This is a genomic window from Salmonella sp. A1325 (assembly GCF_056991255.1).
Genome location: NZ_JAMLWO010000002.1, coordinates 336,454 through 565,854 on the forward strand (window position 1 = coordinate 336,454; position 229,401 = coordinate 565,854).

Genomic DNA, 229,401 nt, shown 5'->3' on the forward strand with positions numbered 1-229,401 from the left:
ACCGTAGCCGTCTTCAAAGCGATTAGGCACCAGATAACTGATGTTGTCACATCCCAACGCACGCATTCCCAATACGCTTAGCGCAGTACTGGTCGCGCCGTCGGCGTCAAAATCGCCAACAACAATAATGCGGATACCTTCGCGAAAGGCGTTGTAGAGGATCTCCACCGCGTTATCTATGCCGCTAAGCTGTTGCCAGGGCAGCATTCCTTTCACGCTGCGCTCCAGTTCGCGGGCGCTACGAACGCCCCGGCTGGCATATAAACGTCGTAGTAATGGAGGAAGATCGGCGGGGAGTTCCGCCGTCTCATCAGCCTCGCGCCGACGAAGTTGTCTCTGTTGTTTCACGCGTATTATTTACCACTGGTCTGTTTTTGATGCTCATCAAGAAACGCTTTCATCTCTTTCGGTCCCTGATAGCCAGGCACCACATAGCCGTTACTCAATACAATGGCTGGCGTACCGCTAACGCCCAACTGCACGCCCAACGCATAATGATCAGCAATGTTCACGTCACAGCTTGCCGGTTTCACGCCCTTACCTGCCATGGCGTCATCAAACGCTTTGTTTTTGTCTTTGGCGCACCAGATAGATTTCATATCCTGCTCCGCCTGGCTTTCCAGCCCCTGGCGCGGGAAGGCCAGATAACGTACCGTGATCCCCAGCGCGTTATAATCTTTCATCTCTTCATGTAGCTTATGACAATAGCCGCAGGTGATATCGGTAAAAACAGTAATGACATGTTTCTCATCCGGCGCTTTATAGACGATCATCTCTTTTTCCAGCGCATTTAGCTGGCTCATCAGCAGTTTGTTCGTCACGTTTACCGGATGCGCGCCGCTCACGTCATACATCGGCCCTTGAATAATATGTTTGCCGTCGTCAGTAACGTACAGTACGCCGCTGTGAGTGAGGACGGTTTTCATCCCAGCCACTGGCGAGGCCTGAATTTCCGTACTCTGAACGCCCAGCTTAGCCAGCGACTGACGGATAGCCGCATCATCCGCATGGGCCACGCCTGAAAACGCCGCCGCCAGTAAAGTGAACATCATAAAACGCTTTTTCATAAACTATCCTTTCCTGTCAGCACTCATGCCCGCGGATGGTGCTGTTGATGAAGTTGACGCAAACGCTCCGTTGCGACATGCGTATAAATTTGTGTCGTCGAAAGATCGCTATGCCCAAGTAGCATTTGTACAACGCGCAAGTCGGCACCGTGATTCAGCAAATGCGTGGCGAAAGCGTGACGTAAAACATGCGGCGATAGTTTTTCGCTATCGATTCCAGCCAGTACCGCATAATGTTTAATACGGTGCCAGAAGGTCTGCCGCGTCATCTGCTGCGCACGCTGGCTGGGGAACAATACGTCAATCGATACGCCATTAAGTAACCAGGGACGCCCATGCTCCAGATACGTTTCCAGCCAATATACCGCCTCTTCGCCTAACGGCACCAACCGCTCTTTATTGCCTTTACCGATAACCCGCACCACGCCCTGCCGCAGACTGATATCGCTCATTGTCAGCCCCACCAGTTCCGACACGCGCAAACCGGTGGCATACAGCACTTCCAACATAGCTTTATCGCGCAACTCCAAAGGTTGATCAATAAGCGGCGCCTGCAAGAGCCGCTCAACCTGCGCCTCGCTAAGATCTTTCGGTAAACGCTGCGGAAGCTTAGGCGAGGCCAACTGCGCGCTCGGATCATCCTCACGATACTTTTCACGGTACAGATGCTGGAAGAAGCGCCGCATAGCGCTTAACAGGCGTGCGGAACTGGTCGCTTTGTATCCGCCCTCCACCCGTTCAGCCAGCAGCGTTTGTAAATCATCAGCCTGCGCCGTCGCAAGCGTTTTTCCGCGATGATGCAACCACGCAACGACCATCGATAAATCGCGACGATACGCGCTTAATGTATTTTCCGCCAGATTTCGTTCCAGCCACAGGGCATCCAGAAACTGCTCAATACGCGCTAAATCCTGTTCCATTCGCGCTCCCTACTTCACGCTGACTTTGGGTGCATTATGCCTCATTGTGCCGTGAATGCAGTGATTCTGTTACACTACCCGCAACGCTATAGCAGAATCGAGATGTAACGTAATGAACATGGGTCTTTTTTACGGTTCCAGCACGTGCTACACCGAGATGGCCGCAGAGAAAATTCGCGATATCCTCGGCCCGGAGCTGGTGACATTACATAACCTCAAGGATGACGCCCCCGCCTTAATGGAGCAGTACGACGTGCTCATTTTAGGCATCCCCACCTGGGATTTTGGCGAAATTCAGGAGGACTGGGAAGCCGTCTGGGAGCAACTGGACGATCTCAATCTGGAAGGCAAAATCGTTGCGCTTTACGGTATGGGCGACCAACTCGGCTACGGTGAGTGGTTCCTGGATGCGCTGGGTATGTTGCATGACAAACTTGCCCTCAAAGGCGTTAAATTTGTCGGCTACTGGCCCACAGAAGGCTACGAATTTACCAGCAATAAACCGGTCATTGCGGATGGGCAACTGTTTGTCGGCCTGGCGCTGGATGAAACGAACCAGTACGATCTCAGCGATGAGCGTATACAGACCTGGTGTGAACAAATTCTCGGCGAAATGGCCGAACACTACGCCTGAAGCCTTACTCGCTGTATTTCCCTCTCGACGGAACCGCGTTTACGCCGTTCCGTCAGTGTTGGCCTGATATCGGCTGCTGTAACAGTATCCGACGCAACTCACGCCATTCCGCTTCTTCCATGCTATCCGCCGCCAGCCATAAATGCTGATGACGTCCAGACTCTGCGCGTAAACGCAACACCATCCCGCTCTTCAGTAACCAGGGCGGACGCAAGAGCGTCCAGTCCTGCCCCTGCCAGCGTAAGCGCCCGTCCATGAGTAGCTTGATCTCTCCCTGGCAGGTATTAATCCTGCGCTGGCTACGTACACAGTCAAACACGACCAGCGACAGTAGTATCATCCATAACGGGGTATAACTCAGCGGCCAGGGCATCAATAAAATCACCGCGGCAACCAGCCCATGAATGAGCAATGAGATCCACTGAGCGCGCCATGAGACGCGTAAATCAGATTGCCACAGGACCACGTTCCCGATTCCGTGTCTGAATGAGTCGGACCATCTGTTCCAGTTCAGCGTCAGCCGGTTTACCGTGATTCATTAACCAGTTAAATAAATCCGGGTCGTCACTCTGCAACAAACGGACAAAAATACGCTTTTCTTCATCACTTAAACTATCGTACTCATGTTCAAAAAACGGCATGATGGAAATATCAAGTTCGCGCATACCGCGACGACATGCCCAGTGAATACGTGCTTTATTGTGAATATCCATGTTCTTCCTGCCTCGCGAAAATGAAGTACCGGGCTATTGTAACGTGTTTTTGGCGTTGTTTTACGGGAATCTCAGTAATCTGGAACGCGATCGCGAAATAAAAGGCTGGGAATCAATATGTTCATCCGTTTTGGATACCGCCTCGCAAAACGATCAATCCGCTCTCAATGGGCTATTTAAAGCACTTGCAATGACCGATGGCTCTTTTACCATTAACCATTATTGTTGCAGCTAACCAGGACATTATTTATGGCTTTTATCTCCTTTCCACCACGTCATCCTTCATCGTCAGCCCGCCTGCCGCTGACGCTGATCGCGCTTGACGACTGGGCGCTGTCGTCCATTACCGGCGTAGACAGTGAAAAGTATATTCAGGGGCAGGTCACCGCTGACGTAAGCCAGATGACTGAACAGCAACACCTTCTCGCCGCCCACTGCGATGCTAAAGGTAAGATGTGGAGCACTCTGCGCCTGTTCCGTGAGCGCGACGGTTTCGCCTGGATTGAACGCCGTAGCGTGCGTGAAGCGCAATTAACGGAGCTGAAAAAGTACGCCGTATTTTCCAAAGTGGTCATCGCACCGGATGACGAACGCGTATTGCTTGGCGTGGCAGGTTTTCAGGCCCGCGCGGCGCTGGCTAATGTCTTTAGCGAACTGCCCAATAGCGAAAATCAGGTGGTCAGAGACGGCGCCTCCACGCTGCTATGGTTTGAACATCCTGCGGAACGATTCCTGCTTGTCACCGATGTCGCGACGGCCAACATGTTAACGGAGAAGTTGCATGGCGAAGCCGAACTGAATAACAGTCAACAGTGGCTGGCATTGGATATTGAAGCAGGCATTCCGGTGATTGACGCGGCGAACAGCGGTCAGTTTATCCCCCAGGCGACTAACCTACAGGCGCTGGGCGGCATCAGCTTCAAGAAAGGCTGCTACACCGGACAGGAGATGGTCGCACGGGCAAAATTCCGCGGCGCCAATAAACGCGCGCTTTGGTTGCTGGCGGGCAAAGCCAGCCGGGTACCGGAAGCAGGAGAAGATCTGGAGCTACAGATGGGCGAGAACTGGCGTCGTACCGGCGCTATTCTGGCGGCGACGCAGTTGGACGATGGTCAGTTACTGGTTCAGGCCGTCATGAATAACGATTTAGAAGCCGAAAGCGTCTTCCGCGTTCGCGACGATGCCAACACCCTGCATATCGTCCCGCTGCCCTACTCGCTGGAAGAGTGATATCACGTTAAAAGCCGGATAGCCTGATAGCGCAACGCCATCAGGCTCGCACGCGCTGTTCTCGTAGACCGGATAAGGTGCGACAGCGCCGCCATCCGGCACGGGCATCCGGGAATTACGCCTGTCCCACATACAAATAGATGGCCAGGAAATGGCACACGCTGCCGCCCAGCACAAAGCCATGCCAGATGGCGTGGTTATAAGGTATGCGTTTGCAAACATAGAAAATTACGCCCAGCGAGTAAACGACGCCACCTACCGCCAGAAGCGTCACGCCGCCTATCGCCAGCTTAATCGCTAACTGATAAACCACTATCAGCGACAGCCAGCCCATTGCCAGATACGTAACCAGCGAAAGCACTTTAAATCGGTACGCAATCGTCAACTTGAAGAGGATACCGAATAGCGCCAGGCTCCAGATCACAATCATTAGTCCGCGCGCCAGCGGCGAATCCAGACCTACCAGCAGAAATGGCGTATAGGTTCCGGCAATGAGCAGATAGATAGCGCAGTGATCAAATTTCTTTAACCAGATTTTTGCCCGCTGATGAGGAATGGCATGATAAAGCGTTGAGGCAAGAAAAAGCAGGATCATGCTCCCGCCATATAAACTGTAGCTGGCGATAGCCGTCATACCAGCATTCGCCTCTACCGCCTGAACCAACAACAGCACCAGGCCGACAATACCAAATACCAATCCAATGCCGTGGCTAATACTGTTGGCGATTTCCTCAGCCAGCGAATATCCCTGCGTCATTAATGGTTTTTGCACCATAACTTACTCCGGAGAAACGTTCATAACGATGAACTGCGCCTCTAGCGTAACTGAGAATGGTTCCAGTGAACACATGTTAGCTAAAATAAATTCGCAAAATTAAATTTTGCATATTATTCAATAAGTTAATTACAAAAACTCAACTAACACGCGTTCATATTTATCAAAGACATTTAAAATCAATCACATAAAATTGCGTCTGGTTGGGATAGATTTCAGCAATGACTCGTTTCAGCTCATCAAGTGACATATTTTCCTGTTGCGCATGTTTTTCGTTCAGCGTATCCAGCGTCACAGTTGACGTTCCTGTCACTTCGATTGTGCAAAAATAGCCATCATCTTCGAACCGCCCCACGCGTAGCACATCGCCTGCTTTAAAGTGGGACTCGGAGGCATCACGAATAGTGATGGTTTTACGCCCTGCCAGAATGTCATTCTGGAAACGTTGAAAGAAAGTAATGTCGTTTGGCTGCATGTGGTTATCCCCTGAATATGGCCCCTTGAAGTGGATGTTACGATCTGAATGTGTTCCTGCCCCGACACGCGGGCCCCCTGGAATTTTGCGTACGCTTTACATGTCATTTGGTGCAGAATGAATGATAACAGACTAAATAAATTGAGATTATGCAACAATGAGAAAACTCACCCTGCCAAAAGATTTTTATGGGGCGGCGCGGTTGCCGCACACCAGGTTGAAGGCGGCTGGAATAAAGGCGGTAAAGGCCCCAGCATCTGCGACGTGCTAACCGGCGGCGCACACGGCGTGCCACGCGAAATTACCCAGAATGTCGTTGCTGGCAAATACTATCCGAACCATGAGGCGGTGGATTTTTACGGACATTACAAAGAAGACATCCGTCTTTTCGCCGAAATGGGGTTCAAATGCTTCCGTACTTCTATTGCCTGGACGCGTATCTTCCCGAATGGCGACGAATCCCAGCCAAACGAGGCCGGTCTGAAATTCTACGACGACATGTTTGATGAGTTACTCAAATACAACATCGAACCGGTCATCACCCTTTCCCACTTTGAAATGCCATTACATCTGGTACAGCACTACGGCGGCTGGACCAATCGTAAGGTCGTTGATTTCTTTGTCCGTTTTGCTGAAGTCGTGTTTGAACGCTACAAACATAAGGTCAAATACTGGATGACCTTCAACGAAATTAACAACCAGCGAAACTGGCGCGCGCCGCTGTTTGGCTACTGCTGTTCCGGCGTGGTGTATACCGAGCATGAGAATCCAGAAGAAACCATGTATCAGGTCTTACATCATCAGTTTGTCGCCAGCGCGCTGGCGGTAAAAGCGGCACGTCGCATTAATCCACAGATGAAAGTGGGCTGTATGCTGGCGATGGTCGCGCTGTATCCTTTCTCCTGTAAACCAAAAGATGTGATGTTTGCTCAGGAGTCGATGCGTGAACGCTACGTCTTTACCGATGTGCAGCTGCGTGGCTATTACCCGTCCTATGTGTTGAACGAGTGGGAGCGCCGCGGATTTAACATCAAAATGGAAGATGGCGATCTTGAAGTGCTGCGCGAAGGCACCTGCGATTATCTTGGTTTCAGTTATTACATGACCAACGCGGTCAAAGCCGAAGGCGGTAGCGGCGATGCGATTTCCGGTTTTGAAGGCAGCGTACCGAACCCCTATGTTAAAGCCTCTGACTGGGGCTGGCAGATTGACCCGGTGGGCCTGCGTTATTCATTGTGTGAACTGTACGAACGCTATCAAAAGCCGCTGTTTATTGTCGAAAACGGTTTTGGTGCTTACGACAAAGTAGAAGAAGATGGCAGCATCAACGACGACTATCGCATTGACTACCTGCGCGCCCATATTGAAGAGATGAAAAAAGCGGTGACTTACGATGGTGTCGACCTGATGGGCTACACGCCGTGGGGCTGCATCGACTGCGTCTCGTTCACCACAGGTCAGTACAGCAAGCGCTACGGCTTCATCTACGTGAACAAGCACGATGACGGTACGGGCGATATGTCGCGTTCGCGTAAGAAGAGCTTCAACTGGTACAAAGAGGTGATTGCCAGCAACGGCGAGAAGCTTTAACTCCTGCACGTTACCCGCCAGTCGGCGGGTAACACTTTGAACGAGTCTTACCAGGTCTTACCTATTTTAAATTCCCAGCGTACATCTTCCATTTTGGTTGGCGACTTCGCTTCCTGCATTACCGGGAAGAAGGCTCCGGCACCAAACCATAATTTCAGTGAATCGACGGCAATATTAAATGACGGACCAACAACCCATTCGGTAGTTCCAGAATGGTTATTAATTACGCTGCCATTAGACAGTTTTTTCGTTCCAGAGGCATTATTGCTGTAGGCACTTTCCAGACCAAGATCCAGCGGTAAATCGCTAAACATATACCGCACCTGGGTATTCCACTGGAATTCGTTACCTCGTTTCACGTCCTGGTTACCGCGCTCAAATGGTCCCTGATAGACAAAACCCATATCCCCTTTAATGTTAGGAGTAAATAATTTTGTTAAAGTGAGTGTTACTCTTCCTCCCCAGGCGCTATTCCCAGGCAAATGATTATCTCCATCTTGCCCGGTGGGTAGTAATAATGCCCCACCTACCGTAACCCAAAACGGATCACCTCTTCGCTGGCTCATTAAAGCATAATTGACCCCCACCGATTGGTCGCCCATTCCCTCTATGTGCTCAGGAGACAGATTGTCTCGTTTGTTATTGATATAGGAACCCACAGTTGATAATTCCAGTCTGTCGGTCAAACCGTAACGAATCTTCAATAACCATATCTGGGAGTAAACATCCGGACTTCCGTGCCCCTCGATTTGATGATCTTTATCGCGAAATGAGCTATTCACGGCGGTTAATAACTTTCCTTCCGGCAATACTGAACCACCAGAAATAGCGGTATTAACTGGTGCACCTAATAGATTACTGGGATTATTTTCTCCGTTAGCTGCCATTGCATTCATTAATATAAAATATGTCATTAATGGCAGAAATATAAATCGTTTCATTATTCCCTCCAGGTATAAAAAACAAAGCGCTAAGTTAATAAATATTTACGTTATTTATGCTTGTTTTTAATTTATAATTTAAACTAATAACTTGATGAATTTAATATACGGAAATTTTTTCAACTATATTGAGAGGTAAATAACGATTCCGGAGAGAAACCATTTGTAACCACATGTATATATACCGTGTTATTTTGATTAAATAACAGCAAGGTAAAAATGATGCACAATGAATCATTAGACTCTAAAAAACCGGTAATTTAATTCTGGCTAATACACTGATACAAACGCCAGGTTGCCTGACAGGAGCCAACGATTTACTGTAATATATTGAATTAGTAACACTTTGTAGCCTGAATAAGGCACTCACACTGCATCCGACATAAACAAAACGCACTTTATTAACAAGCTGAAAAGGCGCCGAAGCGCCTTTAGAAAACAGTCGAATCAGTAAATTACTGGTAGTCGCTAATCGGTACGCAGGAGCAGAACAGGTTACGGTCGCCATAAACATCATCCAGACGTTTCACCGTCGGCCAGTATTTGTCTGCCACGCCTGCCGGGAATACGGCAACTTCACGGCTGTACGGATGCGCCCACTCGGCGACCAGTTCGCTCTGAATGTGCGGCGCGTTCACCAGCGGGTTATCTTCCAGCGGCCAGACACCCGCTTTCACCTGGTCAATCTCTGCGCGAATAGCCAGCATCGCATCGATAAAGCGATCCAGCTCAGCCTTACCTTCAGATTCCGTCGGTTCAACCATCAGCGTGCCCGCCACCGGGAACGACATGGTTGGCGCATGGAAACCGTAGTCGATCAGACGCTTGGCAATATCCAGCTCGCTGATGCCGGTTTCTTCTTTCAATGGGCGAATATCAAGAATACATTCGTGCGCCACTCGGCCATCGCGACCGGTATACAGTACCGGGTACGCGTCTTTCAGACGGCTGGCAATGTAGTTAGCGTTAAGAATCGCGACCTGACTTGCCTGCTTCAGGCCTTCTGCGCCCATCATGCGGATGTACATCCAGCTGATTGGCAGGATAGAGGCACTGCCGAACGGCGCCGCAGACACCGCGCCCTGACGGGTTAACATGCCTTCGATTTGCACCACGCTATGACCCGGTACGAACGGTGCCAGATGCGCTTTCACGCCAATCGGTCCCATGCCTGGGCCACCGCCGCCGTGCGGAATGCAGAAAGTTTTATGCAGGTTAAGATGCGAAACGTCCGCGCCAATAAAACCCGGTGAGGTGATGCCGACCTGAGCGTTCATGTTCGCGCCGTCAAGGTAAACCTGGCCGCCGAACTGGTGCACAACTTCACACACTTCACGGATCGTTTCTTCATAGACGCCGTGGGTGGACGGATAGGTCACCATGATGCAAGAAAGGTTCGCAGCATGTTGTTCTGCTTTGGCCCGCAGATCGTCCAGGTCGATGTTGCCGTTCTTATCACAGGCGACCACCACCACCTGCATTCCTGCCATATGTGCAGAAGCAGGGTTAGTGCCGTGAGCAGAAGCCGGGATCAGGCAGATATCGCGATGCCCTTCGTTGCGGCTTTCGTGATAGTGACGAATCGCCAGCAGCCCCGCGTATTCCCCCTGTGCGCCGGAGTTAGGCTGCATACAGACGGCGTCGTACCCGGTGAGTTTCACCAGCCAGTCAGAAAGCTGGCTAATCATCTGATGATATCCTTCGGCCTGTTCCGGCGGGCAGAACGGGTGCAGTTCAGCGAATTCCGGCCAGGTGATAGGGATCATCTCGGCGGCAGCGTTCAGCTTCATGGTGCAGGAACCCAGCGGGATCATCGCCTGATTCAGCGCCAGATCTTTACGCTCCAGCGAGTGCATGTAGCGCATCATCTCGGTTTCGCTGTGGAAACGGTTAAATACCGGATGCGTCAGAATCGCATCGTCGCGCAGCATACTTTGCTGAATGGAACGGCTATCAAGCGCCACGTCTTTATCCAGTGTTTCAATGTTCAGACCGTGACTGTCGCCCAACAAAACATTGAACAACTGCGCCACATTCTCACGGGTGGTGGTTTCATCAAGGGTGATACCTACCGCGTTATGAATATCGCTGCGCAGATTGATCTCCGCCGCTTCCGCACGCGCCAGTACCGCAGCTTTATCAGCCACTTCCACACACAGCGTGTCAAAGTAATGCGCATGACGCAGCTTTAAGCCTTTCTGCTGCAGACCTGCCGCCAGAATATCGGTCAGGCGGTGGATACGATTAGCGATGCGCTTCAGACCGACCGGACCATGATAAACGGCATACAGACTGGCGATGTTAGCCAGCAGTACCTGCGAGGTACAAATGTTGGAGTTCGCTTTCTCACGACGGATATGCTGCTCGCGAGTCTGCATCGCCATGCGCAGTGCGGTATTGCCCGCCGCATCTTTTGAGACGCCAATAATACGGCCTGGCATGGAGCGTTTAAATTCGTCTTTGGCGGCAAAGAACGCCGCGTGCGGGCCACCATACCCCATCGGTACGCCGAAGCGTTGCGCAGAGCCGAAAACAATGTCCGCGCCCTGTTTGCCCGGCGCGGTAAGCAGCACCAGCGCCATAAAGTCGGCGGCGACGCTGACAATCACTTTACGGGCTTTGAGTTCGCTAATCAGCGCGCTGTAATCGTGAATTTCGCCCGTGGAGCCAACCTGCTGCAACAGCACGCCAAACACATCCTGGTGATCCAATGCTTTCGCCGCGTCATCCACAATGACGTCAAAGCCAAAGGTTTCGGCACGCGTACGCACGACGTCCAGAGTTTGCGGATGGACATCAGAGGCGACAAAGAAACGGTTGGCATTTTTCAGTTTGCTGACGCGCTTTGCCATCGCCATCGCTTCAGCGGCGGCGGTCGCTTCATCCAGCAGCGAGGCGGAAGCCATGTCCAGTCCCGTCAGGTCCAGCGTCACCTGTTGGAAGTTGAGCAGCGCTTCCAGACGCCCCTGAGAGACTTCCGGCTGATAAGGAGTGTAGGCGGTATACCAACCCGGATTTTCCAGCATGTTGCGCAGGATAACCGGCGGTAGCTGCACGGCGGTGTAGCCCATGCCAATGTACGACGTGAAGCGCTTGTTACGCCCGGCGATGGCTTTTAATTCCGCCAGTGCGGCATATTCGGTTGCCGCCTCGCCAACCTGCGGCGGAGTCGCGAGCTGAATGTCTTTCGGCACAATCTGACCTGTCAGCGCGTTTAACGACTCGGCGCCAACCGCATTCAGCATCTCTTGTTGCTGCGCGGCGTCCGGTCCGATGTGGCGTTCAATGAAAGCGCCGCGGTTTTCAAGCTGGCTTAACGTCTGTGTCATGGGCGATGGTTCCTGAAACGTGCAGTGAATCGTGATTGTCTCTAACTCAGTTGCCCGGTGGCGCTGACGCTTACCGGGCCTACGCGTGCGAAAACGAATACGCAAAATCATTCGCGTTGCAGTGAGTAGGCCGGATAAGCATTAGCGCCATCCGGCACAACATTATTCGTCTTCTAACAATGCCTCATACGCGGTGGCATCCAGCAGCGATTCAAGTTCGCTTTCATCGCTGGCTTTGATTTTAAAGATCCAGCCACCGGCATACGGTTCGCTGTTCACCAGCTCCGGGGAGTCGCTCAGCGCATCGTTTACCGCCACGATCTCGCCGCTTACCGGCGCATAAATGTCGGACGCCGCTTTTACGGACTCCGCCACGGCGCAGTCGTCGCCCGCGCTTACGGTCGCGCCGACTTCCGGCAGATCAACAAAAACCATATCGCCCAACAGCTCCTGAGCGTGTTCAGTAATGCCAACGGTGTAAGTGCCATCCGCTTCTTTACGCAGCCATTCGTGTTCTTTGCTGTATTTCAGTTCTGCGGGTACGTTGCTCATCAATTAATCTCCAAAAAAGGATGAATCACGCGACGGCTTTGCCGTTACGCACAAAAACAGGTTTAGTCACTTTTACCGGCATTTCACGGTTACGAATTTGTACAATCGCCGTCTCGCCGATGCCCGCCGGAACGCGCGCCAGCGCAATGCTGTAGCCCAACGTTGGGGAAAACGTCCCGCTGGTGATAATGCCTTCTTGCTGATTGCCCTGCGCATCGGTAAAACGCACCGGCAGTTCATTACGCAATACGCCTTTCTCGGTCATCACCAGACCGACCAACTGTTCGTGGCCTTTTTCACGCTGCATCTCCAGCGCCTCACGGCCAATAAAGTCGCGGTCAGCAGGTTCCCAGGCGATAGTCCATCCCATATTAGCCGCCAGCGGAGAGATACCTTCATCCATCTCCTGACCGTACAGGTTCATGCCTGCTTCCAGACGCAGCGTGTCGCGCGCGCCAAGACCGCACGGCTTCACGCCCGCTTCCACCAGCGCACGCCAGAAATCCGCCGCTTTTTCATTCGGCATGGCGATTTCATAGCCCGCTTCGCCGGTATAACCGGTGGTGGCGATAAACAGATCGCCCGCCTGAACGCCGAAGAACGGCTTCATACCTTCTACTGCATGGCGCTGTTGGTCAGTAAACAGAGTCGCCGCTTTTTCCTGCGCATTCGGCCCCTGTACCGCAATCAGCGACAGGTCGTCACGAACGGTGATGTCGATGGCATAAGGTTCAGCGTGTTGGGTAATCCAGGAGAGGTCTTTTTCGCGGGTGGCGGAGTTAACAACGAGACGGAAGAAATCTTCAGTGAAGTAGTAGACGATAAGGTCATCAATCACGCCGCCCGATGCGTTAAGCATACCGGAGTAGAGGGCTTTACCCGTCTTCGTTAGCTTCGCGACGTCGTTGGCCAGCAGATAACGTAGAAACTCTCGTGTACGGCTGCCATGAAGATCGACAATGGTCATATGCGATACATCAAACATCCCGGCATCGGTGCGCACAGCGTGGTGTTCATCAAGCTGAGAGCCGTAATGCAGGGGCATCATCCAGCCATGAAAATCGACCATGCGGGCGCCGCATAGCGTGTGTTGTTCGTACAAAGGCGTCTGTTGGGCCATCTTTTCCTCGTTGAATTAGCGGGGGCTAACAACCATTTTCATGGGAAATCTTCGCCACGAAACCTGGCATCGACGCCCTTTTTCCTGCGCCGACGCAAACGTTCTCTTGCTCCTGAACTTACCACCGAACCAGGCGCTAAACCATAAGGCTGAATTTACCATCACATTAGCTTATGACTAAAAAACGCTAAAATCTCATCAGCACAAAAAACCAATATCACACTAAATAACCGTCATAAAAAGGAAGCTGATACGATTTACCACAACATAAATTAATATTAAATGCGGAAAAAATGTCGAAAATCGCGTTCGCCAAAAATAGTGGCATTAGAAAATATAATGCGAAATAAGCGGTGAAATTAGATTATTTCAAACGAGGAAAGCCCCCCGGCGCGATAGCCGGGAAAGCAAAGTGTGACGGGTTTCAAACTCTTGCTGGCGTGCAGTCAGACGCTTAACGAAGCCATTGCGGAAGGTCGTTTAGCCCCATTGCCTGGCGAAGCAGTTGGGGTTTGACGCCGGGGAGCGTATCCGCCAGTTTCAGCCCGATGTCGCGCAGCAATTTTTTTGCCGGATTTTCGCCGGCAAACAGGTCACGAAAACCTTGCATCCCGGCAAGCATCATCGCCGCGCTATGTTTACGGCTACGCTCATAACGACGAAGATAAAGATGTTGACCAATGTCTTTGCCCTGGCGCTGAAGCCGGCGCAGATCGTCCACCAGTTCGGCCGCGTCCATAAAGCCGAGGTTGACGCCTTGTCCTGCCAGCGGGTGGATGGTGTGCGCGGCATCGCCGACCAATGCCAGACGATGCGCGGCAAACTGGCGAGCATAGCGGCCCGTCAGCGGAAAAATCTGCCGTTCGCTTTCCAGGCGGCATAAGCCCAGCCGATTATCGAAGGCGATAGTCAACGCCTGGTTAAACGCCTCGTCGCCGCTCTGTTGCATACGCTCCGCATCCTGCGGAGAAAGCGACCAGACAATGGAACACAGATGCGGATCGCTTAACGGCAAAAACGCCAGAATACCTTCACCATGAAACACCTGGCGAGCAACCGCGCCGTGCGGCTCTTCGGTGCGGATAGTCGCTACCAGCGCATGGTGACGGTAGTCCCAGAAAGTTAAGGGAATATCCGCTTTGTTACGCAGCCAGGAGTTGGCGCCATCCGCGGCAATCACCAGACGCGCGGTTAACATCGCGCCGTCTTTTAAAGTCAGGAAGGCGTCGTTTTCCCCCCAGGCGACCTGCTGTAGCTCCGCTGGCGCCATTAAGGTGATATCCGCCGCTTGCTGCGCTTTTTGCCACAGTGCATAGTGAATGACGCTGTTTTCAACAATATGCCCCAGATGGCTATATCCCATGCTTGCGTCATCAAACGTAATACGGCCAAAGCTGTCTTTATCCCAGACTTCCATACCGTGGTAGCAACTTGCCCGTCGCGCCACAATGTTTGACCATACGCCAAGACGGGTAAGCAGTTTTTCGCTGGCGGCATTAATCGCCGACACCCGAAGCTGAGGCGGCGCATCGTTCGCCAACGGCTGGGGGACAACGTGATCCAGTACCGCAACGCGCAAACCACTTCCCTGCAAGCCGCAGGCGACAGCCAGTCCCACCATGCCTCCGCCAACTATTGCTACATCAACACTTTGCACTATTTACTCCTGGAAACCGGAACAATCAAACCGTAGGCCGGATAAGGCGAAGCCGCCATCCGGCATTTTTACGAACACGATGCCGGATGGCGGCGTAAATGCCTTATCCGGCCTACAGATCTGCTTAACGCGCAACCCAACCTAAGGTCCGCTGTGCCAGCGCATCGCGCGCAGGTGGTAATAATTCCATCGCCATTAAACCGATATTGCGCCCGATAACCAACGGTGCCCAACGATTTGCAAACAGATGGACCAGACCGTTCGTTACGCCAATCGTCGTATCCCGGTCAACCTGACGACGCTGCTGATAGCGCGATAACACGTGCCAGGCGCCAATATCCTCGCCCGCGTCCTGTGCCGTGACCAGCGTTTCCGCCAGGCTCATGACATCGCGCAGACCGAGATTAAACCCTTGTCCGGCGATAGGATGCAACGTCTGCGCCGCATTGCCGACCACGACAGTCCGGTGAGTAAACACTTTCGCCGCCGTAGTCAGGGCAAGCGGATACGCGCTGCGCTTACCCGCCTGAGTAATTCGCCCCAGCCGCCAGCCGAACGCGGCCTGCAACGCATGACAAAACTGCGCGTCGGACCAGCTCAGCACCTCATCGCGCTGGTCGAGCGGGTGACACCAAACCAGCGAACATCGGCCATGCGACATCGGCAACATCGCCAGCGGGCCATTGGGAGTAAAACGTTCAAAGGCGCGTCCCTGATGCGGGATCGCGGTCGCGACATTCGCTATCACCGCTAACTGTTCGTAAGGCTCCTGATGCCAGTCAACGCCGCAGGCTGACGCCAGCGCGGAGTGGGTACCGTTAGCCGCCACCAGCACGCTGCCAGCTATCACATTGCCGTTTTCCAGAGTGACGTTAACCTGCTGTTGGGTACGCGACACGCTGGCTACGCGCTCCGGGCAGTGCAGCGTAACGCCTGGCGCTTTACGCAAGAGCGCAAACAGACGCAGCCCGATATCATGCAGCTCCGCAACGTGACCCAACGCTGCCAGGCTGTAGTCCTGCGCGTCGAGAGTCACAAATCCGGCATGACCGCGATCGCTGACGTGTACGGTGTTGATTGCCGTTGCGCAATCGGAAATCGCCTGCCAGACGCCAATTCGCGCCAGTTGCTGGCAAGTGCCCGCCGCCAGCGCAATCGCTCTGGCGTCAAAGCCGGGATGACCGTCGGCTTCAGGCGCTTTCGCTTCAATCAGGTGTACCGGCAACATCCCATGACTGAACTGAGAGATAGCCAGCGCCAGCGTCGCGCCAGCCATGCCGCCGCCAACGATAATGACGCTCATTGCTGCCGCGCCGCCGCCATTAATGCTTCAATGTCATCCGCCTTCTTCACAACGCCAGCGGTCAGGTTTTCATTACCGGTTTCGGTAATGACGATGTCATCTTCAATTCGAACGCCAATGCCGCGATACGCTTCCGGCACGTCGGCATCCGGCGCGATATAGAGGCCTGGCTCTACGGTCAGCACCATGCCCGGCTCCAGGATGCGGGAGCGATCCGGCCCATAAACGCCGACATCATGAACATCCAGCCCCAGCCAGTGGCTCAAGCCATGCATAAAGAAAGGACGATGCGCATTTTCGGCAATCAGTTGATCAACCTCTCCTTGCAAAATCCCCAGCTTCACCAGCCCGGTTATCATGATGCGCACGACCTCGCCGGTCACCTCCTGAATAGAGGTGCCAGGACGGAACAGTCGCAGGCTGGTCTCCAGCGATTCCAGAACGATGTCATAAATTTCACGCTGGGCTGGCGTGAATTTCCCGTTCACCGGGAAAGTACGCGTGATGTCGCCCGCGTAACCTTTATATTCACAGCCCGCGTCGATAAGCACTAAATCGCCGTCGCGCATTTCACTTTCGTTTTCAGTGTAATGCAGGATACAGCCATTTTCGCCGCTGCCGACAATGGTGTTATAGGAGGGATAGCGCGCGCCGTGGCGATTAAATTCGTGGTGAATTTCCCCCTCCAGCTGATACTCAAACATCCCCGGACGGCATTTTTCCATCGCGCGAATATGCGCCAGCGCGCTAATTTCCCCGGCGCGGCGCAGGACAGCAATCTCGTCCGGCGATTTGAACAGGCGCATCTCATGGACGATCGGTCGCCAGTCAGTCATGGTGGCCGGCGCGGTCAGATTCTGGCGGGAGCCTTTACGCAGCTTCTCCAGCGCAGCCAGAACAATCTCGTCGGCATACGCATATTCGCCCTGCGCGTGGTACACCACATCCAGACCATTAAGCAACTGAAAGAGTTGCTGGTTGATTTCGCTAAACGCCAGCGCCCGGTCAACGCCCAGTTTTTCCGGCGCGGCATCCTGTCCTAAACGGCGACCAAACCAGATTTCCGCCGTCAGGTCGCGAACGCGGTTGAACAAAACGCTGTGGTTGTGGGTGTCATCACTCTTAATCAGTACCAGCACGGCTTCCGGTTCGTTAAAACCGGTGAAATACCAGAAGTCGCTACTCTGGCGATACGGATATTCACTGTCTGCGCTGCGCGTCGCCTCCGGCGCGGCAAAGATCAGCGCGGCGCTGCCGGGCTGCATTTGCGCCAGTAATGCCTGGCGACGGCGTTGGTATTCCTGCTGAGTCATGACATGGCCTCCATTTCGTTTTTTCTTAGTGTAGCGTCGGTTTACGCACTTCCGGCGCGGTCGGCTGTTGGCGCGTGAAAGTGTCATGACATAACAACGCCGCAACACGGACATATTCGATGATCTCTTCGAGCGACATCTCCAGCTCTTCCTGATCTTCGCTCTCATCATAACCAAGCTGCGCAATATTACGCAGGTCGTCAATCGCTTCACCCGTTTCGCCGGTGACTTTATCAAGTTTAGGCTGCGTTACGCCGAGGCCAAGCAAAAAGTGGTTAACCCACCCGGCTAATGCATCTGCGCGATCGAATACGCTGACATCGTCGCCTTCAGGCAGATAAAGCTGAAAAAGAAAGCCGTCGTCTTCCAGCGCGTCGCTGGTCGCCGCGTGCATTTTGCGCAGCGCCTGAGCAAGCTCATGCCCGAAGGCCAGACCTTCGTTCGTCAGGTCGTGCAACAGCGGCTGCCATGAGCTGTCGTTGTTGCCGCCGCAAATCATCCCGCTGATTAAACCATGCATTTCAGCCGGGGTCAGACCGGCCCCTTGTTGATTCAAAAACCGGTTCATTTCGTTGTAACCAGGCATTTCGTTCTGTATAGACATAAGCATTCGTCATCAAAGGGAGGATATTCATGATATGCTACCACTTTGGACCCTGGTGAACCAGAAAAGGGCTTGTATCTTCACACCAGGGTAGCTATAGTGTCGCCCCTTCGCGGACCCTGGGTCTGGAGACGAAGGCAGCGCAGTCAATCAGCAGGAAGGTGGCATGTCTGCACAACCCGTCGATATCCAAATATTTGGCCGTTCACTGCGAGTGAATTGCCCGCCTGACCAAAGGGATGCGTTGAATCAGGCTGCGGACGATCTGAATCAGCGGTTGCAAGATCTGAAAGTTCGCACTAGAGTCACAAATACTGAGCAGTTGGTTTTCATTGCCGCATTGAATATCAGCTATGAGTTAACTCAGGAAAAAGCGAAGACCCGCGATTACGCGGCGAGCATGGAACAACGTATTCGGATGCTACAACAGACCATCGAACAGGCGTTGCTTGATCAAGGTCGCATAACCGAAAAAACGGGCCAAAACTTTGAATAACACTTTTCGCTTTACTATGGTAAAGTGATTGTGAAAACAGAATTTCTCTGAGATGTTTGCAAGCGGGCCAGTCCCCTGAGCCGATATTTCATACCACAAGAATGTGGCGCTCCGCGGTTGGTGAGCATGCTCGGTTCGTCCGAGAAGCCTTAAAACTGTGACGACACATTCACCTTGAACCAAGGGTTCAAGGGTTACAGCCTGCGGCGGCATCTCGGAGATTCCCCTTCTGACTGGCGACAGCCATGACGCAACTTCCCGAACTCTCTTTATCACGACAAGAAATCCGCCGAATGATTCGGCAACGTCGCCGTGCGCTGACGCCAGAGCAGCAACGCCGCTTTGGTCAACAGGCCGCCGCCCGAATGCTCAGCTTTCCTCCCGTCGTGATGGCACACACTGTCGCCGTGTTTCTCTCCTTTGATGGCGAACTCGACACCCAGCCGCTGATAGAACAGCTATGGCAAGCGGGCAAGCGCGTCTACCTTCCGGTTCTTCATCCCTTTAGCCCTGGCAACCTCCTGTTCCTGCACTATCATCCGCAGAGTGCGCTGGTGACCAACCGCTTAAAGATCCAGGAGCCACGGCTTGATGTCCGCGACGTATTGCCGCTGGCAAAGCTGGATGTGCTGGTAACACCATTAGTGGCGTTTGACGAAGACGGGCAGCGCCTGGGGATGGGCGGCGGATTTTATGACCGTACGTTGCAAAACTGGCAGCAGCATAAGATCCAGCCCGTGGGCTACGCGCATGATTGCCAGTTAGTAGAAAAGCTGCCGGTTGAAGAGTGGGATATCCCGCTGCCTGCGGTGGTGACGCCGTCCAAAATTTGGGAGTGGTAGCCGTGTTTTGCCAATTGACAGCGTCGCTTTTTTGACCTAAATTTCTCGGTGAAGGGTGAGGGAGGCGAACCTCCCTCCTGCGTACTCTCTGTTAATATGCTGGCGTAGCGATGATTAACAGGATCAGCAGCATGATGACGTATCTCATCATCGTCCCTTTCCTTTTTAGAGCCCCTGCTTCGGTAGGGGCTTTCCCGTTTCAGCGCTATGCTGAGCCCTTATCGTAAATTCCTTTTATTGCTGTACAACACGCAACGCTGCCTTTAATTACCAATTGCGGCAAGGCTCGAAAACAGAATGTATGCGTTACACGAAGAGATGTTGAGGCAGGGAAACCAGAAGAAAGGATGGGCAGGTCATCTCCTGCCCATTTAGAGGAAATTAGTACAGCAGACGGGCGCGAATGGTGCCCGGAATCGCCTTCATCGCCAGCAGCGCTTTCTCCGCCACATCGCCATCGGCTTCTATATCAATTACCACATACCCCATTCGGGCGGAGGTTTGCAGATACTGTGCGGCAATGTTAACGCCCTGCTCGGCAAAGATCTGGTTAAGCGCGGTCAATACGCCCGGGCGGTTTTCGTGGATGTGCATCAGGCGACGACCGCCGTGCAGCGGCAGCGACACTTCCGGGAAGTTCACAGCGGACAGCGTCGAGCCGTTATCCGAGTACTTAATCAGTTTTCCTGCGACTTCCAGACCGATGTTTTCTTGCGCCTCCTGCGTCGAGCCGCCGATATGCGGCGTCAGGATCACGTTATCGAATTCGCACAGCGGAGAGGTAAACGGATCGCTATTAGTGGCCGGTTCCGTCGGGAAGACGTCGATAGCCGCCCCCGCCAGATGTTTCGTCGCCAGCGCGTCGCACAAAGCCGGGATATCTACCACCGTACCGCGCGCGGCGTTAATCAGCAGCGAACCCGGCTTCATCAGGGCTATCTCTTTTGCGCCCATCATGTTTTTGGTGGAGGCGTTTTCAGGTACGTGCAGACTGACCACATCGCTCATATTCAGCAATTCAGACAGGTGCTGCACCTGAGTTGCGTTACCAAGCGGCAGTTTATTTTCAATATCATAGAAATAGACATGCATCCCCAGCGATTCCGCCAGAATGCCCAACTGCGTTCCGATATGGCCGTAACCGATAATGCCAAGCTTTTTACCGCGCGCTTCGAACGATCCCGCCGCCAGTTTATTCCATACGCCGCGGTGCGCTTTGGCGTTCGCTTCCGGCACGCCGCGCAGCAGCAGCAATAGCTCGCCAATCACCAGCTCCGCCACGGAACGGGTATTCGAGAATGGCGCGTTAAAAACCGGAATACCGCGTTTTGCCGCCGCATTTAAATCCACCTGGTTGGTGCCGATGCAAAAACAGCCAATCGCCACCAGCTTCTCTGCGGCGTTAATCACTTCTTCTGTCAGATGAGTACGGGATCGCAGACCGATGAAGTGGGCATCGCGGATGGACGCTTTCAACTGTTCAGCGTCCAGCGCGCCCTTGTGATATTCAATGTTGGTGTAACCTGCCGCACGAAGGCTTTCCAGCGCCTTTTGATGCACCCCTTCAACCAGCAGAAATTTAATTTTATCTTTCTCCAGCGATACCTTTGCCATTTCCCCGATCCTGTCTTTTTTTGCCATCTGATGTTGTGTGTGGATTTGCATCCGTCCTTCAACATATCAAAAAAAATTATCACGGCAATATGAACGTTTGCGCCAGCGTCGTGAAGGAATCGTATACAACGGGAAATAGCAGATGAAAATACCGGGAATAACTTTTTCTTTGGAGGGATCGGCAGGGCAAACGATTAAACGTGATACATGTCACCAAATTTGCCCTGACCGAATTTTTTACGCGGCAGGAAATACGCCTGGCGGGATCATTTTACGATGGTTTTCACCCCGTCCGGCGTGCCGATCAGTGCGACATCGGCGCCACGGTTGGCGAACAACCCTACGGTCACGACGCCCGGAATCGCGTTAATGGCGTTTTCCAGCGCGATGGGATCAAGGATTTCCATACCATAAACATCCAGAATCACGTTGCCGTTATCCGTGACCACGTTCTGACGGTACTCCGGACGCCCGCCCAGCTTCACCAGTTGACGAGCGACCGCACTGCGCGCCATCGGAATCACTTCGACCGGCAACGGGAATTTGCCAAGAATATCTACCTGCTTAGAGGCATCCGCAATGCAGATAAATTTCTCCGCCACGGAAGCAATAATTTTCTCACGGGTTAATGCCGCGCCGCCGCCTTTGATCATCTGCATATGACCGTTGATTTCGTCCGCGCCATCGACATAGATACCCAGGCTATCCACTTCGTTGAGATCAAACACATGAATACCGAGGCCTTTGAGTTTTTCAGTCGAGGCGTCCGAGCTGGAGACCGCGCCTTCAATCTGGCCTTTCATTGTGCCCAGCGCATCAATAAAGTGTGCGGCCGTTGAGCCTGTACCAACGCCCACAATGGTGCCGGGCTGTACATACTGAAGTGCCGCCCATCCTACCGCTTTTTTCAGTTCATCCTGCGTCATAGATCGTTTCGCCTGTGGTGTGAAAATACAGCCGCATTATAGAACATTGTCGGGAAAAATCTCCGTGTCCGTACACAGGCTACGGATTTCATCTGTACCGACGGCAAATTTATGTCATAGTGCGGAAAAAATAACAGGAGCATGACACAACAATGAAACGTCCGGACTACAGAACACTACAGGCGCTGGATGCCGTTATACGTGAACGAGGATTCGAGCGCGCCGCCCAGAAGCTGTGCATCACGCAATCCGCCGTCTCACAGCGCATAAAACAGCTTGAGAATATGTTCGGACAACCTTTGTTGGTGCGTACCGTTCCTCCTCGCCCCACGGAGCAAGGGCAAAAATTACTGGCTCTGCTGCGTCAGGTTGAACTGCTGGAAGAAGAGTGGCTGGGCGATGAACAAACCGGCTCTACGCCGCTGCTGCTATCGCTGGCGGTTAACGCCGACAGTCTGGCGACCTGGCTGCTTCCGGCGCTGGCGCCGGTGCTGGCGGACTCCCCTATCCGTCTCAATTTACAAGTGGAAGATGAAACGCGCACGCAAGAACGTCTGCGTCGCGGCGAGGTGGTGGGCGCGGTGAGTATTCAGCATCAGGCGCTGCCCAGTTGCCTGGTGGACAAACTGGGCGCGCTCGACTATCTGTTTGTCGCGTCAAAGCCGTTTGCCGAGCGCTATTTCCCCAATGGCGTTACCCGGTCGTCGCTGCTGAAAGCGCCCGCCGTCGCGTTCGACCATCTGGATGATATGCATCAGGCCTTTTTGCAACAGAATTTCGATCTACCGCCCGGCAGCGTGCCGTGCCATATCGTTAATTCATCCGAAGCGTTTGTACAGCTTGCGCGTCAGGGCACGACCTGCTGCATGATCCCTCACCTGCAGATTGAGAAAGAGCTGGAAAGCGGCGAGTTGATCAACTTAACGCCTGGTTTGCTACAACGCCGGATGCTTTACTGGCACCGCTTTGCCCCGGAAAGCCGGATGATGCGCAAAGTGACCGACGCGCTGCTGGAGTACGGGCACAAGGTGCTGCGTCAGGATTAGCCTCTCTATGAATGCCGGATGGCGGTGTGAACGTCTTATCCGGCCTGCATGACCCATTATTCCCTCGTCACCTCTTTGAAATTCATCACAAAATCATTGCGTTCAGGCGGCAAAAACCGAGAACACCGGGAGAAAACGCGGCCTGGAAGCGCCCAGGCCGGGCGAGATTACTGCGTGCTGGCGGCCGTTGTCGACGTCTGCCCTGTTCCAGGTTCAAGCTGGAATACCACATCGACCTGATCGTCGAACTGAATGGTCGGCTGCTCGTAAGTTTCCTGCGCGGATACCGGCGCAGCATCTGCGGCTTTCATCATTCGCACCACCGGACTCGGCTGATAATTAGAGACATGGTAACGAACGCTGTAAACCGGCCCCAATTTGCTGTTAAAACCGGCTGCCAGCGCTTGCGCCTGATGAATCGCGTCATCAATGGCGGCTTTACGGGCCTTGTCTTTATAGGCGTCCGGTTGCGCCACGCCCAGCGATACCGAACGAATCTCGTTCAGACCCGCCTTCAGCGCGCCGTCCAGCAGCGAATTGAGTTTATCTAACTGACGCAGCGTCACCTCAACGGTTCGCACCGCGCGATATCCTTTCAGAATGCTTTTACCGTTTTGGTAATCATAATCCGGCTGCGTGCGCAGATTCGCCGCGCTAATGTCTTTTTTCGCAATCTGATTTTGCTCAAGGAAGGAAAGATATTGCGCCACGCGCTCATCGGCCTGCTTCTTCGCCGTCGCCGCATCCTTCGCCGCGACGTTCACTTCAATCGCTAAGGTGGCGATATCAGGCACAGCATCGACGCTTGCCGTACCGGAAGTCACGATGTGCGGGCCTTCCGGCAGTTCGCTTGCCTGCGCCGACATTGCACTTAAACCCACTAATGCCGCCAGGGCCATCACTTTGAACTTCACAGTCTCTCCTCCATATTGCAGTCATTGCCCTGATATACAGGGCGCATGCAGGCAAGCTTAGCGTATATCGGCCTGTTGTCCATCAGACAACGCTTAGTTGAAAAGCGCGTGCATATGCGCGACGCCTTCCCGCGCCAGTTGGAAGGCGATAAGCCACATCACCACCCCAACCAGAATGTTGATAATGCGTTGAGCTTTCGCCGTACGCAGTCGAGGCGCAAGCCAGGCCGCCAGTAGCGCTAACCCAAAAAACCATAAGAACGACGCGCTAATCGTGCCGAGAGCAAACCAGCGCTTTGGCTCCATAGCCAGTTGCCCGCCGAGACTGCCCAACACGACAAACGTATCCAGATAAACGTGCGGATTCAGCCACGTTACCGCCAGCATCGTAGCAATAATTTTCCAGCGCCCCTGCTTCATAACCTCGGCGCTGGCCAGCTCCAGATTACTGCTCATTGCCGTTTTCAGCGCGCCAAAACCGTACCATAACAAGAACGCGACCCCGCCCCATGTGACCAGCGCCAGCAGCCATGGCGACTGCATCAGTAACGCGCTACCGCCAAAAATACCGGCGCTAATCAGGACTAAATCACTTAACGCGCAAAGCAGCGCTATCATGAGGTGGTACTGGCGACGGATTCCCTGATTCATCACAAACGCATTTTGCGGGCCAAGCGGAAGGATCATGGCGGCGCCAAGGGCAAACCCTTGAAAATAATAAGATATCACGTTAACTACCCTGAGCTGTTTTTCTTAAAGGCAGACTATAGCGCGGGAATATTATTAGCGGAAATTGATAATTTTAATCACTAATAAGAAAAGCTAATGAAGAGACTGAATAACGGATGGCGGCTACGCTTATCCGCTCAATAACCAGAGAATACTGGAGGCGGATAAGCGCAGCGCCGGCAGGCAGCGCGAGAGAAAAATTACTCCGCGGCGTTATCTTTCACACGTTTAAAATTGACGTCCATCTGCGGGTACGGGAAGCTAATACCAGCGGCGTCGAATTCACGTTTAATACGTTCCAGCACGTCCCAGTAGACATTTTGCAGGTCGCTGCTTTTACTCCAGACACGCACCACAAAATTAATTGATGAGGCGCCCAGCTCATTCAAACGTACCGTCATTTCGCGATCTTTTAAAATACGATCGTCGGACTCGATAATCGTCGTTAGCAGCTGTTTCACCTGATCGATATCCGAATCGTAGGCCACCCCAATAATGAATTCGTTACGGCGAACCGGCTCACGAGAATAGTTGATGATATTTCCCGCGATAATTTTGCCATTCGGAATCACAATAATTTTGCCGTCTACCGCGCGCATTGTCGTGGAAAAGATTTGCACGTTCAGTACCGTACCGGCAACGCCGCCCAAATCGACATACTCACCGGCGCGGAACGGACGGAACATAACCAGCAATACCCCAGCCGCAAGGTTAGAAAGCGATCCCTGTAATGCCAGGCCAACGGCTAAACCGGCGGCGCCCAGTACGGCAATAACCGAGGCGGTTTGAACCCCCACGCGACCCAGAGCCGCAATCAGCGTAAAAGCGATAACCCCATAGCGCACCAGCGCAGAAAGAAAGTCGGCCACTGTCGCATCAATATGACGCGCACGCATCAGACGATTTACCGTATTGGAGATCACGCGCGCTACAATCAAGCCGATGATGATAATAGCGATAGCCGCAACAATATTCACAGCATAGCTGAGCAATAACGCCTGGTTGCGTACCAGCCAGGTGCCCGCACCATTTATGCTGTCGACAACATTCAAATCTTCCATTCAATATTCCTTGGTCATAGCAAAACAAGCAAATGAGATCATTCTCACGAAAAGAACTTTTTAAAGGTAAACAAAAACAGAGGAATATGCCATTTTTCGGCATCATCCCCAAAAAGGCAGGCACACTGTGAGTTGGCCGGATGAAAGCGTTAACGCCGCTCTCCGGAAATAACGATAAAAAAATGGCTTCCCGAGGGAAGCCATTTTAATCAACAGACTACATTACAGAACGTCAATCGCGTTCAGTTCTTTAAATGCTTTTTCCAGACGAGCGATCATCGAAGTCTGGCCAGCACGCAGCCATACGCGCGGGTCATAGTATTTCTTGTTCGGCTGATCTTCGCCTTTCGGGTTGCCCAGCTGACCTTGCAGATACGCTTCGTTTTCTTTGTAGTAGTTCAGAACACCTTCCCAGGTTGCCCATTGGGTATCGGTATCGATGTTCATTTTCACTACGCCGTAGCTTACGGAGTCTTTGATTTCCTGAGCAGTAGAACCGGAACCGCCGTGGAAAACGAAGTTCAGGCTGTTGTGCGGCAGGTTGTGTTTCTTAGAAACATAGTCCTGAGAATCACGCAGAATGGTCGGGGTCAGAACCACGTTACCCGGCTTGTAAACGCCGTGTACGTTACCGAAGGAAGCGGCAATGGTGAAACGCGGGCTGATTTTGCTCAGCTCAGTGTACGCGTAATCAACGTCTTCCGGCTGGGTGTACAGGGCAGAAGCGTCCATGTGGCTGTTGTCCACGCCGTCTTCTTCACCACCGGTGCAACCCAGTTCGATTTCCAGAGTCATGCCAATTTTGGACATGCGCGCCAGGTATTTGGAGCAGATTTCGATGTTTTCGTGCAGAGACTCTTCAGACAGGTCGATCATGTGAGAAGAGAACAGCGGTTTACCGGTAGCCGCGAAGTGTTTTTCACCCGCGTCCAGCAGACCGTCGATCCACGGCAGCAGTTTCTTCGCGCAGTGGTCAGTGTGCAGGATAACCGGAACACCGTAGTGCTCAGCCATCTGGTGAACGTGATGCGCGCCAGAGATAGCGCCCAGGATTGCCGCGCCCTGAGGTACGTCAGTTTTCACGCCTTTACCCGCGATGAAGGAAGCGCCGCCGTTGGAGAACTGAACGATGACCGGTGCTTTAACTTTTGCAGCGGTTTCCAGAACAGCGTTGATGGAATCAGTGCCCACGCAGTTAACTGCCGGCAGAGCAAAATTGTTTTCTTTTGCTACCTGGAACACTTTCTGTACGTCATCACCAGTGATCACGCCTGGTTTTACGAAATCAAAAATTTTAGACATGTTTCGTTGTCCTGTATCGTCGGGCTTTGGGAAAAAACACGGGCCGCCCTGAATGTCAGATCGGCAATAAATCAACGGGCAGGAATCCCTGCCCGTAACGATTACTTCTTAGCGCGCTCTTCGAGCATCGCTACGGCTGGCAGAACTTTACCTTCCACGAATTCGAGGAATGCGCCGCCGCCAGTAGAAATGTAGGAAATTTTGTCAGCAATGCCGAACAGGTCGATTGCCGCCAAGGTGTCGCCGCCGCCAGCGATGGAAAACGCTTCGCTATCAGCGATGGCATTTGCCACGATTTCAGTCCCTTTACGGAAGTTCGGGAACTCAAACACGCCAACCGGGCCGTTCCACAGAATGGTTTTGGCATTCTTGAGGATTTCAGCCAGCTGCTGAGCGGAAGCATCGCCGATATCCAGGATCTGCTCGTCTTCTTTCACGTCGTTAACGGATTTCAGAGTCGCCGGTGCGGTTTCGGAGAACTCAGTGGCAACGCGAACATCGGTCGGAACCGGGATATCGCAAGTGGTCAGCAGACGTTTTGCTTCGTCAACCAGGTCAGCTTCGTACAGGGATTTACCGACGCTGTGGCCCTGAGCGGCAACGAAGGTATTGGCGATACCGCCGCCGACAATCAGCTGGTCAGCGATTTTAGACAGGGAATCCAGAACGGTCAGTTTGGTAGATACTTTAGAACCACCAACGATAGCCACCATCGGACGAGCCGGCTCTTTCAGCGCTTTACCCAGCGCATCCAGTTCAGCGGCCAGTAGCGGGCCTGCGCACGCGACGTCAGCAAATTTGCCGATACCGTGGGTAGAAGCCTGCGCGCGGTGCGCAGTACCAAAGGCGTCCATCACGAATACGTCACACAGGGCGGCATATTTTTTAGACAGCGCTTCGTCGTCTTTCTTTTCGCCTTTGTTAAAGCGAACGTTTTCCAGAACCACCAGCTCACCTTCGGCCACGTCAACGCCGTCCAGGTAATCTTTGACCAGGCGAACCGGGTTAGACAGTTTGTCTTTCAGGTAGTTAACAACCGGCAGCAGAGAGAATTCTTCGTTGTACTCGCCTTCGGTAGGACGACCCAGGTGGGAGGTTACCATCACTTTCGCGCCCTGTTTCAGAGCCAGTTCGATGGTCGGCAGAGAGGCGCGGATACGCGCGTCGCTGGTCACTTTCCCTTCTTTAACAGGTACGTTCAGATCCGCACGGATAAAAACGCGTTTCCCGGCCAGATCCAGATCGGTCATCTTAATTACAGACATGGTGAATCCTCTCAATGATGCTTAAAGTTTTGTCGACGCTGACGCGTCGAGCCTGAAACCAACTGCGGCCATCGCTAACGTGGTGTCGAGCATCCGGTTAGCAAAGCCCCATTCATTATCGCACCAGACCAGCGTCTTGATCAGGTGGGCGCCACTGACCCGGGTTTGCGTGCCATCAACAATGGCGCTGTGCGGGTCGTGGTTAAAATCTATCGAGACCAACGGTGATTCCGTATAGTCAACTATACCATGAAATGCACCTTGTGCTGCTTTTTGCAGCAACTGGTTGACTTCACTGGCTTTTACTGGTTTTTTCACCGTCACGCTTAAATCGATCGCCGTCACATTAATGGTTGGAACGCGCACGGCAATCGCCTCAAAACGGTCGTTAAACTGCGGGAATATACGCGTAATGCCTGCCGCCAGTTTTGTATCTACCGGGATAATCGACTGGCTGGCCGCGCGCGTGCGCCGTAGATCGGAGTGATACGCGTCGATCACCTGCTGATCGTTCATCGCGGAGTGGATCGTCGTGACGGTACCAGACTCGATGCCGTAAGCATCATCCAACAATTTAATGACGGGGATTATGCAATTCGTGGTACAGGACGCGTTTGAGACAATACGATGTTCCGCACGCAGTTGGTTCTGGTTCACGCCAAAAACGACGGTGGCGTCAAGATCGTTGCTGCCCGGATGAGAAAAGAGCACTTTCTTCGCGCCAGCGGCAATATGCGCCTCGCCATGCTCCCGGTTGCCATATACGCCCGTACAATCCAACACGACATCCACGCCCAGTTCGCGCCACGGCAGATCCGCCAGCGTTCGTTCATGCAGAATACGAATGACATCGTCGCCAACAAAAAGCTGCTCGCGCTCGTGGCGAACCTCCCATGCAAAACGCCCGTGGCTGGTATCGTATTTCAACAAATGCGCCATGCCTGCGGCATCCGCCAGCTCGTTGATGGCCACCACGGTAATTTCCGCCCGACGTCCGGATTCATACAAAGCACGAACCACGTTACGCCCGATGCGACCAAAGCCATTAATCGCTATGCGTACGGTCATAGGTCTCCTGCAAGGCTATCCCGATTCAGATGAGGCTGACAGAGTAATGCAGCTCATCGTCGAGTAAAACCTCACCTGTCGCAAACTGCGACTGATTGGTTAATTGTCGAACATTTAATTAACTGAAACGCTTCAGCTAGAATAAGCGAAACGGGGAATAAAAGGAATGTTTGTCCAGTCGAAGAAGACAGTTATCTGACCTGCATCACATTTCATGGCCGCTTACGCTGCAATTTATTCCATATTTAAGAATCACCAGTTCATCCGTCAGATCTTTTCATCGTCGCGTCACAAATACTGATTTATATCAGAAAGCGCTGTCGCCAGCGTCTATATTATCAGCGCCACGTCCGAGTCTCGGAGTCCTGTAACGATGATTGTATCTCACCACAATGCCTCTACAGCGCGCTTTTACGCGCTTCGTCTGCTTCCCGGCCAGGAAGTGTTTTCCCAATTACACGCCTTTGTGCAACAGAACCAATTACGTGCAGCCTGGATAGCAGGGTGTACCGGCAGTCTGGCCGATGTTGCGCTGCGTTATGCCGGGCAAGAGGCGACCACATCGCTCACCGGCACGTTTGAAGTTATCTCGCTAAACGGCACGCTTGAATTGACCGGCGAGCATCTGCATCTCGCGGTATCGGATCCCTACGGGGCCATGCTCGGCGGCCATATGATGCCAGGGTGTACCGTGCGTACCACGCTGGAACTGGTTATCGGCGAGCTGCCAGCGCTGACGTTCAGCCGCCAACCGTGCGCCATTTCCGGTTATGACGAACTGCATATTTCTTCCCGTTAATTGACGACTCTTTAAGAGGTACTTTATGGCGCGTCGCCCGTTTTCCAGCCAGTCTCTGGTGCTGATTGTCATCGCTATTGCCATCAATATGATTGGCGGACAGCTTATTAGCATGTTGAAGCTGCCTATTTTTCTCGACTCGATCGGCACCTTAATTAGTGCGGTACTGTTAGGGCCGTTCATCGGCATGTTGACTGGGCTTCTGACCAACTTGCTGTGGGGGCTGCTTACCGATCCTATCGCTGCCGCGTTTGCCCCGGTAGCGATGGTTATCGGTCTGGTCGCCGGGTGGCTGGCGCGCGCAGGCTGGTTTCGTACCCTGCCCAAAGTGATCGTCAGCGGGGTCGTCATTACGTTAGCGGTGACACTGGTCGCCGTACCGCTTCGTATCGCGCTTTTTGGCGGCGTTACCGGTAGCGGCGCTGATTTGTTCGTCGCCTGGATGCATTCAATGGGCCAAAACCTGGTGGAGTCTGTCGCGATTACTGTCATAGGCGCTAATCTGGTCGATAAAATTCTGACGGCGATCATCGTTTGGGTGCTGCTGCGTCAGCTACCGTTACGTACGACACGGCATTTTCCTGCGATGTCAGCCGTACGCTAAATGCATCCGTTTACCTCGTTAACCTTATGGGCGCTGGCGGCCTGCACCACGCTGCTACTCCCTGCGCAGACCGTGCTCCCGGTTTATAGCGCGGCGGCCTTCCTCTGTCTGCTGGCGCTGAAATCAACGCGGCGGCGGACGAAGTATGTCGCCTGGCTGATGCTGTCTTTAGGGTTTGGGCTATGGCTGGTACATGGCGGTTGGCTAACGGAATGGATAAGCGGGCAGCCTCGCGATCCGCAGCGCTGGATATATGCCGTTACGCTATGGCTACGCCTGCTGGCGATCGTGTCGACGTCGCAGCTATGGATGCAGTATGTGCCGGTTCAGCGGTTTATTCGCGCCCTGTTCGCTTCACGTCTGCCCCCCGGCATCGCTTACCTGTTCGCTGGCCCGCTGCTGGTCGTCGAACAGCTCAAACGGCAACTGACGATCGTTTATGAAGCCCAGCGCGCGCGCGGCGTACCTCTGGATGAAGGCTGGTATCAGCGGCTACGGGCAATGCCTGCGCTGATCGTGCCGCTTACGCAAAATGCGCTTAACGATCTGACAATACGTGGCGCGGCGTTGGATATGCGGGGGTTTCGGCTGCATCGAGCCCGAACCACGCTGTGGGCACCGAAAGATAGCGTGTTACAACGGGTTGCGCGGTATGGCATGGTACTGCTAATACTGGCGGAAGCGGGAGTATGGATATGGTTACGTTAGAGCAGTTTCGTTATCTTCCGTCCGATGCGACACGCCCGCCGGCATGTTTTGATTTCCACTATTCAACACCCGGAATAGTGGCGATAGTCGGCGATAACGGCAGCGGAAAAAGTACGCTGGCGCAACTGATGGCTGGCTGGTATCCGGATTATCTCCCCGGTGATATTGACGGCACAGGCTTACTGCTTGGCGTCCCTATCGGGCAGCTCCCGCTGGTAGAACAGTCGCCCACCATCCAGCTGGTGCAGCAATCGCCTTATTTACAGCTTTCCGGCTGTACCTTTAGCGTAGAGGAAGAGGTGGCGTTTGGCCCGGAGAATCTCGGCCTCCATGAAGCGGAAATTCTACGGCGCATTGACGAGGCGCTGACTCTGACAAACTGCCAGTCGTTACGCCATCGTCATCCCGGCACGCTCTCCGGCGGCGAAACGCAGCGGGTAGTGATTGCCAGCGCGCTTGCCATGCAGCCCAGATTATTAGTTCTTGATGAAGCCTTCAGTCGGCTGACGTCAGCGGCCACCGGGACACTGCTGGAACGGTTACAACAGTGGGCGCTGGAACGTCATTCTCTCATTGTGCTTTTTGAACGTAATCACTTTCCTTTTCTGACGCGATGCCAGCGGGTATGGCAATTGCGCGACGGAGCGCTAACCCCATTATGTTGACGTTAAATCAGGTCGCTTATCGCTGGCCGGATGCCGCAGCCGACTGTCTGCACGCTATCTCGCTTGAACTTCGTGACGGCGAATGGCTGGCGTTGACCGGCGATAACGGCGCGGGAAAATCAACGCTGTTACGGATTATGGCCGGCCTGCTTTCCCCCGCTTCCGGCTCGGTAACGCTTAATGGAGAGCCGATTGCGCAGCTTAAAAATCGTCAACGCGCCGCCGCTATCGGCGTACTATTTCAGGAAGCGGAAAACCAGATTTTCCACAGCAATGTCGCACAAGAGGTCGCTTTTGGGCTGAAACTACAACGCTTATCGGCGGAGGAAATTTCACGGCGCACGCAGGCCGCGCTGCGGTTATGCCAGCTAACGGACGTCGCCGAGGCGCACCCGCTTGATCTGCACGCCGCGCAGCGCCGGATGGTGGCGGTCGCCAGTCTGGAGGCGATGGCGCCGCCTGTGTTATTGCTGGATGAACCCAGCCGGGATTTTGACGCCCACTGGCTAACCGTATTTGAACACTGGCTGGCGACATGCCGGGCACGGGGAACCAGCGTCGTCGCGATTAGCCATGACGCTGCGTTTACCCGGCGTCATTTTTCACGGGTGGTACGGCTGCATAATGGCGCGATAACGCCGCGTAACATCATTAAGGACACGCCATCCGATATTCGCCCGTAGAGGTCATTTCCAGCATGAGATCGACTGGCAGGCTACTTTCCAGCACCCGGCGCACATTTGGGCCGTCGGTGCGTTCATAAAAGGTTTCCGCCTCCGCCTGTGATAATCCTCCCGCCAGTTTACGTCCAATCAACCGGGCGCGTAAGGTTTCCGCCGGGGCGCGAATAAATAATGAGAAATCGCAAAACTCCGCTAACGCGCGCCATCTGTCGTCATCACGCAGGAGCCAGTTTCCTTCCACAATCACGATCGGCGCCGTGACCACAACAGCGTGTTCCACCGGGTCGTGCCGCTGTCGGTCGTACTGCGGCCAGGTCGCTTCGCCAGCCCGCACCAGACGCAGATTTTCCGCCAGCTTATCAACGTCAAAGGTTTCCGGCGCGCCTTTACAGGCACGTAAATGATGCGCCTCCAGCCAGCGGTTATAGTAATGAAAGCCATCCATGGGAAGCGTTTGAATTTCCGGCAGGCCAGCATCCTGACGAGAGAGATATTCCCAGAAGGTGGTCAGCGTGGATTTGCCTGTGCCGGGCGGCGCGCTAAGAAAAACGATGGTACGGCGCTCAGGTTTAGCGGCATGTATTTTAGCCAATTGTTGCAGTAAGGGCTTGTGAACCTTCTCTATTTCATCATCATGATAATGTGCTTCAACGTGCAGCCCATTAACCGTTAATGCGATTTTCACGGCGTTAATTCCTTTAAAATTGTCGTTACCGCCAGCGCCATCGCCGTTTTGACCATACCGGTAAAACGCACCTCAGACCACGCAGCGAAGTCGGCAAACTTCATCGACTCCAGCGCGCCATATAAGGGCGCATTACGGGTAATACAGTTAACGTTACTGATGAAGTCCCAGGTAATGTCGTCGGCAAAACCGGGAATCGCGTCCTGTTCATGCAGGTACTGATAAAACTGAGAAAAATGGGTGATGTCAGCGTAGAGCCATTTATCCATTTTCCCCAGCGCATAAATCAGACGTAATGCAACGTCGATATCGTCAAGCGGCCCGCTTTGAGCGAGTAACGGCTTCACTGCATATTCCACAATTTCTTCATCATTATCGACAAACAGCGACGGCAGAAAGCGCTTAATGCCCTGGAGCAAAATGTTATGTGCCGTCGTCATAAACGAAAGTAAATTATTTTGAGCATCCAGTTGCTCAAGCACATCGTCTTCTGTCAGCGTCGTCATTTGTGTCCCGATATACTCATCGTCTTTCAAGCTACAGGTGGGCGTGGACTTGCCACCGTCCTTCATCCTGAAAAGCCCAGAGTATATACCCTAAATAATTCGAGTTGCAGACAAGCGGCAAGAGAGAGAACCACCAGGAGCTTACATGAGTAAGTGACTGGTGTGAACGCGCGTCGCCAACGTACTTGCAACGTGAAGAATGACGGGGATAAGTCACCATGAATGCAGAGAGTCTATAATATTACACGTTCGATCTGCGCTACCGATCAGTAAAGTTTGCGTGCGCACACCGTTCGCAACCCGCTGGATCCCGTTAACCAGATCGCCGCCCGTAACGCCCGTCGCGCTAAAGAGAATGTCGTTACCGGCAGCCAGCTCGTCAAGGGAGTAGACGCGGTTAACCGCAACGCCCATTTCTTCGCAGCGTTGACGCTCCTGTTGCGCCACCAGGCGGTTGTCAGCGTTGTCCCCTTTCGCTTCACAAAAGTCGAGCAGCTCCGCCTGCATATCACCGCCCAGCGCTTTTACCGCACAGGCGGAAATCACGCCTTCAGGCGCGCCGCCAATGGTATACATCAGATCATAAGGGTTATCCTGCAAACAGGTCAGGACGCTGGCCGCCACATCACCATCGGGGAGAGCGAATACCTTAACCCCAAGTTGCGTCGCCTGTGTAATGGCCGGTTTCAGCCGCGGTTTATCTAACGTGACCATACGCAGATCCTCCAGCGGCTTATTTAGCGCCCTGGCGACATTTCGCAGGTTATCGGTTAACGATAACGCCAGATTAATCACGCCTTTCGCCTGCCGATTTACAACCAGCTTTTTCATATACATATCGGGCGCATGTAACAAGCTGCCCCGGGGCGCAAACGCCATGACGGCCAGCGCATTACTTTGTCCCATGGCGACCATTCGGGTGCCTTCTATAGGATCGACGGCGATATCCACCTCCGGCCCCTCGCCGTTACCCACTTCCTCGCCAATCCACAACATGGGCGCATGATCGATTTCCCCCTCGCCGATGACGATCCGCCCACGGATGGCGATATCATTCAATGCCTGTCGCATCGCGGTAACAGCCAGCCCATCAATTCTGTTCTTATCGCCGCATCCGGTTTGCGGCCAGGCAGCCAGTGCTGCCTGCTCCGTAATGCGAAATAGCGGCCATGCCAGAGACATCATGCCGCCTCCCCGATATCCACGCCAAATTGCGCCAGCAGGTATCTTTCCGCTTTTTCGTTCCAGATACCGTGCGTCTCTTCAACCAGACGCGCCAGCTCCCTGAACAACGGATCCGTTTTTCCTTTTTCGGCGAAATCAGTAATCGCCGTCAGCGGCATGGTGACGCCGTTATAGATAAGCTTCTTACCGCCGGGAATATCCGGCAGGTTGAGTACGGTGTCCGGTACTGCATCCAGCCCACCAATATGCGTCACCATGAATGAAGGCTGAAGCTGTCCTGTTGCGCTTAACGTAATAGCCTCTTTCATATCCTCCGTGGAGCCGCCGGATGTCCCTACGACATGGGTACTGTTGTAATGCACATTGTAGAAATTAAACGGTACCTTGAACTGGCTATCTGTCGGCCCGGCAAAGAAATTCAGGCAACCGTCTTCGGCGAGAAGATCGTCAGCCATTTCAACGACGGACGGAACGGCGGCATAAACAAAGACATCATCAAATCCTGCGCCATCGGTTAATGTCCGAAGTTGCGCAGCAGGATCAGCCATGCCCGCGGTATTCACATAGATAAGCTCAATGCCCTTCTCAGCGGCCTGTTTGACCGGCAGCAGTTTTTTAGCCTGCGCCAGGCGGGCTTCATCGATATCGACCACCACAACTCGCGCCGGCTGGATCCCGCCGTTAATGGCATAATCAATCGCACCAATGCCCATCGGTCCGGCACAGGCCAGGAGCGCGATATTACCGCCGGGTTTGACTCCCATCCGATGTTCATAAACATAAGGTGTTGTATGGTAATTGGCGTTATAAGCGCCAATAATGCAGCACATCGGTTCCGCCAGCGATGCCGCGGCAAAATATGAGCCGTGATACGGTAAAACACAGCCCAGATTAATCGCTACTTCCGGGATTATCATGTACGTGGCGTTACCGCCAAAATATTCGTAACTGTAGCCAGCAGAATAACCGCTCGGCAGGCCCATCGCCGGTTGTAAAACAAAACGCTGTCCTTTTTTATATTTATCAGTCAGATTTTTTCCTACTTCGACGATAATTCCAGCACATTCATGCCCCGTAATGACTGGATGATTTTCCAGATCATCTGGCACTCGTTTATGTTCACTGCCTAATAAAGCGGCTTTCCAGGTAGAGAGGCATACGCTGTCGGAAATTACGCTTACGAGCAGTTCATTCTCCGTAATGTCGGGTAATTCAAACTCACGGATACGGACATCCCGCTTGCCATATATAGCAGCTACTTTCGTTTTCATATTTACTCCAGAAACCTGAAATATTAATTCGATGTCAAATGGTTAAATAAATCATCAAGGCACGGATCGCCAATATAGTTTTTAATAAGTATTAAGGGCTTATCGCTGACTCGCTTAACCCGTCCTTCAAGGCTGGCGTGGGTAACGATAATATCGGCATCATCCGGTACATTTTCGATAGCGTAATGTTTAACGTCGATAGTCAGGCCCGCCTTTTCCAGACGTCGGCGGAACGTTGTGGCGCCCATTGCGCTGGAGCCCATCCCCGCATCGCAGACAAAGGCGATACGTTTCACGTCGCGATATGAAAATTTGCCTTCTTGCTTCATGGCTTTCACCGCTTTAGCGGAATCACTAAAAGTATCTTCGCTGTCGGCTTCGCTACTTTTTTCCATTTTCAAAATGAAAGCGGTGATAATAAAGGTCACTGCCGTTCCCGCCGTTACGCCAGCAATCGTAGCAAGGAAAGAACCTTTCGGCGTCAGCGCCAGGTAAGCGAAAATTGACCCCGGGCTTGGCCCTGCAACCAGGCCGCCATCCAGCAGGTTAAACACCCATGTTCCGCTCATCCCGCCGGCAATCATGGCGATGAGTGTTAATGGCTTCATCAGCACATAGGGGAAATAGAGCTCATGAATCCCCCCGAGGAAATGGATAATCATGGCGCCAGGCGCAGATTTCTTTGCCATTCCTTTGCCGAATAGCGTAAAGGCAAGCAGCAAACCTAAGCCAGGCCCCGGGTTAGAGGCCACCATAAAGAAAATGGACTTTCCGGTTTCCGACGCCTGTTGCATTCCCAACGGATAATAAACGCCCTGATCGATGGCATTGTTCAAAAAGAGGATTTTTGCCGGTTCATTGATTAAAGACAGCAGCGGCAGATAGCCCGCATGTACCAATGATTCAATACACTCCTTCACAAAGTTATTGGCAATAAGTACCGCCGGACCAATCACTTCAAAACCCAGCAGGCACAAAATCATCCCGGCGATACCCAGCGAGAAGTTATTAATCACCATCTCAAAACCGGCGGGAATCCGCTTCTCCGGCAACCGATCAATATATTTAATGACCAGACCGCCGAGAGGCCCCATAATCATTGAGCCAAGAAACATGGGGATATCAGCGCCGATGATAACGCCAATGGTGCCAATTCCCCCCATCACGGCGCCACGCTTTCCACCGACCAGATGTCCACCGGTAGAACCAATCATTACCGGCAGTAAATAGGTAATCATCGGGCCGACAATTTTGGCGAAATGCTCGTTTGGCATCCACCCGGTTGGAATAAATAATGCAGTGATAAAACCCCAGGCAATAAAAGCGCCGATATTGGGAATGACCATCGCGGTCAAAAATCCCCCAAAAGCCTGGACCTTTGCACGAGCAGACTTGTGTTCCATATTAATATCCTGTAAAGGAGAGAATAATTATGCGCGAGCTATAATATCCGCCAGCTCTTTTTCTGATTTCGCAGCTAATAACGCCGCTAAAACATCCTCTTCACATAATAGTTCGCTTAACGCCTGGATAGCGCCAATATGTGAATCTGAATCTGCTGCTGACAGGCCGATTAATAATTTTATGCCGTCATCCTCGTCGGTAAACTGCACATCCTGCCTGAGCAATGTTAATGACATCCCGGTTTTTAACGCGCCGCATTCGGGGCGAGCATGAGGCATCGCGACACCAGGTGCCAGAATATAGTAAGGACCATTACTGATTGTTGAATCTTTGATAGCCTGAATATAATTTTCATTTATATAACGATTAGCCAAAAGAGATGACATGGAAAAATCAACAGCTTCCTGCCAATTTTGTGCCAATGGCCTTATTGTAATAGATGCTTCAGGAAAATAATCTATTAACCGCATAAACTATCCTTATTTTATTTTTAGGGTACAACTTGTCGTTAAAAATAAAATACGCGGGCGGCAAAATGAAATCAATCCAGGCGAAAAAGCGAGCGCTTAAAATGGCATGATTATAATTTATCTATAAAACAATCTGTTATAATTATAAAAATAAAAAGCAAGTTTCATTTTGTGATGTTAATTGCAAATTCAATAAATAATAAAATATCAAAATTGTGATAAAAATCACAAATGAAGCCTTGTTAGCGATAAAATAAATGTATCTAAAAAAAATGGGTCGCCGAAGCGACCCGTTTCATGCCGTATTAAGGATTACAGCAGCGCTTTCGCTTTGGCGATCACGTTGTCTACCGTGAAGCCAAACTCTTCAAACAGCAGCTCTGCCGGGGCGGATTCACCGAAGGTGGTCATCCCGACAATAGCGCCGTTCAGGCCGACGTATTTGAACCAGTAGTCAGCGATACCCGCTTCAATCGCCACGCGCGCAGAGACCGCCTTCGGCAGGACAGCTTCACGGTAGGCCGCATCCTGCTTGTCGAACGCGTCGGTGGACGGCATGGAAACCACGCGCGCCTTCACGCCTTCGGCAGTCAGTTTTTCGTAAGCGGCAACCGCCAGCTCAACCTCAGAACCGGTCGCAATGAAGATAATCTGCGGCTGGCCCGCACAATCTTTCAGTACGTAACCACCGCGGGCGATATTCGCCAGTTGCTCTTCAGTACGTTCCTGCTGCGCCAGGTTCTGACGGGACAGAATCAGCGCGGTTGGGCCATCCTGACGCTCTACGCCATATTTCCACGCCACCGCGGATTCCACCTGGTCGCACGGACGCCATGTGGACATGTTCGGCGTTACGCGCAGGCTTGCCACCTGCTCGACCGGCTGGTGCGTTGGGCCATCTTCGCCCAGACCGATGGAGTCGTGGGTATAGACCATCACCTGACGCTGTTTCATCAACGCTGCCATACGCACTGCGTTACGGGCATATTCGACGAACATCAGGAAGGTGGAGGTGTACGGCAGGAAACCGCCGTGCAGGGCGATACCGTTGGCGATAGCGGTCATACCGAATTCGCGCACACCGTAATGAATGTAGTTACCTGCGGCATCTTCGTTAATCGCTTTCGAACCGGACCACAGGGTCAGGTTAGACGGTGCCAGGTCAGCGGAGCCGCCGAGGAATTCCGGCAACAGCGGACCGAAGGCTTCGATGGCATTCTGGGACGCTTTGCGGCTGGCGATTTTCGCCGGGTTAGCCTGCAGTTTAGCGATGAATTCATTCGCTTTCGCATCGAAGTCAGCCGGCATGTCGCCTTTCATACGACGGGTGAATTCAGCAGCTTCCTGCGGGAAGGCTTTCTCATAAGCCGCGAATTTCTCGTTCCATGCGGATTCTTTCGCCTGGCCGGCTTCTTTCGCATCCCACTGGGCGTAGATTTCAGACGGGATTTCGAACGGCGCGTATTTCCAGCCCAACTGTTCGCGGGTCAGCGCGATTTCCGCGTCGCCCAGCGGCGCGCCGTGGGAATCGTGGGTACCCTGTTTGTTCGGCGAACCGAAACCGATGATGGTTTTGCACATCAGCAGGGACGGTTTGTCAGTCACGGCGCGAGCTTCTTCCGTGGCGCGTTTAATGGCGTCGGCATCATGACCGTCAATGCCACGGATAACATGCCAACCGTAGGCTTCAAAACGTTTCGCGGTGTCATCGGTGAACCAGCCTTCAACGTGACCATCGATAGAGATACCGTTGTCATCATAGAACGCGATCAGTTTGCCCAGTTTCAGAGTACCAGCCAGAGAGCACACTTCGTGAGAAATGCCTTCCATCATGCAGCCGTCGCCCATAAAGACGTAGGTGAAGTGGTCAACGATGTCGTGGCCAGGACGGTTAAACTGCGCCGCCAGAGTTTTCTCGGCAATCGCCATCCCGACGGCGTTGGCAATACCCTGACCCAGCGGGCCGGTAGTGGTTTCAACACCAGCGGTGTAGCCCACTTCCGGGTGACCAGGGGTTTTTGAATGTAGCTGACGGAAATTCTGCAGTTCGGACATCGGCAGGTCATAACCGGTGAGGTGCAGCAGGCTGTAAATCAGCATTGAGCCGTGGCCATTGGACAGCACGAAGCGGTCGCGGTCGGCCCAGGACGGGTTGGTCGGGTTGTGGTTCAGGAAATCACGCCACAGGACTTCGGCAATGTCAGCCATACCCATCGGGGCACCCGGGTGACCGGATTTGGCTTTCTGTACTGCGTCCATGCTCAGCGCACGAATAGCATTGGCAAGCTCTTTACGTGAGGACATTTTGACTCCAGATCGGATGTTGAAAGGCCATGCCCGTAACGACTTGACGACAGCGCGTTTTGGGCTACGCCGGAAAATTTGCCAACAATTTACCCCAAGCCGCGCGTCATGTACATGGAACATCCTTTTACCGCTTCAGAAATCTCCGGATCGTGCTCGCATGTTGCGCAATTAGCTAACTTGCCTGCCACGCTTTTCTTTATACTTAACCCAGGCGCTAATTCATCTGCAACGGGCGCATTTCAAAATAATATTAATTCGTATGGAAGAGAAAAATGAAAATTCGCGCTTTACTGCTTGCTCTGGGCATGGCGACGGTGCTGACCGGTTGCCAGAATATGGACTCTAATGGACTACTTTCTTCGGGCGCTGAAGCTTTTCAGGCCTATACGTTAAGCGATGCGCAGGTAAAAGCGTTGAGCGATCAATCCTGTCAAGAGCTCGACAGCAAAGCGAAAATCGCGCCGGCGAGCAGCGAATACGCTAAACGACTGACAAAAATTGCCGCCGCGCTGGGGGATAACATTAACGGCCAGCCGGTGAACTATAAGGTTTACGAGACGAAAGACGTCAACGCGTTTGCCATGGCGAACGGTTGTATCCGCGTCTACAGCGGACTGATGGATATGATGACCGACAACGAAGTTGAAGCCGTGATCGGCCATGAAATGGGCCATGTCGCGCTGGGTCATGTAAAGAAAGGGATGCAGGTCGCGCTGGGCACTAACGCCGTGCGCGTCGCGGCGGCATCGGCAGGAGGAGTAGTCGGCAGCCTGTCGCAATCACAGCTTGGCGATCTTGGCGAAAAACTGGTGAACTCGCAGTTCTCTCAGCGTCAGGAGTCCGAAGCGGATGATTATTCTTACGATCTGTTGCGCAAACGCGGTATCAGTCCGGCAGGACTCGCTACCAGCTTTGAGAAACTGGCAAAACTGGAAGCGGGTCGTCAAAGCTCAATGTTCGACGATCACCCGGCGTCCGCCGCACGCGCACAGCATGTGCGCGATCGTATGAGCGCGGACGGGATCAAATAATCCCCGAACAGTGCCGGATGGCGGCGTGAACGCCTTATCCGGCCTACACAGGCCCGGTAAGCGTAGGCCGGATAAGCGCAGTGCCATCCGGCAAAACAATTTACTCGCCCTTCTTCGCCGCCTGGATATAGAGCATTTCTAATGCCAGCGTCGCGGCCGCCAGAGCGGTGATCTCTGACTGATCGTAAGCCGGCGCGACTTCCACTACATCCATACCGACAATGTTCAGATCTTTCAGACCGCGTACCAGCTTAATGGCGCGATCGGAGGTCAAACCGCCGATCACCGGCGTACCGGTGCCAGGCGCAAACGCCGGGTCCAGACAGTCGATATCAAAGGTCAGATAGACCGGCATATCGCCGACGATCTGTTTCACCTGAGCGAGAATATCATCCACGCCGCGATCGTTGACCTGGCAGGCATCCAGCACGGTAAAGCCATTGTCTTTGTCAAACTCAGTGCGAATACCGATCTGTACCGAATGATGCGGATCGATCAGGCCTTCTTTCGGCGCGGTGTAGAACATCGTGCCGTGATCGAATTCGCAGCCGTTAGCGTAGGTATCGGTATGCGCGTCAAAATGTACCAGCGCCATTTTGCCAAAATGTTTCGCGTGGGCGCGCAGCAGCGGCAGCGTAACGAAGTGGTCGCCGCCGAAAGAGAGCATACGCTTGCCTGCAGACAGCAGCTTTTCAGCGTGCGCCTGTAATTTTTCACTCATTTCACGGGCATCGCCAAACGCATACACCAAATCGCCGCAGTCCACAACGTTCAGGCGCTCGCGCATGTCAAAATTCCACGGGAAACGGTGGTGTTCCCAGGCGAGGTTGGTCGACACCTGACGGATCGCCGCCGGGCCATGACGACCGCCAGCGCGACCGGACGTTGCCATATCAAACGGTACGCCAGTGATCACCCAGTCGGCATCGCTGTCATACGGCTGGAAGTTCATTGGCAGACGTAAAAAACCAAACGCATTAGAAACCAGTGAGTTATCGTACTGATGACCTAAGGTGCTCATGGCAAAAACCTCTTCTTAGTCAATATAAAAAAACCCTCCCGCGTCGTTAGGCCCGACGAGGAAGGGTTTGAATTTGTTTACGGCTCAAAGTTTACTCTGACAGGCCGCATTATTGAAGTCAGTTTAGCCAGGTACAGTAGACAACGCCCGAAAAAAATATATATCCAGCGCAAATCAGTAGGCTCATACGTCCATCGCGGTCAGTTAAGAGGCCTTAGGGAGTTGCCGCTGTAAAAACTCAAGCACTAATGCGTAAAACAGCGGTGTTTTTCCTGGCGTCTGGAAAATGGCGTGACCGCTACCGGGAATGAGGGTCATCTCCGCCTGAGGCAGCAGCCGGTACAGCTCGGTAACTTCTTCAACGGTGAAAAATTCATCCCGGTCGCCGTCCAGTAATAGCACAGGAATGTGGATTTTTTTTCACCTCTTCTTCCGTCAGCGATGTGGGCGTTGTCCACATTGGCCAGACACCTTTGAGGAACGTGCGCCAGTAGTCTTTTTGCTCGGGATGATGCATGTTCTGATAAAATTTAACCATCCCGGGCGCATCCGAAGCCATTTTATCCAGATCGCGATCCGTCAATTGCCCCTGAGGCATTCCTTTACCATAAAAAATTTCCATCCCCTGCATGTAATGGGCCGTAGCAAAGCGATGCGTTGCGCCGCCGACGATAGCAGCGCACGCTAGATCCGGGTATCGGCTGGTTAACTTCAGAACGACCATGCCGCCATCGCTATAACCCATCACCAGCGGTTTTTCCAGCTTCAACGCTTTAATAAAAGCCGCCATATCTTCCGCCATCAGATCATAGCTAAACGTTCCTTGCGGGTTATTGGTTAATCCATGCCCACGACTGTTCGGCATGATGACGCGAAAATATCGAGATGCCTCTTTCGCTAATCCCTGCCAGCTTTTCGCCGTCAGACCACCACCGTGAATCAACAGCAGCGGAGACCCCTCGCCCTCTTCAACGTAATGAATTTTGATACCATTCGCTTCCACAAATTTATCTTTGTCCATCGTTGTTGCTGAAGCATTTATTAAAAATATAATATTGATAATAAAAATAAATGCGAATTTAAAAATATGATTCATAACACCTCGCCAATCACTTTCCGTGTAAAAGACCATATTATTCAGATTGAACAAAAAATAATATCAAAATCGATTAGTATCATTTTCACTTATTTACCGGGGAGACCCCGCATCCTCTTTTTACAGAACGTAAAAAGCCTTTCCGCGATTAGCCTCAACGCGAAAAGGCTCTAAAGTCAGAAAAGTGCCACCTTATTCATTCTGGCTGTAATTCAGGATGACTTGAAGGTCTCTTCCTGAATTGCATTTAGCGCTTTCTTTATTCCTTCGCCTGACAAGACGAGCTTGACTCGCTAAATGCCGTGGCCGGAATTTTCACAATCGCTTTTTTAACCGGCGCAGGTTTACCACGCGTACAAAGCGGACGGTGGACCTGGTTGGGATAAAAAAGCGCGAAATCGCCAGGATTTAATGTAACGAACTGCTCATTAGCGACACATTCAGGAAAGATGATGTCATCAGGAAGATGCTCAAGCTCCTTTATCCTGGTATCAATTTTGTTGGAATAGCCAATCTCCTCATAGCCGCTTAGTAAAATCTGAACATCGATATATTTTTTATGAAGTTCAGCTTTGCGGTTTAACGAAGAGTGTGTTTCTCCTTCGCTTATCATAAGAAATGACTCCGGGAAAGAAAGTTCATATCTACCAGCAGGCTGATCTTCAGCTATCTTCACCGCTTCGATGATAAGTTTTTTAATAATGTGGTTAACGTAAGGTAATAAAGTAAGCTGCTCTATATTTCCATATAGCATACTATAGTTATCCTAAATAATGGTCGTGATTATAATTATCAGCCAATCAGGTACTGGTAAATACCTTCAGCCACAGGAATACCTTCTTTTAAACATTTTTCTTTATAGGCGATTTGCGGATCGTTTGGCGCCAGCACTTTATCAACACCGGGCATCGGTTTTACAGCCCTTAGCTCATTGACCATTGTGCTCATTATTGAGGAAAACAGCGGATTGCCCAACATCTGCGGATCAATAACGATAACCAGACTCGCTAACTTGCGCATCTTGTCATAGTCGCCATACATCCGAACAATATGGTTGCTAAAGTTTGCCCCCATCAGGACGCCCGTGAGCGCATCAATCGCCAGGGCAATACCAGAACCTTTGTGTCCGCCAAAGGGCAGCAGATTTTCAATTTTATGCGGATCGGTAGTGATATGTCCCTCTTTATCCAGCGCCAGACCATGACCTATTGGTTTCTCGGTTTCTTTGGCGTGCAGAATTTTACCAAACGCAATGGCGCTGGTCGCCATATCGACGATCATCGGATGGCTGTCTTTAACGGGGAAGCCGAAGGCGATTGGGTTAGTCCCCAGAAAGCGCTCCGCGCCGCCATACGGCGCAACGCAGGTATCCGTTTGCGTCATGGCGATAGCCACCATTCCCTGGCTTGTCGCCTGCTCAATGAACCACGAGAGCGCGCCGCAGTGGGACGTATTTTTGACGCTGACGAAGCCTAGCCCCGTTTCTCTTGCCAGACTAATAGCGTGGTCTGTCGCCTTTATCAGCGCGCAGTGCCCCATTCCATCATCAGAGTCCAGAATAGCGACAGAAGGCGAAATCTGTTCAATGCTGAATGTTGCTTTTGGATTGAGCCCGCCTGCGTTCAGGCGGGTACAATAGTGCTCTACGCGAATAACGCCGTGGGAGTGAACGCCGGTAATATCGGCATGAACCAAAACGTCGGCTACCTGCTGCGCCGTTTGCGCGTCAAGACCCGCCTGGGTGAGTTTATTAAACGCCAGCGCTTTCAATTCATTTTCTTTGACTAATATTGTTGACATAACTATCCCGCTATTAAAATTTGATAACGCCTTTAACCAATTTTTTGTTTTCTACCACGTTCTTCTGGTACTGGTTGCCGAACGTATAGAAATCGAATTCCTGGTTTTTCATCATTGTTTCGCTAATAGCGCCCTGAGCCATTAGCTCAATGACACATTCGAAGTCTTCCCGCGTCGCGTTACGGCTGCTCAATAGCGTGGTCTCTTTTTTATGGAAGGTCGGATCGTCAATGACGAGCTCGCCGATATACAGCCCGATGAAGACGATTTTTCCGCCGTGACGAATCAGATCGACAGCGCGGCTCATGGAGGATTTATTGCCGGTGGCATCAAGCACAGTGCCGGCTAATTCACCGGAGAAACAGGCTTTCAGCGCATCAATATAGTCGTCTGACGACGGATCGAGCGTTGCAACGCCTACCTTTTCGGCTACCAGACGACGGCGTTCGGCGTCAATATCAGCTACCGCGACGCGAGCGCCTTTGGCTTTTGCTATCGCGGCGGCGGCCAGCCCAATCGGCCCGGCGCCGACCACCACAATGTTTTGCTGCGGCTTCACGTCAGCGCGGCGTACTGCGTGGGCGCTGATGGCGAAACACTCAACCAGCGCGCCCGCGCTGTCGGTGAGGTTATCCGACAGTTCAACCAGATTTTGTTCACGAACGGCCAGATATTCGCTAAAGCCGCCGTCCTGGTGAACGCCATACAGCGAGACGTTCTCACAGCAGTTGGTTTTTCCTTCCCGGCAGGCTGCGCAAGCGCCGCAAGGAATACAGGGAATAACGCTATAGCGTTGGCCGACCTTCGCCGTGCTGCACGATTTACCCAACATTTCCGCCACGCCGCAAATTTCATGACCCAGCACGCGCGGATAGGCAAAAAAGGGCTGGCGACCGGCAAACGCATGGATATCGGTGCCACAAATACCAACCGCTTTAATTTTTAACAGTACTTCATCGTCTTTTAAATGAGGAATATCTCTTTCAATGTATTCAATATTTCCCGGATTATTACAGATAAGCGTTTTCATACTTAACCCTTTGAAGATAAACGGTGAATGGTGGCCGTGACGCCATGTAATTCAATATGGTTAAAGGCCTGCTGAATGTCGTTTAAAAAGTCTGCGTTGTCGCCGGCCAGCGTTCCAAAGATGCTATTTATCTGCAGCAAAGACAGCGCTTGTTCCCATCGCGTGTTTTTATTTTTAATAGCCGCATTGAAGGTATCATTGAGCGGGTCGGCCACGCTCTGCCCCTGAGAGAGTGTATTAATGACGTAATGGAGCCAGCCCGCAATCAGCGTCGCTAACGCCCTGCCCTTAACACCGCGCGCCTGGAGCGTCAGATAAGAATCGACGGCCCGCTGAGGCAGCTTCTGAGAACCGTCCATCGCAATCTGTCCGGTCTTATGTTTAATATTCGGGTTGCTGAATCGATCAATGAGCAACTGCGCATATTGATGTACATCTACCGCCAAATTCGGGCACAGCGATTTTGCCTGCTCTTCCGTCATTAAATGATGTACGGCGGTTTTAAAAGCGTCGTCTTCCATGCACTGATAGATAAACTCATATCCAGTCAGGCTGCCGTTATAGGCGAGAAACGAATGGCTGCCATTCAGCATACGAAGTTTCATTTCTTCATAGGGAAGCACGTCCGAGACGAACATAGCCCCTGCTTTATCCCAGTCAGGACGACCGGCAACGAAATTATCTTCGATAACCCACTGACGGAAATCCTCGCATACGATGCCGCAGGGATCGGCAAAACCGATCTGGTCTTTAATCATGTCAAATTGCTCTGGCGTCATTGCCGGCACGATGCGATCGACCATGGTGCCAGGAAAGGTGACATGCTTCGCTATCCAGGCCGCCAGTTGCGGATCGAGATTATCGGCAAACGTAACGATCGCCGTTTTGGTCAAATGACCGTTTTCCGGAATGTTATCGCACGACAGTACACTAAACGGGGGAAGCCCTTGCTGGCGGCGTATCCGTAGCGCTTCGACGATCAGTCCGAGTGCTGAGCGGGGATGTTCAGGATCGGCAAGATCGTGTTTGATGAGCGGATGGCTGAGATCGAGCGTTCTGGACCGCGGATCGGTGCAGTAACCTTTTTCCGTTATCGTCAACGAAACAATTTTTACCTGCGGCTCAGTTAGCTTCTCGATCGCCGCCTGAATACCTGACTTCGGCGTATGCAACGCGCCGGTGACGGTACGAACCAGGCGACTGTTGATGGCGCTGGCTGACGTTTCCACCACTGAAAACAGCCCCTCTTGCGCATTTAGCGCATCCACCAGCTCCGCATCGCCGAACAGATTTAGTTCAAAAATCCCCCAGCGGTTGCCGGTTATCTCATTCGTGAGATCGTTATAAACCGCCTGGTGACCACGGTGAAAGGCGCCAAATCCAATATGTACGATGTTGGCTTCCATTCCCTGACGTGAATAAGTCGTTTTGAATTGGTGCCTTGCGGCGTCTAACTGGCGAGCTATAGTGTCCATGAATTTTTCCCACTCATGTTTTGTTTACCAATTCTGCTTAAACACCATACCAAAATCCGTGAATATGATCACACTCACGGCACCGGATTCTTCATCTCGGTATGCTGACTAATAGCCAACGAATAAAAATAATTTATTTATCAATTAGTTATAAAATTAGCTTCTCAGGATAAATTTTACGATTCACAAAAGCGTGATTTTGATTAGAAAAATCGGCCACGAATTGGCATACCACCCATACAACCTGAAACCATTAAAAAACATGAAAAACAATACCTTATTGAATAACACGCCCGCTGCGAGCGTATATGTCACGCATGATTGGTTCAATAATTACCCGAAATACAGCAAACCAAATCTGATAATTTGTCTAGTGAATTAATGAACTCAATTTATTATCAGCATCAACGTTAACCTAAGAACATCAGTTACGGTTTTGATCATCCGGGTCGCTGCTAAAGCGATGAGGAGTGAGCCGCCTTTAGACGTAATTGGCAAATTAATCCATTGATTGAAAAAAGGAAAAAATTGATGAAGACGCAGATTAGGCACGTTAAAACAAAGCTTTCAAAGCCCCTCTGGCCGAGGTCTTAGTTGACGTGAAACATGGCATAATAGCCATTTCGAACTGGTAACCACGACGATTACGCTGGAAGACGGTTCAACTGGCACCGGATATTCCTATACCGGCGGAAAGGGAGGGTATGCAATTAAAGCGATGATCGATCACGATCTTGCCCCGGTACTGTCAGGGAAAGAGGGCGCTGCGATTGACGATATCTATGACTTTATGGAATAGCATATTCACTATGTGGGTCGCGGAGGTATCGCATCGTTTGCGATGTCTGCGGTGGATATCGCCCTTTGGGATTTGAAAGGCAAACGTGAAAAACTGCCGCTGTGGAAAATGGCTGGCTGAAGGCGGCGCGTCTGTCGACGAATGGCGGTCTTTCGGTATGCTCGCTCGGTATGCAGGAATTACACGTCAGACTGGTTTCCGCATTCGAGACTGGCTGACTGGAGGTTCACAGTTTCCCGATCGATCAATATACCAAACATCCGCTGGTGGTCGACAATTATCGCGCCGTGGCACCGGACACCTACGGCATTGGCGTAGAGTTTGACTGGGATAAGCTGAGCATTTACGAAGCCTGATTCCCTCTCTCCGGGCTTGTTTTTGGCGGCAGGCCCGGTTAATCGCTGACAAAAATGTCATCCGCCTGAAAATAGCCGTCAGGTGGCGAAGAAAAAATCATCAAAATCCTCCAGCGAATCATCCTGTTGGAAGATTTTTACCAGCTCATTTTTACTGTTTTCAAGATGGGTCCACGAAGCCTGTCTGGCCTGCTCAGCATCGCGTTTTTGCAATGCAAGGAAGATACTACGGTGATCTTCCACCCATTTCATTCTTAACTCTTTCTTATGTAAATACTTATAGTTTAACTGCTTCCAGCGCGGATTTTCGGTCCTGACAGCCCGCCACAGCTCGGCAGATTGTTTCATTAATACACGATTTTGCGTGGATTCCGCGATGATATTGTGGAACTGGCGATCCAGTTCTTCAAATTTGTCGCTGTCGCCGCCAATCTGCTTTTCCTGCTGCTCAATAATACGTTTAAGCTGCTTAAGTTCATTAAATCTGATTTGCGTAGCGGCAAAACCGGTGATGTTACTTTCGATGACCTGCCGGGCCTGTAGCAATTCAAAGGGGCCAATGTCTGAGTAAGGCAAGAGCGCTTTTTGATTGATTTTTTCGAGACTATCAATAAAGTAAGTGCCTGCGCCTTGCTTAACCTCTACCACTCCCTTCAGCTCAAGCATAATAATCGCCTCACGAATCGTCGTGCGGCTGGTTTGAAAACGCTCGCTGAGTTCTCTCTCCGCCGGAAGTCGCTCGCCAGCTTTAAATACCCCTGAATAGAGTAGTTCTTCTATTTGCAGCCCTATATCAAAATAGCGCCGCTTGGTTAAAATTTGTTCCATGCACATACCTATGTAGACAGCAATTGCTCCACTTGAGGGTAGTGTAAACAAATCCTAATGTTTATGGTAAACAATTTCCCTGCCAGAGAGTGGTCGTTTCTTTCCCACAACCTACGGCTATGCGCGTCACACAGTCCTTCCCCACCAGACTCGGCAGGAAAGGCGCTGATTCCCATAACGCATATTTGACGTTTGATGCCGGGTTTATTTGCGGCAGGGCGGCGGCGCATACCCGTTGTTGTCCGCCGGGAAAGCCTGCGAGGAACAAGGCGGTAGCGTATTTGTTGCTTTACCCTGCAATGCAAAAGCGGCAAAGCCGATGACGCCGATGTTGCGTACATCGCCCTGCGCGGAGTGGATCGCATAAGCGTCAGCTACGTCGGCGAACTGGAATGCCGCCTCAGTGTGTTTATCTTTGCGAAACCCTTTAATCGCCAGTGAATCGCCGGCGTTAACAATATAGCCATGATGATTCAGCGAGCCTGCTTTTCCGTTCAACACGTCCATGCCATCAACCGTTGCGACGATTTCGTAATTGGTATCATGACTGTAATTACGAATATATAACTGATAGTTCATCCCTGATCTTGCAGGAATACTATATTGCCATTGTCCCATTGATGCGTTGTAGCGACGAGTAATTGGAATCGAATTAAAATTAGCGTCGCGCACAGCATATTCAAGATCGCTGATACGTATACTATAAACTTTATCGTAACCTGACGGATATTGAGTGGAGTAATTTATTACCACCATTTCGGCAGGTTCTCGATCGGCACGCTCTACCGAAACGCTTTGTACCGATGAATGCACGTCGCCGCCCCAGGCGGTGCCGACGTCGGATGAAGAGCCATTATTAGATTGCATTCCGCTGGAACAGCCGCCTAACAGCAAAAACAAGCCAACAATGACGGCATTAAATTTAAATTTGCTCATACTCACCCCCCTTTTTAATTATTAGGGGGATTGTAGGCGCATAAAATTACATAGAGAAGCGACGCCGCTGATAATTAAGAATTTATAAAATATAAAAGGGTCGATTTAAATAATTAAATCGACCCACAAGCGGAATACTCTTAATTACTCATCTTCAAGATAAGTATAACCGTACAGTCCCGCTTCAAATTCCTCAAGGAACTGCTGCTGCAACGCATCGTCCAGATCCGTCTGTTTTACCTGGTCGCGGAAATGCGTTAACAGCGTTTTCGGATCCAGTTGCACATATTGCAGCATATCCGCAACGGTATCGCCTTCGTCCGACAGCTCAACCTCGACGCTACCATCCGGGAAGACAAACACGTCAACCGCTTCAGTATCGCCAAACAGGTTGTGCATGTTACCGAGGATCTCCTGATAGGCGCCGACCATAAAGAAGCCGAGCATCGGCGGATTCTCTGGATCGTATTCCGGCATCGGCATCGTCGTGGCGATACCGTCGCCATCGATATAGTGGTCAATAGCGCCATCGGAATCACAGGTTATATCCAGCAGCACGGCACGACGTTCCGGTACCTGATCTAACCCTTCCAGCGGCAGTACCGGGAAGAGCTGATCGATTCCCCACGCGTCCGGCATTGACTGGAACAGCGAGAAGTTGACGTACATTTTGTCCGCCATTCGCTCTTGCAGTTCGTCGATAATCGGACGATGCGCACGGTTTTGCGGGTCCAGTTGCTTCTGCACTTCATGGCACATGCTGAGATAAAGTTGTTCCGCCCAGGCGCGCTCCTGCAAACTAAACGCGCCGGAAGAGTAGCCGATATGAATATCGTGCAGATCCATTTGGCTATCATGCAGCCATTCACGCAGCGAGCGGCGAGTGCCAGGCTTATGCATCTCCTGCCAGGTTTCCCACAGATTTTGCAGCGCGCGCGGCGCATCTTCAGCAGGGGCAGTCGGATCCGTGTATTCGTTACGCTCCACGCCGATAATGTTAGAGACCAGTACCGTATGGTGCGCAGTGACGGCGCGGCCAGACTCGGTAATCACCGTCGGATGCGGTAAACCATGCTCTTCGCAGGCATCGCCAATCGCCCAGATGATGTTATTGGCATATTCGTTCAGGCCATAGTTCACCGAACAGTCGGACTGCGAGCGGGTACCTTCATAATCCACGCCCAGACCGCCGCCCACGTCGAAGCACTGGATATTAACGCCCAGCTTATGCAGCTCAACATAGAAACGTGCGGACTCGCGCACGCCGGTCGCGATATCGCGAATGTTCGCCATCTGCGATCCCAGGTGGAAGTGCAACAGTTGCAGACTGTCCAGACGCCCGGCGTCACGCAGGGTCTCCACTAGTTGCAGCACCTGGGTCGCCGCCAGGCCGAATTTTGATTTTTCGCCGCCGGAGGATTGCCACTTACCGGACCCCTGAGAAGCCAGACGCGCACGCACGCCCAGGCGAGGAACCACGTTCAGGCGCTCGGCCTCTTCCAGCACAATCGCGATTTCAGACATCTTTTCGATGACCAGATAAACCTTATGGCCCATCTTCTCGCCAATCAGCGCCAGCCGAATGTATTCACGGTCTTTATAACCATTACAGACGATCACGCTACGGGTCATGCCGGCATGCGCCAGCACCGCCATCAATTCCGCTTTTGACCCCGCTTCCAGCCCCAACGGTTCACCGGAATGGATAAGGGACTCGATCACGCGGCGATGCTGATTGACCTTAATCGGATAAACGAGGAAGTAGTCGCCGTTATAACCGTAAGATTCACGCGCACGCTTAAACGCCGCGTTAATTGAACGCAAACGGTGTTGCAGGATCTGCGGGAAGCAGAACAGCGCCGGCAGACGCTGACCTTGCGCTTCGCGCGCTTTCACCAGTTTGGCAAGATCGACACGCGCTTCCGGTACGTCGGGATCGGGGCATACGCTAATATGGCCCAGCTCGTTGACGTCGTAGTAGTTATTGCCCCACCAGGCAATATTGTAAGTGCGCAGCATCTTGCTGGCTTCCTGGGAGCTCATTGCAACCTCCTGCATGGAGCGTAGTACACCCTGTTCGCCTGCTGACGAAGGCGAACCCATAGACATGTCGTCAGACATAGCGAACCTCAATTTTTATTAGCAAGTGTAAAACAGTTGACTACTATCGCAATCCGAAGACGCGATAACAACCCATAGACAAGCGGATTTTCCAGCAGATAGCGCTGATGCTCCGCCTGCGCGACCGGTTTCTTTTTCATATCATTGTAAACACGTAACCGAACTCACAGATAACGGTTCGGCGAAACCACGAGAAAACTCTTGCGTTAACAAGAGCGCCCTTGTTCAGTCTTCAGCGCCATTGCCGGCTCTGGAATCCTGAGAAGCGCCGAGATGGGTATAACATCGGCAGGTATGCAAAGCAGAGATGCAGATTGCGGGGGACATGCGCGCACCAGAACGATGCGACAGATTCAGCAGAATACAACGGTTCATTATCTCGTATCACCTCCACGGCCGCCTCGTAAGACGAACCCACAAGCCAAAGCAACGTTTTAACCCGGCTGGAAGTGGCGACACGAAGAAAACGTCGTGTGCTTTTGTATGAGCCGCGCGTCGCGTTTTATACCCAGAACGCAGAAAAAAAGCAAAGCATAAATGCGCATAATGTCAGCATTATCAGAAACGTTTACCGCCTGATTTTGACCGACATTGCGACGGCCTTCAAAAAAAGCTGGAAATTGGGCGAAGAAGTGACCTAAAATAGCCGTCCAGATGTTAATCCATCCATACTGATTAACACTCAGACTGCCAGTGTCAGCGACCTTCAGACTCATGGTAGAATCTTCTGTCATGACTATTCCGCACAACAGTTTGAGCTAACTAAATTCTCCTTAGGTGAAATTAAATATGGCAAAACACCTTTTTACGTCTGAGTCCGTATCAGAAGGGCATCCTGACAAAATCGCAGACCAAATCTCTGATGCCGTGTTGGACGCTATCCTGCAACAGGATCCGAAAGCACGCGTCGCCTGTGAAACCTACGTTAAAACCGGCATGGTTTTAGTTGGCGGTGAGATCACCACCAGCGCCTGGGTCGATATCGAAGAGATTACCCGTAATACGGTGCGCGAAATTGGCTATGTGCATTCCGACATGGGCTTTGACGCCAACTCTTGCGCGGTACTGAGCGCAATTGGCAAACAGTCTCCGGATATCAACCAGGGCGTTGACCGCGCAGACCCGCTGGAACAAGGCGCGGGCGACCAGGGCCTGATGTTTGGCTACGCGACAAATGAAACCGACGTACTGATGCCTGCGCCAATCACCTACGCGCACCGTCTGGTACAGCGTCAGGCTGAAGTGCGTAAAAATGGCACCCTGCCATGGTTGCGTCCGGATGCAAAAAGCCAGGTCACTTTCCAGTATGACGACGGCAAAATCGTCGGTATCGACGCCGTGGTTCTCTCTACGCAGCACGCAGAAGATATCGACCAAAAATCGCTGCAAGAAGCGGTGATGGAAGAGATCATCAAACCCATTCTGCCGTCTGAATGGTTAAATACGTCCACTAAGTTTTTTATCAACCCAACCGGGCGTTTTGTTATCGGCGGCCCGATGGGCGATTGCGGTCTGACCGGTCGTAAGATCATCGTTGATACCTACGGCGGTATGGCGCGTCACGGCGGCGGCGCCTTCTCCGGTAAAGATCCGTCTAAAGTTGACCGTTCTGCAGCTTACGCTGCGCGTTATGTCGCGAAAAACATCGTGGCGGCAGGTCTGGCGGATCGCTGTGAAATCCAGGTCTCCTACGCTATCGGTGTAGCGGAGCCGACGTCCATCATGGTGGAAACGTTCGGTACTGAAAAAGTGCCTGCTGAACAGTTGATTCTGCTGGTACGCGAATTCTTCGACCTGCGCCCGTACGGCTTGATTCAGATGCTGGATCTGCTGCACCCGATCTACAAAGAAACTGCGGCTTACGGCCACTTCGGTCGCGAAAACTTCCCATGGGAAAAAACCGACAAAGCGCAACTGCTGCGCGATGCTGCCGGTCTGAAATAATCGCCCGCGCCTGACGCTGTTTTTCAGTCAGGTAAGCCATACCGTACTTATAAAGGCCAGCGCCCTGCTGGCCTTTATCATTGCTGATACACGCAACGTTATCAGATATTCCAGCGTGAATTTATACTGACCTTTTTGTGATGCGCAGCACAATCCACTCTCCCCTTTCGTTTCTTCGACTACACTTTTTATCATTCAGTTTCAGTCACCATGAAAGCGGTTACATTCATTTTCATTAAGAACTGACCGCATCACTATCGGTATGCTAATTCTGCGATGAAAATATTACATAATTTTTCAACTTTGTCTGAATACCAGGCGATTGATATAGTTATAAGATTATTAAAACTATTATTTTTCAGATAATTAAATAATCACCGATATAAATAGTAGTGTAAACGATTACACCATTGTGATTAGCCTCACATCTTTTTACGGCGTACTCACCTACTCTTAACATCGATAAAATTGCTAACCCAACCGGAGGGCATAATGCCTGACAATAAAAAACAAGGGCGTTCCAACAAGGCCATGACATTTTTTGTCTGCTTTCTTGCAGCCCTGGCAGGATTACTTTTTGGCCTGGATATCGGCGTTATCGCCGGTGCTTTACCCTTCATTACCGACGAGTTTCAAATTACCGCACACACTCAGGAATGGGTGGTCAGCTCCATGATGTTTGGCGCGGCCGTCGGCGCTGTCGGCAGCGGCTGGCTCTCCTTTAAGCTGGGTCGTAAAAAAAGCCTGATGATCGGCGCTATCCTTTTCGTCGCCGGTTCGCTGTTCTCCGCTGCGGCGCCTAACGTTGAAGTCCTGATTATTTCTCGCGTGCTGCTGGGTCTGGCCGTCGGCGTCGCTTCCTACACCGCACCGTTGTACCTGTCCGAGATCGCGCCGGAAAAAATTCGCGGCAGTATGATCTCAATGTACCAGCTCATGATCACCATCGGGATTCTGGGCGCTTATCTGTCCGATACCGCGTTCAGTTACAGCGGCGCATGGCGCTGGATGCTCGGCGTGATCATCATCCCAGCCATTCTGCTGCTGATCGGCGTCTTCTTCCTGCCGGACAGCCCGCGCTGGTTTGCGGCGAAACGCCGTTTCCATGATGCTGAACGCGTCCTGTTGCGCCTGCGTGACACCAGTGCGGAAGCAAAACGTGAGCTCGATGAAATTCGCGAAAGTTTGCAGGTTAAACAGAGCGGTTGGGCGCTGTTCAAAGAGAACAGCAACTTCCGCCGCGCCGTGTTTCTTGGCATTTTGTTGCAGGTCATGCAGCAATTTACCGGGATGAACGTCATCATGTATTACGCGCCGAAAATCTTCGAACTGGCGGGGTACACGAATACCACGGAGCAGATGTGGGGTACCGTTATTGTTGGTCTGACTAACGTGCTGGCAACCTTCATCGCTATCGGCCTGGTTGACCGCTGGGGCCGCAAGCCGACCCTGACACTGGGCTTCCTGGTCATGGCGATTGGTATGGGGATTCTGGGTACGATGATGCACATCGGCATCCATTCGCCGTCTGCGCAATACTTCGCTATCGCTATGCTGCTGATGTTCATCATTGGATTTGCGATGAGCGCTGGTCCGCTGATTTGGGTACTGTGCTCCGAAATCCAACCGCTGAAAGGCCGCGATTTCGGCATCACCTGCTCCACCGCGACCAACTGGATCGCCAATATGATCGTCGGCGCAACGTTCCTGACCATGCTGAACAATCTGGGTAACGCCAACACCTTCTGGGTCTACGCTGGCCTGAACGTGCTGTTTATCCTGCTGACCCTGTGGCTGGTACCGGAAACCAAACACGTTTCGCTGGAACACATTGAACGTAACCTGATGAAAGGTCGTAAACTGCGCGAAATCGGCGCCCACGACTAATCCCTCCACGCTTCCTCCAGCCACAGGAGGAAGCGTTTTTCTTGCAGTCCCTCTTCCGTCGCACTATTCTCTGCCGCTATGAAAACCCCTCGTCTCCCTATCGCTATCCAGCAGGCCGTGATGCGTCGTCTGCGGGAAAATCTCGCCCAGGCGAACCTCAAGCTCGATAGACATTATCCGGAGCCGAAACTGGTGTATACGCAACGCGGCACCTCGGCGGGCACCGCCTGGCTGGAGAGCTACGAAATCCGCCTCAACCCGGTGTTACTGCTGGAAAACATCGACACCTTTATAGCAGAGGTCGTGCCGCATGAACTGGCGCATCTGTTGGTGTGGAAGCACTTCGGACGCAAGGCTCCGCATGGCAAGGAATGGAAGTGGATGATGGAAAGCGTGCTGGGCGTTCCGGCCAGACGTACTCATCAATTTGCGCTGCAATCCGTACGGCGCAATACCTTTCCCTACCATTGCCAATGCCAGCAACATCAACTCACCGTCCGCCGTCATAATCGGGTAGTACGCGGCGAAGCGGTTTATCGTTGCGTTCACTGCGGCGAACCACTGGTCGCCGGGTAGTTCCCGAAACGTCCGGGAACTTTCCTGAGCGGACTGATTGCATACAGACACAACTTTCGTTACGTTGCGGGCTCGTTTTGCTATGGAGTGTGCAATGTACCGTAATTTTTCTTTTGCCGCTGCGTTGCTGGCCGCAGCGTTTTCAGGCCAGGCCCTGGCCGATGGCATTAACAATTTTTCTCAGGCCAAAGCGGCGAGCGTCAAAGTCAATGCCGACGCGCCCGGCAGCTTTTACTGCGGGTGCCAAATCCGCTGGCAGGGTAAAAAAGGCGTCGTAGACCTGGAGTCCTGCGACTATAAGGTGCGTAAAAACGAGAATCGCGCCAGACGCATTGAGTGGGAGCACGTTGTCCCCGCCTGGCAATTCGGTCATCAGCGCCAGTGCTGGCAGGACGGCGGGCGAAAAAACTGCGCTAAAGATCCGGTCTACCGCAAAATGGAAAGCGATATGCATAACCTGCAGCCCGCCATTGGCGAAGTGAATGGCGATCGCGGCAACTTTATGTATAGCCAGTGGAACGGCGGCGAAGGTCAGTACGGGCAATGCGCCATGAAAGTGGATTTTAAAGCGAAAATCGCCGAGCCGCCCGCCCGCGCCCGTGGCGCAATCGCCCGCACTTATTTTTATATGCGCGACCAATACCAACTGAAACTTTCCCGCCAACAAACGCAGCTTTTTAACGTCTGGGATAAGCAGTACCCCGTTACCGCCTGGGAGTGCGAGCGCGATGCGCGTATCGCGAAGGTCCAGGGTAATCATAATCCCTATGTGCAACGCGCTTGCCAGGCGCGAAAGAGCTAACCTACACTAGCGGGATTCTTGTTAACCCATGCCCTGGATAGCCAAACGCCGGGGCCATGACGCGGATTTTTTTATTATGCGTATTCCCCGCATTTATCACCCTGAATTGTTGACGTCCGGTACGCAGATTTCGTTATGCGAAGATGCGGCCAACCATATTGGTCGTGTACTGCGCATGGGACCGGGACAAGCGTTACAGCTGTTTGACGGCAGTAATCAGGTATTCGATGCTGAAATCATTAGCGCCAGTAAGAAAAGCGTTGAAGTGCAAGTGATGAAAGGCGAAATCGACGATCGTGAATCGCCGCTGCATATCCATCTGGGCCAGGTGATGTCGCGCGGTGAAAAAATGGAATTTACTATCCAGAAATCGATCGAACTGGGTGTAAGCCTCATTACGCCACTGTTCTCTGAGCGCTGCGGCGTTAAACTGGATAATGAACGTCTGAACAAAAAGCGCCAGCAGTGGCAAAAGATCGCCATCGCCGCCTGCGAACAATGCGGGCGTAACCGGGTGCCGGAAATTCGCCCGCCGATGGCGCTGGAGGCCTGGTGCGCCGAGCAAGATTCCGGGCTGAAGCTCAATCTTCATCCGCGCGCTCATGCCAGCATCAACACTCTGCCGCTGCCGGTTGAACGCGTCCGACTGCTGATCGGCCCGGAAGGCGGGCTGTCGGCGGACGAAATCGCGATGACCGCGCGCTATCAGTTTACTGATATTCTGTTAGGACCTCGCGTTCTGCGTACTGAGACAACCGCGCTCACCGCCATTACCGCGCTACAGGTGCGTTTTGGCGACTTAGGATGAAGCGTTAACGGAGAAAATAATGATCAAGCTCGGCATCGTGATGGACCCCATCGCACACATCAACATCAAGAAAGACACCAGTTTCGCTATGCTGCTGGAAGCCCAACGTCGTGGTTATGAACTTCATTATATGGAGATGGCCGACCTTTATCTGATTAACGGCGAAGCCCGCGCCCGCACGCGAACGTTGAGCGTGGAGCAAAATTACGATAAATGGTACGAGTTCGGCAGCGAGCAGGAGATTAAACTCGCCGATCTGGACGTCATTTTGATGCGTAAAGATCCGCCGTTTGATACCGAGTTTATTTATGCGACCTATATTCTGGAACGCGCTGAAGAGGAAGGGACGCTGATCGTCAACAAACCGCAAAGCCTGCGCGACTGTAATGAAAAACTGTATACTGCCTGGTTTGCCGACCTGACCCCGGAAACGCTGGTAACGCGCAATAAAGCGCAGCTCAAAGCGTTTTGGGAAAAGCACGGCGATATCATTATGAAACCGCTGGACGGTATGGGCGGCGCGTCCATTTTCCGCGTTAAGGAAGGCGATCCTAACATAGGCGTTATTGCCGAAACGCTGACCGAGCTGGGCAACCGCTACTGCATGGCGCAGAACTATCTGCCCGCGATCAAAGATGGCGATAAGCGCGTACTGGTCGTCGACGGCGAGCCGGTGCCTTACTGCCTGGCGCGTATTCCGCAGGGCGGCGAAACCCGCGGCAACCTGGCGGCTGGTGGTCGCGGCGAACCCCGTCCGTTGAGCGAAAGCGACTGGGAAATCGCCCGCCGCGTTGGGCCAACGCTTAAAGCCAAAGGGCTTATTTTCGTCGGTCTGGATATTATCGGCGACCGCTTAACGGAAATTAACGTGACCAGCCCAACCTGCGTGCGTGAAATCGAAGCGGAATACCCGATCTCTATCACCGGGATGTTGATGGACGCCATCGAAGCGCGTCTGGCGAAGTAAACGTTTATAGCCCGGTGGCGTGCGCTTACCGGGCCTGAGCAATCACGCCGCCCCGGTCGGATAAGGCGGCGCATCAGCATCGCCATCCGGCAATCTATTGCCCGATAAGGCAGCCGTCCTTTGGCAAAAGACGGCTTATATGAGTGACAACCGTCCGCTTTCCCCACATACTGAACACTGTCGTTTTTTTGAACCAGGAAACAGAACCTCTGACAATGAATTTACAGCATCACTTTCTTATTGCCATGCCTGCGCTCCAGGACCCGATTTTCCGCCGTTCCGTGGTGTATATTTGCGAACACAACCAGGACGGCGCTATGGGGATTATTGTTAATAAGCCTTTGGAAAATCTGCAAATTGAAGGGATTCTGGAAAAACTAAAAATTACGCCGGAACCGCGCGATTCGGCAATTCGTCTTGATAAAGCCGTGATGCTCGGCGGCCCGCTGGCGGAAGATCGCGGATTTATTCTCCATACTCCGCCGTCACGTTTCGCCTCCAGCATTCGTATCTCAGACAATACCGTGATTACCACTTCCCGCGATGTGCTGGAAACGTTAGGTACCCAACAACAGCCTTCCGATGTGCTGGTCGCGCTGGGCTACGCCTCCTGGGATAAAGGCCAGCTTGAACAAGAGTTGCTTGATAACGCCTGGCTTACCGCGCCCGCCGATCTCAATATTTTGTTCAAAACGCCCATTGCCGAGCGCTGGCGCGAAGCGGCAAAACTTATTGGCATTGATATTCTGACCATGCCTGGCGTTGCGGGGCACGCCTGATGAGCGACACCTTACTGGCCTTTGACTTCGGCACAAAAAGCATTGGCGTTGCAATAGGACAACGCATTACCGGCACCGCCCGTCCGCTTCCGGCAATCAAAGCACAGGACGGCACGCCCGACTGGACGCTCATTGAACGTTTGCTGAAAGAGTGGCAGCCGGACGAAATTATTGTCGGGCTACCGCTCAATATGGATGGCACTGAACAGCCGCTGACGGCGCGCGCACGTAAATTCGCCAACCGTATTCATGGGCGTTTCGGGGTAACTGTCACGCTGCACGATGAACGACTCAGCACCGTTGAAGCACGCTCCGGTCTGTTTGAACGAGGTGGATATCGCGCGCTGAACAAAGGCAAAGTGGACTCGGCCTCCGCCGTGATTATCCTCGAAAGCTATTTTGAACAGGGGTATTAAAGCCGTTTTTGTCAGCAGGCGGATAACGCGGTCACGGTTGCCAGGCTTACTGGGCAATAAGCTGGTTTAATGCCTTCAACGCCTGTAAACGCGCAGCCGCCTCCGCCTCATCAATCCGCCACATTCCCGCAAAGGCCAGCGCTGCGGCGTGCTTGCCTAGCGGTTGCGCCATAGAAACTTCACCATCAGCGTGATGCCACAGCACGTATCCCCGCTGGCGCTGCTGCGCCACATGCGGCGCCAGATTACGCCACTGCTCCGGAGTAAAGCGCTGCATTAGCGCCTCATCGCTTTCTGCCGCCAGTAACGCTACCCCTGGTACCGACTGCCAGGCCGGGCACATGCGAAACCCCGCCAGCGCCTGACTTCCCTGCGACCCCGGCGTAGAGTGATAAATATAGATAATCTGGTCTTCCCATAGCACGCCTAATGCCACCACGATGTCTCTGGGCGCATGGCGCTCAAGGATAGGCAACGCATGGGAGAACAGCGCTGAACCGCGAATCGCCTGCGCCGCCAAAGCATGAATGCCTGGCCCGGGTAAATAGCGTCGGTGCTCATCCTGCATCGTGAGTCCAATAGAGGCCATCGTCATTAACAGGCGATTAACGCGCGTAGTATTAATATCCATCAACCGGGCAAGCTCGCGACATCCGATAGCACGGTCGCTGGAGACCAGATATTGCAGACAGCGAATGCCATCTATCAGGCTTTGATTCGGTTGTGATGACATCGTTAAATGGCTTCGCTGTGGTTTTAACAAAGCTGCGATTTTAACGCCGGTTCGCCAGGATACAAGCCTGCATGCCGTTCAATCCACCGCGCCAGCCAACACTTTACAACGCCCCTACGCCGCCATCTTCGCTACAGTCGTCCCTGCGCCTGACGCCATTGCGCGCTCTGGGCGAATGTCATCATCCCCTGCTGCTGCCCGGTTTGTATCACGTGGGCCAACTGATGGAGTTTGCCTTCACGGATCAAATTCCCTGTGGCTGGCGTATTAATCAGTAATTCAAACAACGCCACGCGCCCATCCTGCCTGTCGACCTCCAGTTTTTGTGATAGTACAGCGCGCAGACTACCCGCCAGTTGGCTGCGTACCGGTTCTTTTTCCTGCGCCGGAAAACTATCCACTAATCTTTCCACCGCCTGCGCCGCACCGCGAGTATGCAGGGTTGCCAGTACCAGATGCCCCGTTTCCGCCGCCGTCAGCGCTAGGCGAATGGTCTCGCTGTCACGCAGCTCTCCCAGCAAAATGACATCGGGATCTTCACGTAACGCCGCGCGCAGCCCGGCGGCAAAAGTGGCGCAATGCTGGCCGATTTCCCGCTGCTGTATCAGGCAACGCTTGCTGGTGTAACGGTACTCAATAGGATCTTCCAGCGTCAGGATGTGTTTATCGGCATGTTGATTAAGATATCCCACCATCGCCGCCAGCGTGGTGGATTTCCCGCAGCCAGTAGCGCCAGTGACCAGAATCAGTCCGTTCTCGCTGGCAAGCAGTGCGGGTACTATCGGCGGCGTCTGGATTTCCGCCAGATCAGGACAACGCTCGGGCAATAGCCGTAGCGCCAGCGACGTTCCCTGTTGATGTGTGAACGCACTGGCGCGCAGGCGCCGCGTGCCAGACAGCGAGACGGCGAAATCAAGCTGGCCGTGCGTTCGCCACTGATATTGTTGCGCATCATTAAGCCAATCAAGCAGAAGCCTGTCGACATCAGGCGCGGTAAAAGGCGCGTTCTCCATGCGTCCTTGTTTGCGCCATCGCGCAGGCCAGGCGTTACACAGGTGTAGATCCGAGACGTTATGCTTTACACTAAGCGTCACAATTTCTTCCATATTCATATAAACATCCTCGGAAAATGAACGATATCGCGCATAACCTGGCATACATCCGGGACAAAATCTCCGCCGCGGCGACGCGTTGCGGCCGCTCTTCAGAAGAAGTTACGTTGCTTGCAGTGAGTAAAACCAAACCTGCGAGCGACATCGCAGAAGCCATTGCCGCCGGACAACGGGCATTTGGTGAAAATTATGTACAAGAGGGGGTGGAAAAAATCCGCCACTTTCAGGAAGCGAAAGTGGAAGGCCTGCACTGGCACTTTATTGGCCCTTTACAGTCCAACAAAAGTCGGCTGGTGGCCGAGCATTTTGACTGGTGTCATACCATCGATCGCCTGCGTATCGCCTCGCGTCTGAGCGAACAGCGCCCGGATAATCTGCCGGCGCTAAATGTTCTGATCCAAATTAATATCAGCGATGAAAACAGCAAATCAGGCATTCCGCTGGCGGAACTGGATGAGCTGGCCGCTGCGGTGGCTACACTGCCGCGTCTGCGGCTTCGCGGACTGATGGCGATCCCGGCGCCAGAGTCAGATTATGTAAGGCAGTTTGAAGTCGCACGTCAAATGGCTGTAGCATTTGCCGGGCTGAAAGCGCGCTACCCTGACGTTGATACCCTATCTCTGGGTATGAGCGACGATATGGAAGCCGCGATTGCGGCAGGTAGCACAATGGTGCGCATCGGCACCGCTATCTTTGGTGCTCGTGATTACACAAAAAATTAAGGAAAACTGAGGAACGCCATGAATACGTTGACCTTCCTGCTCTCAACGGTAATTGAGCTGTATACCATGGTGCTATTATTGCGCGTGTGGATGCAGTGGGCCCGCTGTGACTTTTACAACCCTTTCTCCCAGTTCGTGGTGAAAATTACGCAGCCCATCATCGGACCGCTGCGTCGTATTATCCCGCCAATGGGGCCGATTGACAGCGCTTCCCTGCTGGTGGCGTTTATTCTTAGCGTTATTAAGGCGATAGTGCTGTTTAAGGTAATTACGTTTCAGGCGATTATCTGGATTGCCGCGGTGCTTATCTTGCTTAAAACAATCGGCCTGCTGATCTTCTGGGTGCTGCTGGTCATGGCTATCATGAGCTGGGTGAGCCAGGGTCGTAGCCCGATTGAATATGTATTGATTCAGCTTGCCGAGCCGCTGCTCAGCCCGATTCGCCGTATACTGCCTGCGATGGGCGGCATCGACTTCTCGCCGATGGTTCTGGTGCTGCTGCTGTATGTCGTTAATATGGGGATCGCTGAAGTCTTACAAGCGACAGGCAACATGTTGCTGCCGGGGCTGTGGATGGCGCTATGAGTGCTGTGACTCGCTGCGAAGACGGTCTGGTGTTACGGCTTTATATTCAGCCGAAAGCCAGCCGCGACAGTATTGTGGGCTTACATGGCGACGAGGTGAAAGTCGCCATTACTGCCCCGCCGGTTGACGGTCAGGCAAACAGCCATCTGATCAAGTTTCTCGGTAAACAGTTTCGCGTGGCGAAAAGTCAGATCGTCATCGAAAAAGGCGAGCTGGGCCGTCACAAACAGGTAAAAATTATTCACCCGCAACAGATCCCGCCGGAAATTGCGGCGTTAACTGAGTAGGTATTCCATGCAAAAAGTTGTTCTCGCAACCGGCAACGCCGGTAAAGTGCGCGAGCTCGCGTCGCTGTTAAGCGATTTTGGGCTTGATGTGGTAGCACAAACGGAACTGGGCGTTGACTCCGCGGAAGAAACCGGCCTGACGTTTATTGAAAACGCGATTCTCAAAGCGCGCCATGCCGCTAAAATGACCGGTCTGCCCGCCATTGCCGATGACTCCGGTCTGGCCGTTGACGTTTTAGGCGGCGCGCCGGGTATCTATTCCGCGCGCTATTCTGGCGAAAACGCGACAGATCAGCAAAATCTGGAAAAACTGCTGCATACTCTACGGGATGTTCCGGACGACAAACGTCAGGCGCGATTCCATTGTGTACTGGTTTATTTGCGTCATGCCGAAGATCCCACACCGATAGTCTGTCACGGTAGCTGGCCTGGCGTCATTACTCGCCAGGCGGTCGGAAATGGCGGATTTGGCTATGATCCCATTTTCTTCGTACCGTCTGAAGGCAAAACCGCCGCAGAACTGACCCGTGAAGAAAAAAGCGCGATTTCCCACCGTGGACAAGCGCTCAAGCTGCTGCTGGATGCGTTACGCAATGGCTAAACTACCGCCGCTCAGTCTTTATATTCATATTCCCTGGTGTGTACAAAAATGTCCATATTGCGACTTCAATTCCCATGCGTTGAAGGGCGAGGTGCCGCATGACGACTACGTCCAGCATCTGTTAAGCGATCTGGACGCCGATGTCGCCTGGGCGCAAGGGCGTGAAGTAAAGACCATTTTTATTGGCGGCGGTACGCCAAGCCTGCTTTCCGGGCCGGCGATGCAAACGCTGCTGGACGGCGTGCGTGCGCGCCTGAATCTGGCGGCGGATGCGGAAATTACCATGGAAGCGAACCCCGGCACGGTCGAAGCCGACCGCTTCATCGACTATCAGCGCGCCGGCGTAAACCGGATCTCCATTGGCGTGCAGAGCTTTAGTGAGCCTAAGCTGAAACGTCTTGGCCGTATTCACGGTCCACAAGAGGCGATGCGGGCAGCAAGACTGGCAAATGGGCTTGGGCTACGCAGCTTTAACCTCGACTTGATGCATGGATTGCCGGATCAAACGCTGGAAGAGGCGCTGAATGATTTGCGACAGGCGATTGCGCTTAATCCGCCGCATCTCTCATGGTATCAATTGACGATTGAACCCAACACTCTGTTCGGTTCGCGTCCGCCGGTTTTACCGGACGATGACGCTCTGTGGGATATCTTTGAGCAGGGCCACCAGTTATTAACCGCCGCGGGCTATCAGCAATACGAAACGTCGGCCTATGCCAAACCCGGTTATCAGTGCCAGCATAATCTGAACTACTGGCGCTTTGGCGACTATCTGGGTATTGGCTGCGGCGCCCACGGTAAAGTCACCTTCCCGGGCGGCAAGCTCCTGCGCACCACCAAAACCCGTCACCCACGCGGTTATATGCAGGGACGTTACCTGGAAAGCCAGCGTGACGTGAGTGATGACGATAAACCCTTTGAGTTCTTTATGAATCGTTTTCGGTTGCTGGAGCGCGCGCCTCGCGCCGAATTTGTCGCCTATACCGGGCTTACGGAAGCGGTTATTCGTCAGCCAATCGACGAGGCTATTGCCCAGGGCTACCTGACCGAATGCGAGCAATACTGGCAGATTACCCGTCACGGTAAACTGTTTTTAAACTCTCTTCTTGAGTTGTTTCTCGCGGAATAACAAGGATAAGCCTGTCGCGCCAGCGGGTAAAATACCTGATGGCGCGACGCTTACCGACCTGTGGCGGTTAATGCGCCGCCGGCAAGCGCATTATTTAATAACCCCTTTACGACGCAAATCGTCCGTATCTTTTTTCCAGCGCTCGTAACCGTCATTAATATCCATAATTTTCACACGGATATCACTCTGTTGCATCTGAAGTTTTTGTACCGCTATATTCAGCGGATATTGTCCTTTCTCTAACGTTATCCAGTCATTCTGCGCTTTTCGACGCAGCTCTTCTGCTTTCAAAAATACCTGCCGCCGTTGCTCGTGTATGTCTAAATCTCTTTTCTGCTGAATAGCCGCTTCATTGCACGGCTCACTCTGCTTACGGCACGCGTCTAATGCCGGTTGATAGACCTCTTTTTCGTATTTCTCGGCATATACGCTGCTATCGTTGGCTTTTACATAATCATCGCGCTCTTTTAACGTCTTTTTAAACGCCTCGGCGCGGGTCAACGGTTTCCCATCAGCGCCTTTTCCCCAATATGCGTCCGCTTCTTTTTTAGCTACCGCTATTTTCTTATCCAGGGCAGAGAGTTGTTCTTCAAGACCGGGGATCGACGCTTTCTGCGCACGCCAGGAGGCTTCAATGTTGCCAAACCGATAGTTAAAGTCATCACTGTTGACGATCAGGTATTTATCATTCGTTTTAATGTCGTCAATAGCCCGGCCCTGATCGCTGGCTGCCATTTGTAATGAGTAATAGCTCACCGTCCAGCCAGAGGTTGGCGTCCCTTTACTGGTTAACATGGCAGAAAATTTAACGGGACGATCTTTGGTCCAGGTTTTTTCAACAAAATAATAATCCGCCGCCATACCAACGCCGGTATACATATCTTCACGGGAAGAAATATCCCCTTCGGCAGACCAGGTGGCCTGATTGCCCGTCGAATCAAGATTTTTTAAGGTAATGGAATCCAGTTTAAGTATGCCGTGGTACTGCTTACTAAACTGTTCTTTTAAGATGTTATCGGAGGGTTGAGCAACCTCTGCCCAACTATAGCCTGAAATCAGGGCAAATAGCACTGCGCCAGCAATCCATTGTCGAACCACTTGTGGACCTCCCGTCCAGAGACATGACGCCCACGATTATCATAACCAGGATGATAATTAGCAAGATAATAGTGTTGGTTGTGCGAGAGGTCTTCCAAAGATGGCCCCGGCCTTCCGACCGGGGCATTCTCTTTAATACTGATTGAACATCGTCTGGATCTGTTTTGGATCTTTAGTCTGGGTTAACGCCAGTTGCAGTAAGACACGCGCTTTTTGCGGGTTCAGCGTGCCGGAAGCGACAAAGCCGTATTTTGCATCGTCAACTTCCGCATCCTGCGTGGTTGCGCCAGTCGGCACACGTGAAGAACGCACCACTACCGTACCGTTGTGCGCGGCGGTCGCCAGGGTATCAAAGACCGTTTTATACAGGTTGCCGTTACCCACGCCTGCGCTCACGATCCCGTCATAACCCGCGTCTACCAGCGCTTTTGCCGGCAGATCGGACGCATTCGCATAGTTATAAACGATACCGACTTTCGGCAACGCGGTCAGCTTCGACACGTCGAACGGGGTGGAGGTGGTATGTTTACGCTCTGGCGTACGCTGGTAGTCAATTTTACCGTTGTGGATATAACCCAGCGGGCCGTAGTTAACCGCTTTAAACGTCGCCACGTCAGTCGTATTGGTCTTAGTGACGTCGCGTCCGTCCATCACGGTATCATTCATTACCACCAGCACGCCGCGATTGGCAGACTGTTTATCAGCCGCTGTTACTACCGCATTATAGAGGTTGAACGGGCCATCTGCGCTCATTGACGTGGAAGGACGCATCGCGCCGACCAGTACCACCGGTTTATTGCATTTCACGGTCAGATCGAGGAAATAAGCGGTTTCTTCCATCGTATCAGTACCGTGGGTGATCACGAAACCGTCGGTGCTGTCGCACTCGGTATTGATTTTTTTCGCCAGCGTGAGCCAGACTTCATCGTTCATATCCTGCGAGCCAATGTTAACGACCTGCTCGCCTTTCACTACCGCAATGTCCTTCAATTGAGGAACGGCATCCACCAGATTTTCGACGCCAACTTTACCTGCCGTATAATTTGATTTTGTTGCTGAATCACCGCCACCAGCGATCGTTCCGCCGGTCGCTAAGATGGTGATATTCGGTAAAGCGAACGCTGCGCCGCTGAAACCCATTACCAGAGCAGCTAATGCCGTTTTCCTGAAAAACTCCATGTTATATCTCCAGTTATGTCAACTGGTCGCATTATCCCTATATTGCAGACGAATAATGTGATGTCATACGATTAACCAGCGATATATATCCAACAGAGAGTATTTTTTAGAGATGGATAACAAAATGCAGGAAAAAACAGAATAAAAAGGCGCAGATACGATCTACACCATTGTTTAAAAAGGAAAGATTACTTCAGGCTGCCAACCAGCGCTTTGCGGCTATCTTCTAAGGTTACTACGCGGCTACAGACATCTTTGCCAAACTGCTGGAAATCTTTCTCCTGATTTTTCCATTCGTTCTGGATAGCGGTTTGCAAACCACCGAGGCTGCCCATCACGCCCTGTAAAGGATTGCCGCCGCCTTTAAGCACCGCTTTGGCGCCCATTTCGTTAATGCTGTCCTGCAAAATACCGCCCATCGCCTGATTCACCAACTGCTGACCGTCGGCACGCACCTGGTCGATAGCCTTATAGTGGAACGTCAGGCCGTCCGTACGATGTTCGATAATACGGTTCATTTGCGCTTTTAATTGCGCATCAAGCTTCGTCAGACGGCTACGCATGTTGCTGCTTTCGCCCACCTCTTTAGCGATGATTTTATCCAGCGCCACGCGGCCTTTTTCGACGCGCGATCGGGCGCCCTCATCAATCCACGGCAGCGCGCTTCGCAGTTCCGCCTGGTAATCTTTCGCCTGCTCGCGCTGCGCGGCGCTAAGGGTGTACTGCTTACCGTTGTACATCACATTGCCGTCCGGCGTGATCACCAGGTTGCCGTTTTCACCTTTCACCTGCACCGTTTGTGGACTCAGGATCACATCGTCACGCGGCGTGACACTGCATTTGTAATCTGCATGAGCGGCCATCGCCGTCAACGTTAGCACTGCCGCCAGCAGCGTTTTGCGCATCATAACTTTCCCTCAAGACAAAGCGGGCCGGCATTTGCCGACCCTGTACTCATTAGTCCCACCAAACGTCGAAAAGTTCGCTGGTTCGGACTTCTTCAAGGTTGCGCGCTTCCAGCCACTTACGCACAATCGCCTGATGTTCTTCGGTACATTTACCGATTTCCTGCATACAAATCAGCCCTTCCCAGGCCAGGTAGCCGCTGCCGTCAAACGCCAGTTTATTGGGCTCAATAACGTCATTAATAAAGTCATCGACAGTCTTATCGACCTGCTCTTCAGATGTACCTTCCGGAAAACGCCATGCCACCGAAAATCCTAATTCCTGGAATTCGTCAATGTGCATTTTTTTACGCAGACGACGACTACGGTTCTTTGCCATTATTTCACCCTCTCGAACATTAAGTCCCATACGCCATGACCAAGACGATGGCCACGTTGTTCAAATTTCGTTACCGGGCGCGATTCCGGGCGCGGTACATAATCATTGCTCTCTGACAGATTTTTGTACCCGTCGATAGAAGACATGACTTCAAGCATGTGTTCCGCATACGCTTCCCAGTCGGTCGCCATATGGAAAACGCCGCCCAATTTCAGCTTGCTCAATACCAGTTCAGCAAACGGCACCTGAACGATACGGCGTTTATTATGACGCGCTTTATGCCACGGGTCAGGGAAAAAGAGCTGAACCATCGATAAAGAATTGTCAGGAATCATTTTATGCAACACTTCTACCGCGTCGTGGCACATGACGCGCAGGTTTTCAACGCCCTCTTCATGAGCGGACGCCAGACACGCGCCGACGCCGGGCGAATGCACTTCAATACCGAGGAAATTCTGCTCCGGGCGCGCTTTCGCCATCGCCACGAGAGACGCCCCCATGCCAAAACCAATCTCCAGCGTCACCGGCGCTTCGCGACCAAACAACGTGGCGAAATCTACCGGCGCTTCGCTGAACTCGACGCCCATCACCGGCCAGTAGTTTTCCAGCGCGTGTTCTTGCCCCTTTGTCAGTCGCCCCTGGCGACGAACAAAACTACGAATACGGCGCAGCGGGCGACCGTTTTCATCAAATTCCGGTGAAATGACGTCGTTTTTCATAAAAGTGTAGTCTGCTGTGTTTGAGTTCTGAAAACGGGCATTATCCAAAGTTAGTTGCCGGATGCAAGCATGAAGCGCACTGCGGAAAGTTCCGGTTTACACCCTGCGGCCTCTGTGCTGCAATCTTGCCCCCGGCAATAATGAATGAGTTTCCATGCAAGCGTCTCAATTTTCAGCCCAGGTTCTGGACTGGTACGACAAATACGGGCGGAAAACGCTGCCCTGGCAAATTAACAAGACGCCTTACAAAGTATGGCTCTCGGAAGTCATGTTGCAACAAACGCAGGTGACGACGGTGATTCCTTACTTTGAGCGATTTATGGCGCGCTTTCCGACGGTAACGGATTTAGCGAATGCGCCGCTGGATGAAGTGCTCCATTTATGGACCGGGCTCGGCTATTACGCCCGCGCGCGTAATTTGCATAAAGCGGCGCAACAGGTGGCGACGCTTCACGGTGGAGAATTCCCGCAAACTTTTGCCGAAATCGCCGCGCTACCCGGCGTCGGGCGTTCAACCGCCGGCGCAATTCTCTCCCTCGCGTTAGGTAAACATTATCCGATTCTTGATGGAAACGTTAAACGTGTGCTGGCTCGCTGTTATGCTGTTAGCGGCTGGCCTGGAAAAAAAGAGGTGGAGAATACGCTGTGGACGTTGAGCGAGCAAGTGACGCCCGCACGCGGCGTGGAGCGTTTTAATCAGGCGATGATGGATCTGGGCGCGATGGTTTGTACGCGTTCAAAGCCAAAGTGCACCCTGTGTCCGCTGCAAAACGGTTGTATCGCCGCTGCGCATGAAAGCTGGTCACGCTATCCGGGCAAGAAACCGAAACAGACGTTGCCGGAGCGGACGGGTTACTTTTTATTGTTACAGCATAATCAGGAGATTTTCCTGGCGCAGCGCCCTCCCAGCGGTTTATGGGGCGGACTCTACTGCTTCCCGCAGTTCGCCAGCGAAGATGAATTACGTGAATGGCTGGCGCAACGGCATGTTAACGCTGATAATTTGACCCAGCTTAACGCGTTTCGCCACACATTTAGCCATTTCCACCTGGATATTGTGCCTATGTGGCTTCCCGTGTCGTCACTGGACGCCTGCATGGATGAAGGCAGCGCGCTCTGGTATAACTTAGCGCAACCGCCGTCAGTCGGACTGGCGGCCCCCGTGGAGCGCTTGTTACAGCAGTTACGTACCGGAGCGCCAGTTTAACGCCCCGGTCGATGAAGAGGATGACTTATGAGCAGAACGATTTTTTGTACTTACCTGCAACGCGACGCTGAAGGGCAAGATTTTCAGCTCTACCCTGGCGAACTGGGAAAACGTATCTATAACGAGATCTCTAAGGACGCGTGGGCGCAGTGGCAGCATAAGCAGACCATGTTGATTAACGAGAAAAAGCTCAACATGATGAACGCCGAGCACCGTAAGCTGCTGGAACAGGAGATGGTGAGCTTCCTGTTCGAAGGCAAAGACGTTCATATCGAAGGTTATACGCCAGAAGATAAAAAATAGGCCCGTTGCTGAATGAAGCTGCGCTTATTCGGCCTGTGAGTTATGCCGGATAAGCCCTTAGCGCCGCTGCCCGGCAACATGGCATAACGACAACACAACATGCACTCCCGGAATGATGAAAAAATTACTCGCGCTTGCTGTTATTGCGCCGTTGCTCATCTCCTGCTCCAGTTCGACCAAAAAAGGCGAGACGTATAATGAAGCCTGGGTCAAGGATACCAACGGCTTTGATATTTTGATGGGGCAATTTGCCAACAATATTGAAAATCTGTGGGGATATAAGGAAGTCCTGATCGCCGGGCCGAAAGACTACGTCAAATATACCGATCAGTTCCAGACCCGCAGCCACATCAACTTTGATGATGGGACCATTACCGTTGAAACCATCGCCGGGACGGAACCTACCGCACATCTGCGCCGGGCCATTATTAAAACGTTGCTCATGGGTGACGACCCAACCTCCGTCGATCTTTACTCCGATGTCGATGACATAAAAATTTCTAAAGAACCCTTCCTGTATGGTCAGGTCCTCGACAATACCGGCCAGCCTATTCGCTGGGAAGGCCGCGCCACGACATTCGCGGATTACTTGCTGAAAACGCGGCTCAAAAGCCGCAGTAACGGCCTGCGTATTATTTACAGCGTCACCATTAATCTGGTGCCGAACCACCTTGATAAACGCGCGCATAAATATATTGGCATGGTACGCCAGGCCTCCCGTAAATACGGCGTTGACGAGTCGCTGATTCTGGCGATTATGCAAACGGAGTCCTCGTTTAACCCGTATGCGGTCAGCCACGCGGATGCGCTGGGCCTGATGCAGGTGGTGCAACACAGCGCCGGGAAAGATGTTTTCCGTTCTCAGGGTAAGTCCGGCACGCCAAGCCGTAACTTCCTGTTCGACCCCGCCAGCAATATCGATACCGGCACAGCGTATCTGGCAATGTTGAATAATGTCTATCTGAGCGGTATTGAGAATCCGACGTCGCGGCGCTATGCGGTCATTACCGCCTACAATGGCGGCGCAGGCAGCGTATTACGCGTATTCTCGAACGATAAGATTCAGGCCGCGAATATGATTAACCGCATGTCGCCGGGGGATGTGTACCAGATATTAACCACCCGACATCCATCTGCGGAGTCGCGCCGCTATCTGTATAAGGTGAATTCCGCCCAGCGATCGTATCGCCGCCGATAAACCATCGCATCCCGCCTCTGGCCAGCAAATGACAGAGGCGGGAAAGGCAAAAGTGTTAACTCCGTCACCCTTTTGCTTTGCAATCAGAAATTGTTTGCAAATATTTGTCACAGGTAACAAAAAAAGCCCGCCTCTCATTGGTAGAATCACACCAAATCACAACGGCAAATGTGCCTTTTAAAACATTCATCCGCTCTCAGGTGTGAGGAAATTAACATGAATCTTAAGCTGCAGCTTAAAATACTCTCTTTTCTGCAGTTCTGTCTGTGGGGAAGCTGGCTCACTACCCTGGGCTCGTATATGTTCGTCACCTTAAAATTTGACGGCGCATCTATTGGCGCAGTTTATAGTTCACTGGGGATTGCCGCCGTCTTTATGCCGACCTTGCTAGGCATTGTGGCTGACAAATGGCTGAGCGCGAAATGGGTCTATGCCCTGTGTCATGTCGTCGGCGCCATCACGCTATTCATGGCCGCGGAAGTCACTACGCCTGGGGCGATGTTCTTTGTGATCCTGCTTAACTCGTTGGCCTATATGCCGACGTTGGGCTTGATCAATACCATATCGTATTACCGCCTGCAGTCTGCCGGCATGGATATTGTGACTGACTTCCCGCCTATCCGTATCTGGGGCACCATTGGCTTTATTCTGGCGATGTGGGGCGTGAGTTTCTCCGGTTTCGAGCTGAGCCATATGCAGCTTTATATCGGCGCGACGCTTTCCGTTCTGCTGGTACTGTTTACCTTTACCCTGCCGCACATTCCGGTGGCGAACCAACAGAAAAACCAGAGCTGGACATCAATGCTGGGCCTTGACGCTTTTGCGCTGTTTAAAAATAAGCGGATGGCGATTTTCTTCATCTTCTCCATGATGCTGGGCGCGGAACTGCAGATCACCAACATGTTTGGCAACACCTTCCTGCATAGCTTTGATAAAGATCCGCTATTCGCCAGTAGCTTTATCGTGCAGCACGCCTCGGTGATGATGTCGATTTCGCAGATTTCTGAAACGTTATTCATCCTGACCATTCCGTTCTTCCTGAGCCGTTATGGTATTAAGAACGTTATGCTTATCAGTATTGTGGCGTGGATGCTGCGTTTCGGCCTGTTCGCTTATGGCGACCCGACGCCGTTCGGTACCGTTCTGCTGGTACTGTCGATGATTGTGTACGGCTGCGCCTTCGATTTCTTCAACATTTCTGGCTCGGTGTTTGTCGAAAAAGAAGTACGCCCGGAAATCCGCGCCAGCGCGCAGGGAATGTTCCTGATGATGACCAACGGCTTCGGCTGTATCCTGGGCGGCATTGTGAGCGGTAAAGTGGTGGAGTATTACTCTCAAAACGGCATTACCGACTGGCAGACCGTGTGGCTCATCTTCGCAGGCTACTCGCTGGTGCTGGCCTTCGCGTTCGTAGCCTTGTTCAAATACAAACACGTTCGCGTTCCGGCAGGTTCGCAACCCGTTGCACATTAATCCTTGCCCTGTTTCGCAGGCCGGATAAGGTGTAAATGCCTTATCCGGCCTGCAGGCAACGTTACTTTAAAACATATCCGTACAAACGTTGAATTCCATCGGCATCGGTCTCGCTATACACTCCCTGCAATTCCGGCGAAAAACCGGGCAACAGATTGATGCCCTCTTCCAGCGCCAAAAAATAACGCTGCGCCGCGCCGCCCCAAATCTCTCCCGGCACCACGCACAGTACGCCCGGCGGGTATGGCAATGCCCCCTCGGCAGCAATACGCCCGCCCGCTTCGCTGATACGCACCAGCTCTACATCGCCGCGAATAAAGGCGCTGTTGGCATCCTGTGGGTTCATCGCCACATGCGGCAGGCTTTCTTTGCGGAACATCGCTTTTTGCAGATCCTTAACGTCAAAACTAACGTACAGGTTGTGCATCTCCTGACATAGCTCACGCAGGGTGTAATCGCGGTAGCGAACCGGGTATTTCTGAAAAACCGTCGGCAATACATCCGCAAGCGGCGTATCGTCTTCAATGTGCCGTTCAAATTGCGCCAGCATCGCGACCAGCCGCGCCAGTTTCTCTTCGCTCTCGGCGGGTGTCAGCAAGAACAGAATCGAGTTGAGATCGCATTTCTCAGGCACAATACCGTTCTCACGCAGATAGTGGGCGAGAATGGTCGCCGGGATGCCGAATTCGGTGTACCGCCCACTATCGGCATCAATACCTGGCGTGGTCAGTAACAGTTTACAGGGGTCGACAAAATACTGGTCATCCGCATAACCCTCAAAGCCATGCCATTTCGCCCCGGGTTCAAAACTGAAGAAACGACGATTGCTGGCAATGGTCTCCGTCGGATATGCCTGCCACGGCTTGCCGTCAACCACCAGTGGGATAAAGGGCTGAAGCAGTTTGCAACGGGCGAGAATGGCTTTACGCGCGTCAATGCCCAGCGCAACGCACTCCGCCCACAGGCGGCGACCGCTCTCCCCTTCGTGGATTTTGGCATTGATATCCAGCGCCGCAAACAGCGGGTAGAACGGGCTGGTCGAGGCGTGCAACATGAAGGCGTTGTTCAGGCGTTTGTGCGGGCAAAAACGCGCCTGGCCGCGAATATGGTTATCTTTTTTGTGGATCTGCGAGGTTTGTGAGAACCCCGCCTGTTGCTTATGTACCGATTGGGTCACAAAGATCCCAGGGTCGTTTTCATTAAGCTCCAGCTGCAACGGCGAGGTATCCGCCATCATATTGATAAACTGCTCATAGCCTACCCACGCGGAGTCAAACAGAATGTAATCGCAGAGATGCCCGATTTTATCCACCACCTGACGGGCGTTGTAAATAGTGCCGTCATAGGTACCCAGCTGAATGATCGCCAGGCGGAACGGACGCGACGCATCGGCGCTTTCCGGCATCACGTCACGAATCTGGTCGCGCAGGTACGTTTCATCAAAACAGTGCGCATCAATACCACCGATAAAACCAAACGGGTTGCGCGCCGCTTCAAGATAGACCGGCGTCGCCCCGGCCTGAATCAGGGCGCCGTGGTGGTTGGATTTGTGATTATTACGATCAAACAGCACCAGATCGCCGCGCGTCAGCAGGGCGTTGGTGACCACTTTATTCGCCGCCGAAGTTCCATTCAGCACAAAGTAGGTTTTATCCGCATTAAACACTTTTGCCGCAAATTTCTGCGCGTGTTTGGCAGAACCTTCATGTATTAGCAGATCGCCAAGTTTCACATCGGCGTTACACATATCCGCACGAAACAGGTTTTCACCAAAAAAGTCATAAAAATGGCGGCCTGCGGGATGTTTTCTAAAAAACTCGCCATGCTGGTGCCCCGGGCAAGCAAAGGTACTATTCCCCATGTCGACATACTGGGTCAGGGTGCCATAAAAGGGCGGCAGAAGTTCCGCTTCGTAGCGACAGGCAGCGTTTTCCAGCTCCAGCCATTCCTGCGCGTTCCCGCCTATTACCGCCGTAACGCCGACAGGCGCGCTGACGGGTTCATCCGCAAGCATAAACACCGGCAGGTGAAAACCGGTGCGTTTAAGCAACGCCAGAATACCGCTACGGCTGTCAGCAGTGGTAATGACGACTGCGGCCACATCGGTAAAGTCGGTACTGTCCAGCGCCACTACGTTTCGGTGGGTGGAGAGACGGGGGATGAGTTCACCGCTGGCGGCAATATTCATTGATTTCATAAGCGCAAATACCCGTTTCGGGAGTAGAGTAACCCCGGACAAGGCCCGATGCCTTGCCCAACGAGATGCCGGGTCAAACTGGATACCAGCTCCGACCGCCAGACATCAGTAAAAACAGACTGTTTCTGATTTTACTGTTGTCCTGCAGTGAGCGTGCGCTGCCCTCACCGCATAGCGAGGATGACAAAAAAAAGGAAAGAAAGGGGCAAACCTCGCGCAGTCAGGCGACAGTGAAGACAATATAAAGGCGCTATGTTCATCCCGGCGAGCCCCATGCTGGCAGGAGAAATTTCGCGCAATCATGGCACCTTTCACCAGACGGCGCAAGGTAAAATCAGCGCTCTATACGTCACAGATAGTCAAGCTATTAACAGCTTAATCGCGTGATAATAAGGCAATTTGAAAGACAAATAACAGGAGTCATTGTGGTAATTGGACCTTTTATTAACGCTGGCGCAATTTTATTCGGCGGCGTTATTGGCGCGCTGTTAAGTCAGCGTCTGCCAGAACGGATTCGCGTCTCAATGACGTCTATTTTTGGTCTATGCTCTCTGGGAATTGGCATTCTGCTGGTGATGAAATGCGCTAATCTTCCGGTGATGGTGCTGGCGACGCTGGTCGGCGCGCTTATCGGCGAGTTTTGTTTGCTGGAAAAAGGCATTAATGGCGCAGTCGCGAAAATCCAACAATTATTTATGGCATCGGGTAAGAAGCCGACACACGACTCATTTATTCAAAGTTACGTCGCTATCATTGTACTTTTTTGCGCCAGCGGCACCGGTATTTTCGGCGCGATGCATGAAGGGATGACTGGCGATCCAAACATTTTGATCGCTAAATCTTTTCTGGATTTTTTCACTGCCATTATTTTCGCCTGTTCGCTTGGCATCGCCGTTTCGGCGATTTGCGCGCCGATGTTGATTATCCAGTTAACGCTTGCCGCCTGCGCCACTCTCATTCTTCCGCTGACCACGCCGGCAATGATGGGCGACTTTAGCGCTGTAGGCGGACTGCTGCTGGTGGCGACCGGCTTGCGTGTATGTGGAATCAAAATGTTTCCGGTAGTGAATATGCTCCCGGCGCTGTTGCTGGCGATGCCGATTTCCGCCGCATGGACGATGTTTTTTGCCTGATTCTGCGTGCAATAGCAACAAAGTGGTGATAGATTGTGCAGTCTACGTTGATTTGAAGAAATTTCGTTGACGAAGCGAGGCGATTACGGTTTAATGCGCCTCGTTGCCCGGATAGCTCAGTCGGTAGAGCAGGGGATTGAAAATCCCCGTGTCCTTGGTTCGATTCCGAGTCCGGGCACCACCTTTCCTTTTTATGCTTCCTGATAAATCCCCTTGTGTTTTTAATTCAATGAGTTAGCGTGGAAATCTTTTCAGGTGCGTTTTGATTTATCCCTACGTATCCGGAAAATTGTGGGTCAGATTAAGGGTTCATTCACTTCGATGAACGGAGAGACCCTCATGTTAACTGATAGCAAGATCTGCGCCGCGCCCCTCGAAAAACCCTACAAAAATCACCGATTCACAAATTCTGTACCTGACGGCTCTAAGCTATGGTATTTCCGCTATCGCTTCGGCGGTAAAGAAAATCGTCTGACTTTCGGCCCCTATCCGCAGGTTACGCTGGCAAAAGCCCGCGAAAAGCGCAATGCCGCGCGTAAGCTGCTGGTATCGGGTATCTGCCCTTCTCTGATGCCAGTGAGCGTCAAGGAGCGCAACGGCGTGCGGGCGGCGTATGTACATGGAGGCGCGTATGGAGATGATGCAGTGGTGGTCAGATTATCTGGACGTGAGCCGCGAGGGGGACGTTGCGCCCTATATTTATGCCCGGCAACATAGCGTATATTTAAGACTTATGAACTGATTGCAGAATGTCTAAGCCGGGATTATCTGCCACAGTCATGTTTGGTCATTTGTTACAACAACACGGCGACAGTTTTCTGCCGCTATGAATTAACCTTTTTAATGTCCTGAATTTAGTTTCTCCTGCCGCATGGTTAACTCGTCCATAAAATAGCGTGCAACTGCGGGCATTCCTTTGTTCGCTGGGAATAGTGCATAAATCTGTCTTGGCTGGCCAGACCACTCGGGGAAAAGTTGTACCAGTCCCCCGTTTTGCAATTCTTCCTTGCAGGCCGGAAACGGTAACAAAGCCACACCATTGCCGCCAGCAACTGCCTGTAACAGAACCCGCAGATTATTGGAATACAAACGGGGGGAAAGTGACAGGGTGATTTCCTGACTCCCATTGATTAAATGCCACGGTTGCATACGGCCGTCGGCCAGTCTCACCATTGCCGGAGCCCTGTGAAGATCTCCAATGGTCTTTAAATCAGGATATTGCTCGACCCACTGGGGGCTGGCAACCAGAATATCGTATAGCGTATTGATTTTTTTATAGTGCAACGAAGAATCAGGCAATGCCCCTGAACTTACTGATAGCGCAATATCAATACCTTCTGCAATCATATCCACCGGGCGATTGACAGCAAGGAGCTGCACATTTGCCAGCGGCCAACGGGCAATAAATTCGTTGATGAGTGCTCCCAGCCACGTTTCTGCCATGAATACCGGCGCACTGATCCGTAATGTCCCCTGTGGATACTCCTGCACCGCCTGAACAACAGCGCGGGCTCGCTCACTTTGATTTACCAGCTTCTGACACTCCTGCGCAAATTGCTCGCCGACTTTGGTCAGCGCAAGGCGTCGGGTTGTCCGCTGAATCAGATGTACACCAAGCTGTTCCTCTAATGCCGACATCCGCCGACTTAGCACCGATTTGGACACTTTCGCACGTATTGCCGCCCGGCTGTAGCTTCCTTCTTCTGCAATCAGGGCAAAATACCAGTAATCATTCCAGTCAATCATGATTGTTCTTTTATCGCAACAATGAAGTTCAATTTCGTCTATTTAAACATCATTTTAAGAACGGTTAAACTAGCCACACGTTTTAAATGAGACGAACACCATGAAGATCCTCCACATTGACAGCAGCCCTATGCTCTGCAACTCCAGCTCACGAAAGCTGAGCCTGGCGCTGACAAAAGCTATCTGCCAGCGCTTTCCGAATGCCAGCGTGACATACCGCGATCTCGGACGGACACCGCCACCCCACTTACGCGAAGAGACATTTCTGGTGCTTGGGGGAAAGTTAATGTCTACAGACGCACAAACGCAAAGTGAAGTGGAGGGTATCAGAAACGCGATCGCGGAGTTGAGCCTCTGCGATATATTAGTAATAGGTGCACCGATGATTAACCACTCTGTCTCTTCGGGTCTGAAAACCTGGATAGATCAGGTTTGCCAGGCTGGTCTGACATTTCGTTTTACCTCTACGGGTGCAACGGGGTTACTGGTCGACAGGCCAGCATTTATTGTCTCCACGCGTGGTGGAATTTATTCAGATACCAGGCATCGGGAATTGGATCATCAGGAAAGCTATCTGCGGTCAACGTTAAATTTGATGGGGATCACTAACGTCCATATATTGCCCACCGAAGGAGTGGATAAAACCGTACCAAGCAGATCTCTGGCAGAAAAAAACTCGCTGGCGCAAATTCCCTGTATGCTGGCTCATGCTTTTAATCGATAAGTTTATTAATATGAAAGGAATTCTTATGAATATCAGTAAAAAAATTGTCACCTCTTTTTTCTTACTCTCTTTATTTGGGCAGACATCCATTGCTGCAACAGAAATTAGTCATCCAGAAACAGACATGAAAGAAATTGCTCATGTTAGTGTATCATCCATAAATACAAATCCTGAAAGCATCATACAACTCCTTCAGAATAAAACTGAAGCGTCAGGTGCTCATTATTATCGAATCACTTCATTTCATATCGATAATCAATCACACGCCACCGCTATTCTTTATAAATAATCACAATTACAATCAATCGTAATTATTATCCAGGACACGGGTAATTGCCCGTGCCTGCTAAAAAACAGGCCATTATGAAAATAACGTATTTTGTGAGTAGCTTAACATTACTCACAGCAAGTCTTATTTTTGTCTTATCAGGTGAAATATTCCACGCTGAAACATCTAAAATCTTTTGGCTGTTTCGGCAAAACTTTCTATTTTTTAGTGGGTGCGTCGCATGGTGTTTTATGACATTAGCTATGTGTCTGATTTTGCGTTCACCCTGGTTGAATCGAATTCTGAAAGGTCTGGATAAATCGTGGGGTTTACACAAACAAGCTGGTATTATCGCGACAGTCTTTACGCTGGCGCACTGGCTGGACGAAAAAATACCTCACTGGCTGGTGCAAAATGGCTGGCTTGCTCATCCAGGATCACTGGGAAGTGTTCAGATAAGCTCATGGCAATCTCAACTGATCTATGCAGGATTGTTAGCTGCTGAATGGTCTACATACCTGATGATAGGGTTGGTGCTGGTTTCTCTTGTAAAAAAAATCCCTTATAACATTTTCCATTTTATACATCGTCTGTTTCCTGTTTTTTACCTGGCTACTGCTTTCCATATTTTTACCGTTCTATTTAAAACATATTGGTGGAATTCACCTTCGGGCATTCTGCTGGTAATTGTGAGTATTCCAGGTGTTTATGCTGCTGGCCTTTCACTATTTAATATGATTGCTTATAAAAACAAACGCGTTGCGATCATCACAAACATCGACTATTACCCAAATGATATTATAGAAATAACTCTACATACTGACACTCCTCTATTGCATACACCTGGGCAGTTTTCATTTTTAACATTTCAACATGATGCAGAGGCACACCCATTCACTATAGCCTCTTATTACCAGGATAAAAAACACTTGCGTTTTGCCATTAAAGCATTAGGGGATCATACACATTCACTAAAGAAAGAATTAAAAATTGGACAGGACGTGATTGTTGAGGGCCCTTGGGGTTATTTAGACTTTAATATTCAATCTGAGCGTCAGGTCTGGGTTGCGGGAGGGATCGGTATCACTCCTTTTATATCTCAGCTGGAATATTTAAAAAACTCAGACCACCAACTCTGCCCTATTGATTTATGGTATTGCGTTGGTCAGCATGATGATTTGCAGTACCCTGTAAATCTCGATTTATTATGTACAGCAGCAGGTGTGACTTTACACCGTATCGATGCCGGGAAGAAACTGGAAGCCAAACATATTATGATGGAAAGCGATAATAGCCAAAACGTTCACGTCTGGTTTTGCGGGCCAGCAGGTTTTGCGAAAAGTCTACTATCCGGACTACAAAAGTACGGGATATCAGAGAAAGCCTTCCATTATGATCGTTTTAATATGCGTTAATTATTGATGAGAAAATTCATATACATATTTTTCGCAGGCCACCTCGGCATTGGTTTACAACAAATCGAAGAAACTGAATCTCAGAAATAGCACTGTAATTCATTTTCCGGACTACTGGCACAATGCGCTCCGGATGTTGAGATAAGTAAAGAAGTTCATGAGTGGGTTAATACTCCTCTGGTCAGAAAAGGGATTATGTAAATAATTAATGGACGCCACTGCGGCGTCCCTTAGATATGAAAAAGAGGTGCGCCCCTCCACACCGTTTCCATTACTACGTCATGATGGTTAAATAGGGGTTATCTTCCGGTACATTGCTACTAAATATATCCTCTGGCTTATCCAGAAGATAGCCTTTTACCTGACGAATTTTACGTGGCCCTTTGACCTCACAGTTAAAAATATTAATCCCGTCGTCGCCCCGTATATGCAGACCCAGCCGCTGAAAGCTCAGCTGTACTTTTTTCCACTCCGTCCCAGTCTCACCCGTAACCGACTGAACATATAGCTGAAAAATACCAGGCGATACCAGAAACACTTTTCCCTGAACCATATGCACGCGAGCCATCACGTCATTCGTCACAATTTTTCGTGCCTGCACCACCTGACACAACCAGTCGTAAAAATGTTGCCCGGAGTGTTATTTTGCTGTCTGCCTGCGATACTACCGGACGGGACGGTGGAGGCGATGGATAATCGGGACTATCAATATCACCGGATAATGCCGCAGCCGCTTTTTCCGGTACAGCGGCAGGCAAAACAGGACGGTTATCTTCACAGGGTATTTCCGGCTGGAAAGTATGGGCTGCTGGCGCGGCAGTTTCCTGTGGGGCAAACAGCGAAAAAGCCAGATCGGTTAATTCTTTTTCTGGTGCAGGTAATGACGGTACAGATTGCTCACTGCCCACATTAAGCATCTCTGACGGATTATTCGTCACAGGCACCACGCTTCCTGTAAACGGTGCTGGGCGTTCTCCTGCGGTGCTCCAGAACCGTGATGGTGATCATTTTCTTGCCCCGGAAGGTACGATGGCGATCGTCCTGCCGCACGGCGTTCTGTTTCGCGGCGGCGCGGAAGAGCGTATTCGTCGTAAGCGGCTCGAAGACGGCAATATCGATACCGTCATTGGCCTGCCCGCCAACCTGTTTTTCTCAACCGGTATTCCGGTGTGTATTCTGGTATTGAAAAAGTGCAAAAAGCCGGATGACGTGCTGTTTATTAACGCCAGTGAATACTTCGAGAAAGGTAAGCGGCAGAACCGTCTGAATAAAGAGCACATCAGCAAGATTGTCGATACTTACCAGTTCCGCAAAGAGGAAGATCGCTATTCCCGCCGCGTACCGCTGGAGGAAATCAAGGCTAACGAAATCTGAATATTTCCCGCTATATCAGCACCGCCGTGCCGGAGGAGAAAATCGATCTGGCAGCAGTCAATAGCCAGCTAGTCGAGTTAGAGCAGGAAATAGCGAAAGCGCGAGATACGCATAACGCCTTTCTTAAAGAGCTTGGTCTGCCGCCACTGCCCTGAATCACACTTATAAATCTGCCCCTGCGCTAACAGGGGCGGTTTGCTCTAATGGTTTATTTTTTATCGCTAAAGTCGATTTAAAAACGACATGAATACCAAAAGATAAACCAGATTGAGGATCACAAATCAGGAATAAACCCTTCTTCCCGCAGCACCTTAATCACCCCACGTATCAGATACGAGTTAGAAAACTTCGCCGTATAGGTACGCGCCCCCTCTTCTACTGGTTGAAGCAATCCCCGCTCAATCAACTTACCAAGCTGATAAGTCACCTGCGTCGGTTTCAGATCAGGCAAAACGGTACGTAGATCGCCCGCTTTGATCGTCCCCAACTCGACGGCGCGTTTCAGTACCTTCGATTCCAGCGGATTTATCAACCCTCGCTCCGACGAAAAATCGATAGCCGGATACAGGATCTTTTCGCTCAGAAAAGCGTGGCTTGTCAGTTGATCGACTTTCTTCAGCTCAGAGGAGATCCCCGAAAGCACATATAAGCACCATTCTTCCAGCCCCTGCTCAGTGCCTTTATCGGCTAACGAAAGCATGGCGTAATAGCGCTCACGATCATTACAGAATACCGCAGTCGGATTGAGAACCCGCCCACCAGCCTGAACATTAAAACCATACTTGATAAGCAACGCATAGGTCAGCAGTCTGACCGTTCGGCCATTACCGTTGCCAAAGGGATGTATCCAGCCAAAGCGGTGGTGCACCAGCGCAATCTTCATCAGATCGTACTTTGGCTTATCGGCACGGTTAATAAAGGCGGTTAGTTCCGCCATATAATCAGCAACGCGAATGTGGTCCGGCGGCAAATGGTCAGACTGAGCAATGCTGACATTATGTTGTCGATATGCGTCGGGCGTTCTGTCGCCTTCCTGTTGCAGCCCGGCTACCGCCAGACTATGCAACTCGCGGATAAAATATTCCGTTATCTCATCACCATCGCTCAGGTATTCGTCGATGTACTCCATCGCGGCTTCAATATTGTTGATTTCTTTGAGCTGATCCGTCGAACTCTGCGTTCCTTCAACCTTGCTTTCAACATAGTCGGCAAGCGTGGTGTGATTTCCCTCAATTCTTGCAGAGCCAAGACTCTCCAGCATGTGGAAAACGGCCTTCAACTGCGCAAATAGGATAGGGTGAACATCGGTTTCCAGCCGCAGGTGCCGGAATAACTCCAGCTCCGTCAGCGCATCGACCAAAGGGGAGTCAAAGCTGGGGTTCAGAAGCGAGAGTTCAAAGTGATTAAATTGAGCCATGATGTTTAGTTATCTCAACTGGTGCATGAAGGCATCTCAAAAGTATAGAAAAAATACTAATAGAATCTATAAATTAGAAAACACACCAATTTTTATTATCTCAAAAACCTTTGTTCCAACATATCAAATGTAAGTTTGAAAGATGTTCAATGCGAAGAGGGATGAAGTTTTGCCTGCGTAATGCAGCATGGATTTTTTAGCGCCGCTATGTGTGGACCCCGAACCATTATGTGTGGAATTCCATCTGCTATATGTGGACCTCAGACCGTTATGTGTGGACCTGACTCCACACATAACGAAGCCCCATTAGCTAAATAACGATTTTTCGTGATAACCATCACAAAAACAAAGTGATTTTTTATGGGGGCCTTCGTGGGGGCGCTATTTGAGAGAAACACCAACAAAACCAATAACAAACAGCATATTAATCGTGGATACGATTCCGAGTCCGCCACCTTTCCTTTTTTACGCTTTCTTATGAATTCCTCGATGTCTTCAAGTCAATAAGTTTGAACATAGACTCTTTCCAGAAATTATTGCCATATGATCTCCATTAGACCAATATAAACGGATGCGTGATCATAATAAAGGCAGTAATAGTAAGTTTTAACATTAAACATACTGCGAAATTTCAATTAAGTTTCCATCAGGGTCCCTGATGTAGATAGACATTATCTCGCCTGTGGCTCCAGTTCTCTCAACCGGGCCTTCAACAATGGGAATGCCTGCCTGTAAGATCTCAGACACAACATCATTTATCGGTGTCGATGTAATAAAACATAAATCGGCAGATCCCGGCGTTGGTCTACTCGCTTTTGGTTCGAACTCCATTTCTTGCTGATGGAGGTTAATTTTTTGCGCTCCAAATATTAACGCTTTTCTGTTTTGTTTAAATGTTACCGCAGAAAAACCAAGTACCTCTTCGTAGAATCTTATTGTGGTTGATATATCAGATACCGTTAATACAAGGTGATCAATTCTGTCAATTATCATTTGAATAGACTCATGATGTTTATATTTTAGGGATGCTACATTAAAAAATAGCATTAACCTACTTTTAAATCAGATGCATTTTTTTTGCATCTACTCTAAGTTGCTGCCGAAAATTGGGATGTGCCAATTCAATGATGCTGAGCGCACGCTCGGTTGAAGAGAGCCCCTTCAGGTTTACGGAGCCAAATTCAGTGACTATCCAGTGCGTATCCGTTCGTGGGGTTGTTACAGGCCCCTCAAGGCGGGGAACAATACGAGAAATCGTATCATTCGCGGCCGTTGAGCGGGTCGTAATAATGGAACGACCTCCTTTAGATGCATATGCGCCTCTGACAAAATCCAATTGCCCTCCTGAAGCGCTGTACTGGTGTCCAAGCAAATATTCAGAGTTACAGGCACCAGTGAGATCGATTTGTAAGGTAGCGTTAATGGAGACAACATTCTCATTTTGCGCAATGATCCCCGGATCGTTAACATAATCGACAGGCCGACTAAAAAAAGAGGGGTTGTCGTTGAGATAGTCATACATATCCTTTTGTCCCATAGCAAAAGTAAATACAGACATTCCCCGGTCGATATTTTTACGCTGGTTGGTAACGACGCCTTGTTGAATCAAACTTACCAACCCCGGATTCAGCGCCTCTGTATGGACCCCCAGATCATTATGTTCCTTGAGCGCATTACAGATGAGCTCCGGTAATGCGCCGACCCCCATCTGGAGACAAGCGCCATCTGGCACAAGAGAAGCGATAATCTGACTGATAGCAATATCTTCGGCTACGGCAGTACGTATTGGTAGTTCAATTAAAGGGACATGGTTTTCAACAATGGCGTCAATTTCTGAAATATGGATTGCAGCACCTTCTCCATGAACGCGCGGCATATATTTGTTAACTTCGACAATAAGCTTTTTAGCTGTCCTCGCAATCCGGGTGGAATAATCGTTTCCAGTTCCAAAATTAAAATAGCCATACTTATCCATAGGGGACACGGTGTGAATAAAGGTATCAATACCAATATCATCAGCCAGTAATCGCGTCGCCTGATGAAAATTTGAAGGTACATAGTTAACTATTTTTCGCCCGGAACTCTCAATCCCCTGACGTATTAAAGCCCGTTCAATACCGGTAATAAACATACTGTAGAGATGAATATAGTCACTTAGCTCATAACGGAAAATAGTGTTCCCGGCAATGCTGGCTGTTTCATAACAGTAAACCCGCAGATCGTTGATTTCTCCCCTTTTCGCTCGCTTTGCCAGCGCATTCAGCAAAGCTGGAGGCTCTGCTGCAAACATTCCCATAGAGAGGTGACTGCCGGAGGTAATTAAAGTAACCGCCTCGTCAGGCGTCACGCATTTTTCGGCATACGCTGCATTAACATTCATCATGACTCTAAACCTCAGGGCGATTTCTCAATAAGCGGCGTCTTCTTCAGGCGAACATCCACAGCAATAAACTAACATTGTTCGTTCGAAGCGCATGACCTCTACACCATTCTGATTAATGCCACATGTCCGAACGGTAACGATGCCTTGTCCCGGGCGACTATTTGACAGGCGTTTGCTGAGTACAGTGCTTTCAGCATAAAGTGTATCCCCTGCGAAAACCGGATGGACGGCTTGTACCTTATCCCAGCCAAGATTGGCCACGACCCTGGCGCTGACAGTACGCACGCTCATACCGGTTAAAAGCGCCAGAGTGAACGTTGAATCAACCAGTAACTTTTTCCATTCCGTTTTGCTGGCGTAAGCCGCATCGAAATGGACCGGCTGCACATTGAGAGTGAGCAGGGTAAACCACACATTATCGGCGTCCAGAACCGTCCGGCCGGGACGATGTTCAAAAACATCACCGGGATGAAAATCCTCCCAGTAAAGACCCGAAATTTCTCGGTAGCGCCCCTCGCTAATGGTTTTATAAGCGGGTAATAACGTGTTCATAATCAATTCCTCTGTTAATAAAATCAGGAAAAGATCCCTGCCCGGGCGAGTAATCTCCGGGCCTGACGGGCAACGGCTGCATCTATCATCATGCCGCTAACGATCCCGACGCCTTTGGCATTCTCTGTCAGTACTGCACGAGCATGATTAATTTCTGCCGTTGTAGGAGTAAATGCGGCGTTGATTACACTAATCTGAGCGGGGTGAATAGCCGATTTTGCAGAAAAACCAAAACTGAGCGCCTGCAGCGTTTCCTCTTTCAGACCTGAAAAATCGCCTATATCAAAGAAGGGAGCATCTATTGCAAGAAGCCCTTTCATAGCGCAGGCAGCCACTATTCTGGCCCGCGCCAGCGCAAGAGGCTCCCAGGCGGGTGTGGCGCCAATGTCAGCCGCCATATCTGCGGCGCCAAACATCAACCCGCAGAGTCTGGGGGTGGCGTCCGCAATAGACTCTACGGCATTAAGTCCGACAACTGACTCAATAATGCCAATAAGGCGAGTATCAGAACCAGCCATCATGATAAGACTATCCACGATTTGCAGGTGCGCGGCTGACTCTGTTTTCGGAAGAATAATGTAATCAGGAAAAAAACGGCATTCCAGTAACATATGCAGGTCTTCAATGCCAGCATGAGTATTCATTCCATTAATTCTTAATGCTATTTTCAGCGATGAGTTTGGTCGGGATGAAAGGAACTGCATCGCAATTTTCCGGGCCTGCGCCTTGTCATTCGGGGTGACGGAATCTTCAAGATCGATAATAGAAATGTCCGCCGCACTTTCAACTGCTTTTATGAAACGTTCTGGTCGAATTGCTGGGGTAAAAAGCCAGCTACGTGTCGGTGTATGAGAAATATCGGGCATATTGCACCTCCTGTTAACCTCACTATGCGCTCGCTGGTTTCATTCTTCCAATATATGATGGTGCCATTCTTAATTGCTTTTGGAGATGAGGATGGAACTGCGCCATATTCGCTATTTTCTCGCCGTCGCTGAAGAGCGGCATTTCACGCGGGCTGCGACAAAAGTAGGCATAGGTCAGCCGCCGCTAAGCCAACAGATTAAGGATCTGGAAAGAGAGCTGGGAGCGCAGCTATTCCGGAGAGTGCCTCATGGCGCGGAATTAACCGAGGCTGGAAAAGCATTTTATGATGTTGTTAAAGGGATGCCTGCTACCGCGACAAGAGCCGCGCTGGCGGCGCAGCGTGTTGCCAGGGGGGAGTCGGGCGTGTTAAGGGTAGGTTTTACTGCCTCTGCGGCATTTAACAGTGTGGTGCCCGGCGCAATCCGTACTTTCAAGCGGGCTTATCCTGACGTTCGTTTGCAGCTTGAGGAAGGAAATACAACCCAACTGGCTGATGAATTGAATGAAGGATCGCTGGATGTTGCCTTTCTGAGACCCGGTTTTACAGGCAATGAACGGTTCCAGCTCAGGTTACTGTCTGAAGAGCCGATGGTTATTGTGCTGGCAGAAACGCATCCTGCTGCGGCGTGTAAACAGATTGCACTCTCGATTCTCAAAGATGAGTTTTTTTTACTCTTCCCACGTGAAATCGGCCTGTCGCTTTATGACGCAGTGATCGAGGCCTGCGGTAAAGCGGGCTTTGAACCGAAAATTGGTCAACTCGTGCCGCAAATTTCGTCAGTCATTAACCTTGTGTCGGCAGAGATGGGTGTGTCGATGGTTCCAGATTCAATGAGACAGGTTAATGTCAAGGGAGTAGTATACCGCCCCGTTGCAGACCAGATGCCCGTCGCAAAGCTGGCTCTGGCATACCGGCGCGGCGATACATCGCCAACGCTGAGAAACTTCATCCTGAAAGTCACTGGCTGAATGCGGTTATGTGAGCGTTGAATAATCATTTGAAACGTAACCAATAATTATTGGTCCGATTTTGTGTCTAAAGGAATCGCTAACGGAGCAGGAACTGGCTGCAATGTCTGTGGATCGACAGCCAGATAACGCCCGGTTTTACTGTCGATACCCACATAATCGATAAGCTTGCCTTTGGCATAAAGCACCATTGTCTGTTTTGCAAATGCCTCATATGCACTGCTCAGTATTTTCACTTTATCCACATAATCTGCTGCGAGATTATGCGTTTCCAGGGGGTCACGTTGCAGGTTGAATAATTCCCATGGCGCATTACCCGCCTGTGGGAATACTGTGACAAGACGACGCAATTTCCATTCCCCATCTATCCAGGCCGCCTGATTATGGAGCTCAACACCATATTGTGTGCGAGGCGCGTGCAGACTTTCACCGGTCAGATAGCGTTTAAAACTCACGCCGATCATTGGCAGTGTCGGTCTTTCAGATAATGATTTACTGACATCAATACCTGCAAATTCATAGAGCGTGGGCGCGACATCATACGCCGCCATTGTGGCGTTATCTATGGCGCCATTATGGATGATACCAGGACCGGAAATCATAAAACTGGTATTAATTCCCCCCTGACCGCTGGTCGTTTTGTGATAGCGACCATAAGGCGCATTGCTGACATCAGCCCAGTGGGGACCATAAGAGATAAATGAATTTTTACGACCAATATTTTCGTAACGATTATCGAATTGCTTCCAAAAATCCGGTTCAGATTCATAGTGAAAGCCCTCCGCCGGATTCACCCCATTATCACTTAAGAAGACCAGAATCGTGTTTTTATCGCGCCCGGTCTTTTTTAACGTCTCAATAACGGTACCAATCTGTGCATCCATATTGGCGATCATAGCAGCGTAAACCTGCATCACCTTCGCCGTATATTTCTGCTGTTCCGGGGTCATCGCCTGCCATTCTTTATCAAGTTCCAGTCCTGGCAGAGGTATGTCATCACGCAGGAAACCCAGTTTCTTCAAACGAGCAATACGCTGACGATAGACGTCTGCATAGCCCTGTTCATACTGACTTTTAAAACGACTAATCCATTCATCCGGTGCCTGCAGAGGATCATGTGGCGCAGTAAAGGCCAACCACGCGAAGATAGGTTGTTCCCGTGGCGTCTCGCTGATCCAGCGATTAATCTGGCTGGCATAGGCTTCGCTGGAGTAAAAACTGGAGGGCAGTGAAATGCGCTGATTGTCACGGGTATAATAGGTATGAAATATCTCCACGGTTCCCAGCGGCACGGCATCATCAAAGTGACTGGCGCCTCCCCCCATCAAGGCGAAAGAATGACGAAAGCCCCGATCTTTTGGCGTCGAGCCTGGCGTAAAACCAAGATGCCATTTACCCGCCATCAGCGTATTGTAACCAGCATCTTTAAAGCGTTCAGCCATGGTCGTCACCCGATCAGTCAGGCGCAATTCATAGCCTTCCTTACCTATGGTATTTTCATACCACCACATACCGCCTATACCCGCTTGCTGACTGGTGTTCCCGGTTAATAGCATCGCACGGGCGGGAGCAGACATGGGAGACGTGTAATATTGACTCATCCGCACGCCGTTCTCAGCCATCGCCTGCAAATTAGGCGTTGGGATTTCCCCACCGAAGGGAGTGATATCAGAATATCCCATATCATCAGCGATAATCACGATAATATCAGGACGTTCGTTTTGCGTACTGTGCGCCGTACCGGAGAAGATAATGCTGAGTGTGGCAAGTGTTACTTGTTTTTTCACGGCTTATTCTCCATTTCAGACTACGGATGTTGTACAAGAGCGGCGGGCAAATGCGGCAAGATGGACCATCAGCCCGAAAATCTGCCCATAACGTCAGCACGCCAGGCTTTCAGTCCATTCAGATTCCGGGGCCAGGCGCGTAGCGGAGCCAGAATCTCCGTGAAAAAAGAGTAATAGCCGCTACAAAGTCGGTTGTAGCCGGCACTGTTGATATGTGCGGGGCAGCCTCCCTGGCAGACTATTTTCACAGAACACCGTTGACACTCCCGGCGCTGGCTTTTCTTAATACCAAAGGGAAGCCGGGTTGCGGTATCTACGGCTGGCGCTAACATATTATTAGAAAGCTGTCCCAGGTAATGCTGGCTATTAATCAGATGATCGCAGGCATAGAGTTTGCCGTCCGGCTCCATGACCAGATTCGTGCCGCAGCGGGCGGAATGGACACAGGTGGCGCTGATATGCGTAAAATATTGTGCCCATGCCTGTTCAATGTTGATCACAAAGACCCGCCCCATATCGCCGCGTTTGCGCCATTGACGCCAGATATCAATCATGAAACGTCCCCAGTTATCCGCACTCAATTGGTAACGTTGCTGTAGGGCGTTGCCTTCGTTCATCAGTGGCTGAAATTGCAGATAACGAGCGCCAAGGCTAACAACATGATCGTAGATGGCTGCCGCATGGTGAGCCATGTCATCATGCACGACAATCAGTACGTTAAAATCGACTCGATAGTGTTGTAACAATGTGATTCCCCGCAACACCGCCGGATAACTGGACTCGCCGCGTTTGCCCGGACGATGGTAATTTTGCAAGTCTTCACTGCCCTCAAGACTGATGCCAATAGTAAAATTATTGTCGCGAAACAGACGACACCAGGCATCGTTTAACAACGTCGCGTTCGTTTGCAGACTATTACTGATCGTCACGCCGTCAGGCGCATATCGTTGTTGAAGCGCTATTACCTTTTTATAAAAACCGATTCCGGCTAAAAGCGGTTCACCGCCTTGCCAGACAAAATTAATTTCACGCGCACTGGCAGGTTGCGCCGCAATATAGCGACAAATAAAAACCTCCAGCGTTGATTCATTCATTTTTTCTACGGGCGTTTCGCCCTGTGGGTAATAACAATAGCGGCAGGCCAGATTACACGCAGGGCCTATGGGTTTTGCCAGAATATGGAAGGGTATCTGCGCGCGATATTCAGTCATTACGGGGATTTGTTGTTGCCGTAATGTGTTGAGATTCAACATTATTCTGTCCTGTAATTATCATTTCTGATGCGGAGACATGACTCACATTTCGCAATAGCGTCCGTCTGGTGCTGCGGGCAGAATGCCGAAAGCGGGCTGTATCTATTGATACACCGGTTTTCTGCATAGCGCATGACGCTATTGAAACGTTATGTAGCAAATCCTGTCTGAACCAGAAATTAAGTCTCTGTTAACCTGCGCTATTACAGAAAATCATAGAACAGTCGTCTCAAAAGAATATCGTCCTGAAGGACGAGAACCCACGGCATTTTCAGGAGATGAGTCAACCGCGACAGAAAAAAATTATATTAATAATTTTTAATTATTTTTTAGAAAACCAGACAGGATTTAAATTAAAACTGTTTCATTTCAAATGGTTATAAAAAATACCGTAACACGCGTCACATTATTAACATGTGAATGATTGTGTTAACCGAATGTAAATTGTATGTTTCAACATACCACTATTTTACTGCGTCCCGGCGCGCTCATCCAGATGGAAGGAGATAACATGTCAGCCTTATCAACTACTGGCCATAATGACGGGATCACTCTCCATTGCTTACAGAGCATTGCGCAACTCATTCCTCTGTCGTCGGCGGTTTTTTATCGTGTTAATGCTTATTTAAAGCCGGAAGCCTATGTTTTACATAATATTTCTAATAGCACACACCAACAATATCTGGAGCATTTTCAACCATTAGACCCGCTATCGCCTTCCCGGTTCGGCCAACAGGTTGTTACCGTAGCGACGATGACGCCCGGTATCTGTGCCCGTCATCGCCATTATTATCATGAATTTATGCTACCTAATCATGTGTGCGACATGATTGAGATCTTTATTCGTCGGGGCCATCGTATTATCGCGGGCATTTCATTAATGCGCGATATACCTTTTTCCAGCGAAGAGCGTTTGCGAGCCCAGGCAGTACAACCATTACTGGGACTGGCAATTCATGATTCTCTTCAGGAAGACAACAATCTGGCGTCAATATTGACCGCAAAAGAGCGTGAAATTGTGGGAATGGTCTGCGAAGGGGCCAGTAACAAATTGATTGCCCGTCAGTTGAATATTTCTCTCTCAACAGTGAAAACGCATTTACGCAATATTTTTGCTAAAACAGAAGTGATAAATCGCACGGAACTGGTTTCCCGAACCAGAATGTCCTCGGTACAACATTCACTGAATATGTGAAAGCGTTCTTTTTAACCCGCGTCAATTGCGGGTCTTTTCCCCATATGTCATATATGCCTGAATTAATACCACCCTCTGAGCTGATGCCGCAATAAAATGTCATATTATCTGGCGTCGGTATCCTGTTGCAGCCATTGATTCATGGCCTGATTGATCATATTTATCACACTAAGCAGAAGAACACGCTGGTGCCGCTCAAGCCGCAGATAACGGCGCAGCGGCGGCATTTTACAAACCACTTCGCTAGCAGCCCATAGCTCAATGCTGCAATACCATTCCTTATGATGTAAAACCAGAGTAAACCGACGATAATCCAGTTCACTCAGAGCCTGTTGTAAATTGGGGAAACGATTAAGATAGTTAATCAGCCCCGCGGTACTTTTACTGCCAGTAAAAATGACGGGATAACGTTTCAGCCATCCGGGCTGATGAGCGCGAATTTTGCCCTGCAAAGGATAATTGATTGTGCCTTTCACCCTGAATTCACAACTGTGAATACTGGCCATGAATAACCGTTTTTGCTGAACATGGCAGATAACCTGGGTAAATGCATTCAGATGCAGCACGGCGCTATGTTCGGTCAATTTTTCACAACGCCAGCCACTCAAATCACGTAACACCATATTCATTAATGCGTTCTTAAACCAGGGGACGGAGGACATCTGGCGTCATCTCTTCATTGTTTCGCTTTTCATAATTGCCCATCGCCCGTTCCACGACCTCTTCTACCGGAAGCGGGAGGAAAGGATTAACCCGTTGCACACATAATGTCCAGAATAAGGCATAGGCGGCAGTCAATCCAAGCATAATACCGAATGGTATAAGCACATCCCGACTGTTCATCCCTGGAGGCGCGATATTAATAATGGCGATAATAATACCCACGCTCGAAATAATCTGAGGTAAGGGAAACCAGGGGGCCCGGTAAGCGCGTGGTAAATCGGGGCGCCGAATACGTAAGATAACGACCGATAACGTTACCAGCAGATAAGCTACTCCCCAGGCGCAGACCGCAGCGAGGATCAGCGGAACAATGTGGTCGATATCACCGTTCAGATACCAGGCGTGTAAACAGGGAATCGCAACACCGAATGCGATGGCGATGACCGGTGTTTTAAAGCGGGGGTGCAACCAGGTCAGAAACCTCGGCAAAGCGCCGTCCAGCGCCATGCCGTATATAATACGCGGTACTGCCGCCATCAGCGTATTAATTGTCGCACATCCCGCTAACAGCAACCCCACGCCCAGCCAGTATTGCCCGACATGTCCCATGACACGATTGGCAAAGGCGGGAATAGCCATCGGCGTATCCAGTAAAAAGATATGGTTTGCCGCATCGACAACCACATTATTTACCTGCCGGTTAATCGCAGCGCCATAGAGGAACATACAACCTGCCACCGCTAAAAGGCCAAGCGCCATCGCTCTGGGGATCGTACGATGCGCTTTTTTAATTTCCGGCGCCATTGGCGTTACCAGTTCACAACCGACGAACATAAACATCGCCATGCCAATATAACCAAACAGACCAGAAAGATTACTGACATCAAGCGGTGCGCCAAACCACCCGGAATGATGAGTGACCGGGGATAACAGGATCCCGCATAAACCGAAGATGGTCAGGGTAGTCCACATACCGAAAGTAAGAAATACTTCCACCTTGCCAAATACTTCAACACCAATGGCATTCAGTAACCCGAAAACCACTACCATGCCAACGCCAACCATCCAGGTATTGTGCTGCATGGCCACGTGTTCGCTAACAGACTCAAAGTTCACCAGCGCCATGACGCCAGCGAGAATCGTTTCTGCCGTGCCGGCAAAAATGTGTACGATCAGATAAGCGCAAAGCGCACCGGTGATAGCGAAAAAACGCCCCATCCCGCAGGAAATATAGTCGTAGACGGAGCCAGTCGTGGGAATGAGCGTTGCCGCTTCGGCAAAGGTGGTAATCTGCGCTTGCATCATAATAAATGCCAGTAATACCGCAAGGGCAAAGGTATCTCCCCCTGAGCCAAAACCACTGGTCACGGTCAGGATCACCGGGCTTGCCATAATCAGCCCGACGGAGCTGGCAAGCGTCGTGGGGAAACCAATAACGCCACGTTCAAGATGGCTGGCAAGTCTGTTTTTAAACATGGTCAACCTCTTCACTATTATTACAACAATAAATTACCGCTCCGGAATAACGCTTATTTATGGCAGGCACCGCATCTAACAGGTATCGTCCTGAAGAGGGATAACGGTAAATAACGTTGTGACGCCGTCCCCGCATGCGCTAATAGCAAGTGGGGAGCGCGTTATTCTCCCCAGTGATGCCAACGCTACTGACGAACAATTAAAGGATTCAACCCTGTTTGTGGCTTTCGACGTTTGCCAGATAATGTTTTACAAAACGGGGCGTTAAAACTTTCCATGCCACTTCGGTTCCCTGTTCAACAAACCAACTATCGCCTGGTGAAAAACGTATCGGTTCCTGACCCGCAACAGTGAGTTCCACTTCCCCTTCCAGCACGGTTGCGTGCTCGGTAAAGGGATAAATCATCGTGAAACCGCCGCGGGTCGATGAAAACAGTCCACAGGTAAATACATCCTCAGGTTTACCGTAAATCATCGCAACGGCGACCTGGGGATCGCCTTCTGTTGGCAACGCCCCCAACAGGCTGACACTCCCGACTGGCTGTAATTCAGGAACAGGTTGATTGAGTTTAAAAGCGTGCATTAATGTTCTCCTGGTTAATTCCGGCCTTTCCAGAAACCGGCTGTTTGATGTATCAGTTTTCCTGCACTGACCAGTAATAGACGTAGACTGTCGCGACCATAAATTGTCGCGTGGGGAATGCTACTCATCAGACGATACCGCTCGGAACCGCCATTTATTCCTTCGGCCAGGATTTTGCATACAATATGGGAAGGCGTGACGCCAAATCCGGAATAACCCTGGACATAAAAAACATTATTGTGCTCACGAAGCGTGCCAATCTGCGGAAACAGATTCGCGCTACAGGCCATCGGTCCGCCCCAGGCAAAATCGATTTTAACGTCTTTTAAATAAGGAAAGACCTCCGTCAACAGAGTGCGGTTCCAGGCAGCAAAATCGTGCGGGGTATATTCAAGAAACCTTGTGGCGCTGCCAAACAGCAGACGGTTTTCTTTTGTGAGACGGTAGTAATTTATCACCGGGCGGATATCACTAAAAGCCCCGCGCAAGGGACTGATCCGCTCAACAAGCTCGCTGGAGAGAGGTTCTGTAGAGACCTGATAAGAATAAGTAACCAGCGTTTTCTTATAAATTTCTGGTTCCAGATTATTGAGAAAACTATCACAGGCCCACAGCAATTTGGCTGCTTTTACGCTGCCCATCGCAGTACGTACCCGCACAGTTTTACCGTAACTGACCTCAACCACAGGTGAATATTCGAATATCTTCACCCCCAGCGAATTCGCAGCCTGAGCGGAGCCCAGCAATAAATTCAGCGAGTGGACATGCCCTCCCCCCATATGCTTGAGAACACCGCAGTAGACGTCGGAACCGATAACCTGCTGCACGTCTTTACCGGTATAGAGTTCAATATCGTCTTCCGGCGTAGCGGCTTTGAATTCTTTTTCCCATTGTTGCAGCGTTTTTAACTGCCGCTGGTTGTAGGCCAGATAACCATATCCGGGGACAAAATCAGCATCAATATGGTATTTACGAATTCGCTCCCGAATAATGCCTGCGCCGAGGTTCGAGATTTTAAACAGCGTCTCCATTCCCGCTGCGCCTACATATTTTTTAACGGCTTCGATGTCGTGACCTATACCGGCCATTACCTGACCGCCGTTTCGTCCGGTGCCGCCATACCCAAGATGACGGGCTTCCAGAACGACAACATTAGTGATCCCCTGCTCCGCCAGTTCCAGCGCGGTATTGATGCCTGAAAAGCCACCGCCAATGATCACCACATCGGCATCAATATCCTCTTGCAGAGCAGGAAAATGCAACGGGTATTTTTTCGTCGCGCCGTAGTAATTCAACGCATCGATTTTTGTATTCATCGCGTTACCTTGTCATCACGCTTGACTAAGACCGCTATCACAGCACGGTAACGTTTTACAAAATATCGTCCGGAAGAATGACGTTCTTTGGAACGATATTCAGTTCCGAAAAAGTATGTTGGGATGGAAAAACGTACATTCCTGACCTACAGGCACTTCTGATGAGCGATGTGACATTACTTGCCGAAGTAACGACTTTTTTACGCCAACGACACGGACAATTTATTGCAGGTGAACGTCAGGCCGGAAACGGCACGAACTTTTCGGTCACTAATCCAGCCACCGGCAAAATCATCGCCGACGTTGTGTCGGCAACCCCTGCGCAGGCAGAACAGGCCATGCAGAGCGCCAGACGGGCGTTTGATGTCTGGCGTAAAATGCCAACGTTACAACGCGGCGCATTACTGCTGAAACTGGCTGATACTCTTGCCGCTCATCGTGAAGAGTTAGCTCAACTGGAAAGCGTCTGTTCAGGTAAAACGATTATGCTGTCGCGCGGTCTTGAACTCGATCAGTCAGTGGCCTTCCTGCGTTACTTTGCCGGTTGGGCAGGAAAAATAACCGGTGAAACGCTGAATGTCTCCCTGCCATCAATGGGAGAAGAGAGATACACAGCGTTTACCCAACGCCAACCCATTGGTGTGGTCGTCGGTATTGTGCCGTGGAATTTCTCAATTATGATTGCTATCTGGAAGCTGGCCGCAGCGCTGGTATGTGGCTGCACCATCGTCATTAAACCAAGTGAATATACCCCGCTGACACTGCTGCGAGTCGCTGAACTGGCTAAAGAGGCAGGTTTCCCTGATGGCGTGATTAACGTGGTAAACGGTGCTGGCGGTGAGATAGCGCAACAGCTGATCGCGCATCCAGATTGCGCCAAAGTGAGTTTCACCGGGTCAGTTGCGACAGGTGAGAAAGTCCGGCGTTCGGCAACATCGTCAGGAAAACGCGTTACCCTCGAACTGGGAGGGAAAAATGCGGCGCTGTTTCTCAATGATCTCACGGCACAAGCCATGGTCAACGGTATTCTTGAAGCCGGTTATCTGAATCAAGGACAGATTTGTGCTGCCGCAGAGCGTTTTTATCTGCCCCAGGAAAAACTGGATACGGTCATGACGCTCCTCAGGCAACGGTTATCGGAGATCGTGCCCGGCTCGCCTTTAGATGAAAAAACGGTGATGGGCCCGCTGGCGAATCAGGTTCAGCTTGAAAAAGTGCTGCGTCTGATTCAAATCGCACGGGAAGAAGGGGATACCATTGTTTACGGCGGTGAAACTTTACCCGGCGAAGGGTACTTTTTACAGCCGACGGCGGTAAAAGTGCGTAGTAAAAACAGTACGCTGATGCACGAGGAGACCTTTGGCCCTGTCTGTAGCTTTATCGGTTATCAGAATGAAAAAGAGGCGCTTTCGCATATCAACGCTTCGCCATTTGGCCTTGCAGCAAGTGTGTGGTCGGAAAATATTTCTAAGGCATTACGCTACGCTGAAGATATTGATGCTGGCATGGTGTGGGTCAATATGCATACCTTCCTCGATCCTGCGGTACCCTTTGGAGGGATGAAAGGATCGGGCATTGGTCGTGAATTTGGCAGCGCGTTTATTGATGACTATACCGAACTTAAATCTGTCATGGTCCGTTATTAACCATCCTGAAAATGATGCAGGCAGATCAAACCATACCGAAAGGTGGACTGTCTGCCTGATTATCAGGTTCGCTCGCTGCGTTTTATTGCTTTTGGGGTAATGTAAAACGCCCGGCCCGGCGTTCTTTTCTGCATTACTAGCGCCATCTACCGTTAGAGTAGGCTATCTCCAGTCTTAACGGTTCAGACTCATCCTGTAACATCGCTTCCAAAGACAACGCCAGCGTCTGATGATGGGCATCTTTTACACTGACTTTCAGCATGTTGATGCTCGGTTCATAACGTAAAATAGCAGCGCGAAGCTCACGGCAAAACCAGTTGAGAACCCGTTTGTCACCCACATTCACCTCGTGCCATTCCGGCATACCCCGAGTGAGCAGCGGCGGTAATGTCTCGCCACCTGCCACAGCGCAAGAGTTGAATAAACACATTAACTTGCGGCGTACCAATTCATGTGGGCTTATCCCCTCAACCAAGAGCCTGTCGAATAGCGCGACCGGAATGGTTGGCGTCATCATCATTTCCCTATCTGGTCCATCGCCAGATCCCATACTGACGTTCTGGACTCCTGTTGAGCGCCGTCTGATTTCTCGGCAGTGATTTGCCATTCGATTTTCGTGAAGTTCAGCGACATCGTTTCCACCGGCTTACCGCCGGCGCCGCCGCTAACACTGAGTTGTGATATCAGCACGTTTGTCAGGGTATAAACGATAAGCGACCGCATTTTGCCGTCGTCATTGCGGCACAACGTCAGCACCGCTGTTCTAATTAGCCTCCCGCTACAGCAGTACTCATTGAGCACAGGCGTGGCGAGGTCGACAAATTTGGTGAGCGACATTTCACCAACATGCGCACGCCCGGAAGTCCGCTCGGCGAGGCTAACATCGTTATTTACCTGCATTGCCACATTGTGGCTATAAGACATGATCTCTATCTGATCTTCAAAGCCTTCAACCTGGCTTTCGCCTTTGATATTGTCGAGCTTTAAAAAAATCGCATCCATGATTTATCTCCTTGTTGATCAGGTGGCAGTTCAGCAGCCAGACGAATACCGGCGGCCAACGCTTGTGACTCTTATTAAAAGCGCAACTACCAAAAAACACAGCGTGAAAAGCGCCAGGTTTGCAGGGATTTTGCCAACGTTTACCCGCGTCTGATGAACGTTATTCCGCTGGTTGCAATGCAATAGAGGGTTTTGGCCCGCTGTGGCCAAATACAATTGAGGTTATACTGAACGCTCTCTGCCATATTCAATCCCTTTTATCGCAAAGTATCCCTGGTGCCGGTATCACAGCGTCGTTATTCAAAAATTGACATTTCAGAATAATAATCAGCTATATATAAAAAACACATCAAAAAGCAAATATCAACTTAATTTTTACTTATTTAATAAAAAACCCCAAATTGATTTACATCAATTAACACATACAAAAACACTAAAAATCAAAGCGTTAAATAAAAATTAATCACTATGGAAATTTTATTTTTCTTAATACTCACATTATAAATGTTATTTGCTTATTTTCCTGTGAACACTAAAAAATGATTTAAATCAAAAAACAAACTATTCTCGTTGATTAACGTTTTGACCGAAATAAAAAAGATTTTATACGTCCCGGGATAGTCTCCCTTTCTGATGGACAATATGCATTACCGAGCGGGCAAACAGGTAACTTCTGCCCGGGTAATCCGTTACCCGACTGATATTAACATTGTCATGAGGTGATATCATTTGCCTGGCCAGCCATAATCATCCGGAACCGGCGCTACGCCACGAACATCAGGACGGAGCATTTTTTGTCGATCCTCTTCGTCATCCACCCAGACACTGGCTATCTCTTCACAGGTTGCAAACCATACGCCATCATGCCCTTTAATATGTTCAATCAAACGTGACAACATCATCATATGATGCCCATGACCGATTATCTGCGGATGAAGAGCCATCGCATATAAACCGTTTTCCTGATGGTTATAAGCATAGGTAAAAATATCCTTCCAGCGTCGCAGAACACCGTCAGTATCGCTCATCCCCTCCTGGTTGCCGGTATACGCCAGTGCGGGAAAATCATCCAGATACCAGCTAACAGGAATTTCCAGAATCGCGCTGGCCGGGCCTGCGATATTTCCCGTCTCCCAATTCACCTGCCAACGTTGAGGATGGTAAGGCACAAGATCTCTCGCCATCAGGCTACTGTCATAGAGAAAACCGGCTTCCTCCAGAAGATCCAGCGTATTCTCGCTATAATCCCAATAGGGAGAACGGTATCCCACAGGACGTATGCCGAAATGTCTTTTATAACAGGCGAACGCCAGATCCATTAGTCGGCGCTCTGTATCACGATTCACCAGCGTCGGGTTTTCATGATAGTAGCCATGGTGAGCGATTTCATGCCCGGCATCAAAAATCGCTTTACTGATTTCCGGGAAGGTGTCTACAGTGTGTCCGGGAATAAAAAAGGTGGTTTTGATATTATTTTCTTTGAACAATTTCAGAAGCCTTGGTACGCCAACTTGTGCACCAAACTCTCCTCGTGACATAAAGGATGGCGACGGTCGATTAAATCCGCCCAGCCATAAAGACTGAGCATCTACATCGACACCAAGATTGACCGCAATCCTTTTACCCTCAGGTAATTTTAAATATCCCATAACGACCTCCAGCTAATACATAGAAGGGACACATTCTGTTATTTAATGTGTGATGGCCAGATATTATATATGCCTGCTTTTCTGCGTCTGTCCTTGAACGTTGTTGCTGCCCCACCAAGTCTATTTTCATATAGAACATCGAGGTTAATTTCTCCTGAAATGACATCCTCTTGATTGACGTGCGCCTCTGCGATAATACCTTGTGGATTTTTCCACACGACATCACAGGGGCTTAAAATTGAACTTCGGGCCCAGCAGCCTGGCAGTGGTCCACCCGGGTTTCCTCCCAGGCAACAGTGAACAAGATAAATTTGATTTTCAATACAACGTGCGTGGCAACAATGCCTGACTCGCCAAAACCCCTGTTCAGTAAACGTAGCGGAAGGCGTTAAAATTAACTCTACACCCTGTTCCGCCAGCGTCGCGGCACACTCCGGTATTTCTGCTTCATAACAAATATTAAAACCCACCTTTACAAATGGCAGTTGAAAAACAGCCATTTTATCGCCTTCCTGAGTATACCAACCCCGTTCAGCCGGGAAGATATGCGTCTTACTGTGGGCATAATGTTCGCCATCGGGTCCCCATATATGCGCAACATTCTCATAGCGATCTACTCCGGTCTGCTCCAGATGAGAGCCAGCAATAATGAACTGTCCTCTTTCTTTCGCTTCCTGTTGAAAAAGCTGCTTATAGGCATCCGTGAACTGATCAATTAAAGTAAGGTGTGAAATGGGTCTTTCTTGCCATTTTTTCAATAATGTAAATAACTCAATGGTAAATAGCTCCGGGAAGATAACGACATCAGCACCCTGACTTTTATTAAGAAGTATCCTTACCTTTGTTATGAAATCTTCAAAAGTGTTTATTTCGGTAACAATATACTGACAGGCTGAAACAGTAAAATTACGTGACATCGTGATATCCCCGGCATGAAATTTAAACTTAAATTAACGTATAGCGCATGGAGAATATTAGGGAGTGGACATTACGACATCAGGTTATTTTTTGTGAAGCTGCGCAAAATATATGGAGAAAAGAGTAGAAGCATTGAACCTTTATTTACATAAAGGGGACTTTATCGATGATCGCAGCGGACAGAGAGTCGATAAAAATCCAGGCGAAAAACAATAACCCTTACCACAATATTATTTTCATCATCTAAAAATAATCAGGCAAACTAAATGATAACGCGCTGGTATAAAACCAACGCGTATTTTTACCGACACTAGCTTGCAGAGTTGCATTTTAGTAGCCCGGTTAACATAGTTCTTAACGTCGTCGCAAAACTGACGTGCCGGGCATTCTCAGCAGAGCTGCTATCCGATAAAACACCATACGTGGTAGCTAATAATAGCCTTGCCGCCATTTCTTTATCCACATCGGCGCCAATTTCCCCCTTCGCCTGCGCATCGTTAAAACGTGCAACCAGCGAGGCGATAATAGTGTGGTATTTATTGGTTAGCATTTCCGCGACCTGAGGATTACGCATCCCTTCAGCCATAATCTCTACAACCAACGCCCGCTGCGCGCAGTCTTCACGCGTGACGGCAATAGTTGACTCCACCAGATAATCCACCAGCCCAACGCCCTCCAGCGGCTCACGAAAATGGGTTAGTGCTCTTTCCTGATCTTCTAAAATAATGGCTTCAATCAGGGCTTCTTTAGAGGGGAAGTGATGATAGAGTGTGCCGGGGCTCATGTCGCTGGCCTTACAGATCGTTTTCATTGATGTACTGTGAAAACCGTTTTCAGCAAAACACTGCCTGGCGGCGCGTAAAATTCGCATCCGCGTCGGTAGTGATTCGGTAAGTTTATTCTCCATTACGTTGACCCATTTTTCACTCTGCGTGGTGGCAGTGTACCCGGGCGCACTTCAGGCGCCTACTCTTCATCCTATTTTCTTTGATCCTCATGATATCCCTCCCGTCCCCCTCCCCCCTCGCCTCCTGTATAAAAAACAGTAGAACGAACGTTCGGTTGAACATTTTTTGCCATATGTCAACGGATGAAAATGGTTTTATGTGACAAAAGAAACAAAAATCAGGTTGCAATCCTGTTTTTTTTGATCCGCCTTAAGATCCTTCCTTTCTGCATTTTCCCTCTCGATCGCTGCGTGATAACTATTGCCTCAGACAACTGGTTAACTTGTTTTATTGCTGGTTGACCAATGAAAATTCATCAGGATTAAGGAGTGAACAATGTTACGTCCCGTAGAAACCCAGAGCCGCGAAATCAAAAAACTTGATGGACTGTGGTCGTTTTGCACGGATGCAGACGATTGCGGTATCGCGCAACAATGGTGGCGACAACCGCTCCCCCAAAGCCGCGCTATCGCCGTACCGGGTAGTTATAACGATCAGTTTGCCGATGCAGAGATCCGCAACTATGTCGGCAATGTCTGGTATCAGCTCAACGTCCGCATCCCCAAAGGCTGGGAGCATCAACGCATCGTTCTACGTTTTGATGCCGTCACGCATTATGGAAAGGTATGGGTAAATGACCACGCCGTGATGGAACACCAGGGAGGCTATACACCTTTCGAAGCGGATATCAGCCACCTGGCGGCAGCCGGAGAGAGCATACGTATCACAGTATGCGTCAATAACGAGCTGAGCTGGCAGACTATCCCTCCGGGGGTGGTGACCCGTGATGAAACGGGGAAAAGGCAGCAATCATACTTCCATGATTTCTTTAATTACGCCGGTATCCACCGTAGCGTCATGCTCTACACCACACCAAAAACGTTTGTTCAGGATATTACGGTGACGACGGAGGTCGCGAACGATCTCTCCCGGGCCACGCTTAGCTGGCGGGTGGAGGCCAACGGTGAAGTACGCGTAGAACTGCGGGATGCCGGGCAGCATATTGTCGCCTACGGCGAAGGGGCAAAGGGCGAATTACAGATAGCAGCGCCACGATTATGGCAACCGGGCGAAGGATATCTGTACGAGCTGCGGGTTATCGCACAGCATCAGGACGAACGTGATGACTATCCGCTTCGGGTAGGAATCCGTAGCGTAGCGGTAAAAGGCGAACAGTTTCTGATAAATCATAAACCTTTTTATTTTACCGGCTTCGGTCGCCATGAAGATGCCGATCTACGAGGGAAGGGATTTGATAACGTGCTGATGGTACACGATCACGCGCTAATGTCGTGGATTGGCGCCAACTCTTATCGCACGTCGCACTATCCTTACGCCGAAGAGATGCTCGACTGGGCGGACGAGCATGGCATTGTCGTCATTGATGAAACAGCAGCTGTTGGTTTCAATCTCTCTTTAGGTATCGGCTTTGATTCCTGCGAAAAACCGAAGGCGCTATACAGCGAGGAAGGCGTCAATGATGAAACACAGCGGGCGCATCTCAAGGCTATTCAGGAATTGATCGCCCGCGATAAAAACCATCCCAGCGTGGTGATGTGGAGTATCGCGAATGAGCCGGATACCCGTCCAGAAGGCGCCAGAGACTATTTTGCGCCACTGGCGCAGGCCACGCGCGAACTGGACCCGACCCGCCCTATAACCTGCGTGAACGTCATGTTTTGTGATGTGGAAACCGACACCATCACCGACCTCTTCGATGTGGTGTGCCTGAACCGCTATTACGGTTGGTATGTACAAAGCGGCGATCTTGCGAAAGCAGAAAAAGTGCTGGAGAAAGAGTTACTGGCCTGGCAGGAGAAACTCCACCGCCCCATCATCATGACGGAATATGGCGTCGATACGCTGGCAGGGCTGCATTCGATGTACAGCGACATGTGGAGCGAAGAGTACCAGTGCGCCTGGCTGGAGATGTATCACCGAGTATTCGATCGCGTTAGCGCCGTTGTCGGCGAGCAGGTCTGGAACTTTGCCGATTTCGCGACTTCACAGGGCATTATGCGCGTCGGCGGTAATCGAAAAGGGATTTTTACCCGCGACAGAAGACCAAAATCGGCGGCCTTTATACTGCAAAAACGCTGGACCGGTATGACCTTCGGCGAAAAGCCACAGCAGGGAGAGAAATCATGAACCAGCCGCTTTCCTGGCGCGTTATCGTAGGCTACAGCCTGGGTGATGTTGCCAATAATTTCGCCTTCGCCATGGGGGCGCTGTTCCTGCTAAGTTATTACACCGACGTCGCAGGCGTCGGTGCCGCCGCTGCCGGTACGATGCTCTTACTGGTACGAATATTTGACGCCTTCGCCGATGTGGTGGCGGGACGCATAGTAGATAGTGTAAATACCCGCTGGGGGAAATTTCGCCCGTTCCTGCTGTTCGGATCGGCACCGTTAATGCTGTTTAGCGTACTGGTATTCTGCGTCCCGGCAGAGTGGAGTCATAGCAACAAAGTTATTTACGCATATCTCACCTATATGGGACTTGGGTTCTGCTATAGCATGGTCAATATTCCCTATGGATCGCTGGCGACGGCAATGACTCAGGAACCGCGTTCGCGCGCCCGTCTCGGCGCGGCGCGCAGTATTGCGGCCTCGCTAACGTTTGTCTGTCTGGCCTTCCTGATCGGGCCGCGTATTACTCATTCCAGCCCGACAGAAATGGCGTCGGTCTACCTCTTCTGGACCATTATCCTGGCCATTGCCGGTATGGCGCTGTATTTCATCTGTTTTAAATCTACCCGCGAAAACGTGGTGCGTATCGTCGCGCAGCCGTCGTTAAAAATCAGTCTGCAAACGCTTAAACAGAACCGCCCGCTAATGATGCTTTGTACCGGCGCGCTATGCATTCTGATCTCGACCTTCGCCGTCAGCGCATCGTCACTGTTCTATGTACGCTATGTTTTGAATGATACCGCCCTTTTCTCGGTTATCGTGCTGGTACAAATGCTGGTAGGTTCTGTGGCGTCAGCACCTCTGGTTCCCCGTCTGGTGGCGAAGATAGGTAAGAAGAATACCTTCCTGGCGGGCGCCTTAATGGGCACCCTTGGGTATTTGCTTTTCTTTTATATGTCTGACCATTCAGTGCCCGTGGCCTTAACCGCTCTGGCGATTGCCGCTATTGGCCAGGGGATCACCATGACGGTAATGTGGGCGCTGGAGGCGGATACCGTGGAGTACGGCGAATATCTCACGGGCGTGCGCATAGAAGGTCTGACTTACTCGCTATTTTCTTTTACCCGTAAATGCGGCCAAGCTATCGGCGGTTCTATTCCGGCCTTTATTCTTGGGTTAAGTGGCTATATCGCCAATCAGACGCAGACGCCGGAAGTCATTACCGGTATCCGGATGTCTATATCGCTCATACCGTGCGGCTTTATGTTACTGGCTTTTATTATTATTTGGTTTTACCCATTAACGGATAATAAATTTAAGGAGATTGTTCAGGAGATAGATAAACGAAAACAGTCACAGCAACAACTTATTAAAGATTTTAATAAATAGCTTTTCGATAACAATAATATACAACAGGTTAAACAATGAAAAAATTCGCGAAGATAGCGGCTATTCCAATAGCAGTAGTCGCGGCCTGTCCTTCTGCCCTGGCCCTACAAATTTCTGATGATGAGTCCGCCTTACGTTTTAGACTGAAAAATGAGTTACGAAGAGCTGATAAGCCCAGCGCGGGCGCAGGCAGAGATATTTATGCCTGGGTTCAGGGTGGGTTAATTGATTTTAATAGCAGCTATTATTCACAACGGATCGGCGTCGAGGGTAGCGCGTATTATGTTTATAAACTCGGTGCTCGCGATAATATGAGTACGCGCTGGTACTTAGACGGACACGAGAGTTTCGGCTATGTGCTTGGCGCAATAAAAATAAAGCCAACAGAAAATAGCCGCTTAAAAATAGGTCGTTTTGGCACCGATTATAGTTATGGCAGCCTCCCCTGGCGAATTCCACTCATCGCCAGCAGCTCACAACGCACGCTACCGACCGCTTCCGAAGGCGCGCTGGGCTACCTGGCGCTGACGCCAAATGTAGAGTTCTGGGCAATGTGGCGTACCCGCGTTTTTCAGTGGACAGACTCAACGACCGGTATTCGCAATGAAGGCGTCTACAACAGTAAAACGGGTCAATATGATCATCATCGTCCACGCGCATTTTTCGCCGCCAGCTGGCACGACGAGAGCAGCCGCTATTCCATAGGCGGCTCGCAGCAAAACGATGTCTCCCGTCAGGTACAGGGTATCTTTGAAAAACGGATACCACTAGACGATGGTTATGCCCTGAAAGGCGAGCTGCTCGGTTTTTACGCCCGGCTGGAGGGGCTAAGTCGTTCATCCACCCAGCCTAATGAGACCGGGTTGGTTAGCGCTCAGTTTACCTGGAGCGCCCCCTGGGGCAGCCTGTTTGCCAGCGGCGGCTATCTGCAACACGCCATGAACGGCGCAGTAGTCGATACCGATATTGGTTATCCCTTCTCTTTAAGCCTCGATCGCAACCGGGAAGGCATGCAGTCCTGGCAGGCGGGCGTTAATTACCGTGTTACGCCACAGCTCACCATGACATTCGCGCCTGTCGTCACGCGCGGTTATGAGTCCAGCCAGCGCGCTGTTCAAATTAAGGGGTTGGGTCTGCTGGGAGCCATAAATTATCGTATTGAAGAGGGGCCGCTAGAGGGCATGAACATTTTTCTTGCCGCTGACAAAGGGCGCGAAAAACGCGACGGTAGCGCGCTGGGCGATCGCTTGAATTACTGGGATGTGAAAATGAGCATCCAGTATGATTTTATGCTCAGGTAAGATGAAGACGGCCACCCGAAGGTGGCCGTTAGAGGCCGGTAGCGCTTTCGCTTATCAGGCCTGTGAAACCGAGACAGCTTTAGCGGTGAGACGCCAGCGGCTGTTCCGTCATTGGCGGGTGGTGCTTTTCCGGATCTTTAATCAGTACCCACAGGATGATGGCGCCGATAATATCGAACAGACTGAGTGCAATGAAGAACGGGCCGTAACCGATAATAGCGACCAACGCCCCCATAAACAGGTTGAAGCTTAACTGTCCCATCCATGCCGCAGATCCTGCCAGACCGGCAACTGTCGCGACCTCATTTTTCTTGAACAGGTCAGCGCTCATGGTAATCACGACGGTAGACAGCGTCTGGTGCGCAAAACCGCCAATACTCATCAATGCAATGGCGACATACGGGTTAGTCGTAATGCTGACAAAACCGATCGAAATCATCAAAACAGCGCCGATGGTAAAGCTACAACGACGCGCATTGATCGTGGTCATGTGCATCTTTTCCATGAAGAACTTCGCCAGGAAACCGCCTGCAACGCAGCCAAAGTCCGCCGCCAGGAACGGCAACCAGGCAAACATGGCGATCTCTTTTAACGGCAGATGCATCACGTTAATCAGATACAGCGGCATCCAGAAACTCAGCGTTCCCCATGCCGGGTCAGCCAGAAAACGGGTAATCGCCAACGCCCAGAAGTTACGCTTTTTAACGATCTCTTTAACGGCCGGTTTTTTGTTATCGTCCTGGAGATAGCTTTCCTGGCCGTCTTCGATATAACGCAGCTCTTTGTGGGTGATCCACGGGTGTTTATTTGGCGAGTTATAAATCAGGAACCAGGTGATGGCGAACAGCACGCCGATCCCACCGGTAATCACAAACGCCATTTCAGTACCGATGCCGCTATCAGCAAAGGTCAGCATCGCCCAGACCACCAGCGGCGGCGCCAGCATCGCGCCAATCGAAGTACCGATATTAAACAGTCCCCCCGCAATACCGCGTTCTTTCGTCGGGAACCATTCGGCGCTGGCTTTAATCCCGGCAGGAATCGCTGACGCTTCGGTTAGCCCCATCAGACCACGCAGAAATGCCAGACTTATCCAGCCGCCGGCCAGCGCGTGCGCCATGTTGATCAGCGACCACAACAAGGCAAAGATAAAGAAGCCGATTTTCAGTCCGATGACATCCATCAAATAGCCGGTGATCGGCTGCGCAATGGTGTAACAAAGCTGGAAGGCGCTCACCACCCAGGAATATTGTTGCTCATCAAAATGGAGTTCTTTCATCATCGCTGGCGCCGCAACGCTAAGCGAGCTACGGGACAGGTAGTTTACGATGGTCCCTACGCAGACCAGGCCGATAATCCACCATCTTAATTTTGTCATCTTCATGATAAAGCCTCGTTAAAAAACATTAGCTCCGCGCCGTCTGACCTGTAGCGGGAAAACTGAAATCACAAAATTGGTTGACCAATCAATATTTTCGCATCCGGACCGGTCAAAATCAGGCGGCAACTCCCGCCCTTAATATTCTTGAAATAAATACATCAACTCATTTCAAGTTGAATGGTGAATGCTTTTCACCCAGCAAAAATTGACACAGATCAAATAAATAAAATTGGCAGACCGTGAATGATGATATTTGTGATTTGGTTAGCCAATTTAGACAATAAGGTTGACATGAGAAAAATTTTGGTTGAATTTAGGGGGCAGAACGGGTTTACAAAGCACGTTTCGATGTTGGCTGGCAATGGGTCAACCACGAAGACGTTATCGCAAGAAGAGGAAACGAGATATGAAACAAACCTGGCGCTGGTACGGACCTAACGACCCGGTAACGCTGTCAGATGTACGCCAGGCTGGCGCAACCGGCGTGGTAACGGCGTTACACCATATCCCGAATGGAGAAATTTGGTCGGTAGACGAGATCCAGAAACGTAAAGCAATCGTTGAAGAGGCGGGTCTGGAGTGGTCTGTGGTAGAGAGCGTACCTATCCACGAAGACATCAAAACCCACACCGGTCAGTACGATTTATGGATCAAAAACTACCAGCAAACGCTGCGTAACCTGGCGCAATGCGGTATCTATACGGTTTGCTATAACTTTATGCCGGTGCTGGACTGGACACGTACGGATCTGGAATACGTATTGCCGGATGGTTCCAAAGCGTTGCGTTTTGACCAGATTGAATTCGCCGCGTTCGAACTGCACATCCTGAAGCGTCCGGGAGCAGAAGCCGACTATACGGCAGAAGAGATTGCTCAGGCAGAGCGGCGTTTCGCCACCATGAGCGAGGAAGACAAAGCACGTCTGACCCGCAACATTATTGCCGGTTTACCTGGCGCGGAAGAAGGCTATACGCTGGATCAGTTCCGTCAACACCTGGCGACGTATAAAGATATCGATAAAGCAAAACTGCGTGAACATTTTGCCTATTTCCTGAAAGCCATTATTCCGGTTGCCGACGAGGTTGGCGTGCGTATGGCCGTTCACCCTGACGATCCGCCGCGCCCTATTCTCGGCCTGCCGCGCATTGTCTCTACCATTGAAGACATGCAATGGATGGTGGAAACCGTTAATAGCATGGCAAACGGCTTCACCATGTGTACCGGATCTTACGGCGTGCGCGCCGACAACGATCTGGTTGATATGATCAAACAATTTGGTCCGCGCATCTACTTTACGCATCTGCGCTCTACGCTGCGCGAAGAGAATCCGAAGACCTTCCACGAGGCCGCCCATTTGCACGGCGATGTGGATATGTATGAAGTCGTTAAAGCGATTGTGGAAGAAGAGCACCGTCGTAAAGCCGAAGGTAGCGACGATCTGATCCCGATGCGCCCGGACCACGGTCATCAGATGCTGGACGATCTGAAGAAGAAAACGAATCCGGGTTATTCCGCCATTGGCCGTCTGAAAGGGCTTGCGGAAGTCCGCGGCGTCGAACTGGCTATCCAGCGCGCTTTCTTTAGCAAATAACCTTCTTTCGCATGGCGCGACGCGTCATGCGATTTCCCCTACTCAATGCAATAGCAACATGCCTCGCCCCGGAGATCGCGGGCGAAGACGTCGAATGACAGGAGTTTGCAATGGAACAGAATATCGCCACCGCCCAGGTTTCCGTCGCCCGCCCAAACTGGGACAAATCACGTCTGGTATCCCGTATTGTGCATCTGGGCTGCGGGGCGTTTCACCGCGCGCACCAGGCGCTCTTTACCCATCATTTACTGGAAAAGAGCGACAGCGACTGGGGCATTTGTGAAGTGAACCTGATGCCGGGTAACGACGCGCGGCTGATCGCGAACCTGAAAGCGCAAAATCTGCTGTACACCGTTGCAGAACGCGGCGCAGAAAGCACCGAACTGAAAATTATCGGTTCAATGAAAGAAGCGCTACACCCTGAATTCGACGGTCATGCAGGGATTCTGGCGGCAATGGCGCGCCCGGAAACCGCCATCGTCTCCTTAACCGTGACCGAAAAAGGCTACTGCACCGACCCCGCCAGCGGCGAGCTTGATGTCAATAACCCGCTGATCCAAAACGATCTTGCCCATCCACAGCAGCCTAAATCCGCCATTGGCTATATTGTCGAAGCGCTAAACATGCGCCGGGAGCAAGGACTGAAAGCTTTTACCGTGCTGTCGTGTGATAACGTGCGCGAGAATGGTCACGTCGCGAAGGCTGCCGTCCTCGGTCTGGCAAAAGCTCGCGATGCCGCCCTCGCCGCATGGATTGCCGACAATGTGACCTTCCCCTGCACCATGGTTGACCGCATTGTTCCGGCAGCGACCGAAGAGACGCTACAACTGGTTGCCGACCAGTTAGGGGTTTATGATCCCTGCGCTATCGCCTGCGAACCCTTCCGCCAGTGGGTCATCGAAGATAACTTTGTGAATGGTCGCCCGGACTGGGACACCGTCGGCGCGCAATTCGTTGCAGACGTCGTACCGTTTGAGATGATGAAGCTGCGTATGCTTAACGGCAGTCACTCTTTCCTCGCCTATCTGGGTTATCTCGGCGGGTATGACACTATCGCCGATACCATGACCAACCCGGCTTACCGTCGCGCGGCGCTGGCGCTGATGCTTGATGAACAAGCGCCGACGTTGTCAATGCCGGAAGGCACCGATCTGGAAGGGTATGCGAATTTGTTGATCGCGCGTTTTACTAACCCCTCGTTGAAACACCGCACCTGGCAGATCGCGATGGATGGCAGTCAGAAACTGCCGCAGCGTTTGTTGGACCCGGTACGTCTGCACTTGCAACAGGGCGATAACTATCGCCACCTGACGCTGGGCGTCGCCGGATGGATGCGTTACGTCGGCGGTGTCGATGAACAAGGTAAAACCATTGATGTCGTCGATCCGTTGCTCGCGCAGTATCAGGCGATTCATCAGCAATATCAGACGCCGGAAGAACGCGTTCGCGGGCTACTGGCCATCGAGTCTATCTTTGGCAACGACCTGCCGAAGAACCACGAATTTGTGCAAGCCGTTACCGACGCTTACCAACAGCTATTGCAGAATGGCGCGAAAGCCACGGTAGAAGCGCTGGCTAAGTAAGGAGATAAATCATGGCTACGTTTATGACTGAAGATTTTCTACTTAAAAACGACATTGCCCGCACGCTGTACCATAAATACGCCGCGCCCATGCCGATTTATGACTTCCACTGCCATTTAAGTCCGCAGGAAATCGCCGACGATCGCCGTTTCGATAACCTCGGTCAGATCTGGCTGGAAGGCGACCACTATAAATGGCGAGCGCTACGAAGCGCAGGCGTGGATGAGTCGCTGATCACCGGCAAAGAGACCAGCGATTATGAAAAATATATGGCCTGGGCCAATACCGTACCAAAAACGCTGGGCAATCCGCTGTATCACTGGACGCACCTTGAACTACGCCGTCCATTTGGCATTACAGGTACGCTGTTCGGACCGGATACCGCGGAAAGTATCTGGACGCAGTGTAATGAGAAACTGGCGACGCCGGCCTTTTCCGCGCGCGGTATTATGCAGCAGATGAATGTGCGGATGGTCGGAACCACCGACGACCCGATAGATTCTCTGGAATATCACCGCCAGATAGCCGCCGACGACAGCATTGATATTGAAGTCGCGCCAAGCTGGCGCCCCGACAAAGTTTTCAAAATCGAACTGGACGGCTTTGTCGATTACCTGGGGAAACTGGAAGCGGCGGCAGATGTCAGCATTACCCGTTTCGACGATTTACGTCAGGCGCTCACTCGCCGCCTCGACCATTTCGCCGCCTGCGGCTGCCGCGCGTCGGATCATGGCATTGAAACGCTGCGATTTGCGCCGGTGCCCGACGACGCGCAGCTTGACGCCATTCTGGGCAAACGTCTGGCTGGCGAAACGTTGAGCGAACTTGAGATCGCCCAGTTTACCACGGCGGTGCTGGTCTGGCTGGGCCGTCAGTACGTCGCGCGCGGCTGGGTGATGCAGCTACATATTGGCGCGATCCGTAACAATAATACCCGGATGTTCCGCCTGCTGGGGCCGGATACCGGCTTTGACTCCATTGGCGATAATAACATTAGCTGGGCGCTCTCCCGTTTGCTCGACAGTATGGATGTGACCAATGAACTGCCCAAGACTATCCTCTATTGCCTGAACCCACGTGATAACGAAGTCCTGGCGACCATGATCGGTAACTTCCAGGGACCGGGAATTGCCGGAAAAGTGCAGTTTGGTTCCGGCTGGTGGTTTAACGATCAGAAAGACGGGATGCTGCGCCAACTGGAGCAACTGTCGCAAATGGGACTGTTAAGTCAGTTTGTCGGGATGCTGACCGACTCCCGCAGTTTCCTTTCTTATACGCGACATGAATATTTCCGTCGTATTCTCTGTAACCTGCTGGGACAGTGGGCGCAGGACGGAGAGATTCCTGATGATGAAGCGATGCTAAGCCGTATGGTTCAGGATATCTGCTTCAATAATGCCCAGCGTTATTTCACGATTAAATAATCGCTATTAATCTGTGAGCACAGGTTTCAGGTATTTCGAGAGGCAGGAAGGCGGTAAGAGAGTGAGAAATTTAGCAGTAACGCACTTTTCCAGCCAACGTCTGGCCGTCGATAAAAAGCAAAGAGGTTGCTGATTAATCCCGAATCACTTACTAAGGTAAGTGATTCGGGTGAACAAACACAGCCATCTTCTGCGTCATGCTTCTTTTGTCTGTCCGGAATAACTCCAGTGCAGAAAGTGTGATACATCAGTCCTGTTGATGATGGCTCCTGTTGGTTATACGGTAATAACTTATGACTTCACAGTGTGGTTTCTTTTAACAAATCGACAGCCAGCATTTCCAGCTGGTTAACCACCTCATTACTGGATCGCTCCATTCTGTCGAGTTCTTGCGACATCGCATTCATATTGCCTGCGGCAAAATAGTTCAGCGCAGAGTGACCAGCGGTATGCACCTCTTTATGCGGCGCTTCCAGACTACGGAAACTGTAGTAATTGCTAAACTGCTGCCCTTCAAAACCGTAGTACCATTTCCCCAGCCGACACTGATCGTGCATCGTTATTTTACTGTTTATGTCTTTATTTAAGAGTAATTTGTAGACTTCCATTTTCCAGATAACATGGTCAACTTTGACAATATTCAAAAACTGCACCGTAGAGATGTACTGCATGACCGATTTCATGCTCAGCGATTTATCGATGACGATGCCAATAGACTCCACAATTTGATTTATGTTAGTCGTAATATTATCAATAACCGGCTGTTGGTTATCCAGCACCTCACTCACTCTGGCCGTATTATCTTTGATTACAGAGGTTAACGTACTGACGCTTTTCGAACTGTGTTTAACATCTTCGGACAGGTTTTTCACCTCTTTCGAAATAACGCTAAAACCACGCCCGGCATCCCCTACGCGCGCGGCCTCGATCGCGGAGTTAATCGCTATCAAATTGGTCTGGTTAGCGATCTTCTGTATCTCTTTAATACACGCATTAATTTGCGTTAAAGAGGTATTTAAGTCGCCCATACGACAGCCAATATCCGATGAAGTCGTGCCAATTTCGGTGATAAATTCCACGAGCGATTTTAATGAACTTCTGGCTTTATCATTCTGTTCGTTAAGTTCATTAATGCGTTCTTTTTCAATGTTGAGCTGCTCACAGGACTTAATGATGGCATTACGAATGATATCGATCGTCGAGATCCCCATCAGAATTTTTTGACACAGTATCCGCTCATAAGGCTCAGGAGTATCCACCACCACGTCAGACGCATTAGCGCCAGATTCTGCTGCTGGCGGCGGTATTTTTACAACATTATTATTCCAGTGGCGCAAGCCTAATACTTTTTTAAACATATACCATTCTCCTTATTATATGTGGACATCCTGATCTATGCCTGGATAAAGTATTATCAACTCATGCTAACATAATGAAAAATCGGCTGTCATCTGCCATAACCATACGCTCACCAGAATAAGACAAAACGTCCACCAAACTTAAATAATTACAAAGTAAACTATTCAACAATACTATTAATAGTCATAATGGAAGTCGCTTCGCTTTATACGCAAATATCATTTACAAGGCTGATAATAATAATTAACTGCATTTACTTAGGTGTATCTATATCTCGGCCCGAAGATTGCAGACAGGGTTTAAACGCAAACTTTTGCAATAGAAAAATAACCTAACGTAAACTTTTTATATGACTAACAATATCATTTAAACTCGTCAATATATTATGCTGTCCGTTTACCAGCCAAACAGGCATGACCTAAATCCAAAGGGATAGGGGGCGGCGTAACCGGCCGCAAAAAGTACCGATTAGACGAAAATCTGGAAACGGATGCGCCAACGCGGCGAGCGTCACCGCCTGCGTCAGAAAAGTTAAGAATAATTTGTGATATTATTTCTCATATGTTACCAGTAAATGGCAGGCTGACAGCCGTTCGCTGGTAAACACAACAGGCGGGATATCGGCACCCACGCCGATATCCCGACGAGAATGACCCCGTTACGCTTTGATGACAATTAACGGTTCAATATCGCTCTCTTTTTTAATGACTAATGAATCATCGCCGCGCAGGCACGTACCGCCGTAGTTACCGCCCACGGTAAACGTACAGACCTGAATATACTTCCCGGCGACCTTCGGCAGGCACCACAACTGCTGATAGATATTTTTCTGCGTGGCGAACTTGCCGCTGGTTTTATCCAGGAGCTCTTCCTGATGGCTCACCAAATCAATATTACTACCGCAACGTCCGGCAATCGGTTTTACCGCATAGCCGGTCTGCACCAGCTCATCGTTAACGGTAAAATCCGTGTCGAGCAAATAGCGATGATGCGGGAAGAGCGACCACAGGATGGGCAGGATCGCTTTGTTACCCGGGATCACCGTCCACAGCGGTTCAAACACCAACACTTCCGGGCGCAGTAATACATCAATCAGCCGGACTTCATTTTCCGGGTGCCCGGTACGAATAGGTACTGCGGCATACTCCGTCTCGCTGACTTCGCGTATCTGCTCCATCGCCGTTTCCCACGCCCAGGTTTTCCAGACACAATTCACCAGCCGTCCGTCGCCATCGATCAACTGCCCGGCGTCATCCCAGCGCAACTCGCCCAGCCCGCGGAGAATTTTGCTCGCGAAGCCGGCCTGATGCAGCGCCTGCTGCATAAACTGCGCGTGATAGTCCTCCTCGATATCATCATCCTGCATGATATGGACGAAAGGACGCGCTTTACTGTGTTTCCAGGCGCCTGCCAGCTCGTTAATTAAGCCCTCTGCCGGGTTATGCCCTTTACCGGTATAGCCCTGCTCAGCCCATTTTTCGAGAATTAATCCCGCTTCGGTATGGCATGATGCGGAATCGGCATTGTATTCATAGACTTTCAGCCCGCGTTCATCCATGCAGAAATCCATACGACCGGTGATCATATGGTGACGACGGCGCTGCCAGGAGAGACGCAGACGCGGCCAAAGAATTTTGGGGATATCGAATAGCGCCAGCAGATTATCGTCTTTTAAAACTTTGTCCGTGGCGTGCAGGTACATCAAATGCAACTCATTGGTCGCTTTGATAAGCTCCTGTTCAGCGCTCTCGGTGATGGTAAAATACTGGTACGGGTCCTGATTGATAACGTGTCCGTTCGCCTGTACATAGGCTTTTTGTAACGGATCGCGCTCATCCAGCCACTGACCGTCAAACTGACCTTTCTCTGGCAGTCTTGCGCCGCGAATCGCCAGCGACTGATTCGCGATGTCAGGCTGTGACAAACTGTATTGCGTGTCGTCGGTCTGGATCATCCAGCCTAAAATCGTCGTGTCATCAAAGGTGTCGCGCAGGGTGTAACACCCGTTTTCTACGACCATTTCCAGTTCGCGAGTCCACTGCTGCCCTGGCGGCAATGGCGTGTGGATAACGTTTTGCTCAGCAATACGAATTTTGTTATCCAGGAGCTGGGTGATAATCGCAACGTGCCCGGTTTCGTTAAACTCGCCGCCCTTTTGCCAGATGAGCAGCGCCCCGGCCTCCGGCGCGCGCGGCGAACCGTTCGGGAAGGCCTGCAAAGGCAAAATATTGTCATTCACGACCTCGCGCAGAAAACGCAGCGAGAAGATTTCCCAGGCCATGCCGACGTCAGTAAAAACAACGCCATAATTCAGAAAGAGAAAACGGCGGGCAAATTCCACGCACTGCCATTTATGCCCCATGTATTCATCGTCGATGTAGCTACGAAAAGCTGCGTCGTCGTCGTCCCACGGATCGAGGGAATTGTAATCTGAAGAGTAGATCGCTACGCCGCCGGGGGCGTAACCCAATAATGTCCCGAAGGGGGCATCCTGACTGGTGGTTCCTTTGCTCATGCACTTACCTCAAAACAAGACCGCCTGAGCAGCCTGGCGTGATTTCGCTCTGATTGTCTGCTCTGTGACACTAACCGGACAGAGGTCGACATAATCATACACCTCAATAAGGCACACTGAGGCCAGAAGGTTAAAATTTCACTCGCCGGAATGTCCCAATCGGTTAAATGTCCGGTTAGCAAGCTGCTACACTGCTTCAACACCACCACTGTGAAGGCAGGTCAATATGGCAGATAATACTTATCAACCCGCAAAAGTCTGGACGTGGGATAAATCCGGCGGCGGCGCGTTCGCTAACATTAATCGCCCGGTTTCCGGCCCGACGCACGACAAAACGCTGCCCGTCGGCAAACATCCGTTACAGCTTTATTCGCTGGGGACGCCTAACGGCCAGAAAGTGACCATTATGCTGGAAGAGCTCCTGGCGCTGGGCGTGACCGGCGCCGAATATGACGCCTGGTTGATTCGCATCGGCGAGGGCGATCAGTTCTCCAGCGGCTTTGTTGACATCAATCCGAACTCAAAAATCCCGGCGCTGCGCGATCACTCACACAACCCGCCGATTCGAGTTTTTGAGTCGGGCGCAATTCTTGTTTATCTGGCGGATAAGTTTGGCCATTTCCTGCCGCAGGATCTGGCTAAGCGCACAGAAACCCTTAACTGGTTGTTCTGGCTACAGGGCGCGGCGCCGTTCCTCGGTGGCGGTTTCGGTCATTTCTATCATTATGCGCCGGTAAAAATTGAGTACGCCATTAATCGCTTCACCATGGAAGCCAAACGTCTGCTGGACGTGCTGGATAAGCAGTTAGCTCACCACCCGTATGTCGCGGGAGAAGAGTACACTATTGCCGATATGGCCATCTGGCCGTGGTTCGGCAACGTGGTGCTGGGGAATGTCTATGATGCAGCGGAGTTTCTGGATGCCGGAAGTTATCAAAACGTACAACGCTGGGCGAAACAGGTAGCCGAACGTCCGGCGGTAAAGCGGGGGCGCATTGTCAACCGGACCAACGGCCCATTGAACGAACAGCTTCACGAACGCCATGACGCCAGCGACTTCGAAAACCATACCGAAGATAAACGTCAAAGTTAAACCATGAGGCCGGATGAGGTAGTAATGTCGTCATCCGGCATGGTATTCCCTGCTGACGCTTCGCTTATCCGTTCTGCGAGTGTGTCATATTCGGCACTTCACTAAACCCATGTTGCATGAGAATCAACCTCGCCCGTGCTGATAGTAAAAAGTCGGCAAGCGTTTTTCCCTGCTCGCTCAGGCAGGCAAAGCCATATTCAGCCACGGGATTATAAGGTTCCGGGATATCAACCACTCGCAGCGAATTAACCAGCCGTAGCCTGGGAGCATAGCTGGCATAGCCGATAAAGATATCGGTGTAATCATGATTGATGAGCCATTCCGCCGCCAGCCGGCCCGCCGGTAACGGCAAAGTCTGCCTGCCGCCAACCAGCGCTACCGCGCGTTTTCGGACCGCTTCGCCCTCCTTGCCCATCCGCGAAAAAAGCTGCTGCGTATAATCGCCGGAAGGATCGCAACCTGCTGTTGAGGTGCCGATCCGCAGATCCCGCCGGGTTAACAGCGACAGCCAGTCCTCGCCTTCACGCATCGCCTGTGCCCGCACGCTCAGACACAAACGGTTCGTCGTAAAAGGCGCGACCCGCAGCGCCCGCCCGCTTTCCAGCAGCGCCTGCGGATGCGCCAGGTTCGCCGAAGCAAAAAAGTCGCACGCTTCGCCCGCTTCGATGCGTTCACGTAACAGCCCCGCCGGACCGAAATCACATACCGCATCCGCCTGAAACGCCGCCATTAGCTGCGGCCAGACGACGCGCAAGCTCCCCGCAGCCAGTATTCGCATCACTGTACGCCCTGATAGTCAGTACGGTAAAAACGTTGATACCAGTCGTTAGCGGCCTTTTGCATATCAATATCGTGGAATTTTTCCGGATAGAGTTTTTTCGCCATCCACAGTTCGCCGATTCCCACCGCCTCCGGCATCGGATATCCCCAGGCTTTGGCATAATCCGGCATCAGGTAAACCCGATGATGCTTCACCGCGTCAATGACCTGCCACTGGGGATTGTGCAGGATCTCATTGACGACCTTTGGATAGCGATTCTGGACAAAGATCACCTGCGGATCCCAGGCGATCACCTGCTCCATTGTCACCTGCTTAAAGCCTTTCACCGAGGATGCCGCTACATTCAGCGCCCCCGCATGGGCCATCATCAGACCGGTATATTTACCGGAACCGTAGGTGGTCAACTCCGGATTCGCCATATAGGCGCGAACCCGCTCATTTTCAGGAACCGACTGCAAACGGTCGCTGACCATCTTGCGACCTTTATCCATCGCCTCAATCAGCGCTTTCGCCTCCTGCGGTTTATTGACGATATCGCCAATCAGCGTTATTCCTTCACGCAGCCCACGATTATAAGCCTGCTCGTCATCGGCCAGGGTCGGGTTCATTTTAGCCTGCTCGCCAGCAACATCATGGCGCAGCGAAATCGCCACCACCGGAATGCCAAGACGGCTGATCTTGTCGATCATCTCCTGCGGAGCGTAATTCGTGACAAACACCACCTGCGGGCGCAGCGCCACCAGTTTTTCAGGATCAACGTGCGTTAGATCGCCCAGCGAGGCTTTTTGCGCCAGTTCCGGCGCCAGACGCGCATAGCCGTCGCCTAATTGCTGTTTCCAGTTCGCCATGACCCCAACGATTTTGTCAGTGGCATTCATCTGTACAAGGAGATTGAGCGTTTGATGCTGGAGCACCACCACTCTGTCGACGGTGTCGGGAACCGTGACCTGGCGGCCAAGTTGATCGGTAAAAGTACGCGCCGCTTGTGACATTAACGGCCAGCAAAAAAGCAACGCCAGCAGAGAGAGCTGGCGCAAAAATTTATTCATAGGTTTCGCCCCATAATCGATATGTAAATAATTATACAACGATTATAGAGCGATATAATAGAGGTGATTAAGGGATCACGCGCTGGTGATGTCGTACTCCATGCGGCGCAGCGCATCTAACGTGGCTTTCGCTTCGTCTTCGTCAATGATGCTCATCGCAAAACCAACGTGTACCAATACCCATTGCCCTATCAGATCGGCTGGCTTACCTTCACAAATCAGAGCAATATTGACATCACGTTTGATGCCACACACTTCCACCTGCGCAAGCTGGTGAATATCATCTCCGACGGCCAGCACCTGACCGGGGACGCCAATACACATAATTAACCACCTGAAATAAAATGCGGGTTATTCGACCTCAATACTTTTTACTTTCAACGAATCGCCGGTATCCACCCGCAGGCGATCGCCATGACAATGCGGACATTGCGCGTCATGCCTGAGAATTTCCACCACCTGACTGCAATCCCAGCACCAGGCCTGGGCCGGTCTGTAGTCGATGTGCAATTCGCACCCTTGCGCTAAAGTCCCCTGGCAGGCGATGTCAAAGCTGAAACGAACCGCGCGCTCTTCAACGCACGAAAGCGCGCCTATCTCCAGCCATACGCCGGTGACGCGCGCCACGCCGTGCTGTTCTGCCTGCTGCTGAATAATTTCAACGGCGCTTTGGCAAAGAGACAGCTCATGCATTCTCACAGCTCCGACGGCCAAACAGCAACGCGCGCCGGCTTGTCTGCGGCGCATCAGGATTGCTTACCGGCAGGGATAACAGCATCCGCGCGCAGTCATCCGCCAGCCGGACGCCCTCTTCCGGCGACAGGCTACGGGAAAGCGGCGACATCAACGAGCAGGCAAGATATTGCGAAACGCCTTCCAGTTCACCAACGGTAAAGGTCATCGTGCCATAAGGCAGTTGCAGACCGAGTTTTTCACCGACGGTACGCCCGGGCCAGATCTGATCCGGGCCAGGGAAGATTAATGCGCTTAACATCCACGGCGTAATTACCGTGCCCGTCCATTGTCCTTCAAACAACGTAAAATCAGAGACATGCACCGGCATAGTCGGATGCAGAAACGAAAGATCGTGCATCGAACGATGGGCTATCTCTTCAAACGCCGCCTGAACCCGGGCGACGGGTGCTGTGTCGAATCCGGAAAACGTTTCAGACATGCGCCGTCTCCTTAGGAATTGCTTCGACGCCGGACTCACGCAGCGCAGCAAGAACCTGCTCAAGCGCAGGTTCAATCATCGCTTCTACGGTTGGCGTTAAGCCGATGTGCGGTTCCAGCGACTGTGGAATAACGCCGACCAGGGTCAGTTTCTTCGGAAACTCGCCGGTAAAGCGGAGGGCCGACAATACGTCGGCCAGCCCAAGCTGATGGGGGGAGATTTTGTTGGTGAACAGCGCCGGAACTTCATCGTCGCGCAGTACCATAATGGTTCCCGGCGCGTTCTTTTTCGACACGATGGCGTCGGCAATGATCAAATGATCCCGACTCGCCATATCGCCAAGAAGTTCCATTCCCGCCGTACCGCCATCCAGAATCTCAACGAAATCCGGCAGGGTGTATCGTTGCTCTAACGCTTCAACAATACGTACCCCGATGGCTTCATCGGTCAGCAAAATATTGCCGACCCCTAAGACTAATATCCGCATTACAAAACCTTCACCGAGACCACTTCATTGCCATCGGCGTCCACCACGTGCACCGCGCACGCCATGCAAGGGTCGAAGGAGTGGATGGTACGTACCACTTCCAGCGGCTTCGCCGGATCGGCGATCGGCGTACCGACCAGCGACTGTTCGTACGGCCCCACGTCATCGTTGAAGTTACGCGGACCTGAGTTCCAGGTCGATGGCACCACTGCCTGATAGTTACTGATAATACCGTCTTTAATCACCATCCAGTGAGACAGCATACCGCGCGGCGCCTCCAGGAAGCCCACGCCTTTGAACTCGCCCGTCGCCGGAATGTTCGGCTTCACAAACGTGGTGTAATCGCCTTTGCCGATATTTACAATCAGCGCGTTGTATTGATCCTGCAATACGTTTTGCAGTTCACAACAGTGAACGGTACGCCCGATGATACGACCCAGCGTAGAGTGAAGTTGCGCCATTTCCAGCGTTTTGCCGGTCAGCTTCTGATAAAGCGCAATGATTTCATTGAGTTTGGTCTGGGTGGATTCACGACCTGCAGCCAGTTTACACAGCATGTTCGCCAACGGCCCGACTTCAACGGTTTTGCCGTAGAATGTCGGCGACTTGACCCATGAGTATTTACCGTCATCCGACCAACCGTCGTAAGCCGGGATCGTAGTGCCTTCCCACGGTGCCTGCGGCGCTTCATCTTTATACCAGGCGTGCTTCGCGCTCTCCTGAATACCTTTAATCAGGAATTCGTCGGAGTGAGAGGTGATCGGACGGTATGTCGACAGATCGGCATTGGTAATGTAACCGCCCGGGAACAGGAAACTGCCGTTTTTACCGTCGGTCGGGAATTCCGGCGCGCTCAGGTAGTTCACAGCGCCTTTGCCACGCTCCAGCCATTCCGGATAGTAGGCCGCGATGACTGCGGTATCCACTTTATACACCTGCTCGACAAAATCGCTCAGCTTATCGATAAACGATTTGATGTACATCAGGCGTTCAAGGTTCAACGTACCGATGCTGTCGAGATTGATCGGGTTCGCCACCCCACCGACCGCCAGGTTCTGGATATGCGGCGATTTACCGCCCAGCAACGCCACCACGCGGTTAGCGTCACGCTGACATTCCAGCGCCTGCAGATAGTGAGCGACCGCAATCAGGTTGACCTCCGGCGGTAACTGCATTGCCGGGTGCCCCCAGTAGCCGTTGGCGAAAATACCTAACTGACCGCTGGCGACAAGATCCTTGATCTTGTTCTGAACTTTCGTGAACTCTTGCGCGCTGTTCAGGTGCCAGCTCGACACGCCATCCAGCATCGCGGAGGCTTTTTCCGGATCGGCTTTCAGCGCAGAGGTAATGTCCACCCAGTCCAGCGCAGAGAGCTGGTAGAAATGGACAATATGGTCATGGGTAGTATGCGCCGCCAGAATAATATTACGGATATACTGCGCGTTGACGGGAACATCAATATTCAGCGCGCTTTCCGCCGCACGAACGGAGGAGATCGCGTGAGTTGTCGTACAAACGCCGCAAATACGCTGCACAATCATCCACGCATCGCGCGGATCGCGGTTCTTCACGATCTCTTCCATACCGCGCCACATGGTGCCGGACGCCCATGCTTTGGATACGACGCCGTTCTCAATTTCGCAGTCAATGCGTAAATGACCCTCAATACGGGTTACCGGATCAATAGTAATTCTCTGGCTCATGCTTTGCTCGCCTCATGACGATTATGATCGTTTTGTTTTAAAGGAGGAAGTATCGGCAGTAGACGAATGAGTACGATGTATGCACAAATCTCAATAGCCACAAAACCAATAGAAATCAACAATTCTTCCCAGGTTGGGAAGTAGTGGTAGCCGCCACCCGGGTTGAATGCCACCAGCGAATAGGTCAGACGCCACGTCGCGCAGCCCAACAGCGCGCTCAGCGCCGACAGGTACAGCATACGAGAGTCATTACGCAGTTTCGCCACACGCAGCACCACTAACGGGAAGACCATCAGGACGACTTCAATCCAGAACATAGCGGAGTAAAAATCGCCGGCAAACGCATAGGACAGCTTGTCGCGATAAATCAGTTCGCCAAAGCGCAGGACGACGAAAATCGCCAGCAGCACGCTGATGGTATTCGTCAGCTTAACAAACAAATTTTTCTCATCCGGACCGTTTCCTTTCAGGCCTGCCTGAACCAGCGAACCCTCAAATATGACAATAGAGAAGCCCATGATAAACGCGGTCAGAACCGAGAACAGCGGCAGCATTTCATAGCTTTGCCATAGCGGATGCACTTTATAGCCCGCCGAGATCATCAATGACCCCATTGAGGACTGGTGCATCGTCGGCAGCAGCGCGCCCAGCGCGATAATAAAGAACATCACCTTATTCAGACGCTTGAGCGACACTTTCCAGCCCAGACGTTCAAACAGGGCAGGCGCAAACTCCAGCGCCATCACGCCGATGTAGATGGTCATACAGACCGCCGTCTCAAACAGTACCGAGTTCACGTTGAAGTGACCTGGGATGTAGAAGTACGGCAGGTTCCAGTAACGACCGACGTCGATAGTGATCGACAGGCCGCCCAGCGAGTAACCAAACAAGCTTGCCAGCAACGCCGGGCGCACCAACGGATGGTATTGCCCACGGTTAAAGACATACACCGCCCATGCCAACGCCCAACCACCGCAGGCAAAGCCGGTGCCGATCAACAGGTCAAAGGCAATCCAGACGCCCCACGGGAAACCGCCGTTCAGGTCGGAAACGGAGCCCAACCCGAAGACCAGACGCTTCACGATAAGGAGCATACACAGGACGATTAACGGTCCAAAAATAATGACCGGTTTACTGATGATTTTTCCGCCCAGCGGTTTTGGATCATGACTCATGATCGTCTCCTCCATCGTGATGGTCGTTTTTGCTATTACGACGAACCAGCACGGTTAAGCCCGCCAGCGCAGCCAGGGGTAGTATCATGCCTTTATAAAGCGTGTGTTGAACATGCTCGGAGCGCGCTCCGGTTGAAAGGTCATCCAGCTTCGGCAGATCCAGATCTTCATAAGGAACGCCTGTCAGCACCAGCACCTGAGTACCACCGCCCTCTTTTTCACCGTAGAGGTGTGGGTAGTATTTAGGCACCGTATGCAGATAGGTGTCGTCCGTTTTCAACGTCTGGCGCGGATAGTGATATTCACTGCCTGGTTTGAGGGCCAGACGTTTTTTCGCTTCCGCCATCAGCTCTTCACGAGTACCGAAAATGACGGCCCCTGCCGGACAAACTTCCACACACCCAGGCAAACCGCCTTTATCCAGACGCTCAACGCCTTTCTGGTTACACAACTCACACTTGTGAAGCGCGCCAAACGGGTTGTTGTAGTCGTACTTAGGTACGTTGTACGGGCAGGCAACCATACAGTAACGGCAGCCGGTGCAGACATCTTTGTCATAGTGGACGATGCCGGTTTTCGGATCTTTTTTCAGCGCCGACACCGGGCAAACGGAAACGCAGTTAGGATCAACGCAGTGCATACACTGTTTCTTGATGTAGGCATAGCCGTTCTCTTCCTGATCTTTGTTCACGCCCGTGCCGCTACGCCATACCTGGATAATGTTATTGGTATACGGCGACAGCTTGTCGTTGTTCGACCAGGTCTGCTCCCCTTCCGGGTTACGCGCCGGGAAGTTGATATCCTGACACTTTGTGACGCAGGCCTGACAGCCCACGCACAGAGTGGAGTCATACAGCATGCCCAGCGAACCTGGAATCGGCGGACGGTTTTCTGCAGCCGCATGGCTGACAGACGGCGCGGCGCCCAACAGCAATGCTCCACCGGAGGCTGCTTTAATAAAGTCACGTCTGTTCACGGTTATTCTCCCCGTGAGTCAGCGTTATCTTTCTTTTGCTGACGCCCCAGTTCACGTACCGCCATCACGCTGACGCCGGCAACCAGACCGACTACGCCGCCAAGCAGACCGACAGCGCCCGCAGAGATATTGCCGCCTTCTTTCATATTGACGTCAGGTTTCTCTGAACGCGGAGTTTGGTTTTCGACATGAGCAAGCTGGTGAATGCCCTTATGGAAGCCGATACCTTCTTCGTTACAGCCATAGCAAGGATGACCGATCGCCACTGGCCAAACGCCGCCAACGTCACAGAACTGTAACGTAGAACAGTTGCCCCAGGTTTCCGGCCCTTTACAGCCAAGATGGTAGAGACACCAGCCCTGACGGTGGCCTTCGTCGCCAAATTCTTTGGCAAAACGGCCTGCGTCGAAGTGTGGACGACGTTCGCAATGCTCATGAATCAGACGGCCATAGGCAAAGGTTGGACGATTTTTCGTATCCAGCTTCGGCGGCGTGCCGTAAGTGATGATATGCGCGACGGTCGCCAGGAAGTTATGCGGGTTTGGCGGACAACCTGGAATATTGATAACCGTTTTGCCCGGTAAGACTTCCTGCAGACTGACAGCGCCGGTTGGGTTTACGCCAGCCGCAGCAACGCCGCCCCATGCCGAGCAGGAACCGATAGCGATAATCGCAGCTGCGCCGTCGGCGGCTTTGCGGATGTGATCCACGATCGGCTCGCCGGCAACCATGCAGTAGATACCGTTATCTTTTAGTGGGATAGAACCATCCACCACCAGAACATATTGCCCTTTATACTTCTCCAGAGCGTTATGTTTGTTTTCTTCGACCTGGTGACCGAATGCGGCGGAAAGTACCTCGTGGTATTCCAGAGAGATGGTCTCCAGAACGAGGTTTTCAACGGTTGGGTGTGTAGCACGAAGCAGTGATTCGGTACAACCGGTACACTCCTGAGCGCCAATCCAGATAACGGGCGGACGCTGTGGATTGGATACCGATTCTGCCATTTCTGCGGCGGCTTTGCTACTGAGCCCCATAGTAGCGGCCAGTGCTGCACAAAGCTTCATGAAATCACGACGGTTAATGCCGTGAGAAGTGATGAGAGTATTATCTCCAGTCATTTTATAGTTATTCCGTTACGAAGACCTGGCTTTTATTTTGCACTGTTCGCGAAGAAGTTATTGCGATCGGTACGCCATTTACCACACTTTTTTTATGGTTATGTGCGCCATAATACTTCGACGGAACAGTAAAACGAAGGGAAGAGGCGATAGTGTAATTAATTAAAGCAAGATAATACCCCTGTTGGATCAACCTTCGAGTCGATAACCGGCCATAAAGAAGCGAACCGCCATCCCGGAATGATTCTCTTTAAAGAAATCCATCACCATTTCTTTATCCAGACCATAGCGACGCGTCAGAATTCCGGCCTCCCACGCGCTAAGTTGACGATCGCCGGTCTTTTCGAACATACGGTGTGTAAAACCCAATACAAAGCCACGTTTATACTCAGAACAGAAATTCACCGCATGATGCGCGCTATATGCATATGGCGCGTGCAACCCAGCCATTAACCCTTTCCCAAAATGATTATTCATCTGACCTCCTTAGCCGCTATATAATAAATTATATAGCGACTGGTTAAATGAAGGCCAGCGCATTACGCGCTTTTTTGCTTCACATCAGAAGGAAACCCATTCATCAGTAGACTGTGCAGGAGCCGACGCCATTCTCTGAACGCCAGGCGCCGCTTTCGCCGTTACGCGTTGTTGCGGCTCACTAGCGGAAAGCCGGAACTGCTGTACGGAGCGTTGCAAATCCTCCGTCTGCCGTTCCAGCGCCGCCGCCGCCGCGGAAACCTGCTCAACCAGCGCGGCGTTTTGTTGCGTAACGCTATCCATTTGCGTGATCGCCACGCCAACCTGAGAGATACCTTTACTCTGATCTTCGGAGGCGGATGCGATCTGTTTCATAATCGTCGTCACTTCCGTGACGCCGCGCAGGATGGCTTCCATCGTCGCGCCGGTCTCCTGGACCAACTGCGCGCCCTGCGCTACGCGACGTACCGATTCGCCAATTAAGGCTTCAATTTCTTTCGCCGCCCCCGCGCTGCGGCTGGCCAGGTTACGTACCTCACCGGCGACCACCGCGAAGCCGCGTCCCTGCTCGCCCGCTCTGGCCGCTTCTACCGCTGCGTTCAAGGCCAGAATATTGGTCTGGAAAGCAATACTATTAATTACGGTAGTAATTTCGGCGATCTGCTGCGAACTGGCGGAAATACCGTCCATTGTTTCTACCACATCGGAAACCAGTTCACCGCCTTTTCCTGCCGTTAGCGAGGCGGCATCCGCAAGCTGACTCGCCTGGCGGGCGTGTTCGGCGTTCATTTTCACCGTTGCGGTAAGCTGTTCCATGCTGGCGGCAGTTTCTTCCAGCGCGGCGGCCTGTTCTTCCGTTCGGGAAGAGAGATCGTTATTACCGGTAGAAATTTCCGTCGCGCCGCGCCAGATATTGTCGCTTCCGGCGCGGATCGTACTCACGGCTTCGCGTAAACTGTCCTGCATCGCGCGCAGTAGCGGCACCAACCGGCCTACGCAGTTACGCCCCAACGCTTCAATCGGCTGGCTAAGATCGCCTTGCGCGATGCGCTGAAATTGCTGACGGATGCGCTCCAACGGTTTCACCATCATTGCAACCAGATAGCGATCGGTAAAAATCAGGATAGCAATGCCCAGAATCACCGCCGTGATAAGCAGGATGCGGATGGTATAAGTTTTACCATCGACCATCACACGTGTGTTATCCAGCATGGCGCCAGCTTCATGACTAAACCGTTCCGCGCTGGTGCCGAACGCGCGACTGAGTGCGGGCGTGACCGTACTGGCATGTTCGCTCCAGGCGGTCAGCGATCCTTGCTGTGCCAGTTGCATTTGAGGAACGACGCCTTTCTCCAGCAAGGCCTGCCAGTTGGACAAGACCTCCCTTGAGATATCAGGGTTCATCGGCCCTGGCGATAGCGCTTTCATCTCCTCCAGCTTCTGACGCATATTCTCGAGCGACTGCCGGGCGGGCGCAAAATCGGGCGTGCCGCCGCCGATTTTTACATCCATCGCGCGGCTAAGGCGGGTAACAAAGCGGAAATATTGATCGTTACCCTGGCTTAGCACCGTCATTTGCCGCACAAGATGCCGGTCAATATCATTTCCTTCCGAAACTTCGGATAAAGCATGGACGCTGTATAACCCCACCCCCGACCAGAGTAGACAAAAAAGTCCCAGTATCGTCAGCATGACCATACGAATAGTAAAGTTTTGCAGCAAACGCATATGAATTTCCTTGCTGAATATAAGAGATTAGTCATCAGACGATGACGCACTCTCGTTATCGGCAAGGCGCGGAGAATATATAATGCATTCTCCATTTTTTTACAGTTATCGCCGTTTACGTACCCGCAGATGTTATATATCTGTGAACGCAGAGAAAATCTTTTAGTCTTATTACTGGGTAAATGAATAGATGTAGTAAAAATATTGCGTAAGGCTGCAGGGAGACGCTTATCCGCCGTTAAAGAAGCGCTGTTTTACAGCCGGGCTCAGCATCCTTTGCCCGACTGCCCCGCCGTGGACGGCGGCTCAATGGTTATGTCGCGTCAATCTGTCCAGATAGCCCATCACGAACGCCGACAGGACAAAGGTCAGATGGATGATGACATACCACATTAATTTGTTATCCGGGACGTTTTTCGCATCCATAAACACGCGTAACAGGTGAATGGAAGAGATAGCGACTATCGATGCCGCCACCTTATTTTTTAGCGAAGTCGCATCCATTTTCCCCAGCCAGTTCAGCTTCTCCTTGCCCGCAGAGATATCCAGCTGAGAGACAAAATTCTCATACCCGGAGAACATGACCATTACCAGCAATCCGCCGACCAGTGTCATATCAACCAGCGATAACAGCACCAGAATCAGATCGGCCTCCGCCAGGGCAAAAACGTTCGGCAGAACGTGTAGAATTTCCTGGAAAAATTTTAGCGCTAAAGCGATCAGCGCCAAAGAGAGGCCAAAATACACCGGCGCGAGCAGCCAGCGAGACGCATACATTACATTTTCAAGAAAGCGTTCCATAGGGACCTGTCAGGTAACTAAAACCAGCAACAGTATATCTCAACCATGCAACATCAGATCAACATGCAGTTAAGAGCCTATCCCACCAGGCGTTATTGGCGCAGCCAGTTTGGACACGGACAGCGCGCAAAAACCGGAGCGTACACGTAGTACGTGAGGTTTGACTCGCTACGCTCGCCCTTCGGGCCGCCGCTAGCGGCGTTCAAAACGCTAACGCGTTTTGGCGAGCACTGCCCAGGTCCAAAATGGCAAGTAAAATAGCCCTAATGGGATAGGCTCTAAATCTCATCCGGGTTAACCTGTGGGCGCTGATATTCCGGCCATACCAGCGCGACCAACGCCGGGTAGGCTTCAAGACTGAACTCACGAAAACACTGGCGTAAATTCAGGACGTCCAAATCCGAATACGGCACCTTTTCTCCGTTCAGACAACGCTTCTTAATATTGTCGTAATACTTATAAACGGCAGAGTTAAGGTCGCTGCAACGACGCTGTGCGTCAAATAATCCTGGCGTTTCATTCAACTCAGTCATTGTCATTCGTTTTATCGTTGCATGAAGGAAATCGATATATTCATGGTTAACGCGCCAGTACCATACCGGCGTTATCGAATTCATTAATACTGAGAAATGATCTTCACCCTCTTCCTTTGTCATGGGTTCAGTTTGATTTAAATTTACGGTTTTTCCACCAGGACGTTTTTTATTAACCTCCCACATCAGGAAGAGTATCGCGCCGGTCAGTAATAGCAATATAATAACAGAATAAAAAATACTGTTCATAGCAGGCTCCATTTTTTTTGATTTTAAAATTACACCATGTTATTGTCAACGAAACCTACACTATTAAAAATAGTATACCACTGATCGTAAAGGATATTTAGTCATGCTTCCTGAGCATCTGGTTTCCTCTCATTTTCGCCTGTCATCGCCGCCCCCTGAAGCCACAGAAAACAGTAAAAATTTGCCTAAGGGAAAGACAAAACTCAGCGATTACGAGCCCGATATTTTAATTAGCGCTAACGCTGCCGGGCAACACAGAAACGTATTATTTGAAGAACGCGACCGTCATATTAAAGAACGTCTGTATTGTGTGGCTAAAATTGAAACGTTTGCCCGCCTGATAAACGCACTACAGGCAGAAGGCGATATTGATGCCCAAACGCTAAGTAAAATACTGGCGGATAAAACCGCAATGATAAATGAAAAAGGCAATGCCATTTGGCTTAATTTAATCACTCGCGAAACCGATATGCCGCTATTTTATTCACTGGAAGATAAAGATGAAAGAAGTTGAAGACAATAACGTTTATTTGGCTTTAGACAACCATAAAAGTGATGAATTTATCTTAAAGCAAAATCTTGCAGCGCTAATCGCCAGCAAAAATGCCACCCTGGAAAAGGTAACGCAGGAGGTGGTATCCATACCGGCGGCGTTAGTACGCCTGAAGTGGCAAAACCGACGGGAGATGTATGCGTTACAGGTCAAAGAGGAGATTTATGGCGCGACCATCAATGCCATTATCGAGCAGCATCCTGAATTACGAGACAAAATTATGTCTCGTCTTGAAAGTGACTGGCAGCATCTGCTGGCTCGCGAGACGGCAACCTTACGTCTGATGCGTAAGCTTTCCGATGGCGACTACCGGACGCGCAACGTCACCACCGTCGCACGGCAAGAAAAATAACCTTCATGGCTAGTTAACTCTGTTGTGAATACGGGCGAAGCATAAGGATCGTTCTGATTCTCCCTCTTACGGTAGTAAAAGTGTCTACGCTTAAAGGGTGTTCAACCTGAAGGGAGAAGCTCAATGTCTCATCTATACGACCCTACCACGCAGTATTACACCGGCGAATATCCTAAGCAAAAACAGCCGGCGCCCGGCGTCCAGGCGAAAATGACGCCTGTTCCTGACTGTGGCGAAAAAAGTTATGTCGGCAGTGGTCGCCTTAAAGATCGTAAGGCGCTGGTGACAGGGGGCGACTCCGGGATTGGGCGTGCTGCCGCTATCGCTTACGCGCGTGAAGGCGCAGATGTCGCGATCAACTATCTGCCAGCGGAAGAAGAGGACGCCCAGCAGGTTAAAGCGCTGATTGAGGAGTGCGGCCGTAAAGCGGTGTTATTGCCAGGCGATCTTAGCGACGAATCTTTCGCCCGTTCGCTGGTCCATAAGGCGCGTGAAGCGCTGGGCGGGCTGGACATTCTGGCGCTGGTGGCCGGTAAACAGACGGCAATCCCGGAGATAAAAGATCTGACTAGCGAGCAATTTCAGCAAACCTTCGCCGTTAACGTTTTTGCCCTGTTCTGGATAACCCAGGAAGCGATTCCGCTGCTGCCAAAAGGCGCCAGTATTATCACGACGTCGTCTATCCAGGCGTATCAGCCCAGTCCGCACCTGCTGGATTATGCGGCAACCAAGGCGGCAATCCTCAATTACAGCCGTGGCCTGGCGAAACAGGTGGCGGAAAAAGGAATTCGTGTGAATATTGTCGCGCCTGGTCCTATCTGGACAGCGCTGCAAATTTCCGGCGGTCAAACACAGGATAAAATTCCGCAGTTTGGTCAGCAGACGCCAATGAAGCGGGCCGGCCAACCGGCAGAGCTGGCGCCGGTGTATGTCTATCTGGCAAGCCAGGAATCCAGTTACGTTACCGCAGAAGTGCACGGCGTGTGCGGCGGGGAGCATTTAGGCTAACGCATGAAGTCGATTAAGATGGCGCACTTCTGTTACGCAAGGCGCCATCTTAGGCAATAAAAAAGCCGGGTGGCGACTTCGCCTTACCCGGCCTACAGCATCAGCAGAATACTTATTTCGCTTTCGCGGTCTCTTCGCCGACCAGACCAATCTTGAGATAGCCCGCCTGATGCAGCATATCCATCACTTTCATCAGAGTTTCATACTCTACGGTTTTATCCGCGCGGAAGAAAATCGTAGTATCCTTTTTCCCTTCCGTCAGGGCCGTTAGCTCGGCAATCATCGTATCATCCGTCACCGGATCGTTACCGATAAACATGGTGTTATCCGCTTTCACCGACAGATAAACCGGTTTTTCCGGACGCGGCTGTGGCGTACTGGTAGAAGCGGGCAGATTCACCTTGACGTCTACCGTCGCCAGCGGCGCAGCCACCATAAAGATAATCAGCAGAACCAACATGACATCGATAAACGGCGTCACGTTGATTTCATGCATTTCGCCGTTGTCATCCAGGTTCTCGTTAAGACGCATTGCCATGACGCATTACCCTACCCGTAATTTCTGCGCGGCGCGTACCGGCTGCGCACTGGCGCTCGCATTCAGATCGAGATCGCGGCTTTGCAGCAGCAATACCTGCGCCGCCACGTCGCCCAGCGTCGCTTTGTAACTGCCTATCTGACGTGCGAAGATGTTGTAAATGACGACCGCCGGGATCGCGGCTACCAGCCCAATCGCCGTCGCCAGCAGCGCTTCCGCAATACCAGGAGCAACCACCGCCAGGTTGGTGGTCTGCGTTTGCGCAATACCGATGAAGCTATTCATAATGCCCCATACAGTGCCAAACAACCCGACGAAGGGGGAAATGGCGCCGATCGTCGCCAGATAACCGTTGCCTCGTCCCATGTAGCGGCCAACTGCCGCGACGCGACGTTCCAGACGAAAGCCGGTACGTTCTTTAATCCCTTCGTTATCTTCGCTGCCCTGAGAGAGTTCCAGTTCATTCTGCGCTTCATTGATGAGCTGTGCGCTGAGGCTTTTTGCGCTGAAACCTGCCGCAATGTCGGAAGCCTGATCTAAGGAGCGCGCATCGGCTAATTGCAGTTGTTCGCGCTTTAAGCGGCGCTTTTGAGTGAAAAATTCAACGCTTTTACTGAAGAAGATAGCCCAGGTGACGACTGACGCCAGAATCAGACCAATCATCACGCACTTCACGACAATATCGGCGTGCTGATACATACCCCAGACGGAGAGATCCGTCTGCATCAAATTATTACCCACTCTGTATCTCCAGGACGCAAATCACAAAATCTGAGCATAATAATATCAAAACGGCGTCGAATTGATAGTCGTTCTCATTACTATTTACATACTGCCGCACCTTTACTGCTTTTTCTTTGCGCTTACGCATTAAAAAAGCCACCTGTTTTTATTTTGGCAAAATTTTCATCTGTATCACACGTCGCCAGGGTGCAGATGGTTATATTCATGCTAGTTTAGACATCCAGACGGTTAAAATCAGGAAACGCAACATGACGGATAAACAGTTGGATACCAAACTGGTAAACGCAGGACGCAGCAAAAAATACACGCTTGGCTCAGTGAATAGTGTGATTCAACGCGCTTCTTCACTGGTGTTTGACACCGTCGAGGCCAAAAAACACGCTACCCGCAATCGCGCCAACGGCGAATTATTTTACGGACGCCGGGGAACGCTGACCCACTTTTCACTCCAGGAAGCCATGTGTGAACTGGAAGGCGGCGCCGGATGCGCGCTCTTCCCGTGCGGCGCGGCGGCGGTCGCCAACACCATTCTGGCATTCGTTGAGCAGGGCGACCACATCCTGATGACCAACACAGCCTATGAACCCAGCCAGGATTTCTGCAGCAAAATGCTCGGCAAACTGGGCGTGACGACAAGCTGGTTCGACCCGCTCATCGGCGCTGATATCACGCAACATATTCAGCCGAACACGAAAGTCGTTTTTCTGGAATCCCCCGGTTCTATTACCATGGAAGTACATGATATTCCGACCATTGTCAGTGCGGTCAGACGCGTCGCACCAGAAGCCGTCATCATGATTGATAATACCTGGGCGGCTGGCGTTCTGTTCAAAGCGCTGGAGTTCGATATTGATATCTCTATCCAGGCGGGCACTAAGTATCTGATTGGTCATTCTGATGCGATGGTCGGTACTGCCGTTGCAAATGCGCGCTGCTGGGAACAATTGCGGGAAAACGCCTATCTGATGGGGCAAATGCTCGACGCCGACACGGCTTATATGACCAGCCGCGGTCTGCGCACGCTCGGTGTCCGACTGCGCCAGCATCAAGAAAGCAGCCTCAAAATCGCCGCATGGCTGGCGAACCATCCTCAGGTCGCGCGCGTTAATCATCCGGCCCTGCCGGGTAGCAAAGGTCATGCCTTCTGGAAACGAGACTTTACAGGCAGCAGCGGCCTGTTCTCCTTTGTGCTCAATAAAAAGCTGACCGAGGCAGAATTATCAGCCTATCTGGATAACTTTTCGCTGTTCAGTATGGCCTACTCCTGGGGAGGCTACGAATCGCTGATTATTGCTAATCAGCCGGAACAGATCGCCGCGATTCGTCCCGCAGGCGGCGTAGATTTTACCGGTACGCTGGTTCGGGTGCATATTGGTTTAGAGAGTGTTGATGATTTGATCGCTGATTTAGCCGCCGGCTTCGCCAGAATTGTGTAAAGTTGCCGGGGATGGACATATATGCAGACAATTTCCGTGGAAAAGTCTGCGTTTGTTGCGTCCGGGATCAAGGCATCCCGGACGATTCAGGAGTACAATAGGCAGATAAAAGCGTAAATGCTGTTCCACAGGAAAGTTCATGGCTGTCATTCAAGATATTATCGCTGCGCTCTGGCAACATGATTTTGCCGCGCTGGCGAATCCACACGTTGTTAGCGTCGTCTACTTTGTCATGTTCGCCACGCTATTTTTAGAAAACGGTCTGCTGCCAGCGTCATTCTTACCCGGCGATAGTCTGCTACTACTGGCAGGCGCGTTGATCGCCCAGGATGTGATGCATTTTTTGCCGACGATTGGCATTCTCACCGCCGCGGCCAGTCTCGGCTGCTGGCTAAGTTATATCCAGGGACGCTGGCTCGGTAATACGCGTACCGTCAAAGGCTGGCTGGCGCAGCTTCCGGCAAAATATCATCAGCGCGCCACCTGCATGTTTGACCGTCACGGTTTGTTAGCGTTGCTTGCCGGGCGCTTTCTGGCGTTTGTCCGCACTCTGCTGCCAACAATGGCGGGTATTTCCGGCCTGTCCAACCGCCGGTTTCAGTTTTTTAACTGGTTAAGCGGCCTGCTGTGGGTGACTGTCGTGACCAGCTTCGGCTACGCGCTCAGTATGATCCCGTTTGTTAAGCGCCATGAAGACCAGGTAATGACATTTTTAATGATCCTTCCCGTCGCGCTACTGGTCGCCGGGCTGTTAGGTACGCTGGTCGTGGTGATTAAAAAGAAATACTGTAACGCCTGACGTATCCATAATCGGCCAGGATGGCCCGGTTACGCTTCGTTGACCCGTGGCGGGATGCCCCACTTAGCTCCCTTGCATTGTCCGCATTCTTGCCGCATCTTCGCCCGGCGTAACGCCAAAATAACGTTTAAACTCCCGGCTAAACTGCGATGCGCTCTCATAGCCGACCCGCATCGCCGCGGCGCTGGCCTTCATACCGTCGTGAATCATCATCATTCGCGCTTTATGCAGTCGGTAGCTTTTTAAATACTGCAACGGCGAGGTGCTGGTGACCGCCTTAAAATTATGGTGAAACGCCGACACGCTCATGTTCGCTTCTGCCGCCAGTTGCTCAACATTCAGGTTCTCGGTGTATTTCATTTCGATCTGTTTAAGTACGCGACTGATCAGGCTAAAGTGCGTCTGGCGACTAACCAGTGCAAGCAGCGCCCCGCCGCGCGGTCCCATCAGCACATGATAAAGAATTTCGCGAATAATCTGTTTTCCCAGAATCCGCGCATCCAGCGGGCGCTCCATCACATCCAGCAATCTTTCCACCGCACATAAAATCTCGTCCGACAGCGTGGCGGAGTTAATCCCACTGGCCGCCATCGGCAACTGGAAACGCTCATCTTCGCCAATGTCCATGAGCAACTCTTGCAGTTGCAGCACATCAATGTCGAGCCGAATACCGGCCAGCGGTACCTCCGGCGTCGCCCAGGTCTCGCATTCAAAAGGGAGCGGCACGGTCAGTAAGAGATATTCATTAGCGTCATAACGAAACTTGCGCTTGTTAATATAGCCAATTTTATGGCCGGAAAAGAGAAATATGATGCCAGGCTGATACATGACCGGCGTGCGCGGCCCCGGTTCAACACCATACAACAGACGAATGCCCGCCAGCCGCTCGCTGATTATTTTATCATTATTTTTTAAATGATTAATTTTATCCGCCAACTGTAAGCAAATTGCTTCACGATTCATAACGCGCCATTTTTTCATCAAATTCACTCCGCTGGATTGTGCGCATTTTTAGCGATTTTCTCCAGCATTCTGGAGAAATAGGCAAAACATTGGCAGAAATGTGCATTGAGAGACATCCCTCACAAGACCACAATGATGACCATCAGGCAGACAGCCGCCTGCCCTCTTTTTACCCACATAAGGGAATGAGCAATGAACAATTTCAAATTACATACCCCTACCCGCATTCTGTTTGGTAAAGGCGCTATCGTCGATCTCCGCGATCAGATCCCGCAGGACGCCCGCGTGCTGATTACCTATGGCGGCGGTAGCGTGAAAAAGACCGGCGTACTGGCGCAAGTTCAGGAAGCGTTAAAAGGACTGGATGTTCGGGAGTTTGGCGGTATTGAACCGAACCCGTCCTATGAAACGCTGATGAAGGCCGTGCAGCTTGTGCGCGACGAAAATATTACCTTCCTGCTGGCCGTTGGCGGCGGTTCCGTACTGGACGGCACCAAATTTATCGCCGCAGCGGCGCAGTATACGGACGGCGTCGATCCGTGGCACATTCTGGAAACTGGCGGTACTGAGATTCGTAGCGCAATCCCGATGGGGTCTGTGCTGACCCTACCGGCAACCGGCTCAGAATCGAACGCCGGCGCAGTCATTTCCCGTAAAACCACTGGCGACAAACAGGCCTTCCACTCCTCGTTCGTGCAACCGGTCTTTGCCGTACTGGACCCGGTCTACACCTATACATTGCCGCCGCGCCAGGTTGCGAACGGCGTCGTGGATGCTTTCGTCCATACCGTTGAGCAGTACGTCACTTACCCGGTTAACGGCAAAATTCAGGATCGTTTCGCCGAAGGCATTTTACTCACACTGATCGAAGAAGGTCCCAAAGCGCTGCAAGAGCCTGAAAACTATGACGTCCGCGCTAACGTGATGTGGGCCGCTACTCAGGCGTTAAATGGCTTGATTGGCGCTGGTGTTCCGCAGGACTGGGCGACGCATATGCTGGGCCATGAGCTTACCGCGATGCACGGTCTCGATCATGCCCAGACGCTGGCTATCATTCTGCCTGCGCTATGGAACGAAAAACGAGACGTTAAACGCGCAAAACTCCTGCAATATGCTGAACGTGTATGGAATATCACCGACGGTTCCGACGACGAGCGTATTGATGCCGCCATTGCCGCCACCCGCCGTTTCTTTGAACAGATGGGCGTGCCTACCCACTTGTCCGATTACGGTCTGGATGGCAGCACTATTCCGGCGCTACTGGCTAAACTTGAGGCGCATGGATGCACAAATTTAGGTGAAAATCAGGATATTACGCTGGATGTCAGCCGTCGGATTTATGAAGCGGCGCGCTAAGGTTTTTTCGCCTCTGACTTTCGTTTTTGGCCATTTCGTCCAGACTTAAGTCATTTAGTCTCGCCGGCCCCGACTCCGGCGAGCCAATTAAAAGAGGAACACATCATGGCTAATCCAACCATTATCAGGCTACAGGATGGCAACGTAATGCCACAACTTGGGCTGGGAGTCTGGAAAGCAAGCAATGAAGAGGTGATCGCGGCGATTCATAAAGCGCTGGAGGTGGGCTATCGATCGATTGATACCGCCACAGCATATCAGAATGAAGAAGGCGTCGGCAAAGCGCTAAAAGCAGCGAGCGTGGCGCGGGAAGAGCTGTTTATCACCACCAAGTTGTGGAATGACGATCAAAAACGTCCCCGCGAAGCCCTGCAGGAGAGCCTGAAAAAACTGCAGCTTGATTATCTCGATCTCTATCTGATGCACTGGCCCGTACCGGCTATCGATCACTATGTCGACGCCTGGAAAGGCATGATCGCGCTGCAAAAAGAGGGGCTGGTAAAGAGTATCGGGGTCTGTAACTTTCAGATCCATCACCTCCAGCGTCTGATCGATGAAACCGGCGTTACCCCTGTGATCAACCAGATCGAGCTTCACCCCTTGATGCAACAGCGCCAGCTACATGCGTGGAATGCGACGCATAAAATCCAGACCGAGTCCTGGAGCCCGCTGGCGCAGGGCGGCGAAGGCGTATTCGATCAGAAAGTGATTCGCGAACTGGCGGATAAATACGGCAAAACGCCCGCCCAGATTGTTATTCGCTGGCATCTGGACTGCGGGCTGGTCGTCATTCCGAAATCCGTCACCCCTTCCCGTATCGCGGAAAACTTTGCTGTCTGGGATTTCCGTCTCGATAAAGATGAATTAGGCGAGATCGCAAAACTGGATCAAGGAAAACGCCTCGGCCCCGATCCGGATCAGTTCGGCGGTTAAGCCGGATTTATCGCACGCCATGCCCGACGATGTCGTCGGGCTTTTTTTCATTTCGAAATATTAAGAAACAATTACGCGCATTTAACAGTATATTTCCCCCACACACAAGCGCAGAATTATTCTGATTTTGTGAATATTTATTCATGATTATTATCAATTTACTTAATGTATATAAAATATTTATGGATGTGTGATTGTGGCGGAAAAAAAATCTCAGGGCGTCAAATGGCTCCCATTTATTCTTATTCTGGTTATCGCCGCCGGACTGTGGCAGCTAACGCCCCCTTCCGGGTTAAGCGCGCCGGCCTGGCATTCCGCGATTATTTTTGTCGCGACGATCGCCTCTATCGTGGCGAAAGTGCTGCCTATTGGCGCGGTCGGTATTATTGGTATCACCGTCTTTGCGCTCGCCTCTGCTGCCGGCGACAAAACGGCCAGCGGCGCGATTACCACGGCGTTGAGCGAGCTGAACAGTTCGCTGATCTGGCTTATCGTCGTCGCCTTTATGATTGCCCGTGGGTTTATCAAAACCGGGCTGGGTCGGCGTATCGCCCTACAAATGATCCGTCTGTTAGGTAAACGAACGCTGGGTCTGGCTTATGGTCTGGCGTTTGCCGATCTGATCCTCTCCCCCGCGATGCCCAGTAACACCGCGCGCTGCGGCGGCGTGATTTACCCGATCGCCGACTCGCTGGCGCGCAGCTTTGATTCACATCCGGAAGATGAGTCTCGCAGCAAAATCGGCACCTTTCTGATCACCTGTATTGGCAATGTTAACGACGTCACCGCCGCACTGTTTATGACCGGTTATACGGGTAACCTGCTGGCGGTAAAACTGGCGGCGAACGCCGGCGTTACGTTGAGCTGGGGAAGCTGGTTTATCGCCGCGCTCCTGCCTTGCCTGGTCTCTTTTCTTATCGTCCCGCTGCTGGTCTACTGGCTGACGCGTCCGGAAATTAAACATACGCCGGATGCGCCGGATTTGGCGCGCAAAGAGCTGGCGCAAATGGGCAGTATGACGCGCGGCGAGTGGCTCATGCTGGCGACCGTCGGCGTGTTGCTGGTGCTATGGATTTTTGGCAGCTCGCTCGGCGTGGATGCCACGACGGCCTCTTTTGTCGGTCTCTCGATTTTATTACTGAGCGGCGTGCTCACCTGGGAAGACGTTAAAAGCGAAAAAGGCGCCTGGGATACGTTGATTTGGTTTGCCGCGCTGCTGATGATGGCTAACCAGTTGAAGAAACTAGGATTCACCAGCTGGTTTGGCAACCTGATTGGCGACAGCATCGGCAGTACGATGCATGGAACCAGTTGGATAATCATCCTGCTGCTGCTTAACGCAGCCTATTTTTATACCCACTATTTTTTCGCCAGCGGCAACGCGCAAATCGCCGCGCTGTATGCGGTGTTTCTGGGTGTCGGTCTGCATCTGAATATACCGGCGGCGCCGATGGCGCTTATGCTGGCGTTTACCAGCAGCCTGTACTGCTCTCTTACGCAGTATACCCACGCACGCGGCCCCATTCTATTTGGCGCCGGCTATGTGCCAACGGGCGTCTGGTGGCGAACGGGATTTATTATCAGTCTCTTTAATCAGGCGGTCTTTTTGACAGTCGGCCTCGCATGGTGGAAAGTGTTAGGGTTGTATTAAACGCTTAACGCATCGATAAGCCCTCGGTTAACGGAGAAATGGAATGACCTGCATTTTCTGTCAAATAGTTGAAGGTAAAGCACCTTGTCATAAAGTTTGGGAAGATGAGCATCACCTGGCTTTTTTGTCGATTTTTCCGAATACCGATGGGTTTACCGTAGTGATCCCGAAAAAACATTACCCCAGCTACGCGTTCGATCTACCACCGCAGGCGTTAGCGGACCTGATGCTGGCGACCCAAAAAGTGGCTAAGAAACTGGATAAGGCTTTCCCGGATGTCAGTCGTACGGGAATGTTCTTCGAAGGTTTCGGCGTAGACCATGTGCACAGTAAATTAAGCCCCATGCACGGTACTGGCGATTTAACCCACTGGAAACCGATTGAATCGCGGCAGAATAAATTTTTCGAACAGTATGAAGGATATCTGTCGTCACACGATCATGAACGGGCTGATGACGAAAAACTAGCCGCGCTGGCGGCCAGAATTCGTGAGGCATAAATACGGAGCACTTCTGCCGGATGGTGTTCGGCCTGGGTCGATCTGTGGGCCTGATAAACACAGCGCCATCAGGCAAAATAATCGCTGGATCGCGGCTTCGCCTTATCCAGCCTGACAGGATACCTGTAAAACCGTTTAACGCCCCGCGCCTTTCCCGCGCTTCTTATTCGCAGCAAGCCCCTGCCGCTGATGTTCCACCGGCGTATGCTTGGTCAACGCCGGGCGCGTGTTGCGGTTCTGGCGACGCGCTTCGCGCATCTCTTCAATGGTCGGCGCAGGCACCAGACACTCACGGCGACCGCCAATCAAATGCTTTTTCCCCATCGCTTCCAGCGCCTGGCGAATCAGCGGCCAGTTCGCCGGATCGTGATAACGCAGCAGTGCCTTATGCAGGCGACGTTGCCTGTCTCCCTTCGGCACCACCACATCTTCACTCTTATAACCAATTTTACCCAGCGGGTTTTTGCCGGTGTAATACATGGTGGTCGAATTCGCCAACGGCGACGGGTAGAAGTTCTGCACCTGATCCAAACGGAAGCGGTGGCGCTTGAGCCACAGCGCAAGATTCACCATATCCTCGTCCCGCGTGCCCGGATGTGCGGAGATAAAATACGGGATCAGATACTGCTCTTTTCCGGCCTGTTTAGAGTAAAGGTCAAATAACTCTTTAAAGCGATCGTAGCTGCCCATACCCGGCTTCATCATTTTCGACAGCGGACCTTCTTCAGTATGCTCCGGGGCAATCTTCAGATAGCCGCCCACATGATGGCTCGCCAGCTCTTTAATGTAGCGAGGATCTTCTACGGCGATGTCGTAGCGCACGCCGGAGGCAATTAAGATTTTCTTAATGCCTTTCAGCTCACGGGCGCGGCGATAAAGATTGATCGTCGGCGTATGGTCAGTATCCATATGCGGACAGATATCCGGATAGACGCACGACAGGCGACGACAGGTCTGCTCCGCACGCGGCGACTTACAGCGCAGCATATACATGTTCGCGGTAGGACCGCCCAGATCGGAGATCACGCCGGTAAACCCCGGCACCGTGTCGCGGATCGCTTCGATCTCGTTGATAATAGAGTCTTCCGAGCGGCTCTGAATGATGCGCCCTTCATGTTCAGTGATCGAGCAGAAAGAGCAGCCGCCAAAGCAGCCGCGCATGATATTGATCGAAAAGCGGATCATCTCATAGGCCGGAATACGGGCATTGCCGTAAGCCGGGTGCGGCACACGCTGATACGGCAGCGCAAACACGCTATCCATCTCTTCAGTGGAGAGCGGTATGGCGGGTGGGTTGATCCAGACATAGCGGTCGCCGTGTTTTTGCATCAGCGCCCGCGCGCAGCCAGGGTTAGTTTCGTGATGCAGAATACGCGACGCATGGGCGTACAGCACCTTGTCGCCTTTCACCTTTTCAAAGGATGGCAGCAGGATATAGGTTTTTTCCCACGGCTTCGGACGCGGCGGCTGCACGGTAATCGCTTTAGCTTCCTGCTTTTTCGGCGCGACCGGCTTGTTATCCGCGCACGGCAGATCCTCGCCATAGGGATGGGGAATTGGATCGATTTTACCCGGCGTGTCCAGACGAGTGGAGTCGACGCCGCTCCAGCCAGGCAGAGCTTCTTTAACCATAATCGCAGTGTTACGCACGTCGCGAATCTGATCGATGGTTTCGCCCATTGCCAAACGGTGCGCCACTTCCACCAGCGGACGCTCGCCGTTGCCAAACATCAGCATGTCGGCTTTGGAATCGACTAACACTGAACGACGCACAGTATCAGACCAGTAGTCGTAATGCGCGGTACGACGCAGACTGGCCTCAATGCCGCCGAGGATCACCGGGACGTCTTTCCATGCTTCTTTGCAACGCTGGGTATAGACCAGCGTGGCGCGGTCCGGGCGTTTGCCCGCGACGTTATCCGGGGTGTAGGCGTCATCGTGGCGCAGCTTACGGTCAGCGGTGTAACGGTTGATCATCGAATCCATATTGCCAGCGGTCACGCCGAAGAACAGGTTCGGTTTACCCAGACGCATAAAGTCGTCTTTACTGTTCCAGTCCGGCTGGGCGATGATCCCCACGCGGAAGCCCTGCGCTTCCAGCATACGACCGCAAATCGCCATGCCGAAGCTCGGATGGTCGACGTAGGCGTCTCCGGTTACCAGAATAATGTCGCAGCTATCCCAGCCAAGTTGATCCATCTCTTCACGTGACATCGGCAAAAACGGCGCCGGCCCAAAGCAGGCGGCCCAGTACTGCGGCCAGGAGAAAAGGTCGCGATCCGGTTGGATCAGGGAGATAGCGCTCATATTGCTTCCAAAACGATTGGCAAAAAAATAATCAAAGGTCGGGGATTATAAGCCGTATCTATAGCGAAAATGAAGGAGATTATCGCCTTATATGCAGGGCTGGCGCGAAATAGAAACAACTTTCAACGGCCTGGCCTGAGGTGTTTGAAATTGGTCTTATGAATATCTTCAAATTGGTATGCAATTAATTATACCCACGTCTAAAAACGCAGTATCGCCATAACAACAAAAAGTAAAAAAACATCGCATTATCAGCAATATATAAAAAAACTTCGCTGAATTGCTCACGACACTGTTTTTACCATGACTTTCTTCTGTGAACCAGATCTCTTTCTTTGGTCTATTGATTAAATTAAATTGGCTGACAGAATTCAGGGGATAAAGAACACCATCACCACGCCTTTCCCCAACACAATACCTTACGTATCAGCAGGTTATTAATTAATCAACGATAACCACAGGAATCCCAACCTATAAGGAAGCAGATATGAAAAACACACGTTCATTCACAACATCAGCGGTATTACTGGCCGGCTGTTTGCTACTGGCATTCCCAACGCTCGCCAAAACCACGCTGAAACTGAGCCACAATCAGGATAAAAGCCACGCCGTTCACAAAGCGATGAGCTATCTGGCCGACAAAGCGAAAGCCTATTCGGACGGCGAATTAAATATTCGTATTTACCCCAACGCCACGCTGGGCAACGAACGTGAATCGCTGGAATTGATGAACTCCGGCGCTCTGCAAATGGTGAAAGTCAATGCGGCATCGCTGGAGTCTTTTGCGCCGGAATATAGCGTGTTTAGCCTGCCGTTTTTATTCCGTGACCGCGATCACTACTACAACGTACTGAAAAGCGACTTAGGGAAACGCATTCTCGCGTCCTCCGAAAGCAAAGGCTTCGTCGGCTTAACCTGGTACGACGGCGGCGCCCGCAGTTTTTACGCTGGTAAGCCCATCACTCAACCCGACGATTTAGCCGGTATGAAAATCAGAGTGCAGCAAAGCCCCAGCGCTATCGCGATGGTGAAAGCGCTCGGCGGCGTGCCGACGCCGATGGCGCAAGGCGAACTCTATACCGCGCTCCAGCAAGGCGTGGTCGATGGCGGCGAAAACAACCCCGTGGTTTATGCCGATATGCGTCATGCGGAGGTGGCGAAATTCTATTCCCGCGACGAGCACACGATGGTGCCGGATGTCCTGGTCATCAGTACCAAAGTACTTAACAAATTGAGCGATAAAGAGCGGAAAGCGTTATATAAAGCCGCAGATGAATCCATGCAGCAAATGAAAGACGTCATCTGGCCCGCCGCGGAAAAAGAGGCTTATGAGAGCATGAAGGCCATGAACGCGACTGTTGTTGATATTGATAAATCCGCGTTCAAACAGCGTGTTAAGCCCTTGTTTGATGAGTTCCGCGCAAAAGACGCTCAGTCAGCGAAGGATCTGGAATACATCGAGAATATGTAAATCTGCCGGGCAGGGTTCTCCTGCCCTTTACAGGATGTAATATGCGAATACTCACCAATGCACTGAACAAAATACTGGCCGGGTGCTGCTGTATTATTCTGGCGGTCATGGTTGCCTGCGTATCCTGGCAGGTGGCGGCGCGCTTTATATTCAACGCGCCAAGCAGCACGCTCGACGAATTCACCCAGATTCTTTTTATGTGGATGATTCTGTTAGGCGGCGTCTATACCGCCGGATTAAAAAAACATTTAGCTATCGATTTGTTAGCGCAAAAACTCTCCCGAACGCCCGCCCTCGTGCTCGACAGTATCATTCAGGTGATTATTACCGTGTTCGCGCTGATTTTTATGGTGTACGGCGGTGATATTATTGTTGAAAAAGCGGCGCACGTCAGCCAAATGTCCCCGGTATTAAAATGGCCTATGGATAAAGTCTATTGGGTCATGCCGATTAGCGGCGTCATCCTGGTGTACTACACCATTGTGAACGTTATTGATAATTATCATCAGCGCCATCTTCGCTAACGAGGGATATATGGACTTTGAATATATTTACCCAATAATTGTTTTATTTGGCAGCTTTGCCATTATGCTGGCGGTCGGCGTTCCTATTACATTCGCTATCGGGCTGTCGTCCTTATTCTCAATCCTGATAGCCCTTCCCCCGGATGCGGCAATCTCGGTTATTTCGCAAAAAATGACCGTCGGTCTCGATGGCTTTACGCTGCTGGCGATCCCCTTTTTTGTGTTAGCCGGCAATATCATGAATACCGGGGGAATCGCCCGGCGCCTGGTGAATCTGGCTCAGGCGTTAGTTGGCCGCCTTCCCGGTTCGCTGGCGCACTGCAATATTCTGGCGAACACCCTGTTTGGCGCGATATCCGGCTCGGCGGTCGCTTCTGCGGCCGCGGTGGGCGGCATCATGTCGCCATTACAGGAAAAAGAGGGCTACTCTCCGGCGTTCTCTACGGCGATCAACGTCGCTTCGGCGCCGATTGGCCTGATGATCCCGCCCAGCAACGTGCTAATTGTCTATTCGCTGGCTAGCGGCGGCACCTCTGTCGCCGCCCTGTTTTTGGCGGGCTACCTGCCCGGCATCTTAACCGCGCTGGCTTTAATGACGGTAGCTGCGCTGTATGCCCATCGCCACCATTACCCGGTTGCCGAACGTATCAACCTGCGGCAGTTTCTGTCGGTATTCCGCGATTCGTTGCCCAGCCTGTTGCTGATATTTATTATTATCGGCGGCATTATCGGCGGCGTATTTACGCCAACAGAGGCCTCTGCGATCGCGGTAATCTATAGCCTGGCGCTGGCGGCCATTTATCGAGAAATTAATGTGAGTAAGTTGCGCGATATTCTGCTGGATTCGGTAGTAACCAGCTCTATTGTTCTCTTACTGGTCGGCTGCTCAATGGGAATGTCATGGGCGATGACCAATGCTGATGTTCCTGAACTGATTAATGAAATGATTACCAGCGTGTCCGAAAATAAATGGGTCATCTTGCTGATTATCAATCTCATTTTGTTACTCGTCGGGACGTTTATGGATATTACCCCGGCTATTCTGATCTTTACGCCTATTTTCCTTCCCATTGCTCAACATCTGGGAATCGACCCTGTCCATTTTGGCATTATTATGGTTTTCAATTTAACCATCGGACTGTGTACGCCCCCGGTAGGCACTATTTTGTTCGTCGGTTGCAGTATCGGCAAAATCAGTATTGATAAAGTCGTCAAACCGCTATTACCGATGTTTCTGGCACTCTTTGTGGTCATGGCGATGATTTGCTACTTCCCGCAGTTGAGTCTGCTGCTTCCCACGCTGTTTGCCCCTTCCTGAAAACCCTGACGGGTCTGCGCTATTCAGACCCGTACTCGGACGCTTTACGACGCTGGATTCACCAGCATTTGCCCAATCGAACCGCGGTCAGCCATTTCCAGCGTCTGGCTGTTGAAATAGAACGGGAAGTGCGGCCAGGACGGCTGACCGTAGTAGACCAGCAATTCGACTTGCCCATCCACCCAGACGGTATCTTTCCAGCCTCTATCTTCCGGGAACGGCATAGCGCCGTTGACGTTACGAATCAGGAAAGAGACGCCCTCAATATGGAACGACTGCGGCATATCGGCGCGTACCGTCCAGCGCTCCCAGGTGCCTTGTTGGGCGGTAATATCAATGCGATTCACATCCCACAGTTGGCCGTTAATCCCCGGATCGTCGCCAAGACTGATGTCCCGACTGCGGACAGGCGCGCCGCTCATGATCTCCGTCGGCAACAGACGCATCGGCAGATTATCGGTCACCAGCGGCAGCAATCCGGTTGGCCGTAACGTCAGCACCAGGGTCGAAACCAGAATACTGGAAGGCTCAAAGAAACCGCGAATCCGATCGACTATGCTGGCCGCTTCCCCGCAGGTGATCGAGACTTCGTCGCCGTTGGTCATATCAACCAGGATTTCACGTCGCTCGCCGGGCGCCAGAGACAACTGTTTGACGGAAACCGGCGCAGGTAAAAAGCCCTGATCGCCTGAAATCACATGCAGCGCCCGGCCATCGCTCATCTGAAGCTGATAGCGCCGCGAGTTCGAGGCGTTCAACAACCGTAACCGCACCCAGCCGCGGGACACTTCGACATAGGGGCTTTGCGCGCCGTTCACCAGCAGCGTATCGCCGACAAAACCACCGCTTCCCGGTTCGCTGTACTCCGGCGTCCCAAAGTTATCCAGCCGCTTATCCTGGATAATGACGGGAAAATCATCCACGCCGTAATGGTTCGGAATGGGCAGCGTTTTACTGATGTCGTCTTCGACCAGCCACATTCCGGCCAGGCCGTTATACACCTGCTGCGCAGTGCGGTTAGGCGTGTTAGCGTGATACCACAGCGTCGCGGCGCTCTGACGAATCGGCAACACCGGCGCCCAGTCCGCGTTCGGCGACATCATACGCGCCGGGCCACCCATCAGCGGCCCCGGCACCAGTAAACCAGCAACCGTCATGGAGACATTTTCCGCCAGGCGGTTGCTATAGATGAGTTTAACGTCATCGCCTTTCCAGACGCGGATTGTCGGCCCCAGATAACGACCGTTCACTCCCCAGACCGGCGCGCGCGTGCCTTGCGTAAAGGACCAGTGCGCTCGCTGTAGCGTCATAAACAACGGCTGCCCGCGACGGGACTCCAGCAACGGCGGAACAGGCAACGGCTGTTGCTGACCGGCAGCATTCGCCCTGAGGGGAATCGCGCCTGCACATAGTGCGATTCCCGATGCCTGAAGAAACTGACGCCGACTGAATGACATATAAGCTCCATGTAAAACAGGCTAAAGAGTTGTGCCTGAAAAAATGATTTCTACAATAACAGAGTAAGGCTGCTTAAACCTTACCGGTCGCTTCACGTTCCGCAACCTCTTTATCAAGTTCCGCGATTTTTTGCTCCATTAACGCACGGCAGTGGGCCGCCAGCTCGCGAACCTGATCTTTACCATATTCGCTGACGTCGACTGGCGGCAGCATTTCCACAATAACCAGTCCGTTGTTCAGGCGGTTTAGATTGACTTTGTTAGAGGTGTTGGAAACGCAGACAGGAATGATCGGCACACCAGCCGCGATAGCCGCATGAAACGCGCCGGTTTTAAACGGCAGCAGACCGCGTCCCCGGCTACGCGTACCTTCAGGGAACATCCAGATAGAAATACGGCGCTTTTTAAAATGGTTAACCACTGCCGCAATGGTGCTATGCGCTTTGGCGCGGTTATTACGGTCAATCAACAGATTACCGGTCAGCCAGTACAGTTGCCCAAAAAACGGGATCCAAAGCAGGCTTTTTTTCCCCACCGTCACCGTTGGCGGCTGCACAATATTCGACGCCGTGACCATATCATAATTATTCTGATGGTTAGCAATGTAGATAGCATTGCCATAATTTTCCGCGTCGGCGGGTTTGCGGCACTCCACTTTCAGGCCAAACAGCGGGGCCAGACGGCCGAACATATGCCCAAACGTCGCCACGTGTTTTGGGTTACGTGGGCTGAAAAGGCAGTAAATAGAACCGAAAACACAGACCAGAATGGAGTAAATAACGGTAACAATAAGACGAAAAATATATAGCATAACAACCTCTGAAGGCCTAAGAGCCCGGCATTCTACGTCACCTGAAATTCAGGTTAGGATTTTGGTAAGTGTGGCTCTCTGGAAAAACGTATTGTTAATCGCAATGCACGAATAAACAACGGTTTTACGGGAAATTTTAATGTTAATCCGATCTGAAACCGTAGGCCGGATAAGACGCTACTGCGTCGTCATCCGGCAACGGCAGAGCGCCGGATGGCGGCTTAAATGCCTTGTCCGGCCTACGGGTGCCTCTGTCTTACTCTTCGCTGTCGCCATGACTTACGCGATGCGGTGAATCAATCTCAATGCGATCGATACGCTGCAGGCCGCGCATTAATGTGCCACGGCGTCCGCGTTCGCCGACCACCTTTTGTAACTCTTCAGGGCGCAGTTTGATTTTGCGCTTCCCGACATGGATAGTCAGAGTGCTTTGTGGCGGCAGCACGTACAGGTGCGCCAGTCCATCATCGCCTTTTGCCGCTTCCGCAGAGGGGATATTAATGATCTTATTCCCTTTGCCTTTCGACAGCTGCGGCAGAGAGTCAACCGGGAACATCAACATCCGTCCGGCCTGGGTAATCGCCAGCAGCATATCGTGCTCGTCTTCAATCACCAGCGGCGGCATGACGTGCGCATTTTCCGGCAGTGTAATCAACGCTTTACCGGCACGGTTACGGGCAACCAGATCGTTAAACGTACAAACGAAGCCATAGCCCGCATCCGACGCCATCAGCAGTTTCTGGTCATCGCCTTCCATCAGCATATGCTCTACGGTCGCCCCCGGCGGCAGCGTGAGTTTGCCGGTCAGCGGTTCGCCCTGCCCGCGCGCCGACGGAAGCGTAATGGGATCAATGGCATAGCTGCGACCGGTGGTATCAATAAACACCACCGGTTGATTGCTCTTACCTTTCACCGCGGCTTTAAAGCTATCGCCCGCTTTATAGTTAAGCCCCGGCGCATCAATATCATGACCTTTGGCGCTGCGCACCCAGCCCATCTGCGACAGCACGATAGTCACCGGTTCGGACGGCAGCATATCGTGTTCGCTCATCGCTTTAGCTTCTTCGCGCTCACGCAGCGGAGAACGGCGATCGTCGCCATAGGCATCGGAATCTGCCTGTAGCTCTTTTTTCAGCAAGGTATTCATTTTGCGTTCGGACGCGAGAATGCCCTGCAACTGGTCCCGCTCTTTTTCCAGCTCGTCCTGCTCACCGCGAATTTTCATCTCTTCCAGTTTGGCGAGATGACGCAGTTTCAGTTCGAGAATCGCTTCCGCCTGAGTTTCGCTGATGCCGAAACGCGACATCAGCGCGGGTTTCGGCTCATCCTCGTTACGGATAATCTCAATCACTTCGTCGATGTTGAGAAACGCCACCAGCAAACCTTCGAGGATATGCAGGCGCTTAAGCACTTTCTCCAGACGATAGTTCAGACGACGACGCACCGTGTCGCGGCGGAACGCCAGCCACTCGGTGAGGATCTCCAGCAGGTTTTTCACCGCCGGACGACCATCCAGACCGATCATGTTCAGGTTAATACGGTAGCTTTTTTCCAGATCGGTGGTGGCGAACAGATGGTTCATCACCTGTTCCATATCCACACGGTTGGAGCGCGGGACAATCACTAAACGCGTCGGGTTTTCGTGATCCGATTCATCGCGCAGATCGTCTACCATCGGCAGTTTTTTATTACGCATCTGCGCAGCAATCTGTTCCAGCACTTTCGCGCCAGAGACCTGATGCGGCAGCGCGGAAATTACCACGGCGCCGTCTTCTTTGGTCCATACCGCGCGCATACGCACGGAGCCACGCCCGTTTTCGTAAATTTTACGAATTTCCGCACGTGGGGTAATGATCTCCGCTTCGGTCGGGTAATCCGGCCCCTGGACGATATCCAGCAACTGATCCAGCGTCGTTTTCGGCTGCTCAATCAGCGTAATCGCCGCTTTCGCCACTTCGCGCAGGTTGTGCGGCGGGATATCTGTTGCCATCCCCACCGCAATACCGGTGGTGCCGTTCAGCAGGATGTTCGGCAGACGCGCCGGTAACATTTTCGGTTCCTGCATCGTGCCGTCGAAGTTTGGCACCCAGTCCGCCGTCCCCTGACCGAGTTCGCTTAACAGCAGCTCGGCGTATTTGGACAGGCGAGATTCGGTATAACGCATTGCCGCGAATGACTTCGGATCATCCGGCGCGCCCCAGTTCCCCTGGCCATCGACCAGCGGGTAACGGTAAGAGAACGGCTGCGCCATCAGCACCATGGCTTCATAGCAGGCGCTGTCGCCGTGCGGATGATACTTACCCAGTACGTCACCGACGGTACGGGCGGATTTTTTAAATTTAGCGCTGGCGTTCAGCCCCAGCTCTGACATCGCATAGACGATGCGGCGCTGTACCGGCTTCAGGCCGTCGCCAATAAACGGCAACGCACGATCCATGATCACGTACATGGAGTAGTTTAAGTAGGCGTTTTCCGTAAATTCATGTAGCGCAAGGCGCTCTGCCATATCGCTCATTAACAGGGGATCCTCAATCTGCATGCTGACCGTTCGGACGGCAATATTGCCGCAGATAATACCCTATCTCACGGTCTGAGTCACAAACCGTGAGACAGGTTGCGAGGAAGTTAACGAAGCGGCAGATAGATATCCGTCAGCAGCTCATGTTCCGCCACCTCATGGACGAAATTCAGGTACTGGAAGAAGACCGGAAAATCGCGCAGCGTCTCACCGCTGGCGGGTAGCCATTCGCGGAATAAATACCACACGCTCTCCGGGAGGCTGTCGAGCGATCCCTGATGGCGCACCACCGCGCAGCGCCCGCCAGGAATCTCGCTATTCACCACGCCAACGTCATTTTCGGCTATCGGCTGGCGGACGCTGCCGCAGATATCAAAGCGGAATTGATCCGGCGGCGTCGTCTGCGGGTCGTGCCAGGCAATACCAAAAGTTTGACTGCTGGCAATCGGCGACTGCCCCGTTTCGCGCCGCCATGCAATAAATTTCGCCGCGCTGGCGTTGACCTTATCCGGATGCCCCAGATGCGTCAGCATCGCGACGCGGGTAGGTGGAAATTCAACGATTTTTACGTCCATGACATGCTGCTCCTGTAACGCAAGTTTAGGAACGCGCTGGTGCCAGGCCAGCCAGTCCGGCGATTGCCGAAACCGGCGCGGGCTTTGACCAAACGCGGTTTTGAAAGCACGTGTGAACGACTCCGGATTCTGAAACCCGGCATCCAGCGCGATATCGATAACTTTATCCTGCGGGTTAAACGCCAGCCGCCATGACGCGCGGCGCAAACGCAACCACTGGATATAGCGATAGAGCGGAAGCCCGCTCCAGACGGTAAACTGCCGGTGAAAATGAAACGGCGAGCTGTGCGCCATCCGGCTTAACACCTCAAGCGACAGAGGCTCATCCAGATGACGCTCAATGTGGTCGCAAACGCGCCGCAGACGTTCGGAATAAGCCGCGCTGATCAGGTCATTCATCACTGCCTCCTTGTGGCCTATTCTGCCCACCGGGCGGCTGTGAATCCTGACCGCTCTTGCGCAATGTGGGATTACGGATTCACTTTACGAATCTGTTTTACGTCGATTTCGACAGAGTTCCAGTCTTTATCCACTTCGCCCTGAATTTCAACGGTATCCTGCGGGGTTACGGTCAGGCCGTTCCAGCGCTTGTGGTCAATATCCACATTGATAGTACCGGTCGCATCTTTAAACACATACAGGTCGTCGGAAATGCGCTCGACGATATTCCCGCGCAGCGTTACCCACGCATCGTCACGCAGCGATTTAGCGCTCTCTACCGTCGTGCTGCTGCCGTTCGGGCCGACAAATCCGCCGCCTTGCGTTTGCGTCGCCGACGGGCCGGAGAAACCACCCTGCTGAGCCGCCAGAACCGGGGTAGAACACAGTGCCATAACGGCAACGATTGCAGCTAATTTTTTCATGATTACTTTTCCCTTTCATGTCGTTTCAGATCCATTTAATAAGGTAATCCTTAACAACTTCTTAAGGCAAAAAAAGAATCTTTTTTTCTGTACATCGCCTGCGGCGACAAGGTTAACTGACGACAACGCGAGTTACCGCAAGGAAGAACAGATGCGAATTTTACTGGTAGAAGATGACACACTTATTGGCGATGGCATAAAAGCGGGCCTGAGTAAAATGGGTTTCAGCGTCGACTGGTTTACCGAGGGACGTCCGGGCAAAGAGGCGCTTTACAGCGCGCCTTATGATGCGGTTATTTTAGATTTGACGCTGCCAGGAATGGACGGACGGGATATTTTGCGCGAATGGCGCGAAAAGGGTAAACAGGAACCGGTACTGATCCTGACGGCGCGCGACGCGTTAGCAGAGCGCGTCGAGGGGCTACGTCTGGGCGCCGATGACTATTTATGTAAACCTTTCGCGCTCATTGAGGTCGCCGCCCGTCTGGAGGCGCTGGTGCGCCGCGCCAGCGGTCAGGCCAGTAGCGAATTGCGCCACGGCCAGGTGACGCTCAATCCAGGCAATCTCGTCGCGACGCTTGCCGGCGAACCGCTGGCCTTAAAACCAAAAGAGTTCGCGTTGCTGGAACTCTTACTGCGCAACAAAGGTCGCGTGCTGCCGCGCAAGCTTATTGAAGAGAAGCTGTATAACTGGGATGACGACGTGTCCAGCAATGCAGTGGAAGTCCATGTTCATCATTTACGCCGCAAGCTCGGCAGCGAATTTATTCGCACCGTACACGGCATCGGCTACACCCTGGGTGACGCATGAAATTGACGCAACGTCTCAGCCTGCGCGTCAGGCTGACGCTTATTTTCCTGATTCTGGTCTCCATCACTTGGGCAATTTCCAGTTTTGTGGCCTGGAGAAAGACGACGGATAATGTCGACGAGCTGTTTGACACACAGTTGATGTTGTTCGCCAGACGGCTTAGCACCCTCGATCTTAACGAGATCAACGCCCCGCAGCGCATGGCGCATACGCCAAAGAAATTAAAACATGGGCATATCGATGACGATGCGCTGGCGTTCGCCATCTTTTCCGCTGATGGCAAAATGTTGCTGCATGATGGCGACAACGGCCAGGATATTCCGTATCGCTATCGCCGGGAAGGTTTCGACAATGGCTATCTGAAGGATGACAACGACCTCTGGCGTTTTTTGTGGTTGAACTCGGTGGACGGTAAGTATCGTATCGTCGTCGGTCAGGAGTGGGATTACCGCGAAGATATGGCGCTGGCGATCGTGGCGGCGCAATTAACGCCGTGGCTGATCGCCCTTCCCTTCATGCTGCTGATTTTATTACTCCTGCTTCACCGCGAGCTCAGACCGTTGAAAAAACTGGCGCAGGCGCTACGCTTCCGGTCGCCGGAATCGGAAACGCCGCTCGACGCCAAAGGCGTACCGAGCGAGGTTCGCCCACTGGTCGAAGCGCTTAATCAGCTTTTTAGCCGCATCCACTCCATGATGGTGCGCGAACGGCGATTTACCTCCGACGCCGCCCATGAATTGCGCAGCCCGCTGGCCGCGCTGAAAGTACAAACCGAGGTGGCGCAGCTCTCGGGCGACGATCCGCTATCGCGTGATAAAGCGCTGACCCAGCTCCATGCGGGGATCGATCGCGCCACGCGGCTGGTCGATCAGCTACTGACGTTATCGCGTCTCGACTCGCTCAATAATTTGCAGGATGTAGCGGAGATTTCGCTGGAAGAGCTGCTGCAGTCCGCGGTAATGGATATTTATCATCCGGCGCAGCAGGCGAATATCGACGTGCGTTTACAGCTTAACGCCCATGACGTCATACGTACCGGTCAGCCGCTACTTTTAAGCCTGTTAGTGCGTAACCTGCTGGATAATGCGATTCGCTACAGTCCGCAGGGCAGCGTCGTCGACGTTACCTTACATGCCCGCAGCTTCACCGTCAGAGATAATGGCCCCGGCGTAGCGCCAGAGATTCTGACGCATATCGGCGAGCGTTTTTACCGCCCGCCAGGCCAAAGTGTGACCGGCAGCGGTCTGGGATTATCAATCGTCCGCCGCATCGCTACGCTACACGGCATGACGGTGTCGTTTGGCAACGCCGCGGAAGGTGGATTTGAGGCCGTAGTAAGTTGGTAACAGAGACTTTTGCCAAAAACGCAAAAGACTTTGCACATTTTGCTAATTTCACCGCACCGCCCGTCAGCGTAGAATCAGCAGCAAACGCATTTCTTGAGGACACAAAATGAGTAACATCCTGATTATCAACGGGGCGAAAAAATTCGCGCACTCCAACGGCCAGTTAAATGACACCCTGACCGAAGTTGCCGATGGGCTTCTGCGCGATCTGGGTCATCAGGTTAAGATCGTCCGTGCCGACAGCGACTATGACATTAAAGAAGAGGTGCAGAATTTCGTCTGGGCTGACGTGGTGATTTGGCAGATGCCAGGCTGGTGGATGGGCGCGCCATGGACAGTAAAAAAATATATGGATGATGTCTTTACCGAAGGTCACGGCACGCTCTATGCCAGCGATGGCCGCACGCGTTCCGATGCCGCTAAAAAGTACGGTTCCGGCGGTCTGGTGCAGGGGAAAAAATATATGCTGTCACTGACGTGGAACGCGCCGATGGAAGCATTTACCGAAAAAGATCAGTTTTTCCACGGCGTAGGCGTAGATGGCGTCTATCTGCCATTCCATAAAGCCAACCAGTTTCTGGGCATGGACGCGCTGCCAACGTTTATTGCCAACGACGTGATTAAAATGCCGGATGTTCCGCGCTATACCGCAGAATATCGCAAGCATCTGAGCGAAATTTTTGCTTAACTGGTCATCCTGGAATTAGAAGGAGTTAACCATGCTTACCGTCATTGCCGAAATTCGCACGCGTCCGGGCCAACATCACCGTCAGGCCGTCCTCGATCAGTTTGCGAAAATTATTCCAACCGTTCTTAAAGAAGAGGGGTGCCACGGTTACGCGCCGATGGTGGATCATGCCGCGGGCGTGAGTTTTCAGACTCTGGCACCTGACTCGATCGTGATGATTGAACAGTGGGAAAGCGTTGCGCACCTTGAGGCGCATCTGCAAACCCCGCATATGAAAGCCTATAGCGACGCGGTAAAAGACGATGTGCTGGAAATGAATATTCGTATTCTGGAATCCGGCGTTTAAGTTATTACCCTCGTCTGGCGTCTCCCTGATGCGATGCGCAAGTGTCGCCATCAGGCTGCGGCGTCATGTCGAATTCGCTTATCCGGCCTGCGGCGCGCAGACCGGATAAAGCGTGCAACAACCGTTACACGTCGAGATCCGCGAGATCGCCTTTTTCCTGTAGCCAGTTGCGTCGATCTTCAGAACGTTTCTTCGCCAGCAGCATATCCATCATCGCGTTAGTTCGCTGATCGTCTTCATCGCTAATGGTGAGCTGCACCAGGCGGCGAGTATTTGGATCAAGCGTGGTTTCGCGTAACTGCATTGGGTTCATTTCACCCAGGCCTTTGAAACGTTGTACGTTCGGCTTGCCTTTCTTACGCTTCAGTTGTTCCAGTACGCCCGCCTTCTCTTCTTCCGTCAGCGCGTAATAGACCTCTTTACCCAAATCGATACGGTATAGCGGCGGTAGCGCGACGTAGACATGACCATTCTTCACCAGCGCGCGGAAATGTCTGACAAACAGCGCGCAAAGCAGCGTAGCGATATGCAAACCATCGGAGTCCGCATCCGCCAGGATACAGATCTTGCCGTAGCGCAGCTGACTCAGATCGTCGCTGTCCGGATCGATACCGATCGCCACGGAAATATCATGCACTTCCTGCGAGGCCAGCACTTCATCGGAAGAAACTTCCCAGGTGTTAAGGATCTTACCTTTGAGCGGCATGATCGCCTGATATTCGCGATCGCGCGCCTGCTTGGCGGAACCGCCCGCCGAATCCCCTTCTACAAGGAACAGCTCGGTCCGATTAAGATCCTGCGCGGTACAGTCCGCCAGTTTCCCCGGCAACGCCGGACCGCTGGTGAGCTTTTTGCGCACCACTTTTTTTGCGGCGCGCAGTCGCCGCTGCGCGCTGGCAATCGCCATCTCTGCCAGTTGTTCCGCCGCCTGCACGTTCTGGTTCAGCCACAGGCTGAAGGCATCTTTCACCACGCCGGAAACAAATGCCGCACATTGACGCGACGACAGACGCTCTTTGGTCTGCCCGGCAAATTGCGGGTCCTGCATTTTCACGGAGAGCACATAAGCGCAGCGATCCCAGATATCTTCCGCCGACAGTTTGACGCCGCGCGGCAGAATATTGCGGTATTCGCAAAATTCGCGCATCGCGTCGAGCAGGCCCTGGCGCAGACCGTTGACGTGCGTCCCCCCCTGCATGGTCGGGATCAGGTTGACGTAGCTTTCCGTCAGTAATTCGCCGCCTTCCGGCAGCCACAATAGCGCCCAGTCAACCGCTTCCGTTTCACCGTTAAAATTACCGATAAACGGCTTTTCCGGCAGCGTCGGCAGGCCATTTACCGCTTCGCCCAGATAATCGTTCAGGCCATCCTGGTAGCACCAGCGCTGCTCGCTGTTATTCACTTCATCTTTAAAAGTGATTTCCACGCCGGGACACAGCACCGCTTTTGCTTTCAGAACGTGCATTAAGCGAGAGACAGAAAAACGCGGGCTGTCGAAGAAACTTTCGTCCGGCCAGAAATGGACGCTGGTGCCAGTATTACGTTTACCGCAGGTGCCGACAACCTGCAAATCCTGCACTTTTTCGCCGTTTTCAAACGCGATGTTATAGACCTGACCGTCGCGGCGCACGGTCACTTCCACGCGCTTTGACAGGGCATTCACTACCGAAATCCCCACCCCATGCAGACCACCAGAGAACTGATAGTTCTTATTGGAGAATTTACCGCCGGCATGAAGTCGACAGAGGATCAGTTCTACCGCCGGAACCCCCTCTTCCGGATGGATATCCACCGGCATCCCGCGTCCGTCGTCAATCACTTCCAGCGATTGATCGGCATGTAAAATGACATCCACGCGTTTGGCGTGACCTGCCAGTGCTTCATCCACACTATTATCAATCACTTCCTGACCCAAATGGTTGGGGCGGGTCGTATCGGTGTACATCCCCGGGCGGCGGCGTACCGGCTCAAGCCCAGTGAGTACCTCAATGGCATCAGCGTTATAAGTTTGCGTCATGGTTTAATTAGCAATTCGAATTGATTGTCAGCAACTGTGCAGTCCAAGAAAATCGACAATCTGGTTGAAATAATCTTCGAAGCCCGTGAATGCGTGATTACCACCCTCGGTCACTGTCTGACGGCAGGAGGCGTAATATGCCACCGCCTGGCGGTAATCCAGCACTTCATCGCCCGTCTGTTGCAGTAGCCAGATCAGGTCCGGCGCTTCCAGCGGGTCAATCTGCATGACTTTAAGATCATAAATATGGCGAGACTCTAGCACATATTGCTGCCCGGTGTAGGGGTTCTCGTTCTGACCGAGATAGTCGGTCAGTAATTCAAAGGGCCGCACGGCGGGATTCACCACCACAGCCGGCAGCATAAAACATTGCGACAGCCAGGTGGCGTAATAACCACCCAGCGACGATCCTACCAGCCCTAATGGCGCACCGCCATGCTCAAGCACGAGAGATTCCAGCAACTCCGCCGCATCGGCAGGATACGGCGGTAGTTGAGGGACGATCATCTCAACATGCGGATGACGCTCCGCCAGCCAGTTTTTTAGCTGGCACGCTTTTGCCGAGCGAGGGGAACTGTTGAATCCGTGCAAATAGAGAAGCGTAGACATCAGTATCCTTCCGAAGCGGTATCGGGTCGGAACCGGGTATCCTGCAGGCGATGCACTTCCGTCTCCAGGACGCCGTTCGCCCGGAGCTCCAGCGTACGCCAGCCCGGCGCGATAGTATCCAGCGTAAAGTTCGCGCAGTGCGGTTTGAACTGTACGCAGGTTGACGGCGACGCCAACAGACGGCGACCGTTCCAGTCAAGATCCAGCTCCTGGTGAATATGTCCGCATAACAGATATTTTACACGCGGGAAATTCGCCAGCACGCTATCCAGCTCACCGGCATTACGCAAGCTGTGCTGATCCAACCAACTGCACCCTGCCGGCAACGGATGGTGGTGCAAAAGGAGCAATGTCTGTCTCTCTGGCGCATCGGCGAGCTTACGCTCAAGCCATTCCAGTTGGAACTCGCTCAGTTCGCCATGCGGAACGCCAAACACCTGGCTATCCAGCAACAAAATCTGCCATTGTTCACCGATTAACACGCGTTTAGCCGGGGAAATCCCCGCCTCTTGCAGCGCGCTGTACATTGCCGGCTGAAAATCATGATTGCCCGGTAGCCAAACGCAAGGCGCGCGAAAGCTTGCGATACCCTCAGCAAAATGCTGATAAGCCGCAGCGGATTGATCCTGCGCCAGATCGCCGGTCGCCACGATCAGATCATATTCATACTGTTGCGCCCGAATAGCCTCCAGCACGGCCTGGTAACTTTCCCAGGTATTGACGCCTAACAGCGTTTCATGCTTTTCGGCAAACAGGTGAGTATCTGTAATTTGTAAAATCCTGACTCGGGCCTCACCAGCCAGAGGTAGGGTTAACAGGCTTTCCAAATGGTGTCCTTAGGTTTCACGACGCTAATAAACCGGAATCGCCATCGCTCCATGTGCTAAACAGAATCGTAGCCAGTCGGCCAGAAACTGATTAATTTGATGCTTTTCGTCGCGTTGATGCAACTTTTTATTTGGATAATCATACCGCGCTTTGAAGCGAAAGATCTGCTGGCTTGAACACACTTCAGCTACCATCGCATCATGGTAGAGGCGCACCGTCAGCGACGGCAGGCTCCAGTAGGTGATGGCTGGCGCCGTTTGCTCGATCGTTACAAGCGTAGTGTATCGAGTCGATTCCACAATCGTTAACCGATATTGTACGTTGCCCACCTGATAGCTCACCATTTCACCGGGGGCGTCATTGCGCGGCAGCAGGCGGCGCAATTGCGAAAAATTGGTTTCGCACAAACGCATCATTTCTGGGAAGTCAGGTGTATAACGCTTCATTTTTTCCACTCGTTTTTTAACTCTTGATGATGCAACTGAAGCCATTGCAAAGCGATGACTGCGGCTGCGTTGTCGATTTTCCCCTCTTCTACCCACTGGTATGCCTGTTCCCGGCTTACCACATGAACCCGAATATCTTCGTTTTCATCCGCCAGACCATGAATACCTGCCGCGGTCGTGGCGTCCACTTCACCCACCAGAATAGATGAGCGCTCGCTGGTTCCTCCTGGACTCGACAGGTAACTGATGACCGGTCGGGTGCGGCCTACGGTCAGCCCCGCTTCTTCCATCGCCTCTCGCCGGGCGACCGCCTCAATGGTTTCGCCTTCTTCTATCATGCCGGCGACCATCTCCAGCAGCCACGGCGTAACGCTTGTGTCATACGCGGCAATACGAATCTGTTCGACCAGCACCACCTCGTCGCGTTCAGGGTCAAAGGGTAGCAAGACGGCGGCGTGCCCGCGCTCAAAAATTTCGCGCTTTACCTCGCCACTCATTTCTCCGTTGAATAAACGATGGCGGAATCGATACACATCCAATGAAAAAAAACCGCGATAGCGCGTTTCCCGTGCAATAATTTCTACATCGCTTTTGGTGAAAGTAACTGGCAAGTTGTCTGATTTACGCATTGTGCTGCCCTGCTAGCAATAATGATTAAATGATGAATTTCAAGGGTGGTTGACTGCTGTTTTATCACCCTTGTGGTAAATTGGTGCCAATTAAGGCTCGTATGGCACGTAACGCCAACTTTTTGCAGTGGCGGATTCTGCTAGAATCAGCAATTATTTTTACAAATTGATCAGCGCTAAATACTGCTTCACAACAAGGAATGCAAATGAAGAAATTGCTCCCCATCCTTATCGGCCTGAGCCTGTCGGGGTTCAGCACACTAAGCCAGGCAGAGAACCTGATGCAAGTTTATCAGCAAGCACGCCTGAGCAACCCGGAATTGCGTAAATCCGCTGCCGATCGCGATGCTGCATTCGAAAAAATTAACGAAGCGCGTAGTCCTTTACTGCCGCAACTGGGTTTGGGTGCCGACTACACCTACAGCAACGGTTATCGCGATGCGAACGGTATCAACTCCAATGAAACCAGCGCTTCCCTGCAATTAACGCAGACGCTATTTGATATGTCGAAATGGCGCGGGCTCACCCTGCAAGAAAAAGCAGCAGGCATTCAGGATGTCACCTATCAGACCGATCAGCAGACGCTGATCCTCAATACCGCGAACGCGTATTTTAAGGTATTGAACGCTATTGATGTGCTTTCCTATACCCAGGCACAAAAAGAGGCTATCTACCGTCAGTTAGATCAAACGACGCAACGTTTTAACGTGGGTCTGGTCGCCATTACCGACGTGCAAAACGCCCGTGCGCAATATGATACCGTACTGGCGAATGAAGTGACCGCCCGCAACAACCTGGATAACGCGGTAGAAGAGCTGCGCCAGGTAACCGGCAATTATTACCCGGAGCTGGCGTCGCTTAACGTCGAGCATTTTAAAACCGACAAACCCAAAGCTGTTAATGCGCTGCTGAAGGAAGCGGAAAACCGTAACCTGTCGCTGTTGCAGGCGCGTTTAAGTCAGGATCTGGCGCGCGAGCAAATCCGTCAGGCGCAGGATGGCCATCTGCCGACGCTGAATTTAACGGCCTCAACCGGCATTTCTGATACCTCTTATAGCGGTTCTAACACCCACGGTCCAGGTAGCCAGTACGACGATAGCAACATGGGGCAGAATAAAATCGGCCTGAACTTCTCCCTGCCGCTGTATCAAGGTGGGATGGTTAACTCGCAGGTAAAACAGGCGCAGTATAACTTCGTCGGCGCAAGCGAACAGCTGGAAAGCGCGCACCGTAGCGTGGTGCAGACCGTACGTTCTTCCTTTAACAATATTAACGCCTCCATCAGCAGCATCAACGCGTACAAACAGGCGGTCGTTTCCGCGCAAAGTTCTTTGGATGCAATGGAAGCCGGTTACTCGGTCGGTACACGTACCATTGTTGACGTACTGGATGCCACCACCACTCTGTATGATGCCAAGCAGCAACTGGCCAACGCGCGTTATACCTATTTGATTAATCAGTTAAATATCAAATATGCGCTCGGTACACTGAACGAGCAGGATCTGCTCGCGCTTAACAGTACGTTGGGTAAACCTATCCCGACGTCGCCGGAAAGCGTAGCGCCGGAAACGCCAGAGCAGGATGCTGCCGCAGACGGTTATAATGCCCATAGCGCCGCGCCGGCAGTACAGCCGACCGCCGCTCGCGCCAACAGCAATAACGGCAATCCATTCCGGCATTGATAAGTTATTCGCTGGCGCTGCGTTTATCAGACCTATGCCCTTGTAGGTCTGGTAAGCGCGGCGCTACCTGTCATAAAGCCGCGCCTGAACGTAAGACAACGTAAAGATCCTGCTATTCCGCCGCATTCTCGCCTTTTCTCGCTTCAATTTCGACCAGTCATCCTCTATTCTGAACGCATGTTGTATTTACCACTGGGTCCTGGAAGACAAATATGAAACGGACAAAATCCATCCATCACTCATCATTTCGCAAAAGCTGGAGCGCGCGGCATTTAACGCCGGTCGCTCTGGCGGTTACGGCTGTTTTTATGCTGGCTGGCTGTGAAAAAAGCGATGAAACCGTATCGCTGTATCAAAACGCTGATGACTGTTCAGCGGCGAATCCGGGCAAAAGCGCGGAATGTACAACCGCGTATAACAATGCGCTGAAAGAGGCCGAACGTACTGCGCCTAAGTACGCTACACGCGAAGATTGCGTCGCTGAGTTTGGCGAAGGTCAGTGCCAGCAAGCGCCTGCACAGGCTGGCATGGTGCCGGAAAATCAGGCGCAGGCCCAACAATCCAGCGGCAGTTTCTGGATGCCGCTTATGGCAGGTTACATGATGGGGCGTCTGATGGGCGGCGGCGCAGGCTTTGCGCAACAGCCGCTGTTTAGCTCGAAAAACCCGGCCAGCCCTGCATACGGCAAATATACCGATGCGGCAGGTAAAAACTACGGCGCGGCGCAACCGGGCCGGACAATGACCGTACCGAAAACCGCGATGGCGCCGAAACCGGCCACCACAACAACCGTTACCCGCGGCGGTTTTGGCGAATCCGTCGCCAAACAGAGCACCATGCAGCGTAGCGCTGCCGGTACTTCAACACGTTCGATGGGCGGCTGATACGCATGGAAAGAGTCAGTATTACCGAGCGCCCGGACTGGCGCGATAAAGCGACTGAATACGGGTTTAATTTTCACACTATGTATGGTGAACCGTACTGGTGCGAAGACGCTTATTACAAGTTAACGCTCGCCCAGGTGGAAAAACTGGAAGAGGTTACCGCCGAGCTGCACCAGATGTGCCTCAAGGTAGTAGAACGCGTCATCGCCAGCGATGAGCTGATGACGAAGTTTCGTATTCCAAAACATACCTGGGGTTTTGTTCGCCAGTCCTGGCAAACGCAACAACCGTCGCTCTATTCCCGCCTCGATCTGGCCTGGGACGGCATCGGCGAACCTAAGCTGCTCGAAAATAATGCCGACACGCCAACGTCGCTGTATGAAGCGGCGTTTTTTCAGTGGGTTTGGCTGGAAGATCAGATCAACGCGGGCAATCTGCCGGAAGGCAGCGATCAGTTTAATAGCCTGCAGGAAAAGCTGATTGAACGCTTTGCTGAACTTCGCGAGCAGTACGGTTTTCAGTTGCTGCATCTCACCTGCTGTCGCGATACGGTTGAGGATCGCGGCACCATTCAGTATTTACAGGATTGCGCGGCCGAAGCGGAAATCGCCACCGAATTTCTCTATATCGACGATATTGGTCTGGGGGAAAAAGGCCAATTTACGGATCTGCAGGATCAGGTCATTGCGAACCTGTTCAAGCTCTATCCGTGGGAATTTATGCTGCGCGAGATGTTTTCCACCAAGCTGGAAGATGCCGGCGTGCGCTGGCTGGAACCGGCCTGGAAAAGCATTATCTCCAATAAAGCGTTATTGCCGCTGTTGTGGGAGATGTTCCCGGACCATCCGAATCTGTTGCCTGCGTATTTCGCCGAAGACGAACATCCACAAATGGATAAATATGTCGTGAAACCGATCTTCTCCCGCGAAGGGGCGAACGTATCAATTATTGAGAACGGTAAAACGATCGAATCCGTGGAAGGCCCGTATGGCGAAGAGGGTATGATCGTGCAACAGTTCTATCCGCTGCCAAAATTCGGCGACAGTTACACCCTGATTGGTAGCTGGCTGATTAACGATCAGCCCGCCGGAATTGGTATCCGTGAAGATCGGGCGTTGATCACCCAGGATCTCTCCCGCTTCTATCCGCATATTTTTGTCGAAGGATAGATTCTCCTGTAAGCCCGATGCGCGTAGCGCCATCGGGCAATCATTCAGCGCCTTATCCGGCCTACCCCACCTGCACCGACAACATACTTATACTGCCCATCTCAATACCGTCGACCGGGATGGTGATAGGTTCCTTGCCGTCCCAGGCGCCAAGTACATACAGCAAAGGTAAAAAGTGCTCCGGCGTCGGGTTCGATAAGGCCCCCCCTTCATGTTGCAGATAATTCACCAGCGGGTGCTGTTCTACCGGCCCCTGCCACGTCAGATTGGCTTTCACAAAGTCATTAAATGACGCCGCCCAGGGATACGGTATATTGTCACCGTGCCAACGCACAGTCCGCAGGTTATGAACCACATTCCCGCTGGCCACCAGCATCACGCCTTCGTCACGCAGCGTCGCCAGCTTACGACCCACCTCAAAATGCCATGCCGCCGGTTTGGTACTATCAACACTAAGCTGCACCATCGGGATATCTGCATTCGGGTACATCTTGATCAATACGCCCCAGGAACCATGATCAAATCCCCACGCCTCTTTATCGAGCGCGACGGGAACGGGAGCCAACAGTTCAACCAGACGCTGCGCCAGCGCAGGCGATCCCGGGGCCGGATAATGCGTGTCATACAGCGCCTGCGGAAAACCGCCAAAATCATGGAGAGTTTGCGGCCTTTCCATCGCTGTGACGCCCGTCCCGCGGGTATACCAGTGCGCCGACACCACCACTATCGCCTGTGGTCGAGGCAGGGCTTCCCCCAATCGCCGCCAGGCGCGGGTATAATCGTTATCGTCCAGCACGTTCATCGGGCTGCCATGCCCCAAAAACAATGCTGGCATACACGTTAAAGACATGATGTTATCCTTACAGGAAAGACATTTTGTTAACATCACCATACGCTTTCTTCACAGAGGAAGAACTCAGATAACTATGATGAAGATCATCAGTTATTTTGAAGGTCAGGTTCGGACGGCAAATTGATAAGGAGTAATGGATGTCAGTACCACTTATTCTGACCTTACTGGCGGGCGCCGCCACCTTTATTGGCGCGTTTCTTGGCGTTCTCGGCCAAAAACCGTCTAATCGCGTGCTGGCTTTTTCGCTGGGCTTCGCCGCAGGGATCATGCTGCTCATCTCGCTGATGGAGATGCTGCCCGCCGCGCTTGATACCGAGGGGATGTCGCCTGTACTGGGCTACGGAATGTTTATTATCGGCCTGTTGGGCTACTTCGGGCTGGACCGCCTGCTTCCTCACGCTCATCCGCAGGATCTGATGCAAAAAAGGCAGCAGCCGCTTCCCGGCTCGATAAAACGCACTGCGATTTTATTGACGCTCGGCATTAGCCTGCACAACTTTCCGGAAGGGATCGCCACCTTTGTCACTGCCAGCAGCAATCTTGAACTGGGTTTCGGCATCGCACTGGCGGTGGCGTTGCACAATATTCCTGAAGGTCTGGCGGTTGCCGGCCCGGTTTATGCCGCGACGGGCTCAAAACGTACCGCGATTTTTTGGGCCGGTATCTCCGGCATGGCGGAAATTCTTGGCGGCGTGCTGGCGTGGCTGATTTTGGGCAGTCTGGTTTCGCCAATCGTTATGGCGGCTATCATGGCGGCAGTCGCCGGTATTATGGTGGCGCTCTCCGTTGATGAACTGATGCCGCTGGCAAAAGAGATCGATCCTAACAATAACCCCAGCTATGGCGTGCTTTGCGGTATGTCCATCATGGGGCTCAGTCTCGTCATTTTGCAGACGATAGGTATCGGTTAAGAGAAACGTCGCGCCGGATGCAGGCCTTTAGCCAGGCAACATCCGGCTGCCCGTCAAGGATATGCGCTATTTCTGCTCATTCATCACGCTGTCGCCTTCGCTCGTCTGGCGAAAACGTTTCGTTCGCGCTTCAAGTAATGCATCTCTGTCTTGCCGAAACGCTCTGCAATAACGCTTCATATGGCAAATATACCCTACTACCACCAGAACGATTAATATTATCCAATACCAGGCAATAAACATCCTTTTTACCCTTAAAATTTAACATCACTAAACATTTAACGTTAAAATTTTACATACCCTTATTTTGACGTATTCATATACTGGCATATTTGTGGAACAAATAAATGATTTTGATCATATAAATCAGTGGTGAAACACAATAATGAAAGAGGTATTAAGCAGAAAACAATGTCGATAAGATCACACTTCGTACTAATTTATATTGTTCTTAAAATATCACACTCCTACTATCGACTTATTAAGGCAATTAAAAAACATTGATACAGAGTATATTTTAAAATAAGCAATAGTATTATGACTTATATTTAAAGACCAATCATTTACCTCATTTATCATTCATAAAAACATAGTATATTCAGAAGTATTATATTTAGAAGTTGTATATAAGGAGATATATCCATGTTTGACCAATACCGGAAAACAATACTTGCCGGCGCCGTCGCACTGACATGCGGACTCACCGCAGCCAGTACGTTTGCCGCAGGTTTTCAACCGGCGCAGCCCGCAGGGAAATTAGGCGCAGTCGTTGTCGATCCTTACGGTAATGCCCCTCTCACCGCACTGGTGGAATTAGATAGCCATGTTATTTCAGACGTTAAAGTTACTGTACATGGCAAAGGGGAAAAAGGCGTTCCCGTTACTTATACCGTTGGGAAAGAATCTTTAGAAACCTATGACGGTATTCCTATTTTTGGCCTTTATCAGAAATTTGCCAACAACGTCACGGTAGAATATAAAGAAAACGGCAAAGCCATGAAGGATGACTATGTGGTGCAGACGTCCGCCATCGTCAACCATTATATGGATAACCGTTCTATTTCAGATCTCCAGCAAACGAAAGTTATTAAAGTTGCGCCAGGATTTGAAGATCGCCTTTATCTGGTAAATACCCATACCTTTACGCCGCAGGGCGCTGAATTTCACTGGCACGGCGAAAAAGATAAAAATGCGGGCATTCTTGATGCCGGCCCGGCGGGCGGGGCTTTGCCTTTCGATATCGCCCCTTATACGTTTGTAGTCGACACCCAGGGTGAATACCGCTGGTGGCTGGATCAAGATACCTTCTACGACGGCCACGATATGAATATCAACAAACGCGGCTATCTGATGGGTATTCGTGAAACGCCTCGCGGCACCTTTACCGCAGTGCAGGGCCAACACTGGTACGAGTTTGACATGATGGGGCAAATTCTTGCCGATCACAAACTGCCGCGCGGGTTCCTGGATGCGTCTCATGAATCCATCGAAACCGTGAACGGCACCGTACTGCTGCGCGTCGGCAAACGCGATTACCGCAAAGAAGACGGCATACATGTTCATACTATTCGTGACCAAATCATTGAGGTTGATAAGTCTGGCCGCGTAGTAGACGTTTGGGATTTAACCAAAATCCTCGACCCTATGCGTGATGCGCTGCTCGGCGCGCTGGATGCGGGCGCAGTATGCGTGAACGTCGATCTAGCCCATGCCGGACAGCAGGCGAAACTCGAACCGGATACGCCGTATGGCGATGCGCTTGGCGTTGGTGCCGGTCGTAACTGGGCGCACGTCAACTCTATCGCTTATGACGCGAAAGACGACTCCATCATCCTTTCTTCCCGCCATCAGGGTATTGTAAAAATTGGTCGCGATAAGCAGGTGAAATGGATACTGGCACCGTCTAAAGGCTGGAATAAGCAGCTAGCCAGTAAATTGCTGAAACCGGTAGACGATCATGGTAAGCCGTTGACCTGTGACGAAAACGGCAAGTGTAAGGACACCGATTTCGATTTCACCTATACCCAACATACGGCATGGCTTTCCAGCAAAGGCACGTTAACGGTCTTTGATAACGGCGATGGTCGCGGCCTGGAGCAACCGGCTCTACCGACCATGAAATATTCCCGTTTTGTCGAATATAAGATCGATGAGAAGAAAGGCACCGTACAACAAGTTTGGGAATACGGTAAAGAACGTGGATATGATTTCTATAGTCCTATTACCTCGGTTGTTGAATATCAAAAAGACCGCGACACCATGTTCGGCTTTGGCGGTTCTATTAACCTGTTCGACGTTGGTAAACCCACAGTCGGCAAACTGAATGAGATTGACTATAAAACGAAAGAAGTGAAAGTTGAAATTGATGTGCTGTCGGATAAACCCAACCAGACTCACTATCGTGCGTTACTGGTTCATCCAACGCAAATGTTTAAATAAATCACGGGAAGAAATTAATATGTCATCTAAATGGATTACCTCTTTATTTAAAAGCGTAGTATTAACCGCGGCATTGGTCACTCCTTTTGCGGCATCGGCTTTTACCGAGGGCACAGATTATATGGTTCTGGAGAAACCGATTCCTAATGCGGATAAAACGCTGATTAAGGTATTTAGCTACGCCTGCCCTTTCTGCTACAAATATGACAAAGCCGTAACAGGTCCGGTTTCTGATAAAGTAGCCGATCTCGTTACGTTCACTCCGTTCCACCTGGAAACAAAAGGCGAATATGGCAAACAGGCCAGCGAAGTATTTGCAGTCCTGATCGCCAAAGATAAAGCTGCCGGGATTTCGTTATTTGATGCTAAATCACAATTCAAAAAAGCGAAGTTCGCCTGGTACGCGGCTTACCATGATAAGAAAGAGCGCTGGTCAGATGGGAAAGATCCGGCGGCATTTATTAAAACCGGGCTGGACGCCGCAGGCATGAGCCAGGCTGATTTTGAAGCGGCGCTGAAAGATCCTGCCGTTCAGGAGACGCTGGAAAAATGGAAAGCCGCCTATGACGTTGCCAAAATTCAGGGTGTTCCGGCTTACGTCGTCAACGGCAAGTACCTTATCTATACCAAAAACATCAAATCCATCGATTCTATGGCTGAACTCGTTCGGGAACTGGCCACTAAAAAATAAGCAGGGAAACGATTATGGATTTTATTAAGGGATTATGGCGAGACCTACGCGCAAGACCAGTAGATACGCTGGTGAGATGGCAGGAACAGCGCTTTCTGTGGCTGTTAATGGCCATCGCGATGGGAGGGTTAATTATCCTGGCGCACTCGTTCTTCCAAATCTATCTCTACATGGCGCCGTGCGAACAATGTGTTTACATTCGTTACGCGATGTTTGTGATGGTAATTGGCGGGGTGATTGCGGCGATAAATCCCAAAAATATCGTGCTGAAGCTGATTGGCTGCATCGCGGCGTTCTATGGCAGCATTATGGGCATTAAGTTTTCTATTAAGCTTAATGGTATCCATCATGCGGTACATAATGCGGACCCCGATTCACTTTTTGGCGTGCAAGGATGTTCGACTGACCCGACCTTTCCTTTCAACTTACCGTTGGCGGAATGGGCACCGGAGTGGTTTAAACCTACCGGAGACTGCGGTTATGACGCGCCTATCGTCCCTGATGGCGTAACGCTCAGTAGCGTACAGCAGTGGTTTGTCGATCTCTACCAGCAGTCCGAAGGCTGGTATCTGCTTCCGCCCTGGCACTTTATGAACATGGCGCAGGCATGTATGTTGGCCTTTGGGTTGTGCCTGATTCTGCTGCTGGTGATGAGCGGCGCCTGGGCATTGAAACTGGCCAGAGGCAAATAACCTGAATAGATAAACCAAAGCAGAGGTCTGCATTCAGGCCTCTGCTTTTCTCACAATAATTTTACCATTCAGCTTATTCGTCGTTCTTTGAAACTGAACAATATGGCACCGAAGGAATACAAAAAAGCCGATGACATCTCATCGGCTTTTTTCAACCATGATCCGTTCGATCAGCTGGCTTTGCGCTCATGCGCCTGGCGGTAAGCCACCAGATCTTCAATCGTGACTACCGCCATATTATGCTGGCCTGCAAACGCGATACACTCCGGCGCGCGCGCCATCGTCCCATCGTCGTTAGTCAACTCGCACAGTACACCTGCAGGTTTAAAACCAGCCAGCGTCATCAGATCGATGGTCGCCTCCGTATGACCGCCGCGCGTCAGCACGCCGCCCGCCTGAGCGCGCAGTGGGAAAACGTGCCCCGGACGGTTAAGATCGGACGGTTTTGCGCCATCCTTAATTGCCGCACGCACCGTAGTGACACGGTCAGCGGCGGAAACGCCGGTGGTCACGCCTTCTGCGGCTTCAATGGTCACGGTAAAACCGGTACCGTAGGCGCTGGTGTTGTTTTCCACCATCATTGGCAAGTCGAGCTGCTTACGACGATCTTCAGTAATACACAGGCAAACAATACCGCTACCGTGACGAATGGTTAACGCCATCTGTTCTACGGTCATCGTCTCTGCGGGGAAAATCATATCGCCTTCGTTTTCACGATCTTCATCATCAAGCACCATCACACCGCGTCCTTCACGCAGCGCATCCAGTGCAAGTTCAACACGTTCAAAAGGCGTACCAAAAGAGGAAAGTAGCGTCTGATTCATGGTAAAAAAACCTCATTAACATTATGGTTACCAGAATCAGGGCAGTCTTAGGAGTGCCTACAAGCGGCAAAAAAATAACGTGAGCGGGTCCATGCCCGACTGGATCGTTACCCTCTCCCATCCGGACTTTAACCGTCGGCCCCGGAATTACACCGGATCTGCTGACCTTTTCGCTATGGCAAAAAGCGCTCGCGGGCTTTCAACCTGCTCTCCGCGTTCCGTCACGGCGCGCCGTGATGAGAAATGCGTTAAACATCGCTGATTTACCGCCGGTGGGGAATTTCGCCCCGCCCTGAGAATAAGCGGGTTAACTATAACGCTATTGATTACCTTCATCAACGCCTTTACTCCGTATGACGTCACACAATTCTGGTTTATGGCGTCCACATATCGCACTACAATAAGAGCTAACACTTACCAGTTCAGGGAAACCACAATGATTGACCCGAAAAAAATTGAGCAAATCGCACGCCAGGTTCATGAGTCAATGCCGAAAGGTATTCGCGAGTTCGGGGAAGATATCGAGAAAAAAATCCGTCAAACGCTGCAATCTCAGCTGACGCGTCTCGATCTGGTGAGCCGCGAAGAGTTTGATGTCCAGACTCAGGTCTTGCTGCGCACCCGGGAAAAACTGGCGCTGCTGGAGCAACGCCTCAGCGAACTGGAAGCTCGCGACAAGCCTGAAGAAGTAAAACCTGCGCCCGCCATCCCGCCAGTCGATCCACAAGAGTAAAAACGTGAACGGGCCTGACGGCCCGCTCATATAAGATCTGAATAATGCCCTGCACCTGTAAAGGGAGCGAGGATTAGTGTTCTAATTCTAACCTTTTCGCCTGAGTCGCCTGCTGGCAGTAAAGCGCGTAACGCTTGCAAAACCAGTCGCGGTGCTCCTCGTCCATATTGCCGGTTACCGCCTGGATATCAACAGGACGCCCCTCCGCCTGCATTCTGGCAAAACTGCGCGCCAGAAAATCGAAATTATTCAATGAATAGACGTTATTGTTGTTCATCAGCATACCCTCCAGTTATTGAATTCTGTTAAGGCTATATGCTTTTTCTGATTTCAGTATTTCCCTATATGTACGGCGGTTTTATACATAACGTGCGCAAATTTAATGCGCAAAATCACAATATTCACCAAAGATAACGACGGATAAATCGCTTTTCGGACTTAAGGAGATATGGGTCACATGATATTGTAACGCAATGAAATAACAAGCATGAAAATTATCACGCGAACACCCTTCTGAAGGCGGCGACAAGGATAGAAAATATGACCTTATTTGCGGAGTATAACAGCCCCTATCTGTTTGCCATCGCGTTCGTTTTCTTTATCGGCGTGCTGGAGATGATTTCTCTGATTTTTGGCCACTTTCTTTCAGGCACGCTCGACGCCCATCTCGATCATTATGACGCCCTGTCATCTGGCCCTGCGGGCCAGGCGCTTCATTATCTGAATATTGGACGCGTTCCCGCCCTGGTCGTCCTCTGCCTATTGGCCGGTTATTTCGGCCTCTTCGGTATCCTCATCCAGCATGGCGGGATCATGCTCTGGCAAGCGCCGCTCAGCAATCTGCTGCTGGTCCCGTTGAGCATTGTCCTGTCGGTCTTTGCCGTGCATTACAGCGGAAAAATCCTCGCGCCCTGGCTACCCAGAGATGAAAGCTCCGCCCTCAGGGAAGAGGAATTTATCGGCGGCATGGCGATTATTACCGGCCACGCCGCCGTCGCCGGTACACCTTGCGAAGGAAAATTTACCGATAAGTTCGGCCAGATTCACTATTTACTGCTGGAACCCGAAAAGGGAAAAGAATTTAAAAAAGGAGACAAGGTGCTGATTGTCTGCCGACTTTCCGCAACGCGTTATTTGGCTGAGCGTACCTTCTATGTCTAATTGAGAGGAACTTACATAATGGATGATGTTTTTGGCATATTGCCATCATGGATGTTTACCGCCATCGTTGCGGTTATCGTCTTACTAATTATCGGGATCATTTTTGCTCGCCTCTATCGCCGCGCATCTGCGGAACAGGCGTTTGTCCGTACCGGGCTTGGCGGGCAAAAAGTGGTGATGAGCGGCGGCGCTATTGTGATGCCAATCTTTCACGAAATTATTCCGATCAATATGAATACCCTAAAACTTGAGGTCAGCCGTGCTACCGTCGACAGCCTGATCACCAAAGATCGTATGCGCGTTGACGTGGTCGTTGCTTTCTTCGTGCGTGTAAAACCCTCTGTTGAAGGTATTGCCACCGCCGCACAAACGCTTGGTCAGCGAACTCTGTCGCCGGAAGATCTGCGTATGCTGGTTGAGGATAAATTCGTTGACGCCTTACGCGCCACAGCAGCCCAGATGACGATGCATGAGCTACAGGACACGCGTGAAAACTTCGTTCAGGGCGTACAAAACACCGTTGCGGAAGATTTGTCGAAAAACGGCCTGGAACTGGAAAGCGTCTCATTAACCAACTTTAACCAAACGTCCAAAGAGCATTTCAACCCAAACAATGCCTTTGATGCCGAAGGTCTGACGAAACTGACGCAGGAAACCGAACGCCGCCGTCGTGAACGTAATGAAGTGGAACAGGATGTGGAAGTGGCGGTGCGCGAAAAGAACCGCGACGCGCTTGAACGCAAGCTGGAAATCGAGCAACAAGAAGCCTTTATGACTCTGGAGCAGGAGCAACAGGTTAAAACCCGCACCGCCGAACAAAACGCCAAAATTGCCGCTTTTGAGGCCGAGCGCCATCGTGAAGCAGAACAGACGCGCATTCTTGCTGAGCGGCAGATCCAGGAGACGGAGATCGAACGTGAGCAAGCAGTACGGTCCAGGAAAGTTGAGGCCGAGCGTGAAGTACGTATTAAAGAGATCGAACAGCAACAGGTGACAGAAATCGCCAACCAGACGAAATCTATCGCCATTGCCGCCAAATCCGAGCAGCAATCACAAGCGGAAGCGCGCGCCAACGACGCGCTGGCCGATGCGGTTCGCGCCCAGCAAAACGTAGAAACCACCCGCCAGACCACCGAAGCGGATCGCGCCAAGCAGGTCGCTCTGATCGCCGCGGCGCAGGATGCGGAAACCAAAGCGGTCGAACTGACCGTTCGGGCAAAAGCAGAGAAAGAAGCGGCAGAATTGCAAGCCGCCGCCATCATCGAACTGGCGGAAGCAACGCGTAAAAAAGGTCTGGCGGAAGCCGAAGCACAGCGGGCGCTGAATGACGCTATCAACGTACTATCTGACGAACAAACCAGCCTCAAATTTAAACTAGCGCTCTTACAATCGTTGCCTGCTGTTATTGAGAAGTCTGTTGAACCGATGAAATCCATCGACGGCATTAAGATTATTCAGGTCGATGGCCTCAATCGCGGCGCGACGGCGGGCGACGTCGCCGCTGGCGGCGCTAACGGGGGAAACCTGGCGGAACAAGCGTTATCTGCCGCGCTCACCTATCGTACCCAGGCGCCGCTGATCGATTCGCTGTTAAACGAGATTGGCATCGCTGGCGGCTCGCTAAAGGCGCTGACCACGCCGTTGGTTTCATCGGCAACGGATGAGATTAATCACGAAGCAACGGTAAAAGAGCAATAACCCCCGCCATATCTCCTGTCCCTGGTCATAAGACCGGGGATTTTTTTATCTTTTTTCCACCTTGTCTGTACAAAGCGTTATGACCAGCAGGCCATTTTGCGTGGGCGATCCAGTAACGCAAAATCGGCGGGAGAAAGCCCTTGCGTCAGACAGGCCACTCACCAACAATCGCGATGTCAGCAAGGGGCTTTAATAAGGAAAGGGTTATGATGCACCAGGTCATCATACTGATTGTTCTGTTACTGATAAGTTTCGCAGCTTACTAACAGCCAATCAGAGGGGGGAGAGATCCCCTCTCACCCTTATTCCTTTACTTTAGGTCGAAAAAAAGCAGCGTCAACCGCGAGATACGCGTCGAAACAAAATGTCCGACGCGCCTTCAAAATCAGCGCCCGCAGCGTCTGTAACGCCTGATGACGCGGTTTTACTTTTCGCTCTCGGTCTGGATCTTTTTGATGATATTGGTCGTGGAACAACCATCTTCGAAGTTCAGCACCATGACTTCGCCGCCGTTGGCCCAGACCTCTTCGCTGCCCGCGATCTCTTCCGGCTTATAGTCGCCGCCTTTTACCAGCAGATCCGGCAGAATACCGGCAATCAGTCGTTGCGGCGTATCCTCTTCAAAAGAGACAACCCAGTCGACTGACTCCAGCGCGCCCAGCACGATCATACGCTGTTCGAGCGGATTAACCGGACGGCTTTCGCCTTTCAGACGTTTAGTCGAGGCGTCACTATTGACCGCAACAATCAGGCGGTCGCCCAGTTTGCGCGCGTTCGCCAGATAAGAGACGTGGCCCGCGTGCAGAATATCGAAAACGCCGTTGGTCATGACCACTTTCTCGCCACGCTTACGCGCGCTGGCGACGGCCTGTCTCAACTCCTCTTCGGTCATGACGCCGAAACCGGTATCCGCGCGTCCGCGCACTGCGTTTTCCAGCTCAATAGGGGAAACCGTTGACGTCCCGAGCTTACCTACCACTACGCCCGCTGCCGCATTGGCGAAATAACACGCCTCCTCCAGGGTATTTCCCGCCGCCAGCGTCGCCGCCAGCACGCCGATCACCGTATCGCCCGCACCGGTAACATCATAAACTTCCTGCGCCTGCGTCGGCATATGTAGCGGCGCTTTATTCGGTTGCAGCAGCGTCATTCCCTGTTCGGAACGCGTGACCAACAGCGCGGAAAGGTCGTAATCGGCAATGAGCTTCATACCACGTTCAACCAGTTCGTCTTCGCTTTTACATTTCCCCGCGACCGCCTCGAATTCAGAAAGGTTTGGCGTCAGCAGCGTGGCGCCGCGGTAACGTTCAAAATCCGTTCCTTTCGGATCGATGAGCACCGGCACGCCCGCCTGGCGCGCCAGGGAAATCATAGTCTGCACGCTGGTCAGAGCGCCTTTGGCATAATCGGACAATACCAGCGCGCCGATCGATCCCAGCGCCTGGTTGATACGCTCATGCAACGGCTGCGGGTCCACCCCCTCAAAGCCTTCTTCAAAATCAAGACGAATGAGCTGCTGATTACGTGATAGCACGCGCAGTTTGGTAATCGTCGGATGCGTCGGCACAGAAACGAAGTCGCACTTCACATTGACCTCTGCCAACGTTTTGCTCAGCGCGCGCGCGGCGTCATCAATACCCGTCAGGCCGACCAGACGGGCGTTCGCTCCCAGAGACGCAATGTTCATCGCCACGTTCGCCGCGCCGCCCGGGCGTTCCTCAACGGTATTTACCTTAACCACGGGCACCGGCGCTTCCGGTGAAATACGGCAAGTGGGGCCATACCAATAGCGATCCAGCATTACATCACCCACAACCATGACGCCTGCACGTTCAAACGCTGGCAGATTTACTTTCATTCCTGTCTCCTGAGAGATTCAAAATTTGCGCGCGATAATAGCATAATTCAAACGGCTACCAGCCACTTCCGCCAGCTTGCCTGCACCAGCGCGCGCTCTTTGCTAAAACACGTCTGCGCCACATGACCGGGAAGCTCCTGCAACGCCAGGTGGTGCAGTTCATCACGCAGTGTGGTGTAAGCTACCGTCAGCGCCTGCGCCTCGTGTTCATCCATAATGCCGTTTTGCGCCAGAAGCTCCAGGATGCGCACGTTATCAGACCAGCGCGTTAATTTAGGTTTTTCATGAGCGTAGCGCAGTACCAGATATTGCGCGATAAACTCAATATCCGTAATACCGCCTTCATCAGCTTTAATATCAAAACGATCGCGATGCTTATTGCCGAGATGCGCCCGCATTTTCTCGCGCATTTCACGCACTTCAGTCTGCAATGTCTTGCCGTCGCGCGCCGTCGTCATGATAGTGCGGCGCACCGCATCAAACTGTGAGGTAAGCTGCGGGTCGCCATATACCACGCGAGCGCGTACCAACGCCTGATGTTCCCAGGTCCAGGCTTCATGCTGCTGATAATCGGCAAACGCGTCCGCTGAAGTCACCAGCATTCCCGCCGCGCCAGAGGGGCGTAGACGCGCATCCACCTCATACAAAATGCCGGAGGAGGTGCGCGTACTGAACAGATGCATAATGCGCTGCGCCAGGCGCAGATAAAACTGCCGCCCGTCGATTTCGCGTTCGCCGTTGGTCATGACGTCCATCGGACAGTCATGCAGGAAGATGAGATCCAGATCGGAACTGTAGCCCAGCTCCCATCCGCCCAACTTGCCATAACCGACGACCGCAAACCCCCGCCCCTGGCGCTCGTCCAGATGCGCTGGCTGACCATAACGCGCAACCATTTGCGTCCACGCCTGCTGCACCACAGCATCAATCATCGCCTCCGCCAGCCATGTGAGGTGATCGCTCACTTTCATCACCGGCAGCGTACCGGCAATATCCGCCGCCGCAATCCGCAAAAGCTGTGCCTGTTTAAACTGGCGTAATGCCTCCAGTTGTTGCTCTTCGTCTTCTTCCGGCACGCGCAGTAAATATTGGCGTAATTCGTCGCGGTAAGCGTCGGTAGCCGTCGGCTGATAAAGCGTGCCGGGGTCGAGCAGTTCATCAAGCAACAACGGATAACGCGCCAGTTGGCTCGCTATCATTGGCGAAGCGGCGCAGAGCATAATCAGGTGTTTCAGCGCGCCAGGAAATTCGCTCAGCAGCTCCAGATAGGTGGTGCGAGTGACAATCCCCGCCAGCAACGGCGTTATCCGCGATAGCGTAACAGCGGCGTCTTCGCGAGAGCAGACATCAGCAAGCAGGTGCGGCATCAGTTGGTCCAGCACTTGCCGCCCGCGCGGGCCGATAGGGCGTTTATCCAGTTCCTTACGGAAGTCAGCGATGAGGGTCAGAACCTGTCGCCGATCCTCATCGGCTAAATGCGCCAGCACTGGCGTCGAATCATCCTCCTGTAGCGCATCCTGCCATACTTCACGCCACGGCTCTGAACGCTCTTCTTCCTGCGGGGTATCGGCTTCATCATCGCCAATTAATTCGTTGAATACGCGGCGTACATTAGCCATATGATCCGTCAGTTCGCCAACAAGCTGCGGCCAGTTCTCCGCCTTCATTCCCCAGGCCAGCCGCGCCCGATTCAGATCGTCGGCAGGCAACGTTTGCGTCTGTTCGTCATTGATGCTTTGCAGCAGATTCTCCAGACGACGTAGAAAAAGATAGGCCATGCGCAGTTGCGCCACGTCATTCTCAGGCAGCAAATGCAGCGCAGCGATAGCATCCAACGTCGGCAGTAACGAACGCGACTGTAGCGACGGCTCGCGCCCGCCGCGGATGAGCTGGAATACCTGCACGATAAACTCAATTTCACGAATGCCGCCCGCGCCAAGTTTAATGTTGTCTTTCAAACCGCGGCGTCGCACTTCGCGGGCGATCATCCCTTTCATATTGCGTAGCGACTGGATGACGCTGAAATCGATATAGCGGCGGAAAACGAAAGGCCGCAGCATGGCGCGTAATTCACGAGACCAGGCGTCGTCGTTATCGCCCATTAGCCGCGCTTTCACCATAGCGTAGCGTTCCCAGTCGCGTCCTTGTTCCTGATAGTAGTCCTCCAGCGCGGCAAAACTCAGTACCAGCGGGCCGCTATCGCCAAACGGTCGCAGGCGCATGTCCACCCGATAGACAAAACCATCCATTGTAGGCTGATCCAGCGCTTTGATCAGCCGCTGCCCGAGACGCGTAAAAAACTGGGCGTTATCGAGTTCACGACGCCCGCCCCGGGTCTCGCCATGTTCCGGCCAGGCGAAAATGAGATCGATATCAGACGAAAAATTCAGTTCGCCGCCGCCCAGCTTGCCCATGCCTAAAATCAACAGCGGCTGCGGAACGCCCTGCGGGTTACAGGGGGTTCCCCATTCGCGGCAACAGGCGGCATACAGCCAGTCGCGCGCCCCCACAATGAGCGTCTCCGCCAGATGGCTCAACTGTTGTAAAATAGTCTCATCGTCCACCAGCGACAGCGTCTGCGCCCAGGCGATGCGTACCATGATGCGACGACGAAAAAACCTCAGTTCACGCATCAGCGAGGCGTCGTCACAGACACCTGCCAACGCCTCCTGTAACCAGCCAGCATAATGTCGCCATTCATCAGCCTGCGGCGATGCGGATTCCAGTTCGGCAAGCCACTCCGGATGCGCTATCACGCTATCCAGCGCAAAATCGCTAAATGTAAGTACTGACTTCGCCTGCACGCTAAGCGATGTCTCAGTAAATCCTTCTGGTAGGCGCTCAACAACGGTCTGCCAGTACTGCGATAAGGGTGAAGAGAGCGGCGTCATTTAGGGGATATCCTTTAAATAATGCCGGATGGCGGCGTTTCGCCTGATCCGGCCTACAAGTCCGCATACCGTAAGCCTGATAAGCGCAGCGTCATCAGGCGCTTTCTACGGTTCTGATTATCGTTTTCCGCTGTGCAACCAGAACGGCTGCTGGTTAATGGCCTCATTACGGAAATGTTCAATTTCAATACGTTGTCCGGTAATAATGGCGTGACGCAATCCCTGCCAGTTTTCCAGCCATGCCTGCGCGACCATCGCATCATAATACCCGGCCAGCAGTAAAACGCTGTCGATATCGCGAGTCAAACGCGGCAACTGGTCGCGATACTTATCACCCAGCGGTTGTCCAAAAACTTTTTTTAATTCAGCAGCATGACGAGAAAGATGAATGTCGGCGAAACGCTTAAAAGAATCGGCCATTTTGGCCTGCGCCTTCGCGTCCAGAAATGGCTGCCAGGCTTTCGTCACCAGCCATTCCGTCAATACCAGTTTCGCCATCGCCGTTTGCGTACTATAAACGGCTGTGACGGCGGACACCGCGGATGTCATCGTCGCTTCCGCCTGGGTAAGTAGATCACGTAAGTGAGCGCTCGCTTTACGTGGAACAATGCCACCAAAAAGCATTAAGGCATGGCGCACTAATCCCATAGCATCCAGCACGTGTTCTTTCGCCGACTCGTCGCCGCGCAGCCAGAGCTCTTCATGGTACTGCCACTGTGACAACGCCAGATCCAGCGAGGCCTCCAGCCCTTGCTCTACCGTGGCTTTCGCGGCAGTCCGCAGAATTGCCGTTGGTGTATTCTCTCGCGGCGCATTCCCCTGCGCCAGGTGATAACCTCGCGCCGCCTTACTCAGACTGCCCTGACGCAAACCAGTTTGCGACAGCAGTTGCTTCGCCAGTTTTAACACGGCGCGCGTATCGCCGCGAAGCAACTCAAGCTCCAGCTCACAAATCGGTTCGGCAAACTCGCCCGCTTTTACGTCGCCGAGATCGAGCGCAATTTCAATCCTGCTGCCGTCAACGTCCAGACACCATTTTTCCCGGTAAAAATCGGTACTGAACAGCGGCTGTACGCTTGATGCCAGGCCAGCGGGCAGGTTGCCATCCGGCCAGACCTCCGCCGGAAGTTGCGTCAGATCCAGCACGGGTTCGCTTAGCGCGACATTGTATTCGGGTCGCTGGTGCAGCCCGCCCGTTACCCGGCCGGCAATTTTCATGGTCATTTCATAGCGCCCATTTTCACCACGAATACGCAGCCCCATATCATGGCGGCGTAGCCAGTTATCAGGCGTTTCGAAGTAGATATTCAGCAACTGGCTGGGCGCATGATGCTCGCCGCCGAGCGTATGAAGATGATTTCGCAGCGCATCTACGGCGTCGTGATTGACGATAAACTTTAATTCGATTTCCTGAGCCATGGCCTTGTACTTATGGGTTATGTCACATCTGGGAAGATTCTTGGCGAACTTACCCGCATTATTTTTGTCAGTAGATAGTATTTTGCGCCAAATTGCCATGCAACGAGCAATTTGACGGGCGTAAAAGTTTGACGTAGCGGCAAAGGCGACACAGATGATTCCGATTGATGTCGACTACTTTGCGTAGCGACACTGATGCCGTTACTATCGTTCCACTTTCTCTGACAATAACGACAGCCTGATGCCAAAATTACGCCTGATTGGACTAACTTTACTTGCGCTTAGCGCCACCGCCGTCTCTCATGCTGAAGAGACGCGTTACGTTTCTGATGAACTGAATACCTGGGTCCGCAGCGGTCCGGGAGATAATTATCGCCTTGTGGGTACCGTCAACGCCGGCGAGGAAGTCACGCTCTTACAGAGCGATGCCAACTATGGTCAAATTAAAGACAGTTCTGGTCGTACTGCCTGGATACCGTTAAAAGAACTGAATACCACACCAAGCCTGCGTACCCGCGTGCCGGATCTGGAAAATCAGGTCAAAACGTTGACCGATAAACTCAACAATATTGATACCACGTGGAATCAGCGCACCGCCGATATGCAGCAGAAAGTGGCGCAAAGCGACAGCGTCATCAACGGGCTAAAAGAAGAGAACCAGAAGCTGAAAAACGAGCTGATTGTCGCGCAGAAAAAAGTTAGCGCCGCGAATCTGCAGCTGGATGACAAACAGCGCACCATTATTATGCAGTGGTTTATGTATGGCGGCGGCGTATTGGGTATTGGCTTGCTGTTAGGGCTGGTGCTGCCGCATATGATCCCAAGCCGTAAACGCAAAGACCGCTGGATGAACTAAATCGCCTTCTCTGCGGCACTGTCTTATCATTAGAGGATGCTCGTTTTTAAAAGGAAAGTGGCGTGAAGATTTATCTGGTCGGTGGTGCGGTTCGGGATGCGTTGTTAGGGCTACCGGTTAAAGATAAAGATTGGGTCGTTGTCGGCGCCACGCCGCAGGAGATGCTTGATGCGGGCTACCAGCAGGTAGGCCGTGATTTTCCTGTGTTTCTCCATCCGCAAACTCACGAAGAATACGCGCTGGCGCGTACTGAGCGTAAATCCGGCTCCGGCTACACGGGCTTCACCTGCTATGCCGCGCCGGACGTTACCCTGGAAGCCGATCTCCAGCGTCGCGATCTGACCATTAATGCTCTGGCGCGCGACGATGACGGCCAGATTATCGACCCTTACCACGGGCGCCGGGATCTAGAGGCGCGTCTACTGCGCCATGTCTCTCCCGCGTTTGGCGAAGATCCCTTGCGCGTATTGCGCGTGGCGCGTTTTGCCGCCCGTTACGCTCATCTGAGTTTCCGTATCGCCGATGAAACACTGGCGCTAATGCGCGACATGACCGCGGCAGGCGAGCTGGAACAGCTGACGCCGGAACGGGTATGGAAAGAGACGGAAAATGCGCTTACCACCCGCAATCCGCAGGTTTACTTCCAGGTATTGCGCGACTGCGGCGCCCTGCGCGTCCTGTTTCCGGAAATCGACGCCCTGTTTGGCGTACCCGCGCCGGCAAAGTGGCATCCGGAAATTGATACCGGAGTTCATACGCTGATGACGCTGTCGATGGCCGCCATGCTCAGTCCGCAGCTTGATGTCCGTTTCGCCACGCTTTGTCATGATCTGGGCAAAGGCTTAACGCCGAAAAACCTCTGGCCGCGCCATCATGGTCACGGCCCGGCGGGCGTGAAACTGGTCGAACAGTTATGCCAGCGTTTACGCGTCCCCAATGACCTGCGTGATTTAGCTAAACTGGTCGCCGAATACCACGATCTGATCCACACCTTTCCGATACTCCAGCCGAAAACGATCGTTAAGCTGTTTGACGCCATTGATGCATGGCGTAAACCGCAGCGCGTCGAGCAGATTGCGCTGACCAGCGAGGCCGATGTCCGTGGACGTACCGGATTTGAAGCGTCGGATTACCCGCAGGGGCGCTGGCTGCGCGAAGCCTGGCAGGTGGCGCAGGCGGTACCGACGAAAGAGGTGGTGGAGGCCGGATTTAAGGGCATTGAGATTCGCGAGGAGCTGACAAAGCGACGAATTGCAGCGGTCGCCAACTGGAAAGAGAAGCGCTGCCCGAACCCCGCCAGCTAAACGCCATCCGGCACGATAAATTGCCTGATGGCGCTGCGCTTATCAGACCGACAAAACAGTTAGGCCGGACAAGGCGGTACGCCGCCATCCGGCAGGTCAATCATCAGAAGAAGACAACGTAAACGGCAGCCGCCACCACAAAGCGGTAAATCGCAAACGGAATAAACGAGATACGCTTAATCAGTTGCAGGAAGGTCTTGATGGCGATCAGCGCCACCACAAACGCCGTCACAAAGCCCACTGCGAACATCGGAATATCCGCTGCGGTCAGGAATGACCAACTTTTGTAGAGATCCAGAACCGTTGCGCCCATCATCATCGGCACAGCCAGTAAGAACGAGAACTCAGAGGCGGCGTAACGGCTGACGCCCATCAGCATCCCACCGGAAATGGTCGCTCCGGAACGCGAGAAGCCCGGCCACAGCGCCAGACACTGGAAACAGCCAATCATAAACGCCTGACGATACGTCATATCATCCAGCCCCGGCGCGCGCGGTTCTTTCGGCTTCAGGCACTCGGCGGCAATCAGCAACAGACCGCCTACCACCAGCGCGTACATCACGTTAATCGGGTTAAATAGCGACTTGATCGTGTCATGAAAGACTAACCCCAGCACCACCGCCGGAATCATGCCCAGCAGGATGTGAATCAACGTTAATCGACCTTTACTTTCACCTTCACGCTGTAGCGGGCGGCCAAAGTGAATACCGATGAGACCAAACAACCGCCGCCAGAACATCACCACGACCGCCAGAATAGATCCAAGTTGAATCACCACTTCGAATGTCTTGGCCGTATCGCCTTCAAACCCCAGCAGATGACCCACAATAATCATATGGCCCGTGCTGGATACCGGCAAAAACTCCGTCAATCCTTCGACCACACCCAAAATTGCCGCTATCAGCAGCGAGTGCATATCGCTCATCAATAAACCCCTAAAATGAAAAACACTGCAAAAATGGATCTCGCGTTAAGACCCCATATATAACCGTTTGGTTTAAAAAATATAAAATTATTTATTTTTATTTCAGATTATTGCCACGCTCAATAATTACCCCTACGTTCGCCGCGCGCGCGACGGCGCCAGGCTTGCTCAGTTTGATGCGAACCCACGGAGAATTGAATCGGCTAAGCAGTAGATCCGCCACCTCTTCCGCCACACGCTCGACCAGAGCAAAACGCCCGCCTTCAACATGATTTATCACCGTGTCGGCGATATCCGCGTAACTTAGACAATCTGCGACATCATCGCTTTTCGCCGACTTGCGGTTATCCCATGCCATTTCGATATCGAACACCAGTTTTTGCTCGATAGTCTGTTCCCAGTCGTAAACACCGATAGTGGTGATTACCGAAAGTTGCTCTATAAATACAATATCCATCACGACCTGCCTGCTTTTTGGCTAACCCGGATACCACTTCCGGCGAAATGTGCGTATTATCCACAGAAATAGTAAATAAAACGACACTTTCAATACGGAACAGCTTATGAGTGCAATCGCGCCTGGAATGATCCTCTTCGCGTACCTCTGCGGCTCAATTTCCAGTGCCATTCTGGTTTGCCGCATCGCCGGGCTGCCCGATCCGCGTGAAAGCGGCTCCGGCAACCCGGGCGCGACGAACGTATTACGAATCGGTGGCAAGGGAGCGGCTGTCGCGGTACTTATTTTTGACATCCTTAAAGGCATGTTGCCCGTCTGGGGCGCGTATGCGTTAGGCGTTACCCCTTTCTGGCTGGGGCTTATCGCTATCGCCGCCTGTCTGGGGCATATCTGGCCGGTCTTTTTTGGCTTTAAAGGTGGGAAAGGCGTAGCAACCGCGTTTGGCGCCATTGCGCCCATCGGCTGGGATTTAACCGGCGTCATGGCAGGCACCTGGCTGCTGACGGTCCTGTTAAGCGGTTATTCATCGTTAGGGGCGATTGTCAGCGCCTTGATTGCGCCGTTTTACGTCTGGTGGTTTAAACCGCAGTTCACCTTCCCGGTGTCGATGCTGTCATGTCTCATTTTGCTGCGCCATCATGACAACATCCAGCGTCTGTGGCGTCGCCAGGAGACGAAAATCTGGACGAAGCTGAAAAAGAAACGCCAGAAAGATTCGGAGTAGTTTTTTACGCTATGCCGTGCCTGCGCATCGCCGGATAAATAGCTCGGTGATAGGCGTACATATCGAATCCGCCGCGCGTCACCCTTCCACCATTGGCGTGGTTAGGCGCGATTTTCGGCCTGATCTTCCTGGTGCTGCTGATCGTCACCGGGCTGTTGTGGATGCCCGTCGTTTTACTGTAAACCCGTTGGGGCGGCATGATGTCGCCCCCTTTTTCCGCTTTTACGCCGCCGGCAGCTCGGCCAGCGGCCAGCGCGGACGTACCGTTACGCCAAGATCCGCCGTAACGCCCGCCTTAAACCGCACCATTCCGGCATAGGCGATCATCGCCCCGTTGTCAGTACAAAACTCCGGACGCGCATAGAACACTTCGCCGCGGCGTTTTTGCATCATTTCGGCAAGCTTCGCGCGCAGCGTGCGGTTAGCGCTGACGCCCCCCGCCATGACCAGACGCTTAAAACCGGTGCTTTCCAGCGCGCGCTTGCACTTGATCATCAGCGTATCCACGACCGCATCTTCAAAAGCGCGCGCGATATCAGCGCGAGTTTGTTCGTCGTCGCCATTACTACGAATGGTGTTAGCGGCAAAGGTTTTCAGACCGGAAAAACTAAAATCCAGCCCCGGACGATCGGTCATCGGGCGCGGAAAGACAAAACGTCCCGCCGTCCCCTGCGACGCCATTTTCGACAGCATCGGGCCGCCAGGATAATCCAGCCCCAACAATTTGGCGGTTTTATCAAACGCTTCACCGGCGGCATCGTCAATCGACTCTCCCAGCAGTTCGTACTGACCGATTCCGGTCACGCTAATGAGCTGCGTATGTCCGCCGGAGACCAGTAGCGCCACAAACGGGAAATCCGGAGGGTTATCTTCCAGCATCGGCGCCAGCAGATGACCTTCCATATGGTGTACAGGAATGGCCGGCACATTCCAGGCAAATGCCAGCGAACGCCCGACGGTTGCGCCGACCAGCAGCGCGCCGACCAGGCCCGGGCCTGCGGTATAGGCCACCGCGTCGATATCGCTCGCCGTCAGACCGGCTTCTTTTAATGCCGCCTGAATCAGCGGCACGGTTTTACGCACATGATCGCGGGAAGCCAGTTCAGGCACTACGCCGCCGTAGTCAGCATGTAATTTCACCTGACTATACAATTGGTTGGCTAACAGACCCTTTTTGTCGTCGTAAATAGCGATGCCGGTTTCATCGCAGGATGTTTCAATACCCAGTACACGCATGACTTGTTTTACCTCGCTCTAATACCGCGCAGTGTAGGTCGAATGCGGGTGGATGTATACCCTCAGTCCCGACTTCGTGTATACTCCCTCACCTTATAAAAGTCCCGTTCAAAAAAGGCCGCGGTGCTTTACAAAGCAGCAGCAATTGCAGTAAAATTCCGCACCATTTTGAAATAAGCTGGCGTTGATGCCAGCGGCAAACCGAATTAATCAAAGGTGAGAGGCACATGCCGGTAATTAAAGTACGTGAAAACGAGCCGTTCGACGTAGCTCTGCGTCGCTTCAAGCGTTCCTGCGAAAAAGCAGGTGTTCTGGCGGAAGTTCGTCGTCGTGAGTTCTATGAAAAACCGACGACCGAACGTAAGCGCGCTAAAGCTTCTGCAGTGAAACGTCACGCGAAGAAACTGGCTCGCGAAAACGCACGCCGTACTCGTCTGTACTAATCTTTTGAGAGCGGGCTGCTCTCAATTCAGATCGAGTTGTAGTTGTAAGGCCGTGCTTCCGAAAGGAATGCGCGGCTTGTTTTCGTTTATGCATTAGCATATACACAAAATCATTCATGCTGCGTCCAGGCGGCAAGAGAGCAAGTCCCCGGCGCTTACGCAAGTCAGCGACAGGGGTGAGCGAACGAAGCCAACACTACGGCAGCCTGAAGAATGACGTGTATAAAAGGGGCATATGGCTGGACGAATCCCACGCGTATTCATTAATGACCTGCTGGCGAGAACCGATATCGTCGATCTGATCGACGTGCGCGTAAAACTCAAGAAACAGGGCAAGAACTATCACGCGTGTTGTCCATTCCATAATGAGAAAACCCCTTCTTTCACCGTAAACGGTGAAAAACAGTTTTATCACTGCTTTGGATGCGGCGCGCATGGCAATGCGATCGACTTTTTGATGAATTACGACAAGCTCGAATTTGTCGAAACCGTCGAAGAATTAGCGGCCATGCATAACCTGGAAATTCCCTATGAAGCAGGCACCGGGCTTAGCCAGATAGAGCGCCATCAACGGCAAAACCTCTATCAGTTGATGAATGGTCTGAATGACTTTTATCAGCAGTCGCTTACCCATCCTGCGGCAAAACCTGCGCGTGACTATCTGCAAAAGCGCGGTCTGAGCGCTGAAATTATTCAGCGTTTCGCCATTGGCTTCGCGCCGCCTGGTTGGGATAACGCGTTAAAGCGCTTCGGTAATAACAGCGATAACAAGGCATTGTTGCTGGATGCCGGAATGCTGGTCAATAACGAGCAGGGCAGCACTTACGATCGTTTCCGTAATCGGGTCATGTTCCCTATTCGGGACAAACGCGGCAGGGTGATTGGTTTTGGCGGTCGAGTTCTGGGGAACGACACGCCGAAATACCTTAACTCTCCGGAAACGGACATTTTCCATAAAGGCCGCCAGCTATATGGTCTTTATGAGGCTCAGCAATATAGTGCTGAACCGCAACGCTTGCTTGTGGTCGAAGGTTATATGGATGTCGTCGCACTAGCGCAATACGACATTAACTATGCGGTTGCTTCGCTGGGTACCTCAACCACGGCAGACCATATGCATATGTTATTCCGGGCGACGAACAACGTAATTTGCTGTTACGACGGCGACCGGGCTGGCCGTGATGCCGCCTGGAGAGCGCTGGAAACAGCAATGCCTTATATGACCGACGGTCGGCAGGTACGCTTTATGTTTTTACCTGACGGCGAAGACCCGGATACGCTGGTGCGTAAAGAAGGCAAGGCGGCTTTTGAAGCGCGGATGGAGCAGGCGCAGCCGCTCTCTACGTTTCTGTTTAATAGCCTCCTGCCGCAGGTGGATTTAAGCTCGCCGGATGGCAGCACGCAGTTAGCCGCGCTGGCGCTGCCGCTCATTAATCAGGTGCCTGGCGACGCGCACCGTATTCAGCTGCGCCAGACGTTGGGGCTGAAGTTAGGCATTTTCGATGATAGTCAGCTTGATCGTTTAGTGCCAAAACAGGCGGAAAGCGGCGTTTCCCGCCCGGCTCCACAGCTAAAACGCACGACCATGCGTATACTGATAGGATTACTGGTGCAAAATCCGGATCTCGCGCCGTTAGTGCCGCCCTTAGACGCGCTGGATGAGAATAAGCTGCCTGGACTTGGCTTATTTAAAGAATTGGTCAAAACTTGTTTGGCTCAGCCAGGTCTTACTACCGGACAACTTCTGGAACTCTACCGTGGCACAAATGATGCTGCGACCCTTGAAAAATTATCGATGTGGGACGATATAGCAGATAAGGCGATTGCCGAAAAGACCTTTACCGACTCACTCAACCATATGTTTGATTCGCTGCTGCAACTGCGACAAGAAGAGCTGATCGCTCGCGATCGCACTCACGGTTTAAGCAGCGAAGAACGCCGAGAGCTCTGGACGTTAAACCAGGAGCTGGCCAGAAAATGAATTTAACGGCTTAAATGCCGCATATCGATCGGGAAGCCCCCGACAGCCGCAGTGAGAGGCAGCGGCCAAAATATAAGTATGCCCTCGCTTTAAATGTCGACAGCTATACCGTCGACACCAATCAAACGAATAAGTGTGGATACCGTCTTATGGAGCAAAACCCGCAGTCACAGCTGAAACTTCTTGTCACCCGTGGTAAGGAGCAAGGCTATCTGACCTATGCTGAGGTCAATGACCATCTGCCGGAAGATATCGTCGATTCAGATCAAATTGAAGATATCATCCAAATGATCAACGACATGGGTATTCAGGTAATGGAAGAAGCGCCTGATGCCGATGATCTGCTGCTGGCTGAAAATACCACCAGCACCGATGAAGATGCGGAAGAAGCTGCTGCACAAGTTCTGTCCAGTGTTGAGTCTGAAATCGGTCGTACGACTGACCCGGTACGCATGTATATGCGTGAAATGGGCACTGTTGAACTGTTGACCCGGGAAGGCGAAATCGACATCGCTAAACGTATCGAAGACGGGATCAACCAGGTTCAATGCTCCGTTGCCGAATACCCGGAAGCCATTACCTATCTGCTGGAACAGTACGATCGCGTTGAGGCTGAAGAGGCTCGTTTGTCCGATCTTATCACCGGCTTTGTCGATCCGAACGCGGAAGAAGAGATGGCGCCGACCGCAACTCACGTCGGTTCTGAACTCTCCCAGGAAGACCTGGATGATGACGAAGACGAAGATGAAGAAGACGGCGACGATGACGCCGCCGATGACGACAACAGCATTGACCCTGAACTGGCACGCGAAAAATTCGCTGAGCTGCGCGCGCAATACGTCGTTACGCGCGACACCATCAAAGCGAAAGGCCGCAGCCATGCTGCCGCGCAGGAAGAGATTCTGAAGCTGTCTGAAGTGTTCAAACAGTTCCGTCTGGTACCGAAGCAATTCGACTATCTGGTCAACAGTATGCGCGTGATGATGGATCGCGTGCGTACCCAGGAACGTCTGATCATGAAGCTCTGCGTCGAGCAGTGCAAAATGCCGAAGAAGAACTTTATCACGCTGTTTACCGGTAACGAAACCAGCGAAACCTGGTTCAACGCCGCTATCGCGATGAACAAACCGTGGTCGGAAAAACTGCACGATGTCGCGGAAGAAGTGCAACGCTGCCTGCAAAAACTGCGGCAGATTGAAGAAGAGACCGGTCTGACCATCGAACAGGTGAAAGACATCAACCGTCGCATGTCCATCGGGGAAGCGAAAGCCCGCCGTGCGAAGAAAGAGATGGTTGAAGCGAACTTGCGTCTGGTTATTTCTATCGCTAAGAAATACACCAACCGTGGCTTGCAGTTCCTTGACCTGATTCAGGAAGGCAACATCGGTCTGATGAAAGCGGTAGATAAATTTGAATACCGTCGCGGCTACAAGTTCTCCACCTACGCTACCTGGTGGATTCGTCAGGCGATCACCCGCTCTATCGCCGATCAGGCGCGCACCATCCGTATTCCGGTGCATATGATTGAGACCATCAACAAGCTCAACCGTATCTCCCGCCAGATGCTGCAAGAGATGGGCCGCGAGCCAACGCCGGAAGAGCTGGCTGAACGGATGCTGATGCCGGAAGATAAAATTCGTAAGGTGCTGAAGATTGCCAAAGAGCCTATCTCCATGGAAACGCCGATCGGCGACGATGAAGATTCGCATCTGGGTGATTTCATCGAGGATACTACCCTCGAGCTGCCGCTGGACTCTGCCACCACCGAGAGCCTGCGTGCCGCCACGCACGACGTGCTGGCTGGCCTGACCGCCCGTGAAGCGAAAGTGCTGCGTATGCGTTTCGGTATCGATATGAACACCGACCACACGCTGGAAGAAGTGGGTAAACAGTTCGACGTTACCCGCGAACGTATCCGTCAGATCGAAGCGAAGGCGCTGCGTAAACTGCGCCACCCGAGCCGTTCTGAAGTGCTGCGCAGCTTCCTCGACGATTAATTCGCCGCACACGTATAAACGCCGCCGCAAGGCGGCGTTTTCTTATCAGGCCATGCGCAAGCGCCCTATTTGGCCTACAGAATCTCTACACAGCGCGAGTATTCGCGCCCTCATTCCCCATTGCTATAGCCCACGCATAATGAGCGCTTGGTCCAGTTCGCGATAGGCCTCGACCAGTTTTTCCGTTTTAATTCGGTTTAAGCCGCTGGGATTCGGCAACACCCACACCATCGTCGCGCCAATGGCGATCTTTTGTTTACCCCAGGCGATACCACGCTGGCTGAATCCCTGTTCAAAAGCCTGTTTACCAAGCACCGCCAGCGCTGCGGGCTGGTAGTCCTCTATTTTTTCAATCAGGTTGCGTCCGCCGCTACGTAATTCATGCAACTTCACCTCAGTCGCTTGTACCGTCGGTCGATCGACGAGTTTTGTTACCCCGCAGCGAAAATCCAGTAATTTTTCCGCCTCTTCCGGTTTCAACTGTCGATCGGTGAAACCGGCCAAATGAATAACTTTCCAAAAACGATTCGCGGGATGCGCAAACGGAAAGCCGGTATTCGCCGAGGAGAGTCCCGGATTGATGCCGCAAAAAACCACCCGTAGCCCTGGCGCCAGTATGTCCTTAACCATTATTACTCCTGAGCAATACAACGTACTTTAAGTATAACGGGTTGAAAACACATTGTTTATAAAAACAGCACCCGCACGGTTACGGCTGGATTACAGCGTAAAGTTACATTATAATCCACCGCCACGGCCCCTTAGCTCAGTGGTTAGAGCAGGCGACTCATAATCGCTTGGTCGCTGGTTCAAGTCCAGCAGGGGCCACCAAATTTTAGCTTTAAAATCATATAATTAAGCCACTCTAAAGAGTGGCTTTTTTGTTTCTGACAGGGTCGCCCCATACCGCTATTTACGATGCCAATAAGCTGCCGCACGTACCAGGTGTGGATCAAACCCCTTTTCAAAGCACTGACTTAAACGTTTTACCGTTTTGCCTTCGCCAGTAATCCAGATGAAATAGTCTGATTCTGGTATTGTCAGCTGCGACAGGCGCGTTTGCATTGCCTGTTCATCGCCGCCAACAACATATTCCACAGTAATGTCCGTCAAATGGGCGAGATAATCGCGATATGCGGCATCCTGAATGCTCACCAGCGCGGTTACCGCAGGGCGCGCAGGCAGACGGCTAAGCGATTCCAGACGACGACGTAGCGCAGGCATACCGGACTCATCGCAGACATAAACCTGACAAGCATAATCTTCCGGCACCACCAGCGAACCGCGCGGCCCGCCAATCGTCAGTGTATCGCCTTCACGGGCTTCCATTGCCCAACGGCTGGCTACGCCACCATCGTGGATAAAGAAATCCAGCGCCAGCTCGCGACGCGCCTCGTCATACAGCGGCGTGTAATCCCTGGAGACCGGACGAACGCCCTCCCCCCAGATAATGCCTTCCTCAGTGACTGTCGGGGGCGTAAAGCGACAGCCTGGCTCAGGGAAAAAAACTTTCGTGTGATCGTCAAAGCCCAGGGAGGTGAAACCGTCCAGCGCCTCGCCGCCAAGTACGATCCGCTGAAATCCTGCGCTAATACGTTCTACCCGCAGAACGGTCAGCTCGCGAAAACGCAGTTCATTACGAACACGCTGTGGATAGCGTGCGGATGATGTCGTCATTTTTTGCCTTCGTGAAGTAATACGATATATCTAAATTAAAGTTTTAAATGATAATGATTGTTAATCAGTAAAAATGCAACTGTTTTTTGATAGTGTTCTGGCAACGCGTCGCCAACTATAACCTTAGAATAAAATGTTATAAATTAATAGATTATCGCAAAAATGGCTTTTACCCTTGCTAAAACCCATCATTTAGATATAAATTAGATATATCTAAATAAACAGGAGGCAATGATGCAAAATCAACATGAAGGGTGTTGCAAAAACCGGGATCATAAGCACGACGGCTGCTGTAAAGATCGAGAACATCAGCATGAAGGCTGCCATAGCGCGCATCAGCATGAGAACGCCAGTTGCGGCGGCGAACACCGTCACGGACACGGCTGTGGTCGTCATGGACAGGGCGGTGGTCGACGTCAGCGATTTTTTGGCCACGGGGAACTTCGGCTGGTCATTCTTGATATCCTGACCCGGGACGCCAGCCACGGCTATGAACTGATTAAAGCGATAGAAAACCTGACGGGGGGCGGCTATACGCCAAGCGCTGGCGTGATCTACCCTACGCTGGATTTTTTACAGGATCAGCAATTTATCACAATTAGCGACGAAGAAGGCGGGCGGAAAAAAATCGCGATTACCGCGAACGGCGCGCAATGGCTTGATGAAAATCGCGAACACCTGACGCATATTCAGGCGCGGCTAAAAGCCCGTTGTGTGGGCATGGAGTTACGTAAAAATCCGCAGATGAAGCGGGCGCTGGATAACTTCAAGGCCGTGCTGGATCTGCGGATAAACCACAGCGATATCAACGACGCGCAAATCAAACGCATTATCGGCGTGATTGATCGCGCGGCGCTGGAAATCGCCGAACTGGATTAAGCGGGCTGCGTGTCCTCTTCGCGGACGCGGAACACATTAACCAGCTCTTTTAAATGTAACGCCTGTTCGTTCAGCGACGCCGCGGCGGCAACAGACTCTTCCACAAGGCAGGAGTTTTGTTGCGTGGCGGCGTCAATCAGGCCAATCGCGCTGTTAATCTGCGAAATACCGTCAGTTTGCTCACGGCTGGCCTGCCCAATCTCACGTAATATCACATCCATCTCTTCGACGTTATCCACCATGCCATTAATCAGAGCGCTGGCTTTCTCCACCAGGTGCATCCCTTCCTGAGTCTGACTGGTTGAATCTTCAATCAAATTACGGATTTCACTGGCTGACGAGGCGCTCTTTTGCGCCAACTGGCGAACCTCTCCGGCGACAACGGCAAAACCACGTCCATGTTCGCCCGCGCGCGCCGCTTCAACCGCCGCGTTCAGCGCCAGGATATTGGTCTGAAAGGCAATGGAATCAATGATATTGATGATATCTGACATACGATTTGCCGTATCGTTAATGACGCGCATTTTCTGCGTCACTTGATTCATCATCTCTCCATTGTTTTTCACCACGCTGGCGGCGCCGGCAGAGAGTTTGGTCGCTTCACTGGTATGATCGGCTGTGTTTTTAACCGTGGCGGTAATCTGTTCCATCGACGCCGCCGTTTCTTCAACCGAGCTGGCCTGCTCTTCCGTACGCGCCGCCAAATCCTGGTTACCGGCGACAATTTGCGCCGCCGCCGTGGAGATACTCTCCGAACCGTTTTGCACTTCCTGTACGATATCCAGCAGACGCGTTTTCATCGCCATTAACGCTTGCAGTAGTACGCCTGTTTCATCTTTATAATCGGTGGTGATATGACGAGTCAGATCGCCATCGGCAATCGCCTCGGCAAAGCGTACCGCGTCATCAAGCGGTCGGGTAATGGAACGTACGATATACCATCCCATTACGCATCCGGCGGCGATGCTTATCAGCGCCAGGGTAATTAACAGCGTCCGGTTAGTTTTAAAATCTCCTTCGACCTGCACGCCCGCGTTGTGCATTTGCGCGTCCTGAACAGCGATAAGCTCCTGAACTTTATCCTTATAGACCTTTTGCACCTGCACCGTTCTGGTCATCATCTCCTGAATGGCCGCCTGACGATTATGGCTTTGAATATCTTGCAAAATACGGAATCTGGACTCCAGGTATTGCTGGCGCGCTTCACGGATCTCGGTAATGATTTTCTGCGAAGCCGCATCGTGACGATTGCTGGAAAGCTCATCCAGTAGCGCCGTAATACGCTGGCTTATTTCATCCAGCTCTTTCTGCGAACTCTGGCTCCAGCGCCCCTCCTCATCCAGTAGCATGAGCTGCTGCGCGATGATGAAATCATTAAAATTATCGATTAACAGATTGGCTTTCACCGTGGTGGGATAATCATTGGTAATAATGTTCTGCATACCCGTATTAGCCCGATCAAGGCTAAACAAAGACAGAGCGGAACTGACCACCATGAGAACAATGAATAAGCCAAAGGCCATAAATAATTTTGAACGTATTTTAATGTTATGCAAAAACATATTTTCTCCCTGGGATTGCATATCCTCATACAGGAAGATTTATCGGCAATAATGTTACTAACTTTATGATATTGATCGCTTTTTATTTCGGAACATTATTAGTAAATAATATTTATTGTTCACAGAAAGATGAACCAAAAGTGACATAAATTGGCACTAATAATGAAAGAAATACGCTAAAAGGTTAACCATTTCTTATTTATCAACTGAGCTTATACCTATTAATAGGTAGGCAGGAAGAAGGAATAAATATCACATTATTTTTAACATCACAGGCCACTGATACTCTCTATGATGGCAGGCACCGCCTTCTATCAGAGCGCATCCGCCCGGTAAGCTTGTTGCTACCGGGCGGATGTCATTACCGTTGCTACCTACAAGTAAACTTAATGCAGTACCGTGACCGCATCCTCCAGCCGGCTGGCACGGTGTTTTACCATTGCGGAGACTTGTGCGCTTTCTTCCACCAGCGCCGCATTTTTCTGGGTTATGCGGTTCAACTCGTCCACGGCGCGAGTCAGGCTGGAAAGCCCATCTGTCTGTTCCTGCGTCGACTGACTGATACGTGCGATAAGCAGGGTGACATTTTGCACCTGGGCTACAATGTCATCCATGGTACGGCCTGCGGCGTGAACCTGCTCGGAGCCTGACTGCACCTTTGTTGCGCTGGCATCAATTAATTTACGAATATCGTTCGCCGCGTTAGCGCTGCGGCTGGCAAGATGGCGTACCTCGCCAGCAACCACGGCAAACCCTTTCCCCTGCTCGCCCGCTCTCGCCGCTTCTACCGCCGCATTCAGCGCCAGGATATTCGTCTGAAAAGCGATATCGTTAATTAGCGTGGTGATCGTCCCGATACGTTGCGTACTGTGAGCGATATCATCCATCGTTTTAATCACCGTATCCATCGCCTCACCTCCCTGAGTCGCCGCGCTACTGGCCGCCATGGAAAGCTTATCCGCAGCGGAAGCCGTCTCGGAGTTGAGCTTCACGGACTCCGCCATCTGATTCATGGTCGTTACCGTTTCCTGAACATTCTCCACGGTCTGACGGGTGTGTTCGTTCAGATCATTATTACCCTTCGCCAGCCTTTCACTGCCGTTTCTGACGCTGGAAACCTGACTTGATACGTCATTGATCAGCCAGCGGCACATCAAGCCAAGCTGCCCTACGGCCCTCAGCGTCAGCCCCAACTCATCGCTACGATTAAGATGTTGTACGCTGTTGCGTTCGCCGGTCGCCACTTTCAGCGCCTGCGTCGCCACATTTTCAATGGGACGCACAATTTGCCATTCCAATAGCGCCGTACCTGCCAGCATCGCCAACGCGCCCAACAGCAACGCCTGCCATGACGCATCCGTACCGAACAGCGCCAACGCCAGCATTACGGCCATTAGCCCCATAATGCTACGCACTCGCCAGCGAACAGGCATAGCGGGCAGTTTGCCCAGCAAACCCTGACGAACCACCAGGCCTTTATGAATACGTTTACTACACCGCCCTTCATTTAGCGCCTGATATAAAGGCTCGACGGCGGCAATCTCATCATCCGTGGCGCGGGTACGGATCGACATATATCCCGTCACACGCCCTTCACGTATCATCGGTACCGCGTTGGCCCGCACCCAATAATGGTCGCCGTTTTTACGCCGGTTTTTCACAATGCCGCTCCACGGTTCGCCCTGTTTTAGGGTGTACCACATATCTGCGAAGGCAGCTTTCGGCATATCCGGATGACGCACCAGATTATGTGGCTGCGCCAGTAACTCGTTTAACTGATAGCCGCTCACCTGGACAAAAGTGTCATTGGCGTGAGTGATATAGCTTTCCAGGTCGGTCGTAGACATCAGAGTGGTATCATCATCCAGCGGGGTATTTAGCTGGCTGACGTAGGGATGAGAAGACATGATAGCGTCCTGTGCAGGTTATCTGGATGTTAATTTTTCGCTCAGATGTTATTTCGGCGCTAATCTATTTATCTTTAGTTGTTAAAATTGCTCTGGATCGCAATTTGCGATTAATCCTTAATATTTGTACGATTTTCACCTCATCCTGCGCCTTATTTTCATTATGAAATTGTTTAGCGTAGACAACCTTTTTCTTTAAAATCTGCCCTGGCTCACCTTTTTCTCACGCCGCCGCTACCGCAACACACCGTAAACCGTAAAACAAGATCTGCTCAAAATGCATCCAATTGTTAACGCATGACATTAAATGTTGTGTAAATGTGATTATTCCTGGTGTTTATCCCGATTTTCACTATGGGCTTAGACCCCCGCTAATCCCTGCAATACTTAATTCAGTATCATGTGATACACGGCCCTCTGGAGCTCATTTTGAACAGGTTACCTTCCAGCGCATCGGCTTTGGCCTGTAGCGCGCACGCACTGAATCTCATCGAGAAGCGAACGCTAAACCATGAGGAAATGAAAGCACTAAACCGAGAGGTCATTGACTACTTTAAAGAGCATGTAAATCCAGGATTTCTGGAATACCGGAAATCTGTTACCGCCGGCGGGGATTACGGAGCCGTAGAGTGGCAAGCGGGCAGTTTGAATACGCTTGTCGACACCCAGGGGCAGGAGTTTATCGACTGTCTTGGGGGGTTTGGCATCTTTAACGTGGGGCACCGTAATCCTGTTGTGGTATCCGCCGTCCAGAATCAACTCGCAAAACAGCCTCTCCACAGCCAGGAGTTACTTGATCCCTTGCGGGCGATGCTGGCAAAAACGCTGGCGGCGCTGACACCGGGGAAACTCAAGTACAGCTTTTTCTGTAACAGCGGCACCGAATCCGTCGAAGCGGCGCTAAAACTGGCAAAAGCGTATCAGTCGCCGCGCGGCAAGTTTACCTTTATCGCCACCAGCGGCGCATTTCACGGCAAATCATTGGGCGCGCTCTCCGCCACGGCCAAATCCACCTTCCGCAGACCCTTTATGCCTTTACTGCCGGGCTTCCGCCATGTGCCGTTTGGCAATATCGACGCGATGAGCATGGCATTTAGCGAAGGCAAAAAAACGGGCGACGAGATAGCAGCCGTGATTCTGGAGCCAATTCAGGGTGAAGGCGGCGTGATCCTGCCGCCGCAGGGATACCTGACAGAGGTACGTAAGCTCTGTGACGAATTCGGTGCGCTGATGATTCTGGATGAAGTACAAACCGGCATGGGGCGTACCGGCAAGATGTTTGCCTGCGAGCACGAAAATGTGCAGCCTGATATTCTGTGTCTGGCGAAAGCCCTGGGCGGCGGCGTGATGCCGGTTGGCGCCACCATCGCGACTGAAGAGGTGTTTTCGGTTCTGTTCGACAACCCCTTCCTGCATACCACCACTTTTGGCGGTAATCCGCTGGCTTGTGCTGCCGCGCTGGCGACCATTAACGTCCTGCTGGAGCAAAATCTCCCGGCCCAGGCGGAACAAAAAGGCGATACGCTCCTGGATGGTTTTCGACAACTTGCGCGTGAATATCCCAATCTGGTACACGATGCGCGCGGCAAAGGTATGTTGATGGCCATTGAATTTGTCGATAACGAAACGGGCTACCGTTTTGCCAGTGAGATGTTCCGTCAACGCGTGCTGGTCGCTGGTACGCTGAATAATGCGAAAACAATTCGTATCGAGCCACCGCTCACGCTAACCATTGAACTGTGCGAACAGGTATTGAAATCAGCGCGTAATGCGCTGGCGGCGATGCAGGTGAGCGTTGAAGAGGTTTAAAAACGATGCCGGATGGCGCTATGCTTATCCGGCCTGTTTTCCCCGGGTCGCAGCCTCTTTTTTGAATCCCATCACAATCACCACATTCCCCTTTTCCCTTTTACCTCGCGACGGCTACAGTAGTAACTCATCCGACCACATAACAATAATTTTACATACTGGATACGCTTATGAGCTACCCATCGCTGTTCGCCCCGCTCGATCTGGGCTTTACTACTCTCAGAAACCGCGTGCTGATGGGATCGATGCACACGGGTCTGGAAGAACATCCTGATGGCGCCGAGCGCCTGGCGGCATTTTATGCCGAGCGCGCGCGACACGGCGTAGCGTTAATCGTCACCGGCGGTATTGCGCCCGTTCCCTCCGGGGTCGTGATGACCGGCGGCGCGATGCTGAACGATGCCAGCCAGTTAACGCCTCACCGCGTGGTGACCGATGCCGTACATGCGGAAGGCGGTAAAATCGCGCTGCAAATTCTGCACACCGGACGTTACAGCTATCAGCCGCACCTGGTCGCGCCGTCGGCAATTCAGGCGCCAATCAACCGCTTTATGCCGCATGAACTGACGCATGATGAAATCTTGCAGTTAATCGACGACTTCGCGCATTGCGCGCAACTGGCGCGGGAAGCAGGCTACGACGGCGTAGAGGTGATGGGATCAGAGGGCTATCTGATTAATGAATTTCTCACGCGGCGAACTAACCATCGCGATGACGAATGGGGCGGCGACTATGCCAGCCGTATGCGCTTCGCGGTTGAGGTAGTACGCGCGGTACGCCAGCGGGTAGGGAACGACTTTATTATTATCTATCGCCTGTCGATGCTCGATCTGGTGGAAAATGGCGGCACGTTCGACGAAACGGTACAACTGGCGCAAGCCATTGAAGCCGCAGGCGCAAGCCTAATTAATACCGGCATTGGCTGGCATGAGGCGCGAATCCCGACCATCGCCACGCCAGTACCGCGTGGCGCCTTTAGCTGGGTGACGCGGAAACTCAAAGGTCATGTGTCGGTTCCGCTGATCGCGACCAATCGCATTAACGATCCGCAGGTCGCCGAGACGATCCTGACGCGCGGCGATGCCGATATGGTGTCGATGGCGCGTCCCTTCCTTGCCGATGCCGAATTCCTGACTAAAGCGCAATCCGGACGCGCAGATGAGATCAACACCTGTATCGGCTGTAATCAGGCCTGTCTGGATCGGATCTTCATCGGCAAAGTGACCTCCTGTCTGGTGAACCCACGCGCCTGTCACGAAACCCACATGCCGATAGCGCCGGCCATACGCAAAAAGAATCTGGCCGTTGTCGGCGCAGGCCCGGCGGGGCTGGCTTTCGCAATTAACGCCGCGTCGCGCGGCCATCATGTCACGCTGTTTGACGCCCAGAGTGAAATTGGCGGTCAGTTTACTATCGCCAGGCAGATCCCGGGTAAAGAGGAGTTTTACGAAACGCTGCGCTACTACCGTCGAATGATCGATGTTACTGGCGTTACGCTGAAACTGAACCAACGGGTGAACGCAGAGGATCTTCAGCCCTTTGACGAAGCGATCCTCGCCTGCGGAATAGTACCGCGACGCCCGCCGATAGACGGTATTGATCATCCAAAGGCATTGACCTACCTGGAGGTATTGCGCGATAAGGCGCCGGTTGGTAAACGAGTGGCGATCATCGGCTGCGGCGGGATCGGTTTTGACACGGCCATGTATCTGAGCCAGCACGGCGAATCCACCAGCCAAAATATTGCTGAATTTTGTACGGAATGGGGAATTGATACCAGCCTGCAACAGGCAGGCGGTCTGCGCCCGGAAGGCCCACGCCTGGCACGTAGTCCACGGCAAATCGTCATGCTGCAACGCAAAGCCAGCAAGCCGGGCGAAGGGTTAGGTAAAACCACCGGCTGGATCCATCGCGCGACGTTACTGGCGCGCGGCGTGAAGATGATCCCGGCGGTCAGTTACCAGAAGATCGACGACGACGGATTACATCTCTTGATCGGCGGCGAACCGCAGTTGCTGGAAGTGGATCATGTGGTGATCTGCGCCGGACAAGAACCCCGCCGCGAGCTGGCGGACCCGTTACGCGCCGCAGGTAAAACGGTACATCTTATCGGCGGATGCGATGTCGCGATGGAGCTGGATGCCCGACGGGCGATTGCCCAGGGCACCCGACTGGCGCTGGATATTTAACGACTTTGCCTGATGGCGCTGCGCTTATCGGGCTTACGCCGTCATACCGGTTTTATAGGCCGGTATGACGCTTGAGCGCCTTATCGACGACGTCCCTGCTTCACCGCTTTCAAAATAACAAACTTATTGTTGGTTGCTATCGTCGCGCAATTACCGAAAATCTTCTTCAGCTTGTGGAAATAGTCCAGATGGCGGTTCGCCACAATATACAGTTCGCCGTTGATTTTCAGGCAGCGGCGGGCATGATGGAACATCTCCCAGGCGATATTATCCGTCAGCGCATGTTTCTGGTGGAACGGCGGGTTGCAGAACACAGCGTTAAAACGGAACGGCTCCACGCCGGAGAGCGCGTTGTTGATCATAAATTCGCAGCGTTCGAACGCTTCCGGCAGGTTCGTTTCTACATTCAAACGGCTGGAATCTACCGCCATCGGCGATTCATCGACAAATACCACGTTCGCCTGCGGATTTTTCGCCAGTAAGCTCAGGCCAATCACCCCATTGCCGCAGCCGAGATCGACAATCTCCCCGTCGAGGTTTTCCGGCAAATGCTGCATAAAGAAGCGCGCGCCGATATCCAATCCGGTACGAGAAAACACATTCGCGTGGTTGTGAATCGTCCAGCCTGTATCTTCCAGTTTCCAGCTTAGCGTTTGCGGCGCGTCGGCCAGTTGCGGATGACTGAAGGTACAGTTAATCAGGCGCGCTTTCTTCCACGCCAGCGTCGTCGTGGTTGGGCCCAGCACTTTTTCAAACAGTTCCAGCGTAGAGGTATGAATATCACGCGCTTTCGCGCCGGCGATAATACGCGTTTGCGCCGTAACGACCTTACGCAAAGCGCGTAACTGCTGTTCCAGCAACGCCAGTGTTTTCGGTACCTTAATCAATACCACGCCCGGCGCCTGCGGGTAGTCAGCGGTACTGTCGAGAAACGTTACGCTGGACTCCGCGATGCCGTTATGGCGTAAATTCTCTCGCGTACCCAGTTCGCTTAAATACGAATCGCCAATACTGTATGGCGAATGCTCCGCCAGCGCACAGCTTAGCGCGCCAAACGTATCATTCAGGATCAGCACCGGGCCGCGAATTTCCGTCTCATCCAACTGTTGCAGCAGATACTCATCGGCCGCCTCCCACGCCAGAAGCGGGTTAACATCATCCGTTTGCGGAAAACGTTTCAGCGTCAGTGAACGGAAACCGTCGTCTACGTGGCTCATTAGGCCTCCTGAATGGTAAAATTGCGGCGTTATCCCTGAAAAGGGTGCGTGAGTATACACTTTTTATCAGCAACATGGAGCTTTGATGACCTCACTAACTTACCTTCAGGGGTATCCGGAACATCTCCTTGCCCAGGTGCGCACCTTAATCGCCGAGCAGCGCCTGGGAGCGGTGCTGGAAAAACGTTATCCCGGCGCGCATGATTACGCCACTGACAAAGCGCTATATCACTATACTCAGGAACTGAAAAGTCAGTTTCTGCGCAATGCGCCGCCCATCAATAAAGTGATGTATGACAGCAAGATCCATGTGCTGAAAAATGCGCTGGGACTGCATACCGCTGTCTCGCGCGTTCAGGGCGGCAAGCTCAAGGCAAAGGCGGAGATCCGCGTCGCCACCGTGTTTCGCAACGCCCCGGAGCCATTCTTACGAATGATTGTGGTTCACGAACTGGCGCACCTGAAAGAGAAAGATCATAACAAAGCGTTTTATCAGCTCTGCTGCCATATGGAGCCGCAGTACCATCAACTGGAGTTTGATACGCGCCTGTGGCTGACGCATCAGGCGCTGTCGGCACAATAAATTCTGAAAATGCCCCTTCCCCCGTATCTTTTTAACGGCGTGGGCATAAAATCGACGCGTTCACATTTCGCTCATTGCCTGCCGCCACGTCAAGGATGACGATCTGTAGAGGGTATTTTTTATCCACCGCCAACGGAACCGCGCAACGACCATGCTCTCACAATGTGCCCGTTTTATCCGCCGCCTCTGTTTTACACCCCGGGCGTTAACAGTGGCGTGTTTTCTGCTTGTCGCGGCAGGCGTCGCGCTTTTCTATTCCAACTGGCTTATCGTCAACGCCTCACAGCATCTGACATGGAATGATATTCAGACCGTTCCCGCCCGCAACGTCGGGCTGGTGTTAGGCGCGAAACCCGGCAATCGGTATTTTACCCGGCGGATTAATACTGCCGCCGCGTTGTATCACGCCGGTAAAGTGAAGTGGCTGTTAGTCAGCGGCGATAACGGCAAAAAAGAGTACGATGAACCTTCGGCGATGCAGCAGGCGCTGATAGCGAAAGGTGTGCCGGAAGCGGCCATTTTTTGTGATTATGCCGGATTCTCCACGCTGGACTCCGTAGTTCGCGCCCGGAAAGTGTTTGGCGAAAGCCGCATTACGATTATCTCGCAAGCATTCCATAATCAACGGGCGATCTGGCTAGCGCAACAATATGGCATTGACGCTATCGGCGTTAACGCGCCGGATCTGAATAAAAGGCACGGAACCTACACACGACTTCGGGAAAAGCTGGCGCGGGTTAGCGCGGTGCTGGATGCCAAAATTTTGCACCGTCAGCCTAAATATCTGGGCGCTGGCGTCACTATTGGGGCTGATAGCGCACACGGGTGCCCTTCTCGCCAGTAAAATGCCAGAGTGCGTCGCAGCGCACTGGCAAGGGCGGAAAGGCGTGCTACATTGACGAAAAATCCCTTTCTGGAGTCCGCTGACGTTTATGATACGTTTCGCTGTAATTGGGACTAACTGGATCACGCGCCAGTTTGTCGACGCCGCCCATGAAACCGGCAAATTCAGGCTCGCCGCCGTTTACTCCCGTAGTCTTGAACAGGCGCAGTCTTTCGCAAATGATTATCCCGTCGAGCATCTGTTTACCTCGCTGGAAGCGATGGCGCAAAGCGACGCGATAGAGGCGGTTTATATCGCCAGCCCGAACTCCCTGCATTTCTCCCAGACACAGCGCTTTTTGCAGCATAAAAAACATGTCATGTGCGAAAAGCCGCTGGCTTCTAACCTGGCGGAGGTTGATGCCGCTATCGCCTGCGCGCGCGATAACCAGCGGGTACTGTTTGAAGCCTTTAAAACCGCCTGCCTGCCCAATTTCCTGCTGCTGCGGGAATCGTTGCCGAAAATCGGCAGAATGCATAAAGCATTCCTAAATTACTGCCAGTACTCTTCACGTTATCAGCGCTATCTGAACGGTGAAAATCCGAATACGTTTAATCCGGCCTTCTCCAATGGTTCGATTATGGATATCGGGTATTACTGTCTGGCGTCGGCGATCGCGCTATGGGGCGAGCCGCGCAGCGTTCAGGCGTCGGCGAATTTGTTGGAAAGCGGAGTAGATGCGCACGGCGTCGTGGTTATGGATTACGGCGATTTTAGCGTCACGCTACAGCATTCCAAAGTCAGCGACTCGGTACTGGCCAGTGAAATTCAGGGCGAGAGGGGATCGCTGGTCATTGAAAAGCTGTCGGAATGCCAGAAAGTGTGTTTTGCGCCGCGCGGCGCGCTGATGCAGGATCTGACCCAGCCTCAGCATATTAATACCATGCTGTATGAAGCCGGGGCGTTTGCCCAGCTTATTGAAAACCACGCCGTGGAACATCCGGGGTTGTCGCTAAGTCGCGCCACGGCAAAATGGCTGACAGAAATACGCCGTCAAACCGGGATCATCTTCCCGGCGGACGATCTGACCCATCCCCTTACTGCGTAAAATTATGTAAATCATATGTTACAGGTCATTGACTCTACGCGTGGCCTGTCATACTTTGTTACGCGCAAAGGGGAGTAACTTCATTGCCGGTCGATCGTCATTACGATGTGTGCAAAACCACATCCGGTCACCGGGCAGCCATAAAGGAATGCGTCAGCGTATTCCTTTATTGTTGTAAGTGAGACCTTGCCGAATGGCAAGGTCTATGCATAAAAGCAGCGGCTAATGCCATTCGGCGTTAGCCGTTTTTTTTTGCATAGGGAGAAATAATGAATACTGTTGGTACGCCATTATTATGGGGTGGATTCGCGGTTGTTGTGGTGATAATGCTATCCATCGACCTGTTGTTGCAGGGACGCCGTGGCGCACATGCGATGTCGATGAAACAAGCAGCAGGATGGTCAATCCTGTGGGTAACGCTCTCGCTACTGTTTAACGCTGCTTTCTGGTGGTATCTGGCTGAAACGCAAGGGCGCGAAGTTGCTGACCCGCAGGCATTGGCGTTCCTTACCGGCTATCTGATTGAAAAGTCGCTGGCCGTAGATAACGTCTTTGTCTGGCTGATGCTGTTTAGCTATTTCTCCGTCCCTCCGGCTCTGCAACGCCGGGTGCTGGTGTATGGGGTTCTTGGCGCGATCGTGTTGCGTACTATCATGATTTTCGCCGGTACCTGGCTTATCACTCAGTTCGAATGGCTGCTGTATGTGTTCGGTGCCTTCCTGCTGTTTACCGGCGTAAAAATGGCGCTGGCGAAGGAAGACGAATCCGGCATTGGCGAAAAACCGATGGTGCGTTGGCTGCGCGGGCATCTGCGCATGACCGATACGATCGAGAACGAGCACTTTTTCGTACGTAAAAACGGCCTGCTGTATGCCACGCCGCTGCTGCTGGTGCTGATTATGGTTGAGTTCAGCGATGTGATCTTCGCCGTTGACAGTATTCCGGCGATCTTTGCGGTCACCACCGACCCGTTCATCGTACTGACCTCTAACCTGTTTGCCATCTTAGGACTGCGCGCGATGTACTTCCTGCTGTCCGGCGTGGCGGAACGTTTCTCGATGCTGAAATATGGTCTGGCGGTCATTCTGGTCTTTATCGGCATTAAGATGCTGATCGTCGACTTCTACCATATTCCTATCGCGATTTCGCTGGGCGTAGTGTTTGGCATTCTGACCATTACGCTGGTGATTAACGCCTGGGTTAACCATCAGCGCGATAAGAAACTACGAGCGCAATAATCTTTTATCGGGGTAAACCTGCCCCGTCAAAAACGCCCGGCAGCGCACACCTGCCGGGCGTTTTTGTTTAACATGTCACAATACTGTTAATATAAAGTTATAAAACATGATCACAGCAAAAAATCCAGGATATTTCGCTTCCCGAACCTTCAACTTTCCTTATACTCAACCAGGCAAACACTTTGTTACATCCTGAAAGATGCGCCGTAAGAGCGTGCAGGGGATGACCAGCAACACAATACAAGGAACATGAAATGGCTACGCAACGAGCATCAGGGCTACTGCAGCGTTTAGCGCAAGGCAGTCTGGTTAAACAAATTTTAGTGGGTCTGGTACTGGGGATTTTACTGGCATGGATTTCTAAGCCTGCGGCAGAAGCGGTTGGCTTGCTTGGCACCCTGTTCGTCGGCGCCTTAAAAGCGGTCGCCCCCGTTCTGGTGCTGATGCTGGTCATGGCCTCGATCGCCAACCACCAGCACGGTCAAAAAACCAATATTCGCCCTATTCTCTTTCTTTACCTGCTAGGCACCTTTTCAGCCGCGCTGGCGGCCGTTGTGTTCAGCTTCGCCTTCCCTTCAACGCTGCATCTGTCCAGTAGCGCCCAGGATATCGTGCCGCCGTCCGGCATTGTAGAAGTCCTGCGCGGTCTGCTGATGAGCATGGTGTCGAACCCCATCGACGCGCTGCTGAACGCTAACTATATCGGGATTCTGGTGTGGGCCGTCGGTCTGGGATTTGCCCTGCGTCATGGCAATGAAACCACCAAAAACCTCGTGAACGATATGTCTAACGCCGTGACCTTTATGGTGAAACTGGTGATCCGTTTCGCGCCAGTCGGTATTTTTGGTCTGGTTTCATCAACGCTTGCAACCACCGGCTTCTCCACCCTGTGGGGCTATGCGCACCTGCTGGTCGTCTTGATTGGCTGTATGCTGCTGGTCGCGCTGGTGGTCAACCCGCTGTTGGTATTCTGGAAAATTCGTCGCAACCCTTATCCGCTGGTGTTCGCCTGCCTGCGTGAAAGCGGCGTTTATGCCTTCTTTACCCGCAGCTCTGCCGCCAATATTCCAGTGAATATGGCGCTGTGCGAAAAACTGAATCTGGACAGGGATACTTACTCCGTTTCCATTCCGCTGGGCGCCACCATCAATATGGCCGGCGCGGCAATTACCATTACGGTTCTGACGTTGGCGGCAGTTCATACGTTAGGCGTCCCGGTGGATCTGCCTACAGCGCTGCTGCTGAGCGTGGTGGCCTCGCTGTGTGCTTGCGGCGCCTCCGGCGTGGCAGGCGGTTCATTGCTGCTGATCCCGCTGGCGTGCAACATGTTTGGCATCCCGAACGATATCGCGATGCAGGTAGTAGCGGTCGGCTTTATTATCGGCGTATTGCAGGATTCGTGTGAAACGGCGCTGAACTCATCTACCGATGTTCTGTTCACTGCGGCAGCCTGCCAGGCAGAGGACGAACGTCTGGCGAATAACGCCTTGCGTAGCTAAGTGATTATTGATGCCGGATGGCGTATGCCATCCGGCGTAACGATAGATCTGAATCTCCCAATCCGTAGGCTGTGACGTAAAGCGAATTTATATCCACACGCAACATCCTCGCGTAACGTTATATATAGATGGCGTCTGCCGCGGCGCTCGGTCAGCGTAAAGTATAAAGTGTCAGCCTGTGTAAATCCTCTCGCCACCCTCCCTTGCGATAAGCAAAATCAAAGCTCAACGACGCGTAATTTCTATAACGGACTTCGTTGACCTTTGTTACAATTAGATGCATTTTGAATTTTTGTGTGTTAGTGCTTGCTTACTTCACAACTTAACAAGGAATAGTTCAGGCCGCGAATTTGCCGTTTCCGCAACGCTGATAAAAACTCCAACTCTGTTGCGGCAGTGCAAACCTCAGATCACCGGCGTGACGTTAACCGATTCTCCAGGAATACTGAATGGAACTACTGACTCAATTGCTGAATGCCCTGTGGGCTCAGGACTTTGAAACACTGGCCAATCCTTCCATGATTGGCATGTTATATTTTGTGTTATTTATGATTTTGTTTCTGGAAAATGGGCTGCTCCCTGCCGCCTTTTTGCCTGGCGACAGCCTGTTGATCCTGGTCGGCGTGCTGATCGCCAAAGGCGCGATGGGTTTTCCACAAACCATTTTGCTGCTTACCGTCGCGGCCAGCCTGGGTTGCTGGGTGAGCTATATTCAGGGCCGCTGGCTGGGGAATACCCGCACCGTGCAAAACTGGCTCTCTCATCTCCCCGCACATTATCATCAACGCGCCCATCACCTTTTCCATAAACACGGCCTGTCGGCATTATTGATAGGCCGTTTTATCGCGTTTGTCAGAACACTGCTGCCCACCATTGCCGGCATATCCGGCCTGAATAACGCGCGCTTTCAGTTCTTCAACTGGATGAGCGGCTTGTTGTGGGTGCTTATCCTGACGTCGCTGGGCTATCTGCTGGGCAAAACGCCCGTCTTTATGAAGTATGAAGATCAGCTAATGTCATGCCTGATGCTGCTGCCCGTGGTGCTGCTCTTTTTTGGCCTGGCGGGTTCACTGGTCATGCTGTGGAAAAAGAAGTATGGGAGCCGGGGATAACTTATGCTTAAACCACGCATAACTGCCCGACAACTCATTTGGATCAGCGCTTTTCTACTGATGCTGACCATACTCATGATGACGTGGTCAACGCTGCGTCAGCAAGAGTCGACGCTAGCCATTCGCGCGGTTAACCAGGGCGCCAGTATGCCAGACGGCTTCTCAGTTCTGCATCATCTGGATGCGAACGGCATTCATTTTAAAAGCATTACGCCTAAAAATGACATGTTGCTCATTACCTTCGATTCCCCTGCGCAAAGCGCCGCAGCAAAAACAGTGCTTGATCAAACGTTACCACACGGTTATGTCGTCGCTCAGCAGGACGATGACAACGAAACGGTACAGTGGCTGTCCCGCTTACGGGAAAGCTCACACCGCTTTGGCTAATCTCCAGGAATCCGAATCATATCACTCACTTTGGTGATTTCATTGTTTAATGACTATGATTAATAAAGCGGTGTTTAACCCACCGCGTTATTATCGGGATCACCGCCCCGGACAACGGGTCCGAACATAAGGGAAAGTTCAGGAATGAAATACCGCATCGCTTTGGCTATCACGCTTTTTACACTTAGCGCCGGTAGCTACGCTAATTCGCTTTGTCAGGAAAAAGAGCAGGATATACAAAAGGAAATTAGCTACGCTGAAAAGCACAACAATCAGCGCCGTATTGAGGGTCTGAACAAGGCGCTCAGCGAAGTACGCGCCAATTGTACTGACAGCAAGCTGCGCGCCGAGCATCAGAAAAAGATCGCTGAGCAAGAAGAAGAGGTAGCCGAACGCCAACGTGATTTAGCCGAGGCAAAAGCAAAAGGCGATGCGGATAAAATAGACAAACGTGAACGTAAGCTGGCCGAGGCTCAGGATGAGCTAAAAAAACTTGAGGCCAGAGACTACTAAATTAACGCCGAATGTAAATACTCACTCACCTGGAGAAAACTATGTCGAAAGATAACACTACGGAACATCTGCGCGCTGAGTTGAAATCCCTGACCGATACGCTTGAAGAAGTGCTGAGCTCTTCGGGCGAAAAGTCGAAAGAAGAGTTGAGTAAGATTCGTAGCAAAGCCGAGCGCGCGCTGAAAGAGAGCCGTTACCGCCTGGGCGAAACGGGTGATGTGATTGCCAAACAGACTCGCGTCGCCGCCGCCCGCGCCGATGATTATGTGCGCGAAAATCCCTGGACAGGCGTAGGCATTGGCGCCGCTGTCGGTCTGGTGTTGGGCGTACTGCTGACGCGTCGTTAATTATGGCGGACTCTCGACAGGCACAAGGACCAGGCAAAAGCGTACTGGGTATCGGGCAGCGGATTGTCACCATTATCGTTGAGATGGTGGAAACCCGGCTGCGACTGGCGGTAGTAGAACTGGAAGAAGAGAAGGCGAACCTCTTTCAGCTTTTGCTGATGGTAGGTCTTACCATGCTCTTCGCGGCGTTTGGCTTAATGAGCCTGATGGTTCTGGTCATCTGGGCTATCGATCCTCAGTACCGTTTGAACGCGATGATCGCTACCACAGTTGTGCTGTTAGTGCTTGCGCTAATCGGCGGCATCTGGACTTTGCGCAAAGCGCGTCAGTCCACGCTATTGCGCCATACGCGGCACGAACTGGCTAACGATCGGCAAATTCTGGAGGACGATCAGTCGTGAGCAGCAAAGGCGAACGCGAGAAACGTAAAGCGCTGCTTCTCAGTCAGATCCAGCAGCAACGGCTGGATCTGTCCGCCAGCCGTCGCGACTGGCTGGAGACCACCGGCGCGTACGATCGCGGCTGGAATACGGTGTTAAGCCTGCGCTCCTGGGCGCTGGTCGGTAGCAGCGTAATGGCCATCTGGACCATCCGTCATCCTAATATGTTGGTACGCTGGGCGAAACGCGGCCTGGGTATCTGGAGCGCCTGGCGCCTGGTAAAAACTACCCTCCGTCAACAACAGCTCCGCGGTTAATATCTTTTCTTTTATAGCATCGCGCCATCAGGTTATCACCTGGTGGCGCGATACTTTTATGCATATCGTCTCTTTAGCAATCACTCAAATTTTTTGAAAAAATTTGGCAATTTTCCTTGCTAACAATTCCTGCACGCCACGTTTATGATTCTCTCCAGCGATAACAATGACGCGCCAAACCGCGTCATTGCTCATGAAAATAGAAGCAGCAGCCGAATCGGCCTCCTGGAGAATAAAATGAAAAAATTAGAAGATGTTGGTGTACTGATAGCGCGTATTTTAATGCCAGTTCTGTTTATTACCGCAGGATGGGGAAAAATTAGCGGCTATGCGGGCACACAGCAGTATATGGAAGCGATGGGCGTACCAGGATTCCTGCTGCCGCTCACCATACTGCTTGAGTTCGGCGGCGGTCTGGCGATTCTGCTGGGGTTCCTCACCCGCACCACTGCGATTTTTACCGCTGGTTTTACGTTGCTGACGGCATTGATCTTCCATAGCAATTTTGCAGAAGGTGTAAACTCGCTGATGTTTATGAAAAACCTGACCATTGCCGGCGGATTCTTATTACTGGCGTTAACCGGGCCTGGCGCGTTCAGCCTTGACCGTCTGCTGAATAAAAAGTGGTAAGCAATCTATACTCAATTAAAAAAGCGAGGGAATAGCGCCTCGCTTTTGTCATCTGAAGGAGAGAGACATGGGACAACTGATCGATGGCGTCTGGCACGACACCTGGTATGACACCAAATCTTCCGGGGGGAAATTTCAGCGTTCAGCGTCGGCTTTCCGCAACTGGCTTACCGCTGACGGCGCGCCCGGACCTTCCGGCGAAGGCGGATTCGCCGCAGAAAAAGATCGTTACCATCTGTACGTTTCCCTTGCCTGCCCCTGGGCGCATCGCACGCTCATTTTCCGTAAACTGAAAGGTCTGGAGCCGTTTATTCCGGTTTCCGTCGTGAATCCATTGATGCTGGAAAACGGCTGGACGTTTGATGATACTTTTCCGGCGGCCACCGGCGATACCCTCTATCAGCATGAATTTCTCTACCAGTTGTATCTGCACGCCGATCCACACTACAGCGGCCGCGTCACCGTACCGGTCTTATGGGATAAAAAAAATCATACTATCGTCAGCAACGAGTCCGCCGAAATCATTCGTATGTTTAACTCCGCCTTCGATGGGCTGGGCGCTAAAGCCGGGGATTACTATCCCCCCGCGCTGCAAAGCAAAATTGACGAGTTAAACGGCTGGATTTATGACAACGTTAATAACGGCGTTTATAAAGCAGGCTTCGCCACCAGCCAGCAAGCGTATGATGAAGCGGTAGAAAAGGTATTTACTGCGCTGGCGCGCCTGGAACAGATTCTCGGACAGCACCGCTATCTGACGGGCGACCAGTTGACCGAGGCGGATATCCGCTTATGGACGACCCTGGTACGCTTTGATCCGGTTTACGTGACTCATTTCAAATGCGACAAATACCGAATCAGCGACTACCTGAATCTGTACGGTTTCCTGCGCGATATCTATCAAATACCGGGCATTGCTGAAACCGTTAATATGGACCATATTCGTTACCACTATTTCCGTAGCCATAAAACGATTAACCCCACGGGTATCATTTCCATCGGACCGTGGCAGGATCTGCTCGAACCTCACGGGCGCGACGTACGCTTTGGCTAATTTCAAGCGTCCTCCGGGACGCCTTATTAATAAATACCACAAATATTTACCAACATTTCATTCGCGGCTATTCTTAGTTTGATTACTTTAAAAACAAGTGATTGAACCATTATTGAGGCGAAAATGGATTGGTATTTAAAGGTTTTAAAAAATTATCTGGGATTTGGCGGCCGCGCGCGACGCAAAGAGTACTGGATGTTTATTCTGGTCAATATCATCTTTACCTTTGTGTTGGGCCTGCTGGACGCCATGCTTGGCTGGCAACGCGCCGGGGGTGAAGGCGTTCTGACCACCATTTACGGCGTTCTGATCTTTTTACCGTGGTGGGCCGTGCAGTTCCGTCGTCTGCATGACACTGACCGCTCCGCATGGTGGCTACTGTTGCTACTTATCCCCATTATCGGCTGGCTTATCATCATCGCGTTCAACTGCCAGAATGGTACGCCGGGCGACAACCGCTTCGGCCCCGATCCGAAACGTTTTTCCTGATGGCGGCGCGGCGCCGCTTTTAAAGCGCCGCGCGCTATTTATTTTCCGGCGAATAGCTTCGGTATTTCCCGCAGGCACCAGGCTTTTGCCTCCCCCATACTGTCGCGCCGCCAGGCCATAATAATATCGATTTCGCTGGTCGATTCCGGGCTGACCACGCGTAGCCGCCCTTCGGCAATATCCTGTTCCACCATCGAATATGGCATGGTCGCGACGCCAAGCCCGGCCAGCAGCGCCTGACGTTTATCTTCAATCGTGCTTACCGTCAGACGTGGCTGCTTATCCAGCAGTTGCACCGTTAATACCGGCCGCTCGCGCGCGGTATCCGCTACCGCTACGCCGCGGTATTTAACCCGCGTCACTTCCGAAAGCGGCTCCGGCTCCTGATGAATAGGATGGTCAGGCGCGGCGACATACACATTCATTAACGTATACAACTTACGGGAGTTAATTTCCGACGACGATCGAAAATGCATATCCGGGGCGATAACAATATCCGCCCGTCCCTGCTCAAGCCGCTCCCATGCGCCAGCCAGTACTTCGGTAATCAATGAAAGCTGCGTATTGGCTTTAGCGGCCAGCCGGTCGATCAGCGGAAAAAAAGCAGGCGTCGGTACCAGAGCTTCAGTGACCAGCGTCAGATGCGTTTCCCAACCGCGGGCCAACGCTTCAGCATCCGTCGTTAACTTGTCTGCCGCTTCCAGCAATACCCGCCCGCGTTCCAGCAGCATACGCCCGACGTTGGTGAATTTTGTACGATGGCCGGAGCGATCGAACAGTACAACGTCCAACTCTTCTTCCAGCTTCTGCATGGTGTAACTGAGCGCGGAGGGCACCCGCCCCAACTCATCAGCCGCTGCGGCAAAACTGCCCCGGCGGTCAATGGCGTCCATCACACGCAATGCTTCAAGCGTCAGCGCTCTCTCTTTAGCCATAACGTTCTCATTCAGGAAATTTGAACATACCGGGCAGAATATCTGGCTAACAATGCAGCGTCCAGCCCCTTAACATAAAAGGAAGTAAAGAGAGGTTAATAACGATGATTACGACCCGAACCGCCAAACAATGTGGACAGGCAGACTACGGATGGCTACAGGCCCGCTATACCTTCTCCTTTGGACACTACTTCGACCCTACACTGCTGGGCTACGCGTCGTTGCGCGTACTGAACCAGGAAGTGCTGGCGCCGGGCGCCTCTTTTCAGCCTCGAACTTATCCAAAGGTGGATATTTTAAACCTGATTCTGGACGGCGAAGCGGAATACCGCGACAGCGACGGCAACCATGTACAGGCTAAAGCGGGCGAAGCGTTACTGCTCGCCGCGCAGCCGGGCATTAGCTACAGCGAACATAATCTCAGCAAAGTTAAGCCGTTAACCCGAATGCAACTGTGGCTTGACGCCTGTCCTGAACGGGAAAACGCGCTGGTACAAAAAATCCCACTCTCGACGGCGCAACAACAGCTTCTTGCCTCGCCCGACGGTGAGCAAAACAGCTTACAACTGCGCCAACAGGTCTGGGTACATCATATTACGCTGGAGAAAGGCGAATCGCTTAATTTCCAGCTTCACGGGCCGCGCGCCTATTTGCAGTCGATTCACGGTACGTTCCACGCGATGACGCACAACGAAGAACGCGAGGCGTTAACCTGCGGGGATGGCGCATTTATTCGTGATGAACCTAACATTACGCTGGTTGCCGATACGCCGCTGCGCGCATTACTGGTAGATTTACCGGTGTAGCCAGCCAGAAAAGGAGTCGCAAGATGAGCAAAAAATCGGCGAAGAAACGTCAGCCCGTGGTAAAACCTGCCGTACAGGAGACGATGAGCGCCACTGTGCCGCTGGGCTATGAAGAGATGCTAACCGAACTGGAAGCCATCGTGGCGGACGCCGAAGCCCGGCTGGCAGAAGAAGAGGCCGCAGCCTGAAATCATGCCGGATGGCGGCGCAAGCGCCCGCTCCGGCTGATAACAGGTAGACCCGATAAGCGCAGCGCCATCGGGCAACACGCTGCCCCAACGACATGCCGGGGCGTTATTATTAATGCGCTTTACTGGCCATAATCTCGATGATCTGCTTGTCTGTCTGCTGCATTGAGCGACACGCCAGCGAACACAAATTCGAAATAGATTGTTCGACATTGTGCGCCACAATCCCTTCGTTTCCGGTCACCGCCGTATCATCCAACGCCATCAGTACGGCTTTCCACGCCGCCGACGCGCTGGTAGAGACTTTCATCGCGCAGCTATTCGACGCGCCATCGCAAATCATCCCGCTGACATCGCCGATCATACTGCTGATAGCCATTGCGATAGTGTCATAACGACCATCTATCAGCCACGCCATACCCGCCGCCGCGCCCATCGCCGCCGTGGTTGCCGCGCACAGAGCCGACAAACGCGGAAGCTGATGGTGAATATAGATAGCGCTCAAATGCGATAACATTAGCGCGCGCGCCAGGCGCTCGTCATCGGCACCGACATGTTCAGCAACCACCATGACTGGCACCGTGGCGGTAATCCCCTGGTTGCCGGAGCCGGAGTTGCTCATCGCGGGCAACGTGGCACCGCCCATTCTGGCGTCTGACGCCGCGCTGGTACGGATCAAAATCGCCGTGGAGAGATCTTTCGCCAGCAGACCGCGATCGCACTGTTTGGCCAGCGTCGAACCGATATGCAGCCCCCAGGAACCACGCAGTCCCTCCTGCGACAACGCGCCGTTTAGCCTGGCCGCATCGAGAATAAAGCGGATAGCGTCAAAGGGCACCGCATTCACAAACGCCAGGATCTCTTCCAGCGAGGTATGAGACAGCACTCCCAGCGGCGAGGTTTTTTCTTCTTCCTGCGCATTATCGGCCTGGGTAAATACCACGCCCTTGTCGGTTTCTATCCGCACAATGTTTGTATGATCGCCGACGATCGTGACACATGCCCAGCTATCGCCGCTATACACTTTCGCCCGTGAAAACAGGATATCGTTACATGGCTCCTGCAACATCACTGCGACATGTCCGGCGGCCAGCATCGCTTTTGCATTGGCAACGGCTTTAGCGGAAGCGTCTTTTAACACCTCCAACCCGGCTTTCGCATCACCGCCCAACGCGCCCAGCGCCGCGGCGATCGGTAGCCCTACCATTCCCGTTCCTGGAACGGTAACGCCCATACCATTTTTCATCAGATTAGGCGAAACCCACGCGTCAATGCGTTCAACTGTGCCGTCAAGTTCAGCCGCCGCCGCCGCTGCTGCCAGCGCCAGTGAAATTGGCTCAGTACACCCCAGCGCCGGTTTTACTTCTTCCTGTACGGCCAGGATAAAACTTTGCCACAATGGATTTATTTTAGATTCAAACATAACAACAACCTTAATCTCAGGTATATCAAGAGAATGCCAGGAACGGAGAAACGCATAGCAGCAGACCGGTAATAATAATCAGGTACAACGAAGCGCCTTTATATTTGTGCAATGCGGGAACCTTGTAGACCAACCATGCCGGAATTAAACAGCCCACCATACCGAAGATAGGGCTACAAATAGAGGTGAAGCTCAGTACCGGCGCGTTGAGCACAATGGCGCTCCAGGCCAGCAAAATAGCGAAAATCATAATGCCGCGCTGTACCAGATTTTCCTTAATCTTCTCGGCGGGCATTTTGCGGCGCAGGATATTCATCACAATGCCTTGCGTCGCTTCGCGGAATCCTAAGTAAACGCCAAAGAAGGCGGTCATGACGGCAAAGATGTTCAGAATTACGCTAACCACTTTGACCCAGCCAGCGCCATCGCCGCTAATAAACTGCGCGGCGATCGCCAGGGCGGAAATATTCTGCTCGTAGGCTTTCACCGCTTCGTCATGCCCCATCGCCAGGGTGAAGGAAACCGCATAGAAAAATACGGTAACGAACAGGACGCCAAACGCGATATTCATGGCGCGCAGCGCTTTATGGCGTGCGACCTCAATAGATTTTTCGCGTGAACGGTAAGAGATCACCATTGGGCTTAACGTCTGGATAAATAAAATCGAGGTCAGCGTAAATGGCAGGGTAATAATGGCGTTTTTAATCAGCAGGGCCATCGGCGGCAGCGCGCCAATGTTATACAGATGCCACATACCCACCATGGAGACGCCCAGCGCCGCTACTACCAGTAGCTTGGTCAGCACCATGCCGGTGGAAATTTTGAACAGTAATTTTTCACCGCGTGAGGAAATCGCCACCAGGATGCAGATCAGCACCAGACCATAAAACGGACTATCGGAAAGTAATCCTTCCGTTACGCCGAAAGTATGCAGATAAGAGGCGCTGTCGTTAGTAATCGCCGTAGAATAGACGAACATCCAGATGACGAGCATTACAAAGTACAGCGCGCCTAATAAAATACCCCAGTTTTTGCCCAGATAGCCGCTGATCACGCTGGGGTAGTCTTTACATTCCGGGGATTCCGCCAGCGTATTAATAAACAGCCGCTGGAACAGGTACATGGCCGGATAGCCAATAATAGAAGAGAGTAAAAAGACCCAAAGTCCCATCAGGCCAACCTGGACAGGAAGAAAAACGATTCCTGCGCCGATCGCCATCCCGATACTCATAATGACCCAACCGGTGTCGGTACTATCAAATTTGATGGCTTCACGCCATTCGCTTTCTGTCATCCCTGCCCGACGCGCCGGGGCTGATGCGTCGAGGATTACGCTGGTATTACTAGCCGATTCCATAAAATTCTCGCTCAATGTGTAGGTAGAGGTTTTTTTTATTTTTCGTGCCGCAGCAAGGCGATATGCAGAACGTGAGGTGCAGGTACTTTCTTGTAATAAGAAAATCATACGCGCACGATAAGAGAAAAACTTACCAATAAAACACCTGCATTTCTTGTGGGTTAAGAATTCTTTTCTATTTACTATTGGTTTAATGTTGTTATTTTCTCTATTTGACGCACATCACAACAAAAAAGGGCGCACATTGGTGCGCCCTTTTCTCAGCTTCTGTCTTCTGCGTTATCCCATAGCCTGCTCACTCTGCGCCTGTCGGGCCTATCCACAAACGACTTTAATCGCCAGACCGCCGCGCGACGTCTCGCGATATTTGTCGTTCATGTCTTTACCCGTTTCGTACATGGTTTCGATCACTTTATCGAGCGAAACCCGCGGCTCAGAGGTACGGCGTAGCGCCATTCGCGCCGCATTTACCGCTTTAACGGCGTTAATCGCATTACGTTCAATACAAGGGATTTGTACCTGACCCGCCACCGGGTCACAGGTGAGGCCAAGGTTATGCTCCATCGCAATTTCCGCCGCAATACAGACCTGCGCCGGGCTGCCGCCCAGCAGTTCTGTCAGCCCCGCCGCCGCCATCGAACACGCGACGCCAACCTCGCCCTGACACCCCACTTCCGCGCCGGATATCGAGGCGTTCATCTTGTACAGCATGCCAATCGCCCCCGCCGACAGCAGATAGCGGGCGATAGAGTTGGCATTGACCGGACGGCGGAATTTGTCGTAATAGGCCAGCACCGCAGGAATAATGCCGCACGCGCCGTTGGTCGGCGCGGTGACCACTCGCCCGCCCGCCGCGTTCTCTTCGCTCACGGCCAGGGCGAACATGTTAATCCAGTCGATGACGTTCATCGGATCGCGGGAGAGATTATCGCTGGAGACCAGCAGACGCCGTAACGCTACCGCGCGGCGTGGAACGTTCAGCGGCCCCGGCAGCACGCCCTCAGTATTCATGCCACGTTCAATTCCGGTCGCCATCACCTGCCAGATGCGGGCAAAGCCAGCGTCAATCTGCTCTTTGCTCCGCAACGCCAGTTCATTTTGCATCATCAGACCGGAAACCGAGAGCCCCTGTCTTTCACACAGCGTCAGCAGTTCGCTGGCGGAATGAAAATCATACGGCACCGATTTTTCTACGTCGTGCGACTGGCCAAAGCGTTCCTCTTCGACAATAAAGCCGCCGCCAATAGAGTAATACGTTTTGTGTAAAAGCGGCGTTTGCCCGTGCCAGGCGGTAATTCGCATACCGTTTTCATGGCGCGCCAGGGTTTCAGCGTGAAAGAGAATACTGTCGGCGACGGGAAAATCCACCACATGCGCGCCACCCGCCACCGATAAACGGCTGCTGCGGGCAACCTCCTGGATAAACGCCGGAATGCTATCAATATTGACATCCTGCGGCGTATTGCCTGCCAGGCCCATAATGATGGCAGTATCGGTCGCGTGGCCTTTGCCCGTCAGCGATAGCGATCCGTAAAGATCAACCGTGATGCGCGTCGTTCGCGGCAGGTCGCCGCTGTCGATCAGCCGATCGATAAAACATTTTCCTGCATTCATTGGCCCTACGGTATGGGAGCTTGAAGGTCCAATGCCAATCTTAAAAATATCAAATGCGCTAATCATATCTCCCCCTAAGATTACCGTTCAGTGAAGATCCGTCGCGGGGCGATCCACACGATCGCCCCGTTCACGTTACATCGCCTGAGTAAAGGTGCGCGAAATAACGTCCTGTTGCTGCTCACGAGTCAGCGCATTGAAGCGCACGGCATAGCCGGAAACGCGGATCGTCAGGTTCGGGTAGTTTTCCGGATGTTCAATCGCATCCAGCAACATTTCACGGTTCATGACATTGACGTTCAGATGCTGCCCGCCTTCTACTTGTGCTTCATGATGGAAATAGCCGTCCAGCAGGCCGACCAGATTGGTTTTCCGCACCGCATCTTCTTTCCCGAGCGCCGCAGGCACAATCGAGAAGGTGTACGAAATACCGTCTTTGGCGTAGGTAAACGGCAGTTTCGCCACCGACGTCAGCGAGGCTACCGCCCCTTTGCGGTCACGACCATGCATCGGGTTCGCCCCCGGCGCGAACGGCGTTCCGGCGCGGCGTCCATCCGGCGTATTGCCGGTCTTCTGCCCGTACACGACGTTCGAGGTGATGGTCAAAATGGACTGCGTCGGCACCGCATTGCGATACGTCGGCAACACGCTAATTTTTTGCATAAAGCGTTTCACCAGGTCGCAGGCGATGCTGTCCACGCGCTCATCGTTGTTGCCGTACTGCGGATACTCGCCTTCAATAGCGAAGTCGATGGCAAGGCCGTTTTCGTCGCGGATCGGCTTCACCTGAGCGTACCTGATAGCGGACAGGGAATCCGCCGCCACCGACAGTCCGGCGATGCCGCACGCCATCGTCCGATACACATCACGGTCGTGCAGCGCCATCAGCGAAGCTTCATAGCTGTACTTATCGTGCATGTAGTGAATGATGTTCAGCGCGCTAATGTACTGCACCGCCAGCCAGTCCATAAAATGGTCGAGGCTCTCCATTACCGCGTCGTAATCCAGCACCTCATCCGTTAACGGCGCGGTTTTCGGCCCAACCTGGATTTTCAGTTTCTCATCAACGCCGCCATTGATAGCGTACAGCAACGTTTTGGCAAGGTTGGCGCGCGCGCCGAAGAACTGCATCTGCTTGCCGATGACCATCGGGCTGACGCAACAAGCGATGGCATAATCGTCGCTGTTAAAGTCGGTACGCATTAAATCGTCGTTTTCATACTGCAAAGATGAGGTCACGATGGAGACCTGCGCAGCATATTTTTTGAATGCCACCGGCAACGCTTCTGACCACAGTATGGTCAGGTTCGGCTCCGGCGCTGGCCCCATCGTGTGCAGGGTATGCAGATAACGGAAGGAGTTCTTCGTCACCAGCGTGCGGCCATCAAGCCCCATCCCGCCAATAACTTCGGTGGCCCAGATCGGATCGCCGGAAAAGAGCGAGTCAAATTCCGGCGTGCGCAGGAAGCGCACCATGCGGATCTTCATGATGAAATGGTCGATCAGTTCCTGCGCCTGCTGCTCTGTCAGAAGGCCCGCGTTGAAATCGCGCTCAATGTAGATATCAAGGAACGAGGCGGTTCTTCCCAGCGACATTGCACCGCCATTTTGCGATTTTACCGCCGCCAGATAAGCGAAGTAGAGCCACTGTACCGCTTCCTGCGCGTTTCGCGCCGGGCGGGAGATATCGTAGCCGTATTTCGCCGCCATCTCCTGCATTTGCAGCAGCGCGCGACGGTGCTCCGCCAACTCCTCACGCAGGCGAATCGTCGCCTCAAGGTTCTGTCCCCGCTCCAGATTCGACTGCAGGTCGGCGAATTGCAGCTCGCGTTCGCGTACCAGATAACGGATGCCATACAGCGCGACGCGGCGATAATCGCCAATAATGCGCCCGCGACCATAACCATCCGGCAAACCGGTTAATACGCCGGATTTACGGCAGCGCAGCATATCCGGCGAGTAAACATCGAATACGCCCTGATTATGGGTTTTCCGCAGATCGGTAAAGGTATATTCAAAATCGGCGTCCATTTCGCGGCCATAGGCGTGGAATGAACTTTTGATCATGTTAACGCCGCCAAACGGATGCAAAGCGCGTTTAAGCGGCTTATCTGTTTGTAAACCGACGATTTTTTCCAGATCTTTTTCAATATACCCCGCATCGTGCGCGGTAATCGTCGTCGCGATGTTGGTATCGAAATCCACCGGCGCATGGGTCGCGTTCTCGATACGTATTCCCGCCATCACCTTTTCCCACAACGCCGTGGTCGCTGGCGTCGCGTCGGCGAGAAAAGATTCATCCCCCTCATAGGGCGTATAGTTATGCTGAATAAAATCACGGACATTAATTTCTTCTTTCCAGTCCGTACCTTTAAAATCACGCCATGCTTCGGCATACAGCATATCGCTGGTATCGATATTTACCTTCATGAAAAATAATCTCTCTACAGAACAGCCGTTAAGTTATGCAAATTCCACTGGTGCTTTCACGTTGCCTAAATGAATGGCATCAAGGGCAATCATTTTCTCTTCATTCGTGGGAATAACAGCGCAAATAACCTGAGAAGGGTTAGCGGAAATAATGCGCTCGCCGTGAGAATTCGGCTGCTTATTCATTTCAACGTCTAACGTAAGCCCCAGCACGCCCAAATGTTCAATTACCAACTGGCGAATTAATACTGAATTTTCACCAATACCGCCGGTAAAAAGAATGCCATCCAGCCGATGTAACGATGCCGCGTGTCCGGCAATATGACGGGCGATACGGTGGACAAATGTTTTTATCGCTAACCGGGCGCGCTCATGTCCTTCGTGCCAGGCTTTTTCCAGGACTCTAAGGTCGGATGACAACCCGGAGATGCCGAGCAAACCGGACTCTTTATTCACCACTCGCTCCAGATCGCTCAACGTCTGCCCGGTTTCTTTGGCTATCCACGCCATCGCGCCGAAATCAACGTCGCCGCTGCGAGTGCCCATCATCAGCCCCTCAAGCGGCGTCATCCCCATTGAGGTATCCACGCTCTGACCATTGCGTACCGCGCAGATAGACGCCCCATTGCCCAGATGCGCGACAATCAGACCCGAGTTTTTTTCATCGAGGTCAAGCAGTTCATACGCGCGCCGCGAAACATAGCGATGCGACGTACCGTGAAAGCCGTAGCGACGCACACCCAGGCTGGAAAAATACTCCCACGGCAATCCGTACAAATAGGCTTCCGGCGCCAGCGTCTGGTGGAAACTGGTATCAAATACCGCCACCTGACGCACGGCCGGGAAAAGGCGCCGCGCCGCGTCAATGCCGCTTAAATTAGCGTAATTATGCAGCGGCGCCAAAGGCGATACCCGACGAATATTATCGATAATCTCATCGGTAATAATGACGGACTGTGTAAATAGCTCTCCACCGTGCGCAATACGGTGACCAATTAATGCCACGCTATCCGTTAAATCACGTTTTTCCAGCTCAAAGGCAATGGCTTTTAACGCGTCCTCATAATTAGAGTGCGCGAGGTGTATCGGCTTATCGCCATTAATAGATAAAAAGGCGTTTTCAGTATTCATCCCATCTGCTATTCCCGCCATTAAAACATCACAGGTAGCGACATCCAGTACAGAGAATTTGATAGAAGATGAGCCGCAATTAATGACCAGAACGACCGGAAATTCATTCATGTAGTGCCTCCGTCGATGTCAGCCTGCGTCCGCGCCCTGGGGCGGAACGCAGGCTAAACGTGAGGATTAGAACAATTTGTAGACAATATTCAGGATGGTCAGCAGACCAATCAGGGTGACGAACACGTTATCCAGACGACCACGGTACTTCGCCAGCGACGGCGCTTTACGAATGGCGTACATCGGCAGCAGGCATAACAGCGAGGCGATAATCGGCGCGCCCATCGCTTCAATCAGGTCCAGAATGTTCGGGTTTGCGTAAGCTACGACCCAGGTAGACCCCATAATGAAGATCATGCTGATGGTGTTAAGCTTGCCCATAGAGACTTTGGTTTTATCGCCTTTATAACCGAATTTCAGCACCAGGCCGTTCAACCCTTCCAGCGTCCCCAGGTAGTGACCGAAGAAAGATTTGAAAATAGCAACCAGCGCGATGATAGACGCGCCATACTCCAGCACCGTTGCAAAAGTAGATTTTGTCCCCGACAAAGAGGCGAAATGGTTGGCCAGGTAGGAAAGTACCGGAATGTTCTGCGCTTTCGCATCCGCCATGTTCTGCGGAGAGAGCGTAAACAGGCAGCTAAAGGCGAAGAACATCACCACGGCGACCATCAGCATACTGGCGCGCGAGATGATCTGTGAACATTTCCGCTCGGTAAATTCGCGACCAAACTCTTTCTCATACTCTTCACGCTTAGACACCACGAAGGAAGAGACGATGGGCGAAAAGTTAAAGGAGAACACCATGATAGAGATGCCCAGCCACACCGTAACCAGTATGCCATCATGCCCGGTCAGCGCGATATTACTGAGATCAACCTGATCGATAACCGCCGAGTTCCAGTAAGGAATCAGCGATAATGAGATTAGCACCAGACTGGCGATAAACGGCCATACCAGGTAACTCATCACCTTAACCATCAGATCCTTACCAAACCAGATCACAAAGGCCATCAGCAGCAGCAAGAACAGCGCCACGAAACCGCGATTCAACGCTGGCATCTGCAACTGGTTTTCCCAAAACGTCATGAACGTGTTAGTGATGGTGACGCCATAAATCCACAGCAGCGGACAAATCGCAAAGAAGTAAAGGAACGTGATAACTACCCCGCCCGTTTTACCAAAGTGCTCTTCGACCGTTTCCGTAATATTGCCGGACGGATTAGACCCGGATAAACACAGACGCGCCAGCGCCCGGTGACAATAGAACGCAATGGGGTAAGCTAAAACCAGCATCAGCAGAATGGGGATAAGCCCGCCAAACCCGGCGCGGATAGGGAAAAACAGCACCCCGGCGCCAATGGCGGTACCAAATAAACCCAGCGTCCACGTCGTGTCCGATTTACGCCATGACGACTGTTTTGCCTGGCTGGATACAATGCTATCAGTAGTACTCATATCCTATCCTCACGAAAAGATTAAGCGTCAACTAAACCCGTAATTTGTGATACACGAGAAAGATCGATATTGCCGCCAGAAATAATACTGACCGTTTTTCTGTTCTGAATATGGCTATCTAATTTCCCGCTTAATAGTGCGGCGCAGGCCAGAGCGCCAGCGCCTTCAGTAATAACCTTATTGCGCTGAATTAAAGCGATCATGCTGTTACGAATTTCATCTTCGCTAACCAGAACAATGTCATCGACTAATTCACGAACAATTTCATAGGTTAAATTACCCGGGCGGGAGACATCACAACCATCCGCCAGGGTGCCGGTCGTTCGGTGCGTGGTTATTTCGCCAGCGTAATAAGACGCCGCCATACCGTGAACATTTTCGGCCTGTACGCCGATAACTTTAATGGTCGGGTTAATCGATTTAATCGCAATGGCAATACCTGCAATTAAACCGCCGCCGCCAATAGGCACGATGACATTATCGACATCGTACAGATCTTCCATAATTTCCAGACCAATAGTGCCCTGTCCGGCAATGACTTTTGGATCGTCGTAAGGCGGAATAAAAATGCGGCCTTCGGTTTCGACAATTTCACTCACCTTAGCAATGGTGTCATTGAAGTTGTCACCGTGGAGCACCACTTCCGCCGAATAATCACAGGTGGCCGCCACTTTTGACTTTGGCGCGCCCTTCGGCATCACGACTTTGCCGTCAATACCCAGCATTGCGCAAGAAAGAGAAACGCCCTGTGCATGATTACCTGCGGAACAGGCCACGACGCCTTTACGTTTTTCCGCCTCCGTTAACGAGCTAAGTTTGTTAAAAGCGCCACGAATTTTAAATGAACCCGTACGCTGCATATTTTCAAACTTGAGAAATATTTCGCCTTTGCAACGTTCACTAAAATAGTTAGAGCGAGGCATTCCCGTTTTATATATCTTCCCCGCTAGTCTTTTTTTCGCTTCGAGGATATCTTCAATTGCAACCGGGAGATCGTATGTAATGTGCATTATAACCTCTTAACCTGGGTATTAAAAATAAGTTACCGTTGCCCACTGTTCAAAAGAAACAGGTGACGTCAATTTCGCTAAATATGTTTATTCCATATCATTCAATTTCTATTAACTGCCTGCGTCTGCATCCATTATATGATGAATATTGTTTAGCCAATTCTACTAATACTGAAGCGGCTTTTTTGATACGATAATTTTTAGACCATACCGCCGCATAACGTGCGACGGGTAACGTGTCTTTTATGGGTATCGTGATAAATTGATTAGAGCCAAAAGGCGTGGTCATATCGCAGGGAATAACAGTTAAGAAATCAGCATTGAGAACAAGATTATATATTGTGACAACGGAATCTGTTTTAACAATGTTTTCGATGCTGATGCCATTTCGTTGTAGAGTGGTGAGTAATTCGCTGTAGTAGCCCATATTCGTTTGCGGCAACACCCACTGTTCGTCTTTTAACGATTCCAGTGTGATGGTGCCGGTGCATGTTCGGGACTTGCTGGCTACCAGGACAAACTCTGATTCAAACAGCGGCTCGACATGCAGATCCTGTAGCTGCATTTCATTACTGAGCGTACCGATAGCAAAGTCCAGCCGCCCGTCGCGCAGGGCCGGCAGGAATGAAGAGAGCTGGGCTTCGTACATGGATACCTGCGCTTTTGGAAAGACCTCTTTGAACTTATGAATCATATCGGACATGAAGGTAAAGCCAATCAGCGAAGGAAAGCCAAACGAGACGTCGACAACGGTATTGCACGTCATACTGTTCATCTCGTTGATCATGTTTTTCATTTCGCGGGTGATAGATTCAGACCAGGAAAGCAGTACCTGTCCCGCTTCGGTCAACGTAACGCCGGTATTTTTACGTACAATTAGCTCAACGCCAAAATAGGCCTCAACATCGCTAATGATTTTACTGACGGCGGGCTGGGTTAACCCTAACGATTTTGCGGCAGAACCGATAGAACCACTTCTAATGACTTCCTGAAAGACCACCAAATGCTGTGTTTTAGGGAGAACAAGAGTATTCATATCTACCGCTCTGAAATAACATTGTGAACGGCAGGAAGTGTAGCAAATTAAATCTTAAAGGTTATGTGCGACCACTCACAAATTAACTTACCGCAATTTTTACATGGTCTTTATTAAATAAAGAAAGCCTATTAATTCAATGAGCTACAAAAATAAAACAGCAACTTAGTCTGATTTCAATCAAAAAATAGGGTCGGGATAACGATATATTATGGCGATAACCAGTCTATTTTACCTCCTATTTTCGACATCCTGTGAAGACGATATTTCAATCAATTACGGGACATTTTATCGACAATTCCAGCGTTAAATTTAAAGCGTAATTTCTCAAATTTAAGTATAAACCGAAGGTAAATGCGCTTAAAAACCGTTACGCGTCACATTTTTTTACCTTATTTGTTTGTAAAGAAACATTTAATAAAATTTTAACCAAAATATTTCATACATTTAATTTTCATTTACAACAAATAATTTACACCGCTTTTTTGCTGTTTTTCAGGATGTAATTTTGCGAAAGAAATCGATTACTTTTCACTTCAACTAAAAAGAGCGCAGTCTATAGCGTTTTGTGTTTCTCATCACAAAAACGAATAATATTATGTCACCACGGCTGTCAATTAATTGCCGGATGGTGACGCTGGCGTCTTCTGCAACCTCTATACCCTTCACCGGCCTGATAAGCAAAAACCCGCCGAAGCGGGTTTTATGAAGAGGTGAAACTGACCGATAAGCCGCTTTCTTTCGGGTATAGCGTCGTGGACAGTCATTCATCCTGCCGCCCTGTAAAAGCAAAAACCCGCCGAAGCGGGTTTTATGAAGAAGTGAAACTGACCGATAAGCCGCTTTCTTTTGGGTATAGCGTCGTGGACAGTCATTCATCCTGCCGCCCTGTAAAAGCAAAAACCCGCCGAAGCGGGTTTTATGAAGAAGTGAAACTGACCGATAAGCCGCTTTCTTTTGGGTATAGCGTCGTGGACAGTCATTCATCCTGCCGCCCTGTAAAAGCAAAAACCCGCCGAAGCGGGTTTTATGAAGAAGTGAAACTGACCGATAAGCCGCTTTCTTTTGGGTATAGCGTCGTGGACAGTCATTCATCCTGCCGCCCTGTAAAAGCAAAAACCCGCCGAAGCGGGTTTTATGAAGAAGTGAAACTGACCGATAAGCCGGGTTCTGTCGTGGACAGTCATTCATCTAGGCCAGCAATCGCTCACTGGCTCAAGCAGCCTACCCGGGTTCAGTACGGGCCGTACCTTATGAACCCCTATTTGGCCTTGCTCCGGGTGGAGTTTACCGTGCCACGGACTGTTACCAGCCGCGCGGTGCGCTCTTACCGCACCCTTTCACCCTTACCTGATCCCACTTGCGTGGGCCATCGGCGGTTTGCTCTCTGTTGCACTGGTCGTGGGTTTCCCCCCCAGGCGTTACCTGGCACCCTGCCCTATGG

218 protein-coding genes, 2 tRNA genes, 2 other RNA genes, 7 pseudogenes and 1 riboswitch (2 of these 230 cut by a window edge) are annotated in these 229,401 nt (G+C 51.9%); of the genes and pseudogenes, 103 read left to right on the plus strand and 126 right to left on the minus strand.

The features are described 5' to 3' along the window. The 3 genes in view from recJ to xerD are tightly spaced (at most 23 nt apart) and all read right to left on the minus strand, a layout consistent with a single transcriptional unit that may run on beyond the window. On the minus strand, positions 1-348 hold the start of the coding sequence (recJ, locus tag NAZ64_RS05515; RefSeq protein ID WP_220569642.1) for a single-stranded-DNA-specific exonuclease RecJ. The gene continues 1,386 nt to the left of window position 1, outside the view; only the first 348 of its 1,734 coding nucleotides appear in the window; the start codon lies at positions 346-348; its stop codon lies off the left edge, out of view. 5 nt (positions 349-353) lie between these two features. After that, positions 354-1,067 carry a bifunctional protein-disulfide isomerase/oxidoreductase DsbC gene (dsbC, locus tag NAZ64_RS05520; protein WP_000745614.1) on the minus strand — a complete coding sequence of 238 codons (714 nt, stop codon included), beginning with the start codon at positions 1,065-1,067 and terminating at the stop codon, positions 354-356. Positions 1,068-1,090: 23 nt separating this feature from the next. Next, positions 1,091-1,987, minus strand: coding sequence for a site-specific tyrosine recombinase XerD (gene xerD / locus NAZ64_RS05525; protein WP_000434302.1), 897 nt, complete (start codon positions 1,985-1,987; stop codon positions 1,091-1,093). A 112-nt stretch (positions 1,988-2,099) separates the two neighbouring features. Between xerD and fldB the strand changes: the two genes are divergently transcribed. Further along, positions 2,100-2,621: a flavodoxin FldB gene (gene fldB / locus NAZ64_RS05530; protein ID WP_001055885.1), complete on the plus strand. Its 522-nt coding sequence runs from the start codon at positions 2,100-2,102 to the stop codon at positions 2,619-2,621. 52 nt (positions 2,622-2,673) lie between these two features. Here fldB and NAZ64_RS05535 read toward each other — a convergent pair whose 3' ends face one another. Together NAZ64_RS05535 and sdhE are read right to left on the minus strand one after the other, a co-directional pair. Then, complete coding sequence (locus NAZ64_RS05535; RefSeq protein ID WP_000244756.1) at positions 2,674-3,087, minus strand: protein YgfX; 414 nt, start codon at positions 3,085-3,087, stop codon at positions 2,674-2,676. Beyond that, the gene (sdhE, locus tag NAZ64_RS05540) at positions 3,068-3,334 is read right to left on the minus strand and encodes an FAD assembly factor SdhE (RefSeq protein WP_000351186.1); all 267 of its coding nucleotides are present in this window, start codon (positions 3,332-3,334) and stop codon (positions 3,068-3,070) included. The genes NAZ64_RS05535 and sdhE overlap by 20 nt, the downstream gene beginning before the upstream one ends. A 249-nt stretch (positions 3,335-3,583) precedes the next feature. Here sdhE and ygfZ point away from each other — a divergent pair, with 249 nt between their 5' ends. Continuing rightward, a complete protein-coding gene (gene ygfZ, locus NAZ64_RS05545) occupies positions 3,584-4,564 on the plus strand; it encodes a tRNA-modifying protein YgfZ (protein WP_000874170.1) in 981 nt (326 codons plus the stop codon). Positions 4,565-4,679: 115 nt separating this feature from the next. Here ygfZ and trhA read toward each other — a convergent pair whose 3' ends face one another. Both trhA and yqfB read right to left on the minus strand, forming a co-directional pair. Continuing rightward, positions 4,680-5,339, minus strand: coding sequence for a PAQR family membrane homeostasis protein TrhA (trhA, locus tag NAZ64_RS05550; protein ID WP_039589320.1), 660 nt, complete (start codon positions 5,337-5,339; stop codon positions 4,680-4,682). A 163-nt stretch (positions 5,340-5,502) separates the two neighbouring features. Further along, the gene (gene yqfB / locus NAZ64_RS05555) at positions 5,503-5,814 is read right to left on the minus strand and encodes a N(4)-acetylcytidine aminohydrolase (protein ID WP_001182976.1); all 312 of its coding nucleotides are present in this window, start codon (positions 5,812-5,814) and stop codon (positions 5,503-5,505) included. Between the two features lie 157 nt (positions 5,815-5,971). Here yqfB and bglA point away from each other — a divergent pair. Beyond that, a pseudogene (gene bglA / locus NAZ64_RS05560) lies at positions 5,972-7,404 on the plus strand (6-phospho-beta-glucosidase BglA). A gap of 47 nt (positions 7,405-7,451) precedes the next feature. On the opposite strand, the gene NAZ64_RS05565 reads toward bglA, so the two are convergent. The 8 genes from NAZ64_RS05565 to NAZ64_RS05600 form a co-directional block, all read right to left on the minus strand. Then, the gene (locus NAZ64_RS05565; RefSeq protein ID WP_220569641.1) at positions 7,452-8,345 is read right to left on the minus strand and encodes a transporter; all 894 of its coding nucleotides are present in this window, start codon (positions 8,343-8,345) and stop codon (positions 7,452-7,454) included. A gap of 455 nt (positions 8,346-8,800) precedes the next feature. Further along, complete coding sequence (gene gcvP, locus NAZ64_RS05570) at positions 8,801-11,674, minus strand: aminomethyl-transferring glycine dehydrogenase (protein WP_220569640.1); 2,874 nt, start codon at positions 11,672-11,674, stop codon at positions 8,801-8,803. Positions 11,675-11,836: 162 nt separating this feature from the next. After that, entirely contained in the window at positions 11,837-12,226 is a 390-nt protein-coding gene (gene gcvH, locus NAZ64_RS05575; RefSeq protein WP_001295377.1) for a glycine cleavage system protein GcvH, read from the minus strand. A 25-nt stretch (positions 12,227-12,251) separates the two neighbouring features. Beyond that, complete coding sequence (gene gcvT, locus NAZ64_RS05580; RefSeq protein WP_000068738.1) at positions 12,252-13,346, minus strand: glycine cleavage system aminomethyltransferase GcvT; 1,095 nt, start codon at positions 13,344-13,346, stop codon at positions 12,252-12,254. Positions 13,347-13,800: 454 nt separating this feature from the next. After that, positions 13,801-15,003: an FAD-dependent 2-octaprenylphenol hydroxylase gene (gene ubiI / locus NAZ64_RS05585; RefSeq protein ID WP_001192143.1), complete on the minus strand. Its 1,203-nt coding sequence runs from the start codon at positions 15,001-15,003 to the stop codon at positions 13,801-13,803. A 124-nt stretch (positions 15,004-15,127) separates the two neighbouring features. Beyond that, positions 15,128-16,306, minus strand: coding sequence for a 2-octaprenyl-6-methoxyphenyl hydroxylase (gene ubiH / locus NAZ64_RS05590; RefSeq protein ID WP_220569639.1), 1,179 nt, complete (start codon positions 16,304-16,306; stop codon positions 15,128-15,130). After that, complete coding sequence (gene pepP / locus NAZ64_RS05595; protein WP_023212709.1) at positions 16,303-17,619, minus strand: Xaa-Pro aminopeptidase; 1,317 nt, start codon at positions 17,617-17,619, stop codon at positions 16,303-16,305. The genes ubiH and pepP overlap by 4 nt, the downstream gene beginning before the upstream one ends. Positions 17,620-17,644: 25 nt before the next feature. Next, a complete protein-coding gene (locus NAZ64_RS05600) occupies positions 17,645-18,223 on the minus strand; it encodes a YecA/YgfB family protein (RefSeq protein WP_000027236.1) in 579 nt (192 codons plus the stop codon). Between the two features lie 166 nt (positions 18,224-18,389). Here NAZ64_RS05600 and zapA point away from each other — a divergent pair, with 166 nt between their 5' ends. From zapA to NAZ64_RS05615, 3 genes are all read left to right on the plus strand, one after another. Beyond that, positions 18,390-18,719: a cell division protein ZapA gene (gene zapA, locus NAZ64_RS05605; RefSeq protein WP_001276011.1), complete on the plus strand. Its 330-nt coding sequence runs from the start codon at positions 18,390-18,392 to the stop codon at positions 18,717-18,719. Positions 18,720-18,760: 41 nt separating this feature from the next. Then, a non-coding RNA gene (ssrS, locus tag NAZ64_RS05610) (6S RNA) lies at positions 18,761-18,944 on the plus strand. Positions 18,945-18,964: 20 nt separating this feature from the next. Next, positions 18,965-19,561, plus strand: coding sequence for a 5-formyltetrahydrofolate cyclo-ligase (locus tag NAZ64_RS05615; protein WP_001519554.1), 597 nt, complete (start codon positions 18,965-18,967; stop codon positions 19,559-19,561). 381 nt (positions 19,562-19,942) lie between these two features. On the opposite strand, the gene serA is transcribed toward NAZ64_RS05615, so the two are convergent. Next, positions 19,943-21,175, minus strand: coding sequence for a phosphoglycerate dehydrogenase (serA, locus tag NAZ64_RS05620; protein WP_001151627.1), 1,233 nt, complete (start codon positions 21,173-21,175; stop codon positions 19,943-19,945). Positions 21,176-21,441: 266 nt separating this feature from the next. Then, a complete protein-coding gene (rpiA, locus tag NAZ64_RS05625) occupies positions 21,442-22,101 on the minus strand; it encodes a ribose-5-phosphate isomerase RpiA (RefSeq protein ID WP_000189741.1) in 660 nt (219 codons plus the stop codon). Between the two features lie 152 nt (positions 22,102-22,253). Between rpiA and argP the strand changes: the two genes are divergently transcribed. Further along, on the plus strand, positions 22,254-23,147 hold the full coding sequence (argP, locus tag NAZ64_RS05630) for a DNA-binding transcriptional regulator ArgP (RefSeq protein ID WP_000828345.1): 894 nt from the start codon (positions 22,254-22,256) through the stop codon (positions 23,145-23,147). A gap of 167 nt (positions 23,148-23,314) precedes the next feature. Here argP and NAZ64_RS05635 read toward each other — a convergent pair whose 3' ends face one another. The 6 genes from NAZ64_RS05635 to epd all read right to left on the minus strand — a co-directional run bounded on the left by NAZ64_RS05635 (position 23,315) and on the right by epd (position 29,486). Then, complete coding sequence (locus NAZ64_RS05635) at positions 23,315-24,061, minus strand: oxidative stress defense protein (RefSeq protein WP_000669854.1); 747 nt, start codon at positions 24,059-24,061, stop codon at positions 23,315-23,317. A gap of 93 nt (positions 24,062-24,154) precedes the next feature. Next, positions 24,155-24,790, minus strand: a complete 636-nt coding sequence (argO, locus tag NAZ64_RS05640) for an arginine exporter ArgO (RefSeq protein ID WP_000626863.1) — start codon at positions 24,788-24,790, stop codon at positions 24,155-24,157. Between the two features lie 200 nt (positions 24,791-24,990). Continuing rightward, entirely contained in the window at positions 24,991-25,851 is an 861-nt protein-coding gene (locus NAZ64_RS05645; protein WP_000389833.1) for a small-conductance mechanosensitive channel MscS, read from the minus strand. A 222-nt stretch (positions 25,852-26,073) separates the two neighbouring features. Then, positions 26,074-27,153: a class II fructose-bisphosphate aldolase gene (gene fbaA, locus NAZ64_RS05650; RefSeq protein ID WP_000034386.1), complete on the minus strand. Its 1,080-nt coding sequence runs from the start codon at positions 27,151-27,153 to the stop codon at positions 26,074-26,076. A 101-nt stretch (positions 27,154-27,254) separates the two neighbouring features. Then, entirely contained in the window at positions 27,255-28,418 is a 1,164-nt protein-coding gene (gene pgk / locus NAZ64_RS05655) for a phosphoglycerate kinase (protein ID WP_000111274.1), read from the minus strand. Positions 28,419-28,439: 21 nt separating this feature from the next. Continuing rightward, complete coding sequence (gene epd / locus NAZ64_RS05660; protein ID WP_000218338.1) at positions 28,440-29,486, minus strand: erythrose-4-phosphate dehydrogenase; 1,047 nt, start codon at positions 29,484-29,486, stop codon at positions 28,440-28,442. 373 nt (positions 29,487-29,859) lie between these two features. Between epd and NAZ64_RS05665 the strand changes: the two genes are divergently transcribed. Genes NAZ64_RS05665 through NAZ64_RS05685 form a run of 5 tightly spaced genes read left to right on the plus strand, consistent with a single transcriptional unit; the run spans position 29,860 to position 32,945 of the window. Further along, positions 29,860-30,285 (plus strand): PPC domain-containing DNA-binding protein, encoded by a 426-nt coding sequence (locus NAZ64_RS05665; protein WP_183059929.1) that lies wholly within the window; start codon positions 29,860-29,862, stop codon positions 30,283-30,285. Positions 30,286-30,310: 25 nt separating this feature from the next. After that, complete coding sequence (locus NAZ64_RS05670; protein ID WP_483640884.1) at positions 30,311-30,889, plus strand: ECF transporter S component; 579 nt, start codon at positions 30,311-30,313, stop codon at positions 30,887-30,889. Then, the gene (locus tag NAZ64_RS05675) at positions 30,890-31,597 is read left to right on the plus strand and encodes an energy-coupling factor transporter transmembrane component T (RefSeq protein ID WP_220569638.1); all 708 of its coding nucleotides are present in this window, start codon (positions 30,890-30,892) and stop codon (positions 31,595-31,597) included. Next, positions 31,585-32,262: an ABC transporter ATP-binding protein gene (locus tag NAZ64_RS05680; RefSeq protein WP_001534176.1), complete on the plus strand. Its 678-nt coding sequence runs from the start codon at positions 31,585-31,587 to the stop codon at positions 32,260-32,262. Before NAZ64_RS05675 ends, NAZ64_RS05680 begins: the two co-directional genes overlap by 13 nt. Next, positions 32,256-32,945: an ABC transporter ATP-binding protein gene (locus NAZ64_RS05685; protein WP_023210130.1), complete on the plus strand. Its 690-nt coding sequence runs from the start codon at positions 32,256-32,258 to the stop codon at positions 32,943-32,945. Before NAZ64_RS05680 ends, NAZ64_RS05685 begins: the two co-directional genes overlap by 7 nt. On the opposite strand, the gene NAZ64_RS05690 is transcribed toward NAZ64_RS05685, so the two are convergent. From NAZ64_RS05690 to tkt, 7 genes are all read right to left on the minus strand, one after another. Beyond that, positions 32,914-33,630, minus strand: a complete 717-nt coding sequence (locus NAZ64_RS05690; protein WP_220569637.1) for a nucleoside/nucleotide kinase family protein — start codon at positions 33,628-33,630, stop codon at positions 32,914-32,916. The genes NAZ64_RS05685 and NAZ64_RS05690 overlap by 32 nt on opposite strands. Beyond that, positions 33,627-34,136, minus strand: coding sequence for an MltR family transcriptional regulator (locus NAZ64_RS05695; protein ID WP_000209974.1), 510 nt, complete (start codon positions 34,134-34,136; stop codon positions 33,627-33,629). Before NAZ64_RS05695 ends, NAZ64_RS05690 begins: the two co-directional genes overlap by 4 nt. Positions 34,137-34,349: 213 nt before the next feature. Beyond that, positions 34,350-35,321 (minus strand): class II fructose-bisphosphatase, encoded by a 972-nt coding sequence (gene glpX, locus NAZ64_RS05700; protein WP_001519647.1) that lies wholly within the window; start codon positions 35,319-35,321, stop codon positions 34,350-34,352. After that, on the minus strand, positions 35,318-36,592 hold the full coding sequence (locus tag NAZ64_RS05705) for a zinc-binding dehydrogenase (protein ID WP_000853171.1): 1,275 nt from the start codon (positions 36,590-36,592) through the stop codon (positions 35,318-35,320). Before NAZ64_RS05705 ends, glpX begins: the two co-directional genes overlap by 4 nt. Positions 36,593-36,615: 23 nt before the next feature. Next, positions 36,616-37,995, minus strand: a complete 1,380-nt coding sequence (locus NAZ64_RS05710; RefSeq protein WP_220569636.1) for a PTS mannitol transporter subunit IIBC — start codon at positions 37,993-37,995, stop codon at positions 36,616-36,618. A gap of 27 nt (positions 37,996-38,022) precedes the next feature. Next, positions 38,023-38,466 carry a PTS mannitol transporter subunit IIA gene (gene cmtB / locus NAZ64_RS05715; protein ID WP_001518319.1) on the minus strand — a complete coding sequence of 148 codons (444 nt, stop codon included), beginning with the start codon at positions 38,464-38,466 and terminating at the stop codon, positions 38,023-38,025. 312 nt (positions 38,467-38,778) lie between these two features. Further along, positions 38,779-40,770, minus strand: a complete 1,992-nt coding sequence (gene tkt, locus NAZ64_RS05720) for a transketolase (protein WP_000098647.1) — start codon at positions 40,768-40,770, stop codon at positions 38,779-38,781. Between the two features lie 275 nt (positions 40,771-41,045). On the opposite strand from tkt, the gene loiP reads away from it, so the two are divergent. Then, positions 41,046-41,804 (plus strand): metalloprotease LoiP, encoded by a 759-nt coding sequence (loiP, locus tag NAZ64_RS05725; protein WP_000701825.1) that lies wholly within the window; start codon positions 41,046-41,048, stop codon positions 41,802-41,804. 100 nt (positions 41,805-41,904) lie between these two features. Here the strand turns inward: loiP and speB are convergent, their stop codons facing one another. From speB to NAZ64_RS05755, 6 genes and pseudogenes are all read right to left on the minus strand, one after another. Continuing rightward, complete coding sequence (gene speB / locus NAZ64_RS05730; RefSeq protein WP_000105550.1) at positions 41,905-42,825, minus strand: agmatinase; 921 nt, start codon at positions 42,823-42,825, stop codon at positions 41,905-41,907. Between the two features lie 204 nt (positions 42,826-43,029). Beyond that, positions 43,030-43,957, minus strand: a pseudogene (locus NAZ64_RS05735) (alpha/beta fold hydrolase). 223 nt (positions 43,958-44,180) lie between these two features. After that, the gene (locus tag NAZ64_RS05740; RefSeq protein WP_023199499.1) at positions 44,181-44,675 is read right to left on the minus strand and encodes a NanQ anomerase/TabA/YiaL family protein; all 495 of its coding nucleotides are present in this window, start codon (positions 44,673-44,675) and stop codon (positions 44,181-44,183) included. A 38-nt stretch (positions 44,676-44,713) separates the two neighbouring features. Beyond that, positions 44,714-45,721: an Ldh family oxidoreductase gene (locus NAZ64_RS05745; RefSeq protein ID WP_076935642.1), complete on the minus strand. Its 1,008-nt coding sequence runs from the start codon at positions 45,719-45,721 to the stop codon at positions 44,714-44,716. A 13-nt stretch (positions 45,722-45,734) separates the two neighbouring features. After that, complete coding sequence (locus NAZ64_RS05750) at positions 45,735-46,751, minus strand: zinc-binding alcohol dehydrogenase family protein (RefSeq protein WP_000853913.1); 1,017 nt, start codon at positions 46,749-46,751, stop codon at positions 45,735-45,737. Between the two features lie 2 nt (positions 46,752-46,753). Then, positions 46,754-48,226: a mannitol dehydrogenase family protein gene (locus tag NAZ64_RS05755; RefSeq protein WP_220569634.1), complete on the minus strand. Its 1,473-nt coding sequence runs from the start codon at positions 48,224-48,226 to the stop codon at positions 46,754-46,756. A 649-nt stretch (positions 48,227-48,875) separates the two neighbouring features. Here NAZ64_RS05755 and NAZ64_RS05760 point away from each other — a divergent pair. Continuing rightward, positions 48,876-49,145, plus strand: a pseudogene (locus NAZ64_RS05760) (hypothetical protein). Positions 49,146-49,459: 314 nt separating this feature from the next. On the opposite strand, the gene NAZ64_RS05765 reads toward NAZ64_RS05760, so the two are convergent. The 6 genes from NAZ64_RS05765 to NAZ64_RS05790 all read right to left on the minus strand — a co-directional run bounded on the left by NAZ64_RS05765 (position 49,460) and on the right by NAZ64_RS05790 (position 54,000). Further along, the gene (locus NAZ64_RS05765; protein ID WP_001576357.1) at positions 49,460-50,260 is read right to left on the minus strand and encodes a FadR/GntR family transcriptional regulator; all 801 of its coding nucleotides are present in this window, start codon (positions 50,258-50,260) and stop codon (positions 49,460-49,462) included. Positions 50,261-50,413: 153 nt separating this feature from the next. Beyond that, positions 50,414-51,145 carry a hypothetical protein gene (locus NAZ64_RS05770; RefSeq protein ID WP_220569633.1) on the minus strand — a complete coding sequence of 244 codons (732 nt, stop codon included), beginning with the start codon at positions 51,143-51,145 and terminating at the stop codon, positions 50,414-50,416. 144 nt (positions 51,146-51,289) lie between these two features. Then, entirely contained in the window at positions 51,290-53,266 is a 1,977-nt protein-coding gene (gene speA, locus NAZ64_RS05775) for a biosynthetic arginine decarboxylase (RefSeq protein WP_001278580.1), read from the minus strand. Between the two features lie 8 nt (positions 53,267-53,274). Beyond that, positions 53,275-53,406 carry an acid stress response protein YqgB gene (gene yqgB, locus NAZ64_RS05780; protein ID WP_000729109.1) on the minus strand — a complete coding sequence of 44 codons (132 nt, stop codon included), beginning with the start codon at positions 53,404-53,406 and terminating at the stop codon, positions 53,275-53,277. 85 nt (positions 53,407-53,491) lie between these two features. After that, on the minus strand, positions 53,492-53,641 hold the full coding sequence (locus NAZ64_RS05785; RefSeq protein ID WP_001751809.1) for a hypothetical protein: 150 nt from the start codon (positions 53,639-53,641) through the stop codon (positions 53,492-53,494). Between the two features lie 59 nt (positions 53,642-53,700). Continuing rightward, positions 53,701-54,000 carry a hypothetical protein gene (locus NAZ64_RS05790; RefSeq protein ID WP_001540882.1) on the minus strand — a complete coding sequence of 100 codons (300 nt, stop codon included), beginning with the start codon at positions 53,998-54,000 and terminating at the stop codon, positions 53,701-53,703. 55 nt (positions 54,001-54,055) lie between these two features. On the opposite strand from NAZ64_RS05790, the gene metK reads away from it, so the two are divergent. The 8 genes from metK (at position 54,056) to ruvX (ending at position 61,445) form a co-directional block, all read left to right on the plus strand. After that, positions 54,056-55,210 carry a methionine adenosyltransferase gene (metK, locus tag NAZ64_RS05795; RefSeq protein WP_001062140.1) on the plus strand — a complete coding sequence of 385 codons (1,155 nt, stop codon included), beginning with the start codon at positions 54,056-54,058 and terminating at the stop codon, positions 55,208-55,210. Positions 55,211-55,702: 492 nt separating this feature from the next. Beyond that, positions 55,703-57,097, plus strand: coding sequence for a galactose/proton symporter (gene galP, locus NAZ64_RS05800; RefSeq protein WP_001113171.1), 1,395 nt, complete (start codon positions 55,703-55,705; stop codon positions 57,095-57,097). Between the two features lie 78 nt (positions 57,098-57,175). After that, positions 57,176-57,673, plus strand: a complete 498-nt coding sequence (locus tag NAZ64_RS05805) for a SprT family zinc-dependent metalloprotease (protein ID WP_000856775.1) — start codon at positions 57,176-57,178, stop codon at positions 57,671-57,673. 94 nt (positions 57,674-57,767) lie between these two features. After that, the gene (endA, locus tag NAZ64_RS05810) at positions 57,768-58,475 is read left to right on the plus strand and encodes a deoxyribonuclease I (protein WP_115285671.1); all 708 of its coding nucleotides are present in this window, start codon (positions 57,768-57,770) and stop codon (positions 58,473-58,475) included. 76 nt (positions 58,476-58,551) lie between these two features. After that, positions 58,552-59,283, plus strand: a complete 732-nt coding sequence (gene rsmE / locus NAZ64_RS05815) for a 16S rRNA (uracil(1498)-N(3))-methyltransferase (protein WP_001222488.1) — start codon at positions 58,552-58,554, stop codon at positions 59,281-59,283. Positions 59,284-59,302: 19 nt separating this feature from the next. Next, positions 59,303-60,250: a glutathione synthase gene (gshB, locus tag NAZ64_RS05820; RefSeq protein WP_000593248.1), complete on the plus strand. Its 948-nt coding sequence runs from the start codon at positions 59,303-59,305 to the stop codon at positions 60,248-60,250. 215 nt (positions 60,251-60,465) lie between these two features. Further along, on the plus strand, positions 60,466-61,029 hold the full coding sequence (locus NAZ64_RS05825) for a YqgE/AlgH family protein (RefSeq protein WP_001053171.1): 564 nt from the start codon (positions 60,466-60,468) through the stop codon (positions 61,027-61,029). Continuing rightward, positions 61,029-61,445, plus strand: a complete 417-nt coding sequence (ruvX, locus tag NAZ64_RS05830; RefSeq protein ID WP_001285491.1) for a Holliday junction resolvase RuvX — start codon at positions 61,029-61,031, stop codon at positions 61,443-61,445. The genes NAZ64_RS05825 and ruvX overlap by 1 nt, the downstream gene beginning before the upstream one ends. Positions 61,446-61,491: 46 nt before the next feature. Here the strand turns inward: ruvX and NAZ64_RS05835 are convergent, their stop codons facing one another. Beyond that, positions 61,492-62,178, minus strand: a complete 687-nt coding sequence (locus NAZ64_RS05835; RefSeq protein ID WP_023220837.1) for an IclR family transcriptional regulator — start codon at positions 62,176-62,178, stop codon at positions 61,492-61,494. Positions 62,179-62,309: 131 nt separating this feature from the next. After that, complete coding sequence (locus NAZ64_RS05840) at positions 62,310-63,290, minus strand: type IV pilus twitching motility protein PilT (protein ID WP_001055647.1); 981 nt, start codon at positions 63,288-63,290, stop codon at positions 62,310-62,312. Positions 63,291-63,307: 17 nt separating this feature from the next. On the opposite strand from NAZ64_RS05840, the gene NAZ64_RS05845 reads away from it, so the two are divergent. The 5 genes from NAZ64_RS05845 to hemW are packed head-to-tail and all read left to right on the plus strand — an operon-like array spanning position 63,308 to position 66,614. Further along, positions 63,308-64,012 (plus strand): YggS family pyridoxal phosphate-dependent enzyme, encoded by a 705-nt coding sequence (locus NAZ64_RS05845; protein ID WP_000997812.1) that lies wholly within the window; start codon positions 63,308-63,310, stop codon positions 64,010-64,012. A gap of 18 nt (positions 64,013-64,030) precedes the next feature. Continuing rightward, positions 64,031-64,597, plus strand: coding sequence for a YggT family protein (locus NAZ64_RS05850; protein WP_001094848.1), 567 nt, complete (start codon positions 64,031-64,033; stop codon positions 64,595-64,597). Further along, the gene (yggU, locus tag NAZ64_RS05855; RefSeq protein ID WP_001277203.1) at positions 64,594-64,884 is read left to right on the plus strand and encodes a DUF167 family protein YggU; all 291 of its coding nucleotides are present in this window, start codon (positions 64,594-64,596) and stop codon (positions 64,882-64,884) included. The genes NAZ64_RS05850 and yggU overlap by 4 nt, the downstream gene beginning before the upstream one ends. Positions 64,885-64,891: 7 nt before the next feature. Then, positions 64,892-65,485 (plus strand): XTP/dITP diphosphatase, encoded by a 594-nt coding sequence (locus NAZ64_RS05860; protein WP_023195148.1) that lies wholly within the window; start codon positions 64,892-64,894, stop codon positions 65,483-65,485. Continuing rightward, positions 65,478-66,614 (plus strand): radical SAM family heme chaperone HemW, encoded by a 1,137-nt coding sequence (gene hemW / locus NAZ64_RS05865; RefSeq protein WP_220569631.1) that lies wholly within the window; start codon positions 65,478-65,480, stop codon positions 66,612-66,614. Before NAZ64_RS05860 ends, hemW begins: the two co-directional genes overlap by 8 nt. Before the next feature lie 90 nt (positions 66,615-66,704). On the opposite strand, the gene NAZ64_RS05870 is transcribed toward hemW, so the two are convergent. From NAZ64_RS05870 to trmB, 5 genes are all read right to left on the minus strand, one after another. Continuing rightward, a complete protein-coding gene (locus tag NAZ64_RS05870) occupies positions 66,705-67,712 on the minus strand; it encodes a DUF1202 domain-containing protein (protein WP_220569630.1) in 1,008 nt (335 codons plus the stop codon). A gap of 132 nt (positions 67,713-67,844) precedes the next feature. After that, positions 67,845-68,891 carry an L-asparaginase 2 gene (ansB, locus tag NAZ64_RS05875; protein ID WP_000394189.1) on the minus strand — a complete coding sequence of 349 codons (1,047 nt, stop codon included), beginning with the start codon at positions 68,889-68,891 and terminating at the stop codon, positions 67,845-67,847. 188 nt (positions 68,892-69,079) lie between these two features. Then, positions 69,080-69,799 carry a YggN family protein gene (locus NAZ64_RS05880; RefSeq protein WP_000984835.1) on the minus strand — a complete coding sequence of 240 codons (720 nt, stop codon included), beginning with the start codon at positions 69,797-69,799 and terminating at the stop codon, positions 69,080-69,082. Positions 69,800-69,848: 49 nt separating this feature from the next. Further along, positions 69,849-70,175, minus strand: coding sequence for a YggL family protein (locus tag NAZ64_RS05885; protein ID WP_001107574.1), 327 nt, complete (start codon positions 70,173-70,175; stop codon positions 69,849-69,851). Further along, positions 70,175-70,894, minus strand: a complete 720-nt coding sequence (gene trmB / locus NAZ64_RS05890; RefSeq protein WP_000786890.1) for a tRNA (guanosine(46)-N7)-methyltransferase TrmB — start codon at positions 70,892-70,894, stop codon at positions 70,175-70,177. Before trmB ends, NAZ64_RS05885 begins: the two co-directional genes overlap by 1 nt. Before the next feature lie 154 nt (positions 70,895-71,048). Between trmB and mutY the strand changes: the two genes are divergently transcribed. The 4 genes from mutY (at position 71,049) to NAZ64_RS05910 (ending at position 75,075) form a co-directional block, all read left to right on the plus strand. Beyond that, complete coding sequence (gene mutY / locus NAZ64_RS05895) at positions 71,049-72,101, plus strand: A/G-specific adenine glycosylase (RefSeq protein WP_001148959.1); 1,053 nt, start codon at positions 71,049-71,051, stop codon at positions 72,099-72,101. Positions 72,102-72,128: 27 nt separating this feature from the next. After that, a complete protein-coding gene (locus NAZ64_RS05900) occupies positions 72,129-72,404 on the plus strand; it encodes an oxidative damage protection protein (protein WP_000091706.1) in 276 nt (91 codons plus the stop codon). 112 nt (positions 72,405-72,516) lie between these two features. After that, the gene (gene mltC / locus NAZ64_RS05905) at positions 72,517-73,602 is read left to right on the plus strand and encodes a membrane-bound lytic murein transglycosylase MltC (protein ID WP_000976289.1); all 1,086 of its coding nucleotides are present in this window, start codon (positions 72,517-72,519) and stop codon (positions 73,600-73,602) included. Positions 73,603-73,818: 216 nt separating this feature from the next. Next, positions 73,819-75,075 (plus strand): nucleoside permease, encoded by a 1,257-nt coding sequence (locus NAZ64_RS05910; RefSeq protein ID WP_483640885.1) that lies wholly within the window; start codon positions 73,819-73,821, stop codon positions 75,073-75,075. A gap of 61 nt (positions 75,076-75,136) precedes the next feature. Here the strand turns inward: NAZ64_RS05910 and NAZ64_RS05915 are convergent, their stop codons facing one another. Then, complete coding sequence (locus NAZ64_RS05915) at positions 75,137-77,272, minus strand: ornithine decarboxylase (protein ID WP_117338713.1); 2,136 nt, start codon at positions 77,270-77,272, stop codon at positions 75,137-75,139. A 425-nt stretch (positions 77,273-77,697) separates the two neighbouring features. Here NAZ64_RS05915 and NAZ64_RS05920 point away from each other — a divergent pair, with 425 nt between their 5' ends. The 3 genes and pseudogenes from NAZ64_RS05920 to NAZ64_RS05930 all read left to right on the plus strand — a co-directional run. Continuing rightward, the gene (locus NAZ64_RS05920; RefSeq protein WP_024797643.1) at positions 77,698-78,405 is read left to right on the plus strand and encodes a DUF554 domain-containing protein; all 708 of its coding nucleotides are present in this window, start codon (positions 77,698-77,700) and stop codon (positions 78,403-78,405) included. Positions 78,406-78,510: 105 nt separating this feature from the next. Continuing rightward, positions 78,511-78,586: transfer RNA gene (locus NAZ64_RS05925), tRNA-Phe, on the plus strand. A 158-nt stretch (positions 78,587-78,744) separates the two neighbouring features. Beyond that, positions 78,745-78,972 (plus strand): annotated as a pseudogene (locus tag NAZ64_RS05930) (Arm DNA-binding domain-containing protein); the annotation flags it as partial. 273 nt (positions 78,973-79,245) lie between these two features. On the opposite strand, the gene NAZ64_RS05935 reads toward NAZ64_RS05930, so the two are convergent. After that, a complete protein-coding gene (locus tag NAZ64_RS05935) occupies positions 79,246-80,151 on the minus strand; it encodes a LysR family transcriptional regulator (protein WP_131046540.1) in 906 nt (301 codons plus the stop codon). Between the two features lie 100 nt (positions 80,152-80,251). Between NAZ64_RS05935 and NAZ64_RS05940 the strand changes: the two genes are divergently transcribed. The 3 genes from NAZ64_RS05940 to NAZ64_RS05950 are packed head-to-tail and all read left to right on the plus strand — an operon-like array spanning position 80,252 to position 82,558. Next, positions 80,252-80,875, plus strand: a complete 624-nt coding sequence (locus NAZ64_RS05940; protein ID WP_483640886.1) for an FMN-dependent NADH-azoreductase — start codon at positions 80,252-80,254, stop codon at positions 80,873-80,875. A gap of 25 nt (positions 80,876-80,900) precedes the next feature. Continuing rightward, positions 80,901-81,164: a YdgH/BhsA/McbA-like domain containing protein gene (locus tag NAZ64_RS05945; RefSeq protein WP_024797641.1), complete on the plus strand. Its 264-nt coding sequence runs from the start codon at positions 80,901-80,903 to the stop codon at positions 81,162-81,164. 50 nt (positions 81,165-81,214) lie between these two features. Then, positions 81,215-82,558, plus strand: a complete 1,344-nt coding sequence (locus tag NAZ64_RS05950) for a ferredoxin reductase family protein (protein ID WP_483640887.1) — start codon at positions 81,215-81,217, stop codon at positions 82,556-82,558. Positions 82,559-82,832: 274 nt separating this feature from the next. On the opposite strand, the gene NAZ64_RS05955 is transcribed toward NAZ64_RS05950, so the two are convergent. Both NAZ64_RS05955 and NAZ64_RS05960 read right to left on the minus strand, forming a co-directional pair. After that, a complete protein-coding gene (locus tag NAZ64_RS05955; protein WP_253777077.1) occupies positions 82,833-83,141 on the minus strand; it encodes a conjugal transfer nickase/helicase domain-containing protein in 309 nt (102 codons plus the stop codon). After that, on the minus strand, positions 83,131-83,496 hold the full coding sequence (locus tag NAZ64_RS05960; protein WP_126523837.1) for a hypothetical protein: 366 nt from the start codon (positions 83,494-83,496) through the stop codon (positions 83,131-83,133). The genes NAZ64_RS05955 and NAZ64_RS05960 overlap by 11 nt, the downstream gene beginning before the upstream one ends. 91 nt (positions 83,497-83,587) lie before the next feature. Between NAZ64_RS05960 and NAZ64_RS05965 the strand changes: the two genes are divergently transcribed. Further along, complete coding sequence (locus NAZ64_RS05965) at positions 83,588-83,932, plus strand: N-6 DNA methylase (protein ID WP_024134177.1); 345 nt, start codon at positions 83,588-83,590, stop codon at positions 83,930-83,932. A 274-nt stretch (positions 83,933-84,206) separates the two neighbouring features. Here NAZ64_RS05965 and NAZ64_RS05970 read toward each other — a convergent pair whose 3' ends face one another. From NAZ64_RS05970 to ripC, 5 genes are all read right to left on the minus strand, one after another. After that, positions 84,207-85,349, minus strand: coding sequence for a Fic family protein (locus NAZ64_RS05970; RefSeq protein ID WP_001534160.1), 1,143 nt, complete (start codon positions 85,347-85,349; stop codon positions 84,207-84,209). Positions 85,350-85,961: 612 nt separating this feature from the next. Next, positions 85,962-86,342, minus strand: coding sequence for a VOC family protein (locus NAZ64_RS05975; protein ID WP_000582672.1), 381 nt, complete (start codon positions 86,340-86,342; stop codon positions 85,962-85,964). A 64-nt stretch (positions 86,343-86,406) separates the two neighbouring features. Beyond that, positions 86,407-87,732, minus strand: coding sequence for an itaconate CoA-transferase RipA/Ict (gene ripA / locus NAZ64_RS05980; protein WP_001528093.1), 1,326 nt, complete (start codon positions 87,730-87,732; stop codon positions 86,407-86,409). 24 nt (positions 87,733-87,756) lie between these two features. Next, positions 87,757-88,284: a (R)-specific enoyl-CoA hydratase RipB/Ich gene (ripB, locus tag NAZ64_RS05985; RefSeq protein WP_001094308.1), complete on the minus strand. Its 528-nt coding sequence runs from the start codon at positions 88,282-88,284 to the stop codon at positions 87,757-87,759. A gap of 23 nt (positions 88,285-88,307) precedes the next feature. Next, positions 88,308-89,150 carry an itaconate degradation C-C-lyase RipC gene (ripC, locus tag NAZ64_RS05990; RefSeq protein ID WP_001112897.1) on the minus strand — a complete coding sequence of 281 codons (843 nt, stop codon included), beginning with the start codon at positions 89,148-89,150 and terminating at the stop codon, positions 88,308-88,310. 91 nt (positions 89,151-89,241) lie between these two features. Here ripC and ripR point away from each other — a divergent pair, with 91 nt between their 5' ends. Next, on the plus strand, positions 89,242-90,120 hold the full coding sequence (ripR, locus tag NAZ64_RS05995) for an itaconate degradation transcriptional regulator RipR (RefSeq protein ID WP_000423176.1): 879 nt from the start codon (positions 89,242-89,244) through the stop codon (positions 90,118-90,120). Positions 90,121-90,167: 47 nt separating this feature from the next. On the opposite strand, the gene NAZ64_RS06000 is transcribed toward ripR, so the two are convergent. Both NAZ64_RS06000 and NAZ64_RS06005 read right to left on the minus strand, forming a co-directional pair. Beyond that, positions 90,168-91,907 carry an arylsulfatase gene (locus NAZ64_RS06000; RefSeq protein WP_000745174.1) on the minus strand — a complete coding sequence of 580 codons (1,740 nt, stop codon included), beginning with the start codon at positions 91,905-91,907 and terminating at the stop codon, positions 90,168-90,170. A gap of 68 nt (positions 91,908-91,975) precedes the next feature. Beyond that, on the minus strand, positions 91,976-93,160 hold the full coding sequence (locus NAZ64_RS06005) for an anaerobic sulfatase maturase (RefSeq protein ID WP_000933443.1): 1,185 nt from the start codon (positions 93,158-93,160) through the stop codon (positions 91,976-91,978). 511 nt (positions 93,161-93,671) lie between these two features. On the opposite strand from NAZ64_RS06005, the gene NAZ64_RS06010 reads away from it, so the two are divergent. After that, positions 93,672-94,355, plus strand: coding sequence for a helix-turn-helix transcriptional regulator (locus tag NAZ64_RS06010; protein ID WP_001275364.1), 684 nt, complete (start codon positions 93,672-93,674; stop codon positions 94,353-94,355). A 104-nt stretch (positions 94,356-94,459) separates the two neighbouring features. Here the strand turns inward: NAZ64_RS06010 and NAZ64_RS06015 are convergent, their stop codons facing one another. The 4 genes from NAZ64_RS06015 to NAZ64_RS06030 form a co-directional block, all read right to left on the minus strand. Next, positions 94,460-95,017, minus strand: a complete 558-nt coding sequence (locus NAZ64_RS06015) for a DUF3156 family protein (protein WP_000100096.1) — start codon at positions 95,015-95,017, stop codon at positions 94,460-94,462. Beyond that, positions 94,995-96,494: an APC family permease gene (locus tag NAZ64_RS06020; RefSeq protein WP_000475960.1), complete on the minus strand. Its 1,500-nt coding sequence runs from the start codon at positions 96,492-96,494 to the stop codon at positions 94,995-94,997. Before NAZ64_RS06020 ends, NAZ64_RS06015 begins: the two co-directional genes overlap by 23 nt. A gap of 208 nt (positions 96,495-96,702) precedes the next feature. After that, positions 96,703-97,077: a cupin domain-containing protein gene (locus tag NAZ64_RS06025; protein WP_000542984.1), complete on the minus strand. Its 375-nt coding sequence runs from the start codon at positions 97,075-97,077 to the stop codon at positions 96,703-96,705. A gap of 14 nt (positions 97,078-97,091) precedes the next feature. Then, positions 97,092-98,393 (minus strand): NAD(P)/FAD-dependent oxidoreductase, encoded by a 1,302-nt coding sequence (locus NAZ64_RS06030; protein WP_001092825.1) that lies wholly within the window; start codon positions 98,391-98,393, stop codon positions 97,092-97,094. Positions 98,394-98,554: 161 nt separating this feature from the next. On the opposite strand from NAZ64_RS06030, the gene NAZ64_RS06035 reads away from it, so the two are divergent. Next, positions 98,555-100,039: an NAD-dependent phenylacetaldehyde dehydrogenase gene (locus NAZ64_RS06035; protein ID WP_220569626.1), complete on the plus strand. Its 1,485-nt coding sequence runs from the start codon at positions 98,555-98,557 to the stop codon at positions 100,037-100,039. A gap of 136 nt (positions 100,040-100,175) precedes the next feature. On the opposite strand, the gene iraD is transcribed toward NAZ64_RS06035, so the two are convergent. The 5 genes from iraD to NAZ64_RS06060 form a co-directional block, all read right to left on the minus strand. After that, a complete protein-coding gene (iraD, locus tag NAZ64_RS06040) occupies positions 100,176-100,556 on the minus strand; it encodes an anti-adapter protein IraD (RefSeq protein ID WP_001543513.1) in 381 nt (126 codons plus the stop codon). Then, positions 100,556-101,041 carry an Hcp family type VI secretion system effector gene (locus NAZ64_RS06045; protein WP_000338747.1) on the minus strand — a complete coding sequence of 162 codons (486 nt, stop codon included), beginning with the start codon at positions 101,039-101,041 and terminating at the stop codon, positions 100,556-100,558. The genes iraD and NAZ64_RS06045 overlap by 1 nt, the downstream gene beginning before the upstream one ends. Before the next feature lie 725 nt (positions 101,042-101,766). Continuing rightward, a complete protein-coding gene (locus NAZ64_RS06050) occupies positions 101,767-102,690 on the minus strand; it encodes a polysaccharide deacetylase family protein (protein ID WP_000540892.1) in 924 nt (307 codons plus the stop codon). 38 nt (positions 102,691-102,728) lie between these two features. Then, positions 102,729-103,607: a carbon-nitrogen hydrolase family protein gene (locus NAZ64_RS06055; protein WP_220569625.1), complete on the minus strand. Its 879-nt coding sequence runs from the start codon at positions 103,605-103,607 to the stop codon at positions 102,729-102,731. 311 nt (positions 103,608-103,918) lie between these two features. Beyond that, on the minus strand, positions 103,919-104,515 hold the full coding sequence (locus NAZ64_RS06060) for a TetR/AcrR family transcriptional regulator (protein ID WP_000428463.1): 597 nt from the start codon (positions 104,513-104,515) through the stop codon (positions 103,919-103,921). A 376-nt stretch (positions 104,516-104,891) separates the two neighbouring features. Between NAZ64_RS06060 and uidA the strand changes: the two genes are divergently transcribed. From uidA to uidC, 3 genes are read left to right on the plus strand one after another with little or no spacing between them, the layout of a single operon-like run. Beyond that, positions 104,892-106,703, plus strand: coding sequence for a beta-glucuronidase (gene uidA / locus NAZ64_RS06065; protein WP_000945953.1), 1,812 nt, complete (start codon positions 104,892-104,894; stop codon positions 106,701-106,703). After that, positions 106,700-108,073 carry a glucuronide transporter gene (gene uidB, locus NAZ64_RS06070; RefSeq protein WP_001075549.1) on the plus strand — a complete coding sequence of 458 codons (1,374 nt, stop codon included), beginning with the start codon at positions 106,700-106,702 and terminating at the stop codon, positions 108,071-108,073. Before uidA ends, uidB begins: the two co-directional genes overlap by 4 nt. A 35-nt stretch (positions 108,074-108,108) precedes the next feature. Then, on the plus strand, positions 108,109-109,374 hold the full coding sequence (uidC, locus tag NAZ64_RS06075; RefSeq protein WP_000712675.1) for a glucuronide uptake porin UidC: 1,266 nt from the start codon (positions 108,109-108,111) through the stop codon (positions 109,372-109,374). A 79-nt stretch (positions 109,375-109,453) separates the two neighbouring features. Here uidC and NAZ64_RS06080 read toward each other — a convergent pair whose 3' ends face one another. Continuing rightward, a complete protein-coding gene (locus NAZ64_RS06080; RefSeq protein ID WP_000784371.1) occupies positions 109,454-110,758 on the minus strand; it encodes an MFS transporter in 1,305 nt (434 codons plus the stop codon). A gap of 403 nt (positions 110,759-111,161) precedes the next feature. On the opposite strand from NAZ64_RS06080, the gene uxuA reads away from it, so the two are divergent. The 3 genes from uxuA to uxaC all read left to right on the plus strand — a co-directional run bounded on the left by uxuA (position 111,162) and on the right by uxaC (position 115,353). Further along, complete coding sequence (gene uxuA, locus NAZ64_RS06085; RefSeq protein ID WP_000815487.1) at positions 111,162-112,346, plus strand: mannonate dehydratase; 1,185 nt, start codon at positions 111,162-111,164, stop codon at positions 112,344-112,346. 110 nt (positions 112,347-112,456) lie between these two features. After that, positions 112,457-113,929: a fructuronate reductase gene (locus NAZ64_RS06090; protein ID WP_220569624.1), complete on the plus strand. Its 1,473-nt coding sequence runs from the start codon at positions 112,457-112,459 to the stop codon at positions 113,927-113,929. Between the two features lie 11 nt (positions 113,930-113,940). Beyond that, a complete protein-coding gene (gene uxaC / locus NAZ64_RS06095) occupies positions 113,941-115,353 on the plus strand; it encodes a glucuronate isomerase (protein WP_220569623.1) in 1,413 nt (470 codons plus the stop codon). 299 nt (positions 115,354-115,652) lie between these two features. Here uxaC and NAZ64_RS06100 read toward each other — a convergent pair whose 3' ends face one another. Together NAZ64_RS06100 and gss are read right to left on the minus strand one after the other, a co-directional pair. Further along, on the minus strand, positions 115,653-116,711 hold the full coding sequence (locus NAZ64_RS06100) for a methyl-accepting chemotaxis protein (protein ID WP_024797624.1): 1,059 nt from the start codon (positions 116,709-116,711) through the stop codon (positions 115,653-115,655). Between the two features lie 659 nt (positions 116,712-117,370). Next, positions 117,371-119,227: a bifunctional glutathionylspermidine amidase/synthase gene (gss, locus tag NAZ64_RS06105; protein ID WP_000033690.1), complete on the minus strand. Its 1,857-nt coding sequence runs from the start codon at positions 119,225-119,227 to the stop codon at positions 117,371-117,373. Between the two features lie 226 nt (positions 119,228-119,453). Here gss and yghU point away from each other — a divergent pair, with 226 nt between their 5' ends. After that, positions 119,454-120,320, plus strand: coding sequence for a glutathione-dependent disulfide-bond oxidoreductase (gene yghU, locus NAZ64_RS06110; protein ID WP_000774851.1), 867 nt, complete (start codon positions 119,454-119,456; stop codon positions 120,318-120,320). Positions 120,321-120,384: 64 nt separating this feature from the next. On the opposite strand, the gene NAZ64_RS06115 is transcribed toward yghU, so the two are convergent. The 14 genes from NAZ64_RS06115 to NAZ64_RS06180 form a co-directional block, all read right to left on the minus strand. Next, complete coding sequence (locus NAZ64_RS06115) at positions 120,385-121,098, minus strand: molybdate ABC transporter substrate-binding protein (RefSeq protein WP_024797622.1); 714 nt, start codon at positions 121,096-121,098, stop codon at positions 120,385-120,387. Then, the gene (locus NAZ64_RS06120; protein WP_080184798.1) at positions 121,098-122,150 is read right to left on the minus strand and encodes an ABC transporter substrate-binding protein; all 1,053 of its coding nucleotides are present in this window, start codon (positions 122,148-122,150) and stop codon (positions 121,098-121,100) included. The genes NAZ64_RS06115 and NAZ64_RS06120 overlap by 1 nt, the downstream gene beginning before the upstream one ends. Before the next feature lie 75 nt (positions 122,151-122,225). Continuing rightward, positions 122,226-122,474 carry a hydrogenase maturation factor HybG gene (gene hybG / locus NAZ64_RS06125; RefSeq protein WP_000334887.1) on the minus strand — a complete coding sequence of 83 codons (249 nt, stop codon included), beginning with the start codon at positions 122,472-122,474 and terminating at the stop codon, positions 122,226-122,228. 27 nt (positions 122,475-122,501) lie between these two features. Beyond that, complete coding sequence (gene hypA / locus NAZ64_RS06130) at positions 122,502-122,843, minus strand: hydrogenase maturation nickel metallochaperone HypA (RefSeq protein ID WP_000544945.1); 342 nt, start codon at positions 122,841-122,843, stop codon at positions 122,502-122,504. Beyond that, complete coding sequence (hybE, locus tag NAZ64_RS06135; RefSeq protein ID WP_000004951.1) at positions 122,836-123,324, minus strand: hydrogenase-2 assembly chaperone; 489 nt, start codon at positions 123,322-123,324, stop codon at positions 122,836-122,838. Before hybE ends, hypA begins: the two co-directional genes overlap by 8 nt. Continuing rightward, a complete protein-coding gene (locus NAZ64_RS06140) occupies positions 123,317-123,811 on the minus strand; it encodes a HyaD/HybD family hydrogenase maturation endopeptidase (protein ID WP_001221962.1) in 495 nt (164 codons plus the stop codon). Before NAZ64_RS06140 ends, hybE begins: the two co-directional genes overlap by 8 nt. Further along, a complete protein-coding gene (gene hybC, locus NAZ64_RS06145) occupies positions 123,811-125,514 on the minus strand; it encodes a hydrogenase 2 large subunit (RefSeq protein WP_000083045.1) in 1,704 nt (567 codons plus the stop codon). Before hybC ends, NAZ64_RS06140 begins: the two co-directional genes overlap by 1 nt. Next, positions 125,511-126,689 (minus strand): Ni/Fe-hydrogenase cytochrome b subunit, encoded by a 1,179-nt coding sequence (gene hybB / locus NAZ64_RS06150; RefSeq protein WP_000017678.1) that lies wholly within the window; start codon positions 126,687-126,689, stop codon positions 125,511-125,513. The genes hybC and hybB overlap by 4 nt, the downstream gene beginning before the upstream one ends. Further along, a complete protein-coding gene (gene hybA, locus NAZ64_RS06155) occupies positions 126,679-127,665 on the minus strand; it encodes a hydrogenase 2 operon protein HybA (RefSeq protein ID WP_001081721.1) in 987 nt (328 codons plus the stop codon). Before hybA ends, hybB begins: the two co-directional genes overlap by 11 nt. 2 nt (positions 127,666-127,667) lie before the next feature. After that, positions 127,668-128,786, minus strand: coding sequence for a hydrogenase 2 small subunit (hybO, locus tag NAZ64_RS06160; protein WP_000145431.1), 1,119 nt, complete (start codon positions 128,784-128,786; stop codon positions 127,668-127,670). 189 nt (positions 128,787-128,975) lie between these two features. Continuing rightward, a complete protein-coding gene (locus NAZ64_RS06165) occupies positions 128,976-129,263 on the minus strand; it encodes a DUF2623 family protein (RefSeq protein ID WP_001059119.1) in 288 nt (95 codons plus the stop codon). A gap of 84 nt (positions 129,264-129,347) precedes the next feature. Then, positions 129,348-130,991, minus strand: coding sequence for a methyl-accepting chemotaxis protein (locus tag NAZ64_RS06170; protein WP_024797619.1), 1,644 nt, complete (start codon positions 130,989-130,991; stop codon positions 129,348-129,350). Positions 130,992-131,297: 306 nt separating this feature from the next. Then, positions 131,298-131,792 carry a TIGR00645 family protein gene (locus tag NAZ64_RS06175; protein WP_000439335.1) on the minus strand — a complete coding sequence of 165 codons (495 nt, stop codon included), beginning with the start codon at positions 131,790-131,792 and terminating at the stop codon, positions 131,298-131,300. A gap of 278 nt (positions 131,793-132,070) precedes the next feature. Beyond that, the gene (locus NAZ64_RS06180; protein WP_001736383.1) at positions 132,071-132,574 is read right to left on the minus strand and encodes an ESA_00282 family adhesion-associated protein; all 504 of its coding nucleotides are present in this window, start codon (positions 132,572-132,574) and stop codon (positions 132,071-132,073) included. A 103-nt stretch (positions 132,575-132,677) separates the two neighbouring features. Between NAZ64_RS06180 and NAZ64_RS06185 the strand changes: the two genes are divergently transcribed. The 3 genes from NAZ64_RS06185 to NAZ64_RS06195 all read left to right on the plus strand — a co-directional run bounded on the left by NAZ64_RS06185 (position 132,678) and on the right by NAZ64_RS06195 (position 134,487). Next, a complete protein-coding gene (locus NAZ64_RS06185; RefSeq protein ID WP_000936444.1) occupies positions 132,678-133,088 on the plus strand; it encodes a hypothetical protein in 411 nt (136 codons plus the stop codon). Beyond that, the gene (locus NAZ64_RS06190) at positions 133,075-133,479 is read left to right on the plus strand and encodes a hypothetical protein (protein ID WP_000665656.1); all 405 of its coding nucleotides are present in this window, start codon (positions 133,075-133,077) and stop codon (positions 133,477-133,479) included. The genes NAZ64_RS06185 and NAZ64_RS06190 overlap by 14 nt, the downstream gene beginning before the upstream one ends. A gap of 123 nt (positions 133,480-133,602) precedes the next feature. Next, a complete protein-coding gene (locus NAZ64_RS06195) occupies positions 133,603-134,487 on the plus strand; it encodes an SDR family oxidoreductase (RefSeq protein WP_000019032.1) in 885 nt (294 codons plus the stop codon). 112 nt (positions 134,488-134,599) lie between these two features. Here NAZ64_RS06195 and exbD read toward each other — a convergent pair whose 3' ends face one another. Continuing rightward, positions 134,600-135,025 (minus strand): TonB system transport protein ExbD, encoded by a 426-nt coding sequence (gene exbD, locus NAZ64_RS06200; protein WP_001251476.1) that lies wholly within the window; start codon positions 135,023-135,025, stop codon positions 134,600-134,602. Positions 135,026-135,031: 6 nt separating this feature from the next. Further along, entirely contained in the window at positions 135,032-135,766 is a 735-nt protein-coding gene (gene exbB, locus NAZ64_RS06205; protein ID WP_000527859.1) for a tol-pal system-associated acyl-CoA thioesterase, read from the minus strand. 251 nt (positions 135,767-136,017) lie between these two features. On the opposite strand from exbB, the gene metC reads away from it, so the two are divergent. After that, on the plus strand, positions 136,018-137,205 hold the full coding sequence (gene metC, locus NAZ64_RS06210) for a cystathionine beta-lyase (protein ID WP_024797618.1): 1,188 nt from the start codon (positions 136,018-136,020) through the stop codon (positions 137,203-137,205). Positions 137,206-137,344: 139 nt separating this feature from the next. Next, on the plus strand, positions 137,345-138,004 hold the full coding sequence (yghB, locus tag NAZ64_RS06215; RefSeq protein ID WP_000268441.1) for a DedA family general envelope maintenance protein YghB: 660 nt from the start codon (positions 137,345-137,347) through the stop codon (positions 138,002-138,004). A gap of 63 nt (positions 138,005-138,067) precedes the next feature. Here the strand turns inward: yghB and NAZ64_RS06220 are convergent, their stop codons facing one another. Beyond that, a complete protein-coding gene (locus NAZ64_RS06220; RefSeq protein ID WP_001078198.1) occupies positions 138,068-138,967 on the minus strand; it encodes an AraC family transcriptional regulator in 900 nt (299 codons plus the stop codon). A 192-nt stretch (positions 138,968-139,159) separates the two neighbouring features. Between NAZ64_RS06220 and yqhD the strand changes: the two genes are divergently transcribed. From yqhD to NAZ64_RS06240, 4 genes and pseudogenes are all read left to right on the plus strand, one after another. Then, positions 139,160-140,323: an alcohol dehydrogenase gene (gene yqhD, locus NAZ64_RS06225; RefSeq protein ID WP_001058720.1), complete on the plus strand. Its 1,164-nt coding sequence runs from the start codon at positions 139,160-139,162 to the stop codon at positions 140,321-140,323. Positions 140,324-140,428: 105 nt separating this feature from the next. After that, positions 140,429-141,256 (plus strand): 2,5-didehydrogluconate reductase DkgA, encoded by an 828-nt coding sequence (dkgA, locus tag NAZ64_RS06230; RefSeq protein WP_000013100.1) that lies wholly within the window; start codon positions 140,429-140,431, stop codon positions 141,254-141,256. 165 nt (positions 141,257-141,421) lie between these two features. After that, positions 141,422-142,907 (plus strand): annotated as a pseudogene (locus tag NAZ64_RS06235) (DASS family sodium-coupled anion symporter). A gap of 43 nt (positions 142,908-142,950) precedes the next feature. Continuing rightward, complete coding sequence (locus NAZ64_RS06240) at positions 142,951-143,406, plus strand: HIT family protein (protein ID WP_000128242.1); 456 nt, start codon at positions 142,951-142,953, stop codon at positions 143,404-143,406. A gap of 135 nt (positions 143,407-143,541) precedes the next feature. Here NAZ64_RS06240 and NAZ64_RS06245 read toward each other — a convergent pair whose 3' ends face one another. Further along, entirely contained in the window at positions 143,542-145,713 is a 2,172-nt protein-coding gene (locus tag NAZ64_RS06245) for a YgiQ family radical SAM protein (protein WP_001274469.1), read from the minus strand. A 487-nt stretch (positions 145,714-146,200) separates the two neighbouring features. On the opposite strand from NAZ64_RS06245, the gene NAZ64_RS06250 reads away from it, so the two are divergent. From NAZ64_RS06250 to NAZ64_RS06260, 3 genes are read left to right on the plus strand one after another with little or no spacing between them, the layout of a single operon-like run. Further along, on the plus strand, positions 146,201-147,184 hold the full coding sequence (locus NAZ64_RS06250) for a TRAP transporter substrate-binding protein (protein ID WP_000799371.1): 984 nt from the start codon (positions 146,201-146,203) through the stop codon (positions 147,182-147,184). 41 nt (positions 147,185-147,225) lie between these two features. Then, positions 147,226-147,708, plus strand: a complete 483-nt coding sequence (locus NAZ64_RS06255) for a TRAP transporter small permease (RefSeq protein ID WP_001221828.1) — start codon at positions 147,226-147,228, stop codon at positions 147,706-147,708. Positions 147,709-147,718: 10 nt separating this feature from the next. Next, positions 147,719-149,026 carry a TRAP transporter large permease gene (locus NAZ64_RS06260; RefSeq protein WP_000345261.1) on the plus strand — a complete coding sequence of 436 codons (1,308 nt, stop codon included), beginning with the start codon at positions 147,719-147,721 and terminating at the stop codon, positions 149,024-149,026. A 44-nt stretch (positions 149,027-149,070) separates the two neighbouring features. Here NAZ64_RS06260 and ftsP read toward each other — a convergent pair whose 3' ends face one another. The 5 genes from ftsP to NAZ64_RS06285 form a co-directional block, all read right to left on the minus strand. After that, a complete protein-coding gene (gene ftsP, locus NAZ64_RS06265) occupies positions 149,071-150,483 on the minus strand; it encodes a cell division protein FtsP (RefSeq protein WP_000010658.1) in 1,413 nt (470 codons plus the stop codon). Positions 150,484-150,556: 73 nt separating this feature from the next. After that, positions 150,557-151,294, minus strand: a complete 738-nt coding sequence (gene plsC / locus NAZ64_RS06270) for a 1-acylglycerol-3-phosphate O-acyltransferase (RefSeq protein ID WP_023262773.1) — start codon at positions 151,292-151,294, stop codon at positions 150,557-150,559. Between the two features lie 256 nt (positions 151,295-151,550). Beyond that, on the minus strand, positions 151,551-153,809 hold the full coding sequence (parC, locus tag NAZ64_RS06275) for a DNA topoisomerase IV subunit A (protein ID WP_001281853.1): 2,259 nt from the start codon (positions 153,807-153,809) through the stop codon (positions 151,551-151,553). A 110-nt stretch (positions 153,810-153,919) separates the two neighbouring features. After that, complete coding sequence (locus NAZ64_RS06280; protein ID WP_024797617.1) at positions 153,920-154,786, minus strand: AraC family transcriptional regulator; 867 nt, start codon at positions 154,784-154,786, stop codon at positions 153,920-153,922. A gap of 71 nt (positions 154,787-154,857) precedes the next feature. Continuing rightward, positions 154,858-155,250 carry a YgiW/YdeI family stress tolerance OB fold protein gene (locus tag NAZ64_RS06285; protein WP_000731552.1) on the minus strand — a complete coding sequence of 131 codons (393 nt, stop codon included), beginning with the start codon at positions 155,248-155,250 and terminating at the stop codon, positions 154,858-154,860. A gap of 151 nt (positions 155,251-155,401) precedes the next feature. On the opposite strand from NAZ64_RS06285, the gene qseB reads away from it, so the two are divergent. The 4 genes from qseB (at position 155,402) to NAZ64_RS06305 (ending at position 158,441) form a co-directional block, all read left to right on the plus strand. After that, positions 155,402-156,061, plus strand: coding sequence for a quorum sensing response regulator transcription factor QseB (gene qseB, locus NAZ64_RS06290; RefSeq protein ID WP_001221574.1), 660 nt, complete (start codon positions 155,402-155,404; stop codon positions 156,059-156,061). Next, entirely contained in the window at positions 156,058-157,407 is a 1,350-nt protein-coding gene (gene qseC / locus NAZ64_RS06295) for a quorum sensing histidine kinase QseC (protein WP_000779334.1), read from the plus strand. The genes qseB and qseC overlap by 4 nt, the downstream gene beginning before the upstream one ends. A 106-nt stretch (positions 157,408-157,513) precedes the next feature. Next, positions 157,514-158,095: an NAD(P)H-dependent oxidoreductase gene (locus NAZ64_RS06300; protein WP_000065416.1), complete on the plus strand. Its 582-nt coding sequence runs from the start codon at positions 157,514-157,516 to the stop codon at positions 158,093-158,095. 31 nt (positions 158,096-158,126) lie between these two features. After that, positions 158,127-158,441: a putative quinol monooxygenase gene (locus tag NAZ64_RS06305; protein WP_000958587.1), complete on the plus strand. Its 315-nt coding sequence runs from the start codon at positions 158,127-158,129 to the stop codon at positions 158,439-158,441. Positions 158,442-158,565: 124 nt separating this feature from the next. Here NAZ64_RS06305 and parE read toward each other — a convergent pair whose 3' ends face one another. The 5 genes from parE to nudF are packed head-to-tail and all read right to left on the minus strand — an operon-like array spanning position 158,566 to position 162,970. After that, positions 158,566-160,458 carry a DNA topoisomerase IV subunit B gene (gene parE / locus NAZ64_RS06310; RefSeq protein ID WP_000195318.1) on the minus strand — a complete coding sequence of 631 codons (1,893 nt, stop codon included), beginning with the start codon at positions 160,456-160,458 and terminating at the stop codon, positions 158,566-158,568. Positions 160,459-160,485: 27 nt separating this feature from the next. Beyond that, positions 160,486-161,067: an esterase YqiA gene (yqiA, locus tag NAZ64_RS06315; RefSeq protein WP_000105725.1), complete on the minus strand. Its 582-nt coding sequence runs from the start codon at positions 161,065-161,067 to the stop codon at positions 160,486-160,488. Further along, entirely contained in the window at positions 161,067-161,894 is an 828-nt protein-coding gene (cpdA, locus tag NAZ64_RS06320; RefSeq protein WP_000444735.1) for a 3',5'-cyclic-AMP phosphodiesterase, read from the minus strand. Before cpdA ends, yqiA begins: the two co-directional genes overlap by 1 nt. Positions 161,895-161,918: 24 nt before the next feature. Next, positions 161,919-162,341: a DUF1249 family protein gene (locus NAZ64_RS06325; RefSeq protein WP_024797616.1), complete on the minus strand. Its 423-nt coding sequence runs from the start codon at positions 162,339-162,341 to the stop codon at positions 161,919-161,921. Beyond that, on the minus strand, positions 162,338-162,970 hold the full coding sequence (gene nudF / locus NAZ64_RS06330; RefSeq protein WP_220569621.1) for an ADP-ribose diphosphatase: 633 nt from the start codon (positions 162,968-162,970) through the stop codon (positions 162,338-162,340). Before nudF ends, NAZ64_RS06325 begins: the two co-directional genes overlap by 4 nt. A gap of 200 nt (positions 162,971-163,170) precedes the next feature. Between nudF and tolC the strand changes: the two genes are divergently transcribed. From tolC to NAZ64_RS06345, 3 genes are all read left to right on the plus strand, one after another. Continuing rightward, a complete protein-coding gene (gene tolC / locus NAZ64_RS06335; RefSeq protein WP_077914007.1) occupies positions 163,171-164,652 on the plus strand; it encodes an outer membrane channel protein TolC in 1,482 nt (493 codons plus the stop codon). 212 nt (positions 164,653-164,864) lie between these two features. Further along, positions 164,865-165,536 carry a DUF1190 family protein gene (locus NAZ64_RS06340; protein ID WP_483640888.1) on the plus strand — a complete coding sequence of 224 codons (672 nt, stop codon included), beginning with the start codon at positions 164,865-164,867 and terminating at the stop codon, positions 165,534-165,536. Between the two features lie 5 nt (positions 165,537-165,541). After that, entirely contained in the window at positions 165,542-166,705 is a 1,164-nt protein-coding gene (locus tag NAZ64_RS06345) for a glutathionylspermidine synthase family protein (protein ID WP_220569620.1), read from the plus strand. Between the two features lie 61 nt (positions 166,706-166,766). Here NAZ64_RS06345 and ygiD read toward each other — a convergent pair whose 3' ends face one another. Beyond that, positions 166,767-167,555: a 4,5-DOPA-extradiol-dioxygenase gene (gene ygiD, locus NAZ64_RS06350; protein ID WP_001520560.1), complete on the minus strand. Its 789-nt coding sequence runs from the start codon at positions 167,553-167,555 to the stop codon at positions 166,767-166,769. Positions 167,556-167,695: 140 nt separating this feature from the next. Here ygiD and zupT point away from each other — a divergent pair, with 140 nt between their 5' ends. Then, positions 167,696-168,469 (plus strand): zinc transporter ZupT, encoded by a 774-nt coding sequence (gene zupT, locus NAZ64_RS06355; RefSeq protein WP_000115871.1) that lies wholly within the window; start codon positions 167,696-167,698, stop codon positions 168,467-168,469. 66 nt (positions 168,470-168,535) lie between these two features. On the opposite strand, the gene NAZ64_RS06360 is transcribed toward zupT, so the two are convergent. Then, positions 168,536-168,712 (minus strand): hypothetical protein, encoded by a 177-nt coding sequence (locus NAZ64_RS06360; RefSeq protein ID WP_000469259.1) that lies wholly within the window; start codon positions 168,710-168,712, stop codon positions 168,536-168,538. 399 nt (positions 168,713-169,111) lie between these two features. Between NAZ64_RS06360 and NAZ64_RS06365 the strand changes: the two genes are divergently transcribed. The 3 genes from NAZ64_RS06365 to dsbI are packed head-to-tail and all read left to right on the plus strand — an operon-like array spanning position 169,112 to position 172,291. Then, the gene (locus tag NAZ64_RS06365; RefSeq protein ID WP_000460265.1) at positions 169,112-170,908 is read left to right on the plus strand and encodes an aryl-sulfate sulfotransferase; all 1,797 of its coding nucleotides are present in this window, start codon (positions 169,112-169,114) and stop codon (positions 170,906-170,908) included. Positions 170,909-170,927: 19 nt separating this feature from the next. Next, positions 170,928-171,599: a thiol:disulfide interchange protein DsbA/DsbL gene (locus tag NAZ64_RS06370; protein ID WP_000096230.1), complete on the plus strand. Its 672-nt coding sequence runs from the start codon at positions 170,928-170,930 to the stop codon at positions 171,597-171,599. A gap of 14 nt (positions 171,600-171,613) precedes the next feature. Then, the gene (gene dsbI, locus NAZ64_RS06375; protein ID WP_000345576.1) at positions 171,614-172,291 is read left to right on the plus strand and encodes a protein-disulfide oxidoreductase DsbI; all 678 of its coding nucleotides are present in this window, start codon (positions 171,614-171,616) and stop codon (positions 172,289-172,291) included. 170 nt (positions 172,292-172,461) lie between these two features. Here the strand turns inward: dsbI and ribB are convergent, their stop codons facing one another. Then, entirely contained in the window at positions 172,462-173,115 is a 654-nt protein-coding gene (gene ribB / locus NAZ64_RS06380) for a 3,4-dihydroxy-2-butanone-4-phosphate synthase (protein WP_001076978.1), read from the minus strand. Between the two features lie 105 nt (positions 173,116-173,220). Beyond that, positions 173,221-173,419, minus strand: a riboswitch (FMN riboswitch). A gap of 132 nt (positions 173,420-173,551) precedes the next feature. Between ribB and ubiK the strand changes: the two genes are divergently transcribed. Next, positions 173,552-173,848 carry a ubiquinone biosynthesis accessory factor UbiK gene (ubiK, locus tag NAZ64_RS06385; protein ID WP_000566824.1) on the plus strand — a complete coding sequence of 99 codons (297 nt, stop codon included), beginning with the start codon at positions 173,552-173,554 and terminating at the stop codon, positions 173,846-173,848. Positions 173,849-173,921: 73 nt separating this feature from the next. Here ubiK and glgS read toward each other — a convergent pair whose 3' ends face one another. Continuing rightward, positions 173,922-174,131 carry a cell surface composition regulator GlgS gene (gene glgS / locus NAZ64_RS06390; RefSeq protein WP_000928927.1) on the minus strand — a complete coding sequence of 70 codons (210 nt, stop codon included), beginning with the start codon at positions 174,129-174,131 and terminating at the stop codon, positions 173,922-173,924. Positions 174,132-174,388: 257 nt separating this feature from the next. On the opposite strand from glgS, the gene NAZ64_RS06395 reads away from it, so the two are divergent. The 3 genes from NAZ64_RS06395 to NAZ64_RS06405 all read left to right on the plus strand — a co-directional run bounded on the left by NAZ64_RS06395 (position 174,389) and on the right by NAZ64_RS06405 (position 176,973). Then, complete coding sequence (locus tag NAZ64_RS06395) at positions 174,389-175,009, plus strand: OB-fold-containig protein (RefSeq protein WP_000171744.1); 621 nt, start codon at positions 174,389-174,391, stop codon at positions 175,007-175,009. An 18-nt stretch (positions 175,010-175,027) separates the two neighbouring features. Next, a complete protein-coding gene (locus NAZ64_RS06400) occupies positions 175,028-176,707 on the plus strand; it encodes a flotillin family protein (protein ID WP_483640889.1) in 1,680 nt (559 codons plus the stop codon). A 206-nt stretch (positions 176,708-176,913) separates the two neighbouring features. Beyond that, positions 176,914-176,973 carry a type I toxin-antitoxin system Ibs family toxin gene (locus tag NAZ64_RS06405; protein ID WP_001804776.1) on the plus strand — a complete coding sequence of 20 codons (60 nt, stop codon included), beginning with the start codon at positions 176,914-176,916 and terminating at the stop codon, positions 176,971-176,973. 158 nt (positions 176,974-177,131) lie between these two features. Here the strand turns inward: NAZ64_RS06405 and hldE are convergent, their stop codons facing one another. The 3 genes from hldE to NAZ64_RS06420 all read right to left on the minus strand — a co-directional run bounded on the left by hldE (position 177,132) and on the right by NAZ64_RS06420 (position 182,875). Further along, complete coding sequence (gene hldE, locus NAZ64_RS06410) at positions 177,132-178,565, minus strand: bifunctional D-glycero-beta-D-manno-heptose-7-phosphate kinase/D-glycero-beta-D-manno-heptose 1-phosphate adenylyltransferase HldE (protein WP_000867682.1); 1,434 nt, start codon at positions 178,563-178,565, stop codon at positions 177,132-177,134. Between the two features lie 47 nt (positions 178,566-178,612). Continuing rightward, complete coding sequence (gene glnE / locus NAZ64_RS06415; protein ID WP_079971414.1) at positions 178,613-181,456, minus strand: bifunctional [glutamate--ammonia ligase]-adenylyl-L-tyrosine phosphorylase/[glutamate--ammonia-ligase] adenylyltransferase; 2,844 nt, start codon at positions 181,454-181,456, stop codon at positions 178,613-178,615. Between the two features lie 117 nt (positions 181,457-181,573). Further along, on the minus strand, positions 181,574-182,875 hold the full coding sequence (locus NAZ64_RS06420) for a CYTH domain-containing protein (RefSeq protein ID WP_220569618.1): 1,302 nt from the start codon (positions 182,873-182,875) through the stop codon (positions 181,574-181,576). Between the two features lie 241 nt (positions 182,876-183,116). Here NAZ64_RS06420 and NAZ64_RS06425 point away from each other — a divergent pair, with 241 nt between their 5' ends. The 3 genes and pseudogenes from NAZ64_RS06425 to NAZ64_RS06435 all read left to right on the plus strand — a co-directional run. Then, complete coding sequence (locus tag NAZ64_RS06425) at positions 183,117-183,731, plus strand: TIGR04211 family SH3 domain-containing protein (RefSeq protein WP_001125344.1); 615 nt, start codon at positions 183,117-183,119, stop codon at positions 183,729-183,731. Positions 183,732-183,793: 62 nt separating this feature from the next. Continuing rightward, positions 183,794-185,035, plus strand: a complete 1,242-nt coding sequence (locus tag NAZ64_RS06430) for a multifunctional CCA addition/repair protein (protein WP_262953280.1) — start codon at positions 183,794-183,796, stop codon at positions 185,033-185,035. Positions 185,036-185,055: 20 nt separating this feature from the next. Further along, positions 185,056-185,140: pseudogene (locus tag NAZ64_RS06435) on the plus strand (hypothetical protein); the annotation flags it as partial. Here the strand turns inward: NAZ64_RS06435 and bacA are convergent. Beyond that, positions 185,139-185,960 (minus strand): undecaprenyl-diphosphate phosphatase, encoded by an 822-nt coding sequence (bacA, locus tag NAZ64_RS06440; RefSeq protein ID WP_001281933.1) that lies wholly within the window; start codon positions 185,958-185,960, stop codon positions 185,139-185,141. The pseudogene NAZ64_RS06435 and the gene bacA overlap by 2 nt on opposite strands. 97 nt (positions 185,961-186,057) lie before the next feature. After that, on the minus strand, positions 186,058-186,417 hold the full coding sequence (gene folB, locus NAZ64_RS06445) for a bifunctional dihydroneopterin aldolase/7,8-dihydroneopterin epimerase (protein ID WP_000355776.1): 360 nt from the start codon (positions 186,415-186,417) through the stop codon (positions 186,058-186,060). Positions 186,418-186,523: 106 nt separating this feature from the next. Between folB and plsY the strand changes: the two genes are divergently transcribed. Beyond that, the gene (plsY, locus tag NAZ64_RS06450) at positions 186,524-187,141 is read left to right on the plus strand and encodes a glycerol-3-phosphate 1-O-acyltransferase PlsY (protein WP_001272785.1); all 618 of its coding nucleotides are present in this window, start codon (positions 186,524-186,526) and stop codon (positions 187,139-187,141) included. A 37-nt stretch (positions 187,142-187,178) separates the two neighbouring features. Beyond that, positions 187,179-187,241, plus strand: a pseudogene (locus NAZ64_RS06455) (hypothetical protein); the annotation flags it as partial. A 122-nt stretch (positions 187,242-187,363) separates the two neighbouring features. On the opposite strand, the gene tsaD reads toward NAZ64_RS06455, so the two are convergent. Continuing rightward, the gene (gene tsaD, locus NAZ64_RS06460; protein ID WP_001264389.1) at positions 187,364-188,377 is read right to left on the minus strand and encodes a tRNA (adenosine(37)-N6)-threonylcarbamoyltransferase complex transferase subunit TsaD; all 1,014 of its coding nucleotides are present in this window, start codon (positions 188,375-188,377) and stop codon (positions 187,364-187,366) included. A 227-nt stretch (positions 188,378-188,604) separates the two neighbouring features. Between tsaD and rpsU the strand changes: the two genes are divergently transcribed. The 3 genes from rpsU (at position 188,605) to rpoD (ending at position 192,798) form a co-directional block, all read left to right on the plus strand. After that, entirely contained in the window at positions 188,605-188,820 is a 216-nt protein-coding gene (gene rpsU, locus NAZ64_RS06465; protein WP_001144069.1) for a 30S ribosomal protein S21, read from the plus strand. Positions 188,821-189,055: 235 nt separating this feature from the next. Further along, entirely contained in the window at positions 189,056-190,801 is a 1,746-nt protein-coding gene (gene dnaG, locus NAZ64_RS06470; protein WP_000918862.1) for a DNA primase, read from the plus strand. A gap of 14 nt (positions 190,802-190,815) precedes the next feature. Next, positions 190,816-192,798, plus strand: a complete 1,983-nt coding sequence (gene rpoD / locus NAZ64_RS06475) for an RNA polymerase sigma factor RpoD (RefSeq protein WP_001120159.1) — start codon at positions 190,816-190,818, stop codon at positions 192,796-192,798. A 123-nt stretch (positions 192,799-192,921) separates the two neighbouring features. Here the strand turns inward: rpoD and mug are convergent, their stop codons facing one another. Further along, positions 192,922-193,428: a G/U mismatch-specific DNA glycosylase gene (mug, locus tag NAZ64_RS06480; RefSeq protein ID WP_000237776.1), complete on the minus strand. Its 507-nt coding sequence runs from the start codon at positions 193,426-193,428 to the stop codon at positions 192,922-192,924. 125 nt (positions 193,429-193,553) lie between these two features. Here mug and NAZ64_RS06485 point away from each other — a divergent pair. After that, a tRNA-Ile gene (locus tag NAZ64_RS06485) sits at positions 193,554-193,629 on the plus strand. A gap of 78 nt (positions 193,630-193,707) precedes the next feature. Here NAZ64_RS06485 and NAZ64_RS06490 read toward each other — a convergent pair. After that, positions 193,708-194,475, minus strand: a complete 768-nt coding sequence (locus NAZ64_RS06490) for a siderophore-interacting protein (protein ID WP_000213686.1) — start codon at positions 194,473-194,475, stop codon at positions 193,708-193,710. A 231-nt stretch (positions 194,476-194,706) separates the two neighbouring features. Between NAZ64_RS06490 and NAZ64_RS06495 the strand changes: the two genes are divergently transcribed. Beyond that, positions 194,707-195,354: a PadR family transcriptional regulator gene (locus NAZ64_RS06495; RefSeq protein ID WP_000983434.1), complete on the plus strand. Its 648-nt coding sequence runs from the start codon at positions 194,707-194,709 to the stop codon at positions 195,352-195,354. Here NAZ64_RS06495 and NAZ64_RS06500 read toward each other — a convergent pair. Both NAZ64_RS06500 and NAZ64_RS06505 read right to left on the minus strand, forming a co-directional pair. Then, positions 195,351-196,916 carry a methyl-accepting chemotaxis protein gene (locus NAZ64_RS06500; RefSeq protein WP_000478471.1) on the minus strand — a complete coding sequence of 522 codons (1,566 nt, stop codon included), beginning with the start codon at positions 196,914-196,916 and terminating at the stop codon, positions 195,351-195,353. The genes NAZ64_RS06495 and NAZ64_RS06500 overlap by 4 nt on opposite strands. A 386-nt stretch (positions 196,917-197,302) precedes the next feature. After that, complete coding sequence (locus NAZ64_RS06505) at positions 197,303-198,823, minus strand: methyl-accepting chemotaxis protein (RefSeq protein ID WP_001582503.1); 1,521 nt, start codon at positions 198,821-198,823, stop codon at positions 197,303-197,305. Positions 198,824-199,252: 429 nt separating this feature from the next. On the opposite strand from NAZ64_RS06505, the gene ygjG reads away from it, so the two are divergent. Further along, positions 199,253-200,632, plus strand: coding sequence for a putrescine aminotransferase (gene ygjG / locus NAZ64_RS06510; RefSeq protein ID WP_072100844.1), 1,380 nt, complete (start codon positions 199,253-199,255; stop codon positions 200,630-200,632). Between the two features lie 170 nt (positions 200,633-200,802). Beyond that, entirely contained in the window at positions 200,803-202,821 is a 2,019-nt protein-coding gene (locus NAZ64_RS06515; RefSeq protein WP_024797472.1) for an NADPH-dependent 2,4-dienoyl-CoA reductase, read from the plus strand. Positions 202,822-202,901: 80 nt separating this feature from the next. Here NAZ64_RS06515 and rlmG read toward each other — a convergent pair whose 3' ends face one another. Further along, positions 202,902-204,038, minus strand: coding sequence for a 23S rRNA (guanine(1835)-N(2))-methyltransferase RlmG (rlmG, locus tag NAZ64_RS06520; protein ID WP_000019989.1), 1,137 nt, complete (start codon positions 204,036-204,038; stop codon positions 202,902-202,904). 85 nt (positions 204,039-204,123) lie between these two features. On the opposite strand from rlmG, the gene NAZ64_RS06525 reads away from it, so the two are divergent. The 14 genes from NAZ64_RS06525 (at position 204,124) to NAZ64_RS06590 (ending at position 214,518) form a co-directional block, all read left to right on the plus strand. Further along, entirely contained in the window at positions 204,124-204,621 is a 498-nt protein-coding gene (locus NAZ64_RS06525) for a M48 metallopeptidase family protein (protein ID WP_000202969.1), read from the plus strand. A gap of 151 nt (positions 204,622-204,772) precedes the next feature. Beyond that, complete coding sequence (locus NAZ64_RS06530; protein WP_023217466.1) at positions 204,773-205,465, plus strand: SanA/YdcF family protein; 693 nt, start codon at positions 204,773-204,775, stop codon at positions 205,463-205,465. A gap of 88 nt (positions 205,466-205,553) precedes the next feature. After that, on the plus strand, positions 205,554-206,552 hold the full coding sequence (locus tag NAZ64_RS06535; RefSeq protein WP_220569616.1) for a Gfo/Idh/MocA family protein: 999 nt from the start codon (positions 205,554-205,556) through the stop codon (positions 206,550-206,552). A 269-nt stretch (positions 206,553-206,821) separates the two neighbouring features. Beyond that, the gene (locus tag NAZ64_RS06540; protein ID WP_001098833.1) at positions 206,822-207,790 is read left to right on the plus strand and encodes a TerC family protein; all 969 of its coding nucleotides are present in this window, start codon (positions 206,822-206,824) and stop codon (positions 207,788-207,790) included. Positions 207,791-208,044: 254 nt separating this feature from the next. Further along, positions 208,045-209,289 (plus strand): serine/threonine transporter SstT, encoded by a 1,245-nt coding sequence (gene sstT, locus NAZ64_RS06545; protein WP_000235363.1) that lies wholly within the window; start codon positions 208,045-208,047, stop codon positions 209,287-209,289. A gap of 449 nt (positions 209,290-209,738) precedes the next feature. Continuing rightward, positions 209,739-210,401 (plus strand): DedA family general envelope maintenance protein YqjA, encoded by a 663-nt coding sequence (gene yqjA, locus NAZ64_RS06550; protein ID WP_000422141.1) that lies wholly within the window; start codon positions 209,739-209,741, stop codon positions 210,399-210,401. Positions 210,402-210,404: 3 nt separating this feature from the next. Beyond that, complete coding sequence (mzrA, locus tag NAZ64_RS06555) at positions 210,405-210,788, plus strand: EnvZ/OmpR regulon moderator MzrA (protein WP_000917516.1); 384 nt, start codon at positions 210,405-210,407, stop codon at positions 210,786-210,788. 144 nt (positions 210,789-210,932) lie between these two features. After that, the gene (locus NAZ64_RS06560; RefSeq protein WP_115285653.1) at positions 210,933-211,301 is read left to right on the plus strand and encodes a DUF1090 domain-containing protein; all 369 of its coding nucleotides are present in this window, start codon (positions 210,933-210,935) and stop codon (positions 211,299-211,301) included. 41 nt (positions 211,302-211,342) lie between these two features. Then, complete coding sequence (locus NAZ64_RS06565) at positions 211,343-211,648, plus strand: ElaB/YgaM/YqjD family protein (protein WP_000031219.1); 306 nt, start codon at positions 211,343-211,345, stop codon at positions 211,646-211,648. A 2-nt stretch (positions 211,649-211,650) separates the two neighbouring features. Beyond that, positions 211,651-212,049: a phage holin family protein gene (locus tag NAZ64_RS06570; protein WP_000785626.1), complete on the plus strand. Its 399-nt coding sequence runs from the start codon at positions 211,651-211,653 to the stop codon at positions 212,047-212,049. Beyond that, positions 212,046-212,345, plus strand: a complete 300-nt coding sequence (locus NAZ64_RS06575) for a YqjK-like family protein (protein WP_000095496.1) — start codon at positions 212,046-212,048, stop codon at positions 212,343-212,345. Before NAZ64_RS06570 ends, NAZ64_RS06575 begins: the two co-directional genes overlap by 4 nt. A 237-nt stretch (positions 212,346-212,582) precedes the next feature. Then, the gene (locus NAZ64_RS06580) at positions 212,583-212,975 is read left to right on the plus strand and encodes a DoxX family protein (protein ID WP_197400319.1); all 393 of its coding nucleotides are present in this window, start codon (positions 212,583-212,585) and stop codon (positions 212,973-212,975) included. Positions 212,976-213,042: 67 nt separating this feature from the next. Then, the gene (locus NAZ64_RS06585; protein ID WP_483640890.1) at positions 213,043-214,029 is read left to right on the plus strand and encodes a glutathione S-transferase family protein; all 987 of its coding nucleotides are present in this window, start codon (positions 213,043-213,045) and stop codon (positions 214,027-214,029) included. A 123-nt stretch (positions 214,030-214,152) separates the two neighbouring features. Next, a complete protein-coding gene (locus NAZ64_RS06590) occupies positions 214,153-214,518 on the plus strand; it encodes a DUF805 domain-containing protein (RefSeq protein WP_000384139.1) in 366 nt (121 codons plus the stop codon). 38 nt (positions 214,519-214,556) lie between these two features. Here the strand turns inward: NAZ64_RS06590 and yhaJ are convergent, their stop codons facing one another. Next, a complete protein-coding gene (yhaJ, locus tag NAZ64_RS06595; RefSeq protein ID WP_001041026.1) occupies positions 214,557-215,453 on the minus strand; it encodes a DNA-binding transcriptional regulator YhaJ in 897 nt (298 codons plus the stop codon). Between the two features lie 104 nt (positions 215,454-215,557). Here yhaJ and NAZ64_RS06600 point away from each other — a divergent pair, with 104 nt between their 5' ends. Both NAZ64_RS06600 and NAZ64_RS06605 read left to right on the plus strand, forming a co-directional pair. Further along, the gene (locus NAZ64_RS06600; RefSeq protein WP_000633552.1) at positions 215,558-216,259 is read left to right on the plus strand and encodes a pirin family protein; all 702 of its coding nucleotides are present in this window, start codon (positions 215,558-215,560) and stop codon (positions 216,257-216,259) included. A gap of 23 nt (positions 216,260-216,282) precedes the next feature. Next, positions 216,283-216,447, plus strand: coding sequence for a hypothetical protein (locus NAZ64_RS06605; protein ID WP_000039327.1), 165 nt, complete (start codon positions 216,283-216,285; stop codon positions 216,445-216,447). 112 nt (positions 216,448-216,559) lie between these two features. On the opposite strand, the gene NAZ64_RS06610 is transcribed toward NAZ64_RS06605, so the two are convergent. From NAZ64_RS06610 to rnpB, 10 genes are all read right to left on the minus strand, one after another. Next, positions 216,560-217,870, minus strand: coding sequence for an L-cysteine desulfidase family protein (locus NAZ64_RS06610; RefSeq protein WP_000463080.1), 1,311 nt, complete (start codon positions 217,868-217,870; stop codon positions 216,560-216,562). A gap of 25 nt (positions 217,871-217,895) precedes the next feature. Continuing rightward, entirely contained in the window at positions 217,896-219,227 is a 1,332-nt protein-coding gene (locus NAZ64_RS06615) for an SLC5/6 family protein (protein ID WP_000443189.1), read from the minus strand. 315 nt (positions 219,228-219,542) lie between these two features. Continuing rightward, positions 219,543-220,907: an L-serine ammonia-lyase gene (tdcG, locus tag NAZ64_RS06620; protein WP_000622071.1), complete on the minus strand. Its 1,365-nt coding sequence runs from the start codon at positions 220,905-220,907 to the stop codon at positions 219,543-219,545. 69 nt (positions 220,908-220,976) lie between these two features. Next, positions 220,977-223,271, minus strand: coding sequence for a formate C-acetyltransferase (pflB, locus tag NAZ64_RS06625; RefSeq protein WP_000867316.1), 2,295 nt, complete (start codon positions 223,269-223,271; stop codon positions 220,977-220,979). Between the two features lie 33 nt (positions 223,272-223,304). Next, a complete protein-coding gene (tdcD, locus tag NAZ64_RS06630; RefSeq protein WP_115285652.1) occupies positions 223,305-224,513 on the minus strand; it encodes a propionate kinase in 1,209 nt (402 codons plus the stop codon). 66 nt (positions 224,514-224,579) lie between these two features. Further along, complete coding sequence (gene tdcC / locus NAZ64_RS06635) at positions 224,580-225,911, minus strand: threonine/serine transporter TdcC (RefSeq protein WP_000108129.1); 1,332 nt, start codon at positions 225,909-225,911, stop codon at positions 224,580-224,582. A 20-nt stretch (positions 225,912-225,931) separates the two neighbouring features. Beyond that, a complete protein-coding gene (gene tdcB, locus NAZ64_RS06640; RefSeq protein ID WP_000548368.1) occupies positions 225,932-226,921 on the minus strand; it encodes a bifunctional threonine ammonia-lyase/L-serine ammonia-lyase TdcB in 990 nt (329 codons plus the stop codon). A 97-nt stretch (positions 226,922-227,018) separates the two neighbouring features. Beyond that, entirely contained in the window at positions 227,019-227,957 is a 939-nt protein-coding gene (gene tdcA / locus NAZ64_RS06645) for a transcriptional regulator TdcA (RefSeq protein WP_001094907.1), read from the minus strand. Positions 227,958-228,497: 540 nt separating this feature from the next. After that, positions 228,498-229,052, minus strand: a complete 555-nt coding sequence (locus NAZ64_RS06650) for a hypothetical protein (protein WP_483640891.1) — start codon at positions 229,050-229,052, stop codon at positions 228,498-228,500. Positions 229,053-229,100: 48 nt separating this feature from the next. Further along, an RNA gene (rnpB, locus tag NAZ64_RS06655) (RNase P RNA component class A) lies at positions 229,101-229,401 on the minus strand; it runs 74 nt beyond the window's last position.

What these genes read in the sequence shown, in the direction of transcription:
- dsbC (WP_000745614.1), bottom strand. Translation starts at nt 1,067, where the DNA reads ATGAAAAAGCGTTTTATGATGTTCACTTTACTGGCGGCGGCGTTTTCA.
- xerD (WP_000434302.1), bottom strand. Translation starts at nt 1,987, where the DNA reads ATGGAACAGGATTTAGCGCGTATTGAGCAGTTTCTGGATGCCCTGTGG.
- fldB (WP_001055885.1), top strand. Translation starts at nt 2,100, where the DNA reads ATGAACATGGGTCTTTTTTACGGTTCCAGCACGTGCTACACCGAGATG.
- sdhE (WP_000351186.1), bottom strand. Translation starts at nt 3,334, where the DNA reads ATGGATATTCACAATAAAGCACGTATTCACTGGGCATGTCGTCGCGGT.
- ygfZ (WP_000874170.1), top strand. Translation starts at nt 3,584, where the DNA reads ATGGCTTTTATCTCCTTTCCACCACGTCATCCTTCATCGTCAGCCCGC.
- trhA (WP_039589320.1), bottom strand. Translation starts at nt 5,339, where the DNA reads ATGGTGCAAAAACCATTAATGACGCAGGGATATTCGCTGGCTGAGGAA.
- yqfB (WP_001182976.1), bottom strand. Translation starts at nt 5,814, where the DNA reads ATGCAGCCAAACGACATTACTTTCTTTCAACGTTTCCAGAATGACATT.
- NAZ64_RS05565 (WP_220569641.1), bottom strand. Translation starts at nt 8,345, where the DNA reads ATGAAACGATTTATATTTCTGCCATTAATGACATATTTTATATTAATG.
- gcvP (WP_220569640.1), bottom strand. Translation starts at nt 11,674, where the DNA reads ATGACACAGACGTTAAGCCAGCTTGAAAACCGCGGCGCTTTCATTGAA.
- gcvH (WP_001295377.1), bottom strand. Translation starts at nt 12,226, where the DNA reads ATGAGCAACGTACCCGCAGAACTGAAATACAGCAAAGAACACGAATGG.
- gcvT (WP_000068738.1), bottom strand. Translation starts at nt 13,346, where the DNA reads ATGGCCCAACAGACGCCTTTGTACGAACAACACACGCTATGCGGCGCC.
- ubiH (WP_220569639.1), bottom strand. Translation starts at nt 16,306, where the DNA reads ATGAGCGTCATTATCGTTGGCGGCGGCATGGCTGGCGCGACGCTGGCG.
- pepP (WP_023212709.1), bottom strand. Translation starts at nt 17,619, where the DNA reads ATGACTCAGCAGGAATACCAACGCCGTCGCCAGGCATTACTGGCGCAA.
- NAZ64_RS05600 (WP_000027236.1), bottom strand. Translation starts at nt 18,223, where the DNA reads ATGTCTATACAGAACGAAATGCCTGGTTACAACGAAATGAACCGGTTT.
- zapA (WP_001276011.1), top strand. Translation starts at nt 18,390, where the DNA reads ATGTCTGCACAACCCGTCGATATCCAAATATTTGGCCGTTCACTGCGA.
- NAZ64_RS05615 (WP_001519554.1), top strand. Translation starts at nt 18,965, where the DNA reads ATGACGCAACTTCCCGAACTCTCTTTATCACGACAAGAAATCCGCCGA.
- serA (WP_001151627.1), bottom strand. Translation starts at nt 21,175, where the DNA reads ATGGCAAAGGTATCGCTGGAGAAAGATAAAATTAAATTTCTGCTGGTT.
- rpiA (WP_000189741.1), bottom strand. Translation starts at nt 22,101, where the DNA reads ATGACGCAGGATGAACTGAAAAAAGCGGTAGGATGGGCGGCACTTCAG.
- argP (WP_000828345.1), top strand. Translation starts at nt 22,254, where the DNA reads ATGAAACGTCCGGACTACAGAACACTACAGGCGCTGGATGCCGTTATA.
- NAZ64_RS05645 (WP_000389833.1), bottom strand. Translation starts at nt 25,851, where the DNA reads ATGGAAGATTTGAATGTTGTCGACAGCATAAATGGTGCGGGCACCTGG.
- fbaA (WP_000034386.1), bottom strand. Translation starts at nt 27,153, where the DNA reads ATGTCTAAAATTTTTGATTTCGTAAAACCAGGCGTGATCACTGGTGAT.
- pgk (WP_000111274.1), bottom strand. Translation starts at nt 28,418, where the DNA reads ATGTCTGTAATTAAGATGACCGATCTGGATCTGGCCGGGAAACGCGTT.
- epd (WP_000218338.1), bottom strand. Translation starts at nt 29,486, where the DNA reads ATGACCGTACGCATAGCGATTAATGGCTTTGGTCGCATCGGGCGTAAC.
- NAZ64_RS05665 (WP_183059929.1), top strand. Translation starts at nt 29,860, where the DNA reads ATGATTGTATCTCACCACAATGCCTCTACAGCGCGCTTTTACGCGCTT.
- NAZ64_RS05670 (WP_483640884.1), top strand. Translation starts at nt 30,311, where the DNA reads ATGGCGCGTCGCCCGTTTTCCAGCCAGTCTCTGGTGCTGATTGTCATC.
- NAZ64_RS05675 (WP_220569638.1), top strand. Translation starts at nt 30,890, where the DNA reads ATGCATCCGTTTACCTCGTTAACCTTATGGGCGCTGGCGGCCTGCACC.
- NAZ64_RS05680 (WP_001534176.1), top strand. Translation starts at nt 31,585, where the DNA reads ATGGTTACGTTAGAGCAGTTTCGTTATCTTCCGTCCGATGCGACACGC.
- NAZ64_RS05685 (WP_023210130.1), top strand. Translation starts at nt 32,256, where the DNA reads ATGTTGACGTTAAATCAGGTCGCTTATCGCTGGCCGGATGCCGCAGCC.
- NAZ64_RS05695 (WP_000209974.1), bottom strand. Translation starts at nt 34,136, where the DNA reads ATGACGACGCTGACAGAAGACGATGTGCTTGAGCAACTGGATGCTCAA.
- glpX (WP_001519647.1), bottom strand. Translation starts at nt 35,321, where the DNA reads ATGATGTCTCTGGCATGGCCGCTATTTCGCATTACGGAGCAGGCAGCA.
- NAZ64_RS05705 (WP_000853171.1), bottom strand. Translation starts at nt 36,592, where the DNA reads ATGAAAACGAAAGTAGCTGCTATATATGGCAAGCGGGATGTCCGTATC.
- NAZ64_RS05710 (WP_220569636.1), bottom strand. Translation starts at nt 37,995, where the DNA reads ATGGAACACAAGTCTGCTCGTGCAAAGGTCCAGGCTTTTGGGGGATTT.
- cmtB (WP_001518319.1), bottom strand. Translation starts at nt 38,466, where the DNA reads ATGCGGTTAATAGATTATTTTCCTGAAGCATCTATTACAATAAGGCCA.
- tkt (WP_000098647.1), bottom strand. Translation starts at nt 40,770, where the DNA reads ATGTCCTCACGTAAAGAGCTTGCCAATGCTATTCGTGCGCTGAGCATG.
- loiP (WP_000701825.1), top strand. Translation starts at nt 41,046, where the DNA reads ATGAAAATTCGCGCTTTACTGCTTGCTCTGGGCATGGCGACGGTGCTG.
- speB (WP_000105550.1), bottom strand. Translation starts at nt 42,825, where the DNA reads ATGAGCACCTTAGGTCATCAGTACGATAACTCACTGGTTTCTAATGCG.
- NAZ64_RS05740 (WP_023199499.1), bottom strand. Translation starts at nt 44,675, where the DNA reads ATGCTATATGGAAATATAGAGCAGCTTACTTTATTACCTTACGTTAAC.
- NAZ64_RS05745 (WP_076935642.1), bottom strand. Translation starts at nt 45,721, where the DNA reads ATGTCAACAATATTAGTCAAAGAAAATGAATTGAAAGCGCTGGCGTTT.
- NAZ64_RS05750 (WP_000853913.1), bottom strand. Translation starts at nt 46,751, where the DNA reads ATGAAAACGCTTATCTGTAATAATCCGGGAAATATTGAATACATTGAA.
- NAZ64_RS05755 (WP_220569634.1), bottom strand. Translation starts at nt 48,226, where the DNA reads ATGGACACTATAGCTCGCCAGTTAGACGCCGCAAGGCACCAATTCAAA.
- NAZ64_RS05770 (WP_220569633.1), bottom strand. Translation starts at nt 51,145, where the DNA reads ATGAGCAAATTTAAATTTAATGCCGTCATTGTTGGCTTGTTTTTGCTG.
- speA (WP_001278580.1), bottom strand. Translation starts at nt 53,266, where the DNA reads ATGTCTGACGACATGTCTATGGGTTCGCCTTCGTCAGCAGGCGAACAG.
- yqgB (WP_000729109.1), bottom strand. Translation starts at nt 53,406, where the DNA reads ATGAAAAAGAAACCGGTCGCGCAGGCGGAGCATCAGCGCTATCTGCTG.
- NAZ64_RS05785 (WP_001751809.1), bottom strand. Translation starts at nt 53,641, where the DNA reads ATGAACCGTTGTATTCTGCTGAATCTGTCGCATCGTTCTGGTGCGCGC.
- NAZ64_RS05790 (WP_001540882.1), bottom strand. Translation starts at nt 54,000, where the DNA reads ATGACAGAAGATTCTACCATGAGTCTGAAGGTCGCTGACACTGGCAGT.
- metK (WP_001062140.1), top strand. Translation starts at nt 54,056, where the DNA reads ATGGCAAAACACCTTTTTACGTCTGAGTCCGTATCAGAAGGGCATCCT.
- galP (WP_001113171.1), top strand. Translation starts at nt 55,703, where the DNA reads ATGCCTGACAATAAAAAACAAGGGCGTTCCAACAAGGCCATGACATTT.
- NAZ64_RS05805 (WP_000856775.1), top strand. Translation starts at nt 57,176, where the DNA reads ATGAAAACCCCTCGTCTCCCTATCGCTATCCAGCAGGCCGTGATGCGT.
- endA (WP_115285671.1), top strand. Translation starts at nt 57,768, where the DNA reads ATGTACCGTAATTTTTCTTTTGCCGCTGCGTTGCTGGCCGCAGCGTTT.
- rsmE (WP_001222488.1), top strand. Translation starts at nt 58,552, where the DNA reads ATGCGTATTCCCCGCATTTATCACCCTGAATTGTTGACGTCCGGTACG.
- gshB (WP_000593248.1), top strand. Translation starts at nt 59,303, where the DNA reads ATGATCAAGCTCGGCATCGTGATGGACCCCATCGCACACATCAACATC.
- NAZ64_RS05825 (WP_001053171.1), top strand. Translation starts at nt 60,466, where the DNA reads ATGAATTTACAGCATCACTTTCTTATTGCCATGCCTGCGCTCCAGGAC.
- ruvX (WP_001285491.1), top strand. Translation starts at nt 61,029, where the DNA reads ATGAGCGACACCTTACTGGCCTTTGACTTCGGCACAAAAAGCATTGGC.
- NAZ64_RS05835 (WP_023220837.1), bottom strand. Translation starts at nt 62,178, where the DNA reads ATGTCATCACAACCGAATCAAAGCCTGATAGATGGCATTCGCTGTCTG.
- NAZ64_RS05840 (WP_001055647.1), bottom strand. Translation starts at nt 63,290, where the DNA reads ATGAATATGGAAGAAATTGTGACGCTTAGTGTAAAGCATAACGTCTCG.
- NAZ64_RS05845 (WP_000997812.1), top strand. Translation starts at nt 63,308, where the DNA reads ATGAACGATATCGCGCATAACCTGGCATACATCCGGGACAAAATCTCC.
- NAZ64_RS05850 (WP_001094848.1), top strand. Translation starts at nt 64,031, where the DNA reads ATGAATACGTTGACCTTCCTGCTCTCAACGGTAATTGAGCTGTATACC.
- yggU (WP_001277203.1), top strand. Translation starts at nt 64,594, where the DNA reads ATGAGTGCTGTGACTCGCTGCGAAGACGGTCTGGTGTTACGGCTTTAT.
- NAZ64_RS05860 (WP_023195148.1), top strand. Translation starts at nt 64,892, where the DNA reads ATGCAAAAAGTTGTTCTCGCAACCGGCAACGCCGGTAAAGTGCGCGAG.
- hemW (WP_220569631.1), top strand. Translation starts at nt 65,478, where the DNA reads ATGGCTAAACTACCGCCGCTCAGTCTTTATATTCATATTCCCTGGTGT.
- ansB (WP_000394189.1), bottom strand. Translation starts at nt 68,891, where the DNA reads ATGGAGTTTTTCAGGAAAACGGCATTAGCTGCTCTGGTAATGGGTTTC.
- NAZ64_RS05880 (WP_000984835.1), bottom strand. Translation starts at nt 69,799, where the DNA reads ATGATGCGCAAAACGCTGCTGGCGGCAGTGCTAACGTTGACGGCGATG.
- NAZ64_RS05885 (WP_001107574.1), bottom strand. Translation starts at nt 70,175, where the DNA reads ATGGCAAAGAACCGTAGTCGTCGTCTGCGTAAAAAAATGCACATTGAC.
- trmB (WP_000786890.1), bottom strand. Translation starts at nt 70,894, where the DNA reads ATGAAAAACGACGTCATTTCACCGGAATTTGATGAAAACGGTCGCCCG.
- mutY (WP_001148959.1), top strand. Translation starts at nt 71,049, where the DNA reads ATGCAAGCGTCTCAATTTTCAGCCCAGGTTCTGGACTGGTACGACAAA.
- NAZ64_RS05900 (WP_000091706.1), top strand. Translation starts at nt 72,129, where the DNA reads ATGAGCAGAACGATTTTTTGTACTTACCTGCAACGCGACGCTGAAGGG.
- mltC (WP_000976289.1), top strand. Translation starts at nt 72,517, where the DNA reads ATGATGAAAAAATTACTCGCGCTTGCTGTTATTGCGCCGTTGCTCATC.
- NAZ64_RS05910 (WP_483640885.1), top strand. Translation starts at nt 73,819, where the DNA reads ATGAATCTTAAGCTGCAGCTTAAAATACTCTCTTTTCTGCAGTTCTGT.
- NAZ64_RS05915 (WP_117338713.1), bottom strand. Translation starts at nt 77,272, where the DNA reads ATGAAATCAATGAATATTGCCGCCAGCGGTGAACTCATCCCCCGTCTC.
- NAZ64_RS05935 (WP_131046540.1), bottom strand. Translation starts at nt 80,151, where the DNA reads ATGATTGACTGGAATGATTACTGGTATTTTGCCCTGATTGCAGAAGAA.
- NAZ64_RS05940 (WP_483640886.1), top strand. Translation starts at nt 80,252, where the DNA reads ATGAAGATCCTCCACATTGACAGCAGCCCTATGCTCTGCAACTCCAGC.
- NAZ64_RS05945 (WP_024797641.1), top strand. Translation starts at nt 80,901, where the DNA reads ATGAATATCAGTAAAAAAATTGTCACCTCTTTTTTCTTACTCTCTTTA.
- NAZ64_RS05965 (WP_024134177.1), top strand. Translation starts at nt 83,588, where the DNA reads ATGGCGATCGTCCTGCCGCACGGCGTTCTGTTTCGCGGCGGCGCGGAA.
- NAZ64_RS05970 (WP_001534160.1), bottom strand. Translation starts at nt 85,349, where the DNA reads ATGGCTCAATTTAATCACTTTGAACTCTCGCTTCTGAACCCCAGCTTT.
- NAZ64_RS05975 (WP_000582672.1), bottom strand. Translation starts at nt 86,342, where the DNA reads ATGATAATTGACAGAATTGATCACCTTGTATTAACGGTATCTGATATA.
- ripA (WP_001528093.1), bottom strand. Translation starts at nt 87,732, where the DNA reads ATGATGAATGTTAATGCAGCGTATGCCGAAAAATGCGTGACGCCTGAC.
- ripB (WP_001094308.1), bottom strand. Translation starts at nt 88,284, where the DNA reads ATGAACACGTTATTACCCGCTTATAAAACCATTAGCGAGGGGCGCTAC.
- ripC (WP_001112897.1), bottom strand. Translation starts at nt 89,150, where the DNA reads ATGCCCGATATTTCTCATACACCGACACGTAGCTGGCTTTTTACCCCA.
- ripR (WP_000423176.1), top strand. Translation starts at nt 89,242, where the DNA reads ATGGAACTGCGCCATATTCGCTATTTTCTCGCCGTCGCTGAAGAGCGG.
- NAZ64_RS06005 (WP_000933443.1), bottom strand. Translation starts at nt 93,160, where the DNA reads ATGTTGAATCTCAACACATTACGGCAACAACAAATCCCCGTAATGACT.
- NAZ64_RS06010 (WP_001275364.1), top strand. Translation starts at nt 93,672, where the DNA reads ATGTCAGCCTTATCAACTACTGGCCATAATGACGGGATCACTCTCCAT.
- NAZ64_RS06015 (WP_000100096.1), bottom strand. Translation starts at nt 95,017, where the DNA reads ATGTCCTCCGTCCCCTGGTTTAAGAACGCATTAATGAATATGGTGTTA.
- NAZ64_RS06020 (WP_000475960.1), bottom strand. Translation starts at nt 96,494, where the DNA reads ATGTTTAAAAACAGACTTGCCAGCCATCTTGAACGTGGCGTTATTGGT.
- NAZ64_RS06025 (WP_000542984.1), bottom strand. Translation starts at nt 97,077, where the DNA reads ATGCACGCTTTTAAACTCAATCAACCTGTTCCTGAATTACAGCCAGTC.
- NAZ64_RS06030 (WP_001092825.1), bottom strand. Translation starts at nt 98,393, where the DNA reads ATGAATACAAAAATCGATGCGTTGAATTACTACGGCGCGACGAAAAAA.
- NAZ64_RS06035 (WP_220569626.1), top strand. Translation starts at nt 98,555, where the DNA reads ATGAGCGATGTGACATTACTTGCCGAAGTAACGACTTTTTTACGCCAA.
- iraD (WP_001543513.1), bottom strand. Translation starts at nt 100,556, where the DNA reads ATGATGACGCCAACCATTCCGGTCGCGCTATTCGACAGGCTCTTGGTT.
- NAZ64_RS06045 (WP_000338747.1), bottom strand. Translation starts at nt 101,041, where the DNA reads ATGGATGCGATTTTTTTAAAGCTCGACAATATCAAAGGCGAAAGCCAG.
- NAZ64_RS06050 (WP_000540892.1), bottom strand. Translation starts at nt 102,690, where the DNA reads ATGGGATATTTAAAATTACCTGAGGGTAAAAGGATTGCGGTCAATCTT.
- NAZ64_RS06055 (WP_220569625.1), bottom strand. Translation starts at nt 103,607, where the DNA reads ATGTCACGTAATTTTACTGTTTCAGCCTGTCAGTATATTGTTACCGAA.
- NAZ64_RS06060 (WP_000428463.1), bottom strand. Translation starts at nt 104,515, where the DNA reads ATGGAGAATAAACTTACCGAATCACTACCGACGCGGATGCGAATTTTA.
- uidA (WP_000945953.1), top strand. Translation starts at nt 104,892, where the DNA reads ATGTTACGTCCCGTAGAAACCCAGAGCCGCGAAATCAAAAAACTTGAT.
- uidB (WP_001075549.1), top strand. Translation starts at nt 106,700, where the DNA reads ATGAACCAGCCGCTTTCCTGGCGCGTTATCGTAGGCTACAGCCTGGGT.
- uidC (WP_000712675.1), top strand. Translation starts at nt 108,109, where the DNA reads ATGAAAAAATTCGCGAAGATAGCGGCTATTCCAATAGCAGTAGTCGCG.
- NAZ64_RS06080 (WP_000784371.1), bottom strand. Translation starts at nt 110,758, where the DNA reads ATGAAGATGACAAAATTAAGATGGTGGATTATCGGCCTGGTCTGCGTA.
- uxuA (WP_000815487.1), top strand. Translation starts at nt 111,162, where the DNA reads ATGAAACAAACCTGGCGCTGGTACGGACCTAACGACCCGGTAACGCTG.
- NAZ64_RS06090 (WP_220569624.1), top strand. Translation starts at nt 112,457, where the DNA reads ATGGAACAGAATATCGCCACCGCCCAGGTTTCCGTCGCCCGCCCAAAC.
- uxaC (WP_220569623.1), top strand. Translation starts at nt 113,941, where the DNA reads ATGGCTACGTTTATGACTGAAGATTTTCTACTTAAAAACGACATTGCC.
- NAZ64_RS06100 (WP_024797624.1), bottom strand. Translation starts at nt 116,711, where the DNA reads ATGTTTAAAAAAGTATTAGGCTTGCGCCACTGGAATAATAATGTTGTA.
- gss (WP_000033690.1), bottom strand. Translation starts at nt 119,227, where the DNA reads ATGAGCAAAGGAACCACCAGTCAGGATGCCCCCTTCGGGACATTATTG.
- yghU (WP_000774851.1), top strand. Translation starts at nt 119,454, where the DNA reads ATGGCAGATAATACTTATCAACCCGCAAAAGTCTGGACGTGGGATAAA.
- NAZ64_RS06115 (WP_024797622.1), bottom strand. Translation starts at nt 121,098, where the DNA reads ATGCGAATACTGGCTGCGGGGAGCTTGCGCGTCGTCTGGCCGCAGCTA.
- NAZ64_RS06120 (WP_080184798.1), bottom strand. Translation starts at nt 122,150, where the DNA reads ATGAATAAATTTTTGCGCCAGCTCTCTCTGCTGGCGTTGCTTTTTTGC.
- hybG (WP_000334887.1), bottom strand. Translation starts at nt 122,474, where the DNA reads ATGTGTATTGGCGTCCCCGGTCAGGTGCTGGCCGTCGGAGATGATATT.
- hypA (WP_000544945.1), bottom strand. Translation starts at nt 122,843, where the DNA reads ATGCATGAGCTGTCTCTTTGCCAAAGCGCCGTTGAAATTATTCAGCAG.
- hybE (WP_000004951.1), bottom strand. Translation starts at nt 123,324, where the DNA reads ATGTCTGAAACGTTTTCCGGATTCGACACAGCACCCGTCGCCCGGGTT.
- NAZ64_RS06140 (WP_001221962.1), bottom strand. Translation starts at nt 123,811, where the DNA reads ATGCGGATATTAGTCTTAGGGGTCGGCAATATTTTGCTGACCGATGAA.
- hybC (WP_000083045.1), bottom strand. Translation starts at nt 125,514, where the DNA reads ATGAGCCAGAGAATTACTATTGATCCGGTAACCCGTATTGAGGGTCAT.
- hybB (WP_000017678.1), bottom strand. Translation starts at nt 126,689, where the DNA reads ATGAGTCATGATCCAAAACCGCTGGGCGGAAAAATCATCAGTAAACCG.
- hybO (WP_000145431.1), bottom strand. Translation starts at nt 128,786, where the DNA reads ATGACTGGAGATAATACTCTCATCACTTCTCACGGCATTAACCGTCGT.
- NAZ64_RS06165 (WP_001059119.1), bottom strand. Translation starts at nt 129,263, where the DNA reads ATGAATAATCATTTTGGGAAAGGGTTAATGGCTGGGTTGCACGCGCCA.
- NAZ64_RS06170 (WP_024797619.1), bottom strand. Translation starts at nt 130,991, where the DNA reads ATGCGTTTGCTGCAAAACTTTACTATTCGTATGGTCATGCTGACGATA.
- NAZ64_RS06175 (WP_000439335.1), bottom strand. Translation starts at nt 131,792, where the DNA reads ATGGAACGCTTTCTTGAAAATGTAATGTATGCGTCTCGCTGGCTGCTC.
- NAZ64_RS06180 (WP_001736383.1), bottom strand. Translation starts at nt 132,574, where the DNA reads ATGAACAGTATTTTTTATTCTGTTATTATATTGCTATTACTGACCGGC.
- NAZ64_RS06185 (WP_000936444.1), top strand. Translation starts at nt 132,678, where the DNA reads ATGCTTCCTGAGCATCTGGTTTCCTCTCATTTTCGCCTGTCATCGCCG.
- NAZ64_RS06190 (WP_000665656.1), top strand. Translation starts at nt 133,075, where the DNA reads ATGAAAGAAGTTGAAGACAATAACGTTTATTTGGCTTTAGACAACCAT.
- NAZ64_RS06195 (WP_000019032.1), top strand. Translation starts at nt 133,603, where the DNA reads ATGTCTCATCTATACGACCCTACCACGCAGTATTACACCGGCGAATAT.
- exbD (WP_001251476.1), bottom strand. Translation starts at nt 135,025, where the DNA reads ATGGCAATGCGTCTTAACGAGAACCTGGATGACAACGGCGAAATGCAT.
- metC (WP_024797618.1), top strand. Translation starts at nt 136,018, where the DNA reads ATGACGGATAAACAGTTGGATACCAAACTGGTAAACGCAGGACGCAGC.
- yghB (WP_000268441.1), top strand. Translation starts at nt 137,345, where the DNA reads ATGGCTGTCATTCAAGATATTATCGCTGCGCTCTGGCAACATGATTTT.
- NAZ64_RS06220 (WP_001078198.1), bottom strand. Translation starts at nt 138,967, where the DNA reads ATGAATCGTGAAGCAATTTGCTTACAGTTGGCGGATAAAATTAATCAT.
- yqhD (WP_001058720.1), top strand. Translation starts at nt 139,160, where the DNA reads ATGAACAATTTCAAATTACATACCCCTACCCGCATTCTGTTTGGTAAA.
- dkgA (WP_000013100.1), top strand. Translation starts at nt 140,429, where the DNA reads ATGGCTAATCCAACCATTATCAGGCTACAGGATGGCAACGTAATGCCA.
- NAZ64_RS06240 (WP_000128242.1), top strand. Translation starts at nt 142,951, where the DNA reads ATGACCTGCATTTTCTGTCAAATAGTTGAAGGTAAAGCACCTTGTCAT.
- NAZ64_RS06245 (WP_001274469.1), bottom strand. Translation starts at nt 145,713, where the DNA reads ATGAGCGCTATCTCCCTGATCCAACCGGATCGCGACCTTTTCTCCTGG.
- NAZ64_RS06250 (WP_000799371.1), top strand. Translation starts at nt 146,201, where the DNA reads ATGAAAAACACACGTTCATTCACAACATCAGCGGTATTACTGGCCGGC.
- NAZ64_RS06255 (WP_001221828.1), top strand. Translation starts at nt 147,226, where the DNA reads ATGCGAATACTCACCAATGCACTGAACAAAATACTGGCCGGGTGCTGC.
- NAZ64_RS06260 (WP_000345261.1), top strand. Translation starts at nt 147,719, where the DNA reads ATGGACTTTGAATATATTTACCCAATAATTGTTTTATTTGGCAGCTTT.
- ftsP (WP_000010658.1), bottom strand. Translation starts at nt 150,483, where the DNA reads ATGTCATTCAGTCGGCGTCAGTTTCTTCAGGCATCGGGAATCGCACTA.
- plsC (WP_023262773.1), bottom strand. Translation starts at nt 151,294, where the DNA reads ATGCTATATATTTTTCGTCTTATTGTTACCGTTATTTACTCCATTCTG.
- parC (WP_001281853.1), bottom strand. Translation starts at nt 153,809, where the DNA reads ATGAGCGATATGGCAGAGCGCCTTGCGCTACATGAATTTACGGAAAAC.
- NAZ64_RS06280 (WP_024797617.1), bottom strand. Translation starts at nt 154,786, where the DNA reads ATGAATGACCTGATCAGCGCGGCTTATTCCGAACGTCTGCGGCGCGTT.
- NAZ64_RS06285 (WP_000731552.1), bottom strand. Translation starts at nt 155,250, where the DNA reads ATGAAAAAATTAGCTGCAATCGTTGCCGTTATGGCACTGTGTTCTACC.
- qseB (WP_001221574.1), top strand. Translation starts at nt 155,402, where the DNA reads ATGCGAATTTTACTGGTAGAAGATGACACACTTATTGGCGATGGCATA.
- qseC (WP_000779334.1), top strand. Translation starts at nt 156,058, where the DNA reads ATGAAATTGACGCAACGTCTCAGCCTGCGCGTCAGGCTGACGCTTATT.
- NAZ64_RS06300 (WP_000065416.1), top strand. Translation starts at nt 157,514, where the DNA reads ATGAGTAACATCCTGATTATCAACGGGGCGAAAAAATTCGCGCACTCC.
- NAZ64_RS06305 (WP_000958587.1), top strand. Translation starts at nt 158,127, where the DNA reads ATGCTTACCGTCATTGCCGAAATTCGCACGCGTCCGGGCCAACATCAC.
- parE (WP_000195318.1), bottom strand. Translation starts at nt 160,458, where the DNA reads ATGACGCAAACTTATAACGCTGATGCCATTGAGGTACTCACTGGGCTT.
- yqiA (WP_000105725.1), bottom strand. Translation starts at nt 161,067, where the DNA reads ATGTCTACGCTTCTCTATTTGCACGGATTCAACAGTTCCCCTCGCTCG.
- NAZ64_RS06325 (WP_024797616.1), bottom strand. Translation starts at nt 162,341, where the DNA reads ATGAAGCGTTATACACCTGACTTCCCAGAAATGATGCGTTTGTGCGAA.
- nudF (WP_220569621.1), bottom strand. Translation starts at nt 162,970, where the DNA reads ATGCGTAAATCAGACAACTTGCCAGTTACTTTCACCAAAAGCGATGTA.
- tolC (WP_077914007.1), top strand. Translation starts at nt 163,171, where the DNA reads ATGCAAATGAAGAAATTGCTCCCCATCCTTATCGGCCTGAGCCTGTCG.
- NAZ64_RS06340 (WP_483640888.1), top strand. Translation starts at nt 164,865, where the DNA reads ATGAAACGGACAAAATCCATCCATCACTCATCATTTCGCAAAAGCTGG.
- NAZ64_RS06345 (WP_220569620.1), top strand. Translation starts at nt 165,542, where the DNA reads ATGGAAAGAGTCAGTATTACCGAGCGCCCGGACTGGCGCGATAAAGCG.
- ygiD (WP_001520560.1), bottom strand. Translation starts at nt 167,555, where the DNA reads ATGTCTTTAACGTGTATGCCAGCATTGTTTTTGGGGCATGGCAGCCCG.
- zupT (WP_000115871.1), top strand. Translation starts at nt 167,696, where the DNA reads ATGTCAGTACCACTTATTCTGACCTTACTGGCGGGCGCCGCCACCTTT.
- NAZ64_RS06360 (WP_000469259.1), bottom strand. Translation starts at nt 168,712, where the DNA reads ATGTTTATTGCCTGGTATTGGATAATATTAATCGTTCTGGTGGTAGTA.
- NAZ64_RS06365 (WP_000460265.1), top strand. Translation starts at nt 169,112, where the DNA reads ATGTTTGACCAATACCGGAAAACAATACTTGCCGGCGCCGTCGCACTG.
- NAZ64_RS06370 (WP_000096230.1), top strand. Translation starts at nt 170,928, where the DNA reads ATGTCATCTAAATGGATTACCTCTTTATTTAAAAGCGTAGTATTAACC.
- dsbI (WP_000345576.1), top strand. Translation starts at nt 171,614, where the DNA reads ATGGATTTTATTAAGGGATTATGGCGAGACCTACGCGCAAGACCAGTA.
- ribB (WP_001076978.1), bottom strand. Translation starts at nt 173,115, where the DNA reads ATGAATCAGACGCTACTTTCCTCTTTTGGTACGCCTTTTGAACGTGTT.
- ubiK (WP_000566824.1), top strand. Translation starts at nt 173,552, where the DNA reads ATGATTGACCCGAAAAAAATTGAGCAAATCGCACGCCAGGTTCATGAG.
- glgS (WP_000928927.1), bottom strand. Translation starts at nt 174,131, where the DNA reads ATGCTGATGAACAACAATAACGTCTATTCATTGAATAATTTCGATTTT.
- NAZ64_RS06395 (WP_000171744.1), top strand. Translation starts at nt 174,389, where the DNA reads ATGACCTTATTTGCGGAGTATAACAGCCCCTATCTGTTTGCCATCGCG.
- NAZ64_RS06400 (WP_483640889.1), top strand. Translation starts at nt 175,028, where the DNA reads ATGGATGATGTTTTTGGCATATTGCCATCATGGATGTTTACCGCCATC.
- hldE (WP_000867682.1), bottom strand. Translation starts at nt 178,565, where the DNA reads ATGAAAGTAAATCTGCCAGCGTTTGAACGTGCAGGCGTCATGGTTGTG.
- glnE (WP_079971414.1), bottom strand. Translation starts at nt 181,456, where the DNA reads ATGACGCCGCTCTCTTCACCCTTATCGCAGTACTGGCAGACCGTTGTT.
- NAZ64_RS06420 (WP_220569618.1), bottom strand. Translation starts at nt 182,875, where the DNA reads ATGGCTCAGGAAATCGAATTAAAGTTTATCGTCAATCACGACGCCGTA.
- NAZ64_RS06425 (WP_001125344.1), top strand. Translation starts at nt 183,117, where the DNA reads ATGCCAAAATTACGCCTGATTGGACTAACTTTACTTGCGCTTAGCGCC.
- bacA (WP_001281933.1), bottom strand. Translation starts at nt 185,960, where the DNA reads ATGAGCGATATGCACTCGCTGCTGATAGCGGCAATTTTGGGTGTGGTC.
- folB (WP_000355776.1), bottom strand. Translation starts at nt 186,417, where the DNA reads ATGGATATTGTATTTATAGAGCAACTTTCGGTAATCACCACTATCGGT.
- plsY (WP_001272785.1), top strand. Translation starts at nt 186,524, where the DNA reads ATGAGTGCAATCGCGCCTGGAATGATCCTCTTCGCGTACCTCTGCGGC.
- tsaD (WP_001264389.1), bottom strand. Translation starts at nt 188,377, where the DNA reads ATGCGTGTACTGGGTATTGAAACATCCTGCGATGAAACCGGCATCGCT.
- rpsU (WP_001144069.1), top strand. Translation starts at nt 188,605, where the DNA reads ATGCCGGTAATTAAAGTACGTGAAAACGAGCCGTTCGACGTAGCTCTG.
- dnaG (WP_000918862.1), top strand. Translation starts at nt 189,056, where the DNA reads ATGGCTGGACGAATCCCACGCGTATTCATTAATGACCTGCTGGCGAGA.
- rpoD (WP_001120159.1), top strand. Translation starts at nt 190,816, where the DNA reads ATGCCGCATATCGATCGGGAAGCCCCCGACAGCCGCAGTGAGAGGCAG.
- mug (WP_000237776.1), bottom strand. Translation starts at nt 193,428, where the DNA reads ATGGTTAAGGACATACTGGCGCCAGGGCTACGGGTGGTTTTTTGCGGC.
- NAZ64_RS06490 (WP_000213686.1), bottom strand. Translation starts at nt 194,475, where the DNA reads ATGACGACATCATCCGCACGCTATCCACAGCGTGTTCGTAATGAACTG.
- NAZ64_RS06495 (WP_000983434.1), top strand. Translation starts at nt 194,707, where the DNA reads ATGATGCAAAATCAACATGAAGGGTGTTGCAAAAACCGGGATCATAAG.
- NAZ64_RS06500 (WP_000478471.1), bottom strand. Translation starts at nt 196,916, where the DNA reads ATGTTTTTGCATAACATTAAAATACGTTCAAAATTATTTATGGCCTTT.
- NAZ64_RS06505 (WP_001582503.1), bottom strand. Translation starts at nt 198,823, where the DNA reads ATGTCTTCTCATCCCTACGTCAGCCAGCTAAATACCCCGCTGGATGAT.
- NAZ64_RS06515 (WP_024797472.1), top strand. Translation starts at nt 200,803, where the DNA reads ATGAGCTACCCATCGCTGTTCGCCCCGCTCGATCTGGGCTTTACTACT.
- rlmG (WP_000019989.1), bottom strand. Translation starts at nt 204,038, where the DNA reads ATGAGCCACGTAGACGACGGTTTCCGTTCACTGACGCTGAAACGTTTT.
- NAZ64_RS06525 (WP_000202969.1), top strand. Translation starts at nt 204,124, where the DNA reads ATGACCTCACTAACTTACCTTCAGGGGTATCCGGAACATCTCCTTGCC.
- NAZ64_RS06530 (WP_023217466.1), top strand. Translation starts at nt 204,773, where the DNA reads ATGCTCTCACAATGTGCCCGTTTTATCCGCCGCCTCTGTTTTACACCC.
- NAZ64_RS06535 (WP_220569616.1), top strand. Translation starts at nt 205,554, where the DNA reads ATGATACGTTTCGCTGTAATTGGGACTAACTGGATCACGCGCCAGTTT.
- NAZ64_RS06540 (WP_001098833.1), top strand. Translation starts at nt 206,822, where the DNA reads ATGAATACTGTTGGTACGCCATTATTATGGGGTGGATTCGCGGTTGTT.
- sstT (WP_000235363.1), top strand. Translation starts at nt 208,045, where the DNA reads ATGGCTACGCAACGAGCATCAGGGCTACTGCAGCGTTTAGCGCAAGGC.
- yqjA (WP_000422141.1), top strand. Translation starts at nt 209,739, where the DNA reads ATGGAACTACTGACTCAATTGCTGAATGCCCTGTGGGCTCAGGACTTT.
- mzrA (WP_000917516.1), top strand. Translation starts at nt 210,405, where the DNA reads ATGCTTAAACCACGCATAACTGCCCGACAACTCATTTGGATCAGCGCT.
- NAZ64_RS06560 (WP_115285653.1), top strand. Translation starts at nt 210,933, where the DNA reads ATGAAATACCGCATCGCTTTGGCTATCACGCTTTTTACACTTAGCGCC.
- NAZ64_RS06565 (WP_000031219.1), top strand. Translation starts at nt 211,343, where the DNA reads ATGTCGAAAGATAACACTACGGAACATCTGCGCGCTGAGTTGAAATCC.
- NAZ64_RS06570 (WP_000785626.1), top strand. Translation starts at nt 211,651, where the DNA reads ATGGCGGACTCTCGACAGGCACAAGGACCAGGCAAAAGCGTACTGGGT.
- NAZ64_RS06580 (WP_197400319.1), top strand. Translation starts at nt 212,583, where the DNA reads ATGAAAAAATTAGAAGATGTTGGTGTACTGATAGCGCGTATTTTAATG.
- NAZ64_RS06585 (WP_483640890.1), top strand. Translation starts at nt 213,043, where the DNA reads ATGGGACAACTGATCGATGGCGTCTGGCACGACACCTGGTATGACACC.
- NAZ64_RS06590 (WP_000384139.1), top strand. Translation starts at nt 214,153, where the DNA reads ATGGATTGGTATTTAAAGGTTTTAAAAAATTATCTGGGATTTGGCGGC.
- yhaJ (WP_001041026.1), bottom strand. Translation starts at nt 215,453, where the DNA reads ATGGCTAAAGAGAGAGCGCTGACGCTTGAAGCATTGCGTGTGATGGAC.
- NAZ64_RS06600 (WP_000633552.1), top strand. Translation starts at nt 215,558, where the DNA reads ATGATTACGACCCGAACCGCCAAACAATGTGGACAGGCAGACTACGGA.
- NAZ64_RS06605 (WP_000039327.1), top strand. Translation starts at nt 216,283, where the DNA reads ATGAGCAAAAAATCGGCGAAGAAACGTCAGCCCGTGGTAAAACCTGCC.
- NAZ64_RS06610 (WP_000463080.1), bottom strand. Translation starts at nt 217,870, where the DNA reads ATGTTTGAATCTAAAATAAATCCATTGTGGCAAAGTTTTATCCTGGCC.
- NAZ64_RS06615 (WP_000443189.1), bottom strand. Translation starts at nt 219,227, where the DNA reads ATGGAATCGGCTAGTAATACCAGCGTAATCCTCGACGCATCAGCCCCG.
- tdcG (WP_000622071.1), bottom strand. Translation starts at nt 220,907, where the DNA reads ATGATTAGCGCATTTGATATTTTTAAGATTGGCATTGGACCTTCAAGC.
- pflB (WP_000867316.1), bottom strand. Translation starts at nt 223,271, where the DNA reads ATGAAGGTAAATATCGATACCAGCGATATGCTGTATGCCGAAGCATGG.
- tdcD (WP_115285652.1), bottom strand. Translation starts at nt 224,513, where the DNA reads ATGAATGAATTTCCGGTCGTTCTGGTCATTAATTGCGGCTCATCTTCT.
- tdcC (WP_000108129.1), bottom strand. Translation starts at nt 225,911, where the DNA reads ATGAGTACTACTGATAGCATTGTATCCAGCCAGGCAAAACAGTCGTCA.
- tdcB (WP_000548368.1), bottom strand. Translation starts at nt 226,921, where the DNA reads ATGCACATTACATACGATCTCCCGGTTGCAATTGAAGATATCCTCGAA.
- tdcA (WP_001094907.1), bottom strand. Translation starts at nt 227,957, where the DNA reads ATGAATACTCTTGTTCTCCCTAAAACACAGCATTTGGTGGTCTTTCAG.
- NAZ64_RS06650 (WP_483640891.1), bottom strand. Translation starts at nt 229,052, where the DNA reads ATGAATGACTGTCCACGACGCTATACCCAAAAGAAAGCGGCTTATCGG.